At 55.2% G+C, this 230686-nt stretch carries 224 protein-coding genes, 2 tRNA genes and 4 rRNA genes (2 of these 230 running past the window's edge); 86 read left to right on the plus strand and 144 right to left on the minus strand.

All coding sequences use genetic code 11. The features are described 5' to 3' along the window. Positions 1–85, plus strand: partial view of an RNase adapter RapZ gene (gene rapZ, locus ACOQH0_RS20415; protein WP_010436066.1) — the end only. The gene continues 770 nt to the left of window position 1, outside the view; 85 of the gene's 855 nt are visible here — the last part of the coding sequence; the start codon falls outside the window, past its left edge; the stop codon is at positions 83–85. Beyond that, the gene (gene npr, locus ACOQH0_RS20420) at positions 82–354 is read left to right on the plus strand and encodes a PTS phosphocarrier protein NPr (RefSeq protein ID WP_010436067.1); all 273 of its coding nucleotides are present in this window, start codon (positions 82–84) and stop codon (positions 352–354) included. Before rapZ ends, npr begins: the two co-directional genes overlap by 4 nt. Before the next feature lie 39 nt (positions 355–393). Here npr and mtgA read toward each other — a convergent pair whose 3' ends face one another. From mtgA to lptF, 5 genes are all read right to left on the minus strand, one after another. Further along, the gene (mtgA, locus tag ACOQH0_RS20425) at positions 394–1119 is read right to left on the minus strand and encodes a monofunctional biosynthetic peptidoglycan transglycosylase (RefSeq protein ID WP_089597749.1); all 726 of its coding nucleotides are present in this window, start codon (positions 1117–1119) and stop codon (positions 394–396) included. Then, positions 1116–1769, minus strand: a complete 654-nt coding sequence (gene elbB / locus ACOQH0_RS20430; protein ID WP_421511104.1) for an isoprenoid biosynthesis glyoxalase ElbB — start codon at positions 1767–1769, stop codon at positions 1116–1118. Before elbB ends, mtgA begins: the two co-directional genes overlap by 4 nt. A 231-nt stretch (positions 1770–2000) precedes the next feature. Then, entirely contained in the window at positions 2001–4334 is a 2334-nt protein-coding gene (gene arcB, locus ACOQH0_RS20435; protein WP_100166525.1) for an aerobic respiration two-component sensor histidine kinase ArcB, read from the minus strand. A 135-nt stretch (positions 4335–4469) separates the two neighbouring features. Further along, positions 4470–5552, minus strand: coding sequence for an LPS export ABC transporter permease LptG (gene lptG, locus ACOQH0_RS20440; protein ID WP_010436079.1), 1083 nt, complete (start codon positions 5550–5552; stop codon positions 4470–4472). Then, complete coding sequence (gene lptF / locus ACOQH0_RS20445; protein WP_089597752.1) at positions 5552–6652, minus strand: LPS export ABC transporter permease LptF; 1101 nt, start codon at positions 6650–6652, stop codon at positions 5552–5554. Before lptF ends, lptG begins: the two co-directional genes overlap by 1 nt. Positions 6653–6917: 265 nt before the next feature. On the opposite strand from lptF, the gene pepA reads away from it, so the two are divergent. The 5 genes from pepA to ahr all read left to right on the plus strand — a co-directional run bounded on the left by pepA (position 6918) and on the right by ahr (position 13576). Next, positions 6918–8429 (plus strand): leucyl aminopeptidase, encoded by a 1512-nt coding sequence (gene pepA / locus ACOQH0_RS20450; protein ID WP_010436084.1) that lies wholly within the window; start codon positions 6918–6920, stop codon positions 8427–8429. A 118-nt stretch (positions 8430–8547) separates the two neighbouring features. After that, the gene (gene holC / locus ACOQH0_RS20455; protein ID WP_010436086.1) at positions 8548–8991 is read left to right on the plus strand and encodes a DNA polymerase III subunit chi; all 444 of its coding nucleotides are present in this window, start codon (positions 8548–8550) and stop codon (positions 8989–8991) included. After that, entirely contained in the window at positions 8991–11846 is a 2856-nt protein-coding gene (locus ACOQH0_RS20460) for a valine--tRNA ligase (RefSeq protein ID WP_421511105.1), read from the plus strand. Before holC ends, ACOQH0_RS20460 begins: the two co-directional genes overlap by 1 nt. A 123-nt stretch (positions 11847–11969) precedes the next feature. Continuing rightward, positions 11970–12473, plus strand: a complete 504-nt coding sequence (locus ACOQH0_RS20465; protein WP_010436090.1) for a GNAT family N-acetyltransferase — start codon at positions 11970–11972, stop codon at positions 12471–12473. 83 nt (positions 12474–12556) lie between these two features. Continuing rightward, on the plus strand, positions 12557–13576 hold the full coding sequence (gene ahr, locus ACOQH0_RS20470; RefSeq protein WP_121932121.1) for an NADPH-dependent aldehyde reductase Ahr: 1020 nt from the start codon (positions 12557–12559) through the stop codon (positions 13574–13576). A 92-nt stretch (positions 13577–13668) separates the two neighbouring features. On the opposite strand, the gene ACOQH0_RS20475 is transcribed toward ahr, so the two are convergent. Next, on the minus strand, positions 13669–15315 hold the full coding sequence (locus tag ACOQH0_RS20475; protein WP_421511106.1) for a dihydroxyacetone kinase subunit DhaK: 1647 nt from the start codon (positions 15313–15315) through the stop codon (positions 13669–13671). Between the two features lie 137 nt (positions 15316–15452). Here ACOQH0_RS20475 and ACOQH0_RS20480 point away from each other — a divergent pair, with 137 nt between their 5' ends. Further along, complete coding sequence (locus ACOQH0_RS20480) at positions 15453–16955, plus strand: helicase HerA-like C-terminal domain-containing protein (protein ID WP_109492456.1); 1503 nt, start codon at positions 15453–15455, stop codon at positions 16953–16955. On the opposite strand, the gene ACOQH0_RS20485 is transcribed toward ACOQH0_RS20480, so the two are convergent. Continuing rightward, positions 16935–17876: a TIGR01212 family radical SAM protein gene (locus tag ACOQH0_RS20485; protein WP_100166565.1), complete on the minus strand. Its 942-nt coding sequence runs from the start codon at positions 17874–17876 to the stop codon at positions 16935–16937. The genes ACOQH0_RS20480 and ACOQH0_RS20485 overlap by 21 nt on opposite strands. 687 nt (positions 17877–18563) lie before the next feature. On the opposite strand from ACOQH0_RS20485, the gene gltB reads away from it, so the two are divergent. From gltB to ACOQH0_RS20530, 9 genes are all read left to right on the plus strand, one after another. Continuing rightward, a complete protein-coding gene (gene gltB / locus ACOQH0_RS20490) occupies positions 18564–23024 on the plus strand; it encodes a glutamate synthase large subunit (RefSeq protein ID WP_316468188.1) in 4461 nt (1486 codons plus the stop codon). A 9-nt stretch (positions 23025–23033) separates the two neighbouring features. Next, complete coding sequence (gene gltD, locus ACOQH0_RS20495; RefSeq protein WP_089597758.1) at positions 23034–24452, plus strand: glutamate synthase subunit GltD; 1419 nt, start codon at positions 23034–23036, stop codon at positions 24450–24452. Between the two features lie 225 nt (positions 24453–24677). After that, positions 24678–25340 (plus strand): fimbria/pilus chaperone family protein, encoded by a 663-nt coding sequence (locus ACOQH0_RS20500; RefSeq protein ID WP_421511107.1) that lies wholly within the window; start codon positions 24678–24680, stop codon positions 25338–25340. Between the two features lie 60 nt (positions 25341–25400). Beyond that, complete coding sequence (locus ACOQH0_RS20505) at positions 25401–27875, plus strand: fimbrial biogenesis usher protein (RefSeq protein WP_421511108.1); 2475 nt, start codon at positions 25401–25403, stop codon at positions 27873–27875. Positions 27876–27884: 9 nt separating this feature from the next. Further along, entirely contained in the window at positions 27885–28454 is a 570-nt protein-coding gene (locus ACOQH0_RS20510; RefSeq protein WP_421511109.1) for a hypothetical protein, read from the plus strand. Between the two features lie 63 nt (positions 28455–28517). Then, positions 28518–29192 (plus strand): DUF1120 domain-containing protein, encoded by a 675-nt coding sequence (locus ACOQH0_RS20515; RefSeq protein ID WP_421511110.1) that lies wholly within the window; start codon positions 28518–28520, stop codon positions 29190–29192. Positions 29193–29203: 11 nt separating this feature from the next. Further along, positions 29204–29911, plus strand: coding sequence for a DUF1120 domain-containing protein (locus tag ACOQH0_RS20520; protein WP_421511111.1), 708 nt, complete (start codon positions 29204–29206; stop codon positions 29909–29911). Positions 29912–29953: 42 nt separating this feature from the next. Then, on the plus strand, positions 29954–30628 hold the full coding sequence (locus ACOQH0_RS20525) for a DUF1120 domain-containing protein (protein ID WP_421511112.1): 675 nt from the start codon (positions 29954–29956) through the stop codon (positions 30626–30628). Positions 30629–30639: 11 nt separating this feature from the next. Then, positions 30640–31335, plus strand: a complete 696-nt coding sequence (locus ACOQH0_RS20530) for a DUF1120 domain-containing protein (protein WP_421511113.1) — start codon at positions 30640–30642, stop codon at positions 31333–31335. Positions 31336–31372: 37 nt separating this feature from the next. On the opposite strand, the gene sspB is transcribed toward ACOQH0_RS20530, so the two are convergent. The 5 genes from sspB to zapE all read right to left on the minus strand — a co-directional run bounded on the left by sspB (position 31373) and on the right by zapE (position 35130). Beyond that, on the minus strand, positions 31373–31873 hold the full coding sequence (gene sspB, locus ACOQH0_RS20535; RefSeq protein WP_407586369.1) for a ClpXP protease specificity-enhancing factor: 501 nt from the start codon (positions 31871–31873) through the stop codon (positions 31373–31375). A 5-nt stretch (positions 31874–31878) separates the two neighbouring features. Beyond that, positions 31879–32517, minus strand: a complete 639-nt coding sequence (gene sspA / locus ACOQH0_RS20540) for a stringent starvation protein SspA (protein ID WP_010436114.1) — start codon at positions 32515–32517, stop codon at positions 31879–31881. A 306-nt stretch (positions 32518–32823) separates the two neighbouring features. After that, the gene (rpsI, locus tag ACOQH0_RS20545) at positions 32824–33216 is read right to left on the minus strand and encodes a 30S ribosomal protein S9 (protein ID WP_003860436.1); all 393 of its coding nucleotides are present in this window, start codon (positions 33214–33216) and stop codon (positions 32824–32826) included. Between the two features lie 15 nt (positions 33217–33231). Then, positions 33232–33660, minus strand: coding sequence for a 50S ribosomal protein L13 (rplM, locus tag ACOQH0_RS20550; RefSeq protein ID WP_006178824.1), 429 nt, complete (start codon positions 33658–33660; stop codon positions 33232–33234). Between the two features lie 345 nt (positions 33661–34005). Next, positions 34006–35130, minus strand: coding sequence for a cell division protein ZapE (gene zapE, locus ACOQH0_RS20555; RefSeq protein WP_421511114.1), 1125 nt, complete (start codon positions 35128–35130; stop codon positions 34006–34008). Between the two features lie 189 nt (positions 35131–35319). Between zapE and zapG the strand changes: the two genes are divergently transcribed. The 3 genes from zapG to degS all read left to right on the plus strand — a co-directional run bounded on the left by zapG (position 35320) and on the right by degS (position 38416). Then, on the plus strand, positions 35320–35718 hold the full coding sequence (zapG, locus tag ACOQH0_RS20560; RefSeq protein ID WP_010436126.1) for a Z-ring associated protein ZapG: 399 nt from the start codon (positions 35320–35322) through the stop codon (positions 35716–35718). Positions 35719–35888: 170 nt separating this feature from the next. Continuing rightward, on the plus strand, positions 35889–37256 hold the full coding sequence (gene degQ / locus ACOQH0_RS20565; protein WP_010436128.1) for a serine endoprotease DegQ: 1368 nt from the start codon (positions 35889–35891) through the stop codon (positions 37254–37256). A gap of 92 nt (positions 37257–37348) precedes the next feature. Continuing rightward, positions 37349–38416 carry an outer membrane-stress sensor serine endopeptidase DegS gene (degS, locus tag ACOQH0_RS20570; RefSeq protein WP_421511115.1) on the plus strand — a complete coding sequence of 356 codons (1068 nt, stop codon included), beginning with the start codon at positions 37349–37351 and terminating at the stop codon, positions 38414–38416. 86 nt (positions 38417–38502) lie between these two features. Here degS and mdh read toward each other — a convergent pair whose 3' ends face one another. After that, a complete protein-coding gene (mdh, locus tag ACOQH0_RS20575) occupies positions 38503–39441 on the minus strand; it encodes a malate dehydrogenase (protein ID WP_010436131.1) in 939 nt (312 codons plus the stop codon). Between the two features lie 398 nt (positions 39442–39839). Between mdh and argR the strand changes: the two genes are divergently transcribed. After that, on the plus strand, positions 39840–40310 hold the full coding sequence (gene argR, locus ACOQH0_RS20580) for a transcriptional regulator ArgR (protein WP_010436133.1): 471 nt from the start codon (positions 39840–39842) through the stop codon (positions 40308–40310). A 374-nt stretch (positions 40311–40684) separates the two neighbouring features. After that, positions 40685–40948 (plus strand): peroxide/acid stress response protein YhcN, encoded by a 264-nt coding sequence (yhcN, locus tag ACOQH0_RS20585; RefSeq protein WP_010436136.1) that lies wholly within the window; start codon positions 40685–40687, stop codon positions 40946–40948. Between the two features lie 58 nt (positions 40949–41006). On the opposite strand, the gene ACOQH0_RS20590 is transcribed toward yhcN, so the two are convergent. The 5 genes from ACOQH0_RS20590 to aaeX form a co-directional block, all read right to left on the minus strand. Next, positions 41007–41279: a barstar family protein gene (locus tag ACOQH0_RS20590; RefSeq protein WP_010436138.1), complete on the minus strand. Its 273-nt coding sequence runs from the start codon at positions 41277–41279 to the stop codon at positions 41007–41009. Positions 41280–41324: 45 nt separating this feature from the next. After that, positions 41325–42779, minus strand: a complete 1455-nt coding sequence (locus ACOQH0_RS20595; RefSeq protein ID WP_238460170.1) for an NAD-dependent succinate-semialdehyde dehydrogenase — start codon at positions 42777–42779, stop codon at positions 41325–41327. A gap of 88 nt (positions 42780–42867) precedes the next feature. Next, positions 42868–44835 carry a p-hydroxybenzoic acid efflux pump subunit AaeB gene (aaeB, locus tag ACOQH0_RS20600; RefSeq protein ID WP_421511116.1) on the minus strand — a complete coding sequence of 656 codons (1968 nt, stop codon included), beginning with the start codon at positions 44833–44835 and terminating at the stop codon, positions 42868–42870. A gap of 5 nt (positions 44836–44840) precedes the next feature. Continuing rightward, a complete protein-coding gene (gene aaeA, locus ACOQH0_RS20605) occupies positions 44841–45773 on the minus strand; it encodes a p-hydroxybenzoic acid efflux pump subunit AaeA (RefSeq protein ID WP_042715204.1) in 933 nt (310 codons plus the stop codon). Positions 45774–45780: 7 nt separating this feature from the next. Next, positions 45781–45984, minus strand: a complete 204-nt coding sequence (aaeX, locus tag ACOQH0_RS20610) for a p-hydroxybenzoic acid efflux pump operon protein AaeX (protein WP_003860416.1) — start codon at positions 45982–45984, stop codon at positions 45781–45783. A gap of 180 nt (positions 45985–46164) precedes the next feature. Between aaeX and aaeR the strand changes: the two genes are divergently transcribed. After that, positions 46165–47091, plus strand: a complete 927-nt coding sequence (gene aaeR, locus ACOQH0_RS20615; protein ID WP_042715199.1) for an HTH-type transcriptional activator AaeR — start codon at positions 46165–46167, stop codon at positions 47089–47091. A 219-nt stretch (positions 47092–47310) separates the two neighbouring features. Further along, on the plus strand, positions 47311–47925 hold the full coding sequence (locus ACOQH0_RS20620) for a YagU family protein (RefSeq protein WP_010436150.1): 615 nt from the start codon (positions 47311–47313) through the stop codon (positions 47923–47925). Between the two features lie 46 nt (positions 47926–47971). Here the strand turns inward: ACOQH0_RS20620 and tldD are convergent, their stop codons facing one another. From tldD to csrD, 8 genes are all read right to left on the minus strand, one after another. Then, a complete protein-coding gene (gene tldD / locus ACOQH0_RS20625; RefSeq protein WP_010436151.1) occupies positions 47972–49417 on the minus strand; it encodes a metalloprotease TldD in 1446 nt (481 codons plus the stop codon). 84 nt (positions 49418–49501) lie between these two features. After that, positions 49502–53302 (minus strand): AsmA2 domain-containing protein YhdP, encoded by a 3801-nt coding sequence (yhdP, locus tag ACOQH0_RS20630; protein WP_421511117.1) that lies wholly within the window; start codon positions 53300–53302, stop codon positions 49502–49504. A gap of 42 nt (positions 53303–53344) precedes the next feature. Then, complete coding sequence (gene rng, locus ACOQH0_RS20635; protein WP_010436156.1) at positions 53345–54814, minus strand: ribonuclease G; 1470 nt, start codon at positions 54812–54814, stop codon at positions 53345–53347. Then, positions 54804–55397: a Maf family protein gene (locus ACOQH0_RS20640; RefSeq protein WP_421511118.1), complete on the minus strand. Its 594-nt coding sequence runs from the start codon at positions 55395–55397 to the stop codon at positions 54804–54806. Before ACOQH0_RS20640 ends, rng begins: the two co-directional genes overlap by 11 nt. Positions 55398–55406: 9 nt before the next feature. After that, positions 55407–55895, minus strand: a complete 489-nt coding sequence (mreD, locus tag ACOQH0_RS20645; protein WP_010436160.1) for a rod shape-determining protein MreD — start codon at positions 55893–55895, stop codon at positions 55407–55409. Continuing rightward, positions 55895–56899, minus strand: coding sequence for a rod shape-determining protein MreC (mreC, locus tag ACOQH0_RS20650; RefSeq protein WP_010436162.1), 1005 nt, complete (start codon positions 56897–56899; stop codon positions 55895–55897). The genes mreD and mreC overlap by 1 nt, the downstream gene beginning before the upstream one ends. Positions 56900–56960: 61 nt before the next feature. Next, entirely contained in the window at positions 56961–58004 is a 1044-nt protein-coding gene (mreB, locus tag ACOQH0_RS20655; RefSeq protein ID WP_000913396.1) for a rod shape-determining protein MreB, read from the minus strand. Between the two features lie 281 nt (positions 58005–58285). Beyond that, a complete protein-coding gene (csrD, locus tag ACOQH0_RS20660) occupies positions 58286–60226 on the minus strand; it encodes an RNase E specificity factor CsrD (protein ID WP_421511119.1) in 1941 nt (646 codons plus the stop codon). A gap of 185 nt (positions 60227–60411) precedes the next feature. On the opposite strand from csrD, the gene ACOQH0_RS20665 reads away from it, so the two are divergent. The 14 genes from ACOQH0_RS20665 to ACOQH0_RS20730 all read left to right on the plus strand — a co-directional run bounded on the left by ACOQH0_RS20665 (position 60412) and on the right by ACOQH0_RS20730 (position 73337). After that, a complete protein-coding gene (locus ACOQH0_RS20665) occupies positions 60412–61386 on the plus strand; it encodes an MDR family oxidoreductase (RefSeq protein ID WP_421511120.1) in 975 nt (324 codons plus the stop codon). Positions 61387–61463: 77 nt separating this feature from the next. Beyond that, positions 61464–62465: a protein-methionine-sulfoxide reductase catalytic subunit MsrP gene (msrP, locus tag ACOQH0_RS20670; RefSeq protein ID WP_421511121.1), complete on the plus strand. Its 1002-nt coding sequence runs from the start codon at positions 61464–61466 to the stop codon at positions 62463–62465. After that, entirely contained in the window at positions 62466–63065 is a 600-nt protein-coding gene (msrQ, locus tag ACOQH0_RS20675; protein ID WP_126545360.1) for a protein-methionine-sulfoxide reductase heme-binding subunit MsrQ, read from the plus strand. A gap of 233 nt (positions 63066–63298) precedes the next feature. Continuing rightward, positions 63299–63751: a type II 3-dehydroquinate dehydratase gene (aroQ, locus tag ACOQH0_RS20680; RefSeq protein ID WP_421511122.1), complete on the plus strand. Its 453-nt coding sequence runs from the start codon at positions 63299–63301 to the stop codon at positions 63749–63751. A 21-nt stretch (positions 63752–63772) separates the two neighbouring features. Further along, entirely contained in the window at positions 63773–64234 is a 462-nt protein-coding gene (accB, locus tag ACOQH0_RS20685) for an acetyl-CoA carboxylase biotin carboxyl carrier protein (RefSeq protein ID WP_010436174.1), read from the plus strand. Positions 64235–64244: 10 nt separating this feature from the next. Next, a complete protein-coding gene (accC, locus tag ACOQH0_RS20690; protein ID WP_010436177.1) occupies positions 64245–65594 on the plus strand; it encodes an acetyl-CoA carboxylase biotin carboxylase subunit in 1350 nt (449 codons plus the stop codon). A gap of 108 nt (positions 65595–65702) precedes the next feature. After that, positions 65703–65945 (plus strand): YhdT family protein, encoded by a 243-nt coding sequence (locus ACOQH0_RS20695; RefSeq protein ID WP_006178860.1) that lies wholly within the window; start codon positions 65703–65705, stop codon positions 65943–65945. Then, positions 65935–67386 (plus strand): sodium/pantothenate symporter, encoded by a 1452-nt coding sequence (gene panF / locus ACOQH0_RS20700; RefSeq protein ID WP_421512383.1) that lies wholly within the window; start codon positions 65935–65937, stop codon positions 67384–67386. The genes ACOQH0_RS20695 and panF overlap by 11 nt, the downstream gene beginning before the upstream one ends. Before the next feature lie 11 nt (positions 67387–67397). After that, positions 67398–68279, plus strand: coding sequence for a 50S ribosomal protein L11 methyltransferase (gene prmA / locus ACOQH0_RS20705; protein ID WP_089598437.1), 882 nt, complete (start codon positions 67398–67400; stop codon positions 68277–68279). Positions 68280–68416: 137 nt separating this feature from the next. Further along, positions 68417–69157, plus strand: coding sequence for a carbonic anhydrase (locus ACOQH0_RS20710; protein WP_421511123.1), 741 nt, complete (start codon positions 68417–68419; stop codon positions 69155–69157). Positions 69158–69487: 330 nt separating this feature from the next. Then, complete coding sequence (gene dusB / locus ACOQH0_RS20715) at positions 69488–70453, plus strand: tRNA dihydrouridine synthase DusB (protein WP_010436190.1); 966 nt, start codon at positions 69488–69490, stop codon at positions 70451–70453. A 23-nt stretch (positions 70454–70476) separates the two neighbouring features. Then, entirely contained in the window at positions 70477–70773 is a 297-nt protein-coding gene (gene fis, locus ACOQH0_RS20720; RefSeq protein ID WP_000462905.1) for a DNA-binding transcriptional regulator Fis, read from the plus strand. A 178-nt stretch (positions 70774–70951) separates the two neighbouring features. Then, positions 70952–71116 carry a DUF2556 family protein gene (locus ACOQH0_RS20725; protein WP_003860373.1) on the plus strand — a complete coding sequence of 55 codons (165 nt, stop codon included), beginning with the start codon at positions 70952–70954 and terminating at the stop codon, positions 71114–71116. A 139-nt stretch (positions 71117–71255) separates the two neighbouring features. After that, positions 71256–73337, plus strand: a complete 2082-nt coding sequence (locus ACOQH0_RS20730) for a putative bifunctional diguanylate cyclase/phosphodiesterase (RefSeq protein ID WP_421511124.1) — start codon at positions 71256–71258, stop codon at positions 73335–73337. Here the strand turns inward: ACOQH0_RS20730 and envR are convergent. Beyond that, on the minus strand, positions 73280–73972 hold the full coding sequence (envR, locus tag ACOQH0_RS20735; RefSeq protein WP_420986283.1) for an acrEF/envCD operon transcriptional regulator: 693 nt from the start codon (positions 73970–73972) through the stop codon (positions 73280–73282). The two genes, ACOQH0_RS20730 and envR, sit on opposite strands and share 58 nt — an antisense overlap. A 385-nt stretch (positions 73973–74357) precedes the next feature. Here envR and ACOQH0_RS20740 point away from each other — a divergent pair, with 385 nt between their 5' ends. The 7 genes from ACOQH0_RS20740 (at position 74358) to ACOQH0_RS20770 (ending at position 83730) form a co-directional block, all read left to right on the plus strand. After that, on the plus strand, positions 74358–75497 hold the full coding sequence (locus tag ACOQH0_RS20740) for an efflux RND transporter periplasmic adaptor subunit (RefSeq protein ID WP_421511125.1): 1140 nt from the start codon (positions 74358–74360) through the stop codon (positions 75495–75497). A 10-nt stretch (positions 75498–75507) separates the two neighbouring features. Continuing rightward, positions 75508–78621, plus strand: coding sequence for an efflux RND transporter permease subunit (locus ACOQH0_RS20745; RefSeq protein WP_421511126.1), 3114 nt, complete (start codon positions 75508–75510; stop codon positions 78619–78621). A 246-nt stretch (positions 78622–78867) separates the two neighbouring features. Further along, positions 78868–79089: a lipoprotein gene (locus ACOQH0_RS20750; RefSeq protein ID WP_006178893.1), complete on the plus strand. Its 222-nt coding sequence runs from the start codon at positions 78868–78870 to the stop codon at positions 79087–79089. A 488-nt stretch (positions 79090–79577) separates the two neighbouring features. Then, positions 79578–80603: an amino acid ABC transporter substrate-binding protein gene (locus tag ACOQH0_RS20755; protein ID WP_421511127.1), complete on the plus strand. Its 1026-nt coding sequence runs from the start codon at positions 79578–79580 to the stop codon at positions 80601–80603. Between the two features lie 66 nt (positions 80604–80669). Further along, positions 80670–81851 carry an amino acid ABC transporter permease gene (locus ACOQH0_RS20760; protein ID WP_010436207.1) on the plus strand — a complete coding sequence of 394 codons (1182 nt, stop codon included), beginning with the start codon at positions 80670–80672 and terminating at the stop codon, positions 81849–81851. A gap of 9 nt (positions 81852–81860) precedes the next feature. Then, on the plus strand, positions 81861–82964 hold the full coding sequence (locus ACOQH0_RS20765) for an amino acid ABC transporter permease (protein ID WP_010436209.1): 1104 nt from the start codon (positions 81861–81863) through the stop codon (positions 82962–82964). Between the two features lie 7 nt (positions 82965–82971). Continuing rightward, positions 82972–83730: an amino acid ABC transporter ATP-binding protein gene (locus ACOQH0_RS20770; RefSeq protein ID WP_421511128.1), complete on the plus strand. Its 759-nt coding sequence runs from the start codon at positions 82972–82974 to the stop codon at positions 83728–83730. 106 nt (positions 83731–83836) lie between these two features. On the opposite strand, the gene rrf (ACOQH0_RS20775) is transcribed toward ACOQH0_RS20770, so the two are convergent. The 6 genes from rrf (ACOQH0_RS20775) to ACOQH0_RS20800 all read right to left on the minus strand — a co-directional run bounded on the left by rrf (ACOQH0_RS20775) (position 83837) and on the right by ACOQH0_RS20800 (position 89074). Continuing rightward, a 5S ribosomal RNA gene (gene rrf, locus ACOQH0_RS20775) occupies positions 83837–83952 on the minus strand. Positions 83953–83995: 43 nt separating this feature from the next. Then, positions 83996–84071 (minus strand) — tRNA-Thr (locus tag ACOQH0_RS20780). Between the two features lie 14 nt (positions 84072–84085). After that, a 5S ribosomal RNA gene (rrf, locus tag ACOQH0_RS20785) occupies positions 84086–84201 on the minus strand. Positions 84202–84272: 71 nt separating this feature from the next. Beyond that, positions 84273–87179: ribosomal RNA gene (locus ACOQH0_RS20790) — 23S ribosomal RNA — on the minus strand. Positions 87180–87371: 192 nt separating this feature from the next. After that, positions 87372–87447, minus strand: a tRNA-Glu gene (locus tag ACOQH0_RS20795). Positions 87448–87532: 85 nt separating this feature from the next. Continuing rightward, positions 87533–89074: ribosomal RNA gene (locus ACOQH0_RS20800) — 16S ribosomal RNA — on the minus strand. The 16S, 23S and 5S rRNA genes sit together here with 2 tRNA genes alongside, the layout of an rRNA operon. Before the next feature lie 470 nt (positions 89075–89544). On the opposite strand from ACOQH0_RS20800, the gene ACOQH0_RS20805 reads away from it, so the two are divergent. Next, on the plus strand, positions 89545–90099 hold the full coding sequence (locus tag ACOQH0_RS20805; protein WP_182946007.1) for a gamma carbonic anhydrase family protein: 555 nt from the start codon (positions 89545–89547) through the stop codon (positions 90097–90099). Here ACOQH0_RS20805 and ACOQH0_RS20810 read toward each other — a convergent pair. The 6 genes from ACOQH0_RS20810 to dprA are packed head-to-tail and all read right to left on the minus strand — an operon-like array spanning position 90075 to position 93858. Next, a complete protein-coding gene (locus ACOQH0_RS20810; protein ID WP_100167609.1) occupies positions 90075–90323 on the minus strand; it encodes a DUF1488 domain-containing protein in 249 nt (82 codons plus the stop codon). The two genes, ACOQH0_RS20805 and ACOQH0_RS20810, sit on opposite strands and share 25 nt — an antisense overlap. Continuing rightward, complete coding sequence (gene aroE, locus ACOQH0_RS20815; protein ID WP_421511129.1) at positions 90320–91138, minus strand: shikimate dehydrogenase; 819 nt, start codon at positions 91136–91138, stop codon at positions 90320–90322. Before aroE ends, ACOQH0_RS20810 begins: the two co-directional genes overlap by 4 nt. Positions 91139–91142: 4 nt before the next feature. After that, the gene (gene tsaC / locus ACOQH0_RS20820; RefSeq protein ID WP_042717084.1) at positions 91143–91715 is read right to left on the minus strand and encodes an L-threonylcarbamoyladenylate synthase type 1 TsaC; all 573 of its coding nucleotides are present in this window, start codon (positions 91713–91715) and stop codon (positions 91143–91145) included. Further along, on the minus strand, positions 91708–92262 hold the full coding sequence (locus tag ACOQH0_RS20825; RefSeq protein WP_172701811.1) for a type I DNA topoisomerase: 555 nt from the start codon (positions 92260–92262) through the stop codon (positions 91708–91710). The genes tsaC and ACOQH0_RS20825 overlap by 8 nt, the downstream gene beginning before the upstream one ends. Before the next feature lie 26 nt (positions 92263–92288). Further along, the gene (smg, locus tag ACOQH0_RS20830; protein WP_042717081.1) at positions 92289–92762 is read right to left on the minus strand and encodes a DUF494 family protein Smg; all 474 of its coding nucleotides are present in this window, start codon (positions 92760–92762) and stop codon (positions 92289–92291) included. Next, positions 92734–93858, minus strand: a complete 1125-nt coding sequence (dprA, locus tag ACOQH0_RS20835) for a DNA-protecting protein DprA (RefSeq protein WP_421511130.1) — start codon at positions 93856–93858, stop codon at positions 92734–92736. Before dprA ends, smg begins: the two co-directional genes overlap by 29 nt. Before the next feature lie 127 nt (positions 93859–93985). On the opposite strand from dprA, the gene def reads away from it, so the two are divergent. The 5 genes from def to mscL all read left to right on the plus strand — a co-directional run bounded on the left by def (position 93986) and on the right by mscL (position 98766). After that, the gene (gene def, locus ACOQH0_RS20840) at positions 93986–94495 is read left to right on the plus strand and encodes a peptide deformylase (RefSeq protein WP_008503479.1); all 510 of its coding nucleotides are present in this window, start codon (positions 93986–93988) and stop codon (positions 94493–94495) included. Between the two features lie 25 nt (positions 94496–94520). Further along, a complete protein-coding gene (fmt, locus tag ACOQH0_RS20845) occupies positions 94521–95468 on the plus strand; it encodes a methionyl-tRNA formyltransferase (protein ID WP_421511131.1) in 948 nt (315 codons plus the stop codon). Positions 95469–95520: 52 nt separating this feature from the next. After that, positions 95521–96807 (plus strand): 16S rRNA (cytosine(967)-C(5))-methyltransferase RsmB, encoded by a 1287-nt coding sequence (rsmB, locus tag ACOQH0_RS20850; RefSeq protein WP_421511132.1) that lies wholly within the window; start codon positions 95521–95523, stop codon positions 96805–96807. 22 nt (positions 96808–96829) lie between these two features. Then, positions 96830–98206, plus strand: a complete 1377-nt coding sequence (trkA, locus tag ACOQH0_RS20855; protein WP_089600737.1) for a Trk system potassium transporter TrkA — start codon at positions 96830–96832, stop codon at positions 98204–98206. Positions 98207–98352: 146 nt separating this feature from the next. Continuing rightward, entirely contained in the window at positions 98353–98766 is a 414-nt protein-coding gene (gene mscL / locus ACOQH0_RS20860) for a large-conductance mechanosensitive channel protein MscL (RefSeq protein ID WP_421511133.1), read from the plus strand. On the opposite strand, the gene ACOQH0_RS20865 is transcribed toward mscL, so the two are convergent. From ACOQH0_RS20865 to rpsJ, 31 genes are all read right to left on the minus strand, one after another. Beyond that, positions 98740–98982: an alternative ribosome-rescue factor A gene (locus ACOQH0_RS20865; RefSeq protein WP_421511134.1), complete on the minus strand. Its 243-nt coding sequence runs from the start codon at positions 98980–98982 to the stop codon at positions 98740–98742. The genes mscL and ACOQH0_RS20865 overlap by 27 nt on opposite strands. A gap of 57 nt (positions 98983–99039) precedes the next feature. Next, positions 99040–99471 (minus strand): Zn(2+)-responsive transcriptional regulator, encoded by a 432-nt coding sequence (gene zntR / locus ACOQH0_RS20870; RefSeq protein ID WP_042717067.1) that lies wholly within the window; start codon positions 99469–99471, stop codon positions 99040–99042. A gap of 2 nt (positions 99472–99473) precedes the next feature. Next, positions 99474–99842 (minus strand): DUF1992 domain-containing protein, encoded by a 369-nt coding sequence (locus ACOQH0_RS20875; RefSeq protein WP_421511135.1) that lies wholly within the window; start codon positions 99840–99842, stop codon positions 99474–99476. Positions 99843–99948: 106 nt separating this feature from the next. Further along, entirely contained in the window at positions 99949–100332 is a 384-nt protein-coding gene (rplQ, locus tag ACOQH0_RS20880) for a 50S ribosomal protein L17 (RefSeq protein ID WP_001216368.1), read from the minus strand. A gap of 40 nt (positions 100333–100372) precedes the next feature. Next, complete coding sequence (locus ACOQH0_RS20885) at positions 100373–101362, minus strand: DNA-directed RNA polymerase subunit alpha (RefSeq protein ID WP_002919219.1); 990 nt, start codon at positions 101360–101362, stop codon at positions 100373–100375. Positions 101363–101387: 25 nt separating this feature from the next. Beyond that, positions 101388–102008, minus strand: a complete 621-nt coding sequence (gene rpsD / locus ACOQH0_RS20890; RefSeq protein ID WP_042717062.1) for a 30S ribosomal protein S4 — start codon at positions 102006–102008, stop codon at positions 101388–101390. Positions 102009–102041: 33 nt separating this feature from the next. Then, the gene (gene rpsK, locus ACOQH0_RS20895; RefSeq protein WP_003863312.1) at positions 102042–102431 is read right to left on the minus strand and encodes a 30S ribosomal protein S11; all 390 of its coding nucleotides are present in this window, start codon (positions 102429–102431) and stop codon (positions 102042–102044) included. Positions 102432–102447: 16 nt separating this feature from the next. Next, positions 102448–102804, minus strand: coding sequence for a 30S ribosomal protein S13 (gene rpsM / locus ACOQH0_RS20900; protein WP_003863308.1), 357 nt, complete (start codon positions 102802–102804; stop codon positions 102448–102450). Between the two features lie 146 nt (positions 102805–102950). Then, positions 102951–103067, minus strand: a complete 117-nt coding sequence (rpmJ, locus tag ACOQH0_RS20905; protein ID WP_000868187.1) for a 50S ribosomal protein L36 — start codon at positions 103065–103067, stop codon at positions 102951–102953. 31 nt (positions 103068–103098) lie between these two features. Further along, complete coding sequence (gene secY, locus ACOQH0_RS20910) at positions 103099–104430, minus strand: preprotein translocase subunit SecY (protein ID WP_003863305.1); 1332 nt, start codon at positions 104428–104430, stop codon at positions 103099–103101. A gap of 7 nt (positions 104431–104437) precedes the next feature. After that, positions 104438–104872: a 50S ribosomal protein L15 gene (gene rplO, locus ACOQH0_RS20915; protein WP_003863304.1), complete on the minus strand. Its 435-nt coding sequence runs from the start codon at positions 104870–104872 to the stop codon at positions 104438–104440. Positions 104873–104875: 3 nt separating this feature from the next. After that, positions 104876–105055, minus strand: a complete 180-nt coding sequence (gene rpmD / locus ACOQH0_RS20920) for a 50S ribosomal protein L30 (protein WP_003863301.1) — start codon at positions 105053–105055, stop codon at positions 104876–104878. Between the two features lie 6 nt (positions 105056–105061). After that, positions 105062–105562 carry a 30S ribosomal protein S5 gene (gene rpsE, locus ACOQH0_RS20925; RefSeq protein ID WP_003863299.1) on the minus strand — a complete coding sequence of 167 codons (501 nt, stop codon included), beginning with the start codon at positions 105560–105562 and terminating at the stop codon, positions 105062–105064. 14 nt (positions 105563–105576) lie between these two features. Further along, on the minus strand, positions 105577–105930 hold the full coding sequence (rplR, locus tag ACOQH0_RS20930; protein WP_003863297.1) for a 50S ribosomal protein L18: 354 nt from the start codon (positions 105928–105930) through the stop codon (positions 105577–105579). A 9-nt stretch (positions 105931–105939) separates the two neighbouring features. Continuing rightward, positions 105940–106473, minus strand: a complete 534-nt coding sequence (gene rplF / locus ACOQH0_RS20935) for a 50S ribosomal protein L6 (RefSeq protein ID WP_003863296.1) — start codon at positions 106471–106473, stop codon at positions 105940–105942. 12 nt (positions 106474–106485) lie between these two features. After that, on the minus strand, positions 106486–106878 hold the full coding sequence (rpsH, locus tag ACOQH0_RS20940; protein WP_006178918.1) for a 30S ribosomal protein S8: 393 nt from the start codon (positions 106876–106878) through the stop codon (positions 106486–106488). Positions 106879–106908: 30 nt separating this feature from the next. After that, complete coding sequence (gene rpsN, locus ACOQH0_RS20945; RefSeq protein WP_003863291.1) at positions 106909–107214, minus strand: 30S ribosomal protein S14; 306 nt, start codon at positions 107212–107214, stop codon at positions 106909–106911. Between the two features lie 14 nt (positions 107215–107228). Then, positions 107229–107768 carry a 50S ribosomal protein L5 gene (gene rplE / locus ACOQH0_RS20950; RefSeq protein WP_001096206.1) on the minus strand — a complete coding sequence of 180 codons (540 nt, stop codon included), beginning with the start codon at positions 107766–107768 and terminating at the stop codon, positions 107229–107231. A gap of 14 nt (positions 107769–107782) precedes the next feature. Further along, positions 107783–108097 carry a 50S ribosomal protein L24 gene (gene rplX, locus ACOQH0_RS20955; RefSeq protein WP_003863287.1) on the minus strand — a complete coding sequence of 105 codons (315 nt, stop codon included), beginning with the start codon at positions 108095–108097 and terminating at the stop codon, positions 107783–107785. Positions 108098–108107: 10 nt separating this feature from the next. Continuing rightward, positions 108108–108479: a 50S ribosomal protein L14 gene (rplN, locus tag ACOQH0_RS20960; protein ID WP_004160583.1), complete on the minus strand. Its 372-nt coding sequence runs from the start codon at positions 108477–108479 to the stop codon at positions 108108–108110. Positions 108480–108645: 166 nt separating this feature from the next. Further along, positions 108646–108900: a 30S ribosomal protein S17 gene (gene rpsQ / locus ACOQH0_RS20965; RefSeq protein ID WP_008503489.1), complete on the minus strand. Its 255-nt coding sequence runs from the start codon at positions 108898–108900 to the stop codon at positions 108646–108648. After that, positions 108900–109091 (minus strand): 50S ribosomal protein L29, encoded by a 192-nt coding sequence (rpmC, locus tag ACOQH0_RS20970; protein WP_003863282.1) that lies wholly within the window; start codon positions 109089–109091, stop codon positions 108900–108902. Before rpmC ends, rpsQ begins: the two co-directional genes overlap by 1 nt. Next, positions 109091–109501 carry a 50S ribosomal protein L16 gene (gene rplP / locus ACOQH0_RS20975; RefSeq protein WP_002919759.1) on the minus strand — a complete coding sequence of 137 codons (411 nt, stop codon included), beginning with the start codon at positions 109499–109501 and terminating at the stop codon, positions 109091–109093. Before rplP ends, rpmC begins: the two co-directional genes overlap by 1 nt. 12 nt (positions 109502–109513) lie before the next feature. Next, positions 109514–110215, minus strand: a complete 702-nt coding sequence (rpsC, locus tag ACOQH0_RS20980) for a 30S ribosomal protein S3 (RefSeq protein WP_000529945.1) — start codon at positions 110213–110215, stop codon at positions 109514–109516. 17 nt (positions 110216–110232) lie between these two features. Beyond that, positions 110233–110565, minus strand: a complete 333-nt coding sequence (rplV, locus tag ACOQH0_RS20985) for a 50S ribosomal protein L22 (RefSeq protein ID WP_002919773.1) — start codon at positions 110563–110565, stop codon at positions 110233–110235. Between the two features lie 14 nt (positions 110566–110579). Continuing rightward, positions 110580–110858 (minus strand): 30S ribosomal protein S19, encoded by a 279-nt coding sequence (gene rpsS, locus ACOQH0_RS20990; RefSeq protein WP_001138117.1) that lies wholly within the window; start codon positions 110856–110858, stop codon positions 110580–110582. A 16-nt stretch (positions 110859–110874) separates the two neighbouring features. Beyond that, positions 110875–111696 (minus strand): 50S ribosomal protein L2, encoded by an 822-nt coding sequence (gene rplB / locus ACOQH0_RS20995; RefSeq protein WP_008457150.1) that lies wholly within the window; start codon positions 111694–111696, stop codon positions 110875–110877. Between the two features lie 17 nt (positions 111697–111713). Beyond that, positions 111714–112016, minus strand: a complete 303-nt coding sequence (rplW, locus tag ACOQH0_RS21000; protein WP_000617546.1) for a 50S ribosomal protein L23 — start codon at positions 112014–112016, stop codon at positions 111714–111716. Further along, positions 112013–112618 carry a 50S ribosomal protein L4 gene (gene rplD / locus ACOQH0_RS21005; protein ID WP_003031119.1) on the minus strand — a complete coding sequence of 202 codons (606 nt, stop codon included), beginning with the start codon at positions 112616–112618 and terminating at the stop codon, positions 112013–112015. Before rplD ends, rplW begins: the two co-directional genes overlap by 4 nt. A 10-nt stretch (positions 112619–112628) precedes the next feature. After that, positions 112629–113258: a 50S ribosomal protein L3 gene (gene rplC / locus ACOQH0_RS21010; RefSeq protein ID WP_042714858.1), complete on the minus strand. Its 630-nt coding sequence runs from the start codon at positions 113256–113258 to the stop codon at positions 112629–112631. A 32-nt stretch (positions 113259–113290) separates the two neighbouring features. Continuing rightward, positions 113291–113602 (minus strand): 30S ribosomal protein S10, encoded by a 312-nt coding sequence (gene rpsJ, locus ACOQH0_RS21015; RefSeq protein WP_001181005.1) that lies wholly within the window; start codon positions 113600–113602, stop codon positions 113291–113293. A gap of 380 nt (positions 113603–113982) precedes the next feature. Between rpsJ and ACOQH0_RS21020 the strand changes: the two genes are divergently transcribed. Beyond that, the gene (locus ACOQH0_RS21020; RefSeq protein ID WP_172701816.1) at positions 113983–114456 is read left to right on the plus strand and encodes a prepilin peptidase; all 474 of its coding nucleotides are present in this window, start codon (positions 113983–113985) and stop codon (positions 114454–114456) included. Here ACOQH0_RS21020 and bfr read toward each other — a convergent pair. The 11 genes from bfr to fkpA all read right to left on the minus strand — a co-directional run bounded on the left by bfr (position 114440) and on the right by fkpA (position 122643). Next, positions 114440–114916, minus strand: coding sequence for a bacterioferritin (gene bfr, locus ACOQH0_RS21025; protein WP_089600728.1), 477 nt, complete (start codon positions 114914–114916; stop codon positions 114440–114442). The two genes, ACOQH0_RS21020 and bfr, sit on opposite strands and share 17 nt — an antisense overlap. Before the next feature lie 72 nt (positions 114917–114988). Then, positions 114989–115183 (minus strand): bacterioferritin-associated ferredoxin, encoded by a 195-nt coding sequence (gene bfd / locus ACOQH0_RS21030; RefSeq protein WP_003863268.1) that lies wholly within the window; start codon positions 115181–115183, stop codon positions 114989–114991. Positions 115184–115362: 179 nt separating this feature from the next. Then, the gene (gene tuf / locus ACOQH0_RS21035) at positions 115363–116547 is read right to left on the minus strand and encodes an elongation factor Tu (protein WP_023309456.1); all 1185 of its coding nucleotides are present in this window, start codon (positions 116545–116547) and stop codon (positions 115363–115365) included. A gap of 69 nt (positions 116548–116616) precedes the next feature. Next, positions 116617–118731, minus strand: a complete 2115-nt coding sequence (gene fusA / locus ACOQH0_RS21040; protein ID WP_010436278.1) for an elongation factor G — start codon at positions 118729–118731, stop codon at positions 116617–116619. A 96-nt stretch (positions 118732–118827) separates the two neighbouring features. After that, complete coding sequence (gene rpsG / locus ACOQH0_RS21045; RefSeq protein ID WP_003861706.1) at positions 118828–119298, minus strand: 30S ribosomal protein S7; 471 nt, start codon at positions 119296–119298, stop codon at positions 118828–118830. 96 nt (positions 119299–119394) lie between these two features. Beyond that, the gene (rpsL, locus tag ACOQH0_RS21050) at positions 119395–119769 is read right to left on the minus strand and encodes a 30S ribosomal protein S12 (RefSeq protein ID WP_000246815.1); all 375 of its coding nucleotides are present in this window, start codon (positions 119767–119769) and stop codon (positions 119395–119397) included. 124 nt (positions 119770–119893) lie between these two features. Continuing rightward, on the minus strand, positions 119894–120181 hold the full coding sequence (gene tusB, locus ACOQH0_RS21055; RefSeq protein ID WP_421511136.1) for a sulfurtransferase complex subunit TusB: 288 nt from the start codon (positions 120179–120181) through the stop codon (positions 119894–119896). A gap of 7 nt (positions 120182–120188) precedes the next feature. Beyond that, positions 120189–120548: a sulfurtransferase complex subunit TusC gene (tusC, locus tag ACOQH0_RS21060; RefSeq protein WP_089598588.1), complete on the minus strand. Its 360-nt coding sequence runs from the start codon at positions 120546–120548 to the stop codon at positions 120189–120191. Further along, positions 120548–120934, minus strand: a complete 387-nt coding sequence (gene tusD, locus ACOQH0_RS21065; RefSeq protein ID WP_421511137.1) for a sulfurtransferase complex subunit TusD — start codon at positions 120932–120934, stop codon at positions 120548–120550. The genes tusC and tusD overlap by 1 nt, the downstream gene beginning before the upstream one ends. Further along, a complete protein-coding gene (locus ACOQH0_RS21070) occupies positions 120934–121656 on the minus strand; it encodes a helix-turn-helix transcriptional regulator (protein ID WP_023333674.1) in 723 nt (240 codons plus the stop codon). Before ACOQH0_RS21070 ends, tusD begins: the two co-directional genes overlap by 1 nt. Before the next feature lie 168 nt (positions 121657–121824). Next, a complete protein-coding gene (gene fkpA / locus ACOQH0_RS21075) occupies positions 121825–122643 on the minus strand; it encodes an FKBP-type peptidyl-prolyl cis-trans isomerase (RefSeq protein ID WP_010436293.1) in 819 nt (272 codons plus the stop codon). Positions 122644–122881: 238 nt separating this feature from the next. On the opposite strand from fkpA, the gene ACOQH0_RS21080 reads away from it, so the two are divergent. Further along, the gene (locus ACOQH0_RS21080) at positions 122882–123100 is read left to right on the plus strand and encodes a protein SlyX (RefSeq protein WP_010436296.1); all 219 of its coding nucleotides are present in this window, start codon (positions 122882–122884) and stop codon (positions 123098–123100) included. A 51-nt stretch (positions 123101–123151) separates the two neighbouring features. Here ACOQH0_RS21080 and slyD read toward each other — a convergent pair whose 3' ends face one another. From slyD to kefG, 4 genes are all read right to left on the minus strand, one after another. Further along, a complete protein-coding gene (slyD, locus tag ACOQH0_RS21085) occupies positions 123152–123742 on the minus strand; it encodes a peptidylprolyl isomerase (protein ID WP_089598586.1) in 591 nt (196 codons plus the stop codon). 94 nt (positions 123743–123836) lie between these two features. Next, positions 123837–124037 carry a YheV family putative zinc ribbon protein gene (locus ACOQH0_RS21090; protein ID WP_010436300.1) on the minus strand — a complete coding sequence of 67 codons (201 nt, stop codon included), beginning with the start codon at positions 124035–124037 and terminating at the stop codon, positions 123837–123839. A gap of 13 nt (positions 124038–124050) precedes the next feature. Beyond that, positions 124051–125856: a glutathione-regulated potassium-efflux system protein KefB gene (kefB, locus tag ACOQH0_RS21095; protein WP_100167375.1), complete on the minus strand. Its 1806-nt coding sequence runs from the start codon at positions 125854–125856 to the stop codon at positions 124051–124053. Next, complete coding sequence (gene kefG / locus ACOQH0_RS21100) at positions 125856–126407, minus strand: glutathione-regulated potassium-efflux system ancillary protein KefG (RefSeq protein ID WP_010436306.1); 552 nt, start codon at positions 126405–126407, stop codon at positions 125856–125858. Before kefG ends, kefB begins: the two co-directional genes overlap by 1 nt. 132 nt (positions 126408–126539) lie before the next feature. Between kefG and ACOQH0_RS21105 the strand changes: the two genes are divergently transcribed. Continuing rightward, positions 126540–128444, plus strand: coding sequence for an ABC transporter ATP-binding protein (locus tag ACOQH0_RS21105; protein WP_333080479.1), 1905 nt, complete (start codon positions 126540–126542; stop codon positions 128442–128444). A 15-nt stretch (positions 128445–128459) separates the two neighbouring features. Beyond that, entirely contained in the window at positions 128460–129392 is a 933-nt protein-coding gene (locus tag ACOQH0_RS21110; RefSeq protein WP_420984727.1) for a LysR family transcriptional regulator, read from the plus strand. An 85-nt stretch (positions 129393–129477) separates the two neighbouring features. Here the strand turns inward: ACOQH0_RS21110 and mdcH are convergent, their stop codons facing one another. From mdcH to mdcA, 8 genes are all read right to left on the minus strand, one after another. Continuing rightward, positions 129478–130374: a malonate decarboxylase subunit epsilon gene (mdcH, locus tag ACOQH0_RS21115; RefSeq protein WP_420984726.1), complete on the minus strand. Its 897-nt coding sequence runs from the start codon at positions 130372–130374 to the stop codon at positions 129478–129480. Beyond that, positions 130374–130991 (minus strand): malonate decarboxylase holo-ACP synthase, encoded by a 618-nt coding sequence (locus ACOQH0_RS21120; RefSeq protein ID WP_420984725.1) that lies wholly within the window; start codon positions 130989–130991, stop codon positions 130374–130376. Before ACOQH0_RS21120 ends, mdcH begins: the two co-directional genes overlap by 1 nt. A 2-nt stretch (positions 130992–130993) precedes the next feature. Beyond that, positions 130994–131953, minus strand: coding sequence for an AEC family transporter (locus ACOQH0_RS21125; RefSeq protein WP_420984724.1), 960 nt, complete (start codon positions 131951–131953; stop codon positions 130994–130996). Between the two features lie 127 nt (positions 131954–132080). After that, entirely contained in the window at positions 132081–132881 is an 801-nt protein-coding gene (gene mdcE, locus ACOQH0_RS21130) for a biotin-independent malonate decarboxylase subunit gamma (RefSeq protein WP_420984733.1), read from the minus strand. Next, positions 132881–133714, minus strand: coding sequence for a biotin-independent malonate decarboxylase subunit beta (locus tag ACOQH0_RS21135; RefSeq protein ID WP_348556963.1), 834 nt, complete (start codon positions 133712–133714; stop codon positions 132881–132883). Before ACOQH0_RS21135 ends, mdcE begins: the two co-directional genes overlap by 1 nt. After that, positions 133707–134006 (minus strand): malonate decarboxylase acyl carrier protein, encoded by a 300-nt coding sequence (gene mdcC, locus ACOQH0_RS21140; RefSeq protein WP_010436321.1) that lies wholly within the window; start codon positions 134004–134006, stop codon positions 133707–133709. The genes ACOQH0_RS21135 and mdcC overlap by 8 nt, the downstream gene beginning before the upstream one ends. Positions 134007–134015: 9 nt before the next feature. Then, complete coding sequence (locus ACOQH0_RS21145; protein WP_010436322.1) at positions 134016–134873, minus strand: triphosphoribosyl-dephospho-CoA synthase; 858 nt, start codon at positions 134871–134873, stop codon at positions 134016–134018. Further along, entirely contained in the window at positions 134873–136528 is a 1656-nt protein-coding gene (mdcA, locus tag ACOQH0_RS21150) for a malonate decarboxylase subunit alpha (RefSeq protein ID WP_010436323.1), read from the minus strand. Before mdcA ends, ACOQH0_RS21145 begins: the two co-directional genes overlap by 1 nt. Before the next feature lie 228 nt (positions 136529–136756). Between mdcA and ACOQH0_RS21155 the strand changes: the two genes are divergently transcribed. Genes ACOQH0_RS21155 through ACOQH0_RS21165 form a run of 3 tightly spaced genes read left to right on the plus strand, consistent with a single transcriptional unit; the run spans position 136757 to position 138894 of the window. Next, positions 136757–137779 carry a hydrolase gene (locus tag ACOQH0_RS21155; RefSeq protein ID WP_421511138.1) on the plus strand — a complete coding sequence of 341 codons (1023 nt, stop codon included), beginning with the start codon at positions 136757–136759 and terminating at the stop codon, positions 137777–137779. Continuing rightward, positions 137776–137994: a YheU family protein gene (locus ACOQH0_RS21160; protein WP_089598578.1), complete on the plus strand. Its 219-nt coding sequence runs from the start codon at positions 137776–137778 to the stop codon at positions 137992–137994. The genes ACOQH0_RS21155 and ACOQH0_RS21160 overlap by 4 nt, the downstream gene beginning before the upstream one ends. Before the next feature lie 30 nt (positions 137995–138024). After that, positions 138025–138894 (plus strand): phosphoribulokinase, encoded by an 870-nt coding sequence (locus tag ACOQH0_RS21165; RefSeq protein WP_010436329.1) that lies wholly within the window; start codon positions 138025–138027, stop codon positions 138892–138894. A 66-nt stretch (positions 138895–138960) separates the two neighbouring features. On the opposite strand, the gene ACOQH0_RS21170 is transcribed toward ACOQH0_RS21165, so the two are convergent. Beyond that, on the minus strand, positions 138961–139365 hold the full coding sequence (locus ACOQH0_RS21170; protein ID WP_010436331.1) for an OsmC family protein: 405 nt from the start codon (positions 139363–139365) through the stop codon (positions 138961–138963). A gap of 311 nt (positions 139366–139676) precedes the next feature. Here ACOQH0_RS21170 and crp point away from each other — a divergent pair, with 311 nt between their 5' ends. Further along, complete coding sequence (gene crp / locus ACOQH0_RS21175; RefSeq protein ID WP_000242758.1) at positions 139677–140309, plus strand: cAMP-activated global transcriptional regulator CRP; 633 nt, start codon at positions 139677–139679, stop codon at positions 140307–140309. 57 nt (positions 140310–140366) lie between these two features. Next, entirely contained in the window at positions 140367–142454 is a 2088-nt protein-coding gene (locus ACOQH0_RS21180) for a YccS/YhfK family putative transporter (protein WP_089598577.1), read from the plus strand. Here ACOQH0_RS21180 and argD read toward each other — a convergent pair. The 4 genes from argD to ppiA form a co-directional block, all read right to left on the minus strand. Continuing rightward, a complete protein-coding gene (argD, locus tag ACOQH0_RS21185) occupies positions 142451–143671 on the minus strand; it encodes a bifunctional acetylornithine/succinyldiaminopimelate transaminase (RefSeq protein WP_421511139.1) in 1221 nt (406 codons plus the stop codon). The two genes, ACOQH0_RS21180 and argD, sit on opposite strands and share 4 nt — an antisense overlap. Before the next feature lie 87 nt (positions 143672–143758). Beyond that, complete coding sequence (pabA, locus tag ACOQH0_RS21190; protein WP_421511140.1) at positions 143759–144322, minus strand: aminodeoxychorismate synthase component 2; 564 nt, start codon at positions 144320–144322, stop codon at positions 143759–143761. Positions 144323–144352: 30 nt separating this feature from the next. Beyond that, entirely contained in the window at positions 144353–144937 is a 585-nt protein-coding gene (locus ACOQH0_RS21195; protein WP_421511141.1) for a putative adenosine monophosphate-protein transferase Fic, read from the minus strand. Positions 144938–145043: 106 nt separating this feature from the next. Then, complete coding sequence (gene ppiA, locus ACOQH0_RS21200) at positions 145044–145616, minus strand: peptidylprolyl isomerase A (RefSeq protein ID WP_010436347.1); 573 nt, start codon at positions 145614–145616, stop codon at positions 145044–145046. Positions 145617–145894: 278 nt separating this feature from the next. On the opposite strand from ppiA, the gene tsgA reads away from it, so the two are divergent. After that, positions 145895–147079: an MFS transporter TsgA gene (gene tsgA, locus ACOQH0_RS21205; protein WP_421511142.1), complete on the plus strand. Its 1185-nt coding sequence runs from the start codon at positions 145895–145897 to the stop codon at positions 147077–147079. Positions 147080–147082: 3 nt separating this feature from the next. On the opposite strand, the gene ACOQH0_RS21210 is transcribed toward tsgA, so the two are convergent. Beyond that, on the minus strand, positions 147083–148399 hold the full coding sequence (locus tag ACOQH0_RS21210) for a cytosine deaminase (protein WP_421511143.1): 1317 nt from the start codon (positions 148397–148399) through the stop codon (positions 147083–147085). A gap of 239 nt (positions 148400–148638) precedes the next feature. On the opposite strand from ACOQH0_RS21210, the gene nirB reads away from it, so the two are divergent. The 4 genes from nirB (at position 148639) to ACOQH0_RS21230 (ending at position 153327) form a co-directional block, all read left to right on the plus strand. Continuing rightward, on the plus strand, positions 148639–151182 hold the full coding sequence (gene nirB, locus ACOQH0_RS21215) for a nitrite reductase large subunit NirB (RefSeq protein ID WP_089598573.1): 2544 nt from the start codon (positions 148639–148641) through the stop codon (positions 151180–151182). Then, on the plus strand, positions 151179–151505 hold the full coding sequence (nirD, locus tag ACOQH0_RS21220) for a nitrite reductase small subunit NirD (RefSeq protein WP_421511144.1): 327 nt from the start codon (positions 151179–151181) through the stop codon (positions 151503–151505). The genes nirB and nirD overlap by 4 nt, the downstream gene beginning before the upstream one ends. A gap of 135 nt (positions 151506–151640) precedes the next feature. After that, the gene (gene cysG, locus ACOQH0_RS21225; protein WP_421511145.1) at positions 151641–153014 is read left to right on the plus strand and encodes a siroheme synthase CysG; all 1374 of its coding nucleotides are present in this window, start codon (positions 151641–151643) and stop codon (positions 153012–153014) included. A gap of 142 nt (positions 153015–153156) precedes the next feature. Continuing rightward, entirely contained in the window at positions 153157–153327 is a 171-nt protein-coding gene (locus ACOQH0_RS21230) for a YhfL family protein (protein ID WP_008503029.1), read from the plus strand. Positions 153328–153470: 143 nt separating this feature from the next. Here ACOQH0_RS21230 and trpS read toward each other — a convergent pair whose 3' ends face one another. The 12 genes from trpS to ACOQH0_RS21290 all read right to left on the minus strand — a co-directional run bounded on the left by trpS (position 153471) and on the right by ACOQH0_RS21290 (position 163421). Next, positions 153471–154475 carry a tryptophan--tRNA ligase gene (gene trpS, locus ACOQH0_RS21235; RefSeq protein WP_010436358.1) on the minus strand — a complete coding sequence of 335 codons (1005 nt, stop codon included), beginning with the start codon at positions 154473–154475 and terminating at the stop codon, positions 153471–153473. Then, the gene (gene gph / locus ACOQH0_RS21240; RefSeq protein WP_100167359.1) at positions 154468–155229 is read right to left on the minus strand and encodes a phosphoglycolate phosphatase; all 762 of its coding nucleotides are present in this window, start codon (positions 155227–155229) and stop codon (positions 154468–154470) included. Before gph ends, trpS begins: the two co-directional genes overlap by 8 nt. Beyond that, positions 155222–155899: a ribulose-phosphate 3-epimerase gene (gene rpe, locus ACOQH0_RS21245; protein WP_010436362.1), complete on the minus strand. Its 678-nt coding sequence runs from the start codon at positions 155897–155899 to the stop codon at positions 155222–155224. The genes gph and rpe overlap by 8 nt, the downstream gene beginning before the upstream one ends. Before the next feature lie 41 nt (positions 155900–155940). After that, positions 155941–156753 (minus strand): adenine-specific DNA-methyltransferase, encoded by an 813-nt coding sequence (gene dam, locus ACOQH0_RS21250; RefSeq protein WP_042715393.1) that lies wholly within the window; start codon positions 156751–156753, stop codon positions 155941–155943. Between the two features lie 67 nt (positions 156754–156820). Next, positions 156821–158119, minus strand: coding sequence for a cell division protein DamX (gene damX, locus ACOQH0_RS21255; RefSeq protein ID WP_421511146.1), 1299 nt, complete (start codon positions 158117–158119; stop codon positions 156821–156823). A gap of 92 nt (positions 158120–158211) precedes the next feature. After that, positions 158212–159300 carry a 3-dehydroquinate synthase gene (aroB, locus tag ACOQH0_RS21260; protein WP_042715390.1) on the minus strand — a complete coding sequence of 363 codons (1089 nt, stop codon included), beginning with the start codon at positions 159298–159300 and terminating at the stop codon, positions 158212–158214. Positions 159301–159357: 57 nt separating this feature from the next. Beyond that, entirely contained in the window at positions 159358–159879 is a 522-nt protein-coding gene (gene aroK, locus ACOQH0_RS21265; RefSeq protein ID WP_010436374.1) for a shikimate kinase AroK, read from the minus strand. A gap of 286 nt (positions 159880–160165) precedes the next feature. Further along, the gene (hofQ, locus tag ACOQH0_RS21270; protein WP_421511147.1) at positions 160166–161380 is read right to left on the minus strand and encodes a DNA uptake porin HofQ; all 1215 of its coding nucleotides are present in this window, start codon (positions 161378–161380) and stop codon (positions 160166–160168) included. After that, on the minus strand, positions 161295–161699 hold the full coding sequence (locus ACOQH0_RS21275; protein WP_421511148.1) for a HofP DNA utilization family protein: 405 nt from the start codon (positions 161697–161699) through the stop codon (positions 161295–161297). Before ACOQH0_RS21275 ends, hofQ begins: the two co-directional genes overlap by 86 nt. Next, positions 161689–162150 (minus strand): DNA utilization protein HofO, encoded by a 462-nt coding sequence (locus ACOQH0_RS21280; protein ID WP_421511149.1) that lies wholly within the window; start codon positions 162148–162150, stop codon positions 161689–161691. The genes ACOQH0_RS21275 and ACOQH0_RS21280 overlap by 11 nt, the downstream gene beginning before the upstream one ends. Positions 162151–162153: 3 nt before the next feature. Continuing rightward, complete coding sequence (locus ACOQH0_RS21285; RefSeq protein ID WP_421511150.1) at positions 162154–162648, minus strand: PilN domain-containing protein; 495 nt, start codon at positions 162646–162648, stop codon at positions 162154–162156. Then, positions 162645–163421 (minus strand): DNA utilization protein HofM, encoded by a 777-nt coding sequence (locus ACOQH0_RS21290; RefSeq protein WP_421511151.1) that lies wholly within the window; start codon positions 163419–163421, stop codon positions 162645–162647. Before ACOQH0_RS21290 ends, ACOQH0_RS21285 begins: the two co-directional genes overlap by 4 nt. 120 nt (positions 163422–163541) lie before the next feature. On the opposite strand from ACOQH0_RS21290, the gene mrcA reads away from it, so the two are divergent. Further along, entirely contained in the window at positions 163542–166094 is a 2553-nt protein-coding gene (gene mrcA, locus ACOQH0_RS21295) for a peptidoglycan glycosyltransferase/peptidoglycan DD-transpeptidase MrcA (protein ID WP_120159449.1), read from the plus strand. Between the two features lie 79 nt (positions 166095–166173). Here mrcA and nudE read toward each other — a convergent pair whose 3' ends face one another. After that, positions 166174–166734 carry an ADP compounds hydrolase NudE gene (gene nudE, locus ACOQH0_RS21300; RefSeq protein WP_010436390.1) on the minus strand — a complete coding sequence of 187 codons (561 nt, stop codon included), beginning with the start codon at positions 166732–166734 and terminating at the stop codon, positions 166174–166176. Between the two features lie 321 nt (positions 166735–167055). On the opposite strand from nudE, the gene ACOQH0_RS21305 reads away from it, so the two are divergent. The 5 genes from ACOQH0_RS21305 to pckA all read left to right on the plus strand — a co-directional run bounded on the left by ACOQH0_RS21305 (position 167056) and on the right by pckA (position 173211). Continuing rightward, positions 167056–169194 carry an intracellular growth attenuator family protein gene (locus ACOQH0_RS21305; RefSeq protein WP_421511152.1) on the plus strand — a complete coding sequence of 713 codons (2139 nt, stop codon included), beginning with the start codon at positions 167056–167058 and terminating at the stop codon, positions 169192–169194. Between the two features lie 64 nt (positions 169195–169258). Then, a complete protein-coding gene (gene yrfG / locus ACOQH0_RS21310; protein ID WP_172701523.1) occupies positions 169259–169942 on the plus strand; it encodes a GMP/IMP nucleotidase in 684 nt (227 codons plus the stop codon). Next, a complete protein-coding gene (gene hslR, locus ACOQH0_RS21315; RefSeq protein WP_042718914.1) occupies positions 169939–170340 on the plus strand; it encodes a ribosome-associated heat shock protein Hsp15 in 402 nt (133 codons plus the stop codon). Before yrfG ends, hslR begins: the two co-directional genes overlap by 4 nt. A gap of 24 nt (positions 170341–170364) precedes the next feature. Next, positions 170365–171243, plus strand: coding sequence for an Hsp33 family molecular chaperone HslO (gene hslO, locus ACOQH0_RS21320; RefSeq protein ID WP_010436401.1), 879 nt, complete (start codon positions 170365–170367; stop codon positions 171241–171243). 348 nt (positions 171244–171591) lie between these two features. Then, positions 171592–173211 (plus strand): phosphoenolpyruvate carboxykinase (ATP), encoded by a 1620-nt coding sequence (gene pckA, locus ACOQH0_RS21325; RefSeq protein ID WP_420984708.1) that lies wholly within the window; start codon positions 171592–171594, stop codon positions 173209–173211. Between the two features lie 127 nt (positions 173212–173338). On the opposite strand, the gene envZ is transcribed toward pckA, so the two are convergent. Continuing rightward, positions 173339–174685: a two-component system sensor histidine kinase EnvZ gene (gene envZ, locus ACOQH0_RS21330; protein ID WP_010436407.1), complete on the minus strand. Its 1347-nt coding sequence runs from the start codon at positions 174683–174685 to the stop codon at positions 173339–173341. Then, entirely contained in the window at positions 174682–175401 is a 720-nt protein-coding gene (gene ompR, locus ACOQH0_RS21335) for a two-component system response regulator OmpR (protein WP_001157751.1), read from the minus strand. Before ompR ends, envZ begins: the two co-directional genes overlap by 4 nt. Before the next feature lie 228 nt (positions 175402–175629). On the opposite strand from ompR, the gene greB reads away from it, so the two are divergent. From greB to feoC, 5 genes are all read left to right on the plus strand, one after another. After that, the gene (greB, locus tag ACOQH0_RS21340; RefSeq protein ID WP_010436410.1) at positions 175630–176103 is read left to right on the plus strand and encodes a transcription elongation factor GreB; all 474 of its coding nucleotides are present in this window, start codon (positions 175630–175632) and stop codon (positions 176101–176103) included. An 88-nt stretch (positions 176104–176191) separates the two neighbouring features. Continuing rightward, positions 176192–178522 (plus strand): Tex family protein, encoded by a 2331-nt coding sequence (locus tag ACOQH0_RS21345; RefSeq protein ID WP_237845023.1) that lies wholly within the window; start codon positions 176192–176194, stop codon positions 178520–178522. Positions 178523–178840: 318 nt separating this feature from the next. Then, complete coding sequence (gene feoA, locus ACOQH0_RS21350) at positions 178841–179068, plus strand: ferrous iron transporter A (protein WP_010436417.1); 228 nt, start codon at positions 178841–178843, stop codon at positions 179066–179068. Between the two features lie 29 nt (positions 179069–179097). Beyond that, positions 179098–181416 carry a Fe(2+) transporter permease subunit FeoB gene (gene feoB, locus ACOQH0_RS21355; RefSeq protein ID WP_421511153.1) on the plus strand — a complete coding sequence of 773 codons (2319 nt, stop codon included), beginning with the start codon at positions 179098–179100 and terminating at the stop codon, positions 181414–181416. Between the two features lie 11 nt (positions 181417–181427). Further along, complete coding sequence (gene feoC / locus ACOQH0_RS21360; protein WP_421511154.1) at positions 181428–181667, plus strand: [Fe-S]-dependent transcriptional repressor FeoC; 240 nt, start codon at positions 181428–181430, stop codon at positions 181665–181667. On the opposite strand, the gene bioH is transcribed toward feoC, so the two are convergent. Beyond that, entirely contained in the window at positions 181639–182421 is a 783-nt protein-coding gene (gene bioH / locus ACOQH0_RS21365) for a pimeloyl-ACP methyl ester esterase BioH (RefSeq protein ID WP_421511155.1), read from the minus strand. The two genes, feoC and bioH, sit on opposite strands and share 29 nt — an antisense overlap. Positions 182422–182456: 35 nt before the next feature. On the opposite strand from bioH, the gene gntX reads away from it, so the two are divergent. From gntX to gntT, 3 genes are all read left to right on the plus strand, one after another. After that, entirely contained in the window at positions 182457–183140 is a 684-nt protein-coding gene (gntX, locus tag ACOQH0_RS21370) for a DNA utilization protein GntX (RefSeq protein WP_174340025.1), read from the plus strand. Between the two features lie 61 nt (positions 183141–183201). Then, positions 183202–183777, plus strand: a complete 576-nt coding sequence (nfuA, locus tag ACOQH0_RS21375; protein WP_010436427.1) for a Fe-S biogenesis protein NfuA — start codon at positions 183202–183204, stop codon at positions 183775–183777. A 365-nt stretch (positions 183778–184142) separates the two neighbouring features. Beyond that, positions 184143–185459, plus strand: a complete 1317-nt coding sequence (gene gntT / locus ACOQH0_RS21380) for a gluconate transporter (RefSeq protein WP_109082295.1) — start codon at positions 184143–184145, stop codon at positions 185457–185459. Positions 185460–185545: 86 nt separating this feature from the next. On the opposite strand, the gene malQ is transcribed toward gntT, so the two are convergent. Beyond that, complete coding sequence (gene malQ / locus ACOQH0_RS21385) at positions 185546–187627, minus strand: 4-alpha-glucanotransferase (protein ID WP_172701527.1); 2082 nt, start codon at positions 187625–187627, stop codon at positions 185546–185548. A 9-nt stretch (positions 187628–187636) separates the two neighbouring features. Then, a complete protein-coding gene (gene malP / locus ACOQH0_RS21390) occupies positions 187637–190030 on the minus strand; it encodes a maltodextrin phosphorylase (RefSeq protein WP_303569360.1) in 2394 nt (797 codons plus the stop codon). Between the two features lie 574 nt (positions 190031–190604). Between malP and malT the strand changes: the two genes are divergently transcribed. After that, on the plus strand, positions 190605–193310 hold the full coding sequence (malT, locus tag ACOQH0_RS21395; protein WP_421511156.1) for an HTH-type transcriptional regulator MalT: 2706 nt from the start codon (positions 190605–190607) through the stop codon (positions 193308–193310). An 82-nt stretch (positions 193311–193392) separates the two neighbouring features. Here the strand turns inward: malT and ACOQH0_RS21400 are convergent, their stop codons facing one another. From ACOQH0_RS21400 to glpE, 3 genes are read right to left on the minus strand one after another with little or no spacing between them, the layout of a single operon-like run. Beyond that, entirely contained in the window at positions 193393–194151 is a 759-nt protein-coding gene (locus ACOQH0_RS21400; protein ID WP_008503060.1) for a DeoR/GlpR family transcriptional regulator, read from the minus strand. A gap of 16 nt (positions 194152–194167) precedes the next feature. Further along, the gene (glpG, locus tag ACOQH0_RS21405; protein WP_421511157.1) at positions 194168–194998 is read right to left on the minus strand and encodes a rhomboid family intramembrane serine protease GlpG; all 831 of its coding nucleotides are present in this window, start codon (positions 194996–194998) and stop codon (positions 194168–194170) included. A 47-nt stretch (positions 194999–195045) separates the two neighbouring features. Then, on the minus strand, positions 195046–195378 hold the full coding sequence (gene glpE / locus ACOQH0_RS21410) for a thiosulfate sulfurtransferase GlpE (RefSeq protein ID WP_006177908.1): 333 nt from the start codon (positions 195376–195378) through the stop codon (positions 195046–195048). 284 nt (positions 195379–195662) lie between these two features. Between glpE and glpD the strand changes: the two genes are divergently transcribed. Further along, positions 195663–197171 carry a glycerol-3-phosphate dehydrogenase gene (gene glpD / locus ACOQH0_RS21415; RefSeq protein WP_089598548.1) on the plus strand — a complete coding sequence of 503 codons (1509 nt, stop codon included), beginning with the start codon at positions 195663–195665 and terminating at the stop codon, positions 197169–197171. Between the two features lie 89 nt (positions 197172–197260). On the opposite strand, the gene glgP is transcribed toward glpD, so the two are convergent. From glgP to asd, 6 genes are all read right to left on the minus strand, one after another. Continuing rightward, positions 197261–199708, minus strand: a complete 2448-nt coding sequence (gene glgP / locus ACOQH0_RS21420; RefSeq protein WP_089598547.1) for a glycogen phosphorylase — start codon at positions 199706–199708, stop codon at positions 197261–197263. Positions 199709–199726: 18 nt separating this feature from the next. After that, positions 199727–201160, minus strand: coding sequence for a glycogen synthase GlgA (gene glgA / locus ACOQH0_RS21425; RefSeq protein ID WP_089598546.1), 1434 nt, complete (start codon positions 201158–201160; stop codon positions 199727–199729). Further along, positions 201160–202455: a glucose-1-phosphate adenylyltransferase gene (gene glgC, locus ACOQH0_RS21430; protein WP_042718928.1), complete on the minus strand. Its 1296-nt coding sequence runs from the start codon at positions 202453–202455 to the stop codon at positions 201160–201162. The genes glgA and glgC overlap by 1 nt, the downstream gene beginning before the upstream one ends. A gap of 17 nt (positions 202456–202472) precedes the next feature. Then, positions 202473–204446 carry a glycogen debranching protein GlgX gene (gene glgX, locus ACOQH0_RS21435; protein WP_411776744.1) on the minus strand — a complete coding sequence of 658 codons (1974 nt, stop codon included), beginning with the start codon at positions 204444–204446 and terminating at the stop codon, positions 202473–202475. Continuing rightward, complete coding sequence (glgB, locus tag ACOQH0_RS21440; RefSeq protein WP_089598544.1) at positions 204443–206629, minus strand: 1,4-alpha-glucan branching enzyme; 2187 nt, start codon at positions 206627–206629, stop codon at positions 204443–204445. The genes glgX and glgB overlap by 4 nt, the downstream gene beginning before the upstream one ends. A gap of 249 nt (positions 206630–206878) precedes the next feature. After that, positions 206879–207982, minus strand: a complete 1104-nt coding sequence (gene asd, locus ACOQH0_RS21445) for an aspartate-semialdehyde dehydrogenase (RefSeq protein ID WP_010436455.1) — start codon at positions 207980–207982, stop codon at positions 206879–206881. A 177-nt stretch (positions 207983–208159) separates the two neighbouring features. Between asd and yhgN the strand changes: the two genes are divergently transcribed. Continuing rightward, the gene (gene yhgN, locus ACOQH0_RS21450) at positions 208160–208753 is read left to right on the plus strand and encodes an NAAT family transporter YhgN (RefSeq protein WP_003861574.1); all 594 of its coding nucleotides are present in this window, start codon (positions 208160–208162) and stop codon (positions 208751–208753) included. A gap of 190 nt (positions 208754–208943) precedes the next feature. On the opposite strand, the gene gntU is transcribed toward yhgN, so the two are convergent. The 5 genes from gntU to ACOQH0_RS21475 all read right to left on the minus strand — a co-directional run bounded on the left by gntU (position 208944) and on the right by ACOQH0_RS21475 (position 213885). Next, positions 208944–210284, minus strand: coding sequence for a gluconate transporter (gene gntU / locus ACOQH0_RS21455; protein WP_010436459.1), 1341 nt, complete (start codon positions 210282–210284; stop codon positions 208944–208946). Positions 210285–210287: 3 nt separating this feature from the next. Beyond that, positions 210288–210815 carry a gluconokinase gene (gene gntK / locus ACOQH0_RS21460; protein WP_010436461.1) on the minus strand — a complete coding sequence of 176 codons (528 nt, stop codon included), beginning with the start codon at positions 210813–210815 and terminating at the stop codon, positions 210288–210290. A 126-nt stretch (positions 210816–210941) separates the two neighbouring features. Then, on the minus strand, positions 210942–211937 hold the full coding sequence (gntR, locus tag ACOQH0_RS21465) for a gluconate operon transcriptional repressor GntR (RefSeq protein WP_089598541.1): 996 nt from the start codon (positions 211935–211937) through the stop codon (positions 210942–210944). 91 nt (positions 211938–212028) lie between these two features. Next, positions 212029–212724: a pirin family protein gene (locus ACOQH0_RS21470; protein ID WP_010436464.1), complete on the minus strand. Its 696-nt coding sequence runs from the start codon at positions 212722–212724 to the stop codon at positions 212029–212031. Positions 212725–212847: 123 nt separating this feature from the next. Then, positions 212848–213885: an oxidoreductase gene (locus ACOQH0_RS21475; RefSeq protein ID WP_421511158.1), complete on the minus strand. Its 1038-nt coding sequence runs from the start codon at positions 213883–213885 to the stop codon at positions 212848–212850. A gap of 157 nt (positions 213886–214042) precedes the next feature. Here ACOQH0_RS21475 and ACOQH0_RS21480 point away from each other — a divergent pair, with 157 nt between their 5' ends. Both ACOQH0_RS21480 and yhhY read left to right on the plus strand, forming a co-directional pair. Beyond that, the gene (locus ACOQH0_RS21480; RefSeq protein ID WP_010436468.1) at positions 214043–214687 is read left to right on the plus strand and encodes a bactofilin family protein; all 645 of its coding nucleotides are present in this window, start codon (positions 214043–214045) and stop codon (positions 214685–214687) included. Positions 214688–214907: 220 nt separating this feature from the next. Beyond that, positions 214908–215396: an N-acetyltransferase gene (gene yhhY / locus ACOQH0_RS21485; protein WP_420984693.1), complete on the plus strand. Its 489-nt coding sequence runs from the start codon at positions 214908–214910 to the stop codon at positions 215394–215396. A gap of 86 nt (positions 215397–215482) precedes the next feature. Here the strand turns inward: yhhY and ggt are convergent, their stop codons facing one another. Further along, the gene (ggt, locus tag ACOQH0_RS21490) at positions 215483–217228 is read right to left on the minus strand and encodes a gamma-glutamyltransferase (protein ID WP_172701533.1); all 1746 of its coding nucleotides are present in this window, start codon (positions 217226–217228) and stop codon (positions 215483–215485) included. A 123-nt stretch (positions 217229–217351) separates the two neighbouring features. Between ggt and ACOQH0_RS21495 the strand changes: the two genes are divergently transcribed. Further along, the gene (locus ACOQH0_RS21495; RefSeq protein WP_010436474.1) at positions 217352–217729 is read left to right on the plus strand and encodes a DUF2756 family protein; all 378 of its coding nucleotides are present in this window, start codon (positions 217352–217354) and stop codon (positions 217727–217729) included. Here ACOQH0_RS21495 and ugpQ read toward each other — a convergent pair. From ugpQ to livK, 10 genes are all read right to left on the minus strand, one after another. Continuing rightward, the gene (gene ugpQ, locus ACOQH0_RS21500; protein ID WP_126816078.1) at positions 217713–218459 is read right to left on the minus strand and encodes a glycerophosphodiester phosphodiesterase; all 747 of its coding nucleotides are present in this window, start codon (positions 218457–218459) and stop codon (positions 217713–217715) included. The genes ACOQH0_RS21495 and ugpQ overlap by 17 nt on opposite strands. Then, the gene (locus tag ACOQH0_RS21505) at positions 218456–219526 is read right to left on the minus strand and encodes a sn-glycerol-3-phosphate import ATP-binding protein UgpC (protein ID WP_063616534.1); all 1071 of its coding nucleotides are present in this window, start codon (positions 219524–219526) and stop codon (positions 218456–218458) included. Before ACOQH0_RS21505 ends, ugpQ begins: the two co-directional genes overlap by 4 nt. A gap of 1 nt (position 219527) precedes the next feature. Further along, a complete protein-coding gene (ugpE, locus tag ACOQH0_RS21510; RefSeq protein WP_048989807.1) occupies positions 219528–220373 on the minus strand; it encodes a sn-glycerol-3-phosphate ABC transporter permease UgpE in 846 nt (281 codons plus the stop codon). Further along, positions 220370–221257, minus strand: a complete 888-nt coding sequence (gene ugpA, locus ACOQH0_RS21515; protein WP_100167338.1) for a sn-glycerol-3-phosphate ABC transporter permease UgpA — start codon at positions 221255–221257, stop codon at positions 220370–220372. The genes ugpE and ugpA overlap by 4 nt, the downstream gene beginning before the upstream one ends. Before the next feature lie 103 nt (positions 221258–221360). Further along, positions 221361–222677, minus strand: a complete 1317-nt coding sequence (ugpB, locus tag ACOQH0_RS21520; protein ID WP_100167337.1) for a sn-glycerol-3-phosphate ABC transporter substrate-binding protein UgpB — start codon at positions 222675–222677, stop codon at positions 221361–221363. Positions 222678–222946: 269 nt separating this feature from the next. Further along, positions 222947–223660, minus strand: coding sequence for a high-affinity branched-chain amino acid ABC transporter ATP-binding protein LivF (livF, locus tag ACOQH0_RS21525; RefSeq protein ID WP_006812273.1), 714 nt, complete (start codon positions 223658–223660; stop codon positions 222947–222949). A 1-nt stretch (position 223661) separates the two neighbouring features. Next, positions 223662–224429 (minus strand): high-affinity branched-chain amino acid ABC transporter ATP-binding protein LivG, encoded by a 768-nt coding sequence (gene livG, locus ACOQH0_RS21530; RefSeq protein ID WP_008500101.1) that lies wholly within the window; start codon positions 224427–224429, stop codon positions 223662–223664. Beyond that, a complete protein-coding gene (gene livM / locus ACOQH0_RS21535; protein WP_010436486.1) occupies positions 224426–225703 on the minus strand; it encodes a branched chain amino acid ABC transporter permease LivM in 1278 nt (425 codons plus the stop codon). Before livM ends, livG begins: the two co-directional genes overlap by 4 nt. Continuing rightward, entirely contained in the window at positions 225700–226626 is a 927-nt protein-coding gene (livH, locus tag ACOQH0_RS21540) for a high-affinity branched-chain amino acid ABC transporter permease LivH (RefSeq protein WP_010436488.1), read from the minus strand. Before livH ends, livM begins: the two co-directional genes overlap by 4 nt. A gap of 46 nt (positions 226627–226672) precedes the next feature. Then, positions 226673–227782, minus strand: coding sequence for a high-affinity branched-chain amino acid ABC transporter substrate-binding protein LivK (livK, locus tag ACOQH0_RS21545; RefSeq protein ID WP_010436489.1), 1110 nt, complete (start codon positions 227780–227782; stop codon positions 226673–226675). Positions 227783–228206: 424 nt separating this feature from the next. Here livK and panM point away from each other — a divergent pair, with 424 nt between their 5' ends. After that, entirely contained in the window at positions 228207–228596 is a 390-nt protein-coding gene (gene panM / locus ACOQH0_RS21550; RefSeq protein WP_421511159.1) for an aspartate 1-decarboxylase autocleavage activator PanM, read from the plus strand. 130 nt (positions 228597–228726) lie between these two features. Here the strand turns inward: panM and livJ are convergent, their stop codons facing one another. Continuing rightward, entirely contained in the window at positions 228727–229827 is a 1101-nt protein-coding gene (gene livJ / locus ACOQH0_RS21555; RefSeq protein ID WP_139157911.1) for a branched chain amino acid ABC transporter substrate-binding protein LivJ, read from the minus strand. 197 nt (positions 229828–230024) lie between these two features. After that, a protein-coding gene (locus tag ACOQH0_RS21560) for a 4-aminobutyrate--2-oxoglutarate transaminase (protein ID WP_042713697.1) crosses the window boundary here: on the minus strand, positions 230025–230686 show its 3' portion. Its footprint extends 604 nt past the window's final position; only the last 662 of its 1266 coding nucleotides appear in the window; its start codon lies off the right edge, out of view — the gene reads right to left on this strand; its stop codon occupies positions 230025–230027.

Raw genomic sequence — 230686 nt, forward strand, 5'->3', positions numbered from 1 at the left:
CGCCGAACAGCTGGCCGACTACTTCCGCTCACGCGGAAAGAACGTTCAGTCCCGTCATCGCACGCTGGAAAAACGTAAAACATGACCGTAAAACAAACCGTTGAGATCACCAACAAGCTGGGCATGCATGCACGCCCGGCAATGAAATTGTTTGAACTGATGCAGGGTTTTGATGCAGACGTTTTGCTACGCAATGACGAAGGCACTGAAGCTGAAGCGAATAGCGTCATTGCGCTGCTAATGCTGGACTCAGCGAAAGGTCGCCAGATTGAAGTCGAGGCCACCGGCCCCCAGGAAGAGGAAGCGCTGGCGGCGGTGATTGCGCTGTTCAACGCAGGGTTCGACGAAGATTAAAGTCTGCCAGTCAGGCGGGTGGCGCTGCGCTTACCCGCCCTACATAAGATTATTTCGCTGCATAAACCCTTCCCCACCTAGCTGACGCATCTGGCGCATGATCCACGCCTGACGGCTTCGCACGTACCCTGACGGCGCACTCGCTTTAAAACGGATGGGATTCGGTAAAACAGCGGCCAATAGCGCCGCTTCTGACATACTCAGACGGCTGGCTGGCTTATTGAAATAACGCTGCGCGGCAGCTTCCACGCCGAATATGCCGTCGCCAAACTCAGCGACGTTGAGATAGACGGTCAGAATGCGCTTTTTGCTCCAGACCGTTTCCATCCCCAGGGTTAACCCCGCTTCCAGCCCTTTTCGCACCCAGCTTCGACCATCCCATAAAAACAGGTTTTTGGCCGTCTGCTGCGACAACGTCGACGCACCGCGCACGCGATTTTCATGACGCTCGTTGTGGGCGAGCGCCTTCTCGATGGCCGCCATGTCAAAACCCCAGTGCTCCGGGAATTTCTGATCTTCTGCCGCAATCACGGCCAGCCCCATGAACGGTGAGATCTCATCCATGCTTACCCAGTCCGAATGGGCGACATAGCCGAAATCACCGGTCAACCACGCGCTGAGCTGGCGCTCAACCATCACGGCGGAAAAGGGTACCGGTAGAATGCTGAATAAGGCGATCCCGCCGCCCCAGAAGACGGCCAGTACAAGCACAACGCGTAACAGGGTACGTTTTATCCACGTACCCGCAGCAAATTTACGGCTCATTCCGAGAGAACCAGCACTCTGTCCACCAGCTTATCAATGCCCGTAGCAGCTTCAGCGATGGATTGCGCCAGCATATAGGCGGGCGTGGTGACGATCTTGTTGTCTTCATCGACCACAATATCATCCACCGGACAAGGAACATGCTCGCCGCCCATATCTTCGACGATCTCTGCGGTATCAATATCGGTCCCGATGGTCAGGCGCAGCGGGAAGTCAAAGATCCGGGGCAGCATGGCCGGGGCAATACAGATGAAACCCAGCGGCTTGCCTGCTGCATGCAGCGCCTGGGCAAGCCGTTTTAAATCGGGATCGACATGGCACTCTGCCCCTTCCGAAGCAAAAGTGCTGAGATTTTTAGCTGCGCCAAAGCCACCCGGCACGATCAACGCATCCAGCGTTGAGGCATCAGCCTGCGCCAGGGGTTGGACAGCGCCCCGGGCGATACGCGCGGCTTCAATCAGGACGTTACGCGTTTCCGCCATCGGCTCGCCGGTAAGATGGTTGATTACATCCGCCTGGCTTTTATCCGGCGCGAAGCAGATCGCTTCAGCGCCCTGACGAGATAATGCCAGCAGCGTTAATACGGCTTCATGTATCTCTGAACCGTCGTAAACACCACAACCGCTCAGCACGACACCAATCTTTTTCATTATGACGTTCCTTCTTTGCAACCTGCTGAAGCACATTAAAAATTCTGATTAAACCGCTATGCTTCACACATTTCACTGATTCATGTAACAAACCATTTAAGATTTGCTATCTTATCTGCGTGCGGCCTCAATATTCAGGCGGCGTCCAAGCGAAAACAACACGAAAAATCAGGCGCAGCCACGATTTCCCTGGTGTTGGCGCAGTATTCGCGCACCCCGGTTAAGCCGGGGTCATTTTTTTCTGGCATCCACCCAGGCTTTCAGCACCGCCACATCGTTTTGCCACTCTTGTTTCATCTCTTCAACCCATTCACCAACATTATCTTCCCACGCAGGTAAATCAGGCGATTGAATCTGTTGACCCAGTTGCTGAAGATGGCGTAGCCCCACCGAGCCGGCCGCACCTTTGATTTTGTGCCCCTCTTCAACAATACCTTTCCGATCGCGCGCCGTCAGGTTGGACTCAAGCACGCTTAAGTAGCCCGGCATCATTTTTTCGAAAACCGCCAGACCATCGGTAATCAGTTTTGGCCCCACCAGATCGATATACTGCTCCAGCATTGCGGTATCGAGTAGGGTATGTGCTTTCGCGCTATCAACAGACGTCATGGTGCTCTCCTCTTCATCACGGGTATCCCAGAACTTCTTGATCATGGCGGTCAGGGCAGGCACCGCCAGCGGCTTGCTGAGCACATCATCCATACCGGCATCGAGGTACTCTTTTTTGTCTTTCAGTACGTTCGCCGTCAGCGCCACCAGCGGCGGCAGCTCATCGGCAGCATATTTGCGCGTAAGCTCACGAGAGATATCCAGCCCGGTCATGTCAGGAAGCTGAATATCCAGCAGGACCAGGTCATACTCGCCAGGCGTAAACATCTCCAGCGCCGCTTTACCGGTCATCGCCACATCCACGCTGTTACCGAGTTTTTCCAGTACGGAACGCGCCACAATCACGTTCAGTTCGATGTCCTCCACCAGCAGAACATGCAGAGCGGGCAGCGGCATATCGTCGTTCTCAAAGGTATCTTCCACCTCTTCAGCCACCGCAGGCGCATGCACCGTCAGGGTAAAGGTTGAACCTTTGCCCGGATGGCTGGCAACCGTGATATCACCGCCCATGCTTTTCGCCAGACGTTTCGACACCGCCAGACCAATACCGGTCCCGGTCGCCGGTTTACCGCCGTTACTGTCTTTCACCTGGTAGTACATGGCAAAGATCTTATCCTGCTCTTCCTGCGGAATGCCGATACCCGAGTCCTCAACCTCGAAGTGCAGCATATCCCCTTCGTCATAGCGAATACGCACCGCAACCCGCCCCTTCTGGGTAAACTTCACGGCGTTGCTGATCAAGTTCCACAGGATCTGGCGCAGGCGCGTGCCGTCCGTAACCACTTTATGCGGCAGCGGCAGGGTTGGCTCCATCACAAAGCTCAGCCCTTTTTGCTGGGCCTGCAGGCCGGAGAGGTTCTCCAGGTCTGCCAGGAAACCGGTGAAATCCACCGGTTGGTTATCAAGCTGCACCTTACGGCGCTCCATTTTATCCATGTCGATAATATCGTTAAAGATATTGCCCAGCGTGACCGCCGAGACATGGATCGTTTTGAGGTATTTTTCCTGCTCGCCGGTCAGGTCGGTGTCGAGAAGAATACGGCTCAGCCCAACGATGCCGTTCAGCGGCGTACGCAGCTCGTGGCTGATGGTTGAGATAAAGGTGGTCTTGTCGCGGCTGGCGCGTTCCAGCGCATCCTGATAGCGCTTACGCTCGGTGATATCGCGGCCAAAGCCCATCAGCCCGTGGCGTTTCCCCACGCGGTCGTAATACGGCACTTTGCGGATCTCAAAGCAGGCTTTACGCCCGTCGGGATAATCCAGCCACTGTTCGTAGGTGAGCGACACGTTGTGGCGGAAGACTTTTTCATCCGTCTCCATCACTTTGGCAGCCGCTTCTTCGGAATAGACATCCTGCGGTTTGAGGTTAACCAGCTGTTTTTCACTTTTGCCGGTCAGCAGCTCCATTGCGCGGTTACAGCCGGAGAATTCTTTATCTTCGTTACGATAGAAAACCAGATCCGGCGAGGCATCCAGGAAGGAGCGCAGGAAAGAGGATTGTTGTTCGAGCTGGATCTGCGTCACTTCACGCTCTTTCATCTCGATTTTCAGTTGCTCCAGCGTAGCCTGACGTTCAGCTTCAGCCTTCTCGCGGTCCGAAATCTCCTGATTCAACTGCGCAATATTATCCTTGAGCTGGACGTTAAGCTTGAGATCGCGCTCGCGCATCTCTTCCAGCTTATCCACCAGTTTTGATAAACGCTGACGTGACTCCTCCAGTTGCTCCACGACCACCGACAGGAAATAGACCGCCCACGGCGTGATCAACAGGCCGAAGAAAATAGAGCGGATCACGTCGATGCTTTCAACCTGACCATGCAGAACCATGGTCACGGCCATTTGCACGACAATCGCCAGAACGACCAGCGCCAGTGCCAGCAGTAAGGAGAAACGCACCAGCCCGAGCTTCATCATCAGGTCGACGTAATACTGGGCCAGCATTCGAATTTGCTTCATAGGGGATCCCTTCACGACGTTATCGCTCAATAATACTCAAATTCGCGGCGAGGCGTTGAAGGTTGTGAGAAAAAGTGCGGGGTGAAACAGGAGATTAGCCTCGCTTCCGGCAAACCGGAAGCGAGGAGAGAACAATCAGGAACGTTTTAGCAGCAGCCAGAGGCTGATCAGGAAGAAGCTGGCGCTTGGCAGCAGCGCGCCGATAATCGGCGGGATACCGTAAACCAGCGTCAACGGACCGAAGATCTGGTCGAGGACGTAGAACACAAAGCCGAAGCTGATCCCGGTCACGACGCGCACGCCCATCGGCACGCTACGCAATGGACCGAAGATAAACGACAGCGCCATCAGCATCATTACCGCGACAGACATCGGCTGGAAAATTTTGCTCCACATATTGAGCTGATAACGCCCGGCGTCTTGTCCACTCGACTTCAGATACTTCACGTAGTTATGCAGGCCGCTGATAGAGAGCGCATCAGGGTCCAGCGCAACCACGCCCAGCTTGTCCGGCGTCAGGTTGGTCTTCCAGGTACCGGAAACCGTCTGCGTCCCGGTGATCTGTTTCGGATCGTTCAGGTCAGACTCATCTACCTGTGAGAGACGCCACTGTTTGTGTTCAGCATCAAATTTTGCAGAGGAGGCGTGACGCACAGACTTCAAACGACGTTCATCGTTAAAGGTGTAAATACTCACACCGCCCAGTTCGTCATCACCTTTCACGCGCTCGATGTAGACGAAGCTATTACCGTCTTTCGCCCACAGACCTTGCTGCGTTGAGAGCAGTGAGCCGCCGTACATGGCCTGAGCGCGGTAGTTACGCGCCATCTGTTCGCCCTGCGGCGCCACCCACTCGCCAATCGCCATGGTCAACAGCACCAGTGGGATCGCGGTTTTCATGACGGACAGCGCAACCTGCATACGGGTAAAGCCGGAAGCCTGCATCACCACCAGTTCGCTACGCTGCGCCAGCATCCCCAGCCCCAGCAGCGCGCCGAGCAAAGCCGCCATCGGGAAGAAGATTTGCACGTCTTTTGGCACGCTGAGCAGGGTATACATCCCCGCACCCAGCGCGTCATAGCTCCCCTGTCCGGCTTTTTTCAGCTGGTCGACAAACTTGATAATGCCGGAGAGCGACACCAGCATGAACAGGGTCATCATGATGGTGGTAAAAATCGTTTTACCGATATAGCGGTCAAGAACGCCAAATGCCTGCATTAGATGGCTCCTTTACGCGTAAACCGGGCACGGATTCGACGCATTGGCACCGTATCCCACAAGTTGAGGCCCACCGCCAGCAGCAGATACAGACCATTCACTACCCAGGTCCAGACAACCGGGTCAATTTTCCCTTTGCCACCGTTGGACTTAATTGACGTCTGGAGCAGGAAGAACACCAGATACAACAGCATGGCCGGAAGCATCGACAGCACGCGTCCCTGACGCGGGTTCACCACGCTCAGCGGAACAACCATCAATGCCATCATAAACACGGTGAATACCAGCGTGATGCGCCAGTGCAGTTCAGCACGCGCACGATCGGTATCGGTGTTGATCAGGGTACGCATATCCATCTGTTCGGTGTCAGTCGGATCGAGCGCGACGGCCTGATGACCAATAATCGCCTGGTAGTTCTGGAAATCGGTGATACGGAAATCGCGCAGCATCGCTGTGCCTTCAAAGCGCGTCCCTTTGTTCAGCGTCACAACCTGGGAACCATCTTTACGCTGTGCCAGTTGACCAGAATCGGCGACCACCACGGAAGGACGGGCGTTACCTTTGGTACGCAACTGAGCAAGAAACACATCGTTAAAGCGGCTGCCGTCAACGCTTTCGATAAAGAGAACAGAGTTACCGTCGGTGGCCTGCTGGAACTGGCCCTGGGCCAGCGCGGCCAACCCCGGGTTAGCTTTTGCTTCCGCCAGCACTTCGTCCTGATGACGGGATGACGCCGGGCCTGCCCACATGACGTTTACGGCAGCAACGATCCCCGTGAACAACGCCAGTACCATAGCCGCTTTCACCAACACGGCTTTGCTTAAGCCGCAGGCGTGCATCACCGTGATTTCACTTTCGGTATACAGCTTACCGAGCGTCATCAGTAAACCGAGGAAAAGGCTTAACGGCAGAATGAGCTGCGCCATTTCAGGCACGCCTAATCCGAGCAGAGAAAGCACCAGATTTGTTGGGATTTCACCGTCAACCGCCGCGCCGAGGATCTTGACCAGCTTCTGACAGAAAAAGATCAGAAGAAGGATAAAGAGGATCGCCAGTTGGCTCTTCAGCGTCTCCCGCACCAGATATCTTATGATTATCACTTTAAATACGCCCGTTAAAACTCGTCTTTTGCAGGAATTTAGCTTGTTTCATGGCTTAAACGTCATTTATTCTCTTGAGTCGTCGAAATCATCGCTAAGATTAAAAAACCCGGCGGATTCGCGCTTCAGAACATTTAATGACGTGCCGAAACCGTAGTAACGTAAGATTAACACGAAGTCACCACAACCGCGGACATGAGTTACGAAAGGTTTCAATTCTATCCGTAGCTGCCGCCGTTGTCTTTAAGATTCAGGAGCGTAGTGCATGGAGTTCAGTGTAAAAAGCGGTAGCCCGGAGAAACAGCGGAGTGCCTGCATCGTTGTGGGCGTGTTTGAACCGCGCCGACTCTCCCCGATCGCCGAACAACTCGATAAAATCAGTGACGGCTACATCAGCGCCCTGCTGCGCCGTGGCGAACTGGAAGGTAAACCTGGGCAGACGCTGTTACTGCACCATGTTCCGAACGTCCTGTCCGAACGCATTCTGCTGATTGGCTGCGGCAAAGAGCGTGAGCTGGATGAGCGTCAGTATAAGCAGGTGATTCAGAAAACGATTAATACCCTGAATGATACCGGCTCAATGGAAGCCGTCTGCTTCCTGACTGAACTGCACGTCAAAGGCCGTAACACCTACTGGAAAGTGCGCCAGGCCGTCGAAACCGCAAAAGAGAGCCTGTACAGCTTCGACCAGCTCAAGACCAATAAAAGCGAGCCGCGCCGCCCGCTGCGTAAAATGGTCTTCAACGTGCCTACACGCCGTGAGCTGACCAGCGGCGAGCGCGCTATTCAGCACGGTCTGGCGATTGCCGCCGGTATTAAAGCCGCTAAAGATCTCGGCAACATGCCGCCAAACATCTGTAACGCCGCGTACCTGGCCTCTCAGGCGCGTCAGCTGGCGGATTCCTACAGCAAGAATGTCATCACTCGCGTCATCGGCGAACAGCAGATGAAAGAGCTGGGTATGCACTCTTATCTGGCGGTCGGCAACGGCTCGCAGAACGAATCCCTGATGTCGGTGATTGAGTACAAGGGCAACCCGTCCGAAGACGCGCGCCCGATCGTGCTGGTCGGTAAAGGCCTGACCTTCGACTCCGGCGGTATCTCCATCAAGCCTGCCGAAGGCATGGACGAGATGAAGTACGACATGTGCGGTGCGGCGGCGGTTTACGGCGTCATGCGCATGGTCGCTGAGCTTCAGCTGCCGATTAACGTCATCGGCGTGCTGGCGGGCTGTGAAAACATGCCTGGCGGTCGCGCTTACCGTCCTGGAGACGTGCTGACCACCATGTCCGGCCAGACTGTTGAAGTGCTGAATACCGACGCCGAAGGCCGTCTGGTGCTGTGCGACGTGCTGACCTACGTTGAGCGCTTCGAACCTGAAGCGGTGATCGACGTGGCAACGCTGACCGGCGCCTGCGTGATTGCGCTGGGTCACCACATCACCGGCCTGATGTCGAACCACAACCCGCTGGCACACGAGCTTATCGGCGCGTCCGAACAGGCCGGTGACCGCGCGTGGCGTCTGCCGCTGGGCGATGAGTTCCAGGAGCAACTGGAGTCCAACTTTGCGGATATGGCGAACATCGGCGGTCGTCCTGGCGGTGCGATCACCGCGGGCTGCTTCCTGGCGCGCTTCACCCGCAAGTACAACTGGGCGCACCTGGACATCGCGGGCACCGCATGGCGCTCCGGTAAAGCCAAGGGCGCAACCGGTCGTCCGGTCGCGCTGCTGTCGCAGTTCCTGCTTAATCGTGCGGGTTTTAACGGCGACGAGTGATGAAAAACGCCGGGTGGCGGCGTCGCCTTACCCGGCCTACAGCGTCACTCAACCGTAGGCCGGGTAAGCGTAGCGCCACCCGGCTTTGCATTTAAATCCACGACAAGAAGCCCCATATATGAAGAATGCAACGTTCTACCTTCTGGACAACGACACGCATCAGGATGGCCTCAGCGCCGTCGAACAGCTGGTGTGTGACATTGCCGCAGAACGTTGGCGGGCAGGTAAACGCGTGTTGATTGCCTGTGAAGATGAGCAGCAGGCGATTCGCCTTGATGAAGCGCTGTGGGCCCGCCCGCCGGAGAGTTTTGTGCCACATAACCTGTCGGGCGAAGGCCCGCGCGGTGGCGCACCGGTCGAAATTGCCTGGCCGCAGAAGCGCAACAGCAGCGCGCGCGATATTCTCATTAGCCTGCGGGTAGACTTTGCAGATTTTGCCACCGCTTTCACAGAAGTGGTAGACTTTGTCCCTTACGAAGAATCTTTGAAACAACTGGCGCGCGAACGCTATAAAGCGTACCGCCTGGCTGGTTTTAACCTGAATACGGCAACCTGGAAATAATGGAAAAGACATATAACCCACGCGATATCGAACAGCCGCTTTACGAGCACTGGGAACAGCAGGGCTATTTCAAGCCTAACGGCGACGAAAGCAAAGAGTCCTTCTGCATCATGATCCCGCCGCCGAACGTCACCGGCAGTTTGCATATGGGACATGCTTTCCAGCAGACCATCATGGACACCATGATCCGCTACCAGCGCATGCAGGGTAAAAACACCCTGTGGCAAGCGGGGACTGACCACGCGGGTATCGCGACCCAGATGGTGGTTGAGCGTAAAATTGCCGCTGAAGAAGGTAAAACCCGCCACGACTACGGTCGCGACGCGTTCATCGACAAAATCTGGCAGTGGAAGGCAGAATCCGGCGGCACCATTACCCGTCAGATGCGCCGTCTCGGCAACTCCGTGGACTGGGAGCGCGAGCGCTTCACCATGGACGAAGGCCTCTCCAACGCCGTGAAAGAAGTCTTCGTGCGCCTGTATAAAGAAGACCTGATTTACCGCGGCAAGCGCCTGGTAAACTGGGATCCGAAACTGCGCACCGCAATTTCTGACCTGGAAGTGGAAAACCGCGAGTCTAAAGGCTCCATGTGGCACATCCGCTATCCGCTGGCCGACGGCGCGAAAACCGCCGACGGCAAAGATTACCTGGTGGTTGCAACGACGCGTCCGGAAACCCTGCTGGGCGATACCGGTGTCGCCGTTAACCCGGAAGATCCGCGTTATAAAGATCTGATTGGCAAATTCGTGGTGCTGCCGCTGGTGAACCGCCGTATTCCGATTGTGGGCGACGAACACGCCGACATGGAAAAAGGCACCGGCTGCGTAAAAATCACCCCGGCGCACGACTTCAACGACTACGAAGTCGGCCGTCGTCACGCCCTGCCGATGATCAACATTCTGACCTTCGACGGCGACATCCGCGAAAGCGCAGAAGTGTACGACACCAAAGGCGAAGAGTCTGACGTTTACTCCAGCGACATCCCGGCTGAGTTCCAGAAGCTGGAACGTTTTGCCGCGCGTAAAGCGATTGTGGCTGCCGTCGACGCGCTCGGCCTGCTGGAAGAGATAAAACCTCACGATCTGACCGTGCCGTACGGCGACCGTGGCGGCGTGGTTATCGAGCCGATGCTGACCGACCAATGGTACGTGCGTGCCGACGTGCTGGCGAAACCGGCTGTGGAAGCGGTTGAGAACGGCAGCATTCAGTTCGTGCCGAAGCAGTACGAAAACATGTACTTCTCCTGGATGCGCGACATTCAGGACTGGTGTATCTCCCGTCAGCTGTGGTGGGGTCACCGTATTCCGGCGTGGTACGACAACGACGGCAACGTCTACGTTGGCCGCACCGAAGATGAAGTGCGTCAGGAAAACAACCTGAGCGCGGATGTTGCCCTGCGTCAGGACGAAGACGTGCTGGACACCTGGTTCTCCTCCGCGCTGTGGACCTTCTCCACGCTCGGCTGGCCGGAAAACACCGACGCGCTGCGTCAGTTCCACCCAACCAGCGTGATGGTGTCCGGTTTCGACATTATCTTCTTCTGGATTGCCCGCATGATCATGATGACCATGCACTTCATCAAAGACGAAGACGGCAAGCCACAGGTTCCGTTCCACACCGTCTACATGACCGGTCTGATCCGCGACGACGAAGGGCAGAAAATGTCCAAGTCCAAGGGCAACGTTATTGACCCGCTGGACATGGTTGACGGTATCTCTCTGGAAGACCTGCTGGAAAAACGTACCGGCAACATGATGCAGCCGCAGCTGGCTGAGAAAATCCGCAAGCGCACCGAGAAGCAGTTCCCGAACGGGATCGAGTCTCACGGTACCGACGCCCTGCGCTTCACCCTGGCGGCGCTGGCCTCGACCGGCCGTGACATCAACTGGGACATGAAGCGTCTGGAAGGTTACCGTAACTTCTGTAACAAGCTGTGGAACGCCAGCCGCTTCGTGCTGATGAACACCGAAGATCAGGATTGCGGCTTCAACGGCGGCGAGATGACCCTGTCGCTGGCGGACCGCTGGATCCTGGCGGAATTCAACCAGACGGTGAAAGCGTTCCGCGACGCGCTGGACAGCTACCGCTTTGATATCGCCGCGGGCATCCTGTACGAATTCACCTGGAACCAGTTCTGTGACTGGTATCTGGAGCTGGCGAAGCCGGTGATGAACGGCGGTTCTGAGGCGGAGCTGCGCGGCACGCGCAACACGCTGATTACCGTTCTGGAAGGTCTGCTGCGCCTGGCGCATCCGGTCATTCCATTCATCACCGAAACCATCTGGCAGCGCGTGAAGGTGATTGCAGGCATCAACGCTGACACCATCATGCTGCAGCCGTTCCCGGAATTCGATGCGGCGAAGGTTGATGAGGCGGCGTCTGCGGACACCGAGTGGCTGAAACAGGCGATCGTTGCGGTACGTAACGTCCGTGCTGAAATGAACATTGCCCCAGGCAAACCGCTGGAGCTGCTGCTGCGCGGCTGCAGCGAGGCTGCTGTGCGTCGCGTCAGCGAGAACAATACCTTCCTCAAGACCATGGCGCGTCTGGAAAGCATCACCGTGCTGCCTGCTGATGAAAAAGGTCCGGTTTCCGTGACCAAAATCATCGACGGTGCCGAGCTGCTGATCCCGATGGCGGGCCTGATCGACAAAGACGCCGAACTGGCGCGTCTGGCGAAAGAAGTGGCGAAAGTCGACGTGGAAATTGGCAAAATCGAAAGCAAACTGGCGAACGAAGGCTTTGTGGCCCGCGCGCCGGAAGCGGTCATCGCCAAAGAGCGTGAACGTCTGGTTGCTTTCGCTGATGCGAAGACCAAACTGATTGAGCAGCAGGCGGTTATTGCCGCTCTGTAATGCTTTTACCCCTTACGCTTCAGGGCGTAAGGGGTAACCTTCCTGAAAACTCCTCGCTTGCACTCCCCTTTCTGCGGTGCTATTAACAGCAGTTGTGTGTCAATTTTTGTCATGAGTAATGCTATGAGCGTGATTACCCCCGTCGCGACGACAATGCGTCGGATCACTGAGCAGGACAACCCGGCCATTGCCGCTGTTATCCGCACGGTTTCCGCCGAATATGGCCTGACAGCCGATAAAGGCTACACCGTGGCCGATCCTAATCTCGATGAGCTTTTCCATCTGTACAACCAGCCGGGCCATGCCTACTGGGTTATCGAGCAGAATGGCAAGGTCGTGGGCGGCGGCGGCGTGGCACCACTGAGCTGCAGCGAGCCGGATATTTGTGAGCTGCAGAAAATGTATTTTCTGCCGTCGGTTCGCGGACAGGGTCTGGCGAAAAAGCTGGCGCTGGTCGCCCTTGAACATGCGCGCACCCAGGGTTTCAAACGCTGTTACCTCGAAACCACCGCCTTCCTCAAAGAGGCCATCGGCCTGTATGAGCATCTCGGCTTTGAGCATATTGATGCACCGCTGGGCTGTACCGGCCACGTTGATTGCGAAGTCAGAATGCTGAAAAGTCTGTAACTTCCGTTCCTGCCCTCTTCTGTTAAGCGGCTGTAAACTGGATGCTCTACACTCACAGTTCACACCATAACAGGGGAAACACGATGTCGAAGATAAAAAGCTACGCCGCACCGCAGGCGGGTGCAGAACTTGAGCTGTACGAGTACGATGCGGGCGAACTAAAAGCAGAAGACGTCGAAGTACAGGTTGATTACTGCGGGATCTGCCACTCGGATCTCTCGATGATCGACAACGAATGGGGCTTCTCCAGCTACCCGCTGGTTGCCGGGCACGAAGTCATTGGCCGCGTAGTGGCGCTTGGTAGCGCCGCGCAGGACAAAGGGCTGAAGGTAGGCCAGCGCGTGGGCATTGGCTGGACGGCACGCAGCTGTGGTCACTGCGACGCCTGTATCAGCGGCAACCAGATCAACTGCCTCGAAGGCGCCATTCCCACCATCCTGAATAAAGGCGGTTTTGCCGATAAGCTGCGCGCCGACTGGCAATGGGTCATCCCGCTGCCGGACAGCATTGATATCGAATCCGCCGGTCCGCTGCTGTGCGGCGGTATCACCGTCTTCAAACCCCTGCTGATGCACCATATCACCGCCACCAGCCGCGTAGGCGTCATCGGTATTGGCGGCCTGGGCCATATCGCCATCAAACTACTGCACGCGATGGGCTGCGAAGTCACGGCGTTTAGCTCCAACCCGGCGAAAGAGAAAGAAGTGCTGGCGATGGGTGCGGATAAAGTGGTGAACAGCCGCGATCCGGAAGCACTGAACGCGCTGGCGGGTCAGTTTGACCTGATCATCAACACCGTGAATGTCGATCTCGACTGGCAGCCGTACTTTGAAGCGCTGGCCTACGGCGGTAACTTCCACACCGTGGGTGCGGTAATGAAGCCGCTGCCGGTTCCGGCATTTACCCTGATCGGCGGGGATCGCAGCGTGTCAGGCTCCGCGACCGGTACGCCGTTTGAGTTGCGCAAGCTGATGAAGTTTGCCGGACGCACCAAAGTGGCCCCGACCACCGAACTGTATCCGATGTCGAAAATCAACGAAGCGATCCAGCACGTGCGTGACGGCAAAGCCCGCTACCGCGTGGTGTTGAAAGCGGATTTTTGATGTGACATTGCCGGGGAATGTGCGGCCTGATGCCCTCACCCCAACCCTCTCCCACTGGGAGAGGGCGCAAACACTAAAAACGGTAACGGTTGTTACCGTTTTGCTTCTACCATGGCCTTAAACACCTCTGCCACCGCGACCGCACCCGGATCCATCACGCCGTCCAGATTCTCTTTATTCACATACGACGAGCGCCCCGCTCCGGCTTTCTCCATTTTCGCCGTTGCCTCTGCCCCCTGCTGTGCCGCCTGCGCCGCTGACTGAAGATCTTTTTTATGCAAAGCCTCCAGCGCCGGTTGGAGCGCGTCGATCAGCGTGCGATCGCCAAGATCTGCACCACCATACTGCTTCATCTGCGCCAGTCCGCTGAGCAATGCCTCCGGTAGCGGCTGTCCATCGTGAAGCTTTTGTCCGGCCGCCGTGAAGAAGATCGACATCAGCACCCCGCTCGATCCGCCCATCACCGTCGCCAGCCGCTCGCCCACCAGCAGCAGCAGCGTCGACACGTCGTTCAGCGGAAGTTTGTGCTCCTCCAGACGCTGCGCAATATCCCGCGCACCTTGCGCAAAGGTGGAGCCCGTATCACCGTCGCCCACTTTCGCATCCAGCGCGTTCAGGCGATTTTCAAGTTCGATCAGCGTCCCGGTTACCGAGGAAACATACTCACTCACCCGCGGGTTTTCCGACGGGGAGTATTCCACGCGATCGTGAATGGCGTTATGCGCAACGGTACGTAAAGGTGCGAACGGCACGGGCTTCTGCCAGCCCAGCGTCTCGACCTCGGCGTGAATCGCCTTTTCGAAGAAATCGTTGAGCTTCAGCAGCGTCAGAGAAAAGCCTTTCATGTCCAGCGCGCTCACCAGCGGCGCCGGCCCAATCAGGTACGCAATGTTCTCTTTCAGCGCCGAATGCGCCAGCTCTTTGGTCAGCAACGCCATTTCGAGCGCCGAGACGCCGCCGAGGTTGTTAATCAGCACGGCAAAGCGCCCTTCGCCCGCCTGCGCTTTGAGCGGCGTCACCAGCGTGTCGATAATCGCTTTGCTGTTTTGCGTATCCACCACGGACGCCCCCGGCTCACCGTGAATGCCCAGCCCCAGTTCGACGTGGCCTTGCTTAATCCGCCCCTCTTCCTCGTCGCTGCCGGGTAGGTTGCACGTTTGTATCGCAACGCCCAGGCTCCAGAGGTTGTCGCAGGCCTGTTGCGCAATATCCCGCACCTCACTCAACGATTTCCCGTGCTCCGCCGCATAGCCCGCAATCTTATGCACCAGCGCCGTACCGGCAATACCGCGCGGCTGCTTGTTGTCCGGCAGCGCGATATCGTCCGCCACAATCACCATCTCCACCTTCAGGCCGTAGCGTTTGGCCTTTTCTGCCGCCAGACCAAAATTCAGGCGGTCGCCGGTGTAATTTTTGACGATCAGCAGGCAGCCGCGATCGCCCGTGACCGCCACAATGGCATTCAACACCGCATCCACGCTCGGCGAGGCAAACAGGTCGCCACATACCGCCGCCGTGAGCATCCCTTTTCCGACAAACCCAGCGTGCGCCGGTTCGTGGCCGGAACCCCCACCGGAGATCACCGCTACGCGGCTTTTATCCCAGTCACCGCGCGCAACAATTCGAATGGCAGGATCAACATCAAGCTTGACGAGGTTTCCGTGCGGAGCAGAAATCAGAATGCCTTCAATAGCATCGTTAACCAGTTGTTTGCGATCATTAAAAAAGAATCTGGACATACATTCCCAAAATGTTGTGAACCGTATGCAAAAGCATAGTCCGCGCTGGATAATGCGCCGCAAAGTCAGGAATTTACTCAACCAAATTGCGGCCAGGTTGCCTATACTCCACCCAGGACAAAGAGAGGAAGCGCATCATGAGTACACCATTGTTAATTGCCCGGACGCTGGAAAAAGAGCTGTATTTACTGCCCGCGATGGCGAACCGCCACGGTCTGATCACCGGAGCGACCGGGACCGGGAAAACCGTCACCCTGCAAAAGCTGGCGGAGTCGCTTTCGGAGATTGGCGTACCGGTCTTTATGGCTGACGTGAAAGGCGATTTAACCGGTGTCGCTCAGGAAGGGACGGCCTCTGAGAAACTGCTCGAACGGCTGAAGAATATTGGCATCACGGACTGGACGCCGCACAGCAATCCGGTGGTGGTGTGGGATATCTTTGGTGAGAAAGGCCACCCGGTGCGCGCCACCGTCTCCGATCTCGGTCCTCTTCTCCTGGCGAGGCTCCTTAACCTCAACGACGTGCAGTCCGGCGTGCTGAACATTATCTTCCGTATTGCCGACGATCAGGGACTGCTTCTGCTTGATTTCAAAGATCTGCGCGCCATTACCCAGTACATCGGCGATAACGCCAAATCTTTCCAGAACCAGTACGGCAACATCAGCAGCGCCTCGGTAGGGGCCATTCAGCGTGGGTTGCTGACCCTGGAGCAACAGGGGGCCGAGCACTTCTTCGGCGAGCCGATGCTGGATATCAAAGACTGGATGCGCACCGACAGCAGCGGCAAAGGCATCATCAACATTCTGAGTTCAGAAAAGCTCTACCAGATGCCAAAGCTCTACGCCGCCAGCCTGCTGTGGATGCTCTCCGAACTGTACGAACAGTTACCCGAAGCGGGCGATCTGGAAAAACCGAAGCTGGTCTTCTTCTTTGACGAAGCGCACCTGCTGTTTAACGACGCACCGCAGGTATTGCTGGATAAAATTGAACAGGTCATTCGCCTGATCCGCTCCAAAGGCGTTGGCGTCTGGTTTGTGTCGCAAAACCCTTCGGATATCCCGGATAACGTGCTCGGTCAGCTGGGCAACCGCGTGCAGCACGCCCTGCGCGCATTCACGCCAAAAGATCAGAAAGCAGTAAAAGCCGCCGCGCAAACCATGCGCGCCAATCCGGCCTTTGATACCGAAGCGGCGATTCAGGCGTTAGGCACCGGTGAAGCGCTGATCTCGTTCCTGGATGCGAAGGGCAGTCCGTCCGTGGTGGAACGCGCTATGGTGATCGCGCCCTGCTCGCGCATGGGGCCGGTTACCGACGATGAACGCAACGGCCTGATTAACCACTCTCCGGTTTACGGAAAGTACGAAGACGAAGTGGACCGGGAGTCCGCGTTCGAAATGCTGCAAAAAGGGGTTCAGGCGACAACGGAATCGCAGGATGCGCCTGCCGCAAAAGGGCAGTCCGTCGCTGTGGATGACGGTATTCTCGGGGGGCTCAAAGACATCCTGTTCGGCAGCACCGGGCCGCGCGGCGGCAAGCGCGACGGCGTGGTACAAACCATGGCGAAAAGCGCCGCGCGACAGGTCACCAATCAGATAGTGCGCGGCATGCTGGGAAGCCTGTTAGGCGGCCGTCGCCGGTAGACGAGGAACCCACGGGCGGCCAAGCGCCGACCCCTGTACACCGTTCTCCTGTAGATAGCGGTCGATTTCCACCATCCCCGTCCAGCGGTTCTCACACCATAGCGGTGCCAGAAGCGTTGGACGGCGGGCGCTGGCGGAGATGCGGTGGTAGACAATTTCCGGCGGCGTGTGGCGAATCATCTCCCCTGCCGTCACCGTATAGTCGTCGAGCTCAATACCGCTTAACCGCCCGGCTTCCCAGGCTTTCGCCATAATGCTTCCCGTAACGATATGCAGCGGATGCAGCTTAATGCCGTCCACGCCGGTCTCAACCACCTTTTCCAGCGTTTCAAGACCATGCTGTTGACCTTCACCGGGTAACCCAACAATCAGATGCGAACAGACTTTCAGCCCACGCTCACGGGCCAGCCGCGTGGTGCGCTGGTAGCAGGCGAAATCATGACCGCGATTGATGCGGTGCAGGGTTTTGTCGTGCGCGGTTTGCAAGCCCAGCTCCAGCCAGATCTCGTAGCCTTGTTCTTTGTACTCGCTGAGCAGGTCCAGCACCGCGTCCGGTACGCAGTCCGGGCGCGTCCCCACGCACAGCCCTACGATGTTAGCCTGGCTGACCGCCTGTTGATACATCGAGCGCAGCACCTGCACCTCCGCCCACGTGCTGGTGTAGGCCTGGAAATAGGCCAGATACTGCTTCGCGCGGTTCACCAGGCTCGCCTGATGCGCGAGCTGTTCCGCGATAGAATGATGCTGCTGAGCTTCGTCAGCAAAGGACGCAACGTTACAGAATGTGCAGCCGCCGCGCCCGATGGTGCCATCGCGATTCGGGCAGCTAAACCCGCCGTGCAGCGTCAGCTTGTGAACCTTTTGTCCGTATCGCTGCAAAAGATCCCCACCAAACATATTGACTAATTTCTGTAACTGCATAATCTGATAGACCGTCCCGGAGAAAGGGGACAAGCCTGCCATTTTTAGCCTCTGTCGGCGATGACCTGGATCAATCGCCCTGGACGGCCTTTATCCATATGAATAAATACTCAAGATTACTGCAATTTCATTCACGCCACTCGTAATTACTTTTCCTTATGTTCTGATTGTTTTTTTCATTTATAGCACCACCACTGAAAAACAGTGGGTTTATGCGGGTTTGAAGTCAATGATAGATTATTATTCTGCTATAAAACGGCTATTCAGCACGCTACATTGATAATACCGCTTTCATATAGTGAGTCAGATCACACTCCGCTGCGTCCTGTCAGGGCATACAATCAATGTAAAAATAGTTAAATACCCTTTAATTACAATCAGATAAACTCTCTTTAGCACATTTTTGTATAAATAAGATTGCCATTTGACCTGTGTACCAATTCCCGATAAGTTGGAAATCCGCTGGAAGCTTTCTGGATGAGCGGCCTGCTCATCATATTTATGCAGTAATTGAGATTCCCTCTGAAGCAAGTCCTCAAACTTGTTTACCTGCGCGAAAGGATGAAAAAGAGGGCGAATGCGAGGTCCGCGTATGAAACGCAAACCCCGTCGCCATGCTCTTTCTGTGCCTGTGCGCCACGGTAAAGTTCAGTGGGAAGCCCGACGAGCCTGGGGAGGTTCACTGATATGTTGTACGATAAATCCCTTGAGAAGGATAACTGTGGTTTCGGCCTGATCGCCCACATAGAAGGCGAACCTAGCCACAAGGTAGTGCGTACTGCTATTCACGCACTGGCCCGTATGCAGCACCGTGGCGCCATCCTGGCTGATGGTAAAACCGGCGACGGTTGCGGTCTGCTGCTGCAAAAACCGGATCGTTTCTTCCGCATCGTGGCGGAAGAGCGCGGCTGGCGTTTAGCCAAAAACTACGCTGTCGGCATGCTGTTCCTGAATCAGGATCCTGAAAAGGCTGCCGCCTCACGCCGCATCGTCGAAGAAGAACTTCAGCGTGAAACCCTGTCTATTGTCGGCTGGCGCAATGTGCCAACCAACGAAGGGGTGCTCGGTGAAATCGCCCTCTCCTCGCTGCCTCGTATCGAACAGATTTTCGTTAACGCGCCTGCGGGCTGGCGTCCGCGTGATATGGAACGCCGTCTGTTTATCGCCCGCCGCCGCATTGAAAAACGTCTCCAGGACGATAAAGAGTTCTACGTCTGTAGCCTCTCTAACCTGGTGAACATCTATAAAGGTCTGTGTATGCCGGCTGACCTGCCGCGCTTCTACCTGGACCTGGCGGATCTGCGTCTGGAATCGGCCATTTGCCTGTTCCACCAGCGCTTCTCCACCAACACCGTTCCACGCTGGCCGCTGGCTCAGCCGTTCCGCTACCTGGCGCACAACGGCGAAATCAACACCATTACCGGTAACCGCCAGTGGGCCCGCGCCCGTACCTATAAGTTCCAGACGCCACTGATCCCTGACCTGCATGATGCCGCGCCGTTCGTGAACGAAACCGGCTCTGACTCCAGCTCCATGGATAACATGCTGGAACTGCTGCTGGCTGGTGGGATGGACATCGTGCGCGCCATGCGTCTGCTTGTGCCACCGGCATGGCAGAACAACCCGGATATGGACCCTGAGCTGCGCGCGTTCTTCGACTTTAACTCCATGCACATGGAGCCGTGGGACGGCCCGGCGGGCATCGTGATGTCCGACGGCCGTTTTGCCGCCTGTAACCTGGACCGTAACGGTCTGCGTCCGGCGCGCTACGTCATCACCAAAGATAAGCTCATCACCTGCGCGTCTGAGGTCGGGATCTGGGATTACCAGCCTGACGAAGTGGTCGAGAAGGGCCGCGTCGGTCCGGGTGAGCTGATGGTTATCGACACCCGCGGTGGGCGCATCCTGCACTCCGCCGAAACCGACAACGATCTGAAAAGTCGCCATCCGTACAAAGAGTGGATGGAGAAAAACGTCCGTCGTCTGGTGCCGTTCGAAGATCTGCCGGACGAAGAAGTGGGCAGCCGCGAGCTGGACGACGATACCCTCGCAAGCTTCCAGAAGCAGTTTAACTACAGCGCGGAAGAGCTGGACTCCGTCATCCGCGTACTGGGTGAAAACGGTCAGGAAGCGGTCGGCTCCATGGGTGACGACACCCCGTTTGCCGTGCTTTCCAGCCAGCCGCGCATTATTTACGACTACTTCCGTCAGCAGTTCGCGCAGGTCACCAACCCGCCGATCGATCCGCTGCGTGAAGCGCACGTGATGTCGCTGGCAACCAGCATCGGCCGCGAGATGAACGTCTTCTGCGAAGCCGAAGGCCAGGCGCACCGTCTGACCTTTAAATCGCCGATCCTGCTGTACTCCGATTTCAAACAGCTCACTACGCTGAAAGAGGATCACTACCGCGCCGACACACTCGATATTACGTTCGACGTGACCGAGGCGACTCTCGAAGAGACGGTGAATGCGCTGTGTGATAAAGCTGAACAGATGGTGCGTAACGGTACCGTTCTGCTGGTGCTGTCTGACCGCAATATCGCGAAAAACCGTCTGCCGGTACCCGCGCCAATGGCGGTGGGCGCAATTCAGACGCGTCTTGTCGATAAGAGCCTGCGCTGCGACGCCAACATCATTGTTGAAACCGCCAGCGCCCGCGACCCGCACCACTTTGCCGTGCTGTTAGGCTTTGGCGCGACGGCGATCTATCCGTACCTGGCCTACGAAACGCTGGCCCGCCTGGTGGATACCCGCGCCATCGACAAAGATTACCGCGCGGTGATGCTGAACTACCGTAACGGCATCAACAAAGGCCTGTACAAGATCATGTCCAAAATGGGCATCTCGACCATCGCCTCCTACCGCTGTTCGAAGCTGTTTGAAGCGGTCGGTCTGCATGACGATGTGGCCAACCTCTGCTTCCAGGGCGTGATCAGCCGTATCGGCGGTGCCGGTTTTGCTGACTTCCAGCAGGATCTGGTGAACCTGTCCAAACGCGCCTGGCTGGCACGCAAGCCGCTGGATCAGGGCGGTCTGCTGAAATACGTTCACGGCGGCGAATACCACGCCTATAACCCGGACGTGGTGCGCACGCTGCAACAGGCGGTTCAGAGCGGTGAATACAGCGATTATCAGCAGTACGCTGAGCTGGTAAACAACCGTCCGGCGGCAACGCTGCGCGACCTCATTGCCCTGAACCCGGGTGACGAAGCCGTCAGCATCGACGACGTAGAGCCTGCAACAGAGCTGTTCAAACGCTTCGATACCGCGGCGATGTCCATCGGCGCGCTGAGCCCGGAAGCCCACGAAGCGCTGGCGGAAGCCATGAACAGCATCGGCGGCAACTCCAACTCCGGCGAAGGCGGTGAAGATCCGGCGCGTTACGGCACCAACAAAGTGTCCCGCATCAAGCAGGTGGCATCCGGTCGCTTTGGCGTGACGCCTGCGTACCTGGTCAACGCCGACGTGATTCAGATTAAAGTCGCTCAGGGTGCTAAACCGGGCGAAGGCGGTCAGCTGCCGGGTGATAAAGTCACCCCGTACATCGCCAAACTGCGCTATTCCGTACCGGGCGTGACGCTGATCTCCCCGCCGCCACACCACGATATCTACTCTATCGAGGACTTAGCGCAGCTGATTTTCGACCTGAAACAGGTCAACCCGAAAGCGATGATCTCCGTGAAGCTGGTTTCCGAACCGGGCGTCGGCACCATCGCTACCGGCGTGGCGAAAGCCTATGCCGACCTGATCACCATCGCCGGTTACGACGGCGGTACCGGCGCAAGCCCGCTCTCCTCCGTGAAATACGCGGGTTGCCCGTGGGAGCTTGGCCTGGTGGAAACCCAGCAGGCGCTGGTGGCGAACGGCCTGCGTCACAAGATCCGTCTGCAGGTGGACGGTGGTCTGAAAACTGGCCTCGACATTATCAAGGCGGCAATCCTAGGTGCGGAAAGCTTCGGCTTCGGTACCGGCCCGATGGTTGCGCTGGGCTGTAAATACCTGCGTATTTGCCACCTGAACAACTGCGCAACCGGTGTTGCGACCCAGGACGAGAAGCTGCGTAAGAACCACTATCACGGCCTGCCGTTCAAAGTGACCAACTACTTTGACTTCATCGCCCGTGAAACCCGCGAGCTGATGGCGCAGCTGGGCGTGAAGCGCCTGGTCGACCTGATTGGCCGTACCGACCTGCTGAAAGAGCTGGAAGGCTTCACCGCGAAGCAGCAGAAGCTGGAGCTGTCTAAGCTGCTGGAAACCGCGCAGCCGCATCCTGGCAAAGCGGTTTACTGCACCGAGAACAACCCGCCGTTCGATAACGGCGTGCTGAACGCGCAGCTACTGCAGCAGGCGAAACCGTACGTGGACGACAAGCAGAGCAAAACGTTCTGGTTTGATATCCGCAACACCGACCGCTCCGTGGGTGCCTCCCTCTCCGGTTATATCGCGCAAACGCACGGTGACCAGGGGCTGGCGGCGGATCCGATTACTGCGCACTTCAGCGGTACCGCGGGTCAGAGCTTCGGCGTGTGGAACGCAGGCGGCGTTGAGCTGTACCTGACTGGTGATGCCAACGACTACGTCGGTAAAGGCATGGCGGGCGGTCTGCTGGCGGTGCGTCCTCCGGTCGGCTCAGCCTTCCGCAGCCATGAAGCGAGCATCATCGGTAACACCTGCCTGTACGGCGCGACCGGCGGTCGTCTGTTCGCAGCAGGTCGTGCGGGCGAGCGTTTTGCGGTGCGTAACTCTGGTGCTATCACCGTGGTGGAAGGCATTGGCGATAACGGTTGTGAATACATGACGGGCGGGATTGTTTGCGTAATGGGTAAAACCGGCGTGAACTTCGGCGCGGGCATGACGGGCGGTTTTGCGTACGTCCTGGACGAAGACGGTGAGTTCCGCAAACGCGTGAACCCGGAGCTGGTGGAAGTGCTGGACGTTGATACGCTGGCCATCCACGAAGAACACCTGCGCGGTTTGATTACCGAACACGTGCAGCATACCGGTTCTTCGCGCGGCGAAGAGATCCTGGCGAACTGGCCTGCGTTCTCAGCGAAATTCGCGCTGGTTAAACCGAAGTCCAGCGATGTTAAAGCCCTGTTGGGTCACCGTAGTCGTAGCGCAGCAGAGCTGCGCGTGCAGGCGCAGTAAGGAATTCAGATGAGCCAGAATGTATACCAGTTTATCGACCTGCAGCGTGTTGATCCGCCAAAGAAACCGCTGAAAATCCGTAAAATTGAATTTGTAGAAATCTACGAGCCGTTTTCAGAAGGCCAGGCCAAAGCGCAGGCAGACCGCTGCCTGTCCTGCGGTAACCCTTACTGCGAATGGAAATGCCCGGTCCACAACTACATCCCGAACTGGCTGAAACTGGCCAACGAAGGACGTATTTTTGAAGCCGCCGAGCTGTCTCACCAGACCAACACCCTGCCAGAAGTGTGCGGCCGCGTGTGCCCTCAGGACCGCCTGTGTGAAGGCTCCTGTACGCTGAACGACGAGTTCGGCGCGGTGACCATCGGCAACATCGAGCGCTATATCAACGATAAAGCGTTCGAGATGGGCTGGCGCCCGGACATGACCGGCGTGCGTCAAACCGACAAGCGCGTGGCAATCATCGGCGCGGGCCCGGCGGGCCTGGCCTGTGCGGACGTGCTGACCCGCAACGGCGTGAAGGCGGTGGTCTTTGACCGTCATCCGGAAATCGGCGGTCTACTGACCTTCGGCATCCCGGCCTTCAAGCTGGAAAAAGAGGTCATGACCCGTCGCCGTGAAATCTTCACCGGCATGGGCATTGAGTTCAAACTGAATGTGGAAGTGGGCCGCGACGTGCAGCTCGACGACCTGCTGAAGGATTACGACGCCGTGTTTCTCGGCGTGGGCACCTATCAGTCCATGCGCGGCGGTCTGGAGAACGAAGAGGCACCAGGCGTTTATGATGCCCTGCCGTTCCTGATTGCCAACACCAAGCAGATCATGGGCTACGGCGAAACTGCCGACGAGCCGTTCGTGAGCATGGAAGGCAAACGCGTGGTGGTGCTGGGCGGCGGTGATACCGCGATGGACTGCGTGCGTACGTCTATTCGTCAGAACGCGGCGCATGTGATCTGCGCCTATCGTCGTGACGAAGAGAACATGCCGGGTTCTAAACGCGAAGTGAAAAACGCGCGTGAAGAGGGCGTAGAGTTCCAGTTCAACATCCAGCCTCTGGGCATTGAAGTGAATGCCAACGGTAAAGTGAGCGGCGTGAAGATGGCGCGCACCGAGATGGGTGCACCAGATGCCAAGGGTCGTCGTCGCGCTGAGATCGTGGCAGGCTCCGAACATGTGATCCCGGCCGATGCCGTCGTCATGGCGTTTGGTTTCCGTCCTCATAGTATGGAATGGCTTGCGAAGCACAGCGTTGAGCTGGATTCACAGGGCCGTGTGATTGCACCTGAAGGCAGCGACAACGCATTCCAGACCAGCAACCCGAAAATCTTCGCCGGTGGCGATATTGTTCGCGGTTCTGACCTGGTGGTCACGGCCATTGCCGAAGGGCGTAAAGCGGCCGACGGGATTATGAATTACCTGGAAGTGTAACCCATCCTCCCGGCAGAGCCTTTCTGCCGGGTTCTTCCTCTTCTTGCAGTACCTCTCATCACATTCTTCCCTTTCGCGAATGGTTTAAGATATTTTTAAAATCTGTTTTAGATTAAGTCATTTTATCAATGGATAGAACATCCCTATCATATGAGAATAATCCAATGAATAACACCGAGAGCAGCAAGAATGAAATTCCCTATAATATTCACGGTACTTGTAAGCATGTCTGCAAGTTGTTTTTCGTCCGCCTATGCAACCGGAATGACGCCTGAATTCTCTGTGTTATTGGTTAACGCAAATGATAACGGCGCCAGTATTAATGTAAAAAATACTGATGATAAAGCCGAATTGCTTTATACAACCATTATGGACATTACCGGCCCACAAAATAACAATACAAAATTAATTGTAACGCAACCCATTGTTCGCGTTGAGGCCGGTGAAAGCCAGCGCGTTCGTTTTGTCCTTGATACGCAAAAACCCTTTACCGTAGAACAATATAAACGCGTCTCCTTTGAAGGCATCCCTCAGGCGAAGCCATCAGGAACGAAACAGATTACGGCAACTATTCGCCAGACAATTCCTGTTATCATTCGTCCGGCAAATGTTCCTGACTACGCCACCCCCTGGGATAAACTGGTCTGGAAAACAGCGGGAAATGCCCTCATTGTCAGCAATCCAAGCCCTTATGTGGTTCGTCTGTCCCAGCAGGTTAAAACCTTACCCTCAGGTAATAAAGGCATGTTGAGTAAAACATGGATCCTGCCTGGTGAAACAGAAACGATTAAAATGGAAAAAACGGTAGCAGATAGCCAGATTCAGATCTTCCCGGCATCTCGTTTTGGTATTGCTGTAAACAATTACACGACCACCATCAATAAATAACAAAACTGATAAACCAGGAATGATTTCATTACCCTGACAAGTTAAAAGCGTCATCAATATATGAAAAATGGAATTCAAGCGGGTATCTATATATATCCGTTAATGGCGTTCTCTTCTTATGGTATCGCCGCACAGCTGCCTGCTTCTTTACAAGGTAGTGGAAGTGCACAAAGCATGGATATTGCTAGTTTTGATATTACAACCCTGAAAAACAAAGGGTTGTCGCCTGAAGTCGCAGATTATTTCGCTCATGGTGCACGATTTTCGCCAGGCATTCAAAAAGTCAGTCTGATCGTTAACGGTAATGAGAAGGGAGAGGTTTCCCTTCTCTTTAATGATTCTGGAGAACCTTGTTTTGATAAAGACTTCAATGAATTCGCGGGACTAAAGACCCCAGGTATTACTATCGACAAGGAAGATAAACCAGACGCGCCTGTCTGCTACGACTATGCAGCATCATGGTCGGGTTCTATCGTTAAGCTCAAACCTGGCCAGGAAAAGCTGGAATTGGTCGTTCCGCAAGACGCACTGGATAACAGCATTAAACCGAAAAACTTCCAGACCGGTGGTACTGGCGCTCTGCTGAACTACAACATGTTTACCAGCCAGAGCCGTTACAACGGTGGTAGCACGCAATACGATCAGGGCACGTTTGAAGCCGGCATCAACGTGGCTGACTGGCTGGCACGCAGCCAGTTTATCGTCTCTGATTCAGACGGTGAGCAAGAAAGCAACGTGCTTTACGGCTACGTTCAGCACACTTTTGCCGGGTTTGAAAAGGTGATGCAGGCGGGTGCAATCAACGTGCAAAACACGCCATTCAGCCTTTCAGGTTTGAACGGTGTACAACTGACACCTGAAACGGCACTGACAGGCGAAGCCGGAAGCGGCATTACCGTCACGGGCATCGCCAGAAGCGATCAGGCGCGAGTCGAGGTTCGCCAAAATGGCGTGTTGATTATGTCCACGCTGGTGCCGACCGGGACGTTTACGCTGCGCGATGTTCCGGTAGCCAACGCCAATACCGATCTATTGGTAAACGTAAAAGAAACTGACGGATCGTCGAGTCAGTTCACGGTTCCTGCGGCAAATCTTACAGGAGCACGTCTGCGTGCGCCCGAAGGATGGTCGGTGGCAGCGGGCACGTTGCGAGACATTGATACGCGTTACAGCAAACCCTGGCTGGTTACAGCAACCAACAGCTGGCAGGTTGCATCGAACCTTAATCTCACTGTTGGGGCGATGACTGCACAAAAATACCAGTCAGCGGCGGCTAACGTAAATGTGATCCCCTTTCAGGATTTGTCGTTGTATGCCAACACCCTGAGCGCATGGGATCAACGTAACGATAACATGGGAAACCAGTTCCAGATTGGTTCGAACTACCGTTTACCCTGGAATTTATCCGTGAGTCTGTCAGGTACGCATAATACGAGCGGTTTTCGTACCCTCGTAGATACGATTCAGGACGACGATGAAACCGCTGGGGTCAAAAATAGCTACAGTGCGTCGCTAGGATGGTCAAACGCCGTGCTGGGCTCGCTTGCGGTTTCACTCTCGCAATCTGAAGGTTTTGATGATGACAGCGATTCACGTCAATCCATGCTGACATGGGGTAAAACGTTTAAGTACGTATCCGTCAACGCCAGCTGGCAGCACGCCCTGAACACACCGGATGAAAATGAAGACAATGATTATCGTGATGCTGATACGTTCTACGTCAGCATCAGTGTGCCGTTCGGTGGCCACAGCATTCAAAGCTACATGCGTGATGATGGCGAAAAAACACGCTATGGCATGCAGGCCAATGGCCCGATAACCAAAAATTCGACTTACAGCCTCACCGCTGAAAAAGGCGATCAGGAAAGCGATAAATATGTCGCTGCCGGGGTGAGCACCAATATGCACTACACCTCGCTGAGCCTGAATGCCTCTAAATCGGGTAGCGATTTTAAAAACTATTCGGCAAATATGTCAGGCGGCATCGTCGCCCACCCTCACGGAGTGACGCTTTCGCCTTATCAGGTACAGGATACCTTTAGCGTTATCTCGTTTAATGACAACGTGCCTGGAATAGAAATTTCTACCCCGCAGGGGCCAGTGTGGACAGACTTTTGGGGACAAGCCGTTTCGGCTTCGGTTACACCTTATCGGGTCAATACGCTTGAAATCAACACCGAAACGCTGCCGAAAAATATTGACGTAAATAATGGCATCAAAAAACTCACCCCGGGACACGGTTCCGTCACCCGCGTCAACTTTGGCGTGATTAAGGTGCGAAGGGCCATGCTCACATTACATTTGCCGGACGGTAAACCCGTGCCGAAAGGGGATGTGCTGGTCGATGCAAAAAATCAGTATGTGACCACCGCGGTTGACGATGGGCTGATCTTTATTAGCGATGTCGACGCGACACCCGATATCTACGCGACTGTCGATCAGCAGGGGCATCGCTGCCGTGTGCAGTTCTCGTTAGACGAGAAGGACACAGAAAGTTTTTACCAGAAAGTTAACGCGACGTGTAAGCCGGATTAGCAGGAAACCATGATGAAGAAATTAACGATTGCAGTAATGCTGCTCGGTGTAGGCGTCTGCAGCAGTGTTCACGCGGAATATACCGACTGCAATGTCCTGTTTTCCCCCGCAAATCAGGATTACGGTCGTATTCATAAAGATGAACTCAATTTTACGTCGACGGATAAAGGTCAGGCAGCCGAATTACGTAAACGCCAGGTCCAGCTGACCGTTACCTGTCCGGAGAAAGAGATATTTGACCTGACGTTTCTTGGAAATATCACGGCGAATAGCGATCTGGCCTTTTCAGATAACGGCAAAGTGGTATTAACCGTTACTAGCCTCTCGTCTGACTCAGGCAATGTTTTTATAAAACGTACGACGGGAAAAACGGTCAGCACTGAACCCGTTTCTTCCTTACGAGTTTATATGGGCGATAGGATAAAACCCGTCGACGCAGGTGGTCTTCCTCTCGCGGTGCGTAGCTTAAATGCAACACTAGAGATAGAACCTTGGTTAGGACAAAACACCTACCGCGATTTAGCGGATGACAAAAAAATTGAAAGTACTTTAACGGCTCGCATTCAACAGTCCGAATAAATTAAAACGGACTGTTATGTATTTCGTTAATCAATAAAAGCAATCCATTAAATGGAGTTATATATGCATTACAAGAAACCGTTATTCACCACAGGGACGATTGCTTCGCTGCTAGCAGTCACACTCTCCTCATATGCTGGTACCAGTGCGACCCTGACGCTCTCCGGCACCGTCACGCCTGCAGCCTGTACTATCGCCCTTTCTGGCGGAGGCACACTGACTTTTGACCCGGTCAGCATTGAAGCACTTCCCTCAACCGGCACGTACACGATGAAACCCAAAACCATCGATACCATCGTCGATTGCCAGAACACGGCTCAGGCGGTTGCCATCAGCTTTGTCGATAACCGCAAGGACTCTGTCGCAACGCATACTGATGAGCTGACCGATAGTAATACCGCCTTCGGCCTCGGTACGAATGATGACGCCCTTAAAATCGGCTCTTACGGTATCAAAATCAGCAAAGTGACGGCAGAAGGTACGCAAGGCAGCCTGCTCTCCAGTACAGGGAAAACGATGGCCAGCGCCTGGAGTTCACTGGGAGCTGACACGTTTGTTAATAACGGCACCACCGCGCAGTACATTACCTTCACCGAAACCAGCGGCTCCGCACCGGTCAGCAAGAAAAACTACACCTTCACCCTGGAAGTCACCCCGTCTATCAGCAGCGAAATGAAAGGAATCACCAGTACCGCAAATCTTGATGGCAACACCACCATCAATGTCGACTACATGTAAGGAAATAGACAATGAAAAACGGAATGTTTAAAACCTCACTGCTGGCGGGAGCAGTTGCCTTTTCTGGCCTGGCGATGGCTAATCCTTCCGCCACGCTGGCGGTGAAAGGTGAGGTGTCAACCGGAACCTGTACGGCGGTCTTAACAACAACCAATCTCGATTTAGGGAATATCAGTGCTGACAGTTTACCGACAACGAAAAGCTATAAGGTATTAAGCAACCGTGACGCTTACTTCAATGTTCGATGCTCCAGCCCATTACGAATCCAGTTATCGATCACCGATAACCGTTCGGACTCAGCCATTCCGGCGAGCGAAATAGATTCTTCCGGCACAGTGGACGGAAACGTATTGGGTTTAGGTAAAACTGTAAAAGGTGAAAATATTGGCGGTTATACCCTAATGTTGAATACTGTCTATGCTGATGTCGGTGGTAAAACAACATACATGAATGTTCTGTCAAAAAACGATGCAAAGGATGAAAACTGGCATATCGAGCCAGACAAAAGCTCAACAAAAATATCCCCCTTGAATAATACAACGGGTTTGAAAACAAAATCATATATGTCATTTGCTGAGTTAGGTAAAAACACACCTTACCCATCAACCGGTAGCGAATTTAGATTCAAAGTTAATGCCTATATTACAAGTGGATTACGTACTATTACCGACCAACAAAATATAGACGGCAATGTCACGTTCAACATTGACTATCTGTAAACGCTTCATCATTTCACCATTCTAAATAAAGGACTCTATTTAATGGAATTGAATAAAAAAATTATCGTCGGCGGAATCGGTTCAATCCTGATGTCGACAGTGTTTATAGCACACGCCGGCACCAGCGCGACCCTGACCATCTCCGGCACCGTCACGCCTGCAGCCTGTACTATCGCCCTTTCTGGCGGAGGTACACTGACTTTTGACCCAGTCAGCATTGAAGCACTTCCCTCAACCGGCACGTACACGATGAAACCCAAAACCATCGATACCACCGTCGATTGCCAGAACACGGCTCAGGCGGTTGCCATCAGCTTTGTCGATAACCGCAAGGACTCTGTCGCAACGCATACTGATGAGCTGACCGATAGTAATACCGCCTTCGGCCTCGGTACGAATGATGACGCCCTTAAAATCGGCTCTTACGGTATCAAAATCAGCAAAGTGACGGCAGAAGGTACGCAAGGCAGCCTGCTCTCCAGTACAGGGAAAACGATGGCCAGCGCCTGGAGTTCACTGGGAGCTGACACGTTTGTTAATAACGGCACCACCGCGCAGTACATTACCTTCACCGAAACCAGCGGCTCCGCGCCGGTCAGCAAGAAAAACTACACCTTCACCCTGGAAGTGACCCCGTCTATCAGCAGCGAAATGAAGGGAATCACCAGCACCGCAAACCTTGATGGCAACACCACCATCAACGTCGACTACATGTAAGGAAACCGATAATGAAATACGGAATGTTTAAAATCTCACTGCTGGCTGGCGCAATGGTCTTCTCCGGCCTGGCGATGGCTAACCCTTCCGCCACGCTGGCGGTAAAAGGCCAGGTTTCTACCGGGACCTGTACCGCTGTACTGCCCACGGCCAATATCGATCTAGGTAACATCAGCGCGGACAGTCTGCCCACCATAGGTAGCCTGGAAGCTGTATCTGATAAAGCGTTTACATTGCAGATTTCATGTACCAGCCCGTTAAAATTCCAGATATCACTCACTGATAACCGTGCCGACTCTACTATACCTGCCTCTGAGACAGCACAGGGAGCAGCTAATGAAGGGCGCGTTTTAGGTCTGGGTAAAACTAGTGACGGGGTGAATATTGGGGGTTACTTTATCGCACTGAAAAGTGTTACAACTCAAATTGGCGGAGCGGACTATCAGGATAAGCTGATTCGAAGTGCGGGAGTAGGTTCCAGCTGGTCACATATGGGAGCCAAAAAGGCTGCATCGATAAATAACACAGCGGGTGTTACTGACGATGTTTACATTGCGATGGCTAAACCCTCTACAATGGAACCTGAAGCCAGCACATCGGCAGAATTCACATTTAGAACATGGGCTTACATCTCAAGCGCTCTGCGTACAATTACCGATCAGCAAACCATTGACGGCAACGTGACGTTTAACGTTGAGTATTTGTAAGTACACAAAACAAAACAGGCCCAATGGGCCTGTTTGATTATTTTACAACGCGTAACGCAGGTCGCCCCCCGCGCGGTGGCGGCGGTTCGTCATCCGGATCGTTATCATCCTGATGGTCGGGTTTGTCACCATCAATAACGGACATCACCGTGTCGCTTTCGCGCTCCTCGGCTGCATCGTCATCATTCAGGCTGGCAACGTCTTCGTCGTATGCCGCTTCCGGCTCAAACATGGTACCCGCGCCGTTTTCACGCGCGTAGATAGCCAGTACGGCAGCCAGCGGCACAGAAACCTGACGCGGCACGCCGCCGAAACGCGCGTTAAAGCGCACTTCGTCGTTTGCCAGCTCCAGGTTACCCACCGCGCGCGGCGCAATGTTCAACACGATCTGTCCGTCACGTGCATATTCCATAGGTACCTGCACGTCCGGCAACGTCACATCCACAACCAGGTGCGGCGTGAGCTGGTTATCCAGCAGCCATTCATAGAAGGCGCGCAGCAGATACGGACGGCGTGGGGAAAGTTGTGACATTTCCACAGTCATTAGCCTCGGCCGAGACGCATTTCACGTTCCGGCTCAGTCAGAGAAGCCAGGAAAGAGTCGCGTTCAAATACGCGCGTCATGTAGCCTTTCAGCTCTTTCGCACCAGGACCGCTGAACTCAACACCCAGCGTAGGCAGACGCCACAGCAGCGGTGCCAGGTAGCAATCGACCAGGCTGAACTCATCGCTCAGGAAGAAAGGCTTCTGACCAAAGACTGGCGCGATTGCCAGCAGCTCTTCACGCAGTTGTTTACGTGCAGCATCCGCTTCAGACGACGTACCGTTAACGATAACGTTCATCAGCGTATACCAGTCTTTTTCGATACGCTGCATGTACAGGCGGCTTTCACCACGCGCAACAGGGTAAACAGGCATCAGTGGCGGATGCGGGAAACGCTCATCCAGGTATTCCATAATGATACGGGATTCCCACAGGGTCAGCTCGCGATCCACCAGCGTTGGTACGCTCTGGCTCGGGTTGAGATCGATCAGATCCTGAGGCGGGTTATCCTTTTCCACATGCTCGATCTCAAAACTGACACCCTTCTCGGCCAGCACGATACGAACCTGATGGCTATAAATGTCAGTAGGACCAGAAAACAGCGTCATTACCGAACGTTTGTTGGCAGCGACAGCCATGAAAACCTCCAGGTATATTCAGAATTTTACTGCTACCGGCCCACCAGGGCCAGCCAGATGATGTATTGCCCATCCCAGAGAAAACACATTGTTCAAGAATCGAACAAAAATCGAGTATTCACTGATATTTGGGCAGAAAATTGGATGATAGTTTACCAGATTTTGATGGCTTTGTGGTGAGGGGATTCTGGAAATGTGGAAAAAGAGGAGATATATCAACTCATGTTGTGGATAACCTACGCATTATCCATAAAAAAACCCGCCGAAGCGGGTTTTTCGCCAATCGTTCTGCGTAAGCAGAATGGATTAACGTTTGGAGAACTGTGGACGACGACGTGCTTTACGCAGACCCACTTTCTTACGTTCAACCTGACGCGCGTCACGAGTAACGAAGCCAGCTTTACGCAGTTCAGAACGCAGGGATTCGTCGTACTCCATCAGAGCGCGGGTGATACCGTGACGGATCGCACCTGCCTGACCGGAGATACCACCACCTTTAACGGTGATGTACAGATCCAGTTTTTCTACCATATCAACCAGTTCCAGCGGCTGGCGAACTACCATGCGGGCAGTTTCACGACCGAAGTACTGTTCCAGAGAACGTTGGTTGATTACGATTTTACCGCTGCCCGGTTTGATGAACACGCGAGCTGCGGAACTTTTGCGGCGACCAGTGCCGTAGTATTGATTTTCAGCCATTGCCTATAATCCCGATTAGATGTCAAGAACTTGCGGTTGCTGTGCCGCGTGGTTGTGCTCGTTGCCTGCGTAAACTTTCAGTTTACGGAACATAGCACGACCCAGCGGGCCTTTTGGCAGCATGCCTTTAACCGCGATTTCAATCACACGCTCAGGACGGCGAGCAATCATCTCTTCAAAGGTCGCTTCTTTGATACCACCGATGTGGCCAGTGTGGTGATAGTACACTTTGTCAGTACGCTTGTTGCCGGTTACAGCAACTTTATCAGCGTTCAGAACGATGATGTAATCACCGGTATCAACGTGCGGAGTGTATTCCGCTTTATGCTTACCGCGCAGGCGACGAGCCAGTTCAGTAGCCAGACGGCCCAGAGTTTTACCGGTCGCGTCAACAACATACCAGTCGCGCTGTACGGTTTCTGGTTTAGCTGTAAAAGTTTTCATTAAAAGCTTACCCAAATAATAAGTTACACGTTGGTGAACACCCAAACGTTTAGTCAGTTGAGGCTCACACGACAAAGTCCGGCAAACCTACCCCTTCGAATAGCACATGCCGACACATAGAAAGTTTCGGGAAAAAAACCTTCTCGTAACGTGGGGTCGCAAGATTATAGAGAAGTTGAGGTCAAAGATCGACCCTTAAATGCGATTTGGAATGGGTTTTTCGAGGGTGTGTATTGTGCGGTCTGGTGCCCTCACCCCCGCCCTCTCCCTCAAGGGAGAGGGGGTCGTCCGTGCCGCCATTATTTTGTGGGGATCCCTCAGCCCACAGGGAGAGGGTGGCGTTTGTTACGGCATATGCTCCAGCTTGAGGTATTCCTCGCTCTGCATCTCCTGCAGGCGCGACAGGCAGCGCTGGAACTCAAACTTCAGCCGCTCGCCCTGGTAAATCTCATATAAAGGTACCTCGGCGCTGACCACCAGCTTAACGTGGCGCTCGTAAAACTCGTCCACCAGCGCAATGAAGCGTCGCGCTTCGCTTTCCATCAGGCGCGTCATCACCGGCACATCCAGCACCATCACGGTGTGGAACAGGCGCGAAAGCGCGATGTAATCATGCTGGCTGCGGGCATCGACGCAGAGTGTCGCAAAGGAGACGGCCAGGGTTTGATTTTCTACGCCCTGAGTTTGCAAGGGACGATGGTTAATCTCGAGTTCCGGGGCGCGCTCACGTTTTGCCCCCGCCAGCGCCAGCCACAGTTTATCCATCTGATTTGTGGTTTCGGCGTTCAACGGCGAAAGCCACAAATGGGCCTGAGTCAGCGTGCGCAGGCGGTAATCCACGCCCGCGTCGACGTTCATGATGTCGCAATGCTGTTTTATCGCATCGATAGCGGGCAGGAAGCGCGCGCGCTGCAAACCATTGCGGTACAGCTCGTCCGGCGGGATGTTCGAGGTCGCCACGAGCGTAATCCCACGCGCAAACAGCGCTTTCATCAACCCGCCCAGCAGCATCGCATCCGTAATATCGGAAACAAAAAATTCGTCAAAGCAGAGTACGTCCGTTTCCGCCTTAAAGCGGTCGGCCACAATCTCCAGCGGATCGCTTTTGCCCTGCAATGCCGTCAGCTCTTCGTGAACCCGCAGCATGAAGCGGTGAAAATGCAGGCGCTGTTTACGCGTGCCCGGCAGGCTCTGGTAGAACATGTCCATCAGCCAGGTTTTACCGCGCCCGACGCCCCCCCACATATATAAGCCACGTACCGACGCGTTAACCCGAAGTTCTTTTTTTCCCAACAACCGGCCGAATGCCGCCTTCAGCCCACCGCTTTGCACCGCCTCTGCGGGTTTCGCGGTGAGCTCCTGATAAATCGTATCCAGGCGATTAACCGCTTCACGCTGGACGTCATCCGGCTGATGTGAGCCCTCGTTCAGGGCCAGTTGGTAACGCGATGAGGGGGACAGGCTTTGCATAATCTTATTGTTATTCCTTCGGTTATGACTCATCAGCAGGCGCGACTGATGAAAAAAAGGCCGTTCTACACTACGCGATGATACGTCAGGATTCCACTTCTGCGGAAATAGCGGTTATAGTGGCAATATCAGGCACAGGCAGGAGCCGAGCCAACACCCTACGGAACAACAAGACAACGGGAGAAGTTCATGACCTGGGAATATGCGCTAATCGGTTTAGTCGTCGGCATCGTCATCGGTGCTGTGGCCATGCGTTTCGGTAATCGCAAATTGCGTCAGCAGCAGTCACTGCAGTACGAACTGGAAAAGAACAAAGCCGAACTGGAAGAGTATCGTGAAGAGCTGGTCAGCCACTTTGCCCGTAGCGCCGAGCTGCTGGACAACATGGCGACCGACTATCGCCAGCTGTATCAACACATGGCGAAAAGCTCCAGCAGCCTGCTGCCGGAAATGACTGCAGAAACGAACCCGTTCCGCAACCGTCTGGCAGACTCTGAAGCGGGTAACGATCAGGCTCCGGTTCAGATGCCACGCGACTATTCGGACGGCGCGTCCGGCCTGCTTCGCGGTGGCGCAAAACGCGATTAATCGCAAAACATGAATAAATTTTACGGGCGCATCTCTTGCGCCCGTCCTTTCTTCCCGTCCCCAGCTATTATTTAGTCAAACACCTCATTGTTCAGCGGTTGAAAATTCAATAACATCAAGATGTTTTTGGGCCGTTCTTCTTTCATTCCAGGATACGAGAGTCAGCATCAATGAAGAAAAAAAACCAGCTGTTGAGCGCTTTAGCGTTAAGTGTCGGGTTATCTCTCTCGGCGTCCTTCCCTGCCCACGCGGCACTGCCTTCGCAGGTGCCGGGACAGGCAGCCATTCCTAGCCTCGCGCCGATGCTGGAAAAAGTGCTGCCCGCCGTGGTCAGCGTCCAGGTCGAGGGCACCGCGCGGCAAAGCCAGCGCGTGCCGGAAGAACTGAAGAAATACTTCGGTGATGAATCTCCCGACCAGCAGGCGCAGCCATTTGAAGGACTGGGCTCTGGGGTGATCATTGATGCGGCCAAGGGATATATCCTGACCAACAACCACGTGATCAGTCAGGCGGATAAGATCAGCGTCCAGCTCAATGATGGCCGCGAATTTGACGCCAAACTGATCGGCGGCGATGACCAGAGCGATATAGCGCTGCTGCAGATCCTAAAACCCAGCAACCTGACGCAGATTACCATTGCGGACTCCGACACGCTGCGCGTGGGCGATTTTGCCGTCGCCGTCGGTAACCCCTTCGGCCTGGGCCAAACTGCCACCTCCGGGATCGTCTCCGCACTTGGGCGCAGCGGCCTGAACCTGGAAGGGCTGGAAAACTTTATTCAAACCGACGCGTCTATTAACCGCGGTAACTCGGGTGGTGCCCTGCTCAACCTGAACGGTGAGCTTATTGGTATCAACACGGCGATCCTCGCGCCCGGCGGCGGCAGTATCGGGATTGGCTTTGCCATACCGAGCAATATGGCCAAAACCCTGTCTCAACAGCTCATTCAGTTTGGTGAAGTCAAACGTGGACTGCTGGGCATCAAAGGGATGGAGATGAGCGCGGATATCGCCAAAGCCTTTAACGTCAACGTCCAGCGCGGCGCGTTTGTCAGCGAAGTGCTGCCAAATTCCGGGTCGGCGAAAGCAGGCGTGAAATCCGGCGATGTCATCGTCAGCCTGAACGATAAACCGCTGAACAGCTTCGCAGAACTGCGTTCTCGCATTGCCACCACCGAGCCTGGCGCCAAAGTGAAACTCGGTTTGATTCGCGACGGCAAACCGCTGGACGTTGAAGTCACGCTGGATAAGAGCACCTCCTCTTCCGCCAGCGCGGAGCTGATCGCCCCGGCCCTGCAAGGCGCGACGTTGAGCGACGGCCAGCTAAAAGACGGCACGAAAGGCATTACTATTGATACCGTCGAGAAGAGCAGCCCTGCCGCACAGGCGGGATTGCATCAGGATGATGTCATCATCGGCGTGAACCGTACTCGCGTGCAATCTATTGCAGAAATGCGCAAGGTGCTGGAAAGTAAGCCAACGGTCATTGCCCTGCAGGTTATGCGTGGCAAAGAGACTATCTATATTTTATTGCGCTAAGCATTTGCGACCCCGGACATCACCGCTGCATGTGATGTCCGGATAACTCATGTTATGCTGCAAACCGTTCATTTTTTAACGACACGCGCATCATGCTTTTAAAGCTCTTTCGTTCCATTGCTATCGGTTTGATCGTTGCTGGCCTGCTGTTGGTGGCTATGCCGTCTTTGCGTCAGTTCAACAAACTGACGGCCCCCCAGTTTGACAGTACGGATGAAACGCCTGCCACTTACAATCAGGCTGTTCGCCGTGCCGCACCCGCCGTGGTCAACGTTTATAACCGAGGACTGAATACCTCGGCCCATAACCAGCTGGAGATCCGCACGCTCGGCTCCGGCGTAATTATGGATGAACGTGGCTACATCATTACCAACAAGCACGTGATTAACGATGCCGACCAGATTATCGTCGCCTTGCAGGATGGTCGCGTATTTGAAGCGTTACTCGTGGGCTCCGACAGCCTGACCGACCTGGCGGTTCTTAAGATCAACGCCTCGGGCGGCCTGCCCACCATTCCGATCAACCGTAAACGCACGCCACATATTGGCGACGTCGTGTTGGCGATAGGTAACCCGTACAACCTGGGCCAGACCATTACCCAGGGGATTATCAGCGCCACCGGTCGAATCGGCCTTAACCCGTCTGGGCGGCAGAATTTCCTTCAGACCGATGCCTCGATCAACCACGGTAACTCCGGCGGCGCGCTGGTGAACTCACTAGGTGAGCTCATGGGCATCAACACCCTCTCGTTCGATAAGAGTAACGATGGCGAGACGCCGGAAGGGATTGGTTTTGCGATTCCATTCCAGCTGGCAACCAAGATCATGGACAAGCTCATTCGCGACGGGCGCGTGATCCGTGGCTACATTGGAATTGGTGGACGTGAAATTGCGCCGATGCATACCCAGGGCGGTGGGATCGACCAGATTCAGGGGATTGTGGTGAATGAAGTGTCGCCTGGTGGCCCGGCCGCTAATGCGGGTATTCAGGTTAATGACGTCATCGTGTCGGTTAATGGCACGCCAGCAGTTTCTGCTCTCGAAACGATGGATCAGGTGGCGGAAATCCGACCTGGCTCAATCATCCCTGTTGAAGTCATGCGGAATGATAAGAAGCTGACGATTCAGGTGACGATTCAGGAATACCCGGCGACAAACTGATGTGTATAAAAAAACCGAAGCCTGTGCTTCGGTTTTTTTTGCCGGGTAGCGCTTACGCTTACCCGGCCTACACGGGAGAGGACGTTTTACTTGTTAACGAACTCTTCGCCCAGAGTGATATCTTTCTTCAGCGTATCCAGCATGCCTTCCATCGCGTTTTGTTCAAACGCGCTCAGCGTACCAATGGATTTACGCTCTTCAATACCGTTTTTGCCCAGCAGCAGCGGCTGAGAGAAGAAGCGAGCGTGTTCGCCGTCGCCTTCAACGTAAGCGCATTCAACAACATTTTTCTCGCCCTGCAGAGCACGAACCAGAGACAGACCGAAACGCGCCGCCGCCTGACCCATAGACAGGGTTGCTGATCCGCCACCCGCCTTCGCTTCCACCACTTCGGTGCCCGCGTTCTGGATGCGTTTAGTCAGGTCAGCCACTTCCTGCTCGGTGAAGCTCACGCCTGGGATCTGCGACAGCAGAGGCAGGATCGTCACGCCAGAGTGACCACCAATAACCGGCACTTCCACTTCCGTTGGCTGCTTGCCTTTCAGCTCAGCGACGAAGGTGTTGGAACGGATGATATCCAGCGTGGTCACGCCGAACAGTTTGTTCTTGTCGTAAACACCCGCTTTCTTCAGCACTTCTGCTGCGATAGCGACGGTGGTGTTCACCGGGTTAGTGATGATACCGATACAGGCTTTCGGGCAGATTTCAGCGATCTGCTGAACCAGGTTTTTCACGATGCCCGCGTTGACGTTAAACAGGTCAGAACGATCCATACCAGGTTTACGTGCCACACCCGCAGAGATCAGTACGACGTCAGCACCCTGCAGCGCAGGGCGCGCATCTTCACCGGAGAAGCCTTTGATTTTCACAGCGGTCGGGATGTGGCTCAGGTCAACCGCCACACCTGGGGTTACCGGAGCAATATCGTACAGGGAGAGTTCTGAGCCTGAAGGCAGTTGGGTTTTCAGTAGTAGGGCAAGCGCCTGGCCGATACCACCAGCAGCGCCGAGGACTGCAACTTTCATCCTAAACTCCTTATTATGGTTAACTTTAAGTATCTGTAACTCCGTTGCGGCGACCATAATTCAGCGAGTAAATAATTACAATTTTCGTAGCTAAAGAATTTGAGGTCGCGCGTCTTTCACCTTCGCCTGAATGCTATCGGGCAGCGGGCAGCAACGAAATAAGAGGTGGTTACAATACACCTTGCCACGCCACCAAAACAACATCATTTTGATAACATTTAATTTACTTTTAAGCTTATTTGCGCGGCGTGACCCAGGCATGTTTTCCGATAACGAAATCTGATAAAATCGCTCCCTTTCATAACATTATTTCAGCCTGGCACCAGGTAGATAGTTTGCATAAAAATTCATCCACATGCATAATAATGTTGTTTCTATCGTCATATTCCGGGTGACTTATGCGAAGCTCGTCTAAGCAAGAAGAATTAGTGAAGGCGTTTAAAGCGCTACTCAAAGAAGAGAAATTCAGTTCTCAGGGAGAAATTGTTCAGGCGTTGCAGGAACAAGGCTTCGAAAACATCAATCAGTCGAAAGTCTCCCGTATGTTAACCAAATTTGGCGCAGTGCGTACCCGCAATGCCAAAATGGAAATGGTCTATTGCCTGCCTGCTGAACTTGGCGTGCCGACCACCTCCAGCCCGCTGAAGAACCTGGTCCTCGACATCGACTATAACGATGCCGTGGTGGTTATCCACACCAGTCCGGGCGCGGCGCAGCTGATTGCTCGCCTGCTGGACTCATTAGGTAAAGCGGAAGGTATCCTCGGCACCATCGCCGGTGATGACACTATCTTTACCACCCCGGCAAACGGTTTTTCGGTGAAAGATCTCTACGAAGCGATTCTGGTCCTGTTCGAACAGGAACTGTAATCCTCCTCCCCGCGGCCTGCTGCGGGGATTGTTCTGCCCCCGTTACGTTATCCCCTCTTTTCTACTGCCTTTTACTTTGACAAATAGTGCTTTTTACCAGCCATTAACATTCATCTGGTGAATGCTAAGGCGCAAAACCGCACAAAATATCAAAGTGCTATATCCCTATGATTTTATTGATTTTAACATCATAAATTGATGATAAAGTAACCATTTCTATGCATTTTGGTTATATAAATCTTATCCGTTAACACGTAATAACACGTGAAACCATTAGTCTGGTATTAATTTATCGCGTTATTAGTGTATACTTGATTTTGTGATGAGGGTCACAAAGCAAGACCCCACTAAAAAATTCGACGAGGTAAAGAATCATGAAAATCAAAACTACTGTAGCGGCTCTGAGTATCCTGTCTGTCCTGTCATTCGGCGCTTTTGCGGCTGATTCCATCAACGCAGATCAGGCGCAATCCCGTGAGGCAATCGGCACGGTGTCTATTGGCGCGGTCGGTACGTCTCCGATGGATATGCATGAGATGCTGAACAAGAAAGCGGAAGAAAAAGGTGCATCCTCTTATCGCATCATTGAGGCGCGTAGCGGTGACACCTGGCACGCAACTGCTGAACTGTATAAATAAACCCTCGTCGTATCTGCGCATACGACTTGCCCCTGGCCTCACGGTCAGGGGCTTTTTTTTAATGTCGCGCATTAAAACGCAACTGCCCTTCAAGCTCTTCTTCGGCTTCATCAAACAGCAGGATCAGCGCGCCAAATCGTCTGCGCAGCTTGTCGGGCAAATGAATGAACTCGATCTCCAGCGGTAAGGGCAACTGACTGCCGGTAACCACATCCCACAGCGTATCCAGATTGGTGACGCTTTCCCGCTCCAGGTTGAATACCCGGGTAAATTCTCGATAAAAGTCGTCCTGACTGTCGATTTCGTCAAAATCAAAGGTATACGTTTTCATTGCCAGCCACCCGGTACAGGCGGGCGGAATATGCCGCCCTGTCTATTATAATCCCCCGATATGCAGGGTTTTGACTTCCAGAAACTCTTCCAGCCCCAGCACGGAACCTTCGCGCCCCAGCCCGGACTCTTTTACGCCGCCAAACGGTCCCAGTTCGGTGGAGACGGCACACTCGTTAATCCCAATCATCCCGCTTTCAATCGCCTGTGAGACGCGGAACACGCGCGACAGATTCTGAGTGTAGAAATAGGCTGCCAGCCCGTAAGGCGTGTTGTTGGCGCGCATAATCACTTCATCTTCCGACGTAAACCGGAAGCAGGCTGCCACCGGGCCAAACGTCTCCTCTTCCGCCAGCTTCATTCCTTCATGACAATCACCGAGTACCGTGGGCACCCAGAAGTTGCCGCCGAGGGAATGCGCTTTGCCGCCTGCCAGCACCGTGGCGCCTTTTGCAACGGCATCTTCCACATGTTCGCGTACTTTATCGACGGCGGAAGCGTCAATCAGTGGGCCAACAACGACGCCCTCTTCCAGACCGTTGCCGACTTTCAATGCGTTTACCGCATCGGCGAGCTGGTTCACAAACTTGTCATAAACCGTTTCCTGAATATAAAAACGGTTTACGCTGACGCAGACCTGCCCGGCATTGCGAAACTTGTTCGCAATCGCGCCCTTAACGGCTGCATCAATATCCGCATCCTCAAAAACGATATAGGGCGCATTGCCCCCCAGCTCCATTGACACTTTCTTCATCGTCTCGGCAGCGTTGCGCACCAGGGTTTTCCCCACAGAGGTTGACCCGGTAAACGAGATTTTGCGCACATCATGGCTGGCCATGATCGCGTCGCTGATTTCATGCGTATTGCCCGCCACCGCATTGAGTACGCCATCTGGCACACCGGCCTGCTTCGCCAGTGTGAGCAGTGCAAAAGCGCTCAGCGGAGTATTGTTGGCGGGTTTAATCACGCCGGTACAGCCTGCGGCCAACGCCGGGCCGAGCTTGCGGGTAAGCATCGCCATCGGGAAGTTCCACGGCGTAATGGCGGCAACCACGCCGATAGGTTCGCGGGTCGCCAGAATGCGGGAGCCGGGTTTAACCGGAGGGATAATTTCACCGTTCGCGCGCTTGGCCTGCTCAGCAAACCACTGGATAAAGCTGGCGGCATACTCCACTTCGCCCTCGGCTTCTTTCAGGGGCTTGCCCTGTTCGGTGGTCATTAGCCGTCCAAGCCAGCTTTTGTTTTCGATAATCAGCTCATACCAGCGGTAGAGGATCGTCGAACGCTCCTTCGCGGTTTTGGCGCGCCATGCGGGGAAGGCTTTGGTCGCGGCGGCAATCGCTTCTTCAGTTTCCGCTTTACCGGCTTTCGCCACTTTGGCGATCACCTCACCTGTCGCCGGGTTCAGCACGTCAAACGTGGTGTCGAGTGTTTTCCAGATGCCGTTAACAAGATATCCGTTTTGAAAAAGAATGTTGTCCTGGAGAGCCTGGGTAGTCATGTGTCCTCCCTTCCTGAATGTAAGAGCCTGCAGAACTAAGTATAGCCACAAAAAAACCGACGCTTTTGGCGTCGGTTTTTAATCTCACTTAATTGTCAGTCAGGACATTCTGGTAGCGATGCAGCATGAAGACCAATCGCCCGACCGGCTCGGTTACCTGAGGCGGCGCGTCCCAGACCTTAAGCTTCTCCTGATAGATGTCTAACTCTTCAAGCAGCTGTTTAAAATAGCGACGTCGTTTGTCATCGCTGGACGCCGCAATCACATGGTCAGCCGTGTGGCGCAACTGACGGTGAAAGGCAGACAGATCGTCGTTAACCGGCACAGGCGCATTCCGCAGGCGCTGGTGCGCGATGATCATGGTTAACGCCAGACGGAACCTGGCAACATCCCCCGGGAATTTATTGAGCAGCAGGAACAGCTGCTGATAAAGCGCCGGAAGGTGGTTTTCTTTACGTCGCGCGGTGTTGGTGGTCAGAGACGAGACAGCAGCCGACACAAACTGATTCAACAGCACACGACCTGTCCGCGCCTGAGAGTTATCCCGCACCAGCAGAATCACCATCATCGCGAGGAAACAGCCCACCAGCTGACCTAACGCGCTGTCAAGGAACTGGCTGAAATGGAAGGTCATCGGGTTATCCAGCACAATAATGTTAATGGTACTGGCCAGCGCCCCCAGCGATCCCAGACGGCGCTTCTGCACTTCTATCCCAATAAAGAATGCCATTACCGCCAGGCTAATGCAGAGCAGAAGCATGCTTTGCTGCGTCGATGGGATAATCACCAGGAAGTAGAGCGCACCAATGGGCAGTGCGGCAATGGTGCCGTAGAGAAAATCGATAGCGACCATGCGTGGGTTGGGCAGACGCATCGCCAGTGCGGTAACGACGGCAATCATGACCATCGCGCCGCTACCGGACGTCCAGCCGGTCCACAGCCAGAACAGCGTGCCGAGCATGCAGGCCAGCGTGGTACGCCAGAAGTTGACCATGGCATGATGGCGCTCGGCGGATTCCGGCTTAATCACCACTTCGCCCTGCAGCACCTCTTCTTCCGCCGCGCTGATTTTGGTATTACCCGTCACACCACGCTTAAGCAGCAGGTAGCGCGTCGCGGCCCCAACCCAGGTATAAATCGTCACCGGCGTATCGCGCTCCCCCGTCCAGGCGATAACGCGACGCATGCGTTTGAGCTGTCGGTGCACGTCCTGCACCGTTTCGACCGGCTCGTCAAAGAGCTCACGGAACGTGTCCGTTACCACCTCCGGGCGGGTATTCTGAATCAGATAGGTTTCGCACGCCTGGGTGATCAGCGTTAAGGAAACGGTATTGATCGCTTTCAGGCGACGGTTGGCGCGTTCCCAGCGTGAAGATTCCATATTGAGGTTGCTGCGCATCCCTTCCAGCGCCTGCGTGCGGCGCACCAGGCCGCTCCACGCTTTATCGACCTCTTCGCTGTCGCCGTGCTTGATGCACAACTGCATCAGCTGATACTGGGCAACAATCAGCGCGTCGAGCTCACGGTCCACCTCTTGCTTGATGGAGCGCGGGGAGAATAGCAGGTCCGCAACGATCGCGCAGACGATACCAATCACAATCTCGCTGCAGCGTTCAACCGCAAACTGCGGCGCAAGCAGCGGTTCGGACTGAATGGTGATGACAATGATCAGCGCGGTATAGCCCGCCAGCCCCCATGCGTAGGAGTTTTCAACTTTGACCAGCGACGAGACCCAGGTGCAGAACCCTGCCCAGATACAGCACACCATGATCATCAGCAGAGGGGTGCGGATCATCAAAATAATGATGGTGAGCGCGGCGAAACAGCCGATAAACGTCCCGACGATACGCAGCATACCGCGGTAGCGGATGGCGCCAGAGTAGGGTTCACCGCCCGCGGCAAAGGCAGGGCCAGCCGCAACGATAGCAGCCGTCAGCACCGCCCAGCGGGGCGTTTCCAGCTGGAAGTGAAAGCCGACAAACAGCGCCAGCACGATGGCACATGCCAGCTTCACGGCGAAGCGAATGTGCTGGCTGGCGATGGAAAAGATTCCCATAACGATTAACCAAACTCGCGCAGGCGGTGGGCGATTTTACGGAAAATAGAGTCCTGGCTGGCATCGCGGTCTTTTTCCCCGGTGATGACCACCGTTGCCGTGGTGCCCGCAGGCCACAGGTTTCCCTGCTGCTCATCAAGATGGATACGTACCGGCACGCGCTGCGCCAGACGGACCCATTCCAGGTTAGAATCCACCGTCGCCATCCCTTTGGTATCGTTAGAGCTGCTGGAGTTAGTCACCCCTGCGGCAACGCTGTCGACGGTGCCTTTAAACACACGGTTGCTGCCGAGCGGCGTGATCTCTGCGCGATACCCTGGACGTACCCCCTCCAGCTTGGTCTCTTCCATATAGGCGAGCACGTAGAAAGAGTGCTGCTTAACCAGCGCTACGGCGGTAGAGCCACGGGTAATGAATTCTCCGGCATAGACGTTCAGGTTGGTGACCCAGCCATCGGACGGCGCGCGGATCACAGTGCGTTCGAGATCGAGCTTCGCCAGATCGCGCGTTGCTTGCGCTTTCGCCAGCTGGTGCAGCACGGTTTGCAGCACGTTGTTGGACTGGTCAATCTCTTCGCGGGACATTGCCTGAACACCCAACTGGTTACGGCGACCGGCTTCACGGCGTTTTTCTGCGGCCAGCGCCTGGTAATAGGCCACGTCCGCTTCCGCTTCTTCTAACGCTTTTTGATAGCGGGGCTGGTCAATGGTGAACAGAACCTGATCTTTTTTCACCAGTTGGTTATCGTGGACGTTAACCGCGGTGATAAGACCGGCCACGTCGGGGGCAATCGCCACCACATCGGCGCTGAAACGCGCATCGCGCGTCCACGGTGATTCAGTGTAATAAACCCAGGCGCGGAAAATGGCGATAAACGCCAGAACGACCAGCGCCATGGTGATGGCAGTGCGGGAGACTTTTCTTATTAGCGTTTTCACATCAACCTCAGACAAACATGCGCGATATCAGATAGAACAGGCAGCAATACAGCGCGGTATTGAACAATGCAGGGTGCCAGACGAAATCGTAGATCCCGGTAGGGACCAGCACCTTGCGCACCAGCCAGAAGATCGCCAGTGATAAAAGAAGCTCGAAAAATATCGGTGGGAACGACAGACCGAACACCACGATTACAGGAAACAGACTCATGTTGACCTTGATAAGAGAGAGTGCAGGCTTCAGATTTTTTTTAGCGCACGCCATCGCAGGAGAGCAAGAATCGCCGGGCGAGAATGGCGCAGCCGTTATGTAATTAATAATATATTAACGTAACTGTTATGCTGTTATCTATAATATGTGATCTAAATCACTTTTAAGCCAGAGTGAACAATGGAACGTTTAAAACGCATGTCCGTCTTCGCCAAAGTGGTGGAGCTCGGCTCATTTACCGCCGCTGCGCGTCAATTGCAGATGAGTGTCTCTTCCATCAGCCAGACGGTGTCAAAACTGGAAGATGAGCTGCAGGTGAAGCTGCTCAACCGCAGTACCCGCAGCATTGGCCTGACGGAAGCCGGTAAAATTTATTACCAGGGCTGCCGCCGAATGATGCACGAAGTGCAGGATGTGCACGAACAGCTCTACGCCTTTAATAACACCCCCATCGGCACGCTGCGCATTGGGTGTTCTTCAACTATGGCACAAAATGTTCTCGCTGCCATGACGGCGGAAATGCTGAAAGAGTATCCGGGTTTAACGGTGAATCTGGTGACAGGCATCCCTGCGCCGGACCTGATCGCCGACGGATTAGATGTGGTGATCCGCGTCGGGGCGTTACAAGATTCAAGCCTCTTTTCGCGTCGGCTGGGGAGCATGCCGATGGTGGTCTGCGCCTCAAAAAGCTATCTGGCGCAGTACGGCGTTCCGGAGAAGCCTGCCGATCTCAGCAACCACTCGTGGCTGGAATACAGCGTGCGCCCGGACAACGAATTCGAACTGATTGCCCCGGAGGGGATCTCCACCAAACTGCTGCCGGAAGGCCGGTTCGTCACCAACGATCCGATGACTATCTCCCGCTGGCTGGTCGCCGGGGCCGGGATCGCTTACGTGCCGCTGATGTGGGTGATCAATGAGATCAACAGCGGCGTACTGGAGATCCTCTTCCCGCGTTACCAGTCCGATCCGCGTCCGGTCTACGCTCTGTATACAGAGAAGGACAAACTGCCTCTCAAAGTACAGGTGTGTATTAACTATCTGACCGAGTATTTTGTCGAAGTGGCGGAGCTGTTTCAGGGGATGCGCGGCAGAAGAAAGGAGTAATAAAGTTATCGCTATAATCATATTTGGCATGAATATTTCCCGGATGATACTCACATTCATTCAGGAATAATTCTGCCCTCCTCTCAGGAATGGCTAATTGACACTCCCGCCACCCGCCCTTTACCTTATAAGCAGTCTGAGCATCAGACTGTTATATATTTGTTACCAACATGAATAATAAAATGTATTTCGCAGGATGACGTTAAACAAGGAAAAGAGATGAATATATTCGAACAAACACCGCCTTCGCGCAGGCGCTATGGACTCGCCGCGTTCATTGGTTTGATTGCCGGGATTGTCTCCGCGTTTGTCAAATGGGGAGCCGAGGTGCCGCTTCCGCCACGCAGCCCGACTGATTTATTTACCGGCGCATGCGGGCCAGAGCAATTATTACGGGCTGCTAGTCAGATTGACTGTTCCCGCAATTTTTTAAACCCACCTTATGTATTTTTACGCGACTGGCTGGGCGTCGTCGATCCTAACGCGGCGGTTTATACATTTGCCGGACATATATTTAACTGGGTCGGCGTAACACATATTATTTTCTCAATCGTGTTCGCCGTAGGTTATTGCGTAGTTGCTGAAGTCTTCCCGAAAATTAAACTTTGGCAGGGTTTGCTGGCGGGTGCGTTAGCTCAGCTTTTTGTTCATATGATCTCCTTCCCGCTGATGGGGCTGACGCCACCGCTGTTTGAGCTGCCGTGGTATGAACACGTGTCAGAGATCGTGGGCCATCTGGTCTGGTTCTGGTCGATCGAAATCATTCGCCGTGATTTGCGTAATCGCATCACTCACGAGCCGGATCCGGAGATACCGCTGGGTAACTTACGTTAAAAAAAAGGCGCTACATCAGTAGTGCCTTTTTTTATGCATGGTCAGGTCAGGCTGTGCCGCCCACCGTCAGGTTGTCCACTTTCAGCGTTGGCTGGCCCACGCCAACCGGCAGGCTCTGGCCCTCTTTACCGCAGACGCCCACGCCGTTATCCAGCTTCAGATCGTTACCGACCATGGAGATCTGCTGCATGGCTTCAATACCGGAGCCAATCAGCGTCGCGCCTTTCACCGCTTTGGTCACTTTGCCTTTCTCGATCAGATACGCTTCTGACGTGGAGAAAACAAACTTACCGGAAGTGATGTCCACCTGGCCGCCGCCAAAGTTTGGCGCGAAGATCCCGTAATCGACGGATTCGATAATCTCCTGCGGTGTGGACTGGCCCGGCAGCATATAGGTGTTGGTCATGCGCGGCATCGGCAGGTGCGCGTAGGATTCACGGCGGCCGTTGCCCGTCGGCGCAACGCCCATCAGGCGCGCGTTGAGTTTGTCCTGCATGTAGCCTTTCAACACGCCGTTTTCAATCAGCACGTTGTACTGGCCTGGCGTACCTTCGTCGTCGATAGAAATCGAGCCGCGACGATCGAGCATGGTTCCATCATCCACTACAGTACACAGTTCAGAGGAGACGAGCTGCCCCATCTGACCGCTGAATACGGACGTCCCGCGACGGTTAAAGTCGCCTTCCAGACCGTGGCCCACCGCCTCGTGCAACAGCACGCCCGGCCAGCCAGCGCCCAGAACAACCGGGAATGATCCGGCGGGAGCCGCGACAGCAGAGAGATTCACCATTGCCATACGCACGGCTTCTTTTGCCCACGCGTCAGCGCGCGCTTCACCGCCGACGTCGCCAAGGAACCAGTCATAACCAAAACGACCGCCGCCGCCGCTTGAGCCACGCTCACGCTTACCGTCGTCTTCGACCTGTACGCTAATGGAGAGACGCACCAGCGGACGCACATCAGCGGCCAGGGTTCCGTCAGTCGCTGCCACCAGAATCAGTTCATAAACGCCGCTCAGGCTGGCAGACACTTCCTGCACGCGTTTATCCGCAGCGCGCGCCACTTTGTCCACGCGACGCAGGATATCCAGCTTCTCTTCGCGGCTCATGCTCTGCAGCGGATCGATGCTGGTGTACAGCGCAGCGTGCTGCACTTCACCCAGGGTTTTCACGCGGCCATCACCCGTATCACGCACGATAGTACGCGCGGCCTGCGCGCTCTGCTCCAGAGCAGCCAGGCTAATCTGATCGGCATAGGCAAAACCGGTTTTTTCGCCGCTGACGGCACGCACGCCGACGCCCTGATCGATGTTATAAGAACCATCTTTAATGATGCTGTCTTCTAAAACCCAGGATTCGTGATAGCTCGACTGGAAATAGAGATCGCCGTAGTCGAGACGGCGTTCGGTCAGTTGACCAAGAATGGAGAACAGGTCCTGATGGCTCAGGCCGTTCGCTGCGAGCAAATGTTCACTTACCAGGTTCAGACTCATCGTATTGCTACTCGTTCGTTGCCGCCCGTGGCGGTAAAAAGATCGTATTTATTGAGAGTGAGGCAATTACCTGCCCACGTCAAATCATTGCTGTGCATCTTTGCGCGGCTGGCGCAGCACCTCGTTAATCTGCGGTTTATCGATCGGACCGGTGATGCGGTAGCGCAGAATAGAGACCTTGCTCCACAGTGGCCCCAACACTTTACTGGCGGCAAACACCGCCGCACCGACAATCGGGTTCACCACAAAGGCCGCCGCAACGCCCACGCTTGCGGAAATTTCCGGCGCCACCACGGCTTCCATATCCAGTTCGCGACGCACGAGGTTCACCGAGCCTTTCATGGCGATATCCGCTTCCAGGCCATCGACCAGCGTGTCGTCAGTGTGCAGAACGCCGTCCTTGATCCACGCCGTACTGCGAATGGAGTCATAGTAGAAACCTTCGCTGAAGGTGTCGCTAAAATCGAAGCGCAGCTTGCGCAGCAGGGCATCAAAACTCAGCAGGCGCAGGATCTGCCCGGCGCGCCCGGTACTCACATCGGCAATTTCACCTTTGCCGAAGTGCGTTTTCAAGATGCCGTTTAGCGACGCTTCATCTGGCTTCCACGGTGCCGCGCGCCAGTGCAGATCGTAATTGACGTCAAATGACGAGCCGCGAAGCGGTGTGCTGATGCCAAAGAAGTTAGCCGCTGCATCCAGCTTGTTGCCCTTGATGTCGCCTTTCAGCGAGGTGCGCTGCTCGCCTGGGTTATTGACCCATTCGCCCGCAGCCGTCAGGCGGCCAAAGCCGGTATCGACCAGCCCACCGGTCAGGCTCAACGTATTGCCTTTGATAGCAACATCTCCGTCAATGCGTCCGTACTTTTGCCCCCACAGCCAGCATTCCGCGCAGCGTAGCTGCAGATCGGGCCAGCCGCTGAAATCAATGCGGGAAGCGTTACTGAACGGCGACGGGCCTTCGGCCTGGTCTTGACTGCTCGCGACCGTCGGGTTGTAGTAGAGGTAGCGGATCGCGGCCAGCCACGGCGCGTTATCGCGCATATTTAACGTGGCGTTAATTTCCCTGCCCTGAGCCTCTACCTTTGTCCCGTTGCTCGTCGGCTGAGAGACAATGCTCAGGTTGTTCCACCGCTGCCCGCCCAGCGTCAGCGCAGGCGTGCGCAGGGTAATGGTCTGCGGGAACTGAGCGGTCTCGTCTACGTTCTGCCCCACGCCTTTCTTGAAGAGCGCCAGCCATTCGGCACCATCCATCGCCGGAAGGTTAAGTTCAATGCCTGCCTGTTCAGGCAGCGGCGGCGTGGTGCGGCTGTCAGTCGTCCAGATGGCCCTGTCGAGCGTAAGCTTGCGGTTAAGCAGCCAGCGGCTGTTGAAGTGGTTTGTCTCGCCTGCGCTGCCGGTCAGCGCGAAGCTATTGAGGTTGCCATCAACGTTGAGCTTCACTGGCAGCGCCTGCCCGGCGTGTTTATCCAGCGGCGCGGGAAGCTGGCTGCTGATGTTTTTCAGGTCGCCAGTGATATCGACCTTATAGCGGGCGCCAGCGTGATAAGGCAGATCGATAGCGACCTTACCGTTCCAGGAAACGGCGCCATCCACCGATTGCGCGATTGGCTTCGGCAAAACATCCATTCTGGCAGGCTGCCAGTTAGCATCCAGATTAACCGCCACCTGATAGGCCTTTTCCCCTTCGGTGGTTGAGAAATCAATATTGACGGGCTGATTGAACCAGTTCGCTTTAAGTGGCTCACTCTTCAGGTTGCCGTTCACGAAGCTGAACTGCCCCGTGAGGTTTTTCAGCGTGCTGTCGAGCGGTTTGATGTACAGGCTATTGTTGTTCAGACGAACATCGCCTTTCGCGGTGGTCATCTCACCGTCCAGCGGGATATCCAGATGTAAGCGAGCACTTACATCGCCATCCAACTGTAGCTCCTGAAGGGTGGCTCCCAGTGAATCATCCAACGGCGTATCCTCAAAATACGGCCCAACCGCCTTGCCCGGGCCATTGATATCCGCATCAATAAGCAGCTTCTCTTTGGAATAGTCCGGGATATTTGCCGTCAGATTGCTGGCCGTCACGCCACCCAGCGCAACGCTGTCTGACTTCATCCACAATCCGTCATTGAGAAAGTTGAGTTCAATATCCAGATTTTTCAGCGCAGGCCAACCCGGCTGGAAGGCGAAAGTGGCGTTGTGCAGCGGCACCAGCACCTGGAACTGGCCTTCATTATGCTTGTAAGGGAACAGATGGGGATTACCGCCATAGGCCAGCGTGGCGTTATCCGCCTGCCCGCCCTGGATCGCGCCGCTCAGGTAATCCACCAGCGCTTTGCCCATCAGGTTCTCCGGGAAGTAGCGCCAGGCCTGTGAGCCGTCGCTAGTGCTGATCCCTGCAAGAATACCCAGCCACGGCTCATCGCCTTCGGGCTTCAGATAGCGGAAATCCCCGCGTGCATGTACGGCTTTTGCTTTGACATCAATATCGCGGCCATCAAGCTGAAAACCTTTGTCATTTTTAAGCCAGCTCAGCGTAGCGTTGCCATGCTCGATTTCCAGCGGGGCGCGGAAGACGGTTTCATACGGCATTTTGGCGTCGTGCATATCGACCGTCAGCCTGCCGTTTTCCACGCTACCTTCCAGTTTGCCGCTGAAGTGTTCTGCGCCTGGCAGTAGTTTCCACTGCTTCCAGGCAAGGTCTTTCCATGTGGCCTGGAAGCGCGTTTTCTCCGTCGCCTGAAGCGGGATGTCCAGCCCCAGGGCGTCGATCGTCCCGCTCGGCTGCGTGGCCAGCCAGATCTCACCAAGGTCAGGCGAGAGTTTTGCGGCCATCGAGCGCAGCCCTTCGATGGCGGTCAGATCCAGATTGCTGGCTCGAATACGTAGCTCGTCACTGCGTTTGCTGCTTGCCCCGCCGACATCCTGTTCCGGCATCCAGGCCAGCGTCAGCGCACCGCGTGGCCACGGCTTGTTGTCCATGGTGATGCGCGTATCGGGAATAGCAAACTGCCAGCCTTCTTTCTCCTGAGTCACGTGCGCAGTGAGATTATCCACGGAAAGCTGATGCTGCTGGTTCTCTGCTTTCCAGCTCGCGCCCCCCTGCTTCAGCCAGATGTCGCCGCTGGCGAATTCCCCGTTTGTCAGCGTCATCCAGCCTTCAAGGCTGAAACGAGCGGTTTCCAGCTGCATGTTTTGCTGCAGCCAGTCACCCAGCCAGGGTTTCACATCCACATCGTCGGCCTGCAGCCAAACCTTACCGTTGTTCAGTAACCCATTGTCGTCACGCAGATCCATACGCACCTGCATCACGCCATGCTGCCCATTCAGGCTGGAGAGATTCACCTGTCCCTCGGCACGATGACGGTCTTTACCGTTCAGCCAGGTCAGCTGTGGGATCGCCAGCTCGGCACGTTGCCCCGAAAGGGTAATAAAGCTCACCTCGCTGTCGCGGAGATCAAAGTGATCGAACTGGCGCAGGAAGAGATCGCTGATGCGGTTGGTTTCCAGTCCCTGATCGCCATCGCCACTGCGCAGGGGCGTATTGGTCAGGAACTGGAGTTGCCAGAAGGTAAGATCGCGAAACTGCCAGCGCAGATGCAGCAGGCTTTGCCAGACATCCAGCGCCAGCGTTACGCGTTTAATTTTCAGATGGCCGCCGTCTTTCAGGCTGGCATTGATATCCCGCGCATCGAGCGTTGGACCGAAGTTCTGCCAGCTCGCACTGATCTGGCTTACGTCCACCGGCACGCCAGTGGCGGATTCGATTTTCGCCAGCACCTGCGGGCGCCAGCTATCCAGATGCGGCAGAACGAGGCGTAGCCCGCTCACGAGCAACGCGACAATCACGACCAGCGTTGCCCCTGTAAGCAGTAAAATCCCCGGCAATCGCCTCACGCATCTCTCCTTGTCAGCTTTGGTCTCGCAGCGAACTGCGGTTTACATCATCACGACGTCAAACTGCTCCTGGTTATAGAGCGGTTCGATTTGTACTTTTACCTGCTTGCCGACAAAGATTTCCACTTCCGCCAGCGCGTGCGACTCTTCGCCTTTCAGGGCTTCCGCCACCGCAGGGGAAGCATAGACCAGAAAACGGTCTGAGTCGTAGGCATGATGGACACGCACGATTTCTCGCATGATTTCATAACAGACGGTCTCAACCGTCTTTACCGTACCGCGTCCGTGGCAGGTTGGACACTCGTTACACAACACATGTTCCACGCTTTCGCGCGTCCGTTTCCGGGTCATTTCCACCAGACCCAGCTGAGAGAAGCCGTTGATGCTGGTTTTCACGCGATCTTTACTCAGTGCCTGCTCAAGCGAGTGCAGCACGCGACGGCGATGGTCTTCATTACTCATATCGATAAAGTCGATGATGATAATGCCGCCCAGATTGCGCAGACGAAGCTGGCGAGCAATGGCCTGCGTGGCTTCGATATTGGTGTTGAAGATGGTGTCATCCAGATTGCGATGGCCGACAAACGCCCCGGTGTTGATATCCACGGTCGTCATCGCTTCGGTCTGATCGATGATCAGATAGCCGCCGGATTTCAGCTCGACCTTACGCTCCAGCGCGCGCTGGATTTCGTTTTCGACATCATAGAGATCGAAAATCGGCTGGCGGCCGGAGTAATGCTCCAGCAGGCCCGGCATTTCCGGGATGTACTCGGCGGTAAACTCCAGCAGGGCTTCATAGGTCAAGCGAGAGTCCACGCGAATGCGGTCAAGCTGCGCGTCGGCGAAATCACGCAGAACACGCTGCGCGAGCGCCAGCTCACCGTACAGCTGATAGCGGGTCTGGTTGCGTTTTTTACGCTCCATCACTTTGGTCCAGACGCGCTTGAGGTAGGCCGCATCGGATGCCAGGTCTTCTTCGCTGATCCCTTCCGCGGCGGTACGGATGATAAATCCGCCCTGTTCGTCGCAGTAGGCGCTGACGACTTTTTTCAGACGTTCACGTTCGGTTTCGCTCTCAATACGTTGGGAAACCCCCACGTGCGATGCACCCGGCATAAAGACCAGGTAACGGGAAGGTAACGTGATGTCGGTGGTCAGGCGGGCACCTTTAGTACCCAGCGGATCTTTCACCACCTGCACCATCAGATCCTGGCCTTGACGTACCAGCTCGGAGATGTCGCGGACGGCAAACTGTTTTTGCTCTTCCCCTGCCACACACTCGGTGTGCGGCATGATGTCGGAAGCATGAAGAAATGCCGCCTTATCGAGCCCAATATCTACAAAAGCCGCCTGCATACCCGGTAGTACACGACTGACACGACCTTTGTAGATATTGCCTACGATTCCGCGTCGCGCTTCACGCTCAATATGAATTTCTTGAAGAATGCCACCATCAATGTAGGCCACACGGGTTTCCGAGGGCGTTACGTTTACCAACAATTCAGCCGTCATAATTATCCCTTCCCTCACGCAGTGAGTTAAAATTGCTCAGCAACTCATACGTTTCCACCAGCGGTAAGCCGACTACGGCGTGATAGCTGCCATTAATCTTCCTGACAAAACAGCCACCCAACCCTTGAATACCGTATGCACCTGCTTTATCCATCGGTTCACCGCTGGCAATGTAAGCGGCGATCTCGTCGTCGGTAAGCACTCTGAACGTCACGTCCGTCACGACCAGGCAATCCAGCACGTTTTGACTGTCCGCCAGCGCAACGGCCGTCATCACCTGATGCGTTTGCCCGGACATTTTACGTAGCATTCGCGCTGCATGGTCAGCGTCATGCGGTTTCTCCAGCACTTCACCGTTAAGGATAACGATGGTATCCGCCCCCAGAACCGGAAGGTCACGCGGCGTTTGCACCATGCCAGCCTGCGCTTTTTCACGCGCCAGACGGGAAACATACTGCTGGGCACTTTCCCCCTCAGCACGTTTCTCTTCAATACCCGTAACGATACGTTCAAAGGAGACGCCCAACTGAGTGAGCAACTCCTGACGACGCGGAGAACCAGAGGCAAGATAGATAGACGTCATAGAAACCTTTTACTGCACGGCAAACTGCTGGCGAATTTTACGCATCAGCAGGAACAGCCATGGCCAGAGCACACCGTTTACTACACTACTCCAGAACACTTCCGGTCGGAAAGAGACGTTGATCACTAAAAACTCTGCCCAGAAAACAACGATATCCGCAGCAAGTGACAACAACATCACCACCAGCGCCTGTTGCCAGAGCGCGAGGTTACGAAAGAGCTGGAATTTGAGTGCGACGAGGTACGCAATAATGCTCATGGATAACGCGCGTACGCCAAGCGTAGAGCCGCTAATGAGATCCAGTATGGCACCCATCACAAAACCTGTGCCCACATTTACGCGGTGCGGCAGGGCGAGGATCCAGTAGAGCAAAATGAGCAATACCCAGTTTGGCCGGAAAACGAGGATGTCGTCCGGCCAGGGCATGATTTGCAGCAACAATGCGATAAGAAATGAGAGCCAGATAACCCAGCGTCCCTGGCTACGATAACTTGCCACTACTGCCCTCCACCCGACACTTGAGGTGGCGGTGGCGGCTGCGTTAATCCCGTAGCAGGAGCCGGTACAGGCGCAGGCGGCCCCATCGCGTCTGGCGCAGGGAGAACCTGAGGCATCATCTGCATCAGACGCTCATTTGCCACGCGATGCACATCTTCAGGCGTCATCGGGTTGGCGCCGTTACGATCGGCCCCCCACAGCAGCAGCAGGTAGCGCAGACGCTGTAAACCGGCGGTCGGACGCGCCTGGATGACGGTATACGCACGTTGCGTATCCAGCTTCACGGAAGAGACAACCGCAACGGGATAGCCTTCAGGGAAGCGTCCGCCCAGACCTGACGTCACCAGCACGTCACCCACACGGATGTCCGTGTTGGCTGGCAGATGTTCGAGTTGCAGATCGTCCGTACAGCCGTTACCGGCCGCAATCACGCGAATGTCGTTACGCAGAACCTGAATCGGCAGCGCATGGGTGGCATCACAAATCAGCAGCACGCGGCTGGTCAGTTTGGCAACCGCCACGACCTGACCCACAACGCCTTTATCACTGATAACAGGCTGGCCTTCGTATACACCGTTGACGCTGCCTTTGTCGATCACCACCTGATCGCTGTAAGGATCGTTGACGGTAGAGATCACCTGCGTGACCATTTTCTGCTCATCCTGACGCAGCGGCGAGCCAAGCAGCTCGCGCAGACGCGCGTTTTCCTGCTTGTACTGTCCCAGCATCAGCAGTTCGCTGTTTTTCAGCAGCAGTTCCTGACGTAATGCCCGGTTTTCGAGTTCGAGTTGGTCGCGTGAAGACAGCGTTTGAGAAACGGAGTCGAGCAGTTCACGGGGACCATTTGATACAAAGTAGAAAGGACTGACGGCGGTATCCATGTACGTTCTGATCTGGCTGAACGTACCGAGGCGGCTATCGGCAATAATGACCCCAAGCGCAACCAGAACCGCCAGGATAAGGCGAAACTGTAGCGATGGGCCACGGCTAAAAATTGGCTTCATAGGCTATGCGTATTCTCGCGTCAGAGAGAAAGGGTAGCAATGCGCTACCCTTTCACAATGACTACTCTTCGCTGAACAAGTCGCCGCCGTGCATGTCGATCATTTCCAGCGCCTTGCCACCACCACGGGCTACGCAAGTCAGTGGATCTTCTGCAACTACGACAGGAATTCCTGTCTCTTCCATTAACAGGCGGTCGAGGTTACGCAGCAGCGCACCACCACCGGTCAGAACCATACCGCGCTCGGAGATATCGGACGCCAGCTCTGGCGGGCACTGTTCCAGCGCAACCATTACCGCGCTCACAATACCGGTCAGCGGCTCTTGCAACGCTTCCAGGATTTCGTTGGAGTTCAGGGTAAAGCCGCGTGGAACGCCTTCAGCCAGGTTACGACCGCGAACTTCGATTTCGCGAACTTCATCGCCTGGGTAAGCAGAACCGATTTCGTGCTTAATACGCTCTGCGGTGGCTTCACCAATCAGAGAGCCGTAGTTACGGCGCACGTAATTAATGATGGCTTCGTCGAAACGGTCACCACCGATACGCACGGAAGAGGAGTACACCACGCCGTTCAGGGAGATAACGGCCACTTCAGTGGTACCACCACCGATATCCACCACCATAGAACCGGTCGCTTCGGAAACAGGCAGACCCGCACCGATTGCCGCAGCCATTGGTTCTTCAATCAGGAACACTTCACGTGCACCGGCACCCTGTGCGGATTCACGGATTGCGCGACGTTCAACCTGAGTCGCGCCAACGGGCACACACACCAGCACACGCGGGCTTGGACGCATGAAGCTATTGCTGTGAACCTGCTTAATGAAGTGCTGAAGCATTTTTTCAGTCACGAAGAAGTCAGCGATAACGCCGTCTTTCATTGGGCGGATTGCGGCAATGTTGCCAGGGGTACGACCCAGCATCTGCTTCGCGTCATGACCCACTGCGGCCACGCTTTTTGGCGAGCCAGCACGATCCTGACGAATGGCCACAACAGAAGGCTCATTCAATACGATGCCTTGTCCTTTTACATAAATAAGGGTATTCGCGGTACCCAGGTCAATGGACAGGTCATTGGAAAACATGCCACGAAATTTTTTCAACATACTAAGGGATAATCCTGAAAGCTGGGGCGGAAAACAAAATCCGCTTACTTTACCAACCACACGCAGCAGCGACAAGGCGCAAAAATCATCTGCAGCGGTGAAAATTTGTGCAGTACGTTTCCTTTGTTACAAATGCATCCCCGGATTCCCTCAGGGCTGAGTAAACAGCAGCGTCCCTCATGTTCATTTGTAACCCGTTAAAGGTCGTTCACTGGCGTTTTGCTCGTCATACTCAAAGCTACAGGCGCGATATTCTACGTGAAAACAAATTAAACGGCAGGTCAAACAGAGTATCTTTGCAAATATTTTTTCACATTGGTGTCAAGCGGCTGAGAGGCGGCAAAAAAATCCCCCTGACCTCCTGTTACACCGCGCTCTGTCAACATCTGCCATTCACTTCGCGAACGCACGCCTGCGGCAAATACTTGTGTTTGCGTTCCTTTGCATGCTTCCACCAGACTCTGTACCAGCAGCTGGTTTTCCGTGCGCTTTTCGATATTCCTTACCAGACCTGGATGTAACTTTAATAACTCAACATCCAGCTCCTTGATCCAATGGGTACTGACCAGCGTTAAACCGGCCTGCGTGACCGCTACTCGCGCACCCAACGCATTGATCAAACGCACCACCGGACGCAACCGGCTGATGTGTTGACCTACATCCGCCTCAGCAAGTTCAAAAATAATGCGTTTGCGTTGCGATTTTTCGCATTGCATTAAAGTATCGCGCAGCCAGCGTTGAAAACGCGGGCGTATTAACGACTCTACGGTAACCTGTAATGCCAGGTTTTCTTCCGGCCAAAACGATAAAAACGGAATCACCCGGGTTATCTGCTGGCGGTCATACTCTTCGGATAATCCAAATTGCAGCACCATCGGCAGGTATTCAGCAGAAATAACCTCTTCCGAGCCATCAAAAATACGGCACATCAACTCGCGGTGGTGCACATTTCCATTTTTCAGGACCGCCGGTTTTTGATAGATCCGTGGCCCGCCACGACTGAGCATTTGCTCAATCAAAGTACGCCAGCGCACGTTCCCGCGTCCTTTTTCCGGCAGCGAATCGTCGTAAACCGCCCATCCGTTTGCGCCCTGCAAAACGGCGTTGCGGGTAGCGGCTTCCGCATGCTCCATCACCTGCTCAGTCGATTGCCCACCGCGCCAGGCACAGATCCCCATATGGACCATATCGTCTCTGTCGAGCATTTTGCTTTGCGGCAGCGCATCGACGGCTTTCAGTAGCTGGCTGGCAATACTTTCCGCCTCTTTCAACGTGCGGTGCGGCAATAACACGGCAAAGTCACTCCGGTGATAACGTGCCAGCAGCGCCCCCGGGTAGCGCATGATAAAAGTAGACAGGAGATTGATCAGCGTAAAGAGGTTCTCTTCCGCCACACGCTGTCCCCAGGTGTCGCGCAGCAGATCGAAATCAGGCAAGCGGACCATCATGACTACGCCGTGGGTACCCACCTTTTCGGAGTCATCCAACAACGTCGCCAGTTGATTATCAAAAAAGAGACGGTTATTCAGACCGGTTTTATTATCCTGTGCCGCGTAAGAGCGGATTAGCGTGTCCATGCGGCTACGCTGGTCGCTGGCGAACTGGATTTCTGAGAGCAACACATCCAGTGCGCTACTGGTGCGCGTCGGCCACTCATAGACCGAACCCCGCACCTGCGGGCCACGCTCGCCGTTCAGGATCCTTACTGAGCGTGTTTCAAGCAATTCTTGTCCGGCAAGCTGACGGCGCAACCAACGAACCGCCAGAAAAATAAGCAGCACGATAAAAGCAACAGCAATGGTGAGAGGCGCGGTGGTCATCAACGAGTGAAAATAGTTGGCCATCGGATCCTGATAGACCATGCGAATGGTCATACCCGGATGTTTAAGCGAATCGACCGTGACGACCCGATACTGACTGACCGTACCGGCTGGACGGTAGCTCCCCCGCCGGGTGTGACTGAAAACGGTCTGCTTTCCCTGGACGATATCGACCCGAACAATATCAACAGGCACCATCAGTTCATCCAGCTCTGGCGACAGTGCCGGGAATGAAGTTGTAATCAAACGCGTATCAATAACCGATGCAACCGACTCTACCCGATTAACCAGCTTGTCCTGGATGGCATTATAAAAACTTAAGGAGCAGCCAATCAGGGTGACAAAAATCGTTAACCCCGTTAGCAGGGTGATAAAAGCCGAGAACTTCGTCGTTAATCGCATCCTTGAGATTACTCCGTGGGTTGATGGGGTAGCGAGTAAGCGCTAACTTGCATTTGAGATGCGGCATACTACCAAATCGGGTGTATCTGGCAATTTATTGCGTTAAATCGGCATAGCGTTGCACTGAGCGAGTATAGTCTTCAGACGTTATTTTCCAATCATCTTAATCGTAATGGGGACCCTGTATGCAGGCTTTGATCTTAGAACAGCAGGACGGCAAAACGCTTGCCTCGGTGCAAGCCATTGAAGAGAGTCGACTGCCCGAAGGCGAAGTAACCGTCGATATCGACTGGTCCAGCTTAAATTACAAAGATGCACTGGCAATTACCGGTAAGGGTAAAATCATCCGAAATTTCCCGATGGTGCCAGGGATCGATTTTTCAGGCCGCGTGCATACCAGCGAAGATCCTCGCTTCCATGCGGGTCAGCAAGTACTGCTCACGGGCTGGGGCGTGGGAGAAAATCACTGGGGCGGACTGGCCTCACAAGCCCGCGTGAAAGGTGACTGGCTGGTACCGCTGCCAAACGGTCTGGATGGTCGCAAAGCGATGATCATCGGTACCGCAGGGTTTACCGCCATGCTGTGCGTGATGGCGCTGGAAGATGCTGGTATTCGTCCAGAGTCCGGTGAGATTGTCGTGACCGGTGCCAGCGGTGGCGTGGGTAGCACGGCGGTGACGCTGCTGCACAAGTTGGGGTATCAGGTTGCTGCCGTGTCTGGCCGCGAAAGCACCCATGACTATCTGCGTCAACTCGGTGCCAACCGAATTCTGGGCCGCGAAGAGTTTGCCGAAACCCGCCCGCTGGAAAAACAGATCTGGGCGGGAGCGGTGGATACCGTCGGTGACAAAGTCCTGGCGAAAGTGCTGGCGCAGATGAACTACGGCGGCTGCGTGGCGGCCTGTGGCCTGGCGGGCGGTTTTGCCCTGCCAACCACCGTGATGCCATTCATACTGCGTAACGTTCGCCTGCAAGGTGTAGATTCCGTGATGACCCCGTCTGCCCGTCGTGCAGAAGCCTGGGAACGTCTGGCGCGCGACCTCCCTGAATCATTCTATACACAGAGCGCCACCGAGATTACGCTCAGCCAGGCACCTGAATATGCCAGTAAAATCATGGATAACCAGTTCCACGGTCGTGCGCTGGTAAAAATTGCCTAATCTTCAATTTTTCGTGACATATTCGCGCTAACGCTTCTCCTCCGTCATGCTTAGAAAAACGCATGACGGAGGATGCCATGAAAAACCGAAAACTGACGGAAGCCGACGTAACGTCAGAATCTGTCTTTATGTTACAGCGCCGCCAGATCCTGAAAATGCTTGGCATCAGCGCCACTGCGCTGACCCTTACTCCTGCGGCTCATGCCGATCTGCTCGACTGGTTTAAAGGCAACGATCGTCCGAAAGCCCCTTCCGGTGCCCCACTCACCTTTACGAAACCGGCCGAATGGCAAAACAAACTGACGCTCACGCCGGAAGATAAAGTTACCGGCTATAACAACTTCTACGAATTTGGTCTGGATAAGGCCGATCCTGCCGCCAATGCAGGCAGCATGAAAACCGATCCGTGGACCCTGAAAATCGACGGTGAGGTAGCAAAGCCCATCACGCTGGATCATCACGACCTCACCACACGTTTTCCGCTCGAAGAACGTATCTATCGCATGCGCTGCGTAGAGGCCTGGTCGATGGTGGTGCCCTGGGTCGGCTTCCCGCTGCACAAGCTGCTGGCGCTGGTTGAACCCACCAGCAATGCAAAATACGTCTCCTTCCAGACGCGCTACGCCCCGGACGAGATGCCGGGCCAGAAGGATCGGTTCATCGGCGGCGGGCTTGAGTATCCTTATGTGGAGGGGCTACGCCTCGACGAAGCCATGCATCCGCTCACCCTGCTGACCGTTGGGGTTTACGGCAAAGCGCTTCCACCGCAAAACGGCGCGCCTGTTCGCCTGACCGTACCGTGGAAATACGGTTTTAAGGGGATTAAATCTATCGTCAGCATTAAGCTTACCCGCGAACGTCCGCCGACCACCTGGAACCTGGCGGCCCCCGGCGAGTACGGTTTTTTTGCTAACGTGAACCCCCACGTTGACCATCCGCGCTGGTCGCAGGCCACCGAGCGGTTTATCGGCTCTGGCGGCGCATTGGATGTGAAGCGTCAGCCTACACTGCTGTTTAACGGCTATGCGGATGAAGTGGCGTCGCTCTATCGCGGGCTGAGTTTACGGGAGAACTTCTGAGTGCGTTTAACCGTTAAGCATATAACCTGGCTCAAAGTGTTATTGCACCTGGCCGGGCTGCTTCCTTTTATCTGGCTGTTCTGGGCGGTCAGTCACGGCGCATTCAGCGCCGATCCAGCGAAAGATATTCAACATTTTACCGGTAGGATGGCTCTGAAATTTTTACTGGCAACCTTGCTGATATCGCCGCTGGCACGCTACGCTAAACAGCCACTTTTGATACGCACCCGTCGGCTGCTGGGGTTATGGTGTTTTGCCTGGGCGACGCTGCACCTCACCAGCTACGCGCTTCTGGAGTTGGGCATTAATAATCTGGCACTGTTAGGCCGCGAACTGGTTACGCGCCCGTATTTGACGCTGGGGATCGTCAGCTGGCTGGTGTTGCTGGCATTAGCGCTGACCTCCACGCAATATGCCCAGCGAAAACTGGGCAGGCGCTGGCAACTCTTGCATAACTTCGTCTATCTTGTCGCGATCCTCGCGCCCATCCACTACCTGTGGTCAGTGAAGATTTTATCACCGCAGCCGGTCATCTATGCCCTGCTGGCACTGGCGCTTTTAGCGTGGCGTTACAAGAAGTTCCGCCAGTGGTTGCGATAGTTCGTGAAACTGTGCGTTTTCCCGCAGATTACTTATCGACCGTGAATCTTTTTTCGATAGCGGTTGATAATCTTCCCTGATAAGACCAGTATTTAGCTGCCAAATGCTACGAAATCGTTATAATGTGCGACTTTGGTTTTCCTGATGGAGTTTTCAGACTCTGATTAGGTGACAATCGCGCATCGAAGGTATATTTTGTTTTTTACCGGAAATTCGCAGGAGATAGCGGCACAATGGCGGATAAATTCCAGATCTTAGTTTTGAACGGACCGAACCTGAACATGCTCGGCACCCGTGAGCCAGAGAAGTACGGCACGCTAACATTGAGTGAAATTGTTAACCGTCTGATGACGGAAGCAGCTTTGCTGAATGTCGATTTGGACCATTTTCAGTCAAATGCGGAGTACGCAATCATCGACCGTATTCATCAGGCTAAAGACAATGTGGACTATATCCTGATCAATCCGGCCGCGTTTACGCACACCAGTGTAGCTATTCGCGACGCACTGCTCGCGGTGAGTATCCCGTTTATCGAGATCCACCTGAGTAACGTGCACGCCCGAGAGCCGTTCCGCCACCATTCCTATCTGTCAGATATCGCTGCTGGCGTGATCTGTGGTCTGGGTGCAGACGGTTATTCATACGCTTTACAGACAGCGGTAAAACGCTTGTCACAATCAAACTAAACAAGAGTACGGAACCCACTCATGGATATTCGTAAGATTAAAAAACTGATCGAGCTGGTTGAAGAATCAGGCATCTCCGAACTGGAAATTTCTGAAGGCGAAGAGTCTGTACGCATCAGCCGTGCAGCCCCAGCCGCTAGCTTCCCGGTAATGCAGCAAGCTTATGCTGCGCCAGTGCAGCAGCCTGCGCTTTCCGCAGCCGTTGCGCCAGCCGCAGAAGCCGCACCTGCAGCAGCTGCAGAAATCAGTGGTCACATCGTACGTTCCCCAATGGTTGGTACTTTCTACCGCACCCCGAGCCCGGACGCGAAGGCGTTCATCGAAGTGGGTCAGAAAGTCAACGTAGGCGATACCCTGTGCATCGTTGAAGCGATGAAAATGATGAACCAGATCGAAGCTGACAAGTCAGGTACTGTGAAAGCGATTCTGGTCGAAAGTGGTCAGCCGGTAGAATTTGACGAGCCGCTGGTCGTCATCGAGTAACGAGGCGAACATGCTGGATAAAATTGTTATCGCCAACCGTGGCGAGATTGCATTGCGTATTCTTCGTGCCTGTAAAGAACTGGGCATCAAGACCGTGGCCGTGCACTCAAGCGCGGATCGCGATTTAAAACACGTATTGCTGGCGGATGAGACGGTCTGTATTGGCCCGGCTCCGTCCGTAAAAAGCTATCTGAACATCCCGGCTATCATCAGCGCCGCTGAAATCACCGGCGCGGTGGCAATTCATCCGGGTTACGGCTTCCTCTCTGAGAACGCCAACTTTGCTGAGCAGGTTGAACGCTCTGGCTTTATCTTCATCGGCCCGAAAGCCGACACCATTCGCCTGATGGGCGACAAAGTGTCTGCAATCACCGCCATGAAAAAAGCCGGTGTTCCAACCGTACCCGGCTCTGACGGCCCTCTGACCGACGACATGGATGCTAACCGTGCTCATGCTAAACGCATTGGCTACCCGGTTATCATCAAGGCGTCCGGCGGCGGCGGCGGTCGCGGTATGCGCGTTGTGCGCAGCGATGCTGAACTGGCTCAGTCCATCTCCATGACCAAAGCAGAAGCGAAAGCCGCTTTCAGCAATGACATGGTGTACATGGAAAAATACCTGGAAAACCCACGCCACATCGAAATTCAGGTGCTGGCTGACGGTCAGGGTAACGCCATCTATCTGGCAGAACGTGACTGCTCCATGCAGCGTCGTCACCAGAAAGTGGTCGAAGAAGCGCCAGCACCGGGCATTACCCCGGAACTGCGTCGCTACATCGGCGAGCGTTGCTCTAAAGCGTGTGTCGATATCGGCTATCGCGGTGCAGGTACCTTTGAGTTCCTGTTCGAAAACGGCGAGTTCTATTTCATCGAAATGAACACCCGTATTCAGGTTGAACACCCTGTGACAGAAATGATCACCGGCGTTGACCTGATCAAAGAACAGCTGCGTATCGCAGCCGGTCAGCCTCTGTCCATCAAACAGGAAGAAGTTGTGGTGAAAGGCCATGCGGTGGAATGCCGTATCAACGCCGAAGACCCGAATACCTTCCTGCCAAGCCCGGGTAAAATCACGCGTTTCCACGCGCCGGGTGGCTTTGGTGTGCGTTGGGAATCTCATATCTACGCCGGTTACACCGTACCGCCGTACTATGACTCAATGATCGGTAAGCTTATCTGCTACGGCGAAAACCGTGACGTGGCGATTGCCCGCATGAAGAACGCCCTGCAGGAGCTGATCATCGACGGTATCAAAACCAACGTCGATCTGCAGATGCGCATCATGAGCGACGAGCACTTCCAGAATGGTGGGACTAACATCCACTATCTTGAGAAGAAACTCGGTCTGCACGAGAAGTAAGACTGCAGCAACGCGAAAAGGCCGGATTATCCGGCCTTTTTTATTTCTGGGGATCGCCAGGCCCCATCATGTACAATCCCCGCTTTCTTCATCCACAAGGGACATAAAATGGACAAGCGTTTTGTTCAGGCCCATAAAGAAGCGCGCTGGGCGCTGTGGCTGACCCTTCTCTATCTCGCCGCCTGGTTAGTAACCGCTTACTTACCTGACTCCGCTATTGGCATCACCGGCCTGCCACACTGGTTTGAAATGGCCTGCCTGCTGGTACCGCTGGTCTTTATCCTGCTGTGCTGGGCAATGGTGAAATTCATTTATCGTGATATTCCGCTGGAGGACGATGATGCAGCTTGAAGTCATTCTGCCGCTTATCGCGTACTTGTTAGTGGTGTTTGGTTTGTCCGTTTACGCCATGCGGAAACGCACGACAGGTAGCTTCCTGAACGAGTATTTCCTCGGTAGCCGCTCGATGGGCGGCGTCGTGCTGGCCATGACGCTGACCGCGACCTACATCAGCGCCAGTTCATTTATCGGTGGACCCGGTGCCGCCTACAAATACGGGTTAGGCTGGGTACTGCTGGCAATGATCCAGCTTCCTGCCGTCTGGCTCTCACTCGGCATACTGGGCAAAAAATTTGCCATTCTGGCGCGCCGTTACAATGCCGTGACGCTCAACGATATGCTGTTTGCTCGCTACCAGAGCCGTTTACTGGTGTGGCTGGCCAGCTTAAGCCTGCTGGTGGCCTTTATTGGCGCGATGACGGTACAGTTTATCGGTGGGGCACGCCTGCTGGAAACGGCGGCCGGGATCCCCTACGAGACAGGTCTGATCATCTTTGGGGTAAGCATTGCGCTGTATACCGCGTTTGGTGGATTCCGCGCCAGCGTGCTGAACGACACGATGCAGGGCATGGTTATGCTTATCGGCACTATCGTCCTGCTGGTCGGCATCGTCCACGCCGCGGGCGGCCTGAGCCATGCGGTTGAAACGCTCGAGGCGATCGATCCAAAACTGGTTTCGCCGCAGGGCGCCGATGACATCCTTTCCCCAACATTTATGACCTCGTTCTGGGTATTAGTGTGCTTTGGGGTTATCGGTCTGCCGCATACGGCTGTGCGCTGTATCTCTTATAAAGACAGCAAAGCCGTGCACCGAGGTATCATTATCGGCACTATCGTTGTCGCGATCCTGATGTTTGGTATGCACCTGGCGGGCGCATTAGGGCGCGCGGTGATCCCCGATCTCACCGTGCCGGATCTGGTGATCCCAACGCTGATGGTCAAAGTGCTTCCGCCGTTCGCTGCCGGGATTTTCCTTGCCGCACCGATGGCCGCCATCATGTCGACAATCAACGCTCAGCTGCTGCAAAGTTCCGCTACGATCATTAAAGATCTTTATCTGAACCTGCGCCCGGAGCAGGTCGAAAATGAGCGACGCCTGAAGCGCATGTCGGCCGTTATTACGCTGGTGTTAGGCGCATTGCTGCTGTTAGCTGCCTGGCGCCCACCCGAGATGATCATCTGGCTGAACCTGCTCGCGTTTGGCGGCCTTGAAGCCGTTTTCCTGTGGCCGCTGGTATTGGGACTCTACTGGGAGCGCGCGAATGCTACAGGCGCGCTGAGCGCCATGATTGTCGGCGGCGTGCTTTACGCCGTGCTCGCAACATTTAAAATTCAGTATCTGGGCTTCCATCCGATTGTGCCTTCGTTACTGCTAAGTTTACTGGCGTTTGTGGTGGGAAACCGTTTCGGTCAGCCCGTTCCACAACCCGCTATGATTTCTACTGATAAATAAAGAGTTTTGCCATGCCGTGGATCCAACTAAAACTGAACACAACCGGCGCTAACGCCGAGGAACTGAGCGATGCGCTGATGGAGGCCGGTTCGGTCTCAATCACCTTCCAGGACACGCATGACACGCCGGTCTTTGAGCCGCTGCCGGGCGAAACCCGCCTGTGGGGTGATACCGACGTTATCGGCCTGTTCGATGCGGAAACCGATATGAAAGAGGTGGTTGCCCTTCTGGAAAACCATCCGCTGCTGGGCGCAGGCTTTGTGCATAAAATCGAACAGCTGGAAGACAAAGACTGGGAACGCGAGTGGATGGATAACTTCCACCCGATGCAGTTCGGCAAGCGTCTATGGATTTGCCCAAGCTGGCGCGACGTACCGGACGCGAATGCGGTCAACGTGATGCTCGATCCGGGTCTGGCGTTTGGAACTGGCACCCATCCAACAACCTCACTCTGTTTGCAGTGGCTGGACGGACTGGATCTGGAAGGCAAGACGGTGATCGACTTCGGCTGCGGTTCCGGGATCCTTGCGATTGCTGCCCTGAAACTGGGCGCGGCAAAAGCCATCGGGATCGATATCGATCCGCAGGCGATTCAGGCCAGCCGCGATAATGCCGAGCGTAACGGCGTTTCCGACCGTCTGGAGCTGTATCTGCCTGATGCTCAACCTGAGGCCATGAAAGCCGACGTGGTAGTGGCAAACATCCTGGCTGGCCCATTACGTGAACTGGCACCGTTAATCAGCGTGCTGCCCGTTGAGGGCGGTCTGCTGGGGCTTTCTGGTATTCTGGCAAGCCAGGCTGACAGCGTCTGTGAAGCCTATGCCGATCTCTTCGCGCTCGACCCGGTGGTTGAGAAAGAAGAGTGGTGCCGCATTACCGGTCGTAAAAAATAAGCCTTTGGCGTGGTCCTCTGACCACGCCTCTTTTCCTCTGATATTTCTCCCGCCTTTCACCTGTCTCCGCTAAAATAACCACACAAATCATACGTTTTATTTTTGATTTGAATAATAAAATTCACAGGAAGAATGTAATGAAACACGTTTATGGCAAGGCAGCACTGCTGGCGCTGAGCATGGTCTCGGCTTCCGCTATTGCATCACACTGGAGTTATCAAGGTGAAGGCGCACCGGAGCACTGGGGCGAGCTGGACGAGGCGTACAAGACCTGTAAAAGCGGGATGAACCAGTCTCCCATTAACATCGATTCCACCGAGAAAGCACACCTATCCCCCCTGGATACACACTATATTGACGGCCCCGTTACGCTGACAAACAACGGACATACTATTCAGGCCGCTGAAAAGGCGGACACCCGCGACAGCATTACCCTCGATAACCAAACCTGGACCTTACAGCAGTTCCACTTCCACGCGCCGAGTGAAAACACAGTGCACGGTAAGGCGTTCGCAATGGAAATGCATCTGGTGCATAAGAACGAGAAGGGTGAACTGGTGGTGGTTGCCGTGATGTTTAATCAAGATGCCGCTAACGCTGAGCTGGATAAACTCTGGGGCGTGATGCCAGGCCAGGTTGACCAGAATGTCAGCATCAAGCCAAACCTCGACATGAACCAGCTGCTGCCAAAAGATAAGACGTACTGGCGCTTTAGCGGGTCACTCACCACCCCACCGTGCTCCGAGGGCGTCACCTGGATTGTGCTCAAGCATCCGCTGACCGTCTCAGCAGAACAGTTGGGTAAATTCACCCACACGATGCATCATGATAATAACCGTCCGGTACAGTCACTTCATGGCCGCGTCGTCGTTGAATAATGTGCATTTTTCGCGCTGAGATGATGTTCTAAAATGCGACGCAGATCGCAAAGAAGCGGGATAATCTGCTGTTAAAAACAGCAGATTATCCCGCTGATGTGATTCATTTATTCAGAAATGATGAGAAGTTACGGGAAATTGTAAGCGCCCATAAAATAACCATTAATGCATAACACAATGATTTAAATGGTGAATAATTTTCACCGAATAGTCTTAGCGGCGATTCCTTGATCTACAGCAGTGGATTGTTCAAAGTTTGGCCTTTCATCTCGTGCAAAAAATGCGTAATATACGCCGCCTTGCAGTCACAGTATGGTCATTTCTTAACTCATGCGCATCGGACACCACCAGCTCAGAAATCGCCTGATCGCAGCGCCAATGGCAGGTATTACCGACCGGCCGTTCAGGACGTTGTGCTACGAGATGGGAGCAGGATTAACCGTTTCCGAGATGATGTCGTCTAACCCACAAGTGTGGGAAAGCGATAAGTCACGTTTGCGGATGGTGCATGTGGATGAGCCAGGTATTCGCACCGTGCAAATTGCCGGAAGCGTGCCTGAAGAGATGGCAGACGCCGCGCGTATCAACGTGGAAAGTGGTGCCCAAATTATTGATATCAATATGGGTTGCCCGGCCAAGAAAGTGAATCGCAAGCTTGCAGGTTCAGCCCTTCTGCAATACCCCGACCAGGTGAAGTCAATCCTGACGGCGGTTGTCAGCGCAGTGGACGTTCCTGTTACGTTAAAGATTCGCACGGGTTGGTCGCCGGAACACCGTAACTGTGTAGAGATTGCCCAACTGGCCGAAGACTGTGGCATTCAGGCCCTGACCATTCATGGACGCACTCGCGCCTGTTTGTTCAACGGTGAAGCTGAATACGACAGCATTCGGGCAGTTAAGCAGAAAGTTTCCATTCCGATTATCGCGAATGGTGACATTACTGACCCGCTTAAAGCCAGAGCTGTGCTCGACTATACGGGAGCTGATGCTCTGATGATAGGACGTGCCGCTCAGGGAAGACCCTGGATCTTTCGGGAAATCCAGCATTATCTGGACACTGGGGAGCTGCTTGCTCCGCTGCCACTGGCAGAGGTCAAGCGCTTGCTTTGTTCGCATGTTCGGGAATTGCATGACCACTACGGTCAGGCAAAAGGGTACCGAATTGCGCGTAAACACGTCTCCTGGTATCTCCAGGAGCACGCTCCAAATGACCAGTTTCGGCGCACATTCAACGCCATAGAGGATGCCAGCGTACAGCTGGAGGCGTTGGAGGCATACTTCGAAAATCTTGCGTAATGAAATAAAGAGCTGACAGAACTATGTTCGAACAACGCGTAAATTCTGACGTACTGACCGTATCTACCGTTAACTCCCAGGACCAGGTAACTCAAAAGCCCCTGCGTGACTCGGTTAAACAGGCACTGAAGAACTATTTTGCTCAACTGAACGGTCAGGATGTTAATGACCTGTATGAGCTGGTACTGGCTGAAGTTGAACAGCCACTGTTGGACATGGTGATGCAATACACCCGCGGTAACCAAACCCGCGCTGCGCTGATGATGGGTATCAACCGTGGTACTCTGCGTAAGAAATTGAAAAAATACGGCATGAACTGATACTAATCAGTTAAATGCTTGTTTAAAAAGGCGCTCTTCGGCATGGGGAAGCGCCTTTTTTATTGCCCATAATGACAACCGTCAACGCTTTGTAAACCTTCACTTCTCCCGCTTTTAAAGCGCGACTTTTCGTGTATATTTCCAGCACCTTACTGGTTCTTTCCTGCGGAATGGCACAATGATTCGTAAATACTGGTGGCTGGTTGTTTTTGCTGTCTCTGTTTTCATTTTCGATGCGCTGCTGATGCAGTGGATTGAACTGATGAGCACCGAAACCGATAAGTGCCGCAATATGAATTCCGTGAATCCTCTAAAACTGGTCAATTGCTCTGAGCTCGACTAGCCTGCGAACATCGCCAAAAACACGATAATCACACAGTAAAAACGGGGATTTAAATCCCTTTGAGTCATTACCTTACGGTGATAATGTCTCGCCCTTCACAACCGCTCTTGCGTAACCTCACACTCGAGTAGAACCATCCATGCTGGTCAGCCAATACAATCATATCCTGGTAGTCCTCTCCTTTGTTGTTGCCATCCTTGCTGCGTATACCGCGCTGAACATGGCTGCACGCGTTGCCGGGAGCCAGGGCGTCGCTGCCCGCGTCTGGCTGGCTGGTGGCGGTATTGCAATGGGTATTGGCGTGTGGGCCATGCATTTTATCGGCATGCTGGCGATGGACCTCTCCATGAGCATGAGCTACAACGCCACCCTGACGGTGTTATCCATGATTATCGCCGTGTGTTCGTCGCTATTTGCGCTATGCCTCGTGAGCTGCGAGCAATTACGTTTGCGCCGACTGTTGCCCGGCGCGCTGGTGATGGGAAGCGGTATTGTTGCCATGCATTACACCGGCATGGCGGCGCTGGAAGTGATGCCCGGGATTATCTGGGACAAGGTCTGGGTGGCCATTTCGGTCGCGATTGCGCTTGCCGCTTCACTCGCGGCATTATGGCTGACCTTCCGCCTGCGTCACGAAGCCGCGCAGGTCGTGCTGATGCGCATGGGGGCCGCCATCACGATGGGAATTGCGATTGCCGGGATGCACTATGCAGGCATGAAAGCGGCGCAGTTTCCGATGTCCACAATGGTTCACCATGAAGGTATCAACGGGAGTTGGCTGGCGGTGCTGGTCAGCGTCGTCGCACTCTCTATTCTTGGGATCACCCTGCTGGTGTCGATGCTGGATGCCCGCCTCCAGGCACGTACCGCCCTTCTGGCCTCGTCGCTTGCAGAAGCGAACCGGGAACTCGCGCAACTGGCGCTGCACGATACCCTGACGCGTTTGCCCAACCGTATCCTGCTGGAAGACAGACTCGATCAGGCTATCAGTAAAGCAGATCGCGAGGGTACGCACTTTGCGCTGATGTTCATGGATCTCGACGGGTTTAAAACCATCAATGACGCCTACGGGCATGATCTCGGCGATAAACTCCTGATCGCCGTGACGGAGCGTTTATTGCTACCACTGAAGGGCCAGTTCACTCTCGCCCGTATCGGTGGCGATGAATTTGTTCTGCTGGCGGAGAGTGAAGGTCCGGATGATGCGGCCTCGCTGGCCAATTCGCTGGTTCGCGCTATAGATAACCCGTTTAACCTTGAACCTTATGAACTGGTTGTGACCCTCAGCATTGGGATCGCGCTTTACCCGCATGACGGAAAAACCGATCGCGAGCTGATGTTCAATGCCGATGCGGCGATGTACCACACAAAACATATGGGCCGGAACGGGTATCATTTTTTCCAGCCCTCCATGAATACGCTGGCGCAGACCCATCTGCAGTTGATGAACGATCTGTGGCTGGCCATCGATCGCGATGAACTTCGTTTGCTCTATCAGCCTAAATTCCATGCACCTGCAGGCCCCCTCCTCGGTTTTGAAGCACTACTACGCTGGCAGCATCCGAAGCAGGGATTATTGACGCCCGAACTCTTCCTGCCGCTGGCAGAAAAAACGGGTCTGATTATTCCCATCGGTAACTGGGTTATCAATGAAGCCTGTCGCCAGTTGCGCGAGTGGCACCTACAGGGGCACCGTAACTGGTCGATGGCGGTGAACCTGTCGACGCTGCAGTTTGAACAACCTTCACTGGTAAAAACGGTGCTCGACTGCCTGACCCGTCACGACGTCCCTCCGGAAATGCTGATCCTCGAAGTGACCGAAACCACAGCGATGAGTAACCCTGACGAAAGCGTGCGGGTACTGACAGAACTGACCAATGCCGGGGTGAAAGCCTCCATTGATGACTTCGGAACCGGGTATTCAAGCCTGCTATACCTTAAGCGCCTACCCGCCAGTGAACTGAAAATTGATCGTGCTTTTGTGCAGGAATTGAGTGGGGAAAGTGAAGATGCCACCATTGTCTCAGCCATCGTGGCGCTGGCAAAAACGCTCAATCTAAAAGTGGTGGCGGAGGGTGTGGAAACCGAAGCACAGCAAACGTTTCTGACAGAGCTGGGCTGTCACACGCTCCAGGGTTATCTGTTAGGTAAGCCGGTCAGTGCTCAAACTATTGAGGCACTTTGTGAACATGGGGAGATGTTGCCCGGCGCGGAAGTATAAACGTCATCCTGCGGCGACACGCGTATCACAGGGAGTGTCCCCAGGATGTTGTCGACCAGAGCGGGGGCCTGCTGATAAAGATTAAAACTGTCGCTATTCATTAACCAGTTTTTAATTATCCCGCTAAAAAAGCCATGGAGAACGATCAGCGTCAAATCAACATTAACCTGCGGTGAAATCACTTTCCGTGAAATGCAATTCTCCAGCGTCGCGCGCAGATAATCATTGTTAAAACCAATACGATTACGAATTTCACATTCTGAAATCATATCATTTTTAAATTCACATTTATGATACAGAATTTGTAAAAGCGCACACTGCCGTGGTTCACGCGCGATATATTGCAACGCTGTGATAAATTGCTCACGGAGCATTAACAACGGGTCATCATTTTCGGTGAGAGAAAGCCTGTCACGAATAATTTCACGCAGGGGGATCTGCTGCTCCCAAATGGCATTAAATATTTCGGCTTTACTGGAAAAATGCCAGTATACTGCGCCGCGCGTAACCCTTGCGGCATCAGCGATGTCCGTAAGCGTCGTGTTGGCTACGCCACGGGTAGCAAACTCAGCGATTGCCGCCTCGATCAGCAATTGCCGGGTTTTCTGGGCATCTTCTTTCTTTTTACGCGCCATAGACAGTTACTCGTTATTCACACGTTGAAGACTTAATTTTGGAGTCAGGTAACAAAGTATTCCCTAAAAACGGTTTTAATTTTGCACAAAAAAAGTCAACCCTCTTAATTTATAATTAAGGTGAATGAATGAAAGTAATTAAATTCACCCTAGATATGAATGAGACCATTAAATACCATTTACTTGATTATTCATGAGTAAGTATATCGTCTAATGGACCCGGTCTGATTCTGATTTTTGTCTTTCCCCCTCTTCATTCGCACTTATAAATTAAAAAACATTAAATACCCTCATTATTATATGCAGCTACATTTTTGTATTTGTACCCTGCCCCTGTCACCGATTTATGGCAGATATCGGTTAATGGGTAGTTAAAGGAACAGTAATGACGAATCATTTCAGACTCTTACCCTTAGCCGGTTTTATTGTCTGCGCCGCACTGCTCACCGGATGCGATGGGCAGGAAAACCAGCAACAACATCCACAAGCCCCTCAGGTGAGTGTACACATTGTGGAAAGCGCGCCACTGGCAGTCACAACGGAACTTCCTGGCAGGACAGATGCGTATCGCGTTGCGGAGGTTCGTCCTCAGGTTAGCGGCATCATTCTGCGCCGTAACTTCACAGAAGGCAGTGATGTGAAGGCAGGCGACTCCCTTTATCAAATCGATCCTGCCACGTATCAGGCGGCCTATGACAGTGCGAAAGGCGAACTGGCGAAAGCGCAGGCGGCAGCGAATATTGCGCATCTGACGGTGAAACGCTATGTCCCGCTGGTCGGCACCCAGTATGTCAGCAAGCAGGAATACGATCAGGCAGTGGCGACGGCGCAACAGGCCGATGCCAGCGTCGTTGCCGCGAAGGCCGGTGTTGAAAGCGCGCGCATTAATCTTGCCTATACCAAAGTGACATCACCCATCAACGGACGTATCGGCAAATCCAGCGTCACCGAAGGGGCTCTCGTCACTAACGGGCAGGCTACCGCCCTGGCAACGGTACAGCAGCTTGATCCCATCTACGTCGATGTGACTCAGTCCAGCAATGATTTTATGCGCCTGAAACAGACCAGCCTGGAAAAAGGGGACGCTACCAGCACCGTTGAGCTGTTGATGGAAAACGGTCAGCCATACCCGCAGAAGGGTACGCTGCAGTTCTCGGATGTGACGGTCGACGAAAGCACCGGTTCGATTACCCTGCGCGCGATCTTCCCGAATCCTCAGCATCAACTCTTACCCGGTATGTTTGTCCGCGCGCGCATTGATGAAGGCACACAGCCGGATGCCATTTTGGTTCCGCAGCAGGGCGTGACCCGTACACCGCGCGGTGACGCAACGGTGATGGTGGTTAACGATAAAAACCAGGTTGAATCGCGTACCGTCGTTGCACCTCAGGCGATTGGCGACCGCTGGCTGGTGACGGAAGGGCTGAAAAATGGCGACCGCGTGATTGTCAGCGGCCTGCAAAAAGTCCGTCCTGGCGTCACCGTCGTGGCGATACCTGACACCGCTGCCACGCCAGCCAGTTAAGGACAACGACATGGCTAATTTCTTTATTCAAAGGCCGGTTTTCGCCTGGGTACTCGCTATTATTTTGATGATTGCGGGCGGGCTGGCTATTCTGAAACTGCCCGTTGCGCAGTATCCGACCATCGCCCCTCCTGCTGTTGCCATCACAGCAACCTACCCTGGCGCTGACGCCCAGACGGTGCAGGATACCGTTACGCAGGTTATCGAGCAGAACATGAACGGCATCGATAATCTGATGTATATGTCGTCCACCAGCGATTCTGCGGGTAACGTCACCATCACTCTGACCTTTGAGTCGGGTACAGACCCGGACATCGCGCAGGTTCAGGTTCAAAACAAACTTCAGCTCGCCATGCCGCTGCTGCCACAAGAAGTACAGCAGCAAGGGATTGGCGTTGAAAAATCCAGCAGTAGCTTCCTGCTGGTTGCGGGCTTTGTGTCGGACAATAAAAACCTGACTCAGGATGATATCTCTGACTACGTCGCTTCGAATGTGAAAGATGCGATTAGTCGCACAACGGGTGTTGGTGATGTGCAGCTGTTCGGTGCGCAATATGCGATGCGTATCTGGCTTGACAGCAATGCGATGAATAAATACCAGCTGACGCCTCTGGATATTATCAATCAACTGAAAACGCAGAATGACCAGATTGCGGCCGGTCAGCTAGGTGCAACGCCATCTGTTCCGGGCCAGCAATTGAACGCCTCTATCATCGCGCAAACCCGCCTAAAATCGCCGGAAGAGTTTGGCCGCGTGACGCTGAAGGTAAACCAGGACGGCTCCATGGTGCACCTGAAGGATGTGGCTCGCATTGAGCTGGGCGGCGAAAACTACAACATGGTCACCAGGATCAACGGGCAGGCGGCTACGGGTCTCGGGATCAAGCTGGCAACCGGGGCAAACGCGCTGGATACGGCGGCAGCAATTAAGAGTAAGCTGGCACAGCTGCAGCAATTCTTTCCGCAGGGAATGAAGGTTGTCTATCCCTATGACACCACGCCGTTCGTGAAAATCTCCATTCACGAAGTGGTGAAAACCCTGTTCGAGGCGATTGTTCTCGTCTTCCTCGTCATGTATTTGTTCCTGCAAAACCTGCGGGCAACGCTCATTCCTACGATTGCGGTTCCGGTCGTTCTGTTGGGGACCTTCGCGGTTCTGGCGGCATTCGGTTTCTCCATCAATACCCTGACGATGTTCGGGATGGTGCTGGCGATAGGTCTGTTGGTCGATGATGCGATTGTGGTTGTTGAGAACGTCGAACGCGTCATGGTTGAGGACAAGCTGCCGCCAAAAGAGGCAACGCAGAAGTCGATGGAGCAGATCCAGGGCGCGCTGGTCGGTATCGCCATGGTGCTTTCGGCAGTATTCATCCCAATGGCCTTTTTTGGCGGCTCGACGGGGGCCATCTATCGCCAGTTCTCGCTCACCATTGTCTCCGCGATGACGCTGTCCGTACTGGTTGCACTGATCCTCACCCCTGCCCTTTGCGCCACATTGCTCAAGCCCGCGTCCAGTGAACATCACGAGAAGAAAGGTGGCTTCTTTGGCTGGTTCAATACCCTCTTTGATAAGAGTGTGGAACACTACAGTAACAGCGTGAGCGGTATTATTCGCAAGACCGGACGCTACCTGGTGGTGTACGTACTCATCGTCGGCGGCATGGCGGTACTGTTCCTGCGCTTGCCGACCTCCTTTCTGCCTGAAGAGGATCAGGGGGTGTTTATGACGATGGTTCAGCTTCCTGCCGGAGCAACCCAGACACGTACGCAGCAAGTTCTCGATCAGGTTCAGGACTACTACCTGACCAAAGAGAAAGCGAATGTTGAGTCCGTCTTTACCGTTAATGGTTTTAGCTTTAGCGGCCAGGGGCAAAACTCCGGTATCGCCTTCGTCAGCCTGAAACCCTGGGAAGAACGCCCGGGTGAGAAGAATAGCGTTGAAGCCATTGTGGGTCGCGCGACGAAAGCGTTCAGCCAGATAAAAGATGGCCTCGTATTTCCCTTTAACCTGCCTGCAATTATCGAGTTAGGTACTGCAACGGGATTCGATTTCGAACTGATCGATCAGGCCAACCTGGGACATTCGCAGTTAACTCAGGCGCGTAACAAACTGCTCGGCATGGTAAAGGAGCACCCCGACCTGCTGGTTCGAGTGCGTCCTAACGGTCTGGAAGATACCCCTCAATTCAAACTGGATGTCGATCAGGAGAAAGCACAGGCCCTGGGCATCAGCCTCTCTGATGTCAACCAGACGATCTCGACGGCATTAGGGGGCACTTACGTAAATGACTTTATCGATCATGGCCGCGTGAAAAAAGTGTACGTTCAGGCCGATGCCCGCTTCCGCATGTTGCCGGGAGACATCAGCAACCTTTACGTGCGTAGCGCAAATGGCGAAATGGTACCGTTCTCAGCCTTTAGCAACGCCCACTGGGTGTATGGTTCTCCTCGCCTTGAACGCTACAACGGCATGCCATCAATGGAGATCCTCGGTGAATCCGCACCGGGAAAAAGTACCGGTGAAGCAATGGTCATGATGGAAAGCCTCGCCTCAAAACTGCCTTCTGGCATCGGCTACGACTGGACAGGTATGTCATATCAGGAACGACTTTCAGGCAACCAGGCACCAGCGTTGTATGCTATCTCACTGATAGTGGTGTTCTTATGCCTGGCTGCGCTGTATGAGAGTTGGTCTATTCCATTCTCCGTCATGCTGGTTGTGCCATTGGGGGTGATTGGCGCGCTTCTCGCAGCATCATTGCGAGGACTGAACAATGACGTCTATTTCCAGGTCGGCCTTCTGACAACAATTGGGTTATCGGCCAAAAATGCCATCCTGATTGTAGAGTTTGCCAAAGACCTGATGGAGAAGGAGGGCAAAGGGATAATTGAAGCGACGCTGGAAGCCTCCCGGATGCGCCTTCGTCCTATCCTGATGACTTCTCTGGCCTTTATTTTGGGTGTCATGCCGTTGGTAATGAGCAGCGGTGCCGGGAGCGGCGCGCAAAACGCTGTCGGGACGGGTGTAATGGGAGGCATGCTATCTGCAACGCTTTTGGCTATCTTCTTCGTACCCGTATTCTTTGTAGTTGTCCGTCGGCGATTCACAAACCATAAACAATAACCATTACTAAAAGGCACCTCTGGTGCCTTTTTATTTAAGGTAAACAACAGTTTTAAATTTTTACAGCTTCATATTTTCTCCATTAATTCTTTTTGTCGCTCAACTTTCTCCATGATTTTTACAATTCACATAATTTGAGATTATTCCCCCTGCAACGCGAACTTCTACCGGTGGTAAAATAGCCACTAATTCGTTAATTGCCGTTTTGGCTTTATGGCGAATATGAGAAAACACTGAGGTAACATCATGAAAAGATTCATTTCCGTTGCACTTCTCGCTGCGCTGCTTGCTGGTTGCGCGCACGATTCTCCATGTGTACCGGTATACGACGATCAAGGCCGACTGGTTCATACCAACACCTGCATGAAAGGCACCACCCAGGATAACTGGGAAACAGCCGGTGCTATCGCTGGCGGTGCTGCCGCAATAGCGGGTCTGACGCTGGGTATCGTGGCTCTGACCAAATAACCACTGGGGCATGACTCATTCCTGAAAGCGCGGCTCTGTCCGCGCTTTTGCTTTTAAATAGTGCACTAATTTCATATAAGTAAAAAAAGAGCCCTCTTTTATTCACGCCTGGTATTTTTTATAAGATTTACGTCACATCTTTATTGCTTATCCTGACGAATTACCCATTCCATCGTGATGATATTCACATATTAAATCCATTTAATACCCTGCCAATATTCACGACTGAAACTACCTCTGGCTTTAACCTTATCCTTCAACCAACTTTTGCTCTAATTTGTGGCGCAGGTTGGAATTTCGCACCGTTTCGGGGCATTCGATTTATTTAAGCCTGTCTACACTCAGCATTATGCGTTCACTTGTCTTTATTTAATCGAGCGCAAAACCTGGCATTACGTTTGCTTTATAAACGTTGGCCAAAGCCACAGACAGGTAAAAGCGTTTTAAAACGCCTCTATAACGATAAATTTCGCCACACAGGATCCATTATGAAAAAGACGATGATAGCCAGCCTGGCCGCCGCGAGCGTGTTGTTTGCTGTAGCCGGACAGGCGCAGGCGGGCACGACGCTGGATGCCGTTAAAAAGAAAGGTTTTGTACAATGTGGTATCAGTGACGGTTTGCCAGGCTTTTCCTATGCCGACGCGAACGGCAAGTTTACCGGTATTGACGTTGATGTCTGCCGTGGCGTTGCCGCAGCGGTTTTCGGTGATGACAGCAAAGTAAAATATACCCCACTGACGGCGAAAGAACGTTTCACTGCGCTACAGTCTGGCGAAGTTGATATGCTCTCCCGCAATACGACCTGGACCTCCTCGCGCGACGCGGGAATGGGCATGTCATTTACCGGCGTCACCTATTACGACGGCATCGGCTTCCTTACTCACAATAAAGCCGGTCTGAAAAGCGCTAAAGAGCTGGATGGTGCGACCGTGTGCATCCAGGCGGGTACTGACACAGAGCTTAACGTCGCGGACTACTTCAAATCCAATAAAATGAAGTACACCCCAGTCACCTTTGATCGCTCCGATGAGTCGTCTAAGGCGCTGGAGTCAGGCCGTTGCGATACCCTGGCGTCTGACCAGTCACAGCTCTACGCATTACGCATCAAATTGAGCAACCCTGCCGAGTGGATTGTCCTGCCTGAAGTGATCTCCAAAGAGCCTCTTGGCCCCGTCGTTCGCCGCGGCGATGAGGACTGGTTCTCCATCGTTCGCTGGACATTGTTTGCCATGCTGAACGCCGAAGAGATGGGCATCAGCTCGAAAAACGTCGACGAGAAAACCGCTAATCCGTCCACGCCGGATATGGCACATCTTCTGGGCAAAGAGGGTGATTTCGGCAAGGATCTGAAGCTGGATAACAAGTGGGCTTATAACATCATTAAACAGGTCGGTAACTATGCCGAGATCTTTGAGCGCAACGTGGGTTCGGAAAGCCCGCTGAAGATCAAACGCGGCCAGAACAATCTCTGGAATAACGGCGGTATTCAGTACGCACCGCCTGTACGTTAAGTCTTTGCTGTAACGGGCACTGCAAGCGCAGTGCCCAGTCCAGAGTCATGGTTACCGAGGTTTTTTATGTCCCATCGCCGCTTAGCCGTAAAAGGATCGCTGTCCTTTTCTCATCCCGCGGTCCGCGCCTGGCTTTTCCAGATTATTGCTGTTGTCGTGGTTGTGGTTATCGCCATTTATTTAATCCACAACACCGTTACCAACCTGAATAACCGAGGCATCACCTCCGGTTTTGCCTTTCTGGATCGCAGCGCGGGTTTTGGCATTGTTCAGCATCTTGTTGATTATCAGGAAGGCGATACGTATGGACGCGTATTCATCGTAGGTCTGCTGAATACGCTGCTGGTGTCAGCGCTCTGTATTGTGTTCGCTTCCGTACTCGGCTTTTTCCTTGGTCTGGCCCGACTTTCTGAAAACTGGCTGCTGCGGAAACTGTCGACCATTTATATCGAAACCTTTCGTAATATCCCGCCACTGCTGCAGATTTTCTTCTGGTATTTCGCTGTCCTGCGTAACCTTCCCGGTCCACGCCAGGCCGTGGATGCTTTCGATCTTCTTTTTCTGAGCAACCGCGGGTTATACATACCCTCTCCGCAGGTCGCTGAAGGGCTTTATGCCTTCATCATCGCAATTATTATCGCACTCGCGATTTCTGTCGGCGTGTTCCGCTATAACCGTAAGCATCAGATCAAAACCGGGCAGTTGCGTAAAACATGGCCGGTTGGCGCTGCACTGATTATTGGCCTGCCGTCAGTCGCCCACTGGCTATTTGGCGCAGCCTTGCACTGGGATATTCCGCATCTGCGTGGTTTTAACTTCCAGGGCGGGATGGTGTTAATTCCGGAACTGGCCGCACTGACGCTGGCGCTCTCGATTTATACCTCCGCATTTATTGCGGAGATCATCCGCTCCGGGATCCAGGCTGTTCCTTACGGGCAGCACGAGGCGGCACGCTCGCTGGGCTTGCCAAATACCGTGACGCTTCGCCAGGTCATTATCCCGCAGGCTTTACGGGTCATCATCCCGCCACTGACCAGCCAGTACCTCAATATTGTCAAAAACTCATCACTGGCCGCAGCCATCGGCTACCCCGATATGGTGTCACTGTTCGCTGGGACCGTGCTTAACCAGACTGGGCAAGCGATTGAAACCATTGCCATTACCATGTCTGTTTATCTGATCATCAGTCTGATGATTTCATTGTTGATGAACCTTTATAACCGCCGTATAGCACTGGTTGAGCGCTAAGGATCCATGATGACAAAAGCGATATTGTCGCACTCCTCGCGTCCTGCCAGCACAACGGGTGGGCGCTTCATTATCTGGGCACGTAAGAACCTGTTCTCCAGCTGGAGTAACAGCCTGCTGACGATTGTGTGCCTGTGGTTAATCTGGGAACTGATCCCGCCGCTGCTTAACTGGGCTTTCCTGCAGGCGAACTGGGTGGGCTCCACACGCGCGGATTGTACGAAAGCGGGTGCATGCTGGGTCTTTATCCACGAACGTTTTGGTCAGTTCATGTATGGATTGTACCCACATGAACAGCGCTGGCGGATTAATCTGGCGCTGGTTATCGGTCTGCTCTCCATCGCCGTAATGTTCTGGAAAAAGCTTCCTCACCGTGGCCGATACATTGCGAGCTGGGCTGTTGTTTATCCGATTATTGTTTGGGTGTTGTTGTATGGCGGTTTTCTGGGGCTCGAGCGTGTTGAAACCCGTCAGTGGGGCGGACTGACGCTGACGCTCATTATTGCTTCTGTGGGGATCGCTGGCGCTCTGCCGTGGGGGATTTTACTGGCTCTGGGACGGCGTTCAAAAATGCCGGTCGTACGCGTTCTCTCCGTTATTTTCATAGAGTTCTGGCGTGGCGTACCGCTTATCACCGTTCTATTTATGTCGTCGGTCATGCTGCCGCTGTTTATGGCAGAAGGTACAACGATCGACAAACTGATACGCGCCCTGGTCGGGGTCATTCTCTTCCAGTCCGCCTATGTCGCAGAAGTTGTGCGAGGTGGTCTGCAGGCATTGCCTAAAGGCCAGTACGAAGCCGCTGAATCCCTGGCACTCGGTTACTGGAAAACGCAGGGTCTGGTCATTCTCCCGCAAGCACTCAAGCTGGTCATTCCTGGTCTGGTCAACACGATCATTGCCCTCTTCAAAGATACCAGCCTGGTGATCATCATCGGATTGTTCGATCTCTTTAGCAGCGTGCAGCAGGCTACCGTTGACCCTGTCTGGCTGGGTATGTCCACCGAGGGATATGTCTTCGCTGCCCTGATCTACTGGATCTTCTGTTTTAGCATGTCGCGCTATAGCCAGCATCTGGAAAAGCGCTTTAACACCGGGCGTACACCGCACTGAGGAAATTATGAGCCAGATTACTATGACACCTGTCGACGCGATGATTACGCTGGAAAACGTCAATAAATGGTACGGACAATTTCATGTCCTGAAGGATATCAATCTCAAGGTGAAGCAGGGCGAACGTATCGTACTTTGTGGTCCTTCCGGTTCAGGCAAATCCACAACTATTCGCTGTATTAACCATCTTGAAGAACATCAGCAGGGGCGTATTGTGGTTGATGGTATCGAGTTGAATGAAGATATTCGCAATATCGACCGTGTACGACAGGAAGTGGGGATGGTGTTCCAGCACTTCAATCTGTTCCCGCATCTGACCGTTCTGCAAAACTGCACGCTGGCCCCCATTTGGGTTCAAAAGATGCCGAAAAAAGAGGCCGAAGCGTTGGCAATGCATTATCTGGAGCGTGTGCGCATTGCTGAACATGCCAATAAATTCCCTGGGCAGATATCCGGCGGTCAGCAGCAGCGTGTGGCCATCGCCCGTTCCCTGTGCATGAAACCTAAGATAATGTTGTTTGATGAGCCTACATCAGCCTTGGATCCAGAAATGGTGAAAGAGGTGCTGGATACCATGATTGGGCTGGCGCAATCCGGGATGACGATGCTGTGCGTGACGCATGAAATGGGGTTTGCCAGAACTGTCGCTGACAGGGTGATCTTTATGGATCGTGGAGAGATTGTCGAACAGGCACCACCGGATGAGTTCTTTGCGCATCCGAAGTCAGAACGCACACGGGCATTTTTATCGCAGGTGATTCATTAATCGTTTGTTATGCCGGGTGGCGGCTTCGCCTTACCCGGCCTACAGTTTGTGTAGTATAGAAACGCAAAAAGGCCATCCTTTCGGATGGCCTTCTCACTTATTTGATGTCTGGCAGTTCCCTACTCTCACATGGGGAGACCCCACACTACCATCGGCGCTACGGCGTTTCACTTCTGAGTTCGGCATGGGGTCAGGTGGGACCACCGCGCTAAAGCCGCCAGACAAATTCTTTTACTTCTTGCCGAACTTTAACCTAAGTATAAAGTGGTGCTGATACCCAGAGTCGAACTGGGGACCTCACCCTTACCAAGGGTGCGCTCTACCAACTGAGCCATATCAGCACGCTAAATTTGATGCCTGGCAGTTCCCTACTCTCACATGGGGAGACCCCACACTACCATCGGCGCTACGGCGTTTCACTTCTGAGTTCGGCATGGGGTCAGGTGGGACCACCGCGCTAAAGCCGCCAGGCAAATTCTGTTAAATCTGTATCAGGCTGAAAATCTTCTGTCTCTCGTCCGCCAAAACACCTTCGGCGTTGTAAGGTTAAGCCTCACGGTTCATTAGTATCGGTTAGCTCAACGCATCGCTGCGCTTACACACCCGACCTATCAACGTCGTAGTCTTCAACGTTCCTTCAGGACCCTTAAAGGGTCAGGGAGAACTCATCTCGGGGCAAGTTTCGTGCTTAGATGCTTTCAGCACTTATCTCTTCCGCATTTAGCTACCGGGCAATGCCATTGGCATGACAACCCGAACACCAGTGATGCGTCCACTCCGGTCCTCTCGTACTAGGAGCAGCCCCCCTCAATTCTCCAGCGCCCACGGCAGATAGGGACCGAACTGTCTCACGACGTTCTAAACCCAGCTCGCGTACCACTTTAAATGGCGAACAGCCATACCCTTGGGACCTACTTCAGCCCCAGGATGTGATGAGCCGACATCGAGGTGCCAAACACCGCCGTCGATATGAACTCTTGGGCGGTATCAGCCTGTTATCCCCGGAGTACCTTTTATCCGTTGAGCGATGGCCCTTCCATTCAGAACCACCGGATCACTATGACCTGCTTTCGCACCTGCTCGAGCCGTCACTCTCGCAGTCAAGCTAGCTTATGCCATTGCACTAACCTCCTGATGTCCGACCAGGATTAGCTAACCTTCGTGCTCCTCCGTTACTCTTTGGGAGGAGACCGCCCCAGTCAAACTACCCACCAGACACTGTCCGCAACCCGGGTAACGGGTCTACGTTAGAACACCAGCCATTAAAGGGTGGTATTTCAAGGTCGGCTCCACGCAGACTGGCGTCCACGCTTCAAAGCCTCCCACCTATCCTACACATCAAGGACCAGTGTTCAGTGTCAAGCTATAGTAAAGGTTCACGGGGTCTTTCCGTCTTGCCGCGGGTACACTGCATCTTCACAGCGAGTTCAATTTCACTGAGTCTCGGGTGGAGACAGCCTGGCCATCATTACGCCATTCGTGCAGGTCGGAACTTACCCGACAAGGAATTTCGCTACCTTAGGACCGTTATAGTTACGGCCGCCGTTTACCGGGGCTTCGATCAAGAGCTTCGCGTTGCCGCTAACCCCATCAATTAACCTTCCGGCACCGGGCAGGCGTCACACCGTATACGTCCACTTTCGTGTTTGCACAGTGCTGTGTTTTTAATAAACAGTTGCAGCCAGCTGGTATCTTCGACTGATTTCAGCTCCACCCGCAGGGGCTTCACCTACATATCAGCGTGCCTTCTCCCGAAGTTACGGCACCATTTTGCCTAGTTCCTTCACCCGAGTTCTCTCAAGCGCCTTGGTATTCTCTACCTGACCACCTGTGTCGGTTTGGGGTACGATTTGATGTTACCTGATGCTTAGAGGCTTTTCCTGGAAGCAGGGCATTTGTTACTTCAGCACCGTAGTGCCTCGTCATCACACCTCAGCGTTAATAGAGTTCCGGATTTACCTAAAACTCCCGCCTACATGCTTAAACCGGGACAACCGTCGCCCGGCTAACATAGCCTTCTCCGTCCCCCCTTCGCAGTAACACCAAGTACAGGAATATTAACCTGTTTCCCATCGACTACGCCTTTCGGCCTCGCCTTAGGGGTCGACTCACCCTGCCCCGATTAACGTTGGACAGGAACCCTTGGTCTTCCGGCGTGCGGGCTTTTCACCCGCATTATCGTTACTTATGTCAGCATTCGCACTTCTGATACCTCCAGCAACCCTCACAGGCCACCTTCAACGGCTTACAGAACGCTCCCCTACCCAACAACGCATACGCGTCGCTGCCGCAGCTTCGGTGCATGGTTTAGCCCCGTTACATCTTCCGCGCAGGCCGACTCGACCAGTGAGCTATTACGCTTTCTTTAAATGATGGCTGCTTCTAAGCCAACATCCTGGCTGTCTGTGCCTTCCCACATCGTTTCCCACTTAACCATGACTTTGGGACCTTAGCTGGCGGTCTGGGTTGTTTCCCTCTTCACGACGGACGTTAGCACCCGCCGTGTGTCTCCCGTGATAACATTCTTCGGTATTCGTAGTTTGCATCGGGTTGGTAAGCCGGGATGGCCCCCTAGCCGAAACAGTGCTCTACCCCCGAAGATGAATTCACGAGGCGCTACCTAAATAGCTTTCGGGGAGAACCAGCTATCTCCCGGTTTGATTGGCCTTTCACCCCCAGCCACAAGTCATCCGCTAATTTTTCAACATTAGTCGGTTCGGTCCTCCAGTTAGTGTTACCCAACCTTCAACCTGCCCATGGCTAGATCACCGGGTTTCGGGTCTATACCCTGCAACTTAACGCCCAGTTAAGACTCGGTTTCCCTTCGGCTCCCCTATACGGTTAACCTTGCTACAGAATATAAGTCGCTGACCCATTATACAAAAGGTACGCAGTCACCCCATAAAAGAGGCTCCCACTGCTTGTACGTACACGGTTTCAGGTTCTTTTTCACTCCCCTCGCCGGGGTTCTTTTCGCCTTTCCCTCACGGTACTGGTTCACTATCGGTCAGTCAGGAGTATTTAGCCTTGGAGGATGGTCCCCCCATATTCAGACAGGATACCACGTGTCCCGCCCTACTCTTCGAGTTCACAGCAAGTGTGCTTTCGTGTACGGGACTATCACCCTGTACCGTGCGACTTTCCAGACGCTTCCACTAACACACAAGCTGATTCAGACTCTGGGCTGCTCCCCGTTCGCTCGCCGCTACTGGGGGAATCTCGGTTGATTTCTTTTCCTCGGGGTACTTAGATGTTTCAGTTCCCCCGGTTCGCCTCGTTAACCTATGTATTCAGTTAACGATAGTGTGTCGGAACACACTGGGTTTCCCCATTCGGACATCGCCGGGTCAAAGGTTCATATCACCTCGCCGGCGCTTTTCGCAGATTAGCACGTCCTTCATCGCCTCTGACTGCCAGGGCATCCACCGTGTACGCTTAGTCGCTTAACCTCACAACCCGAAGATGTTTCTTTCGATTCATCATCGACTTGCGAAAATTTGAGAGACTCGAACACACATAACATGTGTGTCGTTTCAATTTTCAGCTTGATCCAGATTTTTAAAGAGCAAATATCTCAAACGTCACCCGAAGATGAGTTTTGAGATATTAAGGCAGGTGACTTTCACTCACGAACCAGCAAGTGGCGTCCCCTAGGGGATTCGAACCCCTGTTACCGCCGTGAAAGGGCGGTGTCCTGGGCCTCTAGACGAAGGGGACACTGAAGTCTCAATCGCAAGACGCCTTGCTATTTACTTTTCATCAGACAATCTGTGTGGACACTACAAAGGCAGGTTCTTTAAGGTAAGGAGGTGATCCAACCGCAGGTTCCCCTACGGTTACCTTGTTACGACTTCACCCCAGTCATGAATCACAAAGTGGTAAGCGCCCTCCCGAAGGTTAAGCTACCTACTTCTTTTGCAACCCACTCCCATGGTGTGACGGGCGGTGTGTACAAGGCCCGGGAACGTATTCACCGTAGCATTCTGATCTACGATTACTAGCGATTCCGACTTCATGGAGTCGAGTTGCAGACTCCAATCCGGACTACGACGCACTTTATGAGGTCCGCTTGCTCTCGCGAGGTCGCTTCTCTTTGTATGCGCCATTGTAGCACGTGTGTAGCCCTACTCGTAAGGGCCATGATGACTTGACGTCATCCCCACCTTCCTCCAGTTTATCACTGGCAGTCTCCTTTGAGTTCCCGGCCGGACCGCTGGCAACAAAGGATAAGGGTTGCGCTCGTTGCGGGACTTAACCCAACATTTCACAACACGAGCTGACGACAGCCATGCAGCACCTGTCTCAGAGTTCCCGAAGGCACCAATCCATCTCTGGAAAGTTCTCTGGATGTCAAGAGTAGGTAAGGTTCTTCGCGTTGCATCGAATTAAACCACATGCTCCACCGCTTGTGCGGGCCCCCGTCAATTCATTTGAGTTTTAACCTTGCGGCCGTACTCCCCAGGCGGTCGACTTAACGCGTTAGCTCCGGAAGCCACGCCTCAAGGGCACAACCTCCAAGTCGACATCGTTTACGGCGTGGACTACCAGGGTATCTAATCCTGTTTGCTCCCCACGCTTTCGCACCTGAGCGTCAGTCTTTGTCCAGGGGGCCGCCTTCGCCACCGGTATTCCTCCAGATCTCTACGCATTTCACCGCTACACCTGGAATTCTACCCCCCTCTACAAGACTCTAGCCTGCCAGTTTCGAATGCAGTTCCCAGGTTGAGCCCGGGGATTTCACATCCGACTTGACAGACCGCCTGCGTGCGCTTTACGCCCAGTAATTCCGATTAACGCTTGCACCCTCCGTATTACCGCGGCTGCTGGCACGGAGTTAGCCGGTGCTTCTTCTGCGGGTAACGTCAATTGCTGAGGTTATTAACCTCAACACCTTCCTCCCCGCTGAAAGTACTTTACAACCCGAAGGCCTTCTTCATACACGCGGCATGGCTGCATCAGGCTTGCGCCCATTGTGCAATATTCCCCACTGCTGCCTCCCGTAGGAGTCTGGACCGTGTCTCAGTTCCAGTGTGGCTGGTCATCCTCTCAGACCAGCTAGGGATCGTCGCCTAGGTGAGCCGTTACCCCACCTACTAGCTAATCCCATCTGGGCACATCTGATGGCAAGAGGCCCGAAGGTCCCCCTCTTTGGTCTTGCGACATTATGCGGTATTAGCTACCGTTTCCAGTAGTTATCCCCCTCCATCAGGCAGTTTCCCAGACATTACTCACCCGTCCGCCGCTCGCCGGCAAAGTAGCAAGCTACTTTCCGCTGCCGCTCGACTTGCATGTGTTAGGCCTGCCGCCAGCGTTCAATCTGAGCCATGATCAAACTCTTCAATTTAAGTTTGATGCTCGTGAATTAAACTTCGTAATGAATTACGTATGTTCACTCAGAGACTTGGTATTCATTTATTGTCCGGAGACATTAAGAATCCATGTCACTTTGAGTGCCCACACAGATTGTCTGATAAATTGTTAAAGAGCAGTGCAAGCGGCTTTCGCTCACCGTTGCGAGGTGGCGTATATTACGCCTTCCTCTTTCAGAGTCAACCCGTTATTTCAGGATTTTTTCTCTTCAACCGACCCGGTTGTTTGTGAAGTGATTCACATCTGCCGTGTCGATGGAGGCGCATTATAGGGATCCCATTTTTTAGCACAAGTGTTTTTTAGATCTTTTTTTCCGACTGCTGATTTTCCGCGCTTTTCGCTGAAATCCCGCCCGATCTGCTTAAATATTGACGTATTTTGCCTTGCCACGATCCCAAAATATGATCAAAGTCTTCTGTATAGCGTCCATCTGTCGAGGTAGATATGTCTGCAGTACTACGTCCTTATAAAGATCTGTTCCCCCAAAAAGGCGATCGCGTGATGATCGACGCCAGTAGCGTCGTGATTGGCGATGTCCGAATGGCCGATGATGTGAGTATCTGGCCACTGGTTGCGATCAGGGGAGATGTTAACTTTGTGTCTATCGGCGCACGCACTAACATACAGGACGGCAGCGTTCTTCACGTGACGCATAAATCTTCTTATAACCCTGAAGGTAATCCTTTAATCGTTGGGGAAGACGTTACCGTCGGGCACAAAGTGATGCTCCACGGCTGCACAATAGGTAACAGGGTACTTGTTGGTATGGGTTCAATTTTACTGGATGGCGTAACAGTAGAAGATGACGTGATGATTGGAGCCGGTAGCCTGGTCCCACAAAACAAACGTCTGGAAAGTGGCTATCTCTATTTAGGCAGCCCGGTAAAACAGATCCGCCCCTTAAAAGAGGCGGAGATCGAAGGATTAAAATACTCAGCAAATAACTACGTTAAATGGAAGAATGAATATCTGGATCAAGACAACCATACCCAGCCTTGATCGTCTTCCTGCTGATCGCGGATTAAATCGCTGGCTTCCTCTTCAAGATCCCAGCGATTTTCGCAAAATACCGCTAACGGGTCTGAACCGCCAAAACGACGCAGTAGCGTTTCCCCAGTAATTGCACAGGTCAGCTGCATTCCGTGCACCAGCACCGGGAAACAAACCGCTTGCTGATTTTCATCCCAGATTTCTCTGTCAGGAAAGTGGATCGCCTGATTCACGCCATCAGTTCCTGTTTCAGTTTTTCGATCACGGGTCCCACTGCAGGCAACACACCGTGCCAGAGCAGTACTGCATGAGCTGCCTGGCCCACCAGCATGCCCAGACCATCAGCCAGATGCTTCGCGCCGTGTTGTTCACACCAGGTCAGAAAAGGTGTTTTGCCTTTCTGATAGAACATGTCGTAGCAATAAACGTGGGCACTTACCAACGAAGCAGGGATCGCGGGCACTTCACCGCCAATACCGCTGGAGGTCGCATTAATGACAAGGTCGAACTCATGGTCGGCAAGGTCATCAAGCGCAACGGCACTGACGCTCCCGGTATGGGCGAACAGCGCAGCCAGCTCTTCTGCACGGGAGAATGTTCGGTTGGTAATCGTTACCGCACAATCCATTGAAAGAAGAGGAAGCAGCACGCCCCGTGATGCCCCGCCCGCGCCAATCAGCAGGATGCGGAAACCAGGCTTAATAAATGAGAGTCTTTCTAAATCGCTGAGTAAACCAATCCCATCAGTGTTATCACCCAGAAGTCGGCCATCCTCGAGCTGTTTTAGCGTATTTACCGCACCAGCAAGCGCCGCGCGCTCGGTCAATTCATCCGCGCGTTCAAAAGCGTCTTCCTTAAAGGGGACTGTTACATTCGCACCTTTACCACCCGCCTCAAAAAAAGCATTCAGCGTCGTCACAAATGCATCAACAGGGGCCAGCACGCGACCATACGGATGATCTATCTGCAGTTGTTCAGCAAATAGCTGATGGATTAACGGCGATTTACTGTGAGCGATCGGGTTACCAAAAACAGCATAGGTTTCCATGAGATTACCCCTGGCGAAAACGTTCGCCGGTCAAAGCGTCGCGAATTTCAGACGGATTCAGGCGCCCTCCCGTTTCACCGACAGCGACAGGAAAGTCATTCCCGAACTGCGCCAGTACTTCTTCGGTTGTCCGGCAAGGTGGCAATCCGGTCAGGTTGGCGCTGGTTGAGACCAGCGGTTTACCAAATGCCAGACAAAGCTCAACCACCAGCGGATGGTCAGTTACGCGAACGGCGAGGGAATCAAAGCGTCCGGTTAACCAGCGCGGCGTTGTCGGCTGCGCCGGGAAAACGAAAGTCACCGGTCCAGGCCACGCGGAGAAGATACTCTCGCGCTGCGCCGGCGTCAGCATGGAATCATCGATGTAGGGTTTAAGCTGCTCGTAATTAGCAGCGATCAAAATTAGCCCTTTCTCGACGGGTCTTTGCTTTAGGGTTAGCAATCGGCTCACAGCGGTCTCGCTGTCAGGATCGCAACCGACCCCAAAAACAGCTTCTGTTGGATAGGCGATGACTTCTTCATTTTTCAGTACGTCCACGGCATGGGCAATGGAGCCTGATGGCAGGTTATTATTCACTGTTTTGATCCGCCGAAACCGGCTTTCCACATTGTTTACTGGCGCAGAAGCGTTTCATGCCTTGCGCGGTTTTCTTTTCTATAAGTAGCGGATAATTGCAATGAGGGCAGGTTCCCGCTACCGGTTTAAAATTGATAACGAACTGGCATTCAGGGTAGCGATCGCACGAATGGAAGTTCTTACCATAACGGGAGCGGCGTTGTACCAGTTGACCGCGCTGACACTGAGGACACGCAATCGCCGTTTCATCTGGCTTATCAATTTGTTCCGTATGCTCACATTCGGGGTAGCGGCTACATCCAATAAACATGCCGAAACGTCCCTGCCGCAGAGCTAATTCGCCACCGCAGAGTGGGCAATACTGACCCTCCAGAATTTTCACGATATGTCCATCCGCCTGGCTCTTCAGGGGACGGACATAATCACATTCCGGATACTGTGAACAACCGAGAAACGGGCCGTGTTTCCCGGACCGAATGACGAGCTCAGCCCCGCACTGTGGGCAGGGCTCGTTTTTATGCACCGTGAATAGTGCTGATTTGGCCATAACAACTCTTGGTCCCGCACATTGAATTAGTGCAGCATACCTTCATTCACTTCAAAGAGTAATTCTTCCATTTGCTGATAGGCATTTTCACAGCCTGGGATATTGAACAGAACCATCAGGATCACCCACTTGAGGTCTTCCAGCTCGAATTCTGCCGTATCCAGCGCCATGACGCGCTCTATCACCATTTCTCGCGTTTCGAGGTTTAGCACCTGAATCTGCTCAAGGAATAAGATGAATCCCCGGCAGCTGGCATCCAGCCTTTCACACTCTTCAGCGGTGTAAATGCGTACAGATAAGGGATCGGAAGCAAGCTGCATCGGTTCGGCGAGGCCGTCCTGATAATCAGCCAGTTTATCCAACCACATCAACGCATTGTAAATATCTTCCCGCTCAAATCCTGCTTCGGTAAGATCCCGTGTCAATTTGTCCTGATCCACACGCATTTCTGCTTCGTTGTGGATGTAAGTCTCAAACAAATACATCAGTACGTCGAACATGGCATGCCCTCCTTAATCGGACATAGCCGCCGGGTACAGCTGCGATCCACCCTGCTAACTCCAGTTCAAGTAGCTGTGCTACCGTTACTGGCACAGGTTGGCCGGCACGTTCAGCGACAACGTCAACAGGTGTTACCTCATCTCCTACGTTAGCCAAGAGCTTGGGAAATGGCAATGCCACCTTCTCCTGATTTGACGAATAATGTTGCTTTTTAGGTTCATCTGTTAACCAGTGCAATCCATACCGTAAATTTTCCAGGATATCCTCTATGCAAGTCACAGGTGTTGCGCCTTGCTTTATTAGCCAGTGCGGCCCCTCACATCCTGGATTTCCTATCGGACCGGGTAAAGCAAAGACCTCTCGCCCCTGTTCAAGCGCACATCTTGCCGTAACCAACGAACCGCTTCGCAAAGCAGCCTCAACGACCAGCACGCCCTGACTTAACCCACTAATAATCCTGTTACGTCGTGGGAAATTCGCCGGTCTGGGGGGCGTAGAAAGTGAGAATTCAGACACGAGCGCCCCCTCCGAATGAATAAGCCGCCTGGCCAGGGTCTGATGGCGACGGGGATAGATGCTAAAGAGTCCATTACCCAACACCGCCACGCTTGTGCCTTGTACTGACAATGCAGCGTTGTGGGCCACGCCGTCAATGCCACAGGCCAGGCCGCTGGTAATCGTGAAACCGCATTGTGAGAGCTGTTCACTCAGGATCCTTCCCCATCGCTCACCATACCAGGAGGGCGCGCGACTTCCGACAACAGCAAGTTGAACGGCATTAAGGGCCTCAAGGTTCCCCGTCACGAATAACGCCCCGGGATAATCAGGAAAAGTGCGAAGCAAAGGAGGATAAAGAGGATGGTCGGCAGTTAAGAGATGGTTCCCCGGCTGTTCCAGCCACACCTGGCTACGCTCAAGCTCACCTTCACTGAGAGCAAGAAATCGCCCAGCCTGCGTTGCTGACAATCCGGCTTCTCGAAGCGTCACGCCATCAATCGTTGTCTGTTTACTGAGCTGTGATGCGGCTTCCAGCATTGCATCACCACATAGAGAACCTATGTGAATTAACCGTAACCATATCTCTGTCGACGTCATCCTTTCCCCTGCCACAAGCAGCCTCCGCAATCATTGCGATTGGTCACTGATGCTGTCAATCGATGAGGGATTTGTCTAGAATAGAGGTAGTATTCTTATCAACTCCTGAACACGACTCTGGAAATTTATGGCAGTTTTGCAAGTGTTACATATTCCGGACGAGCGCCTTCGCATCGTCGCTGAACCGGTTAAAGAAGTGAATGCAGAAATTCAGCGTATCGTCGATGATATGTTCGATACCATGTACGCCGAAGAAGGTATTGGCCTGGCGGCGACTCAGGTAGACATTCACAAGCGTATTATCGTGATTGATGTCTCTGAGAATCGCGATGGCCGCCTGGTGCTGATCAACCCGGAACTGCTTGAAAAGAGCGGTGAAACGGGTATTGAAGAAGGCTGCCTCTCCATTCCGGAACAGCGTGCTTTAGTACCGCGTGCAGAAAAAGTGAAGATTCGCGCTCTGGATCGTGACGGTAATCCGTTCGAGCTGGAAGCAGACGACCTGCTGGCAATTTGTATTCAGCATGAGATGGATCACCTGGTCGGTAAACTGTTTATCGATTACCTCTCGCCACTCAAGCAGCAGCGTATTCGTCAGAAAGTAGAGAAACTGGATCGCTTGCGTTCTCGCGCCTAAGATCCCCCCGGATACAAGGATCAACGTGTCTAAAACACTACGTATTATCTTCGCGGGTACCCCTGATTTTGCAGCGCGTCATCTCGACGCGCTGTTATCTTCTGGTCACAAGGTTGTTGGCGTCTTTACCCAACCGGACCGTCCGGCTGGTCGTGGGAAAAAGCTCATGCCGAGCCCGGTTAAAGTGCTGGCCGAAGAACATGGATTACCCATTTACCAGCCTGCATCCTTGCGCCCTCAGGAAAATCAGCAGTTAGTGGCAGACCTGAACGCGGATGTCATGGTGGTAGTGGCTTACGGTTTAATCTTGCCAAAAGCCGTGCTGGATATGCCACGCCTGGGCTGTGTCAACGTGCATGGTTCTCTTCTTCCACGCTGGCGCGGGGCGGCACCTATTCAACGCTCTCTGTGGGCTGGCGATGCTGAAACTGGCGTCACCATCATGAAGATGGACGTAGGTTTAGACACCGGTGACATGCTGTTTAAGCTGGCCTGTCCAATTACTAACGAAGATACCAGTGCCACACTTTACGACAAGCTGGCAGATTTGGGCCCGCAGGGTCTCATTGAGACGCTGCAACAGCTTGCTGATAATACGGCGACACCTGAAGTTCAGGACGAAGCGCTGGTAACCTATGCCGAGAAACTCAGCAAAGAAGAAGCTCAGCTCGACTGGTCACTGTCTGCCGCTCAGCTTGAACGCTGCATCCGCGCTTTTAATCCGTGGCCAATGAGCTGGATGATGATTGACGATCAGCCGGTGAAAGTCTGGAAAGCCTCCGTTATTGATGGCGATACCTCTGAAGAACCCGGCACGATTATTGAAGCCAGCAAGCAAGGTATTCAGGTCGCAACCGCGAAAGGCATTCTAAATCTTGAGTCTCTGCAACCTGCGGGTAAGAAAGCAATGAGCGCCCAGGATTTGTTAAATTCCCGTCGCGAATGGTTTATTCCTGGCAACCGTCTTGCCTGACCCCTTTCATTTTTAAGGCCCGGTGTTTCCGGGCATTTTTATTTTTACGGCTATGAAAAAACAAAATCTACGCAGTATGGCGGCACAGGCCGTTGAGCAAGTTGTCGAACAGGGCCAGTCACTTAGTAATGTCCTGCCCCCACTGCAGCAGAAGGTGTCCGATAAAGACAAAGCACTGCTTCAGGAGCTGTGCTTTGGCGTTCTACGCACCCTTTCTCAGCTTGAGTGGTTAATTAGCAAGCTGATGTCACGCCCGATGACCGGCAAGCAACGCACCATTCATTATTTGATCATGGTGGGCTTCTACCAGCTGCTTCATACACGCATTCCTCCTCATGCCGCGCTGGCTGAAACGGTGGAAGGTGCCGTTGCGGTTAAACGCCCTCAACTTAAGGGTTTGATCAACGGCGTACTACGTCAATTCCAGCGACAGCAGGAAGAGCTTCTGGCTGAATTTTCCCGCAGCGAAGCACGTTTCCTGCACCCGGAATGGCTGTTGAAGCGCCTGAAAAAAGCCTGGCCACAGCAGTGGCAGGATATTGCTGACGCCAATAACCAGCGCCCGCCGATGTGGTTACGCGTCAACCGTAATCACCATACTCGGGACGCATGGCTGGCTATGCTGGAAGAAGCCGGAATGAATGGATTCACACATGAAGCCTACCCGGATGCCGTACGTTTAGCCTCTCCGGCACCGGTACACGTGCTTCCCGGGTTTGAAGATGGCTGGGTCACCGTCCAGGATGCTTCAGCTCAAGGGTGTATGACCTGGCTTGAGCCACAAAATGGTGAGCAGATCCTCGATCTCTGTGCAGCCCCTGGCGGTAAAACGACACATATTCTGGAAGTTGCTCCGCAGGCGAGCGTAATGGCAGTTGATGTTGATGAACAGCGTCTTTCTCGCGTCTACGATAACCTGAAGCGTCTTGGAATGAAGGCTCAGGTCAAGCAAGGCGACGGACGTAAACCTGCAGAATGGTGTGGCGAAGCGCAGTTTGATCGCATTTTACTGGATGCCCCCTGCTCGGCGACGGGCGTGATTCGTCGTCATCCAGACATTAAATGGCTACGCCGCGATCGCGATATTACAGAGCTGGCTCAACTGCAATCCGACATTCTCGATGCTATCTGGCCACATCTTAAACCAGGCGGAACGCTGGTCTATGCAACCTGCTCCGTACTTCCGGAAGAAAACAGCCAGCAAATTGCGGCCTTCCTTAAGCGAACCCCTGATGCAACATTACGCGATACAGGCACGCCGGAACGACCTGGCCAGCAGAATCTCCCTGGCGCCGAAGAGGGCGATGGTTTCTTTTACGCTAAGCTAATCAAAGAGTGATGTTAAGAACAGGTCACGAGATATGAAAATTATCATTCTGGGTGCAGGACAGGTTGGCGGAACGTTAGCTGAAAATCTTGTTGGCGAAAACAATGACATCACGATTGTTGATACCAATGGCGATCGGCTGCGCGTTTTGCAGGACAAGTTTGACCTTCGCGTCGTGCAGGGTCATGGCTCACATCCTCGCGTTCTGCGTGAGGCAGGCGCTGACGATGCCGATATGCTGGTTGCCGTCACCAGCTCTGATGAAACCAATATGGTGGCATGCCAGGTTGCCTACTCGCTTTTCAACACCCCGAACAGAATTGCCCGTATCCGTTCTCCGGACTATGTTCGCGATGCAGAAAAACTGTTTAATTCTGAAGCGGTACCGATTGATCACCTGATCGCGCCAGAACAACTCGTTATCGACAATATCTATCGCCTGATTGAATATCCGGGCGCTTTGCAGGTTGTGAATTTTGCGGAAGGTAAAGTAAGCCTGGCAGTGGTGAAAGCCTATTACGGCGGCCCACTCATTGGTAATGCCTTGTCTACGATGCGTGAGCACATGCCACATATCGATACTCGCGTCGCTGCCATTTTCCGCCACGACAGGCCTATTCGGCCGCAAGGCTCAACGATTGTTGAAGCCGGTGATGAGGTTTTCTTTATTGCCGCATCTCAGCATATCCGTGCGGTGATGAGCGAGCTTCAGCGTCTTGAAAAGCCTTATAAACGCATCATGCTGGTCGGCGGTGGGAATATTGGCGCAGGTCTGGCGAGACGACTGGAAAAAGACTATAGCGTGAAGTTGATCGAACGCGATCAACAGCGCGCTTCTGAACTCGCTGAAAAGCTGCAGAATACGATCGTATTTTATGGTGATGCGTCCGATCAAGAATTGCTGGCCGAAGAGCATATCGATCAAGTTGATCTGTTTATTGCCGTCACCAATGACGACGAAGCGAATATAATGTCTGCGATGCTCGCCAAACGAATGGGAGCAAAAAAAGTGATGGTACTTATCCAGCGCCGCGCCTATGTTGACCTCGTTCAGGGAAGCGTCATTGATATCGCCATTTCGCCACAGCAAGCGACAATTTCAGCCCTGCTAAGTCATGTCCGTAAAGCGGATATCGTCGGCGTTTCTTCACTTCGTCGCGGTGTTGCTGAAGCCATTGAGGCCGTGGCGCACGGTGATGAAACCACATCACGCGTTGTGGGTCGTTCAATTGATGAAATCAAATTACCCCCGGGCACAATCATTGGGGCTGTGGTGCGCGGGAACGATGTCATGATCGCCAATGATAATTTACGCATCGAGCAAGGGGACCACGTAATTATGTTCCTTACCGATAAAAAGTTTATTACAGACGTCGAACGCTTATTCCAGCCAAGTCCATTCTTCCTGTAATTGCCAGGGTGCTCTGGAAAGAGCACCCGCACATTAACCTTTTAATTTCCGTGCCTTTTATTTTTCATAACGATTATTTATCCCCAATGGCATTTAGCTAATCATTTGTTAAACTTATAATCGTCAGCTGGCACAAGGAGAACAAAATGAGTTTTATTAAAGAGTTTCGCGAATTTGCGATGCGCGGGAATGTGGTTGATTTGGCAGTCGGTGTCATTATTGGTGCGGCATTCGGTAAGATCGTTTCATCATTAGTCGCCGACATTATTATGCCACCGCTGGGGCTGTTAATCGGGGGCATTGATTTTAAACAATTCGCCGTCACGCTACGGGAAGCACAAGGCGATGTTCCGGCAGTCGTCATGCACTATGGCGTCTTTATTCAGAATATTTTTGATTTCGTGATCGTAGCGTTTGCCATTTTTATGGCCATCAAGCTTATCAACAAGCTTAACCGTAAAAAAGAAGAACCGGCTGCAGCGCCGCCTGCACCAACGAAAGAAGAAGTCTTACTGACAGAGATTCGCGATCTGTTAAAAGAGCAGAATACCCGCTCTTGATGAGACGGTAAAAGCAGGAAGGCCAGTGGCAAATAAGCGATTCGCTTGCTTGCCACTGGCCTCCCAGTTACCCCGATTTCCGTGTTTGCCTTTACGCAGATAACTTCCTTTTCCTTTCTTGTTTTTCTCAACACGCTGCCTGAAAAGTGGGTCGTGAAGCAGTGCCTCGACGGCGTTATCCTTAATTTGTCCCTTTGTATGCTGATAGCGGCTCATAATCTCTCCAGAGCATGGTTTATGTTGACGCGAGTGTAGGCCCGGACAGAGGGAAAATCAACACCCCTGCGTTTCCGTTTCGCCACTGGCGCCCTGTTCAAGGGCTTCAAGAATAGAGCAATAAATGCTGCTGTGCGCAGTACCACAGCATGCGTCATTCAATCTTTGCAGGGAACGCTGCATTGTCTGCAATTCCTGAATTCGGGCCTCAACTTCATCCAGTCGGGCCTGGACGATGCTTTTTGATTCCTGGCAAGTGTGGTGCGCCGGATCGATACGGATCGACAATAATTCGCGGATCGACTCCAGCGTGAAACCAAGCTGCCGTGCATAGCGGATAAACCGAAGACGCTGGAGATCGTTGTCGGTATAAAGACGGAATCCACCTTCCGTTCTCACCTCATGATCTATCATTTGCTGTTTCTCGTAGTAACGGATGGTATCTGGCGTTACGTTAGCGAGCTTTGCAAGTTCACCAATACGATACATAGTTATTCCTCATCGATTCTCTGCATTAACCTTTCACAATATTCACCGCGCAAAAAGTCAGTGCTCACACCAGCCTGGCGGAGTTTAAGCTCAATCAGCGTTAGTCGGCGGCTTAGCTCAATATGTTTTGGATCATCTTTGCGAACACTTTTAAGTAGATCAACAAGTTCAATTGCCTCTCTTCGCTGTTCAAGTTCCGGAGGCAAACAGCCCGCATTTTTAAGTAAGCGGTATCCAGCACGTAATTCAGGTGCAATGTGCGAGTCATCCTCCAACACGAGCGGTTCGCCGCTTCCTGGAAGATTATCGAATTCACCTTTGCGTTGGGCATCGCTGATATGGCGCTCTACCCATTCATCGAGTAACCACATGATGATCTCCGCGGATGAACAGAAAAGATACAGATAGTGTAGAGAGGTGATGATACTGAGGATATAAAAAAACCCGCCGGAGCGGGTTTTTTTACGTTACTACAGATTACTCTGCAGCAGCTTCTGCTTTCTCTGAACGATCAACCAGCTCGATGTAAGCCATCGGCGCGTTGTCGCCTGCACGGAAGCCACACTTCAGAATACGAGTGTAACCACCTGCACGGCTCGCGAAACGCGGGCCCAGTTCGTTAAACAGTTTTGCCACGATCTCGTTATCACGAGTACGGGCGAATGCCAGACGACGATTAGCAACGCTGTCAGTCTTGGCAAGAGTAATCAGCGGCTCAACTACGCGACGCAGCTCTTTCGCTTTAGGCAGGGTCGTCTTGATGATCTCATGACGAACCAGTGAACCTGCCATGTTGCGGAACATAGCCTGGCGATGGCTGCTGTTGCGGTTCAGTTGACGACCACTCTTACGATGGCGCATGACCTTATCCTTCTCAGTAAAACCTTAACCTGTGATCCGGTTACTCGTCAGCAATGCTTGCCGGTGGCCAGTTTTCCAGGCGCATGCCCAGAGACAAACCACGTGAAGCCAGCACGTCTTTAATCTCAGTAAGAGATTTTTTACCCAGGTTCGGCGTTTTCAGCAACTCAACCTCGGTACGCTGTACCAGATCACCGATATAGTGGATAGCTTCTGCCTTAAGGCAGTTAGCAGAGCGGACAGTCAATTCCAGATCGTCAACAGGGCGCAGCAGGATCGGATCGAATTCTGGTTTCTCTTCTTTCACTTCCGGCTGACGTACATCACGTAAGTCAACGAAAGCTTCCAGTTGTTCTGCCAGGATGGTTGCCGCACGACGAATCGCCTCTTCAGGATCGATTGTGCCGTTGGTTTCCATTTCGATGACCAGCTTGTCCAGGTCGGTACGCTGTTCTACACGCGCTGCTTCAACATTGTAGGCAATACGCTCTACAGGGCTGTAGCATGCGTCGACCAGCAGACGGCCGATTGGGCGCTCATCTTCTTCCGAATGAATTCGGGCAGAAGCCGGCACATAACCACGACCGCGCTGAACTTTGATACGCATGCTAATAGCTGCGTTCTCATCGGTCAGGTGGCAGATCACGTGCTGCGGCTTGACGATTTCAACATCACCGTCGTGGGTGATGTCGGCTGCAGTCACAGGGCCAATGCCAGATTTATTCAGAGTAAGAATAACTTCATCTTTACCCTGAACTCTCACCGCCAGCCCTTTCAGGTTGAGCAGGATTTCAAGGATATCTTCCTGAACGCCTTCTTTGGTGCTGTACTCATGAAGTACACCATCAATCTCAACCTCGGTCACCGCGCAACCCGGCATCGATGAGAGCAGAATACGGCGCAGTGCGTTACCCAGAGTATGGCCAAAGCCACGCTCTAAAGGCTCAAGGGTCACCTTGGCGTGCGTCGAACTCACTTGCTCGATATCTACCAGGCGCGGTTTTAGAAACTCTGTCACAGAACCCTGCATTGTGTCCTCTCTTTGGTACTAAGCTTTACTTGGAGTAAAGCTCGACGATCAGGTGTTCGTTAATGTCCGCAGACAGATCAGAACGTTCTGGCTGACGCTTGAACGTACCTTCCATCTTGCCAGCATCAACTTCCAGCCAGGTTGGCTTTTCACGCTGCTCAGCCAGCTCCAGAGCGGCCTTCACGCGAGATTGCTTTTTCGCTTTCTCACGAATGCTAACAACGTCATTCGCTTTAACCTGATAAGAAGCGATGTTAACAACACGACCGTTTACCATGATTGCTTTGTGGCTAACCAGCTGACGTGATTCAGCACGAGTAGCGCCGAAGCCCATACGGTATACAACGTTGTCCAGACGACCTTCCAGCAGAGCCAGCAGGTTTTCACCTGTGTTGCCTTTCAGACGTGCTGCTTCTTTATAGTAGTTACGGAACTGACGCTCCAGCACACCGTAGGTACGGCGAACTTTTTGCTTTTCACGCAACTGCACACCATAGTCAGACAGACGCGGTTTACGCGCACCGTGCTGGCCAGGAGCTTGTTCAATTTTACACTTGGTATCGATCGCGCGAACGCCAGACTTAAGGAATAAGTCGGTGCCCTCACGACGGCTCAGCTTGAGCTTAGGACCCAAATATCTTGCCATTTTCTATCTCCAACTAACCTAAAAAACGGAGCGTTATACGCGACGTTTTTTCGGCGGACGACAACCGTTATGAGGGATCGGAGTCACATCAGTAATATTAGTGATGCGGAAACCAGCGGCGTTCAGAGCGCGAACAGTAGATTCACGACCCGGACCCGGACCTTTAACCATAACTTCCAGATTCTTGATGCCGTATTCTTTTACGGCTTCAGCGCAACGCTCTGCTGCAACCTGAGCTGCGAACGGAGTGGATTTGCGAGAACCACGGAAACCGGAACCACCGGCTGTTGCCCAACCCAATGCGTTACCCTGACGATCAGTAATAGTAACGATGGTGTTGTTGAAAGAAGCATGGATATGAGCCACGCCGTCAGAGACTTGTTTTCTTACACGTTTACGTGCACGAACTGGTGCCTTTGCCATTATTCAATCACCCCGATTATTTCTTGATCGGTTTGCGCGGACCCTTACGGGTACGTGCGTTGGTCTTAGTACGCTGACCGCGCACTGGCAGACCACGACGATGACGCAAACCGCGATAGCAACCAAGATCCATCAGGCGCTTGATGCTCATGCTGATTTCACGGCGCAGATCACCTTCAACGACAAATTTGGCAACTTCGTCACGCAGCGTGTCGATTTGTTCTTCAGACAGCTCACTGATCTTAACATCTTCAGCGATACCCGCTGCAGCCAGAATGGCTTTAGAACGGGTCTTGCCGACGCCGTAGATCGAAGTTAATGCGATCACAGCATGTTTCTGATCAGGAATGTTAATGCCTGCTATACGGGCCACTATGCACTCCTACTATTTAATATGTACGCACCATGCTGAAAAGCCCGTTTTCAGGATACTCAAATGGAAACGTACAGACATACAAAAGATTGGCTGGCTAATCTAGCCAGCTCAACCCAACTTTGCAAGAAAAATATGCGAAATAATCAGCCTTGGCGCTGTTTATGCTTCGGCTCGGCACTGCAAATCACACGGATGACACCATCACGCTTAACGATTTTGCAGTTACGGCATAATTTCTTGACGGAAGCACGAACTTTCATTTTTACTCTCCGTAACTTCTCAGGCGACCATTTAGCGGCCGTAGCCTTTCAGGTTCGCCTTCTTCAATGCAGACTCATACTGACTGGACATCATCAGAGTTTGCACTTGAGCCATAAAGTCCATAATCACGACAACAACGATAAGCAGTGAGGTCCCACCGAAGTAGAACGGTACTTTCATTGCATCACGCATGAACTCCGGGATCAGGCAGATAAAAGTAATATAAAGCGCACCAACCAAAGTCAGGCGAGTCATTACTTTATCGATATACTTCGCCGTTTGCTCTCCCGGACGAATTCCTGGTACAAATGCACCGGACTTCTTCAGGTTATCTGCTGTTTCACGCGGGTTGAAGACCAACGCCGTGTAGAAGAAACAGAAGAAGATGATCGCAGACGCATAGAGTAACACATAAAGTGGTTGCCCAGGCTGCAAATACAGCGAAATTGTTGTCAGCCAGTTCCAACCAGTACCGCCCCCGAACCATGACGCGATGGTTGCCGGGAACAGAATAATACTGGAAGCGAAGATAGCCGGGATAACCCCCGCCATATTCACTTTCAGCGGTAAATGTGTGCTCTGTGCAGCATAGACACGACGACCCTGCTGACGTTTAGCGTAGTTCACCACAATGCGGCGTTGACCACGTTCAACGAAGACAACAAAGAACGTCACTGCAAATACTAATACTGCAACCAACAGCAACAGGAGGAAGTGCAGGTCGCCTTGACGCGCTTGCTCGATAGTATGGGCGATGGCTGGCGGGAGACCCGCAACAATACCGGCGAAGATGATGATTGAGATACCGTTGCCGATACCACGCTCAGTAATCTGTTCGCCGAGCCACATCAGGAACATCGTCCCTGTGACCAGACTTACAACAGCGGTGAAATAGAATGCAAAGCCCGGGTTTAACACCAGGCCCTGCATACCAGGCATATTCGGAAGACCGGTAGCAATACCGATCGACTGGAATATTGCCAGCACCAGAGTGCCGTAACGGGTGTACTGGCTAATCTTACGACGTCCAGACTCCCCTTCTTTCTTCAGCTCTGCCAGGGCCGGATGAACGACCGTCAGCAGCTGGATAATAATTGATGCCGAAATGTACGGCATAATACCCAGTGCAAAGATAGAAGCACGGCTGAGAGCACCACCAGAGAACATGTTGAACATTTCAATGATGGTGCCTCGCTGTTGCTCAAGCAGTTTGGCAAGTACAGCGGCATCGATACCAGGGATCGGAATAAAAGAGCCAATACGGAACACAATCAGCGCGCCGATAACAAACAGCAGTCTGCGTTTCAGCTCGCCAAATCCACCTTTGGCACTTTGAAAATCTAATCCCGGTTGCTTAGCCATCTGCTACTTATTCCTCAATTTTACCGCCAGCAGCTTCGATAGCAGCACGAGCACCTTTAGTAACACGCAGGCCACGAACAGTTACCGGAGTAGAAACTTCACCAGCCAGGATCACTTTCGCGAACTCGATCTGGATACCGATAATGTTTGCTGCTTTCAGCGTGTTCAGGTCTACAACGCCGCCTTCAACTTTCGCCAGGTCAGACAGACGGATTTCCGCTGTGATCGCTGCTTTGCGAGAGGTGAAGCCGAACTTCGGCAGACGACGGTACAGTGGCATCTGGCCACCCTCGAAACCGCGACGTACGCCACCGCCAGAACGAGAGTTCTGACCTTTGTGACCACGACCACCGGTTTTGCCGAGGCCAGAACCGATACCACGACCCAGGCGTTTACCCGCCTTTTTAGAGCCTTCGGCCGGAGACAGAGTATTTAAACGCATCTCTTACTCCTCAACTTTAACCATGAAGTAAACCGCGTTGACCATACCACGAACAGCAGGAGTATCCTCGCGCTCAACGGTATGACCAATACGACGCAGACCCAGGCCAAGCAGCGTTGCCTTGTGTTTCGGCAGACGACCGATTGCACTGCGGGTTTGAGTGATTTTAATAGTCTTTGCCATGGTCAATTACCCCAGAATTTCTTCAACGGATTTACCACGCTTGGCAGCGACCATTTCTGGAGAATTCATATTTTCCAGGCCATCAATAGTTGCACGAACCACGTTGATCGGGTTGGTGGAACCATATGCTTTAGCCAGAACGTTATGAACTCCAGCAACTTCCAGAACGGCGCGCATTGCACCACCGGCGATGATACCGGTACCTTCTGAAGCTGGCTGCATGAATACACGAGAACCCGTGTGAACACCTTTAACTGGGTGTTGCAGGGTGCCGTTGTTCAGCGCGACGTTAATCATATTGCGACGGGCTTTTTCCATCGCTTTCTGGATCGCTGCTGGAACTTCACGCGCTTTACCGTAACCAAAACCAACGCGACCGTTACCATCACCAACTACAGTCAGAGCTGTGAAGGAGAAAATACGACCACCTTTTACGGTTTTAGATACGCGGTTAACCGCGATCAGCTTTTCCTGCAGTTCGCCAGCCTGTTTTTCGATGTGAGCCATCTTACACCTCTACCTTAGAACTGAAGGCCAGCTTCACGGGCAGCATCTGCCAGTGCCTGGACACGACCATGATATTGGAACCCGGAACGGTCAAAGGAAACATTGCTGATGCCTTTTTCCAGAGCGCGTTCTGCAACAGCTTTACCTACAGCTGCAGCGGCGTCTTTGTTACCGGTGTACTTCAATTGTTCTGAGATAGCTTTTTCTACAGTAGAAGCAGCTACCAGAACTTCAGAACCGTTCGGTGCAATTACCTGTGCGTAAATATGACGCGGGGTACGATGTACCACCAGGCGAGTTGCACCCAGCTCTTTGAGCTTGCGGCGTGCGCGGGTCGCACGACGGATACGAGCAGATTTCTTATCCATAGTGTTACCTTACTTCTTCTTAGCCTCTTTGGTACGCACGACTTCGTCGGCGTAACGAACACCCTTACCTTTATAAGGCTCAGGACGACGGTAGGCGCGCAGATCTGCTGCAACCTGACCGATCAGCTGTTTATCAGCGCCTTTCAGCACGATTTCAGTTTGAGTCGGACATTCTGCAGTGATACCGGCCGGCAGCGGATGCTCAACAGGGTGTGAGAAGCCCAGAGACAGGCCTACTGCATTCCCTTTGATAGCTGCACGATAACCTACACCAACCAGCTGAAGCTTTTTAGTGAAGCCTTCGGTAACACCAACAACCATTGAGTTCAGCAGGGCACGCGCGGTACCAGCCTGAGCCCATCCATCCACGAAACCATCACGTGGACCGAAGGTCAGAGCGTTATCTGCATGTTTAACTTCAACAGCTTTGTTGAGGGTACGAGTCAGCTCGCCGTTTTTACCTTTGATCGTAATAACCTGACCGTCGATTTTTACATCAACGCCGGCAGGAATAACGACCGGTGCTTTAGCAACACGAGACATTCTTTCCTCCGATTAGGCTACGTAGCAGATAATTTCGCCACCAAGACCAGCTTGGCGCGCTGCACGATCAGTCATAACACCTTTTGAGGTAGAAACAACTGCGATACCAAGGCCAGCCATAACTTTCGGCAGCTCATCTTTTTTCTTATAGATGCGCAGACCTGGGCGGCTGACACGCTGAATGCTTTCTACAACAGCTTTACCCTGGAAATACTTGAGAGTAAGTTCCAGTTCCGGCTTGGTGTCGCCTTCAACTTTAAAATCTTCGATAAAACCTTCTTCCTTCAGCACGTTGGCAATTGCCACTTTCAGCTTGGCGGAAGGCATGGTGACCGCAACTTTGTTCGCGGCCTGACCGTTACGGATACGGGTCAGCATATCCGCGATCGGATCTTGCATGCTCATCTGTCTTTACTCCCGTGATTCAATTGGTAATTACCAGCTAGCCTTTTTCAAGCCTGGTACTTCACCGCGCATGGCGGCTTCACGCAGTTTGATACGGCTCAACCCAAACTTGCCCACATAACCATGTGGACGACCTGTTTGACGACAGCGGTTACGCTGACGAGACGGGCTGGAATCACGCGGCAGAGACTGCAGCTTGAGAACCGCATTCCAACGATCTTCGTCGGAAGCGTTCACATCAGAAATGATCGCTTTCAGTTCAGCGCGTTTAGCGAAGAATTTATCAGCTAAAGCTACGCGCTTTACTTCGCGTGCTTTCATTGATTGCTTAGCCATTCAGTAACCCTACCTTACTTGCGGAACGGGAAGTCAAAGGCAGCCAGCAGAGCACGGCCTTCTTCGTCAGATTTCGCAGTAGTGGTAATGGTAATATCCAAACCACGCACGCGGTCGACTTTATCGTAGTCGATTTCTGGGAAGATGATCTGCTCACGGACACCCATGCTGTAGTTACCACGACCGTCGAAAGACTTAGCGGACAAGCCACGGAAGTCACGGATACGTGGAACAGCAATAGTGATCAGGCGCTCAAAGAACTCCCACATGCGTTCGCCACGCAGAGTTACTTTACAGCCGATCGGATAGCCCTGACGGATTTTGAAGCCTGCAACTGATTTGCGTGCTTTGGTGATCAACGGCTTTTGACCGGAGATTGCTGTCAGGTCAGCTGCTGCGTTATCCAGCAGTTTCTTGTCAGCGATCGCTTCACCAACACCCATGTTCAGGGTGATCTTCTCGACCCGAGGGACTTGCATGACAGAATTGTAGTTAAACTCAGTCATGAGTTTGTTAACTACTTCGTCTTTGTAGTAATCATGCAGTTTCGCCATCGTACTACTCCAAATTACTTGATAGTTTCGCTGTTAGACTTGAAGAAACGGACTTTTTTGCCGTCTTCGAATCTAAAGCCTACACGGTCAGCCTTGCCGGTAGCCGCATTGAAGATTGCAACGTTAGAAACCTGAATTGCAGCTTCTTTTTCAACGATGCCGCCTGGTTGGTTCAGGGCCGGAACCGGCTTCTGATGTTTCTTAACCAGGTTGATACCTTCAACGACGAGTTTGCCGGAAGACAGAACATTTTTTACTTTACCGCGTTTACCTTTATCTTTACCGGTTAACACGATAACTTCGTCATCACGACGGATTTTCGCTGCCATGATTCGCTCCTTAGAGTACTTCTGGTGCCAGAGAGATAATTTTCATGAACTTTTCAGTACGAAGTTCACGAGTTACCGGCCCAAAGATACGCGTGCCGATAGGCTGCTCGCTGTTATTATTTAAAATAACGCATGCATTACCATCGAAGCGAATGACAGAACCGTCAGGGCGACGAACACCCTTCCTGGTGCGCACCACTACCGCTTTCAGCACATCACCTTTTTTGACCTTACCACGTGGAATTGCTTCCTTGATGGTGATCTTGATGATGTCGCCTACGCCTGCGTAGCGACGGTGCGAGCCACCCAGAACCTTGATACACATTACGCGACGTGCACCGGAGTTGTCGGCGACGTTCAGCATAGTCTGTTCTTGGATCATTTCAGTGCTCCGCTAATGTCAACTACTACCTGAGACTCTAAAATCAGAGCCGTTAAAAAGCCCCATATCGAGGGCGCGGCATTATAACACCGCTTCTACAATATGGGTAGAAAAAATAAACGGCTCATCGCTGAGCCGTTTATTCGTATTGAGAATGCGTACTGTATTACAGAACCGCTTTCTCTACAACGCGAACCAGCGTCCAGGACTTAGTCTTGGACAGTGGACGGCATTCACGGATTTCAACCTTGTCGCCGATACCACATTCGTTGTTCTCGTCATGTACGTGCAGTTTGGTCGTACGTTTGATGAATTTACCGTAGATCGGGTGTTTCACAATACGTTCGATAGCTACAACAATGGATTTCTCCATTTTGTCGCTAACAACACGACCTTGCAGAGTACGGATTTTATCGGTCATTACGCACCCGCCTTCTGAGTCAGTAAAGTCTTAACGCGTGCAACATTGCGACGCACTTGCTTCAGCAGGTGAGTCTGTTGCAGCTGGCCACTTGCAGCCTGCATACGCAGGTTGAACTGCTCACGCAGCAGGTTCAGCAGCTCAGCGTTCAGCTCTTCAACGCTTTTTTCACGCAGCTCTTTTGCTTTCATTACATCACCGTCTTAGTTACAAAGGTGGTTTTGATAGGCAGTTTCGCTGCTGCCAGGCCGAAGGCTTCACGGGCCAGCTCTTCCGGAACACCGTCCATTTCATAAAGGACTTTGCCCGGTTGGATCAAGGCAACCCAGTACTCCACGTTACCTTTACCTTTACCCATACGAACTTCCAGTGGCTTCTCGGTGATCGGTTTGTCCGGGAATACACGGATCCAGATCTTACCTTGACGCTTAACTGCACGGGTCATTGCACGACGTGCTGCTTCGATCTGACGTGCAGTCAGACGACCACGGCCAACAGCTTTCAGACCGAAAGTGCCGAAGCTAACATCCGTACCCTGCGCCAGACCACGGTTGCGGCCTTTGTGCACTTTACGGAATTTTGTACGCTTTGGTTGTAACATCAGCGACGCTCCTTATTTACGGCCTTTACGCTGCTGCTTTTTAGGTTGAGCAGCCGGTTTTTCCGGTTGTTCAACAGCAGCCATACCACCCAGGATCTCACCTTTGAAGATCCATACCTTAACGCCGATTACACCGTAAGTGGTGTGCGCTTCAGAGGTGTTGTAGTCAATGTCAGCACGCAGAGTGTGCAGCGGTACGCGACCTTCGCGGTACCATTCGGTACGTGCGATTTCCGCGCCGCCCAGACGGCCGCTAACTTCAACTTTGATACCTTTAGCGCCCAGACGCATTGCGTTCTGTACAGCACGCTTCATAGCACGACGGAACATAACGCGACGTTCCAGCTGTGAAGTGATGCTGTCAGCAACCAATTTAGCGTCCAGTTCAGGCTTACGAACTTCAGCGATATTGATCTGTGCAGGAACGCCAGCGATATCCGCTACGACCTTGCGCAGTTTTTCTACGTCTTCGCCTTTCTTACCGATAACGATGCCAGGACGAGCAGTGTGAATAGTCACACGGATGCTCTTAGCTGGACGCTCGATAACGATACGAGATACAGACGCTTTAGCCAGTTCCTTAGTCAGGTACTGACGTACTTTAAAATCGCTGTCCAGGTTGTCAGCGAATTCTTTGGTGTTCGCAAACCAGGTAGAGTTCCATGGTTTTACAATACCCAGGCGAATACCATTAGGATGTACTTTCTGACCCATTGCTAGTCTCCAGAGTCTCAGCGATCGGACACAACCACAGTAATGTGGCTGGTGCGCTTCAGGATGCGATCTGCACGACCTTTCGCACGCGGCATAATGCGCTTCATGCTTGGGCCTTCATCTACGAAAATTTTCGCGACTTTCAGATCGTCGATGTCAGCGCCATCGTTGTGTTCAGCGTTAGCAATGGCAGATTCCAGTACTTTCTTGACCAATACCGCAGCTTTCTTGTTGGTATAGGTCAGGATGTCCAGGGCCTGCGACACTTTCTTACCGCGAATCAGGTCAGCAACAAGGCGAACCTTCTGTGCAGAAGAACGAGCATGGCGATGTTGAGCTAAAGTTTCCATCTCTTCCTCCTACCTTATTTCTTCTTCGCTTTTTTATCAGCAGCGTGGCCGCGATAAGTACGAGTCGGTGCGAATTCACCCAGTTTGTGACCAACCATTTCGTCGGTAACAAAGACTGGAACGTGCTGACGACCATTATGGACAGCGATGGTCAAACCGATCATGTTAGGAAAGATCGTTGAACGACGGGACCAAGTGCGCAGGGGCTTCTTGTCTCCGCTTTCCACCGCTTTCTCTACCTTCTTCAGCAAGTGCAGGTCAATAAAAGGACCTTTCTTGAGAGAACGTGGCATGGCTTATCCTCTAAAATTATTTGCTACGGCGACGTACGATAAATTTATCAGTACGCTTGTTGCTGCGGGTCTTCTTACCTTTGGTCTGAACGCCCCACGGAGATACCGGGTGCTTACCAAAGTTACGACCTTCACCACCACCATGTGGGTGGTCGACTGGGTTCATCGCAGTACCGCGAACGGTAGGACGAACACCACGCCAGCGTGCAGCACCTGCTTTACCCAGAACGCGCAGCATATGCTCAGCATTGCCAACTTCGCCCAGAGTAGCGCGGCAGTCTGCTTCGACTTTACGCATTTCACCAGAACGCAGACGCAGGGTGACATAAGCACCGTCGCGCGCAACGATCTGAACGTAAGTACCAGCGGAACGTGCCAGCTGACCGCCTTTACCTGGTTTCATTTCTACGTTATGAACGGTAGAACCAACCGGGATATTGCGCATCGGCAGGGTGTTACCTGCTTTGATTGCAGCATCAACGCCAGACTGAATCTGGTCGCCAGCTTTCAGGCCTTTAGGGGCCAGGATGTAACGGCGTTCGCCATCTTTGTACAGAACCAGCGCGATGTTCGCGGAACGGTTCGGATCGTACTCAAGACGCTCAACAACTGCTGGGATACCGTCTTTGTTGCGTTTGAAGTCAACAATACGATAAGCCTGCTTGTGGCCACCACCGATGTGACGAGTGGTGATACGGCCATTGTTGTTACGACCACCGGATTTGCTGTTTTTTTCCAGCAACGGAGCAAAAGGTTTGCCCTTGTGCAGCTCAGGGTTAACCACTTTAACTACGTGGCGACGACCCGGAGATGTCGGTTTACATTTAACAACTGCCATTGTATTACTCCTCCGACTTACTCAGCGCCGCCAACGAAGTCCAGATTCTGGCCTTCTTTCAGGGTGACGTAAGCTTTTTTCCAGTCGCTACGACGACCGATACGCTGTCCGTGACGTTTAACTTTCCCTTTAACAACCAGGGTGTTAACGACTTCGACTTCGACTTCAAACAGTTTCTGCACAGCAGCTTTGATTTCTGCTTTGGTCGCGTCTTTAGCAACTTTGAGAACGATGGTGTTTGTTTTTTCCATCGCAGTAGACGCTTTTTCAGAAACGTGCGGTGCGCGAAGCACCTTCAGCAGACGTTCTTCACGAATCATGCCAGCATCTCCTCAACTTGCTTAACAGCATCAGCAGTCATTACGACTTTGTCGAAGGCGATCAGGCTAACCGGGTCGATACCAGTCGCATCGCGTACGTCAACCTTGTGCAGGTTACGTGCGGCCAGGAACAGGTTCTCGTCCAGCTCACCGGTGATGATCAGCACATCTTCCAGAGCCATGTCTTTCAGTTTCTGTGCCAGCAGCTTAGTTTTAGGCGCTTCTACAGAGAATGATTCGACAACGATCAGACGATCCTGACGTACCAGTTCGGACAGGATGCTTTTCAGCGCGCCGCGGTACATCTTTTTGTTAACTTTTTGACTGTGGTCCTGTGGACGCGCAGCGAAGGTCACGCCACCTGAACGCCAGATCGGGCTCTTGATAGAACCTGAACGCGCACGGCCGGTACCTTTCTGGCGCCATGGCTTTTTGCCAGAACCAGTTACTTCAGCACGAGTCTTCTGAGCACGAGTACCCTGACGAGCACCAGCTGCATAAGCAACAACAACCTGGTGAACCAGCGCTTCGTTGAAATCACGACCGAAGGTAGTTTCGGAAACAGTCAGCGCGCTCTGCGCGTCTTTCAATACTAATTCCATTGCTATCCCCTTACGCCTTCACAGCTGGTTTAACGATCAGGTCGCTACCGGTTGCACCCGGAACTGCACCTTTAACCAGCAGCAGGTTGCGCTCAGCGTCAACACGTACTACGTCCAGGCTCTGAACGGTTACACGTTCGTTACCCAGCTGACCTGCCATTTTCTTGCCTTTGAACACTTTGCCCGGAGTCTGGTTCTGACCGATAGAACCCGGAACGCGGTGAGACAAGGAGTTACCGTGAGTAGCGTCCTGGGTACGGAAGTTCCAGCGCTTAACGGTACCAGCAAAACCTTTACCTTTAGAGGTACCGGTTACGTCAACTTTTTTAACGTCAGCAAACAGCTCAACGCTAATGTCTTGACCTACGGTGAACTCTTCGCCTTCAGCAAGACGGAATTCCCACAGACCACGGCCAGCTTCAACGCCAGCTTTAGCGAAGTGACCCGCTTCTGGTTTGGTTACACGGTTAGCTTTTTTAGCACCAGTGGTCACCTGAACAGCGCGGTAGCCATCGTTAGCCAGATCTTTGATCTGAGTAACGCGGTTTGCTTCAACTTCGATTACGGTTACTGGGATAGAAACGCCATCTTCTGTGAAGATGCGGGTCATACCCACTTTTTTACCGACTAAACCAATCATTGTATCAACCTCTCAATCGCTCGATGACCTGATCAACCCAGGCTGATCTGCACGTCTACACCGGCAGCCAGATCCAGACGCATCAGAGCATCAACGGTTTTCTCAGTTGGCTCAACGATGTCAACCAGACGCTTGTGAGTGCGGATTTCGTACTGATCACGCGCGTCTTTGTTGACGTGCGGGGAGATCAGAACGGTGAAGCGCTCTTTGCGGGTCGGCAGCGGGATCGGACCACGGACTTGCGCACCAGTGCGCTTAGCAGTCTCGACGATTTCCGCGGTTGATTGATCGATCAGACGATGATCAAACGCTTTAAGGCGGATACGGATTCTTTGGTTCTGCATGAGACCAGAGCTCCAATTATTTTATAAACGAAAATGATTACTCCTCAAACCCATTACGATTGATGGGAGAGTGTAACCGTTCTTACGTAGCTCCCCAATTGGGAGCATTGTTGAGTAACAAAATGAGTTACTCCGGTTCAGTTCGAACCCGCTGTCAATTACGACAAGCCCGCGCATTATACGTAAATCAGAGAAAGACGCAAGTGCCGTTTAGAAATTAAGCGCTAAAGGCGCGGTATGCGTAAGGACTCGCAACTTTTTACGCAATGTATCCCTTCTCGAATCTTTGTCTGGAGCCCCTACGCAATTGTGGTTTTTGTAGATTGCCGGACAGGCCGATTATAACGAGGATGCGCTCAAACCCTGTTGAGGCCTTTTCCATGTTAACTACCCTCCCCTTTCTGCTGTTCTATTTTTCGCTGACTGCCTTTCTTGTCTATGCAGATATCCGCTGCGGCCTGCTTCCCGATAAATTTCTCTGCCCACTGCTGTGGGTGGGCCTGCTCTTTCAGCTCTGTATCCATCCAGATTTTCTGCCGAGTGCGGTTGTGGGTGCGATGGCAGGATATGTTGGCTTTGCCGTTATTTACTGGGGCTATCGGTTTTTCTTTCGCCGCGAAGGGATGGGATATGGCGATGTTAAATATCTGGCAGCGCTGGGCGCCTGGCATGGCTGGTGCGTATTACCGCTGCTGGCGTTGGTCGCCGCGCTGATGGCACTTTTGTGCCTTCTCATCCTCTCTTTAGTTCACCCTGATAAACAGACATTAAAAAACCCACTGCCTTTTGGGCCATTTCTGGCGGCAGCGGGTTTATGCGTTGGCTGGGAAAACCTGATTAGCTTTCCACTTTGATCTGCGACTGAAGGTAGTTCTGTAGGCCAATTTTGGTAATGAGATCCAGTTCAGTCTCCAGCCAGTCAATATGGCCTTCTTCATCGGCGAGGATCTGGATCATCATGTCACGACTAACATAATCATGGACGCTGTCAGCATAGGCGATGGCTTCACGAAGATCTCTTGCGCCTTCGAGCTCCAGTCTGAGATCGGAACGCAGCATCTCCTCAACATCTTCACCAATGCCCAGTTTGCCAAGATCCTGCAAGTTTGGAATGCCTTCGAGGAATAAAATACGCTCAATATATTTATCGGCGTGCTTCATCTCATCGATGGACTCATGGTATTCAACATCATTGAGGCGAGTCAGTCCCCAGTTTTTGAACATTCTTGCATGGAGAAAATACTGATTGATTGCGACAAGCTCATTTCCCAATAATTTATTGAGATAACTTATGATTTTAACATCACCTTTCATTATATAGTCCCTCCGCTTCCACTCATTGAAGCGTAGATCGGGCTACAGGGATGTCAAAAAAAAGATACGGGCTTACGCGATCTCTTTGAATTCCGGGATCTGCATCAATTCATCCTGCATAATCTCACGCGCTGCGCGAACGCATTTACCGCATTGATTTCCCACCGGAACAAACTTGCGAAGCTGCTGGAAAGACTGTGGCTGAAACTGGCGAACGGCCTGACGTATTTTTTTGTCACTCACACCATTACATAAACAAACGTACATAAAAACTCCCGTTCAAAATATGCGCAAAGTGTAAGTGAGAATGGTTATGATTACAATAGTACAAACGCCGGGATGCGAGACGGAAGCAGGCAAAAAATGCGAAAATTTGTGACAGATTCAAAACGCCTGAAAACAAAAAAGGACGCCGAAGCGTCCTTTTTTCATTCAGGGATAATTAATTAGCCCAGAACTTTAGCAACAACGCCCGCGCCAACGGTACGGCCGCCTTCACGGATTGCGAAACGCAGACCGTCGTCCATCGCGATTGGGTGGATCAGAGTCACAACCATCTTGATGTTGTCGCCTGGCATTACCATCTCAACGCCTTCTGGCAGTTCGATGGTACCGGTCACGTCAGTTGTACGGAAGTAGAACTGTGGACGGTAGCCTTTGAAGAACGGAGTATGACGGCCGCCTTCGTCTTTGGACAGGATGTACACTTCAGATTCGAACTTGGTGTGTGGCTTGATTGAGCCTGGCTTCGCCAGAACCTGACCACGTTCGATTTCTTCACGTTTGATACCACGCAGCAGAACACCAACGTTCTCACCAGCACGGCCTTCGTCCAGCAGTTTGCGGAACATTTCAACGCCAGTACAGGTAGACTTAGCAGTCTCTTTGATACCAACGATTTCAACTTCTTCGCCAACTTTGATGATACCGCGCTCTACACGACCGGTAACAACGGTACCACGACCGGAGATGGAGAATACGTCTTCGATTGGCAGCAGGAATGGCTTGTCAATCGCACGCTCTGGTTCTGGGATGTAAGAATCCAGGAAGCCAGCCAGTTCGATGATTTTCGCTTCCCACTCTGCGTCGCCTTCCAGCGCTTTCAGCGCGGAACCACGAACGATTGGAGTGTCGTCGCCTGGGAAATCGTACTGAGACAGCAGTTCACGAACTTCCATCTCTACCAGTTCCAGCAGCTCTTCGTCATCAACCATGTCGCATTTGTTCAGGAACACGATGATGAAAGGAACGCCTACCTGACGACCCAGCAGGATGTGCTCACGAGTCTGAGGCATTGGGCCGTCAGTCGCAGCAACAACCAGGATCGCGCCGTCCATCTGCGCAGCACCGGTGATCATGTTTTTAACATAGTCGGCGTGGCCTGGGCAGTCTACGTGTGCGTAGTGGCGAGTCGGGGTGTCGTATTCAACGTGGGAAGTGTTGATGGTGATACCACGAGCTTTTTCTTCTGGTGCGTTATCGATCTGGTCGAATGCGCGAGCAGAACCACCGTAGGTTTTTGCCAGAACGGTAGTGATTGCAGCAGTCAGGGTAGTTTTACCATGGTCAACGTGGCCGATAGTACCAACGTTGACGTGCGGTTTTGTACGTTCAAATTTTTCTTTAGACACGGCTATATTCCTTACTATAGTGCTCTCCCCTTTGGAGAGAGCACGGGACTTAGGTTTTAATCCTGTGGATTACTTACCACGGGCTTCAATAACGGCCTGAGCAACGTTGTTAGGCGCATCATCATACTTCAGGAATTCCATGGTGTATGATGCACGACCTTTGGTCAGAGAACGCAGCTGAGTTGCATATCCGAACATTTCAGACAGCGGAACTTCAGCGTGGATCTTAACGCCAGTTACTTCAGATTCCTGACCACGCAGCATACCGCGACGACGGCTCAAGTCACCGATAACGTCACCGGTGTTCTCTTCAGGAGTTTCTACTTCAACCTTCATGATCGGCTCAAGCAGAACTGGTTTTGCTTTCTTAAAGCCTTCTTTAAAGGCAATAGACGCAGCCAGTTTAAACGCCAGTTCAGAGGAGTCAACGTCATGGTAAGAACCGAAGTGCAGACGAACACCCATGTCAACAACTGGGTAGCCAGCCAGAGGGCCCGCTTTCAGCTGCTCCTGGATGCCTTTATCAACGGCTGGGATGTATTCGCCAGGAATTACACCACCTTTGATGTCGTTGATGAACTCGTAACCTTTAGGGTTAGAGCCCGGCTCCAGTGGGTACATGTCGATCACAACGTGACCGTACTGACCGCGACCACCAGACTGCTTAGCGTGTTTACCTTCAACATCGGTAACTTTCGCACGAATCGCTTCGCGGTAAGCAACCTGAGGTTTACCCACGTTCGCTTCAACGTTGAATTCACGCTTCATACGGTCAACGATGATGTCCAGGTGCAGCTCACCCATACCAGCGATGATGGTCTGGTTAGATTCTTCATCAGTCCATACGCGGAATGATGGGTCTTCTTTCGCCAGACGGCCCAGAGCCAGACCCATTTTTTCCTGGTCAGCTTTGGTTTTTGGTTCAACCGCGATGGAGATTACCGGCTCAGGGAATTCCATACGCTCCAGAATGATCGGGTGATCTGGGTTACACAGGGTGTCACCAGTAGTCACGTCTTTCAGACCGATAGCTGCAGCGATGTCGCCCGCACGAACTTCTTTGATCTCTTCACGTTTGTTAGCGTGCATCTGTACGATACGGCCAAAACGCTCACGCGCCGCTTTCACGGAGTTCAGGATGGTGTCACCGGAGTTAACCACACCAGAGTAAACGCGGAAGAAGGTCAGGTTACCCACGAATGGGTCGGTAGCAATTTTGAACGCCAGTGCAGAGAACGGCTCGTCATCACTTGCGTGACGCTCAGCCGGAGTATCTTTACCGTCGTCCAGGATGCCGTTGATCGCAGGTACGTCAACTGGGGATGGCAGGTAGTCAACTACCGCATCCAGCATCGCCTGAACACCTTTGTTCTTGAACGCAGAACCACAGGTTACCAGGATGATTTCGTTGTTCAGAACGCGCTGACGCAGAGCTTTCTTGATCTCTTCTTCAGTCAGTTCTTCACCACCCAGGTATTTCTCCATCAGCTCTTCAGAAGCTTCAGCAGCGGACTCGATCAGGTTCTGGTGCCATTCGTCAGCCAGGTCCTGCATGTCTGCTGGGATATCTTCGTAAGTGAAGGTAACGCCTGCGTCTTCTTCGTTCCAGTTGATGGCTTTCATTTTCACCAGGTCGATAACACCGGTGAAACCTTCTTCAGCACCAATTGCCAGCTGCAGCGGAACAGGGTTCGCGCCCAGACGGGTTTTGATCTGACCAACAACTTTCAGGAAGTTAGCACCCATACGGTCCATTTTGTTAACGAACGCGATGCGTGGAACTTTATATTTGTTCGCCTGACGCCATACGGTTTCAGACTGTGGCTGAACACCACCAACTGCGCAATAAACCATTACCGCGCCGTCAAGAACACGCATGGAACGTTCTACTTCGATGGTGAAGTCAACGTGGCCTGGGGTGTCGATGATGTTTACGCGATGCGGTTCGTACTGCTTAGCCATACCTGACCAGAATGCAGTAGTCGCTGCGGAGGTGATAGTAATACCACGCTCCTGCTCCTGTTCCATCCAGTCCATGGTGGCTGCGCCGTCATGAACTTCACCGATTTTGTGGTTTACACCGGTGTAGAACAGAATACGTTCGGTAGTAGTGGTCTTACCGGCGTCGATGTGCGCACTGATACCGATGTTACGGTAGCGTGCGATGGGTGTTGTACGAGCCATTTGATTCCTCGTTTGTTTCTTTAGGCGTTCAGTTAAGTTACCCAGAGCGGGCGGCTTCTCTGAAGCGCCCGCCTGGTGACTAATACTCCGAAGGGATTACCAACGGTAGTGTGCGAACGCCTTGTTGGCTTCTGCCATACGGTGAACGTCTTCACGTTTCTTAACTGCAGTACCTTTGTTTTCTGCAGCATCAGAAAGTTCGTTCGCCAGACGCAGAGCCATGGATTTATCACCGCGTTTACGAGCAGCTTCAACGATCCAACGCATTGCCAGAGCATTACGACGAACCGGACGAACTTCAACTGGAACCTGATAAGTAGAACCACCAACGCGGCGGGACTTAACTTCTACAGTTGGGCGAACGTTGTCGAGAGCGACTTCGAAAGCTTCCAGTTCATTTTTACCAGAACGCTGAGCCAGGGTCTCAAGCGCGCTGTATACGATTGCTTCTGCAGTAGATTTTTTACCATCTACCATCAGGATATTTACAAATTTTGCCAGCAGTTCTGATCCGAATTTCGGATCTGGAAGGATTTTACGCTGACCAATGACGCGACGACGTGGCATGGGAATACTCCGTTGTTAATTCAGGATTGTCCAAAACTCAAAGAGTTTAGTGTGACATTAAGATAAATCAGTTTGGCCTTACTTAACGGAGAACCATTAAGCCTTAGGACGCTTCACGCCGTACTTGGAGCGAGCCTGCTTACGGTCTTTAACACCTGAGCAGTCGAGCGCACCACGAACGGTGTGGTAACGAACACCCGGAAGGTCTTTAACACGACCGCCACGGATCAGGATCACGGAGTGCTCCTGCAGGTTGTGACCTTCACCACCGATGTAGGAAGTCACTTCGAAACCGTTAGTCAAACGCACACGGCATACTTTACGCAGTGCGGAGTTTGGTTTTTTAGGAGTGGTGGTATATACACGAGTACATACGCCACGTTTCTGCGGGCAGGCTTCCAGTGCAGGCACGTTGCTTTTTGCAACTTTGCGTGCACGTGGTTTGCGTACCAGCTGGTTAACTGTTGCCATTAAATAGCTCCTGGTTTTAGCTTTTGCTTCGTAAACACGTAATAAATCGACCTCATACAATATGAGGACGCGAAATTTTAGGGCTACGTCGAAAAGGTGTCAAGAAATATACAGCGATCTCAAATCACCAGTTCATTTGACTGGGGTGTGTCACAGTAAGATTGACGAAATCAGTATAGCCAACCACGTCAATTCTGGCTGAAATTTGACCAGCAAGACCTCGCGCTTCAAGATCGTCTTTCAGCGCAGAGATGGATATGGGGGCACTGCTGAGGATTTCAACGAACTGACTACCATCAAGCGCCGCAAGCACACCGTCCTGAATCAGCAGCAAATCATCCCCTTCGCGCAACATGCTCAGTAACGCGTCGATATCACATTGCCACGGGGAATGGCTCAGGGTGTGCAGCATGTCAGCCTCAGAAAGTCAGAACAGTATCATATTGAGAGAGTTGTTCGCGCAGCGCACCCGCGGGGAGGAGCGTTACATCCAGCACGAAAGACGTCTTATCATTGAGACCGCGCGCAGCCAATGAGTCAGCACACACGTAGAAGGTTTCAATGTCGTAAAGCGGTAAAACTTTGAAGGTAGCGATGTAGTCCCGCGCCAGAATTGCCTGCGGCTGCTGGCCCGCCAGCAGCTGGAATACGCCGTCTCCCAGAAAGAATACGCCAATATCTTCGGTTAATGCGGAGGTTGCGAGCAACGCGTCCAGCCCTTCTCTGCCAGACGCACTCCCATGGGGAGCAGACGAAAAAACAAACGCGACACGCTTCATTAAAACTGCACCACTCTGTCGCAGGTTAGCGCGGCCTGGGCCAGTGCCCCCAGGCCACTCAACGAAAAACCGGGCTGCAGGTTAGCCCCTGGCAAGCCGAGACGCTCCGCTTCGGCCGCATCCGTCACGCCGCGACGCAATGCCGCAGCCACGCAGATATGCAGCTCAACGCCATGCTTTTCGTTTAATGCCTGCCAGGCGCGGACAAGGTCAAATTCATCGCTCGCCGGTGACGTAAACTGGTTCGCGTTATAGACCCCTTCCCGATAGAAGAAGACGCTCGCCAGTTTGTGTCCAGCCTCAAGTAGCGCATGAGCAAACTGCAGCGCACTGCTGGCCTGCTGAGTGCCATACGCCGGGCCTGTCACCATTAACGCAAAACGCATTACTTGTCTTGCCCCAGGAAATCGCCGCTTTTGAACTGGCGAATGTAGAGGTAAACCGTGTGCTTGGAGATATTCAGACGATCGGCCACCTGGTTAATGGCGTCTTTGATGTCAAAAATCCCTTTCTCGTAGAGGTTAAGTACGATCTGACGGTTCTTGGCGTTGTTCGATACGTTGCGGTCGGCATTCACCTCTTCAATGGTGAACTCCAGCGTCTGGGTCACCAGATCCTCAACAGAGGAGGCAAAATTCACAGAAGAGCCCACATCTGGGGTTTCTGGTGGGATAAAGGTACTCATGATTTGCGAGAACGGTACATCAAGGTTCATGTTGATGCACAGCAAACCGATGACCCGATGGTCACGGTTTCGAATGGCGATAGTTTCTGATTTCATCAACACACCGCTTTTGGCGCGGGTGAAGTAACATTTGGAGACGCTGCTGTCCGCGCCGGTCATGTCATGCAACATACGCAATGCAAGGTCGGTGATTGGCGAACCAATTTTACGGCCAGTATGTTCACCATTCGCAATGCGGATGGCGGAACATTTCAGATCTTGCAGGGAGTGCAATACGATTTCGCAGTGGGAGCCAATGAGCATCGCTAACCCGTCCACCACCGCCTCGTAGGATTTCAGAATATCGAAGTCGGTCTGGTCAAAAGGACGTTGATCCAGCAAATCGAGTTCACTGGTTTCGTTGGTTAAAAGCGACCTGGACATGAAAAAAACACTCCTTTTCAGGAGCCTGTCGTTAGGTTTTCAGGGCAGGCTCATTATCTACACGGACAACTAAATTAATACAGCGTGTATAGCGCTTTCCAGTGTTAATTATATCTGCCCTACAATAAAAAAAACCGCCGCCTCAAAGGCGGCGGTTTTTTTTCAGCATTACTTCTTAGCAGCAGCGGCTTTATCGTCAGCCGGAGCATCTGCCTTGGCATCCGCTTTAGGTGCCGGTTTGATGTCCAGCAGCTCTACGTCAAAGACCAGCGTAGAGTTCGCAGGGATACCCGGAACACCGGTTTTGCCGTAAGCCAGATCCGGTGGGATGACCATCTTGATCTTGCCGCCTTTCTTGATGTTCTTCAGGCCTTCGGTCCAGCCCGGGATCACACCGTCCAGACGGAAGGAAAGAGGCTCACCACGGGTGTAAGAGTTGTCGAACTCTTTACCGTCGATCAACGTACCTTTGTAGTTAACCACAACGGTGTCGCTGTCTTTAGGCGCATCACCGGTACCTTCTTTCTCAACTTTGTACACCAGGCCAGTAGAGGAGGTTTTTACACCTTTTTCTTTAGCAAAGGTATCGCGGTAGGCTTTGCCTTTCGCTTCATTGTCTTTGGCATCTGCTTCCATTTTGGTCTGAGCAGCACCTTTCACACGCGCTTCAAACGCCTGCAGAGTCTGTTCGATTTCCTGGTCAGACAGTTTGCTCTTATCTGCAAACGCATCCTGAACACCCGCGATCAGCTGAGCTTTGTCCAGTTTGATGCCCAGTTTCTCTTGCTCTTTCAGAGAGTTTTCCATGTAACGACCCAGAGATGCGCCAAGTGCGTAGGCGGATTTCTGGTCGTCATTTTTGAACGCCGCTTTGCTGTCTGCAGTTGCAGCAGGTTTCGCTGCAGTGTCAGCAGCGAAAGACAGCGGTGCATTCAGTGCGACAGCCATTGTCGTCGCCAGCAGCGTTACTTTGAACAGTGATTTCATCCATATCTCCAGGGCCTGGGGACTCTCACCCCAGCATTAAACGTAAATGAGTGACGTACTATAAATCGTTGCGGAAGAAATCTACAGACAGACTCTCCCGATTCTCGTCTCTTTTCAGACTATTTTTGTTTAAATAAGTTTCTTGCCAAAGGGATGGATACTGCACTTGAGGATAAACTCAGTTAAACTTCGCCGCCGCAGGCCCATTATGGCGAGTGTGAAATTGACGAGGTGAACCATGAAGGACACATTGATTGAAGCGAGACTGGCTGAGCTGGAAAGCCGACTGGCTTTTCAGGACATCACCATCGAAGAACTTAACCAGACCGTAACCGCCCATGAACTTGAAATGGCAAAGCTGCGCGATCTGATGCGCCTGCTCACTGAAAAAGTGAAGGCAACGCAGTCGTCGCACATCGCCTCTCAGTCAGAAGAGACGCCACCACCTCATTATTGAGGCGTAAAAAAAGCGGGATTATCCCGCTTTTTTATTTTCCGCATGACGGTATTAGTGGCAGCCGCAGCCGCCGTTGCCGCAACCACCTTTACCGTGGTCGTGACCATGGTCGTGATCGTGGCCGTGACCACCGCAGCAGCCATCGTGGCCGTGATCGTGGTCATGGTCGTGACCGTGTGCACCGTGAACGTGGCCATGAGCCAGTTCTTCTTCGGTTGCTTCACGGATCGCAACAACTTCTACGTTGAATTTCAGGTTCTGGCCAGCCAGCATGTGGTTGCCGTCAACCACAACGTGGTCGTCTTCAACTTCTGTGATTTCAACCGGCACCGGGCCCTGGTCGGTTTCCGCCAGGAAGCGCATGCCAACCTGCAGTTCGTCAACGCCCATGAACACGTCTTTAGGAACGCGCTGAACCAGGTTGTCGTCATACTGACCGTAAGCGTCGTTCGCGCCTACAGCAACGTCGAATTTGTCGCCAACGTCATGACCTTCCAGCGCTGTTTCCAGGCCAGAAATCAGGGAGCCGTGACCATGCAGGTAGTCCAGCGGCGCACTCACCGGAGACTCATCAACCAACACACCGTCTTCTGTACGTACCTGATAGGCCAAGCTGACCACCAGGTCTTTTGCTACTTTCATGATATCTCCTGAGCGTGGGAAAATTGCTGGCGCAGATTGTAGCGGAAATCTGCACCCGTGTACCCTTTAGCTTAAAAAAACTCAGGGCATATCGCTAGTCCGGATGAAAAATGCCGATCACTTGCTCTTCTTTGCGAACGTGATCGCGGGCCTCTTTATCAGCCTCACGCATCTGGTGACCGCACTTAACACACTCAACTACATCAATATTATTCTCACGCCACATAGCCAAAGTATCTTGCGCCTGGCAGGTCGGGCATTTTGCCCCCGCGATAAAGCGTTTACGTACAGCCATCTTTCGTTACCCTTTATTCAAATTCGTCCCAGCCGTCCAGTTGGCGTCGTTCCTGTTGCATCTCTCTCTGGAAGATCTCCTCCAGCTCGCGACGCGCTTCCCGCACGCGGGAGATTTGCGCCGTATCGGTATGGACCGGCATCAGCTCGCGCAGCATCCGCATATCCAGCCGGCGGAAGTGCATCTGGGCGCGCTGCGCCTGATGCGGATGCATACCGAGCGAGATCAGCGCCTTGCGGCCCAGCTCCAGCGCACTGGAGAACGTCTCACGGGAGAAGTGTTTCACACCCGCCTGCAACAATTCGTGAGCTTCAACACGTCCCCGCGCACGCGCCAGAATATGCAGATGCGGGAAATGCTGCTGACACAGCTCCACCAGCTTCATCGTATCTTCCGGGTCATTGCAGGTAATCACGATGGACTCTGCCGCTTCCGCCCCCGCCGAGCGCAGCAGCTCAAGCTGGGTCGCGTCGCCGTAGTAAACCTTATAGCCATATTTGCGCATCAGGTTGACCGCACTGATATCGCGCTCCAGTACCGTGATGCGCATTTTGTTCGCCATCAGCAAACGCCCAATCACCTGTCCGAAACGGCCAAAACCCACGACGATAACCTGTGGCTTATCATCTTCCACCCAGGGCGCTTCATCTTCATCATCAGCCGGGTTAAACCGGCGCGACAGCAGTTTATCCACCAGCTTCATCAGCAGCGGCGTGGTCATCATCGACAGCGTGACCGTCACCAGCAGCAGCGCCATCTGGTCATCTTTGAAGAGTTTTTGGGAAGATGCGGTAGAGAACAGCACAAACGCGAACTCTCCTCCCTGGCTTAGCACGCTGGCAAACTGCATGCGTTCCGAGCTGCGCAGCCCGTAAATACGGGCCAGTACGTAGAGCACCAGCGTTTTCACCGCCACCAGCACCGCCACGCTCACGGCCACCCACAGCAGATGGGTATAAAGCACGCCAAGGTTCAGCGCCATGCCGACCGAAATAAAGAACAGCCCTAACAGCAGCCCCTTAAACGGATCGATGGCAATTTCCAGTTCGTGACGATATTCGCTCTCCGCCAGCAGCACCCCGGCGATGAACGTCCCCAGCGCCATCGACAGCCCCAGCGCATCCATAAACAGCGCAGAGCCAAGCACCAGCAGCAGCGTCGCGGCGGTAAACACTTCACGAACGCCCGAGGCGGCAATAAAGCGGAACACCGGACGCAGTAAGAAACGCCCGCCAATCAGCATCCCCGCGAAGGCCAGCACCTTCATGGAGATTTTTACCCAGTCAAAATGATCGTCACCGGATCCTGCCAGCAGCGGCACCAGCGCCAGCGCCGGGATGACGGCCAAATCCTGGAACAGCAGCACCGAAAAGCCCAGCTGTCCGGCTTCGTTGCGATTCATCCCTTTGTCGCGCATCAGCTGCAGCGCCATCGCCGTGGAGGACATCGCGAGGCCAATCCCGCCGATCACCGCCGCCTGCCAGGAAAACTGCGTCAGCATGAGCAGCCCGCCCAGAATCGCGGCGCTGAACAGCACCTGTGCCGCCCCCACGCCGAAGATGGAGCGCCGAAGCTGCCACAGCTTGGACGGGTTCAGTTCAAGGCCGATGATGAACATCAGGAACACGACGCCCAGTTCAGAGAAGTGGAGGATCTCATCCACATCGCTGATGAATCCCAGCCCCCAGGGGCCGATGGCAATCCCCGCCAACAAATACCCCAGCACTGCACCGATACCGATACGTGCCGCAAGCGGCACCGCAACAACCGCCGCAAATAAAAACAACACCCCGGCGAGGAGTAAATTCGATCCTTCCATCAACGACCTCCTGCCGGAATCGGTGAGGCCAGCCATTCACCGTAGGCTCTGGCGTGGCTCGCCAGCTCTTGTGGCTGCTGGCGTCGCGCCCAGTAGACAATAATCGGGCTCATCCAGTGCATACGGCACATTGCCGCCGTCAGCTCAAAGGGACGCAGGATATCGCTCATCGGATAGCGGTTCAGCCCGTCGTGACGGTAAGCGCTTTCTGGTTCACCGGTCGTGATGACGCTACGCCAGTACTTTCCCGCCAGCTGGTTGCCCCCCACCCCGCTGGAGAAGCCCCTGCTCAGCACGCGGTCCAGCCACTCTTTAAGCAGCGCCGGACAGCTATAGGTATAAAGCGGATGCTGGAACACAATGACGTCATGCTGACGCAGCAGTTCCTGCTCGTAAGGAATATCAATAAAGAAATCAGGATAGTGCGCGTAGAGATCGTGCACTGTTACGTTACTGAGCTGTGTAGCCGGCTTAAGCAGCACCCGGTTCGCCACCGAGTCCTGAGATTCCGGATGGGCATACAGCAGCAGCACTTTCGCTGTCTGAGACATCACTCCCCTCCCGGTTCTGTTTTTGTGTATTGTTGTCGTTTTGGGCTACCATGGCGGCCCGGTGGGGAAAATGGCCCACACCTTACATTATCATAATGACAAATTAACATAGTCGGAACATACGGCGCTTCTATGATTGTTTTCTCCTCGTTACAAATTCGTCGCGGCGTGCGCGTCCTGCTGGATAACGCCACTGCTACCATCAACCCGGGCCAAAAAGTGGGTCTGGTCGGCAAAAACGGCTGCGGTAAATCCACCCTGCTGGCGTTGCTGAAAAACGAGATTAGCGCGGATGGCGGTAACTTTACCTTCCCGGGGAACTGGCAGCTTGCCTGGGTAAACCAGGAGACGCCTGCGCTGAGTGAGCCGGCGCTCGACTATGTTATCGACGGCGACCGTGAATACCGCAAGCTCGAGGCAGAACTCAACGCCGCGAACGAGCGCAACGACGGTCACGCCATCGCCACCGTTCACGGCAAGCTGGACGCCATCGACGCCTGGACCATTCGCTCCCGCGCCTCCAGCCTGCTGCACGGCCTGGGCTTCAGCAATGAACAGCTGGAACGCCCGGTCAGCGACTTCTCGGGCGGCTGGCGCATGCGCCTCAACCTGGCGCAGGCGCTCATCTGCCGCTCTGACCTGCTGCTGCTCGATGAACCGACCAACCACCTCGATCTTGATGCCGTTATTTGGCTGGAGAAGTGGCTGAAGAGCTATCAGGGCACTCTGATTCTGATCTCCCACGACCGCGACTTCCTCGACCCGGTGGTGGATAAAATCATTCACATCGAACAGCAAACGATGTTCGAGTACACCGGCAACTACAGCTCCTTCGAGCGCCAGCGCGCGACGCGCCTTGCCCAACAGCAGTCCATGTACGAAAGCCAGCAGCAGCGCGTGGCGCACCTGCAGAGCTTTGTGGATCGCTTCAAGGCCAAAGCCTCAAAAGCCAAGCAGGCCCAGAGCCGCATCAAGATGCTGGAGCGCATGGAGATGATTGCCCCGGCGCACGTGGATAACCCGTTCCACTTCAGTTTCCGCGAGCCGGAAAGCCTGCCGAACCCGCTGCTGAAGATGGAGAAAGTGAGCGCAGGCTATGCCGAGCGCATTATTCTCGATTCCATCAAGCTCAACCTGGTGCCGGGTTCGCGCATTGGCCTGCTGGGGCGCAACGGTGCCGGTAAATCGACGCTGATCAAACTGCTGGCGGGCGAGCTTAACCCGGTCAGCGGTGAAATCGGCCTGGCGAAGGGCATCAAGCTCGGCTACTTTGCCCAGCATCAGCTGGAATTTTTACGCGCGGATGAATCGCCGATTCAACACCTGGCGCGTCTGGCGCCGCAGGAGATGGAGCAAAAGCTGCGCGACTACCTCGGCGGCTTCGGCTTCCAGGGCGATAAGGTGACGGAAAACACCGAGCGCTTCTCCGGGGGCGAAAAAGCCCGTCTGGTGCTGGCGCTGATCGTCTGGCAGCGCCCGAACCTGCTGCTGCTCGATGAACCGACCAACCACCTGGATCTCGACATGCGTCAGGCGCTGACCGAAGCGCTGATCGAGTTCGAAGGCGCGCTGGTTGTGGTTTCGCACGACCGCCACCTGATCCGCTCTACCACGGACGATCTCTACCTGGTGCACGGCGGCAAAGTTGAACCGTTCGACGGCGATCTGGAAGACTACCAGCAGTGGCTGACGGACGTGCAGAAGCAGGAGAACCAGCCGGAAGAGTCAGCGAAAGACAACGCCAACAGCGCGCAGTCGCGTAAAGACCAGAAGCGCCGTGAAGCGGAGCTGCGCACCCAGACGCAGCCGCTGCGTAAAGAGATTGCCCGTCTTGAAAAAGAGATGGAAAAGCTCAACGCCACGCTGGCTACCGTTGAAGAGAAGCTGGGCGACAGCGGGCTTTACGACCAGAGCCGCAAAGCGGAACTGACCGACTGTCTGCAAACCCAGGCGAAAACCAAATCCAGCCTCGAAGAGTGCGAAATGGCGTGGCTGGACGCGCAGGAACAGCTGGAAGCCATGCTTCAGGCCGACTAAACCATCGGGAGGGTTATGCGTTTCGATACCACGAGCGATATTACATTCCGCAAGCTCAGCATCTTCATGACGTTTATGGAGAAGGGGAATATCGCGCGTACCGCCGAAACGCTGGGCCTGAGCGGGGTCAGCGTGCACCGTGCGCTGCACACGCTGGAAGAGAACGTGCGCTGCCCGCTCTTTACCCACAAGGGGCGTAACCTGATTGCGCTCCCCTCCGCGTGGACGCTGCTGGAGTATTGCCAGGAGGTAATGCAGGTGATGGAGCGCGGGCTGGAGGCGTCCCGCAAAATCGCCGGTATCGGCCAGGGGCGGCTGCGCGTGGGCACGCTCTACTCGCTCACCCTGGAAACCGTACCGCGTCTGATTATGGGCATGAAGCTGCGCCGTCCGGATCTGGAGATGGATCTGACGATGGGCTCCAACGACACCCTGCTGCACATGCTGGATGAAGGCTCGCTGGACGCGATTCTTATCTCCATCTCCGAAAGCGACATCGACCGTAACAGCCTCGAAGTGCTGCCCCTGTTCCACGACGATATTTTCCTTGCCGCACCGGCTTCCGCCACGCTGAATACCCGCGGCCCCGCGGATCTGCGTGATTATAAAGACCAGAAATTTGTCGCCCTGGCGGAAGGGTTCGCCACGTATGCAGGGTTTCAGGAAGCGTTTCATATCGCCGGGTTCGAGCCGGAAATCGTCACGCGCGTTAATGACATTTTCTCGATGCTGAGCCTGGTGCAGGCAGGCGTTGGATTTACGCTGATGCCGGGCAGGATGAAGAAGGTCTACGAGAATTCCATGCAGCTGTTGAAGCTGGCGGAGCCGTACCAGATGCAGCAGCTGATCGCGATTGTCTTTGCCCGTAACCGCGAGCAGGACCCAAGCCTGCGGGCATTAGCCGCCGAAGGGCGGATGTATGCGCGCAGCTTACAAGAAGGTGCCTGATGTTAGTGCCCGGTGGCGGCTGCGCCTTACCGGGCCTACTCCTGGATTGTAGGCCCGCTAAGCGTAGCGCCACCGGGCAAAAAACTCATCGCTGAAGCCGACCCGCCAGATGCACCGCCACGTCCACCCCGCTGCGCTCCAGCGAAATGGTCTCCCCTTCCCACGCCGCCTGACGCGTCAGGCAGGTCAATATGCCGCCTGGCGGCATTTCAATTGCCAGCCGCGCTTCACGTTCGTTAGCGGAAATCATCGCCTCCTGCCAGCGCACGGTTCGCGCCATGTTCATCGCCAGATCGTCGGCAATCTTTTCCGGCTGCCAGAGCACGCGGCCTGTACTGCCGCTCAGGTAGGCGCAGCGTGGACGAGCCAGCGTAACGGACTTAAACGCCGACGCCAGCTTTTTCGCCGGTTCCGCCAGCAGCGCGCAGTGTGACGGCACGCTAACCGCCAGCCGCCTGGCCTTGCTCGCCCCTTTTGCCAGCGCGCGTTCTGCCACCTGCGCCATCCCCTCATCGGTTCCGGCGATGACGATCTGCGTTTCAGCGTTCAGGTTGGCAATATAGGTTCCGGTGCCTTCAATCAGCGTTTCCACCTGCGGCAGGGTCAAGCCCATGATAGCCGTCAGGCCGTAGCCGTGCGGATAAGCCTGTTCCATTAGATCGCCGCGCAGCGCCACCAGCGAAAGCGCATCTGCGAAGTCCAGCGCCCCCGCGACAACCGCCGCCGGGTATGCGCCGATGGACAGCCCGCTGACGATATCCGGCGTCACGCCGCGACGCTCCAGCTCGCGCGCCCAGGCCACGCCGGCAATCAGCAGCGAAAGCTGAACCGCGCGGGTGTGAGCGAGTGAGGCTGCACTGTCCAGCGTATCCACTTCGGCGCCAAGCACCTCTCGCGCCTGTTCCAGCTCCGTTCCCGGCAAATTTTGCAGCATGCCTTCGTGCTGCGTGCCCTGTCCCGGAAAGGTAAACAGTATTTTCATCACTCCTCCCTGCGCCACGGATCCGCCACCAGGCGCGGTCCACATTGAGTTTTCAGCAGCGTTTTGCCGTCGCGCAGCCACTCCGCCAACGCAAAGCCCCCTTCGGGGGTATCGACCTGCGTATCCGCCCGACACAGTGCGCGGCTCAGCTGCGACTGCCATGCGGTAAAAGCATCCGGGGAAATCGGATCAGGGGCGCGGATCAGCAGGTCCAGATCGCTGTCGGCATGGATCACCGGAATGCCGGTCGCCAGCGCGTAGCCGGTGCTGCCGGTAATGCCCCACGTCCACGGCCACGCCTGCTGAGCCAGCTGCAGCGCCACCTGAACCGGCGGCTGGGTCACAAAGGGCGAGCGCAGCAGATCGGCGGTGACGCACAGGTCTTCAGGCTGCACCACGCGCTGCACGTTTTCGGGCTTCACCCATCCGGCCGCACGTTGGTCACGACGCAGGCCGCGCACGCCAACGGGGATGCGGCCGTCGCTATCAACATCACGCCGCACCACTACCGGCAGGCCGGTATGCCAGGCCGCCTCCACCCAGGATTCGGTGATACCTTCCAGCGCGTCGCGCGCGGTAAGCCAGATGAGGTCGTGCGGGCGTAATGTTGTGGTCATGATTACATTCCTGAAGTCAGCGAGATAAACAGCGGCAGCGACAGGATACACAGTACGGAGCTTAACAGCAGCACGGCTTCAGCATCCGGCGACTGCACGCCAAAACGGTTACCGAACACCACGCCGAAGAAGCCCGCAGAAAGCGCAATCATCAGGATAGCGGTAATGGCGACGGAGCCGTGCAGACCGAAGATCAGCACGATACCCCAGGCAATCGCTGGCTGAATCAGCAGCTTGGCGATGGTCGAGGTAATCACCATGGTGTTGATCTGCAGCTTGCGGGCAGAGAGGATCACCCCGGTCAGGAACAGCGCCGCTGCGGTGGCGGACAGCCCCAGCGGTTTAATCGCCGCAAGAACCAGCTCCGGCATTTTGATGCCGATGGCGGAGAGAATCACACCCAGCAGCGGCCCCATCACGATCGGTTTTTTAATGGAACGCCACATCAGCACCGGCAGCATGGAGAGCGTTGAGCCGGAATTATTCCCCTCGACGCGCGCTTTCTCGCGCTCCAGGATCAGCAGGCAGAACGGGGTCATCAGCACCGAACCGCAGGCAATAGAGACCGCAACGGAAAGCGACGTGGAAGATCCTTCACCCAGCACGCTGCCCAGAATCGGCAGACCGAGCGCCGCGTAGTTCGGTAGGGCAACGGTAAGCGTCAGCACCGCCGCGTCCTGCGGGGATTTCTTAAAGATTTTGGTGGCAAGGAAGTAGATGACCGCATAGGTGATCCACATCGCCAGGGTCAGCACCAGGATCAGCGGCGACTGCGCCACGATGCCGGTCCACGGGGTTTGCACGGTGGCGCTGAACAGCGCGGCTGGTAGTGCAAAATCCATCACGAAGATATTGAGCAGGGAAACGTTTTTGTTATCGACCATCTTTGCCTTACCGGCCCAGAATCCCAGCAGCATGATGACGAAAATCGGTGCAAGAGCATGAACAATTACGTAAGTCATAAATCACCTGTAGTAAAAAAAGTTTTAGCACTGGTGCGATGTTTATTATTTTTCAGGATGCAGGCTCCCACGCGGGCGCAGCAGGCGCGCCCACGGGGTTTGCATCTCTGGCAGGTCTCTTTTTTACTTACCAGCTGGCTCGCATACGTTCGCGTACGAGCGCCGAGCTGCGGCGGTTGTCAGCACCCAGACGGTTTTTCAGCGTGGTGTCCTGACGAGCGTCACTGATGGCCTGTTGCAGGGTGGTTTTCACCTGCGCCAGATCGTTATCGGATGGGGCGTCCGGGTTGCTGATGTCCAGCAGGTTAGAAAGCAGCCCCAGCGTGGCGTAGTTGCTGATGTCATACGCCATTGGCGGAATGGTTGCCGCCAGTTTTTCCAGGGCCTCCACGGTACGCAGCGTAATGCGCGCCGCAGACTCTTTGCCCATCGCGTGGATCAGCACGCCTTCGTCGTTAAAGGCAATCAGGCGGTTAGCCTGGTAGCCGTGCGCCAGAAACGCGCCGGACATCGCCTTGCCGACGATAAGCCCAATCACCGGATGACCGGCCAGGCGCGCGTTCGCATAGGCTGCCGCCGCACCGGCCAGCGACTGGTGAATACCAAACGCCTCTTCACGACGGCCATAGGCCTGGCTTGGGACGTCAATCACCGCCACAATCGGGCGCTTAACGGCCTTATCGGCATCCGCCGCGACAGTTTCGCTGACCACTTTCGCCAGCGTCCAGCCTTCCAGCAGACCGACTTCACCTTTCGTGGCGCGCGGGAAGTGGTTGTTGGCATCCGGAACCACGGCCACAAAGCGCACCGCTTCACCATTAAGCTCGCCGTCTGCCGCCTGCACGGACGGGCATAACCCTTCCACACGTTTTGCATTCGGGGCAAGAATGTCCAGCCAGAGTTCGCCACGGCTCATTGAGTTAGTCATCATTTCACCTCCCGGGCAAAAAGCGCGTTAATCTGTTCGGCATCGGCCTGTTTTCGGGTGTCGAAATGGGTCAGACGGTTCAGGTAATCGTCGTAGTTATCGGTGCGGTGTTTCGCCGGTACGCCTTTCGCTATCGCCTCGTTCACCGCCGCTTTCACCGCGTTTACGCCGTCGCCTACCAGCGCATCCACCAGACCGCTTTGATAACGCACTTCGCCGCCGGTCATGCTCCAGATAAACGGACGGTCGCGGGAGTCGTACTCTTCAATCCCCGCCTCCTGCTCGATAACCTGCGGGCCGTTGAGGCCGAGACGCGCTTCACGGGTCACGATCAGGTAGCTGCACAGCGCCGCGGCGATGGACATCCCGCCGAAGCAGCCCACGGTCCCGGCAACAATCCCGACCACCGGGGTATACCGGCGCAGGTCAACAATCGCGGCGTGGATATCGGCAATCGCCGCCAGGCCGAGGTTAGCTTCCTGCAGACGCACGCCGCCGGTTTCGAGGCACAGCACCGCCTGCGTCGGAATGCCGTTGCGGTTATCTTCTGCCGCCAGCTCCAGCGCCGCCGCCATTTTGGCGCCGGACACTTCGCCCATGCTGCCGCCCTGGAACGCGCCTTCAATCGCGACGACGACCGCAGGCTGACCGTTGATGGTGCCTTTTGCGACGACCATGCCGTCATCGGCCTGCGGAACAATCCCCTGCGGCCCAAGCCATGGAGAGATAATGCCTTCAAACGGATCCAGCAGTTCGCGGTAGCTGCCCTCGTCAAGCAGGACCTGCGCGCGCTGGCGCGCTTTTAGTTCGATAAAGCTGCTGTCGTTACGCATGGCTCACCCCCTCAAAGACCTGTTCGATGCGAATGCGCGCCACGCCCGGCGTCGCGCCGAAGTCGTGGATGGTCAGTTTGCCTGCGGGCAGGCTGCTGACGGTGTGTAGACGGTTGAACAGCGCCTCCCAACGACCACGGCTGTTGTCGACTGAAGTGGTGATATCAACGGTTAAGGTCTGGCCCGGTTCGGCGGCGAACAACACCTCCATATCCCCGGAGCCGACGACGCCTGCCAGCGCCCTGCCGCTTACTTCGCGGCTGGCGGGCACGGTCAATGTAATTTTTTCCATAACATCCTCTTAATGCTTTGAATAAGGCGTTTCGACGCGGTCGAGAAACAGCGTGGCGGCAAGCAGGTCGGCAGCGCCGCCCGGTGAAGCGTTGAGCGAGAGCATCTGGCGGTCTAAGCTCGCCAGCGCCTGCTGCCCTGAAAGCGTTGCGCATCCTCCGGCGTTCAGTACCCCACGAGCACCGTTCTGCATGGCGTCCAGTCCCTCCATTCCGGCGCGCGACAGCACGCAGGTGTCGGTGAGTGACGTCATGATCGCCATCAGCGCGTCGAGCCTCGCATGCGTTTCACTGCTGCCGTTGAGACGGCTGAGGCGAAGCTGCGGCAGCGCGCGCTGCATAACGTGCGGGAACGCCTGCTGCGCCTCTTCGCGTGCGCCCGGCACGCGGTAGCGGTGCGTGGCGCGCAGCCCTTTGCTGAACACTTTCGGCGCCGCATCGTCCGGGAGTTTCGCCAGCTGAGCGGCGGTATTCGCGACGGCCTGCGCAGTCGCCTCACCGCCCAGCATCGCCACCGCGCTCACCAGCAATCCCAGCGCCCAGATCGCACCACGGTGGGTATTAACCCCGTCGGTGGCAGCCATCATCTGCTGCTCACCTTCGCGGCCAAGACGGCCAACGGTTTGCCGAAGCGCAATGTCCGCCGGACGCTGCCAGCTCTGCTGCGCCAGCGCCTGAAACGTGGGGGTCAGGCTGTGCGCGGAGCGCTCCATCAGCGCAAGGGATAAATCGTGGTGCGCGCCGTTCCCCCGACTGTCCACCAGACCGGGTTTCGGGCTTAAACGTGCTTCGTCAATCAGACACTGCGTGGCGGTTCGCGCCAGCCATTCGGCACCGCCTTCAACCTGAATCTGGGGCAGAAGTTTCATTACCAGCTCCGGAATTTCGCAGGTGGGTTATACAGACCGCCGGACCACTCAACGAGGTCTGACACGCTACCTGCCGCCAGCAGAGAGCGGGTGGCGTCGGTGCGGCGAATCCCCATATCTTCCGGGTAGACCACTTTGCCGCTCTGGCGCAGTTCCGCCACGCGTTTGGCGTCAACGCCCAGGCCGATATCGGTGATCCCCGCGACGGCGGCAACCATGGCCCGACGCTCTTCCAGATCTTTCGCCCGGTAGAGGTAGGCAATGCCCTCTTCCGTCAGCACGTGCGTCACGTCATCGCCGTAAATCATCACCGGTGCCAGCGGCATGCCGGAGGCTTTCGCCACGTCGACGGCATCGAGTTTTTCCACGAAGGTCGGCTTCACGCCCGCCTGGAAGGTTTCCACCATCTGCACGACCAGCTTTTTACCGCGCTGCATTGGATCCGGCTCGGTGATCATGTTCAGCCAGGCCGGGGTCGCATGACGACGACCGTGCGGGTCATGGCCCATATTTGGCGCACCGCCGAAGCCGGAAAGACGACCGCGGGTCACGGTTGAGGAGTTGGCATAGCCGTCAACCTGCAGCGTAGAGCCGATGAACATATCCACCGCGTACTGGCCTGCCAGCTGGCAGAAGGCGCGGTTGGAACGCATGGAGCCATCGGCACCGGTAAAGAAGACATCAGGGCGGGCGCGGATGTACTCTTCCATCCCCAGCTCGCCGCCGAAGCAGTGCACGCTTTCCACCCAGCCGCTTTCAATGGCGGGGATCAGCGTCGGATGCGGGTTCAGCGTCCAGTGTTTACAGATTTTGCCCTTCAGGCCGAGCTGTTCGCCGTAGGTGGGCAGCAGCAGCTCAATCGCCGCGGTGTTAAAGCCGATACCGTGGTTCAGGGACTGCACCTGGTGTTCCGCATAGATGCCTTTGATCGCCATCATCGCCATCAGGATATGTTCCTGTTTGATCAGGCGCGGGTCGCGGGTGAACAGCGGTTCGATAAAGAACGGCTTGTCCGCAACGACCACGTAGTCGATCCAGGAGCCCGGAATATCGACGCGCGGCAGATCGCACTCGTCGTCCACCAGCTCGTTCACCTGCGCGATGACGATGCCGTCGTGGAACGCGGCGGCTTCCACCAGCGCCGGGGTATCTTCGGTACTCGCCCCGGTGTAGAGGTTGCCTTTGCGGTCGGCTTTAAAACCGGCAATCAGCGCCACGTTGGGGGACAGGTCGACGTAGAGGCGCGAGTAGAGTTCGATGTAGGTGTGAATTGCACCGATTTCGAGCTGACCGTCTTCCAGCAGCTGCGAGATACGCAGGCTCTGTGTCCCGGAGAAGGAGAAGTCCAGCTTGCGGGCGATGCCTTTTTCAAAGATATCGAGATGCTCGCTGCGGCCAACGCTCGGCATGATCATATGCAGGTCGTGAACGATTTGCGGGTTCACTTCAGCCAGCGAGCGGGAAAGGAAATCCGCCTGCTTCTGGTTGTTGCCTTCCAGCACGACTTTATCGCCCGGGGCGATCAGTTTTTCCAGCATGGCGACAAGATCGCCGGTTGGCAGTACCTTGCCCTGCACCGGTACGGACGCCAGACGACGCGCTTTCTCGCTGCGTCGTGTGTTCCATTGCCGGGTGGGTGTTTGCCCAGATAACATTATTAACCTCCTGATTCAGCACATCATTCTGATTTGCCTAACGTTGAGTAAAGTCTGCGCTCTGGCGAGAAAGGCATCAATTAAGCGTAGAGCTGAATCATTAGCCTGAGAGTAATAATCAAGGTAAAGATTTGTGATCGGGATCAGTTCATGGTTCGGAAATCCAGGCTAAACGGGGTACAATTCGGAAGGTATAGTAAATTTCTGACAAGAATCAGCATCGCCCTTATGACCCAAATCATTCCATCAGACTTCGACATTGCAGCCGAAGAGAGCGCAGAGTTCGTGCCCATGCGCGGCGTGGCTAACCCCCACCTGCAAACCATGCTGCCGCGCCTGATCCGCCGCAAGGTACAGTTCACCCCGCACTGGCAGCGCCTGGATTTGCCGGACGGCGACTTTTTAGATCTCGCCTGGAGCGAAGCGCCGGAGCAGGCCCGACACAAACCTCGCCTGGTGGTGTTTCATGGTCTGGAAGGCAGCCTGCACAGTCCCTACGCCCACGGTTTAATCGAGGCGGCGAAAGCCCGCGGCTGGCTGGCGGTGGTGATGCATTTTCGCGGCTGCAGCGGCGAGCCGAATCGCCAGAAGCGTATTTACCACTCCGGCGAAACCGAAGACGGCACCTGGTTCTTACACTGGCTGAGAGATAATTTTGGCACGGTGCCAACGGCGGCTGTGGGCTATTCGCTGGGCGGCAATATGCTGGCCTGCCTGCTGGCGAAAGAAAGTGATGCAGTCCCGCTGGATGCCGCTGTTATTGTCTCCGCTCCCTTTATGCTCGAGCAGTGCAGCTACCATATGGAGAAAGGGTTTTCCCGCGTCTATCAGCGCTACCTGCTCAACCTGCTGAAGGCCAACGCCGCGCGCAAGCTGAAGGCCTACCCTGATACCCTGCCGGTTAGCCTGCAGCAGCTTAAGCGCGTGAAGCGTCTGCGCGAGTTTGACGATCTGATTACCTCGAAGATCCACGGTTTTGCCGATGCGATTGACTATTACCGTCAGTGCAGCGCCATGCCGCTGTTGAATCAAATCACCACGCCGACGCTGATTATCCACGCCAAAGACGATCCGTTTATGGATCATCACTCCATTCCGGCACCGGAGCATTTACCGGCTAACGTGCAGTATCAGCTCACCGAGTACGGCGGGCACGTCGGCTTTGTTGGCGGCACGCTACGCAGGCCGAAAATGTGGCTGGAAACCCGCATCCCTGACTGGCTCACCTCTTTTCTGGACGGTAAAAAATGATTATCCCCTGGCAGGATCTCGCTCCCGAAACGCTCGATAATCTGATTGAAAGCTTTGTATTACGTGAAGGCACCGATTATGGTGAACAAGAACGTTCGCTCGAACAAAAGGTCAGCGATGTTAAGCGCCAGCTGAAAAGTGGCGACGTGGTGCTGGTGTGGTCCGAACTGCATGAGACGATCAATATCATGCACCGCAACGCGTTTCACGGCTGATCTGTAAACCTTTCCAGTCAGGGAGTTGCTATGTCTGCCAGACATCCGGTTATTGCCGTAACGGGCTCAAGTGGTGCGGGTACCACCACCACCAGCCTCGCCTTTCGCAAGATTTTCGCACAGCTGAATCTCCGGGCGGCAGAAGTGGAGGGCGATAGCTTTCACCGCTATACGCGCCCGGAAATGGACATGGCCATCCGCAAGGCGCGCGATCTGGGCAAACACATCAGCTATTTCGGGCCGGAAGCCAACGATTTCAGCCTGCTGGAACAAACCTTCCGCGAATACGGGCAGAGCGGGACCGGGCAGTCCCGCAAATACCTGCACACCTACGACGAAGCGGTTCCCTGGAATCAGGTGCCGGGGACGTTCACCCCGTGGCAGCCGCTGCCGGAGCCGACCGACGTGCTGTTTTACGAAGGGCTACACGGCGGCGTGGTCACGCCTCAACACGACGTCGCGCGTCACGTGGATCTGCTGGTCGGCGTGGTGCCGATTGTTAACCTTGAATGGATCCAGAAGCTGACGCGTGACATGAGCGAGCGCGGGCATTCTCGCGAAGCGGTGATGGATTCCGTCGTGCGCTCCATGGAGGATTACATCAACTTCCTGACGCCGCAGTTCTCCCGCACCCACATCAACTTCCAGCGCGTGCCGACGGTGGATACCTCCAACCCGTTTGCGGCCAAAACGATCCCGTCGCTGGATGAGAGCTTTGTCGTCATCCATTTCCGCAATCTCGAAGGCATTGATTACCCCTGGCTGCTGGCGATGCTGCAGGGCTCGTTTATTTCGCACATGAATACGTTGGTGGTGCCGGGCGGAAAAATGGGGCTGGCGATGGAGTTAATTATGACGCCGCTGGTCCAGCGGCTGATGGAAGGGAAGCAGATCGCGTAAACATGTTCCCTCTCCCTGTGGGAGAGGGTTAGGGTGAGGGCATCAACACGCACGATGCCCCAATAATTAAGCCTCGATCACTTCATACGAATGCGTGATTTTTACCGCTTTCTCCAGCATTAACGCCACAGAGCAATATTTCTCCGCAGAAAGGTCTACGGCGCGTGATACTGCGGCATCTTTCAGTTCTTTACCGGTCACGATAAAGTGCAGATTAATGTGCGTGAACAGGCGTGGCGCCTCTTCGCGACGTTCGGAAGTAAGCTTCACTTCGCAATCGGTCACATCATGGCGACCTTTTTGCAAAATCGACACCACGTCAATTGCACTGCATCCGCCCGCCGCCATCAGCACCATCTCCATCGGGCTTGGGGCTTTGTCGCCGGAGTTACCGTCCATCAAAATCTGATGTCCAGAAGCGGATTCGCCCAGGAACGTTAAACCTTCAACCCATTTGACACGCGCTTGCATATTCATTAACTCCAACGTTGCATTTTTGGTGACAGATTACGCGTGCATTACATTTCTCGCAACGGAAGGCGACCTGCATCATGCTGAAGCGAGACACCAGGAGACACGCGGCAAAAGCTATGCTAAAACACTCTGGATGCTACAGTAATACATTGACGTTACACATGTATGCAGAGGACATCAAACTTTACTGGCTGCGAAACGTTACGACAGCCGACTTCCCAGGGTATGGGTAAGAATTCGATTGCAACCCCAGAGTCCGGATGCATCTTATGACTCTGGTGACAGCTTATAACAGAGGATAACAGCGCATGGTGCTTGGCAAACCGCAAACAGACCCGACTCTCGAATGGTTCTTGTCTCATTGCCACATTCATAAGTACCCATCGAAGAGCACGCTGATTCACCAGGGTGAAAAAGCGGAAACGTTGTATTACATCGTTAAAGGCTCGGTGGCAGTGCTGATCAAAGATGAAGAAGGGAAAGAGATGATCCTTTCTTATCTGAACCAGGGCGATTTCATCGGTGAACTGGGCCTGTTTGAAGAGGGCCAGGAACGTAGCGCCTGGGTTCGTGCAAAGACAGCATGTGAAGTGGCTGAAATTTCTTACAAGAAATTCCGTCAGCTGATTCAGGTTAATCCTGACATCCTGATGCGTCTTTCTTCCCAGATGGCGCGCCGTCTGCAGGTGACGTCTGAGAAAGTGGGTAACCTCGCCTTCCTGGACGTAACCGGCCGTATCGCGCAGACCCTGCTGAACCTGGCAAAACAGCCAGACGCCATGACCCACCCTGACGGCATGCAAATTAAAATTACCCGCCAGGAAATTGGTCAGATCGTCGGTTGCTCCCGTGAAACAGTGGGTCGTATCCTGAAAATGCTGGAAGACCAGAACCTGATCTCCGCCCACGGTAAAACCATCGTGGTTTACGGAACGCGTTAATTCCGCTCAAACGGCGTGCCATCGCAAGGTGTCACGCCGTTTTTGTCTCTACTCCTCATGTGGCGCAGGCTGATCTATCACCCGGAAGTTAACTACGCACTGCGACAAACGCTGGTGTTGTGCCTTCCTGTGGCCGTGGGCCTGATCCTCGGACACCTCCAGCAAGGTCTGCTGTTTTCCCTCGTGCCCGCCTGCTGCAACATTGCCGGTCTGGACACGCCGCATAAGCGCTTTTTCAAACGCCTGATTATCGGTGGCTGTCTGTTTGCTGGCTGTAGTCTCGCCGTACAGCTCCTGCTTGCCCGTGATATCCCTCTGCCCCTGATCCTGACCGTGCTGGCGATGACGCTTGGCGTGACGGCGGAAATCAGTTCGCTGCACGCGCGCCTGCTGCCCGCCTCGCTGATTGCGGCTATCTTCACCCTGAGCCTCGCCGGGAATATGCCGGTGTGGGAGCCGCTGCTGATCTACGCCCTTGGCACGCTCTGGTACGGGGTGTTTAACTGGTTCTGGTTTTGGCTCTGGCGGGAACAGCCGCTGCGTGAATCCCTGAGCCTGCTCTATGTGCAGCTTGCGGATTACTGTGAAGCCAAATACACCCTGCTCACCCAACATACCGACCCGGAGAAATCCCTGCCGCCGCTGCTGACGCGCCAGCAAAAGGTTGTCGACCTGATTAGCCAGTGCTACCAGCAGCTGCACATGCTTGCCGCCAACAAGAACCACGAATACAAACGGCTGCTGCGCACTTTCCAGGTGGGGCTGGACCTGCAGGAGCATATCTCCGTTAGCCTTCACCACCCGCAGGAGGTACAAAAGCTGGTAGAGCGCAGCCATGCAGAAGCAGTGATCCGCTGGAACGCCCAGACCGTCGCCGCGCGGCTTAGGGTACTGGCTGACGATATTCTCTATCACCGCTACCCCACGCGTTTTAACATGGATAAACAGCTCGGCGCGCTGGAGAAAATCGCCCGTCAGCATCCGGATAACCCGGTAGGCCAGTTTGCCGCCTGGCACTTCAGCCGTATCGCCCGCGTGTTGCGTACGCAGCGCCCGCTTTATCCCCGCGACCTGATGGCGGATAAGCAGAAACGTCTGCCGCTGCTGCCTGCGCTCAAAAGCTATCTGTCACTGAAATCCGCCGCCCTGCGCAACGCGGCGCGGATAAGCGTGATGCTGAGCATTGCCAGCCTGATGGGCATGGCGCTGCACCTGCCTAAACCCTACTGGATCTTAATGACCGTGCTGTTTGTCACGCAGAACGGCTACGGGGCCACGCGAGTGCGTATCTTCCACCGGGCTGGCGGAACGCTAGCCGGGCTGATTATTGCGGGCGTGACGCTTCACTTCCACGTGCCGGAAGGCTATACGCTGGTCGGGATGCTGGCGATCACCATGGTGAGCTATCTGATCATCCGTAAAAATTACGGCTGGGCGATGGTGGGCTTTACGGTCACGGCGGTGTACACCCTGCAGCTGCTCACGCTCAACGGCGAGCAGTTTATCGTGGCTCGTCTGGTCGATACACTGATTGGCTGCCTGATTGCCTTCGGCGGTATGGTCTGGCTGTGGCCGCAGTGGCAGAGCGGATTGCTCAGGCAGAACGCCCATGACGCGCTGGAAGCCGACCAGCAGGCCATTCGCCTGATCCTCAGCGACGATCCGCAGCCCTCCCCGCTGGCGTATCAGCGGATGAAGGTCAACCAGGCGCACAACGCGCTGTTTAACTCGCTCAATCAGGCGATGCAGGAGCCGGGGTTTAACTCGCACTATCTTGCAGACATGAAGCTGTGGGTGACACACAGCCAGTTTATCGTCGAGCACATTAACGCCATGACCACGCTGGCGCGCGAGCACACGATGCTGACGCCGGATCTGGCGCAGCGCTATTTGCAGTCGTGTGAAATTGCGTTGCAGAGGTGTCAGCAGCGTCTGGAGTATGACTCGCCGGGTGAATCGGGAGATTCGAATATTCTGGAAGCGCCTGAAACGCTGACCCACGGGCCGATGAGCACCCTTGAGCAGCATCTGCAGCGCGTTCTGGGGCATTTGAACACCATGCACACCATTTCATCAGTGGCATGGCGTCAGCGCCCGCATCACGGGATTTGGTTAACGCGCCGGTTAAAGCGAACCGAGTATTAGCCTTTAACGATCTTCGCGACCGCCGCGGCAAAGCGGGTTAACCCGTCCTCAATATCTTTATCTTCCACCACCAGCGACGGCGCAAAGCGCATCACGTCAGGTCCGGCATTGAGCACCATCACCCCTTCGTGCGCGGCGGCGTGCAGGAAATCACGCGCGCGGCCTTTGAACTGCGGCTTCAGCTCGGCGCCAATCAGCAGCCCCATGCCGCGGATCTCGCTGAAAACATCATATTCATCGTTAATCTGCTGAAGATGCTTCACGAACAGCTCACGCTTCGCGCTAACGCCGTTCAGCACCTCAGGCGTATTGATAATATCAAACGCGGCACCCGCCACGGCGCTTGCCAGCGGGTTGCCGCCGTAAGTAGAGCCGTGAGAGCCGACGTGGAACGCAGAGGCAATCTCCTGCGTCGTCAGTACCGCACTCACCGGGAAACCGCCGCCGAGCGCTTTGGCGCTGGTCAGGATGTCCGGCGTCACGCCGTAGTGCATGTAGGCAAACAGATCCCCGGTGCGCCCCATGCCGCACTGCACTTCATCAAAGACCAGCAGCGCCTGATGCTCGTCACACAGTTCGCGCAGCCCTTTCAGGAATTCCGGCGTCGCTGCGGTCACGCCGCCTTCGCCCTGAATAGGCTCGACCACCACCGCGCAGGTGTGGTCGTCCATTACCGCTTTCACGGCATGCAGATCGTTAAACGGCACGTGGACAATGTCTGCCGGTTTCGGGCCGAAGCCGTCTGAATACTTCGGCTGGCCGCCAACGGAGACGGTAAAGAAGGAGCGTCCGTGGAAGGCATTGTGGAAGGCGATGATTTTGGTTTTGTACGGGCTGTGGCGCGTGGTGGCGTGGTAGCGCGCCAGCTTAAAGGCGGTTTCGTTGGCTTCGGTGCCGGAGTTCATAAACAGCACGCGTTCCGCGAAGGTGGCATCGATGATCTTACGCCCCAGACGCAGCGCCGGTTCGTTGGTGAACACGTTGCTGGTGTGCCACAGGGTTTCGCCCTGGGTTTTCAGCGCCTCCACCAGCGCGGGATGGCAATGGCCCAGCGCCGTCACCGCAATCCCGCCCGCGAAATCAACATACTCTTTACCCTGCTGATCCCAGACGCGGCTGCCTTTCCCCTTCACAGGGATAAACTCAGCCGGTGCATAAATCGGCAGGATCACTTCATCAAATGTTGCACGGGTAATTGCTGGTTGTTCAGTTGCCATGTCATGACCATCCATTTTTATGTCACAGTGATTGTGAAAATATAATCACAAAATATGCATAAAAAATCACAACAAGGCAACAGATATTCAGCGATTGAGGAAATTTGCCAGCAGCGCGTGTCCCTGCTCGCTGAGGATACTTTCCGGATGGAATTGCACGCCTTCGAGATCCCACTTGCGGTGACGGATACCCATGATCTCCTGCGTCTCGCTCCAGGCGGTGACCTCAAAGCAGGCGGGTAGCGTCGGCGGGTCAATGACCAGAGAATGGTAGCGCGTCACGGTTAACGGATTATTTAACCCTGCGAATACGCCCGTGCCGGTGTGGGTGACCGGAGAGGTTTTCCCGTGCATCACTTTCGCAGCGCGCACGATGATGGCACCAAACGCCTGGGCAATAGCCTGATGGCCCAGGCAGACGCCCAGAATCGGCAGTTTGCCTGCATAGTGGCGGATAACATCCAGAGAAATGCCTGATTCCGAAGGCGTACACGGCCCCGGCGAAATCACGATTTTCTGCGGGGCCAGCGTGTCGATATCGGCCAGGGTGAGGTCATCATTACGGCGGACAACCACCTCTGCACCCAGTTCACAAAAATACTGGTAAAGGTTCCAGGTGAAGGAATCGTAGTTATCAATCAGCAGAATCATGGCGGCTCCCGAAAAAAATGCCGCCCTATTCTACTCAGATTCCCGTGCTTCGCTCACTACTTTGGCAAAGATAGCGCTCAGCGCGGTCAAATCGCCCATCGCGCCGCTTCGGTTAGCCGCCACCCACTGCTCGGGATCGATATCCCGCCAGTCCAGCGCGTAACCCGCGTGGAGCGCCAGCTGCTCGAAGAAGACGCGTTGGGCAATGCCGTTGCCGCGCATAAAAGGATGCAGCATATTGATTTCACAGTAGTAATGACTAACTTTGTCAACAAAAGCCGCCTTCTCAAGACCCACAAGATACTTTTCGCTTTCAAGCGCCGCAATCAGCTCGTTGCCCATCTTCTCGATGTACTCGAAATGGCAGAAGGGAATGTCACCCTTAAAAATATCGTCGATACGGAATTCGCCTGCCCGCTTCATCTCGCTGTGATACAGATGGCGGTGAATCAGGCACAGATGGGGCAACCCGGGCGCGGATGGCCCAAGCTCCAGCGTTTCGATGTGGGGCGCTGAAGGACCATGACCTTTTTCAAGGAGACAACTGGCCTGCAAATTGACGCTACGCTGCTGTTCCCAGAGACGGGATTTTTGCTTGTCGGTGAGTTTTTTCACTTAACGCCTCCCTGAATAGTCCGTTTGCCACAAGTATAAGCAGCAAAACGCGCTTTCGCAGGGAGGGCTACATAACGCGGGCAGAAGAAACCCGCGTTCAGAAGCGTTACGGCAGAACTTTTGCGGAAAGGATAACGATCGGTTTTGACGGCACATTCTGATACGGGCCGACGTCGTGAGTAGGCACCTGAGAAATCTTGTCGGCCACGTCCATCCCTTTCACGATTTTACCGAAGACGGCATAGCCAAAGTCGCGCTGGCCGTGGTCAAGGAAGGCGTTATCCGCCACGTTGAGGAAGAACTGGCTGGTCGCGCTGTCTTTATCGGCGGTACGCGCCATGGAGATAGTGCCGCGCTTGTTCAGCAGGCCGTTGTCCGCTTCGTTTTTAATCGGCGGGTTGGGCTGCTTCTGCTGCATCTGCTCGTTGAAACCGCCGCCCTGCACCATAAAGCCCGGGATCACGCGGTGGAAAGTGGTGTTGTTGTAGAACCCACTGTTCACGTAGTCGAGGAAGTTTTTCACCGAAACAGGGGCTTTCTGGCTGTTCAGTTCCAGCTCAATATTCCCGGCAGAGGTGGTCAGCAGGACGTGAGGGTCACCCTTGGCTGCCAGCGCAGCAGGGGAAACGGCAGAAAGAGCAAACACAGCTGCAACAGCCGCCAGTGTTGATTTGAGCATGAGAATTCCTTAACAAAGCGCAGTATAAAAAGCGAATGGCTTGATTCTAAAGAGCAGTATGAACGGAGACCAGCCTTTTACCTAATTTTACGAAATTGAAACAGTTGTTACCGCGCAAACGATTGGTAATAGCGCTATTTTACGTGATCTACATCACACAAAAGTATGCAAATGTGATCAATATTTTCTGAAAAGATTTAATTAGATCACTTTCGAGTCTAAAATCTGCCCGCTCTCAGCGCCTTCCCGGCGCTTTTCTTTTTCTGAACAGGCCAGACATGACTAACAGCAATCGCATCAAGCTCACATGGATCAGCTTCTTCTCCTACGCCCTGACCGGCGCGTTGGTGATCGTCACCGGGATGGTGATGGGAAATATCGCAGACTATTTCCAGCTGCCCGTTTCCAGCATGAGTAACACCTTTACCTTCCTCAACGCGGGGATCCTGATCTCTATCTTCCTGAATGCCTGGCTGATGGAAATCGTGCCACTGAAAACCCAGCTGCGCTTTGGTTTTGTGCTGATGGTCGCCGCCGTGGCGGGCCTGATGCTGAGCCACAGCATCGCGCTGTTCTCCGCCGCCATGTTCGTGCTCGGTCTGGTCAGCGGGATCACCATGTCGATCGGTACGTTCCTGATTACCCATATGTATGAAGGCCGCCAGCGCGGCGCGCGCCTGCTGTTTACCGACTCCTTCTTCAGCATGGCCGGTATGATCTTCCCGATGGTGGCTGCCGTTCTGCTGGCGCGCAGCATCGAGTGGTACTGGGTTTATGCCTGCATCGGTCTGGTCTACGTGGCGATCTTTATCCTGACCTTCGGCTGCGACTTCCCGGTACTGGGCAAGAAAGCACAGACTACCGCAGAACCCGTCGCGAAAGAGAAATGGGGCATTGGCGTGCTGTTCCTCTCCGTTGCCGCCCTGTGCTACATCCTGGGCCAGTTGGGCTTTATCTCCTGGGTACCGGAATACGCGAAAGGGCTGGGCATGAGCCTGAACGACGCGGGTAAGCTGGTGAGCGATTTCTGGATGTCTTACATGTTCGGCATGTGGGCGTTTAGCTTCATCCTGCGCTTCTTCGACCTGCAGCGTATTCTGACCGTGCTGGCGGGCCTGGCAACCGTGCTGATGTATCTGTTCATCAATGGTTCGCCGGAACATATGCCGTGGTTCATTCTGACCCTGGGCTTCTTCTCCAGCGCGATCTACACCTCTATCATCACCCTGGGCTCTCTGCAGACCAAAGTGGCCTCGCCGAAGCTGGTTAACTTCGTCCTGACCTGCGGCACCATCGGCACCATGCTGACCTTCGTGGTCACAGGCCCGATCGTCGCTCACAGCGGCCCGCTGGCCGCTCTGCACACCGCGAACGGTCTGTATGCCGTGGTGTTCATCATGTGCTTCATCCTGGGCTTCGTGACCCGCCACCGCCAGCACAACGCGGCAGCAGCGTCTCACTAAACCCTACGCCCCTTTGCGCTCGGCAGAGGGGCTGTTTCTGGCAAAGCTCACCTCTTCTCCCCCGACATCCATCTGGATCCACGTCTGCGCCAGCTGCGTCGTGGCAATCACGCGTCCCTGACGAATCGACCAGCGCACCGGCATCTGGCAGCGCACCGCTTCAAACCCGCTCTCCGCAGGCAGAATAATCAGGTTTGCCGGGTTCCCCGTCTTAATACCGTAATCGCTCAGGCCAAAGGTCCGGGCGCTGTTATGGGTGATCAGGTTCAGGCCGTTGTCGATTTGCGGATAGCCCATCATCTGACAGACGTGCAGTCCCATATGCAGCACCTGCAGCATATTGCCGGTCCCGAGCGGATACCACGGGTCAAACACATCATCGTGGCCAAAGCAGACGTTAATGCCCGCGTCCTGCAGCTCTTTCACGCGCGTGATGCCGCGGCGTTTCGGGTAGTCATCAAAGCGCCCCTGCAGGTGGATGTTCACCAGCGGGTTAGCGACGAAGTTAATCCCTGACATTTTCAGCAGGCGGAACAATCGTGAGGTGTACGCGCCGTTGTAGGAGTGCATGGCGGTAGTATGGCTGGCCGTCACGCGCGGACCGATGCCTGCTTCATATGCCAGCGTCGCCACCGTCTCGACAAAGCGCGACTGTTCGTCGTCAATTTCGTCGCAGTGAATATCCAGCGGGCGGTCATATTTCTTCGCCAGATCAAAAGCGATATGCAGCGACTGGACGCCATACTCGCGGGTGAACTCGAAGTGCGGGATCGCCCCCACCACGTCGGCCCCCAGCGTTAACGCCTCTTCCAGCAGCGCAGCGCCGTTCGGGTAAGAGAGGATCCCCTCCTGCGGGAATGCGACGATTTGCAGCGTCACCCACGGCGCGACCTCCTGCTTCACCTCCAGCATCGCCTTCAGGGCGGTGAGCGTCGGATCAGAGACATCCACATGGGTGCGGACAAACTGGATGCCGTTGGCGATTTGCCACTTCAGCGTTTTCCAGGCGCGCGCTTTCACATCCTCATGGCTGAGCAGCGCCTTGCGCTCGGCCCAGCGCTCAATACCTTCGAACAGGGTGCCGGACTGGTTCCAGTTTGGCTCACCCGCCGTCTGGGTGGTATCGAGATGAATATGCGGCTCGATAAACGGCGGGATCGCCAGCCCGCCGCGCGCATTCAGGATTTCGTAACTTTCGGCATGGGTATCATCCATTGGTGTGATATCACCAAAACGACCGTTCTCGATGGCGATTTGCCACAGCCCTTCCCGACCCGGTAAGCGAACATTCTGGACAAGCCAAAGCGGTGTTGTAGACATACCTTTCTCCCGAAAAACACGGCTGATATTTAGGAGTACGCATTTTCAAAAAACGCACTCTATTTTGTACACAAAATCAACGAATACGAAAAGTCAGCAAATTCCATAACTTATAAAAATCCTGACAAATCAGTCATATACCACCTTGTGGGTAGGTGAAGGCGTATTTGATTTGCATCAATAAGTGCCCCTGCTGAATCGTTAAGGTAGGCAGTAATAGAAAAGAAATCGAGGCAAAAATGAGCAAAGTCAGACTCGCTATCATCGGTAACGGCATGGTCGGCCACCGCTTTATTGAGGATCTTCTCGATAAAGCCGACGCCGACCGTTTCGACATTACCGTGTTCTGTGAAGAACCCCGCAAGGCGTACGACCGCGTGCACTTGTCTTCCTACTTCTCCCATCATACCGCCGAAGAGCTCTCTCTGGTGCGTGAAGGTTTCTACGAGAAGCATGGCGTAAAAGTGCTGGTGGGCGAACGCGCTATCACCATCAACCGTCAGGAAAAAGTGATCCACTCCAGCGCCGGGCGTACGGTTTTTTACGACAAGCTGATCATGGCGACTGGCTCCTATCCGTGGATCCCGCCTATCAAAGGCTCGGAAACGCAGGATTGCTTCGTTTATCGTACCATTGAAGACCTCAACGCCATCGAATCCTGCGCCCGTCGAAGCAAACGCGGCGCGGTCGTCGGTGGCGGCCTGCTGGGTCTGGAAGCGGCTGGCGCGCTCAAAAACCTCGGCGTTGAAACCCACGTTATCGAATTTGCCCCGATGCTGATGGCCGAACAGCTGGACCACATGGGCGGTGACCAGTTGCGCCGTAAAATCGAAAGCATGGGCGTGAAGGTTCACACCAGCAAGAACACCAAAGAGATCGTGCAGGAAGGCACAGAGGCGCGCAAAACCATGCGCTTTGCCGACGGCAGCGAGCTGGAAGTGGACTTTATCGTCTTTTCCACCGGTATTCGTCCGCGCGACAAGCTGGCGACCCAGTGCGGCCTTGCCGTGGCGCAGCGCGGCGGGATCATGATTAACGATGCCTGCCAAACCTCCGATCCGGATATCTACGCCATCGGCGAATGCGCCAGCTGGAACAACCGCGTTTACGGTCTGGTCGCGCCGGGTTACAAAATGGCGCAGGTCGCCGTTGACCACATTCTCGGCACCGAAAACGCGTTTACTGGCGCAGACATGAGCGCCAAGCTGAAGCTGCTGGGTGTGGACGTAGGCGGTATTGGCGATGCGCATGGTCGTACCCCGAACTCCCGCAGCTACGTCTACCTCGACGAAAGCAAAGAAGTCTACAAACGCCTCATCGTCAGCCAGGACAACAAAACCCTGCTCGGAGCGGTACTGGTGGGCGATACCAGCGACTTCGGTAACCTGCTCCAGCTGGTGCTGAACGCCATCGAGCTGCCGGAGAACCCGGACGCGCTGATCCTCCCGGCGCACGCCTCCAGCGGCAAGCCGTCTATCGGGGTGGATAAACTGCCCGACAGCGCGCAGATTTGCTCCTGCTTCGACGTCACCAAAGGCATGCTGATTTCCGCCATCAACAAGGGCTGCCACACCGTGGCGGCGCTGAAAGCGGAAACCAAAGCCGGTACCGGCTGCGGCGGCTGTATTCCGCTGGTCACTCAGGTGCTGAACGCCGAGCTGGCGAAACAAGGCATTGAAGTGAACAACAACCTGTGCGAGCACTTCGCGTATTCTCGCCAGGAGCTGTACCACCTGATCCGCGTGGAAGGCATCAAGTCCTTCGACGAACTGCTGGCGAAGCACGGCCAGGGCTACGGCTGTGAAGTGTGTAAACCGACCGTCGGCTCCCTGCTGGCCTCCTGCTGGAACGAGTACGTGCTCAAGCCGGAACACACGCCGCTGCAGGACACCAACGACAACTTCCTGGCGAATATTCAGAAAGACGGCACCTACTCCGTCATCCCACGTTCCGCCGGTGGCGAAATCACGCCGGAAGGGCTGGTGGCCGTGGGCCGTATCGCCCGTGAATTTAACCTGTACACCAAAATCACCGGCTCCCAGCGTATCGGCCTGTTTGGCGCGCAGAAGGACGACCTGCCGGAAATCTGGCGTCAGCTGATTGAAGCGGGCTTTGAAACCGGCCACGCGTATGCCAAAGCGCTGCGTATGGCGAAAACCTGCGTGGGCAGCACCTGGTGCCGCTACGGCGTGGGCGACAGCGTGGGCTTCGGCGTGGAGCTGGAGAACCGCTACAAAGGCATCCGCACCCCGCACAAAATGAAGTTTGGCGTCTCCGGCTGTACCCGTGAATGTGCGGAAGCGCAGGGTAAAGACGTGGGGATCATCGCCACCGAGAAAGGCTGGAACCTGTACGTCTGCGGCAACGGCGGGATGAAGCCACGCCACGCAGACCTGCTGGCCGCGGATCTTGACCGCGACACGCTGATTCAGTATCTCGACCGCTTCATGATGTTCTACATCCGCACCGCCGATAAGCTGACCCGTACCGCTTCCTGGCTGGATAACCTGGAAGGCGGCATCGACTACCTGAAGTCCGTCATCATCGACGATAAGCTGGGCCTGAACGAACAGCTGGAAGCCGAAATGGCTCGCCTGCGAGAGGCGGTGATCTGCGAGTGGACTGAAACCGTGAACACGCCTGCGGCACAGACGCGCTTCAAACACTTTATCAACAGCACCCAGCGCGACCCGAACGTGCAGGTAGTGCCGGAGCGTGAACAGCATCGCCCGGCAACGCCGTATGAACGCATCCCAGTGACGCTGGTGGAGGAAAACGCATGAGCCAGTGGATAAACATTTGCGATATTAACGACATTATCCCCGCCACCGGCGTATGTGCGCTTATGGGCAGCGAGCAGGTCGCGATTTTCCGCCCTCGCCACGATGAACAGGTTTATGCCATCAGCAATATTGACCCTTTCTTCGAGGCCAGCGTGCTCTCCCGCGGATTGATTGCCGAGCATCAGGGTGAACTGTGGGTTGCCAGCCCGCTGAAAAAGCAGCGCTTCAGCTTAACTGACGGACGCTGCATGGAAGATGAAAATGTCTCCGTGAAGCACTACGGCGCCCGCGTGAAGGACGGTAAGGTGCAGTTGAAAGGCTAATCCCCCGCCTTTTCAATACGAAAAGCTTATGACCCCTTATGGGTAACGGCAGGAAAAACCGTATGTTCTGTGCGATTCCTGCTGTTATCCTGACGTCAATTATTACCCCCTCCATGAATGCTGCGAGGTAACGTCGTGGATCACCTGCCGATTTTTTGTCAATTACGCAACCGCGACTGCCTGCTCGTGGGCGGCGGCGACGTGGCTGAACGCAAAGCGCGCCTGCTGTTAGAGGCTGGCGCCCGACTCACCGTCAACGCCCTCGACTTCGCCCCACAGTTTGAGGTCTGGGCTCAGGAAGGGATGCTCACGCTGGAACAGGGTGAGTTTAATGAATCCCTGCTGGATACCTGCTGGCTGACCATCGCTGCGACGGATAACGATGAAGTGAACCAGCGCGTCAGCGACGCCTGCGAAGCGCGACGCATCTTCTGTAACGTGGTGGATGCGCCGAAAGAGGCCAGCTTCATCATGCCGTCGATTATCGACCGTTCGCCGCTAATGATCGCAGTGTCATCCGGCGGTCGCTCGCCGGTTCTCGCCCGCCTGCTGCGGGAGAAGCTGGAAGCTATTTTGCCGCAGCATCTCGGCCAGATAGCCCACTACGCCGGGCAGCTTCGTACCCGCGTGAAGCAAACTTTCTCGACCGTGGGCGAGCGTCGCCGCTTCTGGGAGAAATTCTTTGTTAACGACAGGCTGGCACAATCGCTGGCGAATCAGGACGCAAAAGCCGTTGAAGAGACGACCGAACAGCTGCTGAGCGAACCGCTGGATCACCGCGGTGAAGTGGTGCTGGTAGGCGCAGGCCCCGGCGATGCAGGTTTGCTGACGCTGAAAGGGCTGCAGCAGATCCAGCAGGCCGATATCGTGGTTTACGATCGCCTTGTCTCCGATGACATCATGAACCTGGTGCGCCGCGACGCTGACCGCGTGTTCGTCGGCAAACGCGCGGGCTACCACTGCGTGCCCCAGGAGGAGATCAACCAGATCCTGCTGCGTGAAGCGCAAAAAGGTAAGCGTGTGGTGCGCCTTAAGGGCGGCGATCCGTTTATCTTTGGCCGCGGCGGCGAAGAGCTGGAAACCCTGTGCAACGCGGGCATTCCGTTCTCTGTCGTGCCGGGCATTACGGCGGCATCCGGGTGTTCAGCCTACTCTGGCATTCCGCTGACCCACCGTGATTACGCCCAGAGCGTGCGGCTGGTGACGGGCCACCTGAAAACCGGCAGCGAACTGGACTGGCACAACCTGGCCGCCGAAAAGCAGACGCTGGTGTTCTATATGGGGCTTAATCAGGCCGCGACTATTCAGGCGAAACTGCTGGAACACGGCATGGAGGCAGATATGCCCGTCGCGCTGGTGGAAAACGGTACCGCCATTACGCAGCGCGTGGTGGATGGTGTGCTGACGCAGCTTGGTGAACTGGCGCAGCAGGTAGAGAGTCCGGCGCTGATTATTGTTGGCCGCGTGGTTGAACTGCGCGAAAAACTCAACTGGTTCTCTAATCACTAACGCATATCCGCCCTTCTTCGAGTAGTCCTTAACCGGACTACTCCCCTGTTACCGCTGTCGATAACATACCGCCCTGAAATGGAACTTTTCCATTTATTCCCTCGTGTTACATCCAATTTAAGTTTCAAGACAAGGAATGCGTATGTTCAAACTGGCAAAAGCCGCCGTTCTGGTTGGCCTGTTATCGACTCTGACCGCCTGCACCGGTCACGTGCAAAACACCAAAAATAACTGCAGCTACGATTACCTGCTGCACCCGGCGATCTCCATTTCGAAGATCATCGGTGGCTGCGGCCCGGCGGCGCAGCAGTAAGCGATTTTCAGGCGTAAAAAAACCGGGGATTTCCCAGTTTTTTAGTTTTGGTGGTGCGGCCTGATGCCCTCACCCTGGCCCTCTCCCACAGGGAGTGGGAATAAACCCTAAAAACGGTAACGTGGTTACCGTTTTGCTTTTACCTAAGGTTTCGCGACAAACCCAATTGCTTCGTACACCGCTTTCAGGGTTTCGGACGCGCGCGCGCTGGCTTTTTCCGCGCCGTCTTTCATCACCTTCTGCAGGAAGGCTTCGTCGTTGCGATAGCGGTTGTAGCGCTCCTGAAGCTCGGTCAGCATGCCGGAAACGGCGTCTGCCACTTCACCTTTCAGGTGACCGTACATTTTGCCTTCGAAGTGCTGCTCCAGCTCAGGAATGCTCTGGCCGGTGACACCGGAGAGAATATCCAGCAGGTTGGAGACGCCCGCTTTGTTCTGCACGTCGTAGCGCACAACAGGCGGCTCGTCGGAATCGGTCACAGCACGCTTGAGCTTTTTAACCACCGATTTCGGGTCTTCCAGCAGGCCGATAACGTTGTTGCGGTTATCATCTGACTTGGACATCTTCTTGGTCGGCTCCAGCAGCGACATTACGCGCGCACCGGATTTTGGAATGAACGGCTCTGGCACTTTAAACACATCGCCGTAAATCGCGTTGAAGCGCTGGGCGATATCACGGCTCAGCTCAAGGTGCTGCTTCTGGTCTTCACCCACCGGCACCTGGTTAGTTTGATACAGCAGGATGTCAGCCGCCATCAGCACCGGATAGTCAAACAGACCGGCGTTGATGTTTTCAGAGTAGCGCGCGGATTTATCCTTGAACTGGGTCATGCGGCTCAGCTCGCCGAAATAGGTGTAGCAGTTCAGCGCCCAGCCCAGCTGTGCGTGCTCTGGCACGTGAGACTGAACGAAGATGGTGCTCTTCTCTGGATCGATACCGCAGGCCAGATATAAAGCCAGGGTATCCAGCGTGGCTTTGCGCAGCTTCTCAGGATCCTGACGCGCGGTAATAGCATGCAGATCGACGATGCAGTAAATGCAATGGTAGTCATCCTGCATGCTGACCCACTGACGTAATGCACCCATGTAGTTACCAATGGTCAATTCACCTGACGGCTGTGCGCCACTAAAAACGATGGGCTTAGTCATTATTCAATTCCTGATGTTCACTGTGCGAAAGCCCGAGTGCGGGCAACAAATCTTTGAAGTGGTCGAACACGACATCCGGCTCACTCAGCGTGATGGCCTCACCGTAGTTGTAGCCATAGGTTAATCCCACGGAAGGACAGCCTGCCGCTCTGGCAGCCAGAATATCATTACGGGAATCACCGACAAAGAGCAGCTCCGCAGGCGTTAAGGATAATTTTCCTGCCACCAGCAGAAGCGGTTCCGGGTGCGGCTTTTTGTTCTGCACGTCGTCGCCGCCCACAATCACGGAGAAATACTTCGCGATATCCAGCGCTTCCAGAAGCGGTGCGACAAACGGCGTCGGCTTGTTCGTCACCAGACCCAGCGGGATGCCTTTGGCGTGAAGTGCGCTCAGCGTTTGTTCAACATCCGGGAACAGGAAGCTGCCCTCTTCAACGGTCTCTTCGTAGAAACGATCGAACAGTTTACGCAGAATACGCAGCTGCTCATCTTTAGGAATGTCGGCGTGATCGACGCTCGGTTTACCCTGCGCAGCACGCTGCGATGCGCGTTCCTGACGAGCCCAGGTCAGGGCGCGATCCATCAGCACATCTGCGCCGTTGCCAATCCACGTCACCACGCGCTCTTCGCCCGCAACGGGTAATTCGAGAGCATACAGCGCCTGATCGACGGCGCTCGTTAAGCCAGGCGCGCTGTCCACCAGCGTGCCGTCGAGGTCAAATGCGATACCCCGGGTTGCCTGCAATTTATCCATGACTTACCTTCGCCAGTTCACGGCGCATTTCATCAATGACTTTTTTGTAATCCGGTTGGTCGAAAATCGCTGAGCCGGCAACGAACATATCCGCGCCCGCAGCCGCAATTTCACCAATGTTATTCACTTTCACGCCGCCATCCACTTCCAGACGAATATCGTAACCTGACTCGTCAATACGACGGCGCACTTCACGCAGTTTATCGAGCGTCTGAGGAATAAACGACTGGCCGCCAAAGCCCGGGTTAACGGACATCAGCAGGATCACGTCCAGCTTATCCATCACGTAATCGAGATAGCTCAGCGGCGTAGCCGGGTTAAAGACCAGGCCCGCTTTACAACCGTTCTCTTTGATCAGCTGCAGCGTGCGGTCAACGTGTTCGGAGGCTTCCGGGTGGAAAGTGATGATACTGGCGCCCGCAGCGGCGAAATCAGGCACGATGCGATCAACCGGTTTTACCATCAGGTGCACGTCAATCGGTGCGGTAATGCCGTAGCTACGCAGCGCCTTGAGCACCATAGGACCGATGGTCAGATTGGGAACGTAGTGGTTATCCATAACGTCAAAATGGACGACATCCGCGCCAGCCGCCAGTGCGTTGGCGGTGTCTTCACCCAGGCGGGCAAAATCGGCCGACAGAATTGAGGGAGCAATCAAAAACTGTTTCATCCGCATCTCCTTGAAATGTATTTACCGGCGGGCAAAACGGCTCAGGGGCGATAAAGAGCCAGGAGTTCGTCCACCTTTTTACGTGTGCCGCCATTGCTGCTAATGCTACGCCGCACCTTGACCTGAAAATGCTTCGCGGCTTTGTACCATTCGCGCGTATCAGGGGTATCGTGATTCGAAATTAACACCGGAATTCTTTTGCTGACCAGCTTTTCCGCCATCTCCGCCAGACGCGCCTGCTCGGCAGGGCTGAAGCTGTTGGTGTGATAAGCGGTAAAATTCGCCGTCGCAGAGAGGGGGGCGTAAGGCGGGTCGCAGTAGACGACCGAGTTTACGCCAGCCAGCTCCATGCACTCCTCATAGGAGAGACAGTGGAATTCTGCATTCTGCGCTTTTTCAGCAAAGTGGTACAACTCATCCTGCGGGAAGTAAGGACGCTTGTAGCGACCAAACGGCACGTTAAATTCACCGCGCAGGTTATACCGGCACAGGCCGTTGTAGCCATGGCGGTTGAGGTAGAGGAACAACAGTGCGCGACGGAACGGATCCTGGCTCTGATTAAACTCAGTGCGGAACTGATAGTAAACGTCAGGATGGTTGTTCTCAGGGGTAAACAGCTTCCGCGCCTCTTCCACATACTCATCGGTACGCAGCTTAACAATGTTATAGAGGCTGATAAGGTCGCTGTTGATATCCGCCAGGATATAACGAGAAAAATCGGTATTCAGGAATACCGATCCAGCGCCCACGAAGGGCTCGATAAGACACTCGCCTTTCGGCAGGTGCTTTTTAATATCGTCGAGCAGGGGGTATTTCCCCCCTGCCCATTTCAGAAAAGCGCGATTTTTTTTCATGCTGACTAACTGATTACACCTTCTCCGGCTGTGGAGAAAGCTCCGACAGCATCCTGCGCTTTAAACATTACTTCAGATCGGCCTGCACCTGATGAATCGGCTTCGCCCACGGGTTCTTCGCCTGGACATCAGCGGGCAGCGTTGCAACGGCGCGTTTCGCTTCATCTTTAGAAGCATACACACCGCTCACCAGCACATACCACGGCTGCCCGTTGCGGGTCGTCTGATAAACAACGTAGTTTTTCAGATTTGATTTCTTCGCCCAACCGTTGAGGTTGTCATAGTTAGACGAACTGCTCAGCTGCAGGGTGTAATTGCTGGATGGCGCAGATTTCAGAGAACCCACGTTGCCTGCCGTTTTACCTGCTGCTGCGCTGGAAGTGGTTGCCGTTGCAGTTGGTGCTGCCGTCGCTGCAGGTGCCGTTGTGGTTGCTGTCGCTTTTGGCGCTGCTGTTGCCGCTGGCGCTTTCACCGGCTCGCTCACTGCAGGTTTGGTCTGCGCTGGCGCTTTCACTTCAGGCGCTTTAGCCACAGTCTGCGGCTTGCTTTCACGCTTCGGCTCAATCACGGCCTGTTTGCGTTCCTGACGCGGTGCAGTCTGCGTCTGGCGCGGTTTGGTTTCCGTTGTCGGCGCGGTTGCCGTTGCTTGCGGTTGTGCATTGCTACCGCGAATCGGCGCGACGGTTGCAGGTTCAGTTGGCAGCGTAGAGTTGACCACTACGTTGTTCATCTGATCCTGGTTCTGAGGCTGCGTCAGTGCGTTGTTCAGATCGCCCTGAACCTCTACACGCTGCTGGCCCTCTGGCGTAGCAGTTGCCTGCCCTTCGGTCGGGGTAGAAGAGACTGGCGGCAAAGACACATCCTGCGGAGTCGTTGTATTACCCGCAGTCTGCTCTGCAGACGTGGTACCCGGTGCAGGCTGCGCACCGTTTGCCTGGTCGGTCGCATCGTTACCTGACAGGTTGATGCTCTTCTCGGTAGAAGCCGTCTGATCGGCTGAATTCGTTGAGGGTGCTTTCAGCGCGGAACCAATGCCGACAATCAGCAGCAGCAGTACCAGAACGCCCAGCCCCATCATGATGTACTGGCGGGAAGCCGGTTTCGCCGCTACCGCTTTTTTACGTTTACGCGGGCGACGCTCTACAGGCTCTTCGTCCATTGAATCTTCTTCGGACTCATAATCCTCTTCTTCTCGCTCATCACGCGCGTTACGGCTGCGTGAAGGGCGACGATCGTCTGCATCCAGATCAACATCGTCAAAGTTGATCTGCGGCTCGTTATCACGTTCTGAAGATTGACGAGAACGACCAGTACGACGATCGCTGGGATCGGGTTTCAGCTCGTCTTCTGGTTTGAATTCATCCATTTAACACCCCACTCAAAGGCTTATGCCAACGACTTTGCATTTCACCTGAAGCTAAACGACCACCGGTAACAGTGGCCTGACCTTTCTAGTTGTTACGCCTGCTGACAATCAGCGATAGCGCCAAGAACGACATCGTGCGGCACTCCGCCGCGCATTTCACTCTTCCCTATTGCAAGCGGGAGTACCAGACGCATCTCACCTGCCAATACTTTTTTATCGCGCATCATGTGGGGTAGATACGCCTGCGCAGACATCTCCTGCGGCCCTGTCACTGGCAACCCGGCACGTTCAAGCAGCGCAATAATGCGCGCTGTCTCTTCCGGTTTGAACTGACCCAGGCGCTCAGACGCACGCGCAGCCATGACCATACCGGCCGCGACCGCTTCGCCATGAAGCCAGTTGCCGTAGCCCATTTCCGCTTCGATCGCGTGACCAAACGTATGCCCCAGATTCAGTAAAGCACGTAAGCCCGTTTCGCGCTCGTCTGCTGCAACGACTTCTGCTTTCAGCTCACAACAACGACGAATACAGTACGCCAACGCTGGCCCGTCAAGGCGCAGCAGGGCATCCATATTCTCTTCCAGCCAGGTGAAGAACTCACCGTCAAGAATAATGCCGTATTTGATCACTTCTGCAAGACCAGACGCCAGCTCACGCTCAGGTAAGGTTTTCAGACAGTCGAGATCCACCACCACCGATGCCGGCTGGTAGAATGCGCCAATCATGTTTTTACCGAGCGGATGGTTGACGGCGGTTTTGCCACCAACAGAAGAGTCGACCTGTGACAGCAAGGTCGTTGGGATCTGAATAAAGCGCACGCCACGTTGATAGCTGGCTGCAGCAAAGCCTGTAAGATCGCCTACAACACCGCCGCCGAGGGCGAGCAGTGTCGTATCGCGACCGTGCGGTTTTTGCAGAAGTGCGGTAAAGACGGTATCAAGCACCGTCAGGCTTTTATACTGCTCGCCATCGGGCAGAATCACACTGTCGACCTTCACGCCCGCCTGCTCAAGCAGGTGGCGCACGCGGTCAAGATAAAGCGGAGCCAGTGTCTCATTGGTGACCAGCATCGCCTGATCACCCGCTTTCAGTGGTAAGAAGGAAGCTGGGTCGTTAAACAAACCAGCCGCGATGGTGATAGGGTAACTACGTTCCCCGAGAGTAACTGTAATCCTCTCCATGACGCGACATCCACCTTAAATGCTTTTACCCGCAGGCGAGTGTATATAAAGCCAGAATCAGTTGCTTTCCAGCATATGAATAATCTGGTTTGCAACCACTTTAGCGCTCTGATCGTCAGTACGAATGGTCACATCAGCAATCTCTTCGTACAGAGGATTGCGTTCGCCTGCCAGGGCTTCCAGAACTTCACGTGGTGGCGTTTCAACCTGCAGCAGCGGGCGCTTTTTATCGCGCTGCGTACGTGCCAGTTGTTTTTCGATAGTTGTCTCAAGATAGACCACTACACCACGGGCGGAGAGACGGTTGCGGGTTTCGCGAGATTTAACAGAGCCGCCGCCAGTTGCCAGCACAATGCCCTGTTTTTCCGTGAGTTCGTTGATCACTTTTTCTTCTCGGTCACGGAAACCTTCTTCGCCTTCTACATCGAAGACCCAGCCCACATCCGCTCCGGTTCGTTTCTCAATCTCTTGATCAGAATCGTAAAATTCCATATTGAGTTGTTGAGCTAACTGACGCCCAATAGTGCTTTTGCCGGCACCCATAGGCCCAACCAGAAAGATATTGCGTTTCTCTGCCATTTTTTCGGTACTACTAAGACTATTCGTTAATGGTAATCCCCGCTTCGCAGACACCCAGCGTAGCAGGACATGAACTGAAACCTCATATGCAATAGAGCGAGAGTCAGACTAAAAATTATCTCAATACTCCGGCTTGTTTGGCAACTGATTAAATCACCGCACCAGACGCATAAGGTAATAAGACGTAAGTCCAACTCAAATCGGTACTCCTTGTATGCTAATTCATGCCCCACGTCAAACATCTGCAACAAACTGAATGCAAAATCCTTGCGGGGATCGTTACCCATTATTGAATACCGACCAGGCGTGGCGTAATAAACACCACCAGCTCGCGCCGCTCGTTATCTTTGCCGTCGTGACGGAACAGTTGCCCAATCCAGGGGATTTTCCCCAGCCCCGGCACGCTATCACTTCCGGTTTTGTTCTTTTGCGAGAAAATGCCGCCCAGCGCCAGCGTTTCTCCGCTTTTTACCTCCACCTGCGTTTCTATCTCTTGCTTATCAATTGCCAGCGTTTCGCCATCGGCCTGCTGAAGCACCTGGCCCGGCATATTTTCGCTGATGTGAAGCTTCAGACGCACGCGCCCTCCCGGCAGCACCACCGGCGTGACCTCCATCCCTAGCACGGCCTCTTTAAATTCCACGGAGGTCGCGCCGCTCTCGCCGCTGGAGACCTGATACGGAATTTCGCTGCCCTGCTTGATGCTGGCCGGTTGCATATGGGACGCCAGCAGCCGTGGACTGGCGATAATATCCACCTGCTGTTTTTGCTCCAGAGCCGACAGTTCCAGATCCAGCAGCCTGCCGTTGATGCGCCCAATGTTAAACCCGACGTGCGTGGTCGCACTGGCGACCGACAGATCTGCACCGAGCGTCGTGACCTGCCCCACTTTACCGGCCTCTGTAGCCTCTGCGAGATTCCATTTCACCCCCAGTTCACGCAGGCTTTTTTCGTTAATGGTGACGATATGGGCCGAAAGCTCCACTTGCTCAACGGGCAGGTCCATCTGCTCCGCCCAACGCTTTAGCACGTCCACGACGCTCTGATTATCCCGCACCCACAGTCGATTTGTGCGCTTATCGACGGATAAACTGCCCTTCGGGCTCAGGAGCCTTTCGGCGTTTTTTTGCACGTCTCCGGCATCCGCCCAGGTGAACGGAATGCTGTGTGAGACGAGCGGTGCCTCAAGCAACCGCCGTGCCTGCTGCTCGCGCTGCCAGGCGGCAGTATGGACATAAAAGATACCACCATCTTCCTGCAGGACCAGCCCGGCACTGGTCACCACCGTCTGCAGCGCCTGTCGCCAGGGCACGCGTGTTAAATTCAACGAAAGCGAGCCCGTCACATCCGGCGATACCACCAGATTACGGTTCTCCTGCGCCACCAGCGCCTGCAGCACCTGTACGACAGGGACATCATCCACCACGAGGGTGACGGGTTTTGGCGTGGCGGCCCACAGGGGCTGGCTGAGCGCCAGCAGTAACAGCAGTATCCTTAACATCACTTTTATGCGTTCCTTCTCGTTGCCATGTCCATTGCGTCGGTTCACACAGGTCACCGACATCCACGGTCAGCTGTTGTTGATCCATCTTGCTCACCTGCCAGCCAGGCGGTAAACGTTCATCCTTTTTCACGCGGTGCCAGCGCTGTTGTCCGTCGTGCAAAATGCCGATTTCCATGCTGCCACCCACCATTCCCTGATATCGCCACTGGGCGAGCTGCCCAACCGCACAGCTATCCTCCGGAGGCTGGAAGGGATCGCGCATTCCAGTCAGAAACAGCAGCGGACAGAGAATCAGATAGCGCACCTTACTGCGCATGATCGATCTCCAGCTGCAGGCTAAGGCGTAACGTTGCGCCTTCAGGGGCAAGGTTAAATGCGCTGATGCGCACCGCCTGCTGCGCCAGACGGGAAAACAGCGCAGGGACATCTGACCATAGCGCATCCAGCACCAGTTCCCCGCCGTTCTGCTTCGGTTTCCAGTGCACCAGCGCGGTTCTCTTGTCCTGAAAATCCAGCGGCGAGAAGGGCTGAACGGGCGGCATCTCGCGCCGGGCTGGCGCCACGGGTTGCCGTCCGGCCCCAGGCCACAACGCGGCATTCAATTGCCTGGCGCGAATGGATAACGCCTCGAGTTCTGCACACTTCAACCCGACGGGGCGGACCAGAACCCCCCATACGGCCACGGCAATAACCCCGGACACCACGCACCAGCAGATCACCCGCACAGAAGAGCGGATGTCTACCCAGCGTTGCAGACGTTGTTCCACGGCCTACCCCCGGCGCTTAAGCTGAAAAGTGAACACCCAGCGGCCCTGGCTATCCTGCTGCAGTTCACCAGCAGACCCGAAGCTAAACCCTGCCACCTGTTTCAGCGCATCCGTCATGGCCGCAAGCGCCGGGAGGGCGGAGGCATACCCGCTCACCGTAAGCACAGGCGGTTGATAACGTAACGCTGAAAGCCAGGCTTGCGCTGGCATCACGGCAGAGAGTGACTCCAGTGCCGGTTGCCATGCGACGGGACGAGATTCCACCCCAGTCGTCGCCGGGAGTGCAGAGGGGCGCTGACGTGTTTTCAGTATTTGCTGCACCGCGTTGATTCCCGCCAGTTCACTCTGTAGCCCACGCAGCTTCACGTCATGATTCATCCGCAGGCCAAGCCCGACGGTCAGCGTCACCAGCAATGAAGCGATAAACAGCACTCCCCAGAAGCGCAGGCAGCGCATCCGGCGCTGCTGTCGCCACGGTAAAAAATTCGCCGTGCTCATTCAGGCACCTCACTCATGGCCAACGCCAGCGCGACGGTAAAATCAGCACCGCACTCGGGTAAGGGAGGCTGGCAACTGACCAGCAGTTTCCAGGGGTCACGTGTGGCATCGAACTGAACGATGTCATCAGAAGAGAGCGCAAGCAGGACCGCCAGCTCGGTGACATCTTTCGCTTCTGTGGCGTAGCGCCGTCCCCACTGGTGGCGCATCGCCCACAGCCACTGGTGCCGATCCCGCCAGGCGACGCACTGAGCAGGGGCAATGGCAGGGAGGAGATTCCCTAACGCGCCTGCATCCGGCGTGATAGCCGCTAACCGCAAGCGCAGCGTTTTTGCCAACAACAAAAGGGCATCGACTTCGTTGTTTTGCGCCGCCGTAACATGAAATGTGTTGCTGAACGTGTCCTCCACATAGTCAAAGCACAGCCCGTCTGTGGACATCTCCAGCTCCCGGGACAGCGTGGAACCCACCCAGGAGACCTGCTCGCTGTCACGAAGGGCCATGGACGGGCGCGGCAGCGAGCGTTGTAACGTGCGCGCAGCGGGAAATGAGAGGAATACCCGGTGGTAATGGGGCAACGCCCGCCGCCAGTCGCGTAACGCGGCAACCAGATGTTCTGGCTTGAGAATTTTCCCGTCGCGGATAATCCCGTCTGCCAGGGAAACAGCCCACCAGCGCCGTAAACGCCACCCAGGCTTCTCTTTGGTCAGCGCTACAATGAGCACCCTATCTTGTTGAATATGAATGCCCGTTTGCCAGGTTTTGAAAGCCATACTTCACGATCTCCTTATCGCCCGTCAGAGTGACGGCTATATCAATGAATCAGGCTTGCCTTTATACTACCGCGCGATTGTTTAGAAACTGCCCAAGTGAAACCAGATGGGAAATCTCCGGTGAAGTTCGTAAAGTATTTATTGATCCTTGCAGTCTGTTGCATTCTGCTGGGAGCAGGCTCGATTTATGGTTTGTACAAATATATTGAGCCGCAGCTACCTGATGTCGCCACGCTTCGTGATGTGCGACTCCAGATCCCAATGCAGGTCTATAGCGCCGATGGCGAGCTCATGGCGCAATATGGCGAAAAACGCCGTATCCCGCTGACCTTAAAGCAAATTCCTCCCGTGATGGTGAACGCTTTTATCGCCACCGAGGACAGCCGTTTTTACGAGCACCACGGCGTCGATCCGGTGGGGATTTTCCGCGCCGCCAGCATTGCGTTGTTCTCCGGTCATGCCTCTCAGGGGGCCAGTACCATTACGCAGCAGCTGGCGCGTAACTTCTTCCTCAGCCCTGAAAAGACGCTGACGCGTAAGATCAAAGAGGTGTTCCTCGCGATCCGCATCGAGCAGCTGCTGAGTAAAGACGAGATCCTTGAGCTTTACCTCAACAAAATCTATCTCGGTTACCGCGCCTATGGCGTTGGCGCTGCGGCGCAGGTGTACTTCGGTAAGCCAGTAGAACAACTCACGCTGAGCGAAATGGCGACCATCGCCGGTCTGCCGAAAGCGCCATCCACGTTCAACCCGCTCTACTCCATGGACCGTGCGACTGCGCGTCGTAACGTGGTGCTGTCGCGTATGCTGAGCGAAGGCTACATCAGCCAGACCGAGTACGACCAGGCACGCAGCGATGTTATCGACGCCAATTACCATGCGCCGGAAATCGCCTTCTCCTCACCGTATCTCACCGAGATGGTTCGTCAAGAGATGGTGAGCCGTTATGGCGAGAAGGCCTATGAAGACGGCTATCGCGTATACACCACTGTGACCCGCAAAGTTCAGCAGGCGGCACAGCAGGCCGTGCGTAACAACGTGATGGATTACGACATGCGCCACGGCTACCGCGGCCCGTCGAACGTGTTGTGGAAAGTGGGCGAAAGCGCGTGGGACAGCAAGAAAATCACCGACTCGCTGAAAACACTACCAACCTATGGCCCGCTGCTGCCAGCCGTTGTCACACAGGCCGATCCGCAGGAGGCCGTCGCACTGCTGGCAGACGGCACCTCCGTCTCGCTGCGAATGGACGGGATCCGCTGGGCCCGTCCGTACCGCTCTGACACGCTGCAAGGCCCAACGCCGCGCAAAGTGACGGACGCGGTGCAGACGGGTCAGCAAATCTGGGTTCGCCAGGTGGGCGATGCGTGGTGGCTGGCACAGGTGCCAGACGTGAACTCCGCGCTCGTCTCCATTAATCCGCAAAACGGTGCGGTGATGGCGCTGGTCGGCGGGTTTGATTTCAACCAGAGCAAATTTAACCGTGCCACTCAGGCGCTGCGTCAGGTTGGCTCTAACATCAAGCCGTTCCTCTACACCGCCGCGATGGATAAAGGGCTGACGCTCGCCAGTATTCTCAACGACGTACCGATTTCCCGCTGGGATGCCGGTGCGGGTTCTGACTGGCAGCCGAAGAACTCTCCACCGCAATATGCGGGCCCAATCCGTCTTCGTCAGGGTCTGGGACAGTCAAAAAACGTGGTGATGGTTCGCGCCATGCGCGCCATGGGCGTTGACTATGCGGCAGAGTATCTGCAGCGCTTCGGCTTCCCGGCGCAGAATATCGTCCATACCGAATCGCTGGCGCTGGGCTCCGCGTCCTTTACGCCGCTTCAGGTCGCGCGCGGTTATGCGGTAATGACGAACGGCGGGTTCCTGATCGATCCGTACTTCATCAGTAAAATTGAGAACGACCAGGGCGGCGTGCTGTTCGAGGCGAAACCAAAAATCGCCTGTGCAGAGTGCGATATTCCGGTCATTTACGGCGATACACAGAAGTCTAACGTACTTGAAAACAAAGACATGGAAGATGTCGCCATTTCTCAGGAACAGCAGAACTCAGCGGTACCACAGCCTCAGCTGGAGCAGGCTAACCAGGCCCTGGTTGCCCAGACCGGTGCGCAGGAGTATGCCCCGCACGTGATCAACACGCCGCTGTCGTTCCTGATTAAGAGCGCGCTGAATACCAATATCTTTGGTGAACCGGGCTGGCAAGGCACCGGCTGGCGTGCCGGACGTGATCTGCAGCGCCGCGACATCGGCGGGAAAACGGGGACCACCAACAGCTCGAAAGATGCGTGGTTCTCCGGTTACGGGCCGGGTGTGGTCACCTCTGTCTGGATCGGCTTTGACGATCACCGCCGCGATTTGGGTCGTACCACCGCCTCCGGCGCGATTAAAGATCAGATCTCTGGTTACGAAGGCGGCGCGAAGAGTGCGCAACCGGCGTGGGATGCGTACATGAAATCCGTTCTGGAAGGCGTGCCTGAGCAGCCGCTAACGCCTCCGCCGGGCATTGTGACGGTCAACATTGACCGTAACACCGGGCAGCTCGCCAATGGCGGAAATAGCCGTGAAGAGTATTTCATCGAAGGCACGCAGCCAACCAGGCAGGCGGTGCATGAGGTGGGAACAGAAATTATCGATAACGGCGAAACGCACGAGTTGTTTTAAGCATAAAAATGCCCGGTAAAAACCGGGCAAAGAATTCCAGGCCGGGTAAGGCGAAGCTGCCACCCGGCTTTTTTATGGCCTACAGCCGCCCCTGCCCTTTCAACCACTCGCGTACCAGGAACAGGGCGCTCACGTTACGCGCTTCGTTAAAGTCCGGATCTTCCAGTAAATCCATCAGATGCGCCAGCGGCCAGCGAACCTGCGGCAGCGGCTCCGGCTCGTCTCCTTCCAGCGATTCTGGATAGAGATCTTCCGCCACCACGATATTCATTTTGCTGGAAAAATAGGACGGTGCCATGCTCAGTTTTTTCAGGAACGACAGCTCATTCGCGCCAAAACCGACCTCTTCTTTCAGTTCACGATTGGCGGCTTCGAAAACGGTCTCGCCAGGATCGATCAGTCCCTTAGAGAATCCAAGTTCGTAAGATTCAGTTCCTACCGCGTATTCACGGATCAAGATCAGGTGATCGTCAACGATGGGGACAATCATCACTGCTTCACGCGAAGAGGGGCGCATACGTTCGTAAACGCGACGCACACCGTTGCTGAACTCCAGGTCCACACTTTCCACATTAAACAGGCGCGATTTAGCGACGGTTTCAACGCTCAGAATGGTGGGTTTTTGTAGTGGTTTGCTCATCTTGACGGGTCTTTGCTGTGTGAACTGGCGTTATTGTGCGATATGCCGCACGGTTTGGGCAATGTCAATTGTACTTTATTTACATTTATGCAACGTAACTGGAATCAATCCTTAATTCAAAACAAATGTCAAGAGGTTGAAATGTTTCCAGGAATTTGCTGATATCGCGCCACCACAGGCTTTGCTATTATCATCGGTCACTGGGATGCGCTTCAGAATGCTCAAGTTCGACTCCATACTTGCCGATAGCCAACCACAGACTCTCATTCATGTTAAAGGTGCTACTGACTACACCTGTAAGATAAGTAAGATGGGGAAAGCATGAGCACCATTTTGATTGTTCTCACTGCTATGCTGGCCGCCGCGCTGGTTGCAGGGTGGGCCTACAGGCGTCGCGTACAGCGTCGATATCGACTGCCCTTTTTAAACGCTTTTGCGGGTGCGACGACACGTAAGCTCGCGCCTGAAGAACGCAGCGCCATTGAACACTACCTCGATAATCTGAACCGCGCTCAGCAGTCTCCTGGGCCAACGGGTGCCAGTACTGCGCCGGTCTCCCTCAATCTTAACGCACAAAGCGACACCGTGCTCTGCGTGACGCGCTCGATCACCCGTTACGGCATTACGACTGACGACCCTAACAAATGGCGTTATTACCTGGATTCTGTCGAGGTCCATCTCCCGCCATTCTGGGAACAGTACATTAATGATGAAAACAGCGTAGAGCTGATTCATACCGACTCCCTGCCGCTGGTTATCTCGCTAAACGGTCATCACCTCAATGAGTACGTGCATGAAGCGCCGCGCTTCGCGCTGGAACGGGCAAGTTCAACGCAGGCCAGCATTCGCGGTGAAGAGACAGAGCAGATTGAATTGCTGAACATTCGTCAGGAGACGCATGAAGAGTACGCCTTAAGCCGCCCGGATGGTATTCGTGAAGCGGTGCTGATTGTTGCGGCGTTTCTGCTCTTTTTCTTCTGCCTGCTCACGCCAGATGTTTTCGTTCCCTGGCTTGCGGGCGGCGCAGTTCTGCTCCTGGCGGCCGGATTGTGGGGTCTGTTTGCCCCTCCGACGAAAACGTCGCTGCGTGAAATTCACTGCCTGCGTGGAACGCCAAAGCGCTGGGGTCTCTTCGGCGAGAACGATCAGGAGCATCTCAATAATATCTCGCTCGGTATTATCGACCTTATCTATCCGCGCCACTGGCAGCCGTGGATCGCCCAGGATTTAGGGCATAAAACCGATATCGATATCTACCTCGACCGCCACGTGGTGCGTCAGGGGCGTTATCTGTCTCTGCACGATGAAGTGAAAAACTTCCCGCTTCAGCACTGGCTTCGCAGCACGGTCATTGCTGGCGGCGCAGCGCTGGTCTTTTTGATGCTGCTACTTTTCGTGCCGCTGGATATGCCCATTAAGTTCACCCTGTCATGGATTAAAGGGGCGCAGACGGTGGAAGCCACCAGCGTGAAGCAACTGGAAGACGCCGGCATACGCGTGGGTGATACGCTGCGTCTGCAAGGGACCGGAATGTGTAACATCCATGCGCCTGGCGCATGGAACACACGTCAGAATTCGCCGTTTATGCCGTTTGATTGTTCGCAAATTATCTGGAACGATGCGCCCCCGCTGCCGCTGCCTGAATCCGATGTCGTGAATAAAGCCACGGCGCTCACCGAGACGGTCAGCCGCCAGCTGCATCCGAAACCGGATGACGATTCCCGCGTTAGCCCTGCCCTGCGTTCGGCAATTCAGAAATCGGGCATGGTACTGCTGGATGACTTTGGTGAAATCGTCCTGAAAACAGAGGATCTCTGTTCTGCTCAGGACGAGTGCGTGCGGCTTAAAAATGTACTGGTGAATCTCGGGAACAGCAAGGACTGGGATGCACTGGTGAAACGCGCGGAAGCAGGACGCCTGGACGGCGTCAACGTGCTGCTGCGTCCGGTCAGCGCTGAATCTCTGGATAACCTGGTCGCCACCTCCACCGCGCCGTTTGTGATGCGCGAAACCACCCGAGCAGCCCAGGCGTTAAACAGCCCGGCTCCGGGCGGCTTTGTGATTGTCAGCGATGAGGGGAGAGATCTGGTTGATCAGCCTTATCCGCAAGTTGCGTTATATGACTACCCGGCTCAGGAGCAGTGGGGAGAGTTCCAGCGGCTTGCTCAAATGCTGATGCAAACACCGTTCAGCGCGGAAGGGATCGTCACACGTATCTTCACAGACGCCAATGGCACGCGCCATGTCGACCTGCACCGAATGCCGGATAGCGCAGGATTGTGGCGTTATATCGGCACATCCCTCCTGATGATGGCGATGCTGGCATGCATTTTCTGGAACGGCTTTATGGCCTTGCGCCGCTATCAGCGTTCGCGCACCCGGCTTGCTGAGATTCAGCAGTATTACGAAAATTGCCTCAATCCTAAACTCATCTCATCCTCTGAGAGCCTGATCGGATAACGTCACTGCGCGGCAAGTTGTGCTACCCTGTCGCGCACGTTTCTTCTGGCTGGAGTTCCCCTAAATGCATCTTGATATTGCCTGGCAGGAGGTCGATACCGTCCTGCTGGATATGGACGGCACGCTGCTTGATCTCGCCTTTGATAACTTTTTCTGGCAACAACTGGTGCCCGAAACATACGGTAAACAGCAGGGTATCTCTCCGGCAGAAGCGCAGGAATTCATTCGTTCGCAATATAGCGCCGTGCAGCATACGCTAAACTGGTACTGTCTGGACTACTGGAGCGAGCGCCTCGGTTTGGATATTTGTGCCATGACCACCGCCCAGGGGCCACGCGCGGTACTGCGCGACGATACGGTGCCGTTCCTGGATGCCCTGCAAGCCAGCGGTAAGCGCCGCATTTTGCTGACTAACGCGCATCCTCATAATCTGGCCGTGAAGCTGGAACATACCGGTCTGGCGTCACACCTTGATTTATTACTTTCCACCCACACATTTGGTTATCCGAAAGAGGATCAGCGGTTGTGGCATGCGGTGGCGGAAGAGACCGGTTTGCAGCCGGAACGTACGCTGTTTATTGACGACAGCGAGCCGATTCTGGATGCCGCCGCGACGTTTGGCATTCGCTATTGTCTGGGCGTGACCAATCCTGATTCCGGACTGGCTGAAAAAAGCTACCTGCGGCATCCGGGGCTGAACGACTATCGCCGGATGATCCCCTCACTCACCGTGAAGGAGACGCCATGAAAGAAAAACCCTCTGATGGGGTAAGACTGGATAAATGGCTATGGGCGGCCCGGTTTTATAAAACGCGCGCCCTTGCCCGCGAAATGGTTGATGGTGGCAAAGTGCATTACAACGGTCAGCGCAGCAAGCCGAGCAAGATGGTTGAGCTGAATGCCACCTTAACGCTGCGCCAGGGTAATGATGAAAAAACGGTAGTGATTAAAGCCATTACCGAACAGCGACGTCCCGCAACCGAAGCCACACAGCTTTATGAAGAGACAGCTGAAAGCATTGAAAAGCGTGAGAAAACCGCGCTGGCGCGCAAAATGAACGCGCTGACGATGCCTCACCCGGACCGGCGACCGGATAAAAAAGAGCGCCGCGATCTGATGAAATTTAAACACGGTGAGACCGAGTAACACTCACCTGCACGAGAGATGAAAATGGCCCAACACGACCAATTACACCGCTATCTGTTTGAACAATTCGCCGTGCGCGGCGAGCTGGTCACCGTATCCGAAACCTGGAAACAGATTCTGGAAAACCACAATTACCCGCTGCCGGTGAAAACCCTGTTGGGCGAACTGCTGGTTGCCACCAGCCTGCTGACCGCCACGCTAAAATTCGCTGGTGATATCACCGTGCAGCTGCAGGGTGACGGCCCGATGACGCTGGCGGTGATCAACGGCAACAACCAGCAGCAGATGCGCGGCGTTGCACGCGTTCAGGGCGAAGTCCCTGAAAATGCGGATCTGAAAACGCTGGTTGGCAATGGCTATCTGGTGATCACCATCTCTCCGGAGGAAGGCGAGCGCTATCAGGGCGTGGTCGGGCTGGAAGGCGATACCCTGGCAGCCTGCCTGGAAGACTACTTCATGCGGTCTGAACAGCTGCCAACCCGTCTGTTCATCCGCACCGGTGAAGTTGACGGTCAGCCTGCTGCTGGCGGTATGCTGCTGCAGGTTCTGCCTGCACAGGATGCGCAGACCAATGATTTTGAGCACCTGGCGACGCTGACCGAAACCGTCAAAGCAGAAGAGCTCTTCAACCTGTCGGCGACCGACGTGCTGTGGCGTCTGTACCACGAAGAAGAAGTGACGGTATACGACCCGCAGGCGGTGGAGTTTAAGTGCACCTGCTCCCGCGAGCGCTGCGCGGGCGCCCTGAAAACGCTGCCTGACGAAGAGATCGACAGCATCATGGCGGAAGACGGTGAAATCGACATGCACTGTGACTACTGCGGTACGCACTACGTGTTCAATTCGATGGATATCGCCGAGATCCGCAATAACGCCTCCCCGGCGGATCCGCAGGTCCACTAAACCTCTTTCCCCTCACCCTACCCCTCTCCCCTTTGGGGAGAGGGGTAAAAAAACTCCCCCCAAGCTGAATCGTTTTCCCTATGTAACTCTTACGTAATTTTCTTACGTGTATGCGATTACATTCACATTCCTTCGGTTAAATTCACCAGCCCTTAACCTTTTAGGAACATTTTCCACAACCAAAAAGCGATTCCTGCGATAATCCGCCTGCGCTGTGACTGGAGTCGCAGCGTTTTCCGTTAGTAAGGGTTTTGTCCAGATACGTAAATCTATGAGCCCCGTCGCGGTTAACAACCTCAGAAAAACCCTACAATTTCAGGCAGTACATATTGGCTAAGGAGCAGTGATATGCGTGTTACTGGTTTAACCCCGCAAGATCTCATGGCTTATGGTATTCACGACGTCCAGGAAATCGTCTACAACCCCGATTACGATACGCTGTATCAGGAAGAGCTCAATCCAGCACTGGAAGGATACGAGCGAGGTGTGTTGACAAACCTTGGTGCTATCGCCGTCGATACCGGTATTTTTACCGGTCGTTCGCCGAAAGATAAGTATATCGTCCGAGACGAAACCACCCGCGATACGCTGTGGTGGGCTGATAAGGGCAAAGGGAAGAACGACAACAAACCGCTCTCCCCGGAGACCTGGCAGCATCTGAAAGGGCTCGTCACTCACCAACTCTCCGGCAAGCGTCTGTTCATTGTCGACGCTTTCTGCGGCGCTAACGCCGACACCCGCCTTTCCGTGCGTTTCATTACCGAAGTGGCCTGGCAGGCGCATTTCGTTAAGAATATGTTTATTCGTCCGACCGACGAAGAGCTGCAGGACTTCACCCCAGATTTCATCGTGATGAACGGTGCGAAATGCACGAATCCACAGTGGAAGGAGCAGGGTCTGAACTCCGAAAACTTTGTTGCCTTCAACCTGACCGAGCGTATCCAGCTGATTGGCGGTACCTGGTACGGCGGCGAGATGAAGAAAGGGATGTTCTCTGTCATGAACTACCTGCTGCCGCTGCGCGGTATCGCCTCCATGCACTGCTCGGCGAACGTCGGCGAGAAAGGCGACGTGGCGGTATTCTTCGGCCTGTCCGGCACTGGGAAAACAACCCTCTCTACCGACCCGAAACGCCGCCTGATTGGCGATGACGAACACGGCTGGGACGACGACGGCGTGTTTAACTTCGAAGGCGGCTGTTACGCGAAGACCATTCGCCTGTCTGAAGAGGCCGAACCGGATATCTTCCACGCGATCCGCCGCGACGCGCTGCTCGAAAACGTCACCGTGCGTGCCGACGGCTCCATCGACTTCGACGATGCGTCGAAAACCGAGAACACCCGTGTGTCGTATCCGATTTACCACATCGACAATATCGTGAAGCCGGTGTCAAAAGCGGGTCATGCTACGAAGGTGATTTTCCTGACGGCGGATGCGTTCGGCGTACTGCCTCCGGTATCTCGCCTGACCGCCAGCCAGACGCAGTACCACTTCCTCTCCGGCTTTACCGCCAAGCTGGCGGGTACCGAGCGCGGTGTGACGGAGCCAACTCCGACCTTCTCCGCCTGCTTCGGCGCGGCCTTCCTGTCGCTGCATCCGACGCAGTACGCTGAAGTGCTGGTAAAACGCATGCAGGCATCCGGCGCGCAGGCCTACCTGGTGAACACCGGCTGGAACGGCACCGGCAAGCGTATTTCCATCAAGGATACTCGCGCGATTATCGACGCCATTCTGGATGGTTCTCTGGACGACGCTGAAACCTTCACGCTGCCAATGTTTGACCTGGCGATCCCAACGTCTCTGCCGGGTGTGGATACGCATATCCTCGACCCGCGCAATACGTACGGTTCACCGGAGCAGTGGCGCGAGAAGGCGGAATCGCTGGCGAAGCTGTTTATTGAGAACTTCGAGAAGTATACCGATACCCCGGCAGGCGAAGCGCTGGTGAGCGCGGGTCCGAAGCTGTAATGCCTTCCCCCTCTCCCTGTGGGAGAGGGCTGGGGTGAGGGCATCAGGCCGCAGAGGTCTTATGTTGTCGGGTGGCGGCTTCGCCTTACCCGACCTACAAAAAAGGGTGGCGAGTGCCACCCTTTTTTTAACCCTCTTTCACCTGCCCCCGCGTCACCGGTACCGGCAGCCAGGCGCGAATGCTCAGCCCACCCCGTTCGCTGGTGCCAATCTCCAGCAATCCGTTATGGTTATCGATAATACGCTGCACAATCGCCAGGCCTAAACCGGTTCCGCTGGTGCTGCGCGCGCTGTCGCCACGCACAAACGGCTGGAACAGATGCTTACGCTGCTCAGGCTTAATGCCAGGGCCATCGTCTTCCACCTGGAACCAGGCGCGGTTGAGTTCAGACCCGCTGCTGACTTTAATCCAGCCATTGCCGTAGCGAGCCGCGTTGACCACCATGTTCGCCACTGCACGTTTGATGGAGAGCGGATGCATGCGCACCTGGATCTCCCCCGCCTGCAGGTCGGTATCAATCTCACGCTCGTAGCCGCTTTCCGCCGCCACCACCTCGCCCAGCACCGCGTTCAGGTCAGCCATTTCCATCGGCATCTCCTGCCCGGTGCGCAGGTAATCGATGAACTGCTCAATGATGGCGTTACACTCTTCGATGTCCTTGTTGATGGACTCGGCAAGGTAACCGTCCTCTTCCCCCATCATCTCCGTCGCCAGGCGAATACGCGTCAGCGGCGTGCGCAGGTCATGGCTAACCCCCGCCATCAGCAGCGTACGGTCATCCGCCAGCTGCTTCACACCTGCCGCCATATGGTTAAACGCACGCGTCACCGAACGCACTTCTGAGGCGCCATACTCGCGCAGCGGTGGAGGAATAATCCCTTTACCGACCTGCAGCGCCGCGTGCTCCAGGTCGACCAGCGGTCGGTTCTGTATACGGATAAACAGCCATGCGCCGCCTATCGCCAGCAGCATGATGGCCAGGGTGTAGCGGAACAGCGGCGAGAAGTCGCCCTGATGGATTTCGGTCAGCGGGACGCGCACCCAGATGTTGGGTGAGAGCCAGGTTTTCAGCCAGACGACCGGCGAGCTTTTGTTGACCTCAACGCGCACTTCCGTTGGGCCACCCAGCTGCTGCGCCATCTGCTGGCTAAGGAATTCGTAGTGTTGCGCCCAGCGCAGGCCAGCGTCTTCCGCCGCTTCGTTGGAGTAGAGCGAAATGCCCAGCTCACGGTAGATTTCACGGCGAAACGCCGGGGGAACAACCAGCTGCGTGCCGTCCTCCAGCTGCAGCTTATCGGTCATCAACATACGGACTTCGTAGGCAAGGACCTTATTAAACTGCTGGAGGCTCGGCAGGATCGCAAAGTTCAGCACCACCAGATAGGTCGTCACCAGACTGACGAACAGCAGGGTGACGATCAATAACAGGGTGCGGGCAAACGAGCTTCGCGGCGAGAAGCGCATTCGCCTCATGCTTTAGAGCCGTCCGGGACAAACACGTAGCCCAGACCCCACACGGTCTGAATATAACGAGGATGCGCCGGATCTTCTTCCACCATGCGGCGCAGGCGGGAGATCTGCACGTCGATGGAGCGTTCCATTGCGGAGTATTCGCGACCGCGCGCCAGGTTCATCAGTTTGTCACGGGAGAGCGGCTCACGCGGGTGGCTGACCAGCGCTTTCAGTACCGCAAACTCGCCGCTGGTGAGCGGCATTGGCTCGTCTTCACGGAACATCTCACGGGTGCCGAGGTTCAGCTTGAACTTACCGAAGGCAATCACCGCCTCTTCCTGGGAAGGCGCGCCCGGCAGTTCGTTCGCCTGACGGCGCAGCACAGCGCGAATACGCGCCAGCAGTTCACGCGGGTTAAACGGTTTTGGAATGTAGTCGTCTGCGCCAATTTCGAGGCCCACGATACGGTCAACCTCTTCGCCCTTCGCCGTCACCATGATGATTGGCATCGGGTTGCTCTGACTGCGCAGACGGCGGCAGATGGAAAGCCCGTCTTCGCCCGGTAGCATCAGGTCAAGGACCATCAGGTGGAAAGATTCACGGGTCAGCAGACGGTCCATCTGCTCAGCGTTCGCGACGCTACGAACCTGGAAGCCCTGCTCGGTCAGATAACGCTCAAGCAGCGCGCGCAGGCGCATGTCGTCATCCACGACCAGAATTTTGTAGTTTTCTTGCATTGTGTGTACTCCCAAAGGTTCGGATAGTCTTTGTAACAGCGTATTCTAAAAAAGTGCACGTATTCGACCAGCTAATTCTGGTATAAATTCTAGTCGAAATTGTTACAAAGCATATTTAACAGCAGCTTATCTGCTCATTTCATCACATAAATCATTATTAATCCTGTCTGTTACACTGTGTGGTACGTATTGTGCGCAAGACAGTAAACCGGCAGCAAAGGCTTCACCATGAAAACGCCCCTGATCACCCGCGAAGGGTACGAAAAGCTCAAAAAAGAGATGGATTACCTGTGGCGCGAAGAGCGTCCCGAGGTGACCAAAAAAGTCACCTGGGCCGCAAGCCTGGGCGATCGCAGCGAAAATGCTGACTACCAGTACAACAAAAAGCGACTGCGTGAGATCGACCGCCGGGTTCGCTACCTGACGAAGTGCCTTGAGAACCTGAAAATTGTCGATTACTCCCCGCAGCAGGAAGGCAAAGTGTTCTTCGGCGCGTGGGTTGAAATTGAAAACGATGACGGCAACACCCTGCGGTTTCGCATCGTTGGCTACGATGAAATTTTTGGTCGTAAGGATTACATCTCCATCGACTCACCCATGGCGCGCGCGCTGCTGAAAAAGGAAGTGGGCGATCTGGCCGTCGTTCAGACCCCTTCCGGTGAAGCCAGCTGGTACGTGAACGAAATCGAGTACGTTAAATAGTCCGAGAGCGCCCTCCACGGCTGGCATTTTGCCGTGTCAGCCCGTATAACTATCCCCTGATTTTTTCGACTCAACAGATGATAAAGCCATGATGAAAGATTCGCTCTGCCGCATTATTGCGGGTGATATTCAGGCCAGAGCCGAACAGGTAGAAGCTGCCGTTCGCCTGCTTGATGAAGGGAACACCGTGCCATTTATTGCACGCTATCGTAAGGAAGTCACCGGTGGTCTGGATGACACGCAGCTGCGTAACCTGGAAACGCGTCTGGGTTATTTGCGCGAGCTGGAAGAACGTCGGCAGGCAATCCTCAAATCCATTGGCGAACAGGGCAAGCTGACCAGCGAGCTGGAAAACGCCATCAATGGCACCCTGAGCAAAACCGAACTCGAAGATCTCTATCTGCCGTATAAACCGAAGCGCCGCACGCGTGGGCAGATTGCGATTGAAGCGGGTCTTGAGCCGCTGGCCGACCTGCTGTGGAACGAGCCGTCCCACGATCCCGATACCGAAGCGGCGAAATTTATCGACGCTGACAAAGGCGTAGCGGACACCAAAGCCGCCCTCGACGGCGCGCGCTACATTCTGATGGAGCGCTTCTCTGAAGACGCCGCCCTGCTCGCTAAAGTGCGTGATTATCTGTGGAAGAATGCCCACATCGTCTCTACCGTCGTCACGGGTAAAGAGGAAGAAGGCGCGAAATTCCGCGACTACTTCGACCACCACGAACCGATCTCTACCGCCCCTTCACACCGCGCGCTGGCGATGTTCCGCGGCCGCAACGAAGGCGTGCTCCAGCTCTCCCTGAACGCCGACCCGCAGTTTGACGAGCCGCCGAAAGAGAGCCACTGCGAGCAGATCATCACCGATCACCTCGGCCTGCGCCTGAACAACGCCCCGGCGGACAGCTGGCGTAAAGGCGTGGTGAGCTGGACCTGGCGCATTAAGGTGCTGATGCACCTCGAAACCGAGCTGATGGGCACCGTGCGCGAGCGCGCCGAAGACGAAGCCATTAACGTTTTCGCCCGCAACCTGCACGACCTGCTGATGGCCGCCCCTGCGGGCCTGCGCGCGACCATGGGCCTCGATCCGGGCCTGCGTACCGGTGTGAAGGTTGCCGTCGTTGACGGCACCGGCAAGCTTGTCGCCACCGACACTATTTACCCGCACACCGGTCAGGCAGCGAAAGCGGCCGTCGTGGTGGCGGCGCTGTGCGAGAAGTACAACGTGGAACTGGTCGCCATCGGCAACGGTACGGCCTCACGCGAAACCGAGCGTTTCTACCTCGACGTGCAGAAACAGTTCCCGAAAGTGACGGCGCAGAAAGTGATCGTCAGCGAAGCGGGCGCATCCGTCTATTCCGCGTCTGAACTGGCGGCGCTGGAGTTCCCGGACCTGGACGTTTCCCTGCGCGGCGCGGTCTCTATCGCACGCCGTTTACAGGATCCGCTGGCCGAACTCGTGAAGATCGACCCGAAATCCATCGGTGTGGGCCAGTATCAGCACGACGTGAGCCAGACGCAGCTGGCGCGCAAGCTGGATGCGGTGGTGGAAGACTGCGTAAACGCCGTCGGCGTTGACCTGAACACCGCCTCCGTTCCCCTGCTGACTCGTGTGGCGGGCTTAACCCGCATGATGGCGCAGAACATCGTCGCCTGGCGTGATGAGAACGGCCAGTTCCAGAACCGTCAGCAGCTGCTGAAGGTGAGCCGTCTGGGGCCGAAAGCCTTTGAGCAGTGCGCGGGCTTCCTGCGTATCAACCACGGCGATAACCCGCTCGATGCCTCTACCGTTCACCCGGAAGCCTACCCTGTGGTGGAGCGTATTCTGGCCGCGACCCAGCAGGCGCTGAAAGACCTGATGGGCGACAACAGCGCGCTGCGTAACCTGAAAGCCTCGGATTTCACCGACGAGCAGTTTGGCGTGCCGACGGTTAGCGACATCATCAAAGAGCTGGAAAAACCGGGCCGCGATCCGCGCCCTGAGTTTAAAACCGCGACCTTTGCTGACGGCGTGGAGACCATGAACGACCTGCTGCCCGGCATGGTGCTGGAAGGTGCGGTCACCAACGTCACCAACTTTGGCGCGTTTGTGGATATCGGCGTGCATCAGGACGGTCTGGTCCATATCTCTTCCCTTGCCGACAAGTTCGTTGAAGACCCGCATACCGTGGTCAAAGCGGGCGACATCGTGAAGGTGAAAGTGCTGGAAGTGGATCTGCAGCGCAAGCGTATCGCCCTGACCATGCGTCTGGACGAGCAGCCGGGCGAAACCAACGCGCGCCGCGGCGGCAACGGCGGCGGTCGCGAACAGCAGCGTCCGGCCGCGAAGGCCGCGAAACCGCGCGGGCGTGACGCGCAGCCTGCGGGCAACAGCGCGATGATGGATGCGCTGGCAGCGGCAATGGGTAAGAAACGCTAAGCTTGTCAATGCCCGGTGGCGCTACGCTTACCGGGCCTACGGTTTTGTAGGCCGGGCAAACGCAGTGCCGCCCGGCAAGCAGACTGCAGGTAATTAAAATAAATATGGCGACTCCATATTTAAACCACTATTTATCACTCCATTAACAAATAAGCTTTTTATTCCTTCCCGGTAATTCTGCAAATATTGAGCAAGGTCAAGCAGACCGCAAATTAATACGATTAACAACATTCCGTCACAGTTTTAATATTGCTGATAAAAACTATTCTCATTATCATCATTGTGTAGATTATTTAACCTCCCGTGGAATCAGGCGCTATGCAATTCACTCCAGACAGTGCATGGAAAATTACCGGTTTTACTCGTGAAATTAGCCCCGCCTATCGGCAAAAGCTCTTGTCACTCGGCATGCTACCCGGCTCGTCATTCCAGGTAGTACGCGTGGCCCCGCTGGGCGACCCCGTTCATATCGAAACCCGACGCGTCAATCTGGTACTGCGTAAGAAAGACCTCGCCTTAATTGAAGTCGAAGCGTTATCTCAATAACAAGCCAGCGGTTCAGTGAGTCTATTACAATGAAAAAATTAACTATTGGCTTAATTGGCAATCCTAATTCCGGCAAGACAACCTTATTTAATCAGTTAACCGGTGCGCGCCAGCGCGTCGGCAACTGGGCAGGCGTGACGGTTGAACGCAAAGAAGGCCAGTTCACGACAACGGACAATCAGGTCACGCTGGTTGACCTGCCGGGCACCTATTCGCTCACCACGATTTCATCCCAGACCTCGCTCGATGAGCAGATCGCCTGCCACTATATTCTGAGCGGTGATGCGGATCTGCTCATCAACGTAGTGGATGCGTCCAACCTTGAGCGCAATCTCTATCTGACGCTGCAGCTGCTTGAGCTGGGTATTCCCTGCATCGTGGCGCTTAACATGCTCGATATCGCAGAGAAGCAGAAATTGCGCATCGACGTCGATGCCCTCTCCGCCCGCCTGGGCTGCCCGGTGGTTCCGCTGGTCTCTACCCGCGGGCGCGGCATTGATGCCCTGAAGCTGGCCGTTGACCGCCACGCAGGTAACGCCGACATTGAACTTGTGCACTACGCGCAGCCGCTGCTTCGTGAAGCCAGCCAGTTGGCGCAGGAGATGGACACCGCCATGCCTGCCAGACAGCGTCAATGGCTCGGCCTGCAGATGCTGGAAGGCGATATCTACAGCCGCGCATATGCCGGTGATGCAGCGGATAAACTCGACGTGGCGCTGGCACGCCTGAGCGACGAGCTGGATGACCCGGCGCTGCACATCGCGGACGCACGCTATCAGGCCATCGCCGCGATTTGCGACGTGGTCAGCAACGCCCTGACGGCGGAACCCAGCCGCTTTACCGCCGCCGTAGATAAGATTGTGCTCAACCGCTTCCTCGGTTTGCCCATCTTCCTGCTGGTGATGTACCTGATGTTCCTGCTTGCCATTAACATCGGCGGCGCGCTCCAGCCTGTCTTTGACGCCGGTTCCGTCGCGATATTCGTGCACGGTATCCAGTGGCTGGGCTACACCCTGCACTTCCCGGAATGGCTGACCATCTTCCTCGCCCAGGGGATTGGCGGCGGTATCAACACCGTGCTGCCGCTGGTGCCGCAGATCGGCATGATGTACCTGTTCCTCTCCTTCCTCGAAGACTCCGGCTATATGGCTCGCGCGGCGTTCGTGATGGATCGCCTGATGCAGGCTCTGGGGCTGCCGGGTAAATCCTTCGTGCCGCTGATCGTTGGCTTCGGCTGCAACGTGCCATCGGTGATGGGTGCACGTACGCTTGATGCGCCGCGCGAGCGGCTGATGACCATCATGATGGCGCCGTTTATGTCCTGCGGCGCGCGCCTGGCCATCTTTGCGGTCTTTGCCGCCGCTTTCTTTGGTCAGCAGGGGGCGCTGGCGGTCTTCTCGCTGTACGTGCTCGGCATCGTGATGGCAATCCTGACCGGTCTGATGCTGAAGCACACCATTATGCGCGGTGAAGCGTCACCGTTCGTGATGGAGCTGCCGGTTTACCATGTGCCGCATCTGAAGAGCCTGGCGATCCAGACCTGGCAGCGCCTGAAAGGCTTCGTGCTGCGCGCCGGTAAAGTGATTGTCATCGTCAGTATCTTCCTGAGCGCGCTGAACAGCTTCACGTTGAGCGGTCAGGCGGCAGATAACATCAACGACTCTGCCCTCGCTTCCGTCAGCCGCGTCATCACGCCGGTCTTCAAACCGATTGGCGTGCAGGAGGATAACTGGCAGGCGACCGTTGGCCTGTTCACCGGCGCAATGGCGAAAGAGGTGGTTGTCGGGACGCTGAACACGCTCTACACCGCAGAGAACATTCAGGAGCAAGAGTTCAATCCGGCAGAGTTTCACCTCGGTGACGAACTGCTGGGTGCCGTTGAGGAAACCTGGCAGAGCCTGAAAGACACATTCAGCCTGAGCGTGCTGGCGAACCCGATTGAGGCCAGCAAAGGCGACGGCGAAATGGCGACCGGCGCCATGGGCGTGATGAGCGAGAAATTCGGCAGTGCGTCAGCGGCCTACAGCTACCTCATCTTCGTGTTGCTGTACATTCCGTGCATCTCGGTAATGGGGGCGATTGCCCGTGAGTCCAGCCGCGGCTGGATGGGCTTCTCCATTCTGTGGGGGTTGAATATCGCTTACTCCCTGGCGACGGTGTTCTATCAGACCGTTAACTTCAGCCAGCACCCGCGTTACAGCCTGGTCTGCATCCTGGCGGTTATTCTGTTTAACGTGATGGTGATGGGCCTGCTGCGCCGGGCGCGGAGCCGCGTTGATGTCAACCTGCTGGCGACGCGTAAAACGCCGACCTCCTGCTGCAACAGCCCGACCGGCGACTGTCACTAAGGGGCAAACCGATGGCATCGTTGATTCAGATTCGTGATTTACTGTCGTTACAGGGGCGCATGGAGGCAAAGCAGCTAAGCCTCAGCCTGCATACGCCCCAGCCGATGATCGATGCCATGCTGGAAAGACTCGAAGCGATGGGAAAAGCCGTGCGCATTCAGGAAGAGCCGGACGGTTGTTTGTCCGGCAGCTGTAAACGTTGCCCGGAAGGGAAAGCCTGCCTCAGGGAGTGGTGGGCACTGCGCGAATAAAGCCGGACAGCGCCGAACAAAACTCGCCAGGGTGCGAGATAAACGGCGCGTGTGCCGCTTTAGCGACCACCAACGATTGGCTCTCCGGCCACAGGTCATCCAGTAGCGGAACCACCTTGCGCGGCACCAGCCCGTCCAGATAACCATAAATACGCAGATGCGGGACCGCCAGCGACGCCAGCGGTTCACGCAGATCGACCGTTTTCAGGATCTCAAGCCCCCCGTTAAGCACCTCAACGTCAGGCATCGGCAGCGAGAGAACGGTCTGTTTCAGCGTGCGCGCATCCTGACGCGCGGTTTCTGTTCCCATTGTCTGCAGCGCGAGAAAACGTTCCACCGTCCGCTGGAAGTCTTCGCTTAGCTGCTGCTGGAACCCGACCAGCACTTCAGGCTTGATACCCGGCCACGCGTCCTGCGCGCTAAAACACGGGGACGAGGCCACGGTAACCAGCGCGCTCACGCGCCCGGGGTTATCCAGCGCAATTTTGCTTGCCACCAGCCCACCCAGGCTCCAGCCCAGCCAGACGGCGTTTTGCGGCGCGGCATCCAAAACCTGCTGCGCCATCTCATCAAGCGACATCGCGCCAAAGCCGCGGCTGCGGCCATAGCCCGGCAAATCCACCAGATGCAGCGTAAATTGCGAGGCGAGTTCCTCACTTACGCAACGCCACACTTCCGCATTCAGTCCCCATCCGTGCAGCAGCACAAGATGACAATTTCCCGTCCCGACGGTCTGCCACCACAGCGTCTTCATCAGCTATCGTTCTCTTTTTTACATGGAGGTTGCCTATGCTAACAGTGCCCGGCTTGTGCTGGCTATGCCGAATGCCGCTTGCGCTCAGCGCGTGGGGGATGTGTTCCGTCTGTACCCGCTCGCTGGAAGGACGAATCGCCGGGTGTCCGCAGTGTGGGTTACCGGCGGTCAGCCTGGCGATCCCCTGCGGTCGCTGCCTGAAAAAAGCGCCGCCGTGGCAAGCGCTTGTGGCGGTGGATAATTATGTTCCGCCGCTCAGTTCGCTTATCCACGCGCTGAAGTTTTCCCACCAAAGCGTACTGGCGACGCCCCTTGCCCGCCTGCTGCTTCTCGCCGTGTTGCAGGCACGACGAACGCGCGCGCTGCCGCGGGTCGACATGCTGATGAATGTCCCCCTGCACCACCGTCGCCACTGGCGGCGCGGCTATAACCAAAGCGACCTGCTCTGTCGTCCGCTCGCCCGCTGGCTTGGATGCCGTTACGCTGCCTCAGCGCTCAGGCGCGTGCAGGCGACCGCAATACAGCATCAGCTCAGCGCGCGGCTTCGCAAAAGGAACCTGAAAAATGCCTTCCGCCTTGAATTGCCGGTTCATGGCCTCCATATCGCGCTTGTGGATGATGTCGTCACCACGGGCAGTACCGTTGCTGAACTTTCCCGACTGCTTTTGCAAAGCGGCGCCGCGTCGGTTCAGGTATGGTGTCTGTGCCGTACCTTGTAGCCCTTCTTCAATGGGCGTATGATTATACCCAGGTAATTTAGTCAACTATTAGGCCAAAGCTATGATCCGTATTTCCGATTCTGCACAAGCGCACTTTGCCAAATTGCTGGCAAATCAGGAAGAAGGGACGCAGATCCGCGTGTTTGTGATCAATCCAGGCACACCGAATGCAGAATGTGGTGTCTCGTATTGTCCTCCGGACGCTGTGGAAGCAACTGACACCGCCCTTAAATTTGAACAGCTCACCGCGTACGTCGATGAGCTGAGCGCGCCGTATCTTGACGATGCGGAAATCGACTTTGTCACCGACCAGCTGGGCTCTCAGCTGACCCTGAAAGCACCGAACGCGAAAATGCGTAAAGTGTCTGACGATGCCCCGCTGATGGAGCGCGTTGAGTATCTGCTGCAATCGCAGATCAACCCACAGCTGGCAGGACACGGTGGCCGTGTAACCCTGATGGAAATCACGGAAGACGGTCTGGCGATCCTGCAGTTCGGCGGCGGCTGTAACGGCTGTTCTATGGTCGATGTGACCCTGAAGGAAGGGATCGAGAAGCAGCTGCTGAACGAATTCCCGGAACTGAAAGGCGTGCGCGATCTGACCGAGCACCAGCGCGGCGAGCACTCTTACTACTAATTCAGTACCCATCTGTCTTGCCCGGTGGCGCTGCGCTTACCGGGCCTGCAAAACAGTGACTGCATCCGAATCGTAGGCCGGGTAAGGCGAAGCCGCCACCCGGCTTTTGTTTTCCTGCAGCTCCCCTCTATATGTTGACCTGCGTCTCATAATTCAAATTTAGCCTCTCAGGGTGATTCTCAATCACATCATGTTACCCGTATCATTCTCGTGGGCACTCAGCACCCTTATAACAGCCGACTAAACTTAATGGTTTCGCAGGCATCAGTATGAGTGCCGTTAACGCTCTGTTCCCAGTTGGGACAATCGGAATTTGTCGTTGAAACAATGACGTTACCCATAACAATTCAAAGGCCAGGTAAATCATGCCATTAGTCATCGTCGCTATCGGTGTTGTGTTATTACTGCTCTTGATGATCCGTTTCAAAATGAACGGATTTATCGCTTTGGTTCTGGTGGCACTTGCAGTCGGTCTGATGCAAGGGATGCCGCTGGTGAAAGTTATCAGCTCGATTAAAGCCGGTGTCGGCGGTACGCTCGGCAGCCTGGCGTTGATCATGGGCTTCGGCGCCATGCTCGGCAAAATGCTGGCGGACTGCGGGGGTGCGCAGCGTATCGCCACCACGCTGATCGCCAAATTTGGTAAGAAGAATATCCAGTGGGCGGTGGTGTTAACCGGTTTTACCGTCGGTTTCGCGCTGTTCTATGAAGTGGGCTTCGTGCTGATGCTGCCGCTGGTGTTCACCATCGCGGCTGCGGCAAATATCCCGCTGCTGTATGTCGGTGTGCCAATGGCTGCGGCGCTGTCCGTGACCCACGGCTTCCTGCCGCCGCACCCGGGTCCAACCGCTATCGCCACCATTTTCCACGCAGATATGGGTAAAACCCTGCTGTTCGGTACGATTCTGGCAATCCCAACCGTGATTCTGGCGGGCCCGGTTTATGCGCGCTTCCTGAAAGGCATTGATAAGCCGATTCCTGAAGGTCTGTACAGCGCCAAAACCTTTACCGAAGAAGAGATGCCTGGCTTTGGCGTCAGCGTCTGGACTTCTCTGGTGCCGGTCATTCTGATGGCGATGCGTGCCGTGGCGGAGATGGTCCTGCCAAAAGGTCACGCGTTCCTGGCGGTTGCGGAATTCCTGGGTGACCCGGTGATGGCAACGCTGATTGCGGTACTGATTGCAATGTTCACCTTCGGTCTGAACCGCGGTCGTTCAATGGATCAGATCAACGACACGCTGACCTCTTCCATCAAAATCATTGCCATGATGCTCCTGATCATCGGCGGTGGCGGTGCGTTCAAGCAGGTTCTGGTCGACAGCGGCGTGGACAAATACATCGCTGCCATGATGCATGAAACCAACGTGTCGCCGCTCCTGATGGCCTGGTCTATCGCTGCCGTGCTGCGTATTGCGCTGGGTTCTGCGACCGTTGCGGCGATCACCGCAGGCGGTATCGTTGCCCCGCTGATTGCGACCACGGGCGTAAGCCCTGAGCTGATGGTTATCGCCGTCGGTTCCGGTAGCGTGATTTTCTCTCACGTGAACGATCCGGGCTTCTGGCTGTTCAAGGAGTACTTCAACCTGACCATCGGTGAAACCATCAAGTCCTGGTCCGCGCTGGAAACCATTATTTCGGTGTGCGGTCTGGTCGGGGTGCTGCTGTTGAATATGGTGGTTTGATGTAAAAAAGCCGGGTGGAGCTGACGCTTACCCGGCCTACATTCTATTCCCTCTCCCTCTGGGAGAGGGTTAGGGGGAGGGTGAAACTACCGCTTCTTACCCACCGCTCTTCTGCGCTTGTCCAAATCCTTAATCAGCCTGTTCACCCCGTCATCGGCAAACATCTTCTCAAGCGTTGTGGACAGCTTGCGACGCCAGTTCTTGTACTGATAGCTGGTGCCCGGGATGTTCACCGGCTCCGCCATATCAATCCAGTCTTCAGGCTGCAGGCCCAGCAGAGCGCTGTTGCTGTCGGCAATATAGCGCTGCAAACCACGGTTAAGCGTGGAGGTCATCGACATCAACGACGCCTTATGCCCGGCGCGTTTCGGCAGACAGCCATGCTTGTGCAGCGCATCCAGCAGCCCCTGTTTGGAGAGTTCGCGATCCTGATACAGGCCGCGCAGAACCTCTTCATCAGGATAGAGTCCCAGCGTTTTGCCGAGCGTCAGGTCGCCGCTTTCCCAATAGCCACGAAGCGTAGGAAGGTCATGCGTCGTCGCGACTGCCATTGACTGTTCAGGGTACGCTTTCGGCGCGCGGAAGGTTTTCTCATGGTCGTTTTCAAAATAGAGCACTTTGTAGGAGTAGACGCCGCTGTCGCGGAGCTTACTGACAATTTCCACCGGCACGGTACCGAGATCTTCACCGATCACCATGCACTGGTGACGCTTACTTTCCAGCGCCAGGATCGACAGCAGATCGTCAACCGGGTACTGCACGTACGCCCCGTGATCGGCCGTTTCACCGTACGGGATCCACCAGAGGCGCAGCACGGACATCACGTGGTCGATACGCAGCGCCCCGCAGTTCTGCATGTTCGCGCGCAGCAGGTCGATAAACGGCTCGTAGGCGCGCGCCGCCATCACGTGCGGATCCATCGGCGGCAAGCCCCAGTTCTGGCCGAGCGGGCCAAGGATATCCGGCGGCGCGCCGACGGAGGCTTTCAGACAGTAAAGCTCGCGGTCACACCAGGTTTCCGCACCGCCTTCCGCCACGCCGACGGCCAGGTCACGATACAGGCCAATCGGCATCTTGTAGCCCTGGCTCACCTGCCAGCAGGCGGCAAACTGGCTGTACGCCAGCCACTGCAGCCACAGATAGAAGTCCACCTCGTCAGCGTATTTTTTGCAGAAGGCTTTCACTTCAGGCGTGTCGACGGTCTGATACGCTTCCGGCCAGACCGGCCAGCCCCAGCGCATTTCGTCCTCTTTCACCTGATACGCGTGCAGCGCATCAAACGCCGCCTGCCAGTACAGGCTCTCGCCCTCCTGGGTGACAAACTGACGGAAGGCCGTCATCTGCTCGTCATCGCGCTTCGCAAAACCTTTCCATGCCAGACGCAGTGCCGCCATTTTCAACGCGGTGACGGTGGCGTAGTCCACCCAGTCGGCGTCGCGCGCCTGCTTCAGCGCGTGCTGCGTGGTGCTGAGGTTCCACCACGCTTGCGCCTCTTTGCTGTTTTTGAAGTCATCTAACGCGTTAACGTCGATGTAAATCACGTTCAGCCAGCGACGGGACGACGGACTGTACGGGCTGGCGCTTTCCGGGTTCGCCGGATAAAGCGCATGGATCGGGTTGAGGCCGATGAACGCGCCGCCGCGCTCGCCCACATCCACCAGCATCTTTTTCAGGTCGCCAAAATCACCGATGCCCCAGTTGTTGTCCGAACGCAGGGTGTAGAGCTGCACGCAGGCGCCCCACAGCTTTTTACCTTCGAGCAACGCCTGCGGCTCGTAGCAGCGTTTTGGCGCGACGATCACCCGGCAGTGGAAACGCAGATCATCCTGGGTGAGCGTTAAGGTGTGATAGCCCTCCGGCAGCTTCGCCGGAAGGTTGAGCGTTTTGCCACCGGTAGCGTGGCCTTTGTGCTGATGTCCCTCTTCGGTGGTGAGCAGCCAGCTAAACTCGCCGCGCCCCTCCACCGCCAGCGGCATCTTTTTGCCTGCAGTGAAGACCTTCACGTTCGGCACCGGTGCAACCGACGCTTTCGCATCGGCTTTGTGCATGGCATCCAGCAAACGTCTTTTGGTGTCGGCGCCAATAGACTGCGGTTTGCCGTGCGCATTGATGTAACTGAGGCTGATCCCCGCCGCCTGCGCGGCACTGTCCAGACGTTTACTCTCCATCGCGCTTCCTTAGCGTTTTGCCTGCCAGATACGGGCCTGATAATCACGGATTGAACGGTCAGAGCTGAACATGCCGCAGCGGGCGGTGTTCAGGATGCACGCGCGGGTCCACGCTTCCTGGTCGCGATACAGCACGTCGACCTGTTTTTGCGCTTCAACGTAGGCCGTGAAGTCCGCCATCACCAGATACGGGTCACCGCCGTGTTTGTCCATGCTGTGCAGCATCTGGTCAAACGCGTGCTTGTCGCCGTCGCTGTATTTGCCGCTTTCCAGCTCTTTCAGCACCGCGTCCAGCACTTTGTCTTTCTTACGCCATTTCACCGGGTCGTAGCCTTTGGCCTTGATGGCTTTCACCTCTTCCACGGTATGGCCGAAGATAAAGATGTTCTCTTCACCGACCTTCTCGGCGATTTCGACGTTTGCCCCGTCGAGCGTACCCACGGTCAGCGCGCCGTTCAGCGCCAGCTTCATGTTGCCGGTACCGGACGCCTCTTTCCCTGCGGTAGAGATCTGCTCGGAGATATCCGCCGCCGGGATCAGCATTTCAGCCGCCGAGACGCAGTAATCCGGCAGGAACACCACCTTCAGCTTGTCGCCCACTTTCGGATCGCTGTTGATCGCCGCCGCCACTTTGTTGATGGCGAGGATAATGTTTTTCGCCAGGTAGTAGCCCGGTGCCGCTTTCGCACCGAACAGGAACACGCGCGGCACGCGGTCGGCCTGCGGGTTCTCGCGGATCTCCTTGTACAGCGCCAGAATGTGCAGCAGGTTCAGGTGCTGGCGTTTGTACTCGTGCAGGCGTTTGATCTGGATATCGAAAATGGCATTCGGGTTGATCTCAATCCCGGTACGCACTTTCACGAACTCCGCCAGGCGAACCTTGTTCTCCAGCTTGATCGCGCGGTACTGCTCGCGGAATTTCGCGTCGTCAGCCTGTTTTTCCAGGTTGATGAGCTGGTCGAGATCGTTGGCCCACTCTTTCTTCAGGGTCTTGTCCAGCAGGCCAGCCAGCAGCGGGTTGCACTGCTTGATCCAGCGACGCGGCGTGATGCCGTTGGTCACGTTGTGGAATTTGGTCGGCCACAGCTGGTGGTATTCCGGGAACAGATCTTTGACCACCAGGTCTGAGTGCAGCGCGGCCACGCCGTTAACGGCAAAGCCGCTGACAACGCACATGTTCGCCATGCGCACCTGCTTATCGTGCACCACCGCCAGCTTCGCCCAGACCGCTTTGTCGCCCGGCCAGGTTTTATCCACCAGCGTTTTAAACTGGTCGTTAATCTTGTTGATGATCTGCATATGACGCGGCAGCAGCGTTTTCACCAGCTTCTCATCCCAGCACTCCAGCGCTTCCGGCATCAGGGTGTGGTTGGTGTAGGCAAAGGTACGGCTGGTGATGGCCCAGGCGTCGTCCCAGCTCAGCTGATGCTCGTCGAGCAGCACGCGCAGCAGTTCCGGGATGGCAATGGTCGGGTGCGTGTCGTTGAGCTGAATCACTTCGAAGTCCGGCAGCTGCGCCAGCTTGCGGCCCGCCAGGTGATGGCGACGCAGAATGTCCGCCACGGAGCAGGCGCACTGGAAGTACTGCTGCATCAGGCGCAGCTTTTTACCCGCCAGATGGTTGTCGTTCGGGTAGAGCACTTTGGTCAGCTTCTCGGCGTCGATACCCTGCTGCTCGGCGCGCAGGAAATCGCCGTCGTTGAATTTGGTCAGGTTAAACGGATGCGCATGCTTCGCCTGCCACAGACGCAGCGGCTGCGCCACGCCGTTACGGTAGCCGAGCACCGGCAGATCCCAGGCTTCACCGGTAAGGGTGAACGCCGGTTCCCAGAGTCCCTGCTTAGTGACTTTCCCACCAATGTTGACCTGCACATCGAGCTGCGCGTTGTGGCGGAACCACGGATAGGTGTTGCGATGCCAGTCATCCGGTGCTTCCATCTGATGCCCGTCGGCAAACGACTGACGGAACAGGCCATACTGATAGTTCAGACCATAGCCAATCGCGGACTGACCAACGGTTGCCATAGAGTCAAGGAAGCAGGCCGCCAGGCGCCCCAGACCACCATTCCCCAGCGCCGGGTCGGTCTCTTCTTCCAGCAGGTCGGTCAGATTAATGTCGTGTTCTTTCAGCACATCGCCGACGTCCTGATACCAGCCGAGGTTCAGCAGGTTGTTGCCGGTCAGGCGGCCAATCAGGAATTCCATCGAGATATAGTTCACGTGACGCTGGCCCTTAACAGGCTTCGCCACCGGTTGAGCATCCAGTTGCTCTGCGAGCGCACCGCTCACCGCCTGCCACCACTGGTGAGGCGTCATCTCGTTTGCAGCACGAAGGCCAAAACGCTGCCACTGACGCGTCAGGGCAGCCTGGAATTGAGCTTTGTTGAAGGTAGGCTGTGACATAGGGAATTGGCATCCTGTAGAAAGAAAACACATGTTGGCGCTAGTGTGCCTGGCTCATTCCGCCTCTTCCTCCTCCTGTGGGGGATTAGACAGGGAGGAGTAGCGGGGATGAGCATAAAAGTGTGATCGAGGCCACTCTGTAAGTGTGCACGGCGGGAGAAAAGATATCCTGGAAGAGTGTCAAAAAAATGAAATGCAGTTTCGTAAGAAATTATTCAATGCGGAAATGATTACTTACGTACAATAATATTTCTGCAATCGGGTAATAACTAAGGCGATTATTAATTTCCCTTAACTTTACCAGGAGTATATTAAATTTATCGTCACTATCCCTTTCTGAAACCAGTTTCAGCGCAGCCGCAACACAGCCATACAAGCCAGCATTGACGGGGCGTCAAACACCTTTCCAGAAAGTTCCATCATCTGCCTGAATGTTTTGTGACAGAGTGCAAATTCACAGCCACCAAATCCAGACATAACTTGCAATAGTTAACTTATTGGCCGAACTTATATCCATTAATTACGAAGCGCAAAAAAAATAAAATCTCTCGTTCCCCACAGTGAAGTGAAACCTATGTTGATTCCGTCAAAATTAAGTCGCCCGGTTCGTCTTGACCATACAGTGGTCCGCGAGCGTCTGCTGGCTAAACTTTCCGGCGCGCATAATTTCCGACTGGCGCTGGTTACGAGTCCTGCAGGCTATGGAAAAACAACGCTCATTTCGCAATGGGCCGCAGGTAAGAGCGATCTCGGCTGGTACTCCCTTGATGAGGGCGATAACCAGCAGGAGCGTTTTGCCAGCTATTTGATTGCCGCCATTCAACAGGCCACCAACGGGCACTGCGTCGCCAGTGAGGTAATGGTGCAAAAGCGCCAGTACGCCAGCCTGTCTTCCCTTTTCTCACAGCTGTTTATCGAACTGGCCGAATGGCATCGCCCGCTTTATGTGGTGATTGATGACTATCATCTGATCACAAACCCGGTGATCCACGAGTCGATGCGCTTCTTCCTGCGCCATCAGCCGGAAAACCTGACCTTAGTTGTCTTGTCGCGTAACCTGCCGCAGTTGGGCATTGCCAACCTGCGCGTGCGCGATCAGCTTCTTGAAGTGGGAAGCCAGCAGCTGGCCTTCACCCACCAGGAAGCAAAACAGTTCTTTGACTGCCGCCTGACCTCACCGATTGAGGCCGCCGAAAGCAGCCGCCTGTGCGATGATGTCGCGGGCTGGGCCACGGCGCTGCAGCTGATCGCGCTCTCTGCCCGGCAAAACAACAGTCCGGCGCATCAGTCTGCGCGACGTCTGGCGGGCATCAACGCCAGCCACCTTTCTGATTATCTGGTGGATGAGGTGCTGGACAGCGTCGATCCCTCCACCCGTAATTTTTTGCTGAAGAGCTCCCTGCTGCGTTCCATGAACGATGCGCTGATCGGGCGCGTCACCGGCTGTGAGAACGGCCAGCTACAGCTTGAAGAGATTGAACGTCAGGGGCTGTTTCTGACGCGCATGGACGACCCCGGCGAGTGGTTTAGCTATCACCCGCTGTTTGGCAGCTTCCTGCGCCAGCGCTGTCAGTGGGAACTGGCGGTTGAACTTCCGGAAATTCACCGCGCCGCAGCCGAAAGCTGGATGGCACAAGGCTTCCCGAGCGAGGCTATCCACCACGCGCTGGCCGCCGGTGATGCCAGCATGCTGCGCGATATCCTCCTCAACCATGCATGGGGCCTGTTCAACCACAGCGAGCTGACGCTGCTTGAAGAGTCGTTAAAAGCGCTGCCGTGGGAAAGCCTGCTGGAGAACCCGCGTCTGGTGCTGCTTCAGGCCTGGCTGATGCAGAGCCAGCATCGCTACAGCGAAGTTAACACCCTGCTGGCGCGCGCCGAGCAGGAGATGGAAAGCGAAATGGATGCCACCCTGCACGGCGAGTTCAACGCCCTGCGCGCTCAGGTGGCCATTAACGACGGCGACCCGGATGAAGCTGAACGGCTGGCAATGGTCGCGCTGGATGAACTGCCGCTGGCTAACTTCTACAGCCGCATCGTTGCGACCTCGGTGCACGGCGAAGTGCTGCACTGCAAAGGCGACCTCACCCGTTCGCTTTCACTGATGCAGCAAACCGAGCAGATGGCACGTCGGCACGATGTCTGGCACTACGCGCTGTGGAGCCTGATCCAACAGAGCGAGATTTTATTTGCGCAGGGGTTCCTGCAGGCCGCCTGGGAAAATCAGGAAAAAGCGTTCCAGCTGATTCGTGAACAGCATCTGGAACAGCTGCCGATGCATGAGTTCCTGTTGCGTATTCGCGCGCAGCTGCTGTGGGCCTGGTCACGTCTGGACGAGGCCGAAAGCTGCGCCCGTCAGGGTGTAGACGTACTCTCCAGCTTCCAGCCGCAGCAGCAGCTGCAGTGCCTGGCGCTGCTGGTCCAGTGTTCGCTGGCGCGTGGGGATCTCGATAATGCCCGCAACCACCTTAACCGCCTGGAGAACTTGCTCGGCAACGGTCAGTACCACAGCGACTGGGTATCAAACGCCGATAAGGTTCGGGTGATTTACTGGCAGATGATTGGCGATAAAAAGTCCGCCGCCAACTGGCTGCGTCAAACGCCGAAACCGGAATTTGCCAACAACCACTTCCTGCAGAGCCAGTGGCGGAACATTGCCCGCGCGCAGATCCTGCTGGGTGAGTTTGAACCGGCTGAGATCGTGCTGGAGGAGTTAAACGAAAACGCGCGCAGCCTGCGGCTGATGAGCGACCTGAACCGCAACCTGCTGCTGCTGAACCAGCTCTACTGGCAGGCCGGGCGTAAAAATGACGCCCAGCGCGTGCTGCTGGAAGCGCTACAGCTGGCTAACCGCACCGGGTTTGTCAGCCACTTTGTCATTGAAGGCGAAGTCATGGCGCAGCAGCTGCGCCAGCTTATTCAGCTCAATACGCTGCCGGAACTGGATCAGCATCGCGCTCAGCGTATTCTGCGCGAGATTAACCAGCACCATCGCCATAAGTTCGCGCATTTCGATGAGAACTTTGTAGAACGTCTGCTGAACCACCCGGAAGTCCCGGAACTTATCCGCACCAGCCCGCTCACTCAGCGTGAATGGCAGGTTCTCGGGCTGATTTATTCCGGCTACAGCAACGAGCAGATTGCCGGCGAGCTGGCGGTGGCGGCGACCACCATCAAAACGCATATCCGCAATTTGTATCAGAAGCTGGGTGTGGCACATCGACAGGATGCGGTGCAGCATGCGCAGCAGCTGTTGAAGATGATGGGGTATGGCGTGTAATTCATTGCCCGGCGGCGCTACGCTTGCACGGGCCTACGGGGTTTTGTAGGTCGGGTAAGCGCAGCGCCACCCGACACAACTTCTAGCACAGTTCCAGCTGCAAATTATTATCTTTAATCACCTGCATCACGCCCGCTGGCGGCATCACGTCGGTATAAACCGCATCCACCATGCTGATGCTGCCCATGTTCACCATCGCGTTACGGCCAAACTTGGAATGGTCTACCACCAGCATCACGTGGCGTGAGTTTTCAATAATCGCGCGCTTGGTGCGCACCTCGTGATAATCAAACTCCAGCAGCGAGCCGTCGCTGTCGATGCCGCTGATCCCCAGAATGCCGAAGTCGAGGCGGAACTGGGAGATAAAATCGAGCGTCGCTTCGCCAATAATCCCGCCGTCGCGGCTGCGCAGTTCGCCGCCCGCGAGGATGATGCGGAAATCGTCTTTCTGCATCAGGGTATTGGCCACGTTCAGGTTGTTCGTCACCACGCGCAGGTTCTCGTGATCCAGCAGCGCATGGGCCACCGCTTCCGGCGTGGTGCCGATATCAATAAACAGCGTCGCCCCGTTTGGGATCTGGCTGGCGACCTTGCGGGCAATCCGCTCTTTCTCTGCCGTCTGCGTGGCTTTACGGTCATGCCAGGAGGTATTCACCGAGCTGGACGGCAGCGCCGCGCCGCCGTGGTGGCGCAGAATGCGGTTCTGATCGGCCAGGTCGTTCAGGTCACGACGGATGGTTTGTGGACTGACGGCAAACTGCTCCACCAGTTCTTCGGTGCTGACGTATCCCTGTTTTTTAACCAGTTCGATAATGGCGTCATGACGTTGTGTTTGTTTCATCAATTATCCCTGAGAATTATGTTCGTTTTCGCGCATGGAGCGTGTCGGCGAAGGCCATCGCCAGCCCCACGGCCAGCCCGGTGACGTGCGCACCGTTGGCGATAGACATACCAAACAGATCAAACCATCCGGCAATTAGCCATATTAACGCAAAGGTTATCAAACCGCGTTGCAGATAGATGCCGCTTTCAGGGTCGCGTTCACCTCTGAGCCAGGCATAGCCCATCAGGGCGTACACCACGCCTGACAATCCGCCAAACCACGGGCCGCTGAATTTATGCTGCACATAGCCGCTCAGCAGGGCGCTAATAATGGTGATAACGATCAGCTTGCCGCTGCCGAGCCGCTTCTCCACGATACCGCCGAGATACCACCACCACAGCAGGTTAAAGAGGATGTGCATCACCGAGAAGTGCATCAGCGCGTGGGTAAAGTAGCGCCAGACGTCAAACTGCAGCGACTGATCGTACGGCCACGCCAGGGCAATCATTACGCTCTGGTCGCCCACCACGTTCATGATAATGAAGACGATAATGCAGGCCGCCATCAGCAGCAGCGTAAACGGCCCTGCGCGTTCGCGGATGGTGGCAAGGAAGGGAAAACGACTGTAGTGCAACCCGCTGCCGGTGTGGCCGGATTGCCAGCTTGCCGCCAGATAGCGCGGATCGCCAGGGTTCTCAAGGAAACGCGCCAGTTCTTCATTTACGCGCGCGGCCTGGCTCTCGTCGGCCAGCCAAACGTCGGTCTGGTTATGTTGCTGAATGGTCAGGATAACGCCCTGCGTCGCCATATAGTCGACAAACGCCTGGGCGACGCGCGGGTTGGTAAAGGAGGTAATCATCAACATGGGCGACGGTCGCTTATTTCCACACAAAAGGGGACAGTATAGCGGGATCAGCGCTCAAAAGCGTATTCCACTTCTGCCGGGAAATGACGATGCCATGCATCGAAGCCGCCGTCGACACTGTACACCGCGTCGTAACCCTGCTGAAGCAGATACTGCGCCGCGCCTTTGCTGCTGTTGCCGTGGTAGCACATGACCATTACCGGCGTCTCGAAGTCGTTATCGCGCATAAACGCGCCCAGCGTGTCGTTGGTGAGATGGAACGCGCCCGGCGTGTGGCCCATCGCAAAGCTTTGCGGATCGCGGATGTCCACCAGCACCGCTTTTCCCTGGTGCATCTTCTGGTGGGCTTCTTCTACGTTAATACATTCAAACTGATCCATGGTGTTCTCATCTTATATTCGGGTGTGGTGCGTTTTCCCCTCACCCTCCCCTCTCCCTGAGGGAGAGGGAAACGGATCCCCCTCTCCCCGTGGGAGAGGGCTGGGGTGAGGGCATCAGACCGCACTATTTTACCCCGTAGTGTACGTCCTGGCGGCGGGTAAACGCCATTATGTTATCCATATCACTCTAAATTGTTTTTTTGATGTTACCAAAAGCGCGTTCCTTTGCTATTATGAGCGATATCGAACATTTCTGAGCTTTAACGAAAGTGCGTGAGGGTGTTATGGAAACCAAAGATCTGATTGTGATAGGCGGTGGCATCAACGGTGCCGGTATTGCGGTCGATGCCGCAGGACGCGGTTTATCCGTGCTGATGCTGGAAGCTAACGATCTCGCCTGCGCGACCTCGTCCGCCAGCTCCAAACTGATCCACGGTGGCCTGCGCTACCTGGAACACTACGAATTCCGCCTGGTCAGTGAAGCACTGGCCGAACGCGAAGTGCTGCTGAAAATGGCCCCGCATCTGGCTATTCCGATGCGCTTCCGCCTGCCCCATCGCCCGCATCTGCGTCCGGCGTGGATGATCCGAATTGGTCTGTTTATGTACGATCATCTGGGTAAGCGCACCAGCCTGCCGGGTTCGAACGGTTTGCGTTTTGGCTCAGAATCGGTCCTTAAGCCTGAAATCGTGCGCGGTTTCGAATATTCCGACTGCTGGGTGGACGATGCGCGTCTGGTGCTGGCGAATGCGCAGATGGTAGAGAAAAAAGGCGGCGAGGTGAAAACCCGTACCCGCGCCACCGCCGCGCGTCGTGAAAACGGTCTGTGGATTGTGGAAGCGGAAGACGTGGATACCGGCGAGAAGTTCAGCTGGAAAGCGCGCGGTCTGGTGAACGCCACCGGCCCGTGGGTGAAGCAGTTCTTCGATGACGGCATGCACCTGCCTTCTCCGTACGGCATCCGCCTGATCAAAGGCAGCCACATTGTGGTGCCGCGCGTGCATACCCAGAAGCAGGCCTACATTCTGCAGAACGAAGATAAACGCATCGTGTTTGTCATCCCGTGGATGGACGAGTTCTCGATCATCGGCACCACCGACGTGGAGTACAAAGGCGATCCGAAAAACGTCGAGATCGACGAGAGCGAAGTGAACTACCTGCTGAAAGTGTACAACGCGCACTTTAAGAAGCAGCTGGCGCGCGATGACGTGGTCTGGACCTACTCCGGCGTGCGTCCGCTGTGCGATGACGAGTCTGACTCACCGCAGGCCATCACCCGCGACTATACGCTCGATATTCACGACGTAGACGGCCAGGCGCCGCTGCTGTCGGTGTTTGGCGGCAAGTTGACCACCTATCGCAAGCTGGCCGAGCACGCGCTGGAAAAACTGGCACCGTACTATAAAGGCATTGGCCCGGCATGGACCAAAGGCGCGGTTCTGCCTGGCGGTGATATCGGCGATAACCGCGATGATTACGCCGCGAAGCTGCGCCGTCGTTTCCCGTTCATCACCGAAGGCATGGCGCGCCACTATGCCCGCACCTACGGCAGCAACACCGAGCTTTTCCTGGGTGACGCGAAAGCGCTAGCCGATCTGGGCGAGCATTTCGGTCACGAGCTGTACGAGGCCGAGCTGCGTTACCTGGTGGAGCACGAGTGGGTTCGCCGCCTGGATGATGCCATCTGGCGTCGTACCAAAGAGGGGATGTGGCTCAACGCCGAGCAGCAGTCTCGCGTGGCGCAGTGGCTGCAGCAGCATGCGGGAAAGCGTGAATTGTCGTTAGCGTCGTAATGCGATCGGTGTGGGCTGATGCCCTCACCCTGCCCCTCTCCCACAGGGAGAGGGAACAAACACTAAAAACGGCAACCAGGGTTGTGCTTTTATAACCGCACCGGATCAATATGCCAGATCGTCTCGGCATACTCCTTGATGGTCCTGTCAGACGAGAAATACCCCATATTGGCGATGTTATGCATCGCGGTGATGGTCCACTTCTCCTGCTGACGATACAGCTCGTCCACCCGGTCCTGACAATCCACGTAGCTGCGATAATCCGCCAGCACCTGATAGTGATCGCCAAAGTTAATCAGCGAATCCACCAGGTCCCGGTAGCGTCCAGGCTCTTCAGGATTAAACAACCCGGTCGCGATTTGGGTCAGCACCTGACGTAGCTCTTCATCCTCTTCATAATACTCACGCGGTTTGTAGCCCTGCCTGCGCAGTTCCTCCACCTCCTCCGTGGTATTACCGAAAATAAAGATATTCTCTTCCCCCACATGCTCAAGCATCTCGACGTTCGCGCCGTCCAGCGTGCCGATGGTCAGCGCGCCGTTCAGGGCAAACTTCATGTTACTGGTGCCGGACGCTTCCGTCCCCGCTGTGGAAATCTGCTCTGAGAGATCCGCCGCCGGGATGATCAGCTGCGCCAGGCTCACGCTGTAGTTAGGGATGAAAACTACCTTCAGCTTGTCGCCGATGTCCGGATCGGTATTCACCACCTTCGCCACGTCGTTAATCAGGTGAATGATGTGCTTCGCCATGTAATAGGCGGAAGCCGCCTTACCGGCAAAGATCTTCACGCGCGGTACCCAGTCAGCCGTAGGGTCGGCCTTGATACGGTTATAGTGCGTGATCACATGCAGCACGTTCATCAGCTGGCGTTTGTACTCGTGAATACGTTTGATCTGCACGTCAAACAGCGCTTTCGGGTTCGCCACCACGTTCAGATGCATCGCCAGCCAGACCGCCAGACGCTTTTTGTTGAGGAGCTTGGCTTCACGCACGGCTTTATTCACCGTCGGGAAATCAATGTGCTGTTCCAGCTCGCTCAACTGGCTCAAATCGGTGCGCCAGGTGCGGCCGATATTCTCGTCCAACACGTCAGACAGCGGCGGGTTCGCCAGCGCCAGCCAGCGGCGCGGCGTGACGCCATTGGTCACGTTGCAGAAACGCGTCGGGAAGATCTTCGCAAAATCCGCAAACAGCGACTGCACCATCAGGTTCGAGTGCAGCTCGGATACCCCGTTGACCTTGTGGCTGATCACCACCGCCAGCCAGGCCATGCGCACGCGGCGACCGTTGGATTCATCGATGATCGACGCACGGCTCAGCAGGCCGGTATCGTTCGGGTACTGCTCCTGCAGGGTCTTGAGGAAGTAGTCGTTAATTTCAAAGATAATCTGCAGGTGGCGCGGCAGAATTTTGCCGAGCATATCCACCGGCCAGGTTTCCAGCGCTTCGCTCATCAGCGTGTGGTTGGTGTACGAGAACACCTGACAGGTCACTTCAAAGGCGTCATCCCAGCTGAACTTATGTTCGTCGATCAGCAGGCGCATCAGTTCCGGAATGGAGAGCACCGGATGCGTGTCGTTGAGGTGAATCGCCGTTTTCTCCGCCAGATTGGCGTAGGTTTTGTGCAGCTGGTGATGACGGCTGAGGATGTCCTGAATCGTTGAGGAGACGAGGAAATACTCCTGACGCAGGCGCAGCTCGCGGCCCGAGTAGGTCGAATCGTCCGGATACAGTACGCGGGACACGTTCTCGGAGTGGTTTTTATCTTCCACTGCCGCAAAGTAGTCGCCCTGGTTAAATTTACCGAGGTTGATCTCGCTACTGGCCTGGGCATTCCACAGGCGCAGCGTGTTGGTGGCGTCGGTGTCGTAGCCGGGGATGATCTGGTCATAGGCTACGGCGAGGATCTCTTCGGTTTCGACCCAACGGGATTTTTTGCCTTCCTGCTGAATACGCCCGCCAAAACGCACTTTATAGCGCGTGTTGTGACGCTTGAACTCCCACGGGTTGCCGTATTCCAGCCAGTAATCCGGGGACTCTTTCTGGCGGCCATCCACGATGTTCTGCTTGAACATGCCGTAGTCGTAGCGGATGCCGTACCCGCGGCCCGGCAGCGCCAGCGTCGCCAGCGAGTCCAGGAAGCAGGCGGCAAGACGTCCCAGACCACCGTTTCCAAGGCCGGGGTCGTTCTCTTCGTCGATCAGCTCTTCTAAATCCAGCCCCATCTCTTCCAGCGCGGTTTTGACATCGTCATAAATACCGAGCGACAGCAGCGCGTTGGAGAGGGTGCGGCCAATTAAAAATTCCATCGACAGGTAATAAACCTGACGCGTTTCCTGCGAGAGCTGGGCGCGGTTGGAGCGCAGCCAGCGTTCGACTAAACGGTCACGCACCGCAAACAGGGTGGCGTTCAGCCACTCGTGTTTGTTGGCGATAACCGGATCTTTCCCGATGGTGAACATCAGCTTGTAGGCGATGGAGTGCTTTAACGCCTCAACGCTGAGCGTGGGTGAAGAGTAGCTAAATGGAGCGTTCATATCAGTAACTTCGCCTCGTTACATCAAGCGTTGATAAAGGTCGCGGTAGGACTGCGCCGCAACGTGCCAGCTAAAGTCCATGGACATCGCCTGACGTTGTACGTAACGCCACAGCGATGGACGGGACCACAAGACGAACGCACGCCGAATCGCGCGAAGCAGCGACCAGGCATTACTGTCCTCAAAAACAAAGCCGCTGGCGATACCGTCCGCCAGGTTTTCCAGAGAGCTGTCGGACACCGTATCCGCCAGCCCGCCCGTGCGGCGTACCAGCGGCAGCGTGCCGTATTTCAGGCCGTAGAGCTGCGTCAGGCCGCAGGGTTCAAAGCGGCTCGGCACCAGAATGACGTCTGCACCACCCATAATGCGGTGCGAAAATGCTTCGTGATAACCAATCTGCACGCCCACCTGCCCCGGATGTTCTGCGGCGGCGGCAAGAAAACCTTCCTGCAGCACCGGATCGCCCGCGCCGAGCAGCGCCAACTGGCCGCCCTGCTCCAGGAGTCCCGGCAGCGCTTCGAGCACCAAATCCAGCCCTTTCTGGCTGGTCAGGCGGCTGACCACGGCGAACAGCGGCACTTTGTCGTTCACCTTCAGCCCCATCGCAATTTGCAGCTGGCGTTTGTTTTCGGCTTTGTCTTCCACCGAATCGCGGCCATAGCGCGCAGCCAAAAGGAGATCGGTATCCGGACTCCAGATCTTTTCATCCACGCCGTTCAGAATGCCCGACAGACGGCCTTCACGGTGGCGCTGTTGTAACAGCCCTTCCAGACCGTAGCCAAACTCGGGCTGGGTGATTTCACGCGCGTAGGTTGGACTCACCGCCGTGATGTGATCGGCGTAGTACAGCCCCGCCTTCAGGAACGAGATCTGCCCGTTAAACTCCAGACCGTGCATGTTATAGAACGACCATGGCAGATCGATGTCATTCATATGATGGGCATAGTACATGCCCTGATACGCCAGGTTGTGCACCGTAAAGACCGATTTGGCCGGATGACCTTTCGCCGCCAGATACGCAGGCGCCAGGCCAGCATGCCAGTCATGCGCGTGTACAACATCCGGTCGCCAGAACGGATCCAGCCCGACGGCCATCTCCGCCCCCACCCAGCCGAGCAGCGCAAAGCGCAGCACGTTGTCGGTATAGGCGAACAGGTTCGTATCGTGATACGGACTGCCCGGTCGGTCGTACAGGTGAGGCGCATCGATCAGGTAAATCCCTACGCCATTGTAATGTCCAAATAGCAGGGTGATGCGTCCGGCGAAGGTTTCACGGCGGGTAACGACCTTTGCATCAGGAATACCACGCCGGATATCCGGGAAGGCGGGCAACAGGACTCGGGTATCCACCCCACCGGCGATTTGCGCCGCCGGTAATGCGCCAAGAACGTCCGCCAGCCCGCCCGTCTTCAGCAACGGGAACATCTCAGAACATACGTGTAAAACCTGCATCATCGCTCCTGTTTGATTTGCAGCTTCCGCAACATTTCCCGTGTGACTAACACGATCCCCTCTTCAGAACGGTAGAAGCGACGCGCATCTTCTTCCGCGTTTTCACCAATCACCATCCCTTCAGGGATGACGCATGCACGGTCGATCACGCAACGGCGAAGACGACACGAGCGCCCTACCCAGACATCCGGCAGCAGGACTGCCGAGTCGATATTACAGAATGAATTCACACGCACGCGGGGGAACAGCACGGACTGCACCACCACGGAGCCGGAGATAATGCACCCGCCGGAAACCAGCGAGTTCAGCGTCATGCCGTGGCTGCCGGAGCGGTCCTGCACGAACTTCGCGGGCGGCAGCGATTCCATGTGGGTGCGAATCGGCCAGTTCTGGTCGTACATATCCAGTTCAGGCGTAACAGACGCCAGGTCAAGGTTCGCTTTCCAGTAGGCTTCCAGCGTACCGACGTCGCGCCAGTAAGGTTCCGCATTCGGGTCTGACTGCACGCAGGACAGCGGGAAAGGATGTGCATACGCCATGCCAGCTTTGGTGATTTTCGGGATGATGTCTTTACCGAAGTCGTGGCTGGAGTTTTCGTCTTTGTCGTCTTCTTCCAGCAGCTCATAAAGGTATTCTGCATCAAAGATATAGATCCCCATGCTGGCGAGCGATTTGGTGTCATCTCCCGGCATGGTCGGCGGGTTCGCCGGTTTTTCAACAAAGTCGATAATCTTGTCGTCGGCATCCACGTGCATCACACCAAACGCCGTCGCTTCAGCAACGGGCACCGGCAGACACGCCACGGTGCAGCGCGCCCCTTTTTCGACGTGGTCGATGAGCATGTGCGAGTAGTCTTGCTTGTAGATGTGGTCACCCGCGAGGATGACGATGTATTCCGCGCTGTAGCGGCGAATAATGTCGAGGTTCTGGGTCACCGCATCCGCCGTGCCGCGATACCAGTTTTCCCCGTGAACGCGCTGCTGCGCCGGGAGCAGATCGACAAACTCGTTCATCTCTTCGCTAAAGAACGACCAGCCGCGCTGGATATGCTGAACCAGCGTGTGCGACTGATACTGAGTAATGACGCCAATGCGGCGAATGCCAGAGTTGAGGCAGTTGGAGAGCGCAAAGTCGATAATGCGGAACTTACCACCAAAGTGAACGGCCGGTTTGGCGCGCTTGATGGTCAAATCTTTCAGACGGGTTCCACGCCCGCCCGCGAGTATCAGGGCAACAGTTTTTAATGGTAGCTGGCGCGCCAACATTAACGGATCGTTCTTCTCTAATCTAACCATGACTAACTCCTTTTTTATCATCTTTGGAATACGCACACTCCGTGCGCAGGCCCGTGCCAGACAGCCATAACAACCGGATTATCCGCTCCGGCAAAGGGGGGAACGGCTCGCCACTCCCCGTCAGGTAAAACAATCTCTGCGACGTCATCCGTCGCGTTCAGCGTGACCAGCCACGTATCCGACAGCAGGATTTGCAGACAGGTTATGCCGTGTTGCCACTCTTGCGCGCTCAGCGGTTGCGCGTCTTTATTCAGCCAGCGAACGTTGCCGTCACCCTCTTCCCACCAGCTGTCGGCGGTAAGCGCCGGGATTTGCTGGCGAAGGTGGATCAGCGCTGCGGTGAAATGGGTCAACCCGCTGTTTGCTTCTCCCCAGTCGAGCCAGGTTAAGGTGTTATCCTGGCAATAGGCGTTGTTGTTGCCGTGCTGGCTGTGGCCATGCTCGTCGCCCGCCAGCAACATCGGCGTGCCCTGCGACAGCAAAAGCGTCGTGAGCAGCGCGTGAACGCTGGCGCGTCGCCGCTCGATCACGTCCAGACTTCCGCCTAACCCTTCTATACCATGGTTAAAGCTATGGTTATTGTTAGTCCCATCGCGATTCTCCTCACCGTTTGCCTCATTGTGTTTCTGATTGAAACAAACGCAGTCGCGAAGCGTGAAACCGTCGTGCGCCGTTACCAGGTTGATGGTGGCCGACGGACGTTTGCCGTCGCGCTTAAAGAGATCGCTGGAACCGGCAAAGCGTCCTGCGAATTCCCCCAACGACAGATCGCGCGCCAGCCAGAAGCGGCGGATGGCATCGCGGTAGTGATCGTTCCACTCGGCAAACAGCGGCGGGAAATTTCCCACCTGATAGCCGCCCTCACCGATGTCCCACGGCTCGGCAATCAGCTTCACCTGCGACAACACCGGGCAATTTTTGATTGCCTCAAACAGCGGTGCCTGCTGGCTGAACGCCGGCGTGCGCCCCATGACGGGGGCCAGGTCGAAACGAAAACCGTCGACATGGAAGGTTTCCACCCAATATTTCAGGCACTCATACGCATAATGCGTCACCGCCGGATGGCTGAGATTGAGCGTGTTACCGCAGCCGGTCCAGTTGGCGTAATCACCATCTTCCCTGATCCAATAATAGCTACGGTTATCAATTCCGCGCTGCGAGAGCGTCGGGCCGTCGAGATCGCTTTCGGCACTGTGGTTGAGCACCACGTCCAGAATGACCTCAATGCCCGCCGCGTGGAGTGCCTTCACCGCATCGCGGAACTCGTCCCGGGCTTTTTCAGGATGGGCGGCATAGCGGGGTTCAAGGGCGAACATCGCCAGCGGGTTGTAACCCCAGTAGTTGCTCAGACCAAGGCGCTGTAACCGTGGCTCGCTGGCGAAATGCGCCACGGGCAGCAGCTCCAGCGCGGTGATCCCTAAGTGCTTCAGGTAGGCAACCAGCGTCGGATGCCCGAGGGCTTTATAGGTCCCGCGCATCTCTTTGGGGATCGACGGGTGCAGATACGTCAGCCCTTTCACATGCGCTTCGTAAATGACGGTATTGCCCCACGGCGTGCGCGGCGGGGCATCGTCTTCCCAGTCGTAGAGGTCGTTCACCACCACGCTTTTTGGCGCGAGCGGCGCACTGTCGCGGTGGTCGGGTTCACCGTAGCCGACGTGGAATATTGGGTCGTCTTTAAACTCGCCGTCCACACGGTGCGCACACGGGTCAATCAACAGCTTCGCCGGGTTAAACCAGTGTCCCTGTGAAGGCTCCCATGCGCCGTGAACGCGAAAACCGTAGTGCATTCCCGGACGCCCGCCGGACAGGTAACCATGCCAGATATCTCCCGTGCGGGACGGTAAATCGTAACGGTGCTCGTTACCTTCCCCGTCAAACACACAGAGTTCTACCCGCTCCGCGTGCGCAGAAAAGAGCGTGAAGTTCACCCCCTTCCCGTCAAAGCGCGCCCCGAGCGGTTCGGGATTACCTGCCGTAAGCTGCGTCATTCCCCCTCCCGCACCAGCCAGATGGTGCTAAGCGGCGGCAGCGTCAGGCTCAGGGAATGAGGTCGCCCGTGGCTTTCGAGTGCATCGCTCTGCACCAGACCGCCGTTACCCGCGTTGCTGCCGTGATAATGCATGGAATCGGTGTTCAGTATTTCGCGCCATTTCCCCGCCTGGTTAATGCCGAAGCGGTAATGTTCGCGCGGCACCGGCGTGAAGTTGCTGGCAACGATAATTTCATTGCCCGCTTTATCGCGGCGCACAAAGACAAATACCGACCGTTCACGATCGTCCACCACCAGCCACTCGAAGCCGTACGGGTCAAAATCCAGCTCGTGCAGCGCTTTGTGGTGGCGATAGGTCAGGTTCAGGTCACGCACCAGACGCTGTACGCCGTGGTGCCAGTTGTCACCGCCTTCCAGCAGGTGCCAGTCGAGGCTGGAATCGTGGTTCCACTCGCGGCCCTGCGCGAATTCATTGCCCATAAACAGCAGTTTCTTGCCCGGGAAAGCGAACATCCAGCCGTAGTAAGCGCGCAGGTTGGCAAACTTCTGCCACGCGTCGCCCGGCATGCGGTCAAGAATGGATTTTTTGCCGTGCACCACTTCATCATGCGACAGCGGCAGCATGAAGTTTTCGGTGTAGTTGTAGAGCAGCCCGAAGGTGAGCTTGTCGTGGTGATACTGACGGTGAACCGGGTCGAGCTTCATGTAGTCGAGCGTGTCGTGCATCCAGCCCAGGTTCCACTTGTACCAGAAGCCCAGGCCGCCCATTGACGGAGGGCGAGAGACGCCGGGGAAGTCGGTGGACTCTTCCGCCATCGTCACCGCGCCTTCCACCTGCTCGCCGAGAATGCGGTTGGTGTTGCGCAGGAACTCAATGGCTTCCAGATTTTCACGGCCGCCATACTCGTTCGGGATCCACTCCCCCTCTTTACGGCTGTAGTCGCGGTAGATCATCGACGCCACCGCATCGACGCGCAGGGCATCAATACCGAAGCGCTCGATCCAGTACAGCGCGTTGCCTACCAGGAAGTTCGTCACTTCACGGCGACCGTAGTTATAGATCAGCGTGTTCCAGTCCTGGTGATAGCCTTCGCGCGGGTCGCTGTGCTCGTACAGCTTCGTGCCGTCAAATTCCGACAAACTGAAATCATCAGACGGGAAGTGGCCGGGCACCCAGTCGAGGATCACGTTCAGCCCGGCGGCATGCGCGGCATTGATGAAATAGCGGAAATCATCGCGCGTGCCGAAGCGGCGCGTTGGCGCATACAACCCGGTAGGCTGGTAGCCCCAGCTTCCGTCGAACGGGTGTTCATTAACCGGCAGCAGCTCAAGGTGAGTAAAGCCCATCCATTTGGCGTACGGCACCAGCTGATCGGCCAATTCACGATAGCTGAGCCAGAAGTTATTATCGGTGTGGCGACGCCAGGAGCCGAGATGCACCTCATAGACGGAGATTGGCGCGTCGAAGCGGTTGGCCTGCTTGCGTTCTTCCGTCTGGACGATCTTCTCCGGCAGCCCACAAATCAGCGACGCGGTATCCGGGCGCATCTGCGCTTCAAAGGCATACGGGTCAGCTTTAATGCGCAGCTTGCCGTTGGCATCGATCATCTCGAACTTATAGAGCTGGCCGTTTTGCGCGCCGGGGATAAACAGCTCCCAGATGCCGGTTTCACGGCGCAGGCGCATCGGATGACGACGACCGTCCCAGTAGTTGAACTGCCCGACAACGGAGACCCGCCGGGCATTCGGTGCCCACACGGAAAAGCGCGTGCCGGTGATCCCGTCCATGGTATCGGCATGCGCGCCCAGCGTTTCATACGGCCGCAGGTGAGTCCCTTCGGACAGCAGCCAGGCGTCCATCTCTTTCAGGAGCGGGCCGAAGCTGTAAGGGTCGTCAATCAGGTTCTGCTGGCCGTGCCAGATGACGGCAAGCTGATAGCGAAAAGGGTTTTTACGACGGGGCATCACGCCCGAGAAGAAGCCACGAGAATCGAGGCATTCCAGATTGCCGACCTTGCGGCCGGTTTTGGGTTCAATCACCCACACTTCTGTGGCATCCGGCAACAGCGCCCGAACTTCCAGTCCAGCCTCCGTTCGGTGCATCCCAAGCACAGAAAAGGGGTCAGCAAAATGACCCGCAATAAGCGCATTAATCACGTCTCTATCCACACGATCGGACATGGTATTCATCCTGTTTTTTATGTCGTCCTTTTTACGCGCTCCGGGACGACTTTTAATGTGACCTGAACGGGACAGCACAAATATGTGCATCCTTTCTGCTCCGTTCGAACCTCAGGTAAGAAATGACTCTTCCTTAAAGCATAGCCAACGCTCTAAATGACTCCTGATAAAAAATAAGACATCCGCGTGTTACTCCATGTAGTACGCAAAAAAAAGGGGTGAAAATCACCCCCGGTATTTAACAAATTATTACGCCAGCTGGCGCAGCATGCGGCGCAGCGGTTCGGCGGCACCCCACAGGAGCTGGTCGCCGACCGTGAACGCGGAGAGGTACTCCGGCCCCATGTTCAGCTTGCGCAGACGGCCAACCGGCGTGGTCAGCGTGCCGGTGACGGCTGCCGGGGTCAGTTCGCGCATGGTGATATCGCGATCGTTTGGCACCACTTTCGCCCACGGGTTGTGTGCGGCCAGCAGCTCTTCCACGGTCGGAATAGACACATCTTTTTTCAGTTTAAGGGTGAAAGCCTGGCTGTGGCAGCGCAGCGCGCCGATACGCACGCAGAGGCCGTCAACCGGAATGGTGTTCGCGGTCGCGAGGATTTTGTTGGTCTCAGCCTGGCCCTTCCACTCTTCACGGGTCTGGCCGTTATCCAGCTGTTTGTCGATCCACGGAATCAGACCACCGGCCAGCGGTACGCCGAAGTTGTCCACCGGCAGCTCGCCGCTGCGGGTCAGCTGAGTGACCTTACGCTCGATATCAAGGATCGCGGACGCCGGGTTTGCCAGCTCGGTCGCTACGCTCTGGTGCAACTGGCCCATCTGGGTCAGCAGCTCGCGCATGTGACGCGCGCCGCCGCCGGACGCGGCCTGGTAGGTCGCCACGGAGACCCACTCCACCAGATCCTGCGCGAACAGGCCGCCGAGGGACATCAGCATCAGGCTGACGGTACAGTTACCGCCAACAAAGGTTTTCACGCCGTTGTTCAGGCCGTCGGTGATCACGCCCTGGTTAACCGGGTCGAGAATGATGATGGCATCGTCCTTCATGCGCAGCGAAGAGGCCGCGTCAATCCAGTAACCCTGCCAGCCGCTTTCACGCAGCTTTGGATAGATTTCGTTGGTATAATCGCCGCCCTGGCACGTCACAATAATGTCGAGTGCCTTCAGCGCTTCCAGATCGTAAGCATCCTGCAACGTGCCTGTGGTACCACCAAAGGACGGAGCAGCCTGGCCGAGCTGGGAAGTGGAGAAGAAGACCGGGCGGATAGCGTCGAAATCGCGCTCTTCAACCATGCGTTGCATGAGTACAGAGCCGACCATACCGCGCCAGCCGATAAAACCAACGTTTTTCATAGCATTTTTTTCCTGCTGAGGGTGTGTGCTGATTGTGCAAGCCAGTATTGAACTGGGATATGCTTCACATTACAAAATGCTGCCAAAGTCGCAAGCGAAATTAATCGATGATTGCCCGGCAATCAGAAATACAGCTAATTATCATAATAACCATAGAGAGTTTCAGGGATAATTTACATGAGTGAAATCATTTCCGCGGCGGTTTTATTGATCCTGATAATGGATCCACTGGGAAACCTGCCGATCTTCATGTCGGTGTTAAAGCACACCGAGCCAAAGCGCCGTCGGGCGATCATGATCCGCGAGCTGCTCATCGCCCTGCTGGTGATGTTTATCTTCCTGTTTGCCGGGGAAAAAATTCTCGCGTTCCTGAACCTGCGCGCCGAAACGGTCTCGATTTCCGGCGGGATTATTCTGTTCCTGATTGCCATCAAAATGATTTTCCCGAGCGCGGAAGGCAGCAGCAGCGGCCTGCCAGCGGGTGAAGAGCCGTTCATCGTGCCGCTGGCGATCCCGCTGGTTGCCGGGCCGACCATTCTTGCCACGCTGATGCTGTTGTCGCACCAGTACCCGAATCAGATGAGCCACCTGGTGATTGCCCTGCTGATTGCCTGGGGCGGGACGTTTATCATCCTGCTGCAGTCGTCGCTGTTCCTGCGCCTGCTGGGTGAAAAAGGGGTGAACGCCCTGGAGCGCCTGATGGGTCTGATTCTGGTGATGATGGCGACACAGATGTTCCTGGACGGGATACGGGCATGGATGAAGGGGTAGCAAGGTAAATGCAAAACGGCAATCTAAGATTGCCGTTTTTAGTGTTTGCCCCCTCTCCCCGTGGGAGAGGGTTGGGGTGAGGGCAACAGGCCGCAGAGGCCGTATGTTTGTCGGGTGGCGGCTTCGCCTTACCCGACCTACAAGTCACTCCGGTTTTCTCCCTCTCCCACAGGGAGAGGGAGAAAACCCATTAGCTCAACAACGTAAACGCAATCATCCCGACAATCGCACCCGTCGTGCCGAGGATGGTTTCCATCAGCGTCCAGGTTTTCAGGGTTTGTGCTTCGGTGGCGCCGGTGAATTTACCGAACAGCCAGAAGCCTGCGTCGTTCACGTGGGATACCACAATCGAACCGCCCGCGATACAGATAGACAGCGCCGCCATCTGCGCACCGGAGTAGTTCAGCTGTTCAATCACCGGCATCACCAGGCCCACCGCAGTTAAGCACGCCACGGTTGCGGAACCCTGGATGATACGCACCGCCGCCGCCAGCACGAAGCAGGTGACCGCAATCGGCAGGCCCATTCCGGTCAGCGCTTCGCCCAGAGCCGGGCCCACGCCGGAATCCACCAGCACCTGCTTGAACACGCCACCGGCACCGATCACCAGCAGGATGATACCCGCAGGCTGCAGCGCGGCACCGCAAATCTCCATCACGCGGTCTTTCGGCATCCCCTGACGCATTGCCAGGCCGTAAATCGCCACCAGACAGGCCACCAGAATCGCCGTGAACGGGTGGCCGATGAACTCAAACCACTCGTAAGCGCTGGAACCGACCGGCACAAAGCGCGCGGCGATGGTTTTCAGGCCCACCAGCACCAGCGGGAGCAGGATCAGCGACAGGCTGAAGCCGAAGGACGGCATTTTGCCCTCGCCCAGGTGCGGCTCGGTGATGTCATCAGGAATGTGCAGCTCAACGTAGCGGCTGATGAAGTTACCCCACAGCGGACCGGCGATAATCATCCCCGGGATCGCGGCACAGAGGCCAATGAGGATCATCCAGCCAAAGTCAGCGTGCATCTGGGAGGCCAGCAGCATCGGCGCAGGCCCCGGCAGCAGGAACGCCGCGGCCGCCGCCACGCCCGCAAACAGCGGTATGACCAGCTTCACGAGGTTAGTGCCGGTATGGCGTGCCATCGAGAACGCGACGCTAATCAGCAGTACTACCGCCACTTCGAAGAACAGCGGCAGCGCGCAAATCAGACCAGCCAGACCAATCGCGTAGTGCGCGCGGCTGTGGCCGAAGGATTTCAGCATCTTGACGGCAATCTGATCGACCGCGCCCGTCTCGTGCAAAATCTTGCCAAACATCGCGCCGAGCGCGACCACAATCGCCAGGAAACCCAGCGTGCCACCCATCCCTTTTTCCATCGTCGCGGCGATCTTGTCGAGCGGCATACCGGAAAAGAGACCTGCACCAATAGAAACCACCATCAAAGCAACGAAGGCATGCATACGCGCCTTCATCACGAGAAACAGCAGCAGTAATACGGAACCCACTGCTGTCAAAACAAGCGTTAATGTACTCAAAACTTACTGCCTTTTATTAATGACCTCGATGGTGCTGGCGACAACACCTTCCAGTGACTGATCGATATCAACCACTAAGACGTCCTGCTCATCCGCACCCGGCTCCTGCAGCGCTTCGAACTGCGTAACCAGCATCTGGGTTTTGAAGAAGTGACCTTTACGCGCCTTCAGACGGCTTTCAATCACCTCGAAATCGCCCTTCAGATAGATGAAGGAGAGATTCGGGTTGCCGTCGCGCAGCAGGTCGCGGTAGGTTTTTTTCAGCGCGGAGCAGACGATCAGGGAGACTTTGTTCGTACGCTGCATCGCAAAGGCGGCATCGTTCAGCGCCTGCAGCCACGGTTTGCGGTCGTCGTCGTTCAGCGGCTCGCCGGAGGCCATTTTCATGATGTTGCTGCGCGGATGGAGGAAGTCGCCATCAAGAAACGCAGCCTGAAGTTGATGCGCCACTTCGCTCGCCACGGCAGATTTACCGCTACCGGACACGCCCATCAGGACGTAAACGTGGTGATCGTGATTAGTCGTGCTCAAAGGGTGTCCCTCAGTCAATTGTTACGGGTAACAGTTATCGGTAACATTGTCCTGCCGGGGCAAAAGAGAAGCAATATCCAAACGTGCGCGAAGTGAATAAGTGTGAGCTACTTCAAATTTGTCGGATTAAATAGATCCACCCGGTGACAAGGTGAAACCTAAATCTAACATTTTAGGGGTAACTGCCTCACCACGAATGCGCGCCAGCAGGCGTTCGGCACCAATGCGGCCCATACGTTCACGCGGGGTCAGGACGCTCGCCAGACGCGGCTCCATCACCTGGCCGATGTCGTGGCCGTGGAAACCGGCAATCGCCATATCGTCGGGGATCTTCAGCCCCAGACGCTGGCACTCAAACGCCGCGCCGACCGCAAGGTCATCGTTGGTACAGAAAATACCGTCCAGTTGCGGATACTCGCGTCGCGCCTGACGCATCAGCTCAATACCCGAGGTGTAGGACGAGGATTGCTCCACCATCACGCTGTACGGGGTTAAACCGGCGTCGAGCATCGCCTGCTCGTATCCCTTCTGTTTGATGATAGTACGTTCATCAAGGCGTGCACCCAGATAGGCAATGTGGCGATGACCGCGCGCAATGATCGCCGCCGTCATCTGACGCGCCGCTTCAAAGTTATCGAACCCAACGGCGATGTCGAGGCACGGCGACTGGCTATCCATCAGTTCCACCACCGGGATACCGGCCACTTCAATCATTTTGAGCGTGCGGGCAGTGTGGGTACGTTCCGTTAAAATCAGGCCGTCGATGTTCCAGGAAAGCATCGATTCAAGACGTTCCTCTTCCAGTTCCGGCTTGTACCCGTAGTGCGCGAGCATGGTCTGATAGCCAAAGGCATCGGTCACGCTTTCGATTCCACGTAATACTTCGGCGAAAACCTGGTTGGTCAAGGAAGGAAGCAGGACGCCCACCGCACGGCTGGTCGCATTGGAGAGAATATCGGGTGCACGGTTGGGAATATAACCCAGTTCATCAAGGGCAGCGGCAATCTTGCCACGTAACGCCACGGAAACCTGTTCCGGGTTACGTAAAAAACGGCTGACCGTCATTTTGGTCACACCGACGCGATCGGCGACATCCTGAAGTACGGGGCGTTTCTTTTTCATCGTCCTGAGAAATCTTGAAGTGAGAGATTTTCTCAGTTTATCACGGACAAAGCTCAACCTTCCCCGTTTAAAGGGAAGGTTGAGTAATTATTTATACCGGCGGCAGGTCAAACAGCAGGATTTCGCTTTCGCTGTCGGCATGCACGGAGAGCGCCTGCTCATCCCAGATGGCCAGACCATCGGCGGTTGTTGCTTTGGTGCCGTTGATGGACACGTCACCTTTCACCACCTGGATCCAGACGCGGCGGTTGGCGGCAATCTGATGCACGGACTGTTCGTCTTTTGCCAGCGCCCAGCGGTACAGCTCCATATCCTGATGCACTTTCAGGGAACCTTCACGCGCATCCGGGGACAGCACCAGCTGTTTGCCCTGTTTAGCGTCGAAGCGGCGCTGCTCGTAGCGCGGCGCGATGCCGGTCTCTTCTGGAATGATCCAGATTTGATACAGGTGCAGTTTTTCCGTTTTGCTCGGGTTGTACTCAGAGTGACGCACCCCGGTGCCCGCACTCATAATCTGGAACTCACCCGCCGGAACCTGCTCTTCGTTACCCATGCTGTCTTTGTGCGCCACGGCACCTTCAAGCACATAAGTCAGGATTTCCATGTCTTTGTGCGGGTGGGTGCCGAAGCCCTGGCCTGCATCAATCACGTCGTCGTTAATCACGCGCAGTGCGGAGAAGCCCATAAAGTTCGGGTCGTAGTAGTCGGCAAACGAGAATGAATGCCATGAGTCCAGCCAGCCATGATTCGCGTGACCACGTTCGTTTGCTTTGCGTAAGTAGATCATTGTTTTCACCCTCAGTTCGTTTCGATGAAGTAAGTGTGGACGCAAACCGCCTGGGATCATAGAGGGTGAAAATTGACTCCTCTGTTCAAAAATTATGAACAAGCGCAGAGGAGCCGTTTTTGCTTATTTTGCGAGGGTTACCGTGGCAGGAGAAGCCTGCTCAAAGGCCCGTTCAAGGATTTCCAGGTTGGTCAGAACGTCAGATTCCTTGACGTAATTCGGCGTAGCCATGGTGAGCGTGTCATACAGCGCATCGTAAACGCGGCCATAGTCGCCTGGTTCCGGCTTGAGTTCTTCTTTTACTGTTGTGCCATCTGCCTTCACATACTCCAGCACGCCTACGGAATCATCCGCCGCAAAGCCCGGTTCGCCCGGCATGATGTTAGCCTTCAGGCTGGTCTCCTGCTGGTCGATGCCGTACTTGATAAACGAGCCTTTGGTGCCGTGAACGATAAACTTGGGATAGTCGATTTTCACCAGATGGCTGGTTTTGACGATGGCCTTCAGGTCGCCGTAGAACAGCTGCGCTTCGAAGGTGTCGTCCGGGTTGGCTTTGTTGCGCAGGCTGCGGATATCGTACGCCACGTGGTCCGGGCGACCAAACAGGGAGATGATCTGGTCCATGGTGTGCACGCCCAGACCATAGAACGAGCCGTCCTGCGGCAGGCCGGGCTGGGTTTCCACGACCGGACGGTAGTAGTCGAAGTGGCTTTCAATTTCCACAATGTCGCCGAGCTTGCCGCTCTCAATCGCCTTTTTCGCCGTCAGGAAGCAGCTGTCAAAACGGCGGTTCTGATACGGCGTAACGGTCAGCCCTTTGCTCTTCGCCAGCGCAAACAGTTCCTTCGCTTCGGCGATGGTCGGGGTGAATGGCTTTTCCACCAGCACGTTTTTGCCCGCTTCCAGCGCGCGCTTCGCGTAGTCGAAGTGGCTGTCGGCGTGGGTGCAGACAATGATCAGATTCACCTGCGGATCGTGAAGCACCTCGTTCAGATCGCCGGTGAAATGAATGTGGGAATACTGCGGAGACTGCTCTTCCGGCTTCGCACTGCGTCTGTAGATATGGGCGACGTGCCAGCTGTCTTTACGGTTGAGAACATAGGGTAGGTGATAGCGGGTGGTGCTTTTACCAAAGCCGATAAACGCACAGTTCAGGGTCATGGTTCCGTCCTTTTTGATCAGGTTTCTGTTTTCACTATAGCGATAAACTTGCCCAAAAGAATCCTAAAATGGCGGCACTTGCCTTGACCCTGCCGCTAAAAACCACGATAAGGTGAAGGTCAAATCTATGCTCGCGAATGGAGTCGCGCCCATTTCTATGGAAAAGAAATATCTCGCCTTAAACAGTGCGCTTCTCTTCTGGTTGCTTTCGCTTGCCGCCTGGTGCTTCGCCGCCCGTCAACTCGCATGGCTCTTCGCAGCATTCTCTTTATTGGCTTTCACTCTTCCCCTGCTTATCAACCTGGGTAATGTTATGTTTAAAAAGAATAAAATTAATGAAATCAAGGTGCCAACTGCCCTTCCTCCGGCTCCTGTCATGGAAAAAGAACCTACCGCCACCGAGAAGCACGGCACCACGGTGATTGCCAACGACGTCCGCGTTGAAGGCAATATCGTATCGACGGGTCACGTCTATGTGCACGGTGAGCTCATCGGCAATATTGCCTCTGAACAGAGTCTGATCAAAATCATGCGCGGGGGACGGGTTGAGGGAAATATCACCTGCCGCGAGCTGATTATTGACGGGGCCGTGATTGGCGAATGCCACAGCGATGCCATTGAAATCTGCGAAAACGGTGAGGTAACGGGAACGCTTTCCTACCGGGCACTGGCCGTCAAAAAAGGGGGGATGTTTTCCGGTATTGCGGAGATGCTGCCTGCCGCTATCGAAAAGAACAACGTCGTTGGCCTGATCAAGGACAGCACCGCTGACGCTCCTGAAGCGTGCGAGCTTGCCAAATAATAAGCAAAAAAAAGCCAGCGAAACGCTGGCTAAAGTAATACTGGAAGCAATGTGAGCAATGTCGTGCTTTCAGGTTCCCGTAGCGGTCTTCCTGAATGCAGAGCAATAATAATCATTCTCATTCGCACTTGTCCACTTCTTTTTGCAAAAAATAGCGGTTGACTCAAATTTTAAAGTCATTGATGTTGGAAGGGAGAGTTAACTGACTGAGGAATAAGGAATGAGTGAGATAGTGATACGCCACATCGAATCCAGCGATGCAGAAGCTTTGCGTGACATCATGTCGCATCCTGATGTGTATCACGACACGCTACAGCTCCCTCATCCCTCAATGGAAATGTGGCACGAACGCGTTGCGACAAAACCAGGCCGACGCCATCTTGTTGCCTGTCTGGAACAGCGCGTCATCGGGCATATGGCGCTGGACGTGATGGAAAACCCGCGTCGCAGCCACGTTGCCACATTCGGCATAAGCGTGGCTGCGGATATGCAGGGTCGCGGCGTAGGCCGCAGGCTCATGAGCGAAATGATTAACCTTTGCGACAACTGGTTACGCATTGAACGCATCGAATTGACGGTCTTTGCCGATAACCCAGCGGCAGTTGCACTCTATAAAAATTTTGGGTTTGAAATCGAAGGCACCGGCAGGAAATTTGCCCTGCGCAACGGCGAGTATGTGGATGCGTATTATATGGCGAGAATGAAGTAGTTATTTGCCGGGTGGCGGCTTCGCCTTACCCGGCCTACGTTCGTGCAGTTGTAGGCCCGGTAAGCGCAGCGCCACCGGGCAATACGTTAATATCCCGCCGTCAAATCATCCACCGAACGTGGATCCGATGCCCCAAACAGCGCACCGTCCGGCCCCACCATAATGCTCTGGGTGCTGCCCATCGCCTCTTTCACCGCCACTTTTTGCCCGCGCTGTTCAAGCAGCTTAATGGTGTCCGGGCTAAAGCCCTTCTCGACGCGCAGCTCGTCCGGCAGCCACTGGTGGTGGAAACGCGGGGCGTTGGTCGCTTCGGCGACGTTCATCCCAAAGTCGATGCTGTTCACCACCATCTGCAGCACGGTGGTAATAATTCGACTCCCGCCCGGGCTGCCGGTTACCAGCCAGGTTTTTCCGTCTTTCACCACGATGGTAGGCGACATGGACGAGAGCGGACGCTTCTTCGGCCCGACGGCGTTTGCATCACCGCCTACCAGCCCGTAAACGTTCGGCACGCCCGGCTTGGCGGAAAAGTCATCCATCTCGTTGTTCAGCAAAATGCCGCTGTTGCCCGCCACAATCCCGGTACCAAAGGTGGTATTCAGCGTATAGGTCACCGCCACCGCATTGCCGTCTTTATCCACCACCGAGAAGTGGGTGGTCTGGTTGCTTTCATAAGGCGCCAGCTTGCCGGGGCGGATCTCGCTCGACGGCTTCGCCTTGTTGATGTCGATCTGGTCGGCCAGGGATTTGGCATAGGCTTTGTTGGTCAGCGCCTGCCACGGTACCTTCACGAAGTCCGGGTCGCCGAGGTACTCCGAGCGGTCGGCGTAGGCGCGTTTTTCCGCTTCCGCCATCACCTGCATGGCGTCCGCGCTGCCGAAGCCAAACTTGTGCATATCAAAGTTTTCTAGAATGTTGAGGATCTGCACGATGTGAATGCCCCCGGAAGACGGCGGCGGCATGGAGAAGACCTCGTAGCCGCGATAGGTGCCGCTAATCGGCTCGCGCTCCACCGCTTTGTACTCCGCCAGATCCGCTTTGGTGATTAGCCCACCGTTCTTTTGCATTTCATCGGCAATCTGGTCAGCAATCGCGCCTTTATAGAAGGCATCCGGGCCGTGTTCCGCAATCCGCTCCAGGCTGGTCGCCAGGTTCTTCTGCACCAGCTTATCGCCCTTCTTCAGCGGCTCGCCGTCTTTCCAGAAGATGGCCTTACTGTTTTCGTGATTCGGAATGACTTCACTGCCGTAGGTTTTGAGATCGTCCGCGAGCGCGTCATTGACCACAAAACCCTCGCGCGCCAGCTTGATGGCAGGCTGCACCACTTTGTTCAGCGGCAGCGTGCCGTATTTTTCCAGCGCCAGCGAGAAGCCCGCAACGGTGCCCGGCGTGCCAGAGGCGAGGTGCGAGGTCAGGGATTTCTTGCTGTCCGGGTTGCCCTGCTCGTCAAGGAACATATCGCGGGAGGCCTGATTCGGTGCCATCTCACGGAAGTCGATGGCGGTGGTTTTCCCGTCTTTGGTACGCAGCATCATAAACCCGCCGCCGCCGAGGTTACCCGCCTGCGGATGCGTGACCGCCAGCGCGTACCCCACCGCAACCGCCGCATCCACCGCGTTACCGCCCTGTTTGAGAATATCGACGCCTACCTGGGTTGCCAGCGCGTCAACCGAGGCCACCATGCCATGCGTCGCCCGCACAGGATGGAAAACGTCTTCCTCCACGCCGTAGGAGACGGGAGGCGCCGCGGGCGGGTTGGCCGCCACGCTAAATGTGCCGCCTGCCATCAGCGCGGCGATCGCTACCCAGCGCAAAAACGTTGATTTCATCATTATTGTTCTCCAGGTGATAGGGTCCATACTCCCCGCTTAAGCCTGGTTCACAACTCCTAAAAAATCATCGTCATGGTGAAATCGGGGTAAACTTAAGAGAAACCTCAAAAGGAGGAGATGACAATGAAACGCTTGATGATTCTTACGGCACTGCTTCCCTTTGCCGCGCTCGCACAGCCACTCAATACGATGAACAACCCTAACCAGCAGGGTTACGTCATTCCCAGCCAGCAGCGGATGCAAACGGAGATGATGAGCCAGCAACAGCAGCAGAAAGGGATGCTTAATCAACAGTTGAAAACGCAAACCCAAATGCAGCAGCAGAGCCTGCAAAACCAGATGAACGCCAACACCCAGCGCATCCAGCAGGGTCAGGTGCGCGAGCAGCCGCTGCCGAATAAAAACGGCGGGATGTTAGGCGGGGGGTCAACCCTGAACAGCGGCCAGCAGCATATGCTGCCGCCGCAGTCGAACGGCGGTATGCTTAATCCGCAGAACTAAAGTTCGGGCCGATGCGGTCAATCGCATCGGTACAAATGCTGTCCACGCCCCAGCGCAGCAGTTCGGCTGCACGCTGGGGTTTGTTAACGGTATACACCAGAATATGCAGACCCGCCGCTTTCAACATCTTCACCCGCGCCTCATCCAGCAGCTTGTGATTGAGATGAATTGAAACGCACGCTAAGCGTGTCGTCAGCTCGTGCCAGTCCTCGCGCCACTCGTCCAGCAGCAGCCCACGCGGGAGCTCCGGCACGGCCGCCTGTGCCGCTTCCAGCGCGTCGATCTCAAACGACGACAGCAGCGGTGCCGTCATCCCTTCCCATAGCTCACGCGCGGCCAGCGCGATGACTTTGCCCGTCAGCGGCCCGGTGCCGGTGGTCGGTTTGATTTCGATATTGGCCATCATACCGTGCTGGCGACAGCGATCCGCCACTTCCGCCAGCAGCGGCAGCGGTTCGCCTTTGAATTCGCCGCTGTACCAGCTTCCGGCATCAACCTTCAGCAGATCGCGCCACGGCAGTTCACCCGCCACGCCCCAGCCGTTGCTGGTGCGTTCGAGGTTATCGTCATGCAGCAGGAAAATTTCGCCGTCTTTCGACAGCTTGGCGTCGAACTCGATCATCGTGTGGCCGTAGCGCGCGCCAACGTCAATCGCCGCCAGGGTATTTTCCGGCGCCAGCTTACCGCCGCCCCGGTGGGCGACGATGTGGGGATAAGGCCAGTTGCTCATACTCGTTGTCCTGTTTCACCGTCAAAGAAGTGCAGGTGATTTTCCGGCAGGTGCAGCCACAGCGTGCTGCCTGCTTTCGGGCGTTCCTGATGCGCTAAACGCACCACTATTTTTTGCTCACCCCAGCGTCCGTGCGCCAGGTTATCTGCACCCAACATCTCCAGCGTGTCCATCACCAGCGGCACGCCGCCGTCCGCCTGAGAGGTTAAACCGATATGCTCCGGGCGGATACCGAGCGTCATCTTACGCCCGGCGTAGCCACGATAGTACCAGTTGATGGGCAATGCCATCCCGCTTTCCAGTTCAAAGTGGGTGCCCGCGCTGCTGATCCGTCCTTCCAGCAGGTTCATTGCCGGGCTGCCGATAAAGCTCGCCACAAAGCGGGTAGCCGGTTTCTCATACACCTCCACCGGGGTGCCAATCTGCTCGGCGATGCCTTTGTTCATCACCATCACGCGCTGGGCGAGGGTCATGGCTTCGACCTGATCGTGGGTCACGTACAGGGAGGTGGTTTTCAGACGACGGTGCAGTTGCTGCAGCTCAAGACGCATCTGCACGCGCAGCTTGGCGTCGAGGTTAGAAAGCGGTTCGTCGAACAGGAATACCGCCGGATCGCGCACGATGGCGCGCCCCATCGCCACGCGCTGGCGCTGGCCGCCGGAGAGCTCGCGCGGGCGGCGCTTCAGCAGGCCGTCCAGCTCGAGAATGCGCGCCGCCTCTTTCACGCGCTCGTCGATATGGCCTTTGCCCATGCCGCGGATTTTCAGCCCCCAGGCCATGTTCTCTTCCACGCTCATGTGCGGGTAGAGGGCGTAGTTCTGGAACACCATCGCGATGCCTCTGTCTTTCGGCTCCATTTCGGTGACGCGCTGGCGGTCAATCCAGATATCCCCGGACGTCACGCGCTCCAGCCCCGCCACCATGCGCAGCAGCGTGGATTTGCCGCAGCCGGACGGGCCGACCATCACGATAAATTCCCCGTCCGCCACGTCGAGCGTCAGCGGCTGAATCACCTGGGTTTTACCGTCCCAGCTTTTGGTTACTGCCTGAAGTTTTAAACCTGCCATCTTATTTCTCGCTATCGACCAGGCCACGGACAAACGCACGCTGCATGGCTAAAACAATGACTACGGGTGGGATAAGGGTGAGCAGCATCGCCGCCATCACCTGGTTCCAGAGGGTGGTGCCTTCACCGGTGGCAATCATGCCTTTGATGCCCGCCACGGCGGTGCCGAGGTTGACGTCCTGAATAATCAGCAGCGGCCACAGGTACTGGTTCCAGCCGTAGATAAAGGTGATCACAAACAGCGCCGCGAGGTTGGTTTTCGACAGCGGCAGCACGATGTCGCGGAAAAAGCGCATTGGCGACGCGCCGTCGATGCGCGCTGCTTCAATCAGCTCGTCCGGCAGGGTCATAAAGAACTGGCGGAACAGGAAGGTCGCGGTCGCCGAGGCCATCAGCGGCAGGGTCAAGCCCGCGTAGCTGTCGAGCATCTTCAGGTTGGCGATCACCTCCACCGTCGGGAAGATACGCACCTCCACCGGCAGCATCAGGGTAATGAAGATCATCCAGAAGAAGAGGTTACGCAGCGGAAAGCGGAACCAGACGATGGCGAAGGCCGAGAGCATCGACACCGTAATTTTGCCGACGGTGATGCCAAACGCCATGATGAAGCTGTTGAGCATCATCAGCCAGAACGGCGCGCTGTTGGCGCCCACGCCCTGTGTCCAGATGGTCCTCATGTTCTCGAAAAGATGTGTGCCTGGGATCAGCGTCATCGGCGTGTCGAACACCGCTTTGGTGTCCAGCGTGGCGGCGACAAACGCCACGTACAGCGGGAAGAGGATGACGATAATCCCTAAAATCAGCATGGTATGGCTGAAAATCGTCAGCCCGCGACGGTTCTCAATCATTGGTAGCGCACCTTACTTTCGACATAGCGGAACTGCACCACCGTGAGGATGATGACGAGGAACATCAGCACCACCGACTGCGCGGCAGAAGCGGAGAGATCCAACCCCGCAAAGCCTTCGCGGTAGATCTTGTAGATCAGCGTCGTTGTCGCCTGCACCGGTCCGCCTGCGGTCGCCGCGTCGATCACCGGGAAGGTGTCGAAGAAGGCGTACACGAGGTTAACTACCAGCAGGAAGAAACTCACCGGAGCGATCAGCGGCAGCGACAGCCTGAAGAAGCGGCGAATGGGACCTGCGCCGTCAATCGCCGCCGCTTCCACCAGCGAACGTGGGATGGACTGCAGCGCGGCAAAGAAGAACAGGAAGTTGTAGCTGATCTGCTTCCACACCGAGGCAAACACCACCAGGAACATCGCCTGGCCGCTGTTCTGGGCGTGGTTCCAGTCGTAGCCCAGTTCGGCCAGGAAGTGGGTAATCAGCCCGCGCCCCGGGTTAAACAGGAAGATCCACAATACGGCGGCGACGGCGGGAGCCACGGCGTACGGCAGCAGCATCAGCGTTTGATAAATACGGCTGCCGCGTACCACGTAATCCACCAGCGCGGCGAAGAACAGCGAGGCTAAAAGGCCGCTGACGGTCACCAGGGCGCTGAACTTGATCGTCGTCCAGAAGGAATCCAGGTAGTAGCTGTCATGGAACAGCGCGGTGAAGTTGTCCAGCCCGACAAACTGGCTGGAAAGCCCGAACGGATCGACGCTTTGTACCGAGTACCACAGCGCTTCGCCCGCAGGCCAGATAAAGAAAATAACGGTGATGACCAACTGCGGCGCGACCAGCAGGTACGGCAGCCAGCGGGAACGGAACACCGGACGGGATGATGACATAGGTTAGCTCTGCGTTAGGTAACCCTCACCCCGGCCCTCTCCCAAAGGGAGAGGGAGATATGTTCCCTCTCCCTTTGGGAGAGGGTTAGGGTGAGGGAAAAAATTATGACTTTGTCGACTGCTCAAAGCGGCGCAGCAGCTGATTCCCGCGCTCTACCGCTGAATCCAGCGCCTGCTGTGGCGTTTTCTTCCCGGTCCACACGCTTTCCAGCTCTTCATCAACGATGGTGCGGATCTGCGGCATGTTGCCCAGACGCAGGCCCTTGGTGAACGGCAACGGCGGCTTGTTCAGCATCTGCCGCGTCGCAATGTCCGCCCCTGGGTTCTTGCTGTAGAAGCCCTGCTCGCGGGTCAGGTCATACGCGGCTTTGGTGATCGGCAGGTAGCCGGTCTTCTGGTGCCACTCGGCAGCATTTTCAGGCTTCGCCAGGAAGTCGAGGAACTCGGCTACACCTTTGTAGGTGCCGTTGTCTTTGCCCTGCATGACCCACAGGCTCGCTCCGCCGATGATGGCGTTCTGCGGCGCGCCCTTCACGTCGGCATCGTACGGCATCATGCCCACGCCGTAGTTAAATTTGGCGTAGTGACGGATATCCGCCAGCGAGCCGGACGATGCGGTGGTAATGGCGCAGTCGCCGTTGTAGAACTTCTCGGTGGATTCGTCTTTACGCCCGAAGTAGCTGAAGTCGCCCTTCTTGTTGAGTTCTTCCAGCAGGGCGATGTGCTTCACCTGCTCCGGCTTGTTGAACTCCAGCACCGCGTCGGTGCCGTCGAAGCCGTTGTTTTTGGTGGCAACCGGCAGGCCGTGCCAGGCGCTGAAGTTTTCAATCTGGATCCAGCCCTGCCAGCCGCTGGCGTAACCGCACTTCATCCCCGCCGCTTTCAGCTTCGCGGTGTACTCGGCCAGATCCTGCCAGGTTTTTGGCGGCTGCTCCGGGTCTAAACCGGCTTTCCTGAAGGCGTCTTTGTTGTAGTACAGCACCGGCGTAGAGCTGTTAAACGGCTGAGACAGCAGATGGCCGGTTTTGGAATCGGTGTAGTAACCGGAAACGGTCGGCACGAACTGTGATTCGTCAAAATTGATACCCGCCTCTTTGAACACTTCATACACCGGCTTGATGGCTTTAGAGGCCATCATGGTGGCGGTGCCCACTTCATAAACCTGTAACAAGGCTGGCGCATTGCCGGTACGGAAGGCGGCAATGCCCGCGCTCAGGCTCTGCTCGTAGTTGCCTTTGTACACCGGCACAATTTTGTAATCCGGGTGGGTGTCGTTGAAACGCTGCGCCAGGGAGTCAACCTCTTTACCCAACTCCCCTTCCATGGAATGCCAGAACGGAATGGTGGTCACAGCCATTGCGTTCGTTGCAAAAGCCAGACCGATTGCCAGACCCAAAGCTGTGTGTCGTAACGATGTCATTGTCATCTCTCTTATTGTGCCGGATGCGCGATATCACGCGTTTTATGCTCGCGAGGTAACATGACATGCTCGAATTACAGAAAAATAACTGTTTGTTTACAGATAAGTGACAGCCAGGCGTCAGGGGGATGATGGTTGTGTGAAGGGGTTGGGGTGTGGTTGGGTGCGGTCTGGTGCCCTCACCCCGACCCTCTCCCACAGGGAGAGGGAGAAAAGCGATCGGTTCCCTCTCCCTTGAGGGAGAGGGTTAGGGTGAGGGGGAAATGCAATTAACCGCCCAAATACGCGCTCCGCACCGCCTCGTTTGCCAGCAGCGCGTCGCCGGTATCCTCCAGCACCACGCGACCGTTCTCCAGCACGTAGCCACGGTCGGCCAGCTTCAGCGCCTGGTTGGCGTTCTGCTCGACGAGGAAGATGGTCATCCCCTCTTTGCGCAGCTGCTCAATGGTGTCGAAGATCTGCTGAATGATGATCGGCGCAAGACCGAGCGACGGTTCATCCAGCAGCAGCAGACGCGGCTGGCTCATCAGCGCGCGGCCAATCGCCAGCATTTGCTGCTCGCCGCCGGACATGGTGCCCGCACGCTGGATGCGGCGCTCCCACAGGCGTGGGAAGAGTTCGTACACCCACTTGATGCGGGTCTGGTATTCATCGCGGTGAGCAAAGAAGCCGCCCATCGCCAGGTTCTCTTCCACCGTCATGCGGGAAAACACGCGACGCCCTTCCGGGACAATCGCCACCGCTTCACGCATGATTTTGGCGGTCTGCCAGTCGGTAATGTCTTTGCCATCGAACACAATCCGCCCGCTGGTGGCGCGCGGGTCGCCACACAGGGTGCCGAGCAGCGTGGTTTTACCCGCGCCGTTGGCCCCGATCAGGGTGACGATTTCGCCCTGATTGATGTGCAGGCTGACGTCGTGCAGCGCCTGGATCTTGCCGTAGTGCGCGTTGACCTTGTCGAACGTTAACATCGCTTTTTCCATCTTATGCCTCACCAAGGTATGCGCGGATCACGTCCGGGTTGTTGCGGATCTCTTCCGGCGTGCCGTTCGCCAGCGGCGTGCCCTGGTTTACCACGTAGATACGGTCCGAAATGCCCATCACCAGCTTCATGTCATGCTCAATCAGCAGGATGGTGGTGTCGTGATGATCGCGCAGCTCGGCAATCAGCTCGTCCAGCTCTTTGGTCTCTTTCGGGTTGAGGCCTGCCGCCGGTTCGTCGAGCATCAGGATTTCCGGCTGCGTCACCATGCAGCGCACAATCTCCAGGCGACGCTGATCGCCGTAGGCCAGGTTGCTCGCCTGACGGTTGGCGTGCTGCAGCAGGCCAATTCGGTCGAGCCAGGTGGCGGCGCGGTCAAGCGCTTCATCCTGCGCGCGGCGGAAGGCCGGGGTTTTAAGCAGGCCGGAGAACAGCCCGGTTTTCAGCTGCTGATGCTGTGCCACCAGCAGGTTCTCAATCACCGTCATCTCGCGGAACAGACGCACGTGCTGGAAGGTACGCACCACGCCCATGCGGGCAATCTGCTGGCCCGGCAGCCCTTCCAGGTGCTGGTCGCGCAGCATGATGGTGCCGCCCGTCGGCTTGTAGAAGCCGGTCAGGCAGTTGAAGACCGTGGTTTTCCCCGCGCCGTTCGGGCCAATCAGGGAGACAATCTCTTTCTTGTGCAGATCCAGATTCACGTTGTTGACCGCCAGCAGGCCGCCAAAACGCATCATCAGACCGTTAACGGATAATAATGGCTGGCTCATGCCTGCTCTCCTTTCGCTTGCCCGTTCTTCAGCTTCAGCTGTGGACGGGTCATCGGCAGCAGACCCTGCGGACGCCAGATCATCATCAGCACCATCAAACCACCCAGCATCAGCATGCTGTATTCGTTAAAGTCGCGCATCAGCTCGCGCGAGACCACCAGCAGGATGGCCGCGAGGATAACGGCGAACTGCGAGCCCATCCCGCCGAGTACCACAATCGCCAGCACGAAGGCCGATTCGGCAAAGGTGAAGGATTCCGGGCTAACGAAGCCCTGACGCGCGGCAAACAGCGTTCCGGCGAAACCGGCAAACGCGGCGCTGATGGTGAATGCGGTCAGCTTGATGCGGGTCGGGTTCAGGCCCAGCGAGCGGCAGGCGATTTCATCTTCGCGCAGCGCTTCCCACGCGCGGCCCAGCGGCATGCGCAGCAGACGGTTGATCACGAACAGGGTAATCACCACCAGCAGCAGCGCCACCAGATAGAGCCAGATCACGCGGTCGGACGGATCGTACTTGATGCCAAAGAAGTTGCTGAAGGTATCCCAGCCGCCTTCGCGGGCGGTGCGGCTGAACTCCAGGCCGAAGAAGGTCGGTTTCGGGATCTGGCTGATGCCGTTCGGGCCGCCGGTCACTTCGGTATTGTTGAGCAGCAGGATACGGACGATTTCGCCGAAGCCCAGGGTCACAATCGCCAGATAGTCACCGCGCAGGCGCAGCACCGGGAAGCCGAGCAGGAAGCCCGCGGCGGCAGAGACCAGCCCCGCCAGCGGCAGGCAAGTCCAGAAGCCGAGGCCGTAATAGTGGTTCAGCAGCGCGAAGGTGTAAGCACCGATGGCATAGAAGCCGCCGTAGCCCAGCACCAGCAGGCCGGAGAGCCCCACTACCACGTTCAGACCGAGACCCAGGATCACGTAGATCATGGTCAGGGTGGCGATATCCACGGTCCCGCGCGATACCACAAACGGCCACGCCACGGCGGCGACCAGCAGCGCCACGAGGAACAGCTTCTGCTTCACGGTAGTACCGTCGATAGCGGGCAGCACGAATTTCGGCCCGGAGACGTTTTTCAGCGTCTTCTGGAAGACCGGGCGCAGCAGCTGGAACAGGAACACCACGGCCGTGCCGATAAACACCCACTGCCAACGAATATCAGCGGCGGTGTCGACCACCAGCTTAGTGCCGTCCAGCTCTAACTGGACGCCCATAAAGACGCCCGCCAGCACGAAGAACATGGCGGCAGAGAGCAGCGCCATTGCAAAATGCATCGGTTTCATACTTTCTCTACCTCCGGACGGCCCAGAATACCGGTAGGCATCACCAGCAGAACCAGAATCAGCAGGGCAAACGACACCACGTCTTTATATTCTGTGCTCAGGTACGCCGAGGAGAGCGCTTCCGCCACGCCCAGGATCAGGCCGCCGATCATCGCGCCCGGAATACTGCCGATACCACCCAGTACCGCGGCGGTGAAGGCTTTCATCCCGGCCATAAAGCCGATGTACGGGTTAATCACGCCATAGAACTGGCCGAGCAGTACGCCTGCCACCGCTGCCATCGCGGCACCAATCACGAAGGTCAGGGCGATCACGCGGTCGGTGTTGATGCCGAGCAGGCTCGCCATCTTCAGATCTTCCGCGCAGGCGCGGCAGGCGCGCCCCATGCGGGAGTAGCGGATGAAAATAGTCAGAGCCAGCATTGCCAGGAAGGTTACAACCCAGATAACCAGCTGCATGGTGGTGATAGAGGCAGAGAAGTTCTCGCTGGCCCCCACAATCCACTGGCCGTTAAACAGGCTTGGCAGCGCCACGTCGCGCGAGCCTTCGGTCAGGCTGACGTAGTTTTGCAGGAAGATGGACATCCCGATGGCGGAGATCAGCGCAATCAGGCGTTTTGAACTGCGCACGGGCCGGTAGGCCACGCGTTCGATGCTCCAGCCGTAGGCGCTGGCAATCACAATCGCGCCGACAAACCCGGCGGCGACCAGCAGCCAGCTGCTGTCGATGCCCATCATCATCAGGGCGGCAATGATCATAAAGGAGACGTAGCTACCGATCATGTACACCTCGCCGTGGGCGAAGTTGATCATGCCGATAATGCCGTAAACCATCGTGTAGCCGATGGCGATCAGTGCGTAGGTGCTTCCCAGCGTAACGCCGTTAAACATCTGCTGCAGGAAATAGAGAAACTGCTCGGACATATGCAAACCTTTTTATACCCGCCCGGTGAGCCGGGCGGTGGGATAGTTATTTGGCGGCCGAGGACGAACCGTCGGCGTGCCACTTAAAGACACCAAATTCAAATCCCTTCAGATCGCCTTTCTCATCCCAGTTCAGCGGCCCAATCACGGTGTTCGCCCCGTGTGCTTTTAAATCTTTCACCAGATCCAGCGGCTCTTTGCTGCCGGTACGCTCCAGCGCGGTCGCCAGAGACTGCACGGCCGCGTAGGTGATCCAGACGTACGGACCGCTCGGATCTTTCTTCTGCGCCTTGAGCGCCTCTACGATAGCCTTGTTGGCCGGATCCTGGTCATAGCGTTTTGGCATCGTGACCAGCATGCCTTCGGCAGAATCCCCGGCGATGTTTGACAGGGAGGCGTTGCCCACGCCCTCTGGCCCCATAAACTGGGTTTTCAGGCCGGTGGCACGCGCCTGGCGCAGCATCTGGCCCATTTCCGGGTAGTAGCCGCCGTAGTAAACGAAGTCGATATTCTCTTTTTGCAGACGGGCGATCAGCGCGGAGAAGTCTTTCTCACCGGCGGTAATGCCGTCGAAGAAGACGATGTTCGCGCCGCCTTTTTTCAGGCCGTCCTGCACGGAACGCGCCAGGCCTTCGCCGTACTGCTGTTTGTCATGAATGATGGCAATACGCGTTGGCTTAACGGTGTCGAGGATGTATTTGGCGGCGGTGGGTCCCTGCGAGGAGTCCAGACCGGCGGTACGCATAATGTGCTGGTAGCCGCGCTGGGTCAGCTCCGGGTTAGTTGCGCCCGGGGTGATCATCAGAATGCCTTCGTCTTCGTAAATATCAGACGCGGGCTGCGTGGACGATGAGCACAGGTGGCCGATGACGTACTGGATACCGTCGTTGACGATTTTGTTGGCGACCGCGACGGCCTGTTTTGGATCGCAGGCGTCGTCATATTCTACGCCCACCAGCTTATCGCCTTTGATGCCGCCTTTAGCGTTGATGTCTTTAATGGCCTGACGTGCGCCGTTGAACTCCATATCACCCCACTGGGCAACAGGACCGGACATCGCGCCGACCACAGCAACTTTTATGTCGTCCGCCATAGCCGCCTGCGAAATTGCCAGTGCGACCATTCCCGCGATTATTGCTTTCGCGTTCCTTTTCATCTCTGAATCCCCATTCGTGATGTCGTGTATATATTTTGTTTTATTATGGTTAAAAAGCATTCTGTACTTTTAATGAACAACGCTATTTTTACCAGTGCCTTTAATGGTTTAGCGCGGTTTTTTATCAAAAACCAGACTAATATCTCTATTTTTCAGTCGATTAAGCAAAGATAATATTCTGAAATCAGGCAGAGATAAACAAATAAAAGTGCAGTTTGCAGCATAAAATAACGGTACAAAGCGCCGAATAAATCACTGCCTGTCAGGTTAAAATTCTGCTTAATTTTCGATCCATGTGTTTTCGAACTGCGCAATGCGTTGCCAAAAAACTAATCACCTGGTAAATGGGAATAAAAAGAGAAAGCACCCGAGCAAATAAATTGAGTACACTGGCCCTACTCAATCTGATTTGGACAAGTAGCTAATGAAACTGACTATCGTGCGTCTGGTGACCTTTAGCGACCAGGATCATATCGACCTGGGCAAGATCTGGCCGGAATATTCCCCTTCGTCGCTGGCCGTCGACGAAAATCACCGTATCTATGCCGCGCGCTTTAACGAGCGTCTGCTGGCCGCCGTTCGCGTGACGCTGAGCGGCACGGAAGGGGCGCTGGATTCCCTGCGCGTGCGCGACGTCACCCGCCGTCGCGGGATCGGACAGTATTTAATTGAAGACGTCATCCGTGAAAACCCGAGCGTGACCTCCTGGTGGATGGCCGACGTGGGCGTGGAAGACCGCAGCGTGATGGCGGTGTTTATGCAGGCGTTAGGGTTTACGGCGCAGGCGAACGGGTGGGAGAAGCGCGAGGGTTGATGTGTGCGACCTGATTTGTGCGGCCTGATGCCCTCACCCCGGCCCTCTCCCACAGGGAGAGGGAGAAAACCTGGCAATTCCCTCTCCCTTTGGGAGAGGGTTAGGGTGAGGGCATCAACCCGCAGCAGTATTATTTTGCGTCAGTAGCAGTCCCGTTAGCATGCCAGTCAAACACGCCGAACTCGAAGCCCTTCAGATCGCCCTTCTCATCCCATGACAGCGGCCCCATGACGGTTTCCACGGAGTTCGCTTTGAGCCAGGTGGCAATCTCAGCCGGATCGGCTGACTGGTTCAGGCCCGCCTGCAGTGACTGCAGCGCCGCGTAGGTGGTCCAGACGAACGCGCCGCTTGGATCCTGTTTCTTCGCCTTGATCGCATCTACGATTGGTTTGTTCGCTGGCACCTGGTCGTAGTTCTTCGGCTTGGTTACCAGCAGGCCTTCGGCTGATTCACCCGCGATGTTAGACAGGGACACGTTTGCCACGCCTTCCGGCCCCATGAACTGAGTTTTCAGACCGGCAGCGCGCGCCTGGCGCAGGATCTGGCCCATTTCCGGGTGGTAGCCACCGTAGTAAACGAAATCAATATTCTCTTTCTTCAGACGCGCCACCAGCGTGGAGAAGTCTTTCTCACCGGCGGTAATACCGTCGAAGAACACCACGTCAGCATTGGCTTTCTTCAGGTTGTCCTGTACGGAACGCGCCAGACCTTCACCGTACTGCTGCTTGTCGTGAACGATAGCGATGCGCTTCGGCTTCACTTTTTCAACGATGTATTTCGCTGCGGTTGGGCCCTGGTCAGAGTCCAGGCCGGTGGTGCGCAGGGTCAGCTTGTAGCCGCGCGAGGTCAGCTCCGGCGCGGTTGCAGCCGGGGTGATCATCAGAATGCCTTCGTCTTCGTAGATGTCAGACGCGGGCTGCGTAGAAGAGGAGCACAGGTGACCGATAACGTATTTGATCCCGTCGTTCACCACTTTGTTCGCCACCGCGACCGCTTGTTTCGGGTCACAGGCATCATCATATTTTACGATCTGCAGTTTTTCGCCCTTGATGCCGCCCTTAGCATTAATGTCTGCAACCGCCTGTTCTGCGCCCGTAAATTCCTGGTCGCCGTACTGAGCTACCGGACCGGACATCGCGCCAACCACAGCAACTTTGATATCTGCCTGTGCCATGGTGCTGAATGCCAACGCGATACATCCTGCCAGTAACGCTTTACCCTTCATGTTCATCCTGAGATTCCCCATTATTATGGTTATTACGATTGTTGTGATGTTGTTGTGCAGCGCTTTATGTCAGTTATAGGTGTGCTGTTCGCGCTTTTTCAGCATACTCTGCTAAAACATACCCGATTTTTATGATTTTGGAATAGCTAATTTGAAATGTATCTATGCTATGCCCGGCACCGTTTTGCGCCGGGCATTTGGCTTTATCGTGTCAGCGAGGCGGAAATAATATCCAGCGCCTGTCGGAACTGCGCTTCGGGGATCGTGAGCGGATAGAGGAAGCGAATCACGTTGCCGTACACGCCGCAGCTCAGGAGCAGCAGCCCTTCGTTCAACGCGCGTTCTTGCACCTGTCGGGTGAATTCCGGCGAGGGTTGCCCGGATTGCGGATCGTTGAACTCCACCGCCACCATAGAGCCTTGCGCACGAATGTCGGCAATATACGGGCAGCCATCCTTCGCTTTATTTAGCACCTCTACCAGATGGTGGCCAAGGTGGGCCGCGCGGGTGCAGAGATCTTCTTCGTCAATCACGTCCAGCACCGCATGGGCCGCGGCAATCGCCAGCGGGTTACCCGCGTAGGTGCCGCCCAGCCCGCCGGGCGCGGGGGCGTCCATCACCTCCGCCCGACCAGAGACCGCCGAAAGCGGCATCCCACCCGCCAGGCTTTTCGCCATGGTGATAAGGTCCGGCTTCACACAGTGGTTTTCCATCGAGAACAGCTTGCCGGTGCGGGCGAAGCCAGTTTGGACTTCGTCGGCAATCAGCAAAATCCCGTGGGTATCGCACAGGGCACGCAGCGCCTGCATAAAATCGGCGGGCGCGACATTAAACCCGCCCTCACCCTGAACCGGTTCGAGGATAA

This window comes from Enterobacter sp. JS8-1, assembly GCF_049187015.1.
In the GTDB taxonomy this organism is placed as follows: Bacteria; Pseudomonadota; Gammaproteobacteria; order Enterobacterales; family Enterobacteriaceae; genus Enterobacter; species Enterobacter mori.

Coding starts and splice junctions, on each gene's coding strand:
- npr (WP_010436067.1), top strand. CDS start 82: ATGACCGTAAAACAAACCGTTGAGATCACCAACAAGCTGGGCATGCAT.
- mtgA (WP_089597749.1), bottom strand. CDS start 1,119: ATGAGCCGTAAATTTGCTGCGGGTACGTGGATAAAACGTACCCTGTTA.
- elbB (WP_421511104.1), bottom strand. CDS start 1,769: ATGAAAAAGATTGGTGTCGTGCTGAGCGGTTGTGGTGTTTACGACGGT.
- arcB (WP_100166525.1), bottom strand. CDS start 4,334: ATGAAGCAAATTCGAATGCTGGCCCAGTATTACGTCGACCTGATGATG.
- lptG (WP_010436079.1), bottom strand. CDS start 5,552: ATGCAGGCATTTGGCGTTCTTGACCGCTATATCGGTAAAACGATTTTT.
- pepA (WP_010436084.1), top strand. CDS start 6,918: ATGGAGTTCAGTGTAAAAAGCGGTAGCCCGGAGAAACAGCGGAGTGCC.
- holC (WP_010436086.1), top strand. CDS start 8,548: ATGAAGAATGCAACGTTCTACCTTCTGGACAACGACACGCATCAGGAT.
- ACOQH0_RS20460 (WP_421511105.1), top strand. CDS start 8,991: ATGGAAAAGACATATAACCCACGCGATATCGAACAGCCGCTTTACGAG.
- ACOQH0_RS20465 (WP_010436090.1), top strand. CDS start 11,970: ATGAGCGTGATTACCCCCGTCGCGACGACAATGCGTCGGATCACTGAG.
- ahr (WP_121932121.1), top strand. CDS start 12,557: ATGTCGAAGATAAAAAGCTACGCCGCACCGCAGGCGGGTGCAGAACTT.
- ACOQH0_RS20475 (WP_421511106.1), bottom strand. CDS start 15,315: ATGTCCAGATTCTTTTTTAATGATCGCAAACAACTGGTTAACGATGCT.
- ACOQH0_RS20480 (WP_109492456.1), top strand. CDS start 15,453: ATGAGTACACCATTGTTAATTGCCCGGACGCTGGAAAAAGAGCTGTAT.
- ACOQH0_RS20485 (WP_100166565.1), bottom strand. CDS start 17,876: ATGCAGTTACAGAAATTAGTCAATATGTTTGGTGGGGATCTTTTGCAG.
- gltB (WP_316468188.1), top strand. CDS start 18,564: ATGTTGTACGATAAATCCCTTGAGAAGGATAACTGTGGTTTCGGCCTG.
- gltD (WP_089597758.1), top strand. CDS start 23,034: ATGAGCCAGAATGTATACCAGTTTATCGACCTGCAGCGTGTTGATCCG.
- ACOQH0_RS20500 (WP_421511107.1), top strand. CDS start 24,678: ATGTCTGCAAGTTGTTTTTCGTCCGCCTATGCAACCGGAATGACGCCT.
- ACOQH0_RS20505 (WP_421511108.1), top strand. CDS start 25,401: ATGAAAAATGGAATTCAAGCGGGTATCTATATATATCCGTTAATGGCG.
- ACOQH0_RS20510 (WP_421511109.1), top strand. CDS start 27,885: ATGATGAAGAAATTAACGATTGCAGTAATGCTGCTCGGTGTAGGCGTC.
- ACOQH0_RS20515 (WP_421511110.1), top strand. CDS start 28,518: ATGCATTACAAGAAACCGTTATTCACCACAGGGACGATTGCTTCGCTG.
- ACOQH0_RS20520 (WP_421511111.1), top strand. CDS start 29,204: ATGAAAAACGGAATGTTTAAAACCTCACTGCTGGCGGGAGCAGTTGCC.
- ACOQH0_RS20525 (WP_421511112.1), top strand. CDS start 29,954: ATGGAATTGAATAAAAAAATTATCGTCGGCGGAATCGGTTCAATCCTG.
- ACOQH0_RS20530 (WP_421511113.1), top strand. CDS start 30,640: ATGAAATACGGAATGTTTAAAATCTCACTGCTGGCTGGCGCAATGGTC.
- sspA (WP_010436114.1), bottom strand. CDS start 32,517: ATGGCTGTCGCTGCCAACAAACGTTCGGTAATGACGCTGTTTTCTGGT.
- rpsI (WP_003860436.1), bottom strand. CDS start 33,216: ATGGCTGAAAATCAATACTACGGCACTGGTCGCCGCAAAAGTTCCGCA.
- rplM (WP_006178824.1), bottom strand. CDS start 33,660: ATGAAAACTTTTACAGCTAAACCAGAAACCGTACAGCGCGACTGGTAT.
- zapE (WP_421511114.1), bottom strand. CDS start 35,130: ATGCAAAGCCTGTCCCCCTCATCGCGTTACCAACTGGCCCTGAACGAG.
- zapG (WP_010436126.1), top strand. CDS start 35,320: ATGACCTGGGAATATGCGCTAATCGGTTTAGTCGTCGGCATCGTCATC.
- degQ (WP_010436128.1), top strand. CDS start 35,889: ATGAAGAAAAAAAACCAGCTGTTGAGCGCTTTAGCGTTAAGTGTCGGG.
- degS (WP_421511115.1), top strand. CDS start 37,349: ATGCTTTTAAAGCTCTTTCGTTCCATTGCTATCGGTTTGATCGTTGCT.
- mdh (WP_010436131.1), bottom strand. CDS start 39,441: ATGAAAGTTGCAGTCCTCGGCGCTGCTGGTGGTATCGGCCAGGCGCTT.
- argR (WP_010436133.1), top strand. CDS start 39,840: ATGCGAAGCTCGTCTAAGCAAGAAGAATTAGTGAAGGCGTTTAAAGCG.
- yhcN (WP_010436136.1), top strand. CDS start 40,685: ATGAAAATCAAAACTACTGTAGCGGCTCTGAGTATCCTGTCTGTCCTG.
- ACOQH0_RS20590 (WP_010436138.1), bottom strand. CDS start 41,279: ATGAAAACGTATACCTTTGATTTTGACGAAATCGACAGTCAGGACGAC.
- ACOQH0_RS20595 (WP_238460170.1), bottom strand. CDS start 42,779: ATGACTACCCAGGCTCTCCAGGACAACATTCTTTTTCAAAACGGATAT.
- aaeB (WP_421511116.1), bottom strand. CDS start 44,835: ATGGGAATCTTTTCCATCGCCAGCCAGCACATTCGCTTCGCCGTGAAG.
- aaeX (WP_003860416.1), bottom strand. CDS start 45,984: ATGAGTCTGTTTCCTGTAATCGTGGTGTTCGGTCTGTCGTTCCCACCG.
- aaeR (WP_042715199.1), top strand. CDS start 46,165: ATGGAACGTTTAAAACGCATGTCCGTCTTCGCCAAAGTGGTGGAGCTC.
- ACOQH0_RS20620 (WP_010436150.1), top strand. CDS start 47,311: ATGAATATATTCGAACAAACACCGCCTTCGCGCAGGCGCTATGGACTC.
- tldD (WP_010436151.1), bottom strand. CDS start 49,417: ATGAGTCTGAACCTGGTAAGTGAACATTTGCTCGCAGCGAACGGCCTG.
- rng (WP_010436156.1), bottom strand. CDS start 54,814: ATGACGGCTGAATTGTTGGTAAACGTAACGCCCTCGGAAACCCGTGTG.
- ACOQH0_RS20640 (WP_421511118.1), bottom strand. CDS start 55,397: ATGACGTCTATCTATCTTGCCTCTGGTTCTCCGCGTCGTCAGGAGTTG.
- mreC (WP_010436162.1), bottom strand. CDS start 56,899: ATGAAGCCAATTTTTAGCCGTGGCCCATCGCTACAGTTTCGCCTTATC.
- mreB (WP_000913396.1), bottom strand. CDS start 58,004: ATGTTGAAAAAATTTCGTGGCATGTTTTCCAATGACCTGTCCATTGAC.
- csrD (WP_421511119.1), bottom strand. CDS start 60,226: ATGCGATTAACGACGAAGTTCTCGGCTTTTATCACCCTGCTAACGGGG.
- ACOQH0_RS20665 (WP_421511120.1), top strand. CDS start 60,412: ATGCAGGCTTTGATCTTAGAACAGCAGGACGGCAAAACGCTTGCCTCG.
- msrP (WP_421511121.1), top strand. CDS start 61,464: ATGAAAAACCGAAAACTGACGGAAGCCGACGTAACGTCAGAATCTGTC.
- aroQ (WP_421511122.1), top strand. CDS start 63,299: ATGGCGGATAAATTCCAGATCTTAGTTTTGAACGGACCGAACCTGAAC.
- accB (WP_010436174.1), top strand. CDS start 63,773: ATGGATATTCGTAAGATTAAAAAACTGATCGAGCTGGTTGAAGAATCA.
- accC (WP_010436177.1), top strand. CDS start 64,245: ATGCTGGATAAAATTGTTATCGCCAACCGTGGCGAGATTGCATTGCGT.
- ACOQH0_RS20695 (WP_006178860.1), top strand. CDS start 65,703: ATGGACAAGCGTTTTGTTCAGGCCCATAAAGAAGCGCGCTGGGCGCTG.
- panF (WP_421512383.1), top strand. CDS start 65,935: ATGCAGCTTGAAGTCATTCTGCCGCTTATCGCGTACTTGTTAGTGGTG.
- prmA (WP_089598437.1), top strand. CDS start 67,398: ATGCCGTGGATCCAACTAAAACTGAACACAACCGGCGCTAACGCCGAG.
- ACOQH0_RS20710 (WP_421511123.1), top strand. CDS start 68,417: ATGAAACACGTTTATGGCAAGGCAGCACTGCTGGCGCTGAGCATGGTC.
- dusB (WP_010436190.1), top strand. CDS start 69,488: ATGCGCATCGGACACCACCAGCTCAGAAATCGCCTGATCGCAGCGCCA.
- fis (WP_000462905.1), top strand. CDS start 70,477: ATGTTCGAACAACGCGTAAATTCTGACGTACTGACCGTATCTACCGTT.
- ACOQH0_RS20725 (WP_003860373.1), top strand. CDS start 70,952: ATGATTCGTAAATACTGGTGGCTGGTTGTTTTTGCTGTCTCTGTTTTC.
- ACOQH0_RS20730 (WP_421511124.1), top strand. CDS start 71,256: ATGCTGGTCAGCCAATACAATCATATCCTGGTAGTCCTCTCCTTTGTT.
- envR (WP_420986283.1), bottom strand. CDS start 73,972: ATGGCGCGTAAAAAGAAAGAAGATGCCCAGAAAACCCGGCAATTGCTG.
- ACOQH0_RS20740 (WP_421511125.1), top strand. CDS start 74,358: ATGACGAATCATTTCAGACTCTTACCCTTAGCCGGTTTTATTGTCTGC.
- ACOQH0_RS20745 (WP_421511126.1), top strand. CDS start 75,508: ATGGCTAATTTCTTTATTCAAAGGCCGGTTTTCGCCTGGGTACTCGCT.
- ACOQH0_RS20750 (WP_006178893.1), top strand. CDS start 78,868: ATGAAAAGATTCATTTCCGTTGCACTTCTCGCTGCGCTGCTTGCTGGT.
- ACOQH0_RS20755 (WP_421511127.1), top strand. CDS start 79,578: ATGAAAAAGACGATGATAGCCAGCCTGGCCGCCGCGAGCGTGTTGTTT.
- ACOQH0_RS20760 (WP_010436207.1), top strand. CDS start 80,670: ATGTCCCATCGCCGCTTAGCCGTAAAAGGATCGCTGTCCTTTTCTCAT.
- ACOQH0_RS20765 (WP_010436209.1), top strand. CDS start 81,861: ATGACAAAAGCGATATTGTCGCACTCCTCGCGTCCTGCCAGCACAACG.
- ACOQH0_RS20770 (WP_421511128.1), top strand. CDS start 82,972: ATGAGCCAGATTACTATGACACCTGTCGACGCGATGATTACGCTGGAA.
- ACOQH0_RS20805 (WP_182946007.1), top strand. CDS start 89,545: ATGTCTGCAGTACTACGTCCTTATAAAGATCTGTTCCCCCAAAAAGGC.
- aroE (WP_421511129.1), bottom strand. CDS start 91,138: ATGGAAACCTATGCTGTTTTTGGTAACCCGATCGCTCACAGTAAATCG.
- ACOQH0_RS20825 (WP_172701811.1), bottom strand. CDS start 92,262: ATGGCCAAATCAGCACTATTCACGGTGCATAAAAACGAGCCCTGCCCA.
- smg (WP_042717081.1), bottom strand. CDS start 92,762: ATGTTCGACGTACTGATGTATTTGTTTGAGACTTACATCCACAACGAA.
- dprA (WP_421511130.1), bottom strand. CDS start 93,858: ATGACGTCGACAGAGATATGGTTACGGTTAATTCACATAGGTTCTCTA.
- def (WP_008503479.1), top strand. CDS start 93,986: ATGGCAGTTTTGCAAGTGTTACATATTCCGGACGAGCGCCTTCGCATC.
- rsmB (WP_421511132.1), top strand. CDS start 95,521: ATGAAAAAACAAAATCTACGCAGTATGGCGGCACAGGCCGTTGAGCAA.
- trkA (WP_089600737.1), top strand. CDS start 96,830: ATGAAAATTATCATTCTGGGTGCAGGACAGGTTGGCGGAACGTTAGCT.
- mscL (WP_421511133.1), top strand. CDS start 98,353: ATGAGTTTTATTAAAGAGTTTCGCGAATTTGCGATGCGCGGGAATGTG.
- ACOQH0_RS20865 (WP_421511134.1), bottom strand. CDS start 98,982: ATGAGCCGCTATCAGCATACAAAGGGACAAATTAAGGATAACGCCGTC.
- zntR (WP_042717067.1), bottom strand. CDS start 99,471: ATGTATCGTATTGGTGAACTTGCAAAGCTCGCTAACGTAACGCCAGAT.
- ACOQH0_RS20875 (WP_421511135.1), bottom strand. CDS start 99,842: ATGTGGTTACTCGATGAATGGGTAGAGCGCCATATCAGCGATGCCCAA.
- rplQ (WP_001216368.1), bottom strand. CDS start 100,332: ATGCGCCATCGTAAGAGTGGTCGTCAACTGAACCGCAACAGCAGCCAT.
- ACOQH0_RS20885 (WP_002919219.1), bottom strand. CDS start 101,362: ATGCAGGGTTCTGTGACAGAGTTTCTAAAACCGCGCCTGGTAGATATC.
- rpsD (WP_042717062.1), bottom strand. CDS start 102,008: ATGGCAAGATATTTGGGTCCTAAGCTCAAGCTGAGCCGTCGTGAGGGC.
- rpsK (WP_003863312.1), bottom strand. CDS start 102,431: ATGGCAAAGGCACCAGTTCGTGCACGTAAACGTGTAAGAAAACAAGTC.
- rpmJ (WP_000868187.1), bottom strand. CDS start 103,067: ATGAAAGTTCGTGCTTCCGTCAAGAAATTATGCCGTAACTGCAAAATC.
- secY (WP_003863305.1), bottom strand. CDS start 104,430: ATGGCTAAGCAACCGGGATTAGATTTTCAAAGTGCCAAAGGTGGATTT.
- rplO (WP_003863304.1), bottom strand. CDS start 104,872: ATGCGTTTAAATACTCTGTCTCCGGCCGAAGGCTCTAAAAAGGCGGGT.
- rpmD (WP_003863301.1), bottom strand. CDS start 105,055: ATGGCAAAGACTATTAAAATCACTCAAACCCGCAGTGCAATCGGTCGT.
- rpsE (WP_003863299.1), bottom strand. CDS start 105,562: ATGGCTCACATCGAAAAACAGGCTGGCGAACTGCAGGAAAAGCTGATC.
- rplR (WP_003863297.1), bottom strand. CDS start 105,930: ATGGATAAGAAATCTGCTCGTATCCGTCGTGCGACCCGCGCACGCCGC.
- rplF (WP_003863296.1), bottom strand. CDS start 106,473: ATGTCTCGTGTTGCTAAAGCACCGGTCGTTATTCCTGCCGGCGTTGAT.
- rpsH (WP_006178918.1), bottom strand. CDS start 106,878: ATGAGCATGCAAGATCCGATCGCGGATATGCTGACCCGTATCCGTAAC.
- rpsN (WP_003863291.1), bottom strand. CDS start 107,214: ATGGCTAAGCAATCAATGAAAGCACGCGAAGTAAAGCGCGTAGCTTTA.
- rplE (WP_001096206.1), bottom strand. CDS start 107,768: ATGGCGAAACTGCATGATTACTACAAAGACGAAGTAGTTAACAAACTC.
- rplX (WP_003863287.1), bottom strand. CDS start 108,097: ATGGCAGCGAAAATCCGTCGTGATGACGAAGTTATCGTGTTAACCGGT.
- rplN (WP_004160583.1), bottom strand. CDS start 108,479: ATGATCCAAGAACAGACTATGCTGAACGTCGCCGACAACTCCGGTGCA.
- rpsQ (WP_008503489.1), bottom strand. CDS start 108,900: ATGACCGATAAAATCCGTACTCTGCAAGGTCGTGTTGTTAGCGACAAA.
- rpmC (WP_003863282.1), bottom strand. CDS start 109,091: ATGAAAGCAAAAGAGCTGCGTGAAAAAAGCGTTGAAGAGCTGAACGCT.
- rplP (WP_002919759.1), bottom strand. CDS start 109,501: ATGTTACAACCAAAGCGTACAAAATTCCGTAAAGTGCACAAAGGCCGC.
- rpsC (WP_000529945.1), bottom strand. CDS start 110,215: ATGGGTCAGAAAGTACATCCTAATGGTATTCGCCTGGGTATTGTAAAA.
- rplV (WP_002919773.1), bottom strand. CDS start 110,565: ATGGAAACTTTAGCTCAACATCGCCATGCTCGTTCTTCTGCACAGAAG.
- rpsS (WP_001138117.1), bottom strand. CDS start 110,858: ATGCCACGTTCTCTCAAGAAAGGTCCTTTTATTGACCTGCACTTGCTG.
- rplB (WP_008457150.1), bottom strand. CDS start 111,696: ATGGCAGTTGTTAAATGTAAACCGACATCTCCGGGTCGTCGCCACGTA.
- rplW (WP_000617546.1), bottom strand. CDS start 112,016: ATGATTCGTGAAGAACGTCTGCTGAAGGTGCTTCGCGCACCGCACGTT.
- rplD (WP_003031119.1), bottom strand. CDS start 112,618: ATGGAATTAGTATTGAAAGACGCGCAGAGCGCGCTGACTGTTTCCGAA.
- rplC (WP_042714858.1), bottom strand. CDS start 113,258: ATGATTGGTTTAGTCGGTAAAAAAGTGGGTATGACCCGCATCTTCACA.
- rpsJ (WP_001181005.1), bottom strand. CDS start 113,602: ATGCAGAACCAAAGAATCCGTATCCGCCTTAAAGCGTTTGATCATCGT.
- ACOQH0_RS21020 (WP_172701816.1), top strand. CDS start 113,983: ATGTTAACTACCCTCCCCTTTCTGCTGTTCTATTTTTCGCTGACTGCC.
- bfr (WP_089600728.1), bottom strand. CDS start 114,916: ATGAAAGGTGATGTTAAAATCATAAGTTATCTCAATAAATTATTGGGA.
- bfd (WP_003863268.1), bottom strand. CDS start 115,183: ATGTACGTTTGTTTATGTAATGGTGTGAGTGACAAAAAAATACGTCAG.
- fusA (WP_010436278.1), bottom strand. CDS start 118,731: ATGGCTCGTACAACACCCATCGCACGCTACCGTAACATCGGTATCAGT.
- rpsG (WP_003861706.1), bottom strand. CDS start 119,298: ATGCCACGTCGTCGCGTCATTGGTCAGCGTAAAATCCTTCCAGATCCG.
- rpsL (WP_000246815.1), bottom strand. CDS start 119,769: ATGGCAACAGTTAACCAGCTGGTACGCAAACCACGTGCACGCAAAGTT.
- tusB (WP_421511136.1), bottom strand. CDS start 120,181: ATGCTGCACACCCTGAGCCATTCCCCGTGGCAATGTGATATCGACGCG.
- tusC (WP_089598588.1), bottom strand. CDS start 120,548: ATGAAGCGTGTCGCGTTTGTTTTTTCGTCTGCTCCCCATGGGAGTGCG.
- tusD (WP_421511137.1), bottom strand. CDS start 120,934: ATGCGTTTTGCGTTAATGGTGACAGGCCCGGCGTATGGCACTCAGCAG.
- ACOQH0_RS21070 (WP_023333674.1), bottom strand. CDS start 121,656: ATGTCCAGGTCGCTTTTAACCAACGAAACCAGTGAACTCGATTTGCTG.
- fkpA (WP_010436293.1), bottom strand. CDS start 122,643: ATGAAATCACTGTTCAAAGTAACGCTGCTGGCGACGACAATGGCTGTC.
- ACOQH0_RS21080 (WP_010436296.1), top strand. CDS start 122,882: ATGAAGGACACATTGATTGAAGCGAGACTGGCTGAGCTGGAAAGCCGA.
- slyD (WP_089598586.1), bottom strand. CDS start 123,742: ATGAAAGTAGCAAAAGACCTGGTGGTCAGCTTGGCCTATCAGGTACGT.
- ACOQH0_RS21090 (WP_010436300.1), bottom strand. CDS start 124,037: ATGGCTGTACGTAAACGCTTTATCGCGGGGGCAAAATGCCCGACCTGC.
- kefB (WP_100167375.1), bottom strand. CDS start 125,856: ATGGAAGGATCGAATTTACTCCTCGCCGGGGTGTTGTTTTTATTTGCG.
- kefG (WP_010436306.1), bottom strand. CDS start 126,407: ATGTCTCAGACAGCGAAAGTGCTGCTGCTGTATGCCCATCCGGAATCT.
- ACOQH0_RS21105 (WP_333080479.1), top strand. CDS start 126,540: ATGATTGTTTTCTCCTCGTTACAAATTCGTCGCGGCGTGCGCGTCCTG.
- ACOQH0_RS21110 (WP_420984727.1), top strand. CDS start 128,460: ATGCGTTTCGATACCACGAGCGATATTACATTCCGCAAGCTCAGCATC.
- mdcH (WP_420984726.1), bottom strand. CDS start 130,374: ATGAAAATACTGTTTACCTTTCCGGGACAGGGCACGCAGCACGAAGGC.
- ACOQH0_RS21120 (WP_420984725.1), bottom strand. CDS start 130,991: ATGACCACAACATTACGCCCGCACGACCTCATCTGGCTTACCGCGCGC.
- ACOQH0_RS21125 (WP_420984724.1), bottom strand. CDS start 131,953: ATGACTTACGTAATTGTTCATGCTCTTGCACCGATTTTCGTCATCATG.
- mdcE (WP_420984733.1), bottom strand. CDS start 132,881: ATGACTAACTCAATGAGCCGTGGCGAACTCTGGCTGGACATTCTTGCC.
- ACOQH0_RS21135 (WP_348556963.1), bottom strand. CDS start 133,714: ATGCGTAACGACAGCAGCTTTATCGAACTAAAAGCGCGCCAGCGCGCG.
- mdcC (WP_010436321.1), bottom strand. CDS start 134,006: ATGGAAAAAATTACATTGACCGTGCCCGCCAGCCGCGAAGTAAGCGGC.
- ACOQH0_RS21145 (WP_010436322.1), bottom strand. CDS start 134,873: ATGAAACTTCTGCCCCAGATTCAGGTTGAAGGCGGTGCCGAATGGCTG.
- mdcA (WP_010436323.1), bottom strand. CDS start 136,528: ATGTTATCTGGGCAAACACCCACCCGGCAATGGAACACACGACGCAGC.
- ACOQH0_RS21155 (WP_421511138.1), top strand. CDS start 136,757: ATGACCCAAATCATTCCATCAGACTTCGACATTGCAGCCGAAGAGAGC.
- ACOQH0_RS21160 (WP_089598578.1), top strand. CDS start 137,776: ATGATTATCCCCTGGCAGGATCTCGCTCCCGAAACGCTCGATAATCTG.
- ACOQH0_RS21165 (WP_010436329.1), top strand. CDS start 138,025: ATGTCTGCCAGACATCCGGTTATTGCCGTAACGGGCTCAAGTGGTGCG.
- ACOQH0_RS21170 (WP_010436331.1), bottom strand. CDS start 139,365: ATGCAAGCGCGTGTCAAATGGGTTGAAGGTTTAACGTTCCTGGGCGAA.
- crp (WP_000242758.1), top strand. CDS start 139,677: ATGGTGCTTGGCAAACCGCAAACAGACCCGACTCTCGAATGGTTCTTG.
- ACOQH0_RS21180 (WP_089598577.1), top strand. CDS start 140,367: ATGTGGCGCAGGCTGATCTATCACCCGGAAGTTAACTACGCACTGCGA.
- argD (WP_421511139.1), bottom strand. CDS start 143,671: ATGGCAACTGAACAACCAGCAATTACCCGTGCAACATTTGATGAAGTG.
- pabA (WP_421511140.1), bottom strand. CDS start 144,322: ATGATTCTGCTGATTGATAACTACGATTCCTTCACCTGGAACCTTTAC.
- ppiA (WP_010436347.1), bottom strand. CDS start 145,616: ATGCTCAAATCAACACTGGCGGCTGTTGCAGCTGTGTTTGCTCTTTCT.
- tsgA (WP_421511142.1), top strand. CDS start 145,895: ATGACTAACAGCAATCGCATCAAGCTCACATGGATCAGCTTCTTCTCC.
- ACOQH0_RS21210 (WP_421511143.1), bottom strand. CDS start 148,399: ATGTCTACAACACCGCTTTGGCTTGTCCAGAATGTTCGCTTACCGGGT.
- nirB (WP_089598573.1), top strand. CDS start 148,639: ATGAGCAAAGTCAGACTCGCTATCATCGGTAACGGCATGGTCGGCCAC.
- nirD (WP_421511144.1), top strand. CDS start 151,179: ATGAGCCAGTGGATAAACATTTGCGATATTAACGACATTATCCCCGCC.
- ACOQH0_RS21230 (WP_008503029.1), top strand. CDS start 153,157: ATGTTCAAACTGGCAAAAGCCGCCGTTCTGGTTGGCCTGTTATCGACT.
- trpS (WP_010436358.1), bottom strand. CDS start 154,475: ATGACTAAGCCCATCGTTTTTAGTGGCGCACAGCCGTCAGGTGAATTG.
- gph (WP_100167359.1), bottom strand. CDS start 155,229: ATGGATAAATTGCAGGCAACCCGGGGTATCGCATTTGACCTCGACGGC.
- rpe (WP_010436362.1), bottom strand. CDS start 155,899: ATGAAACAGTTTTTGATTGCTCCCTCAATTCTGTCGGCCGATTTTGCC.
- dam (WP_042715393.1), bottom strand. CDS start 156,753: ATGAAAAAAAATCGCGCTTTTCTGAAATGGGCAGGGGGGAAATACCCC.
- damX (WP_421511146.1), bottom strand. CDS start 158,119: ATGGATGAATTCAAACCAGAAGACGAGCTGAAACCCGATCCCAGCGAT.
- aroB (WP_042715390.1), bottom strand. CDS start 159,300: ATGGAGAGGATTACAGTTACTCTCGGGGAACGTAGTTACCCTATCACC.
- aroK (WP_010436374.1), bottom strand. CDS start 159,879: ATGGCAGAGAAACGCAATATCTTTCTGGTTGGGCCTATGGGTGCCGGC.
- hofQ (WP_421511147.1), bottom strand. CDS start 161,380: ATGTTAAGGATACTGCTGTTACTGCTGGCGCTCAGCCAGCCCCTGTGG.
- ACOQH0_RS21275 (WP_421511148.1), bottom strand. CDS start 161,699: ATGCGCAGTAAGGTGCGCTATCTGATTCTCTGTCCGCTGCTGTTTCTG.
- ACOQH0_RS21285 (WP_421511150.1), bottom strand. CDS start 162,648: ATGAGCACGGCGAATTTTTTACCGTGGCGACAGCAGCGCCGGATGCGC.
- ACOQH0_RS21290 (WP_421511151.1), bottom strand. CDS start 163,421: ATGGCTTTCAAAACCTGGCAAACGGGCATTCATATTCAACAAGATAGG.
- nudE (WP_010436390.1), bottom strand. CDS start 166,734: ATGAGCAAACCACTACAAAAACCCACCATTCTGAGCGTTGAAACCGTC.
- ACOQH0_RS21305 (WP_421511152.1), top strand. CDS start 167,056: ATGAGCACCATTTTGATTGTTCTCACTGCTATGCTGGCCGCCGCGCTG.
- yrfG (WP_172701523.1), top strand. CDS start 169,259: ATGCATCTTGATATTGCCTGGCAGGAGGTCGATACCGTCCTGCTGGAT.
- hslR (WP_042718914.1), top strand. CDS start 169,939: ATGAAAGAAAAACCCTCTGATGGGGTAAGACTGGATAAATGGCTATGG.
- hslO (WP_010436401.1), top strand. CDS start 170,365: ATGGCCCAACACGACCAATTACACCGCTATCTGTTTGAACAATTCGCC.
- pckA (WP_420984708.1), top strand. CDS start 171,592: ATGCGTGTTACTGGTTTAACCCCGCAAGATCTCATGGCTTATGGTATT.
- envZ (WP_010436407.1), bottom strand. CDS start 174,685: ATGAGGCGAATGCGCTTCTCGCCGCGAAGCTCGTTTGCCCGCACCCTG.
- ompR (WP_001157751.1), bottom strand. CDS start 175,401: ATGCAAGAAAACTACAAAATTCTGGTCGTGGATGACGACATGCGCCTG.
- greB (WP_010436410.1), top strand. CDS start 175,630: ATGAAAACGCCCCTGATCACCCGCGAAGGGTACGAAAAGCTCAAAAAA.
- ACOQH0_RS21345 (WP_237845023.1), top strand. CDS start 176,192: ATGATGAAAGATTCGCTCTGCCGCATTATTGCGGGTGATATTCAGGCC.
- feoA (WP_010436417.1), top strand. CDS start 178,841: ATGCAATTCACTCCAGACAGTGCATGGAAAATTACCGGTTTTACTCGT.
- feoB (WP_421511153.1), top strand. CDS start 179,098: ATGAAAAAATTAACTATTGGCTTAATTGGCAATCCTAATTCCGGCAAG.
- feoC (WP_421511154.1), top strand. CDS start 181,428: ATGGCATCGTTGATTCAGATTCGTGATTTACTGTCGTTACAGGGGCGC.
- bioH (WP_421511155.1), bottom strand. CDS start 182,421: ATGAAGACGCTGTGGTGGCAGACCGTCGGGACGGGAAATTGTCATCTT.
- gntX (WP_174340025.1), top strand. CDS start 182,457: ATGCTAACAGTGCCCGGCTTGTGCTGGCTATGCCGAATGCCGCTTGCG.
- nfuA (WP_010436427.1), top strand. CDS start 183,202: ATGATCCGTATTTCCGATTCTGCACAAGCGCACTTTGCCAAATTGCTG.
- gntT (WP_109082295.1), top strand. CDS start 184,143: ATGCCATTAGTCATCGTCGCTATCGGTGTTGTGTTATTACTGCTCTTG.
- malQ (WP_172701527.1), bottom strand. CDS start 187,627: ATGGAGAGTAAACGTCTGGACAGTGCCGCGCAGGCGGCGGGGATCAGC.
- malP (WP_303569360.1), bottom strand. CDS start 190,030: ATGTCACAGCCTACCTTCAACAAAGCTCAATTCCAGGCTGCCCTGACG.
- malT (WP_421511156.1), top strand. CDS start 190,605: ATGTTGATTCCGTCAAAATTAAGTCGCCCGGTTCGTCTTGACCATACA.
- ACOQH0_RS21400 (WP_008503060.1), bottom strand. CDS start 194,151: ATGAAACAAACACAACGTCATGACGCCATTATCGAACTGGTTAAAAAA.
- glpG (WP_421511157.1), bottom strand. CDS start 194,998: ATGTTGATGATTACCTCCTTTACCAACCCGCGCGTCGCCCAGGCGTTT.
- glpE (WP_006177908.1), bottom strand. CDS start 195,378: ATGGATCAGTTTGAATGTATTAACGTAGAAGAAGCCCACCAGAAGATG.
- glpD (WP_089598548.1), top strand. CDS start 195,663: ATGGAAACCAAAGATCTGATTGTGATAGGCGGTGGCATCAACGGTGCC.
- glgP (WP_089598547.1), bottom strand. CDS start 199,708: ATGAACGCTCCATTTAGCTACTCTTCACCCACGCTCAGCGTTGAGGCG.
- glgA (WP_089598546.1), bottom strand. CDS start 201,160: ATGCAGGTTTTACACGTATGTTCTGAGATGTTCCCGTTGCTGAAGACG.
- glgC (WP_042718928.1), bottom strand. CDS start 202,455: ATGGTTAGATTAGAGAAGAACGATCCGTTAATGTTGGCGCGCCAGCTA.
- glgX (WP_411776744.1), bottom strand. CDS start 204,446: ATGACGCAGCTTACGGCAGGTAATCCCGAACCGCTCGGGGCGCGCTTT.
- glgB (WP_089598544.1), bottom strand. CDS start 206,629: ATGTCCGATCGTGTGGATAGAGACGTGATTAATGCGCTTATTGCGGGT.
- asd (WP_010436455.1), bottom strand. CDS start 207,982: ATGAAAAACGTTGGTTTTATCGGCTGGCGCGGTATGGTCGGCTCTGTA.
- yhgN (WP_003861574.1), top strand. CDS start 208,160: ATGAGTGAAATCATTTCCGCGGCGGTTTTATTGATCCTGATAATGGAT.
- gntR (WP_089598541.1), bottom strand. CDS start 211,937: ATGAAAAAGAAACGCCCCGTACTTCAGGATGTCGCCGATCGCGTCGGT.
- ACOQH0_RS21470 (WP_010436464.1), bottom strand. CDS start 212,724: ATGATCTACTTACGCAAAGCAAACGAACGTGGTCACGCGAATCATGGC.
- ACOQH0_RS21475 (WP_421511158.1), bottom strand. CDS start 213,885: ATGACCCTGAACTGTGCGTTTATCGGCTTTGGTAAAAGCACCACCCGC.
- ACOQH0_RS21480 (WP_010436468.1), top strand. CDS start 214,043: ATGGAAAAGAAATATCTCGCCTTAAACAGTGCGCTTCTCTTCTGGTTG.
- yhhY (WP_420984693.1), top strand. CDS start 214,908: ATGAGTGAGATAGTGATACGCCACATCGAATCCAGCGATGCAGAAGCT.
- ggt (WP_172701533.1), bottom strand. CDS start 217,228: ATGATGAAATCAACGTTTTTGCGCTGGGTAGCGATCGCCGCGCTGATG.
- ACOQH0_RS21495 (WP_010436474.1), top strand. CDS start 217,352: ATGAAACGCTTGATGATTCTTACGGCACTGCTTCCCTTTGCCGCGCTC.
- ugpQ (WP_126816078.1), bottom strand. CDS start 218,459: ATGAGCAACTGGCCTTATCCCCACATCGTCGCCCACCGGGGCGGCGGT.
- ACOQH0_RS21505 (WP_063616534.1), bottom strand. CDS start 219,526: ATGGCAGGTTTAAAACTTCAGGCAGTAACCAAAAGCTGGGACGGTAAA.
- ugpE (WP_048989807.1), bottom strand. CDS start 220,373: ATGATTGAGAACCGTCGCGGGCTGACGATTTTCAGCCATACCATGCTG.
- ugpA (WP_100167338.1), bottom strand. CDS start 221,257: ATGTCATCATCCCGTCCGGTGTTCCGTTCCCGCTGGCTGCCGTACCTG.
- ugpB (WP_100167337.1), bottom strand. CDS start 222,677: ATGACATCGTTACGACACACAGCTTTGGGTCTGGCAATCGGTCTGGCT.
- livF (WP_006812273.1), bottom strand. CDS start 223,660: ATGGAAAAAGCGATGTTAACGTTCGACAAGGTCAACGCGCACTACGGC.
- livG (WP_008500101.1), bottom strand. CDS start 224,429: ATGAGCCAGCCATTATTATCCGTTAACGGTCTGATGATGCGTTTTGGC.
- livM (WP_010436486.1), bottom strand. CDS start 225,703: ATGAAACCGATGCATTTTGCAATGGCGCTGCTCTCTGCCGCCATGTTC.
- livH (WP_010436488.1), bottom strand. CDS start 226,626: ATGTCCGAGCAGTTTCTCTATTTCCTGCAGCAGATGTTTAACGGCGTT.
- livK (WP_010436489.1), bottom strand. CDS start 227,782: ATGAAAAGGAACGCGAAAGCAATAATCGCGGGAATGGTCGCACTGGCA.
- panM (WP_421511159.1), top strand. CDS start 228,207: ATGAAACTGACTATCGTGCGTCTGGTGACCTTTAGCGACCAGGATCAT.
- livJ (WP_139157911.1), bottom strand. CDS start 229,827: ATGAACATGAAGGGTAAAGCGTTACTGGCAGGATGTATCGCGTTGGCA.